This window comes from cyanobacterium endosymbiont of Epithemia clementina EcSB, assembly GCF_029919255.1.
Lineage (GTDB): Bacteria > Cyanobacteriota > Cyanobacteriia > Cyanobacteriales > Microcystaceae > Rippkaea.
In genome coordinates this window covers 57,672-288,357 of sequence record NZ_CP123991.1, presented here as the reverse complement: position 1 = coordinate 288,357, position 230,686 = coordinate 57,672, and the positions used below count along the sequence as shown (strand labels likewise).

Annotated in this window: 150 protein-coding genes, 2 tRNA genes, 1 other RNA gene and 3 pseudogenes (1 of these 156 running past the window's edge); 75 read left to right on the top strand and 81 right to left on the bottom strand. The window is 33.4% G+C overall.

Going from position 1 to position 230,686, the window contains the following annotated elements:
• Window positions 1-1,017, top strand: partial view of a glycogen synthase GlgA gene (glgA, locus tag P3F56_RS00955; protein ID WP_281152909.1) — the 3' portion only. Its footprint begins 426 nt before the window's first position; only the last 1,017 of its 1,443 coding nucleotides appear in the window; the start codon falls outside the window, past its left edge; the stop codon is at window positions 1,015-1,017.
• A gap of 53 nt (window positions 1,018-1,070) precedes the next feature.
• Here the strand turns inward: glgA and trxA are convergent, their stop codons facing one another.
• Complete coding sequence (gene trxA, locus P3F56_RS00950) at window positions 1,071-1,388, bottom strand: thioredoxin (RefSeq protein WP_281152908.1); 318 nt, start codon at window positions 1,386-1,388, stop codon at window positions 1,071-1,073.
• Between the two features lie 517 nt (window positions 1,389-1,905).
• Here trxA and ggpS point away from each other — a divergent pair.
• Both ggpS and glpD read left to right on the top strand, forming a co-directional pair.
• Window positions 1,906-3,381, top strand: a complete 1,476-nt coding sequence (ggpS, locus tag P3F56_RS00945) for a glucosylglycerol-phosphate synthase (RefSeq protein ID WP_281152907.1) — start codon at window positions 1,906-1,908, stop codon at window positions 3,379-3,381.
• 211 nt (window positions 3,382-3,592) lie between these two features.
• Entirely contained in the window at window positions 3,593-5,266 is a 1,674-nt protein-coding gene (glpD, locus tag P3F56_RS00940; protein WP_281152906.1) for a glycerol-3-phosphate dehydrogenase, read from the top strand.
• Between the two features lie 101 nt (window positions 5,267-5,367).
• Here the strand turns inward: glpD and P3F56_RS00935 are convergent, their stop codons facing one another.
• Entirely contained in the window at window positions 5,368-5,589 is a 222-nt protein-coding gene (locus P3F56_RS00935; protein WP_281152905.1) for a hypothetical protein, read from the bottom strand.
• 536 nt (window positions 5,590-6,125) lie between these two features.
• Here P3F56_RS00935 and argB point away from each other — a divergent pair.
• The 3 genes from argB (at window position 6,126) to P3F56_RS00920 (ending at window position 9,435) form a co-directional block, all read left to right on the top strand.
• The gene (gene argB / locus P3F56_RS00930) at window positions 6,126-7,022 is read left to right on the top strand and encodes an acetylglutamate kinase (RefSeq protein ID WP_281152904.1); all 897 of its coding nucleotides are present in this window, start codon (window positions 6,126-6,128) and stop codon (window positions 7,020-7,022) included.
• A 226-nt stretch (window positions 7,023-7,248) separates the two neighbouring features.
• Entirely contained in the window at window positions 7,249-7,467 is a 219-nt protein-coding gene (locus P3F56_RS00925) for a DUF4327 family protein (RefSeq protein ID WP_281152903.1), read from the top strand.
• A gap of 42 nt (window positions 7,468-7,509) precedes the next feature.
• Window positions 7,510-9,435 (top strand): ABC-F family ATP-binding cassette domain-containing protein, encoded by a 1,926-nt coding sequence (locus P3F56_RS00920; RefSeq protein ID WP_281152902.1) that lies wholly within the window; start codon window positions 7,510-7,512, stop codon window positions 9,433-9,435.
• 253 nt (window positions 9,436-9,688) lie between these two features.
• Here P3F56_RS00920 and P3F56_RS00915 read toward each other — a convergent pair whose 3' ends face one another.
• The 3 genes from P3F56_RS00915 to P3F56_RS00905 form a co-directional block, all read right to left on the bottom strand.
• Window positions 9,689-10,501: a tetratricopeptide repeat protein gene (locus P3F56_RS00915; RefSeq protein ID WP_281152901.1), complete on the bottom strand. Its 813-nt coding sequence runs from the start codon at window positions 10,499-10,501 to the stop codon at window positions 9,689-9,691.
• Window positions 10,502-10,649: 148 nt separating this feature from the next.
• Entirely contained in the window at window positions 10,650-11,111 is a 462-nt protein-coding gene (locus tag P3F56_RS00910) for a CBS domain-containing protein (protein WP_281152900.1), read from the bottom strand.
• A 298-nt stretch (window positions 11,112-11,409) separates the two neighbouring features.
• A complete protein-coding gene (locus P3F56_RS00905; protein ID WP_281152899.1) occupies window positions 11,410-11,949 on the bottom strand; it encodes a DUF2062 domain-containing protein in 540 nt (179 codons plus the stop codon).
• Between the two features lie 452 nt (window positions 11,950-12,401).
• Here P3F56_RS00905 and crtR point away from each other — a divergent pair, with 452 nt between their 5' ends.
• Complete coding sequence (crtR, locus tag P3F56_RS00900; protein ID WP_281152898.1) at window positions 12,402-13,277, top strand: beta-carotene hydroxylase; 876 nt, start codon at window positions 12,402-12,404, stop codon at window positions 13,275-13,277.
• 510 nt (window positions 13,278-13,787) lie between these two features.
• On the opposite strand, the gene P3F56_RS00895 is transcribed toward crtR, so the two are convergent.
• The 3 genes from P3F56_RS00895 to P3F56_RS00885 form a co-directional block, all read right to left on the bottom strand.
• On the bottom strand, window positions 13,788-14,609 hold the full coding sequence (locus tag P3F56_RS00895; RefSeq protein WP_281152897.1) for a carbonic anhydrase: 822 nt from the start codon (window positions 14,607-14,609) through the stop codon (window positions 13,788-13,790).
• Between the two features lie 72 nt (window positions 14,610-14,681).
• Window positions 14,682-15,710 carry a hypothetical protein gene (locus P3F56_RS00890; RefSeq protein WP_281152896.1) on the bottom strand — a complete coding sequence of 343 codons (1,029 nt, stop codon included), beginning with the start codon at window positions 15,708-15,710 and terminating at the stop codon, window positions 14,682-14,684.
• A 115-nt stretch (window positions 15,711-15,825) separates the two neighbouring features.
• The gene (locus tag P3F56_RS00885; protein WP_281152895.1) at window positions 15,826-16,215 is read right to left on the bottom strand and encodes a hypothetical protein; all 390 of its coding nucleotides are present in this window, start codon (window positions 16,213-16,215) and stop codon (window positions 15,826-15,828) included.
• A gap of 2,748 nt (window positions 16,216-18,963) precedes the next feature.
• Here P3F56_RS00885 and P3F56_RS00880 point away from each other — a divergent pair.
• From P3F56_RS00880 to P3F56_RS00830, 12 genes and pseudogenes are all read left to right on the top strand, one after another.
• Window positions 18,964-21,372, top strand: coding sequence for a GH116 family glycosyl hydrolase (locus P3F56_RS00880; protein ID WP_281152894.1), 2,409 nt, complete (start codon window positions 18,964-18,966; stop codon window positions 21,370-21,372).
• A 747-nt stretch (window positions 21,373-22,119) separates the two neighbouring features.
• Window positions 22,120-22,644 carry a DUF4168 domain-containing protein gene (locus tag P3F56_RS00875; RefSeq protein ID WP_281152893.1) on the top strand — a complete coding sequence of 175 codons (525 nt, stop codon included), beginning with the start codon at window positions 22,120-22,122 and terminating at the stop codon, window positions 22,642-22,644.
• Window positions 22,645-23,261: 617 nt separating this feature from the next.
• Entirely contained in the window at window positions 23,262-23,381 is a 120-nt protein-coding gene (locus P3F56_RS00870; RefSeq protein WP_281152892.1) for a glycogen/starch/alpha-glucan phosphorylase, read from the top strand.
• A gap of 170 nt (window positions 23,382-23,551) precedes the next feature.
• Complete coding sequence (locus P3F56_RS00865; RefSeq protein ID WP_281152891.1) at window positions 23,552-23,866, top strand: glycogen/starch/alpha-glucan phosphorylase; 315 nt, start codon at window positions 23,552-23,554, stop codon at window positions 23,864-23,866.
• Window positions 23,867-24,029: 163 nt separating this feature from the next.
• Window positions 24,030-24,110 carry a glycogen/starch/alpha-glucan phosphorylase gene (locus P3F56_RS10365; RefSeq protein WP_281153661.1) on the top strand — a complete coding sequence of 27 codons (81 nt, stop codon included), beginning with the start codon at window positions 24,030-24,032 and terminating at the stop codon, window positions 24,108-24,110.
• A 94-nt stretch (window positions 24,111-24,204) separates the two neighbouring features.
• Window positions 24,205-24,702, top strand: a pseudogene (locus P3F56_RS00855) (glycogen/starch/alpha-glucan phosphorylase).
• A complete protein-coding gene (locus tag P3F56_RS00850) occupies window positions 24,699-24,830 on the top strand; it encodes a glycogen/starch/alpha-glucan phosphorylase (RefSeq protein ID WP_281152890.1) in 132 nt (43 codons plus the stop codon). Before P3F56_RS00855 ends, P3F56_RS00850 begins: the two are co-directional and overlap by 4 nt.
• A 50-nt stretch (window positions 24,831-24,880) precedes the next feature.
• Window positions 24,881-24,961: pseudogene (locus tag P3F56_RS10360) on the top strand (hypothetical protein); the annotation flags it as partial.
• Window positions 24,962-25,215: 254 nt separating this feature from the next.
• A complete protein-coding gene (locus P3F56_RS00845; protein ID WP_281152889.1) occupies window positions 25,216-25,704 on the top strand; it encodes a DUF4168 domain-containing protein in 489 nt (162 codons plus the stop codon).
• A 1,076-nt stretch (window positions 25,705-26,780) separates the two neighbouring features.
• Complete coding sequence (gene petN, locus P3F56_RS00840) at window positions 26,781-26,870, top strand: cytochrome b6-f complex subunit PetN (protein WP_044105772.1); 90 nt, start codon at window positions 26,781-26,783, stop codon at window positions 26,868-26,870.
• 354 nt (window positions 26,871-27,224) lie between these two features.
• On the top strand, window positions 27,225-28,235 hold the full coding sequence (gene trpS / locus P3F56_RS00835) for a tryptophan--tRNA ligase (protein ID WP_281152888.1): 1,011 nt from the start codon (window positions 27,225-27,227) through the stop codon (window positions 28,233-28,235).
• A gap of 41 nt (window positions 28,236-28,276) precedes the next feature.
• Window positions 28,277-29,188 carry a methylenetetrahydrofolate reductase gene (locus tag P3F56_RS00830; RefSeq protein ID WP_281152887.1) on the top strand — a complete coding sequence of 304 codons (912 nt, stop codon included), beginning with the start codon at window positions 28,277-28,279 and terminating at the stop codon, window positions 29,186-29,188.
• A 714-nt stretch (window positions 29,189-29,902) separates the two neighbouring features.
• Here P3F56_RS00830 and tyrS read toward each other — a convergent pair.
• Together tyrS and P3F56_RS00820 are read right to left on the bottom strand one after the other, a co-directional pair.
• Window positions 29,903-31,126: a tyrosine--tRNA ligase gene (gene tyrS / locus P3F56_RS00825; protein ID WP_281152886.1), complete on the bottom strand. Its 1,224-nt coding sequence runs from the start codon at window positions 31,124-31,126 to the stop codon at window positions 29,903-29,905.
• 138 nt (window positions 31,127-31,264) lie between these two features.
• Window positions 31,265-32,674 (bottom strand): hypothetical protein, encoded by a 1,410-nt coding sequence (locus P3F56_RS00820; protein WP_281152885.1) that lies wholly within the window; start codon window positions 32,672-32,674, stop codon window positions 31,265-31,267.
• Window positions 32,675-34,253: 1,579 nt separating this feature from the next.
• Here P3F56_RS00820 and P3F56_RS00815 point away from each other — a divergent pair.
• Window positions 34,254-34,850, top strand: coding sequence for an L-threonylcarbamoyladenylate synthase (locus tag P3F56_RS00815; protein ID WP_281152884.1), 597 nt, complete (start codon window positions 34,254-34,256; stop codon window positions 34,848-34,850).
• A gap of 1,776 nt (window positions 34,851-36,626) precedes the next feature.
• On the opposite strand, the gene P3F56_RS00810 is transcribed toward P3F56_RS00815, so the two are convergent.
• A complete protein-coding gene (locus tag P3F56_RS00810; protein WP_281152883.1) occupies window positions 36,627-37,115 on the bottom strand; it encodes a GNAT family N-acetyltransferase in 489 nt (162 codons plus the stop codon).
• Between the two features lie 307 nt (window positions 37,116-37,422).
• On the opposite strand from P3F56_RS00810, the gene P3F56_RS00805 reads away from it, so the two are divergent.
• Entirely contained in the window at window positions 37,423-38,124 is a 702-nt protein-coding gene (locus tag P3F56_RS00805) for a C40 family peptidase (protein WP_281152882.1), read from the top strand.
• 76 nt (window positions 38,125-38,200) lie between these two features.
• Here P3F56_RS00805 and P3F56_RS00800 read toward each other — a convergent pair whose 3' ends face one another.
• Complete coding sequence (locus tag P3F56_RS00800) at window positions 38,201-39,604, bottom strand: amidase (RefSeq protein ID WP_281152881.1); 1,404 nt, start codon at window positions 39,602-39,604, stop codon at window positions 38,201-38,203.
• A 261-nt stretch (window positions 39,605-39,865) separates the two neighbouring features.
• Here P3F56_RS00800 and petC point away from each other — a divergent pair, with 261 nt between their 5' ends.
• The gene (petC, locus tag P3F56_RS00795) at window positions 39,866-40,408 is read left to right on the top strand and encodes a cytochrome b6-f complex iron-sulfur subunit (protein WP_281152880.1); all 543 of its coding nucleotides are present in this window, start codon (window positions 39,866-39,868) and stop codon (window positions 40,406-40,408) included.
• A gap of 64 nt (window positions 40,409-40,472) precedes the next feature.
• Window positions 40,473-41,459 carry a cytochrome f gene (gene petA / locus P3F56_RS00790; protein ID WP_281152879.1) on the top strand — a complete coding sequence of 329 codons (987 nt, stop codon included), beginning with the start codon at window positions 40,473-40,475 and terminating at the stop codon, window positions 41,457-41,459.
• 202 nt (window positions 41,460-41,661) lie between these two features.
• Here petA and P3F56_RS00785 read toward each other — a convergent pair whose 3' ends face one another.
• From P3F56_RS00785 to P3F56_RS00750, 8 genes are all read right to left on the bottom strand, one after another.
• Complete coding sequence (locus P3F56_RS00785) at window positions 41,662-43,023, bottom strand: TIGR03279 family radical SAM protein (RefSeq protein ID WP_281152878.1); 1,362 nt, start codon at window positions 43,021-43,023, stop codon at window positions 41,662-41,664.
• Window positions 43,024-43,062: 39 nt separating this feature from the next.
• Window positions 43,063-43,686, bottom strand: coding sequence for an exopolysaccharide biosynthesis protein (locus P3F56_RS00780; RefSeq protein WP_281152877.1), 624 nt, complete (start codon window positions 43,684-43,686; stop codon window positions 43,063-43,065).
• Between the two features lie 90 nt (window positions 43,687-43,776).
• Window positions 43,777-45,054 (bottom strand): adenosylhomocysteinase, encoded by a 1,278-nt coding sequence (gene ahcY / locus P3F56_RS00775; RefSeq protein ID WP_281152876.1) that lies wholly within the window; start codon window positions 45,052-45,054, stop codon window positions 43,777-43,779.
• Between the two features lie 192 nt (window positions 45,055-45,246).
• Complete coding sequence (locus tag P3F56_RS00770; protein ID WP_281152875.1) at window positions 45,247-46,401, bottom strand: DUF389 domain-containing protein; 1,155 nt, start codon at window positions 46,399-46,401, stop codon at window positions 45,247-45,249.
• Window positions 46,402-48,491: 2,090 nt separating this feature from the next.
• Window positions 48,492-51,656, bottom strand: coding sequence for a DEAD/DEAH box helicase (locus tag P3F56_RS00765; RefSeq protein ID WP_281152874.1), 3,165 nt, complete (start codon window positions 51,654-51,656; stop codon window positions 48,492-48,494).
• Between the two features lie 356 nt (window positions 51,657-52,012).
• Window positions 52,013-53,410: a collagen-like protein gene (locus P3F56_RS00760; RefSeq protein ID WP_281152873.1), complete on the bottom strand. Its 1,398-nt coding sequence runs from the start codon at window positions 53,408-53,410 to the stop codon at window positions 52,013-52,015.
• Between the two features lie 99 nt (window positions 53,411-53,509).
• On the bottom strand, window positions 53,510-53,767 hold the full coding sequence (locus P3F56_RS00755; RefSeq protein ID WP_281152872.1) for a chlororespiratory reduction protein 7: 258 nt from the start codon (window positions 53,765-53,767) through the stop codon (window positions 53,510-53,512).
• Between the two features lie 51 nt (window positions 53,768-53,818).
• Complete coding sequence (locus tag P3F56_RS00750) at window positions 53,819-54,706, bottom strand: hypothetical protein (protein ID WP_281152871.1); 888 nt, start codon at window positions 54,704-54,706, stop codon at window positions 53,819-53,821.
• A gap of 1,005 nt (window positions 54,707-55,711) precedes the next feature.
• Here P3F56_RS00750 and P3F56_RS00745 point away from each other — a divergent pair.
• Window positions 55,712-55,870, top strand: a complete 159-nt coding sequence (locus P3F56_RS00745; RefSeq protein ID WP_281152870.1) for a hypothetical protein — start codon at window positions 55,712-55,714, stop codon at window positions 55,868-55,870.
• Window positions 55,871-56,103: 233 nt separating this feature from the next.
• Here the strand turns inward: P3F56_RS00745 and murJ are convergent, their stop codons facing one another.
• On the bottom strand, window positions 56,104-57,705 hold the full coding sequence (gene murJ / locus P3F56_RS00740) for a murein biosynthesis integral membrane protein MurJ (protein WP_281152869.1): 1,602 nt from the start codon (window positions 57,703-57,705) through the stop codon (window positions 56,104-56,106).
• A 2,694-nt stretch (window positions 57,706-60,399) separates the two neighbouring features.
• Between murJ and P3F56_RS00735 the strand changes: the two genes are divergently transcribed.
• The 4 genes from P3F56_RS00735 to P3F56_RS00720 all read left to right on the top strand — a co-directional run bounded on the left by P3F56_RS00735 (window position 60,400) and on the right by P3F56_RS00720 (window position 65,140).
• The gene (locus P3F56_RS00735; RefSeq protein ID WP_281152868.1) at window positions 60,400-60,582 is read left to right on the top strand and encodes a hypothetical protein; all 183 of its coding nucleotides are present in this window, start codon (window positions 60,400-60,402) and stop codon (window positions 60,580-60,582) included.
• 775 nt (window positions 60,583-61,357) lie between these two features.
• Window positions 61,358-62,377: a long-chain acyl-[acyl-carrier-protein] reductase gene (locus P3F56_RS00730; protein WP_281152867.1), complete on the top strand. Its 1,020-nt coding sequence runs from the start codon at window positions 61,358-61,360 to the stop codon at window positions 62,375-62,377.
• A gap of 336 nt (window positions 62,378-62,713) precedes the next feature.
• Window positions 62,714-63,595 carry a D-alanyl-D-alanine carboxypeptidase/D-alanyl-D-alanine endopeptidase gene (dacB, locus tag P3F56_RS00725; RefSeq protein ID WP_281152866.1) on the top strand — a complete coding sequence of 294 codons (882 nt, stop codon included), beginning with the start codon at window positions 62,714-62,716 and terminating at the stop codon, window positions 63,593-63,595.
• 255 nt (window positions 63,596-63,850) lie between these two features.
• Window positions 63,851-65,140, top strand: coding sequence for a glucose-1-phosphate adenylyltransferase (locus P3F56_RS00720; RefSeq protein ID WP_281152865.1), 1,290 nt, complete (start codon window positions 63,851-63,853; stop codon window positions 65,138-65,140).
• Window positions 65,141-65,295: 155 nt separating this feature from the next.
• Here the strand turns inward: P3F56_RS00720 and P3F56_RS00715 are convergent, their stop codons facing one another.
• Complete coding sequence (locus P3F56_RS00715) at window positions 65,296-66,570, bottom strand: DUF3747 domain-containing protein (RefSeq protein WP_281152864.1); 1,275 nt, start codon at window positions 66,568-66,570, stop codon at window positions 65,296-65,298.
• A gap of 314 nt (window positions 66,571-66,884) precedes the next feature.
• Between P3F56_RS00715 and P3F56_RS00710 the strand changes: the two genes are divergently transcribed.
• Complete coding sequence (locus P3F56_RS00710) at window positions 66,885-68,951, top strand: thioredoxin domain-containing protein (RefSeq protein WP_281152863.1); 2,067 nt, start codon at window positions 66,885-66,887, stop codon at window positions 68,949-68,951.
• A 3,916-nt stretch (window positions 68,952-72,867) separates the two neighbouring features.
• Here the strand turns inward: P3F56_RS00710 and P3F56_RS00705 are convergent.
• Entirely contained in the window at window positions 72,868-73,107 is a 240-nt protein-coding gene (locus P3F56_RS00705; RefSeq protein ID WP_342637157.1) for a hypothetical protein, read from the bottom strand.
• A 343-nt stretch (window positions 73,108-73,450) separates the two neighbouring features.
• Between P3F56_RS00705 and P3F56_RS00700 the strand changes: the two genes are divergently transcribed.
• A complete protein-coding gene (locus P3F56_RS00700) occupies window positions 73,451-74,644 on the top strand; it encodes a glycosyltransferase (RefSeq protein WP_281152862.1) in 1,194 nt (397 codons plus the stop codon).
• Window positions 74,645-74,764: 120 nt separating this feature from the next.
• Here the strand turns inward: P3F56_RS00700 and P3F56_RS00695 are convergent.
• The 5 genes and pseudogenes from P3F56_RS00695 to P3F56_RS00675 all read right to left on the bottom strand — a co-directional run bounded on the left by P3F56_RS00695 (window position 74,765) and on the right by P3F56_RS00675 (window position 83,192).
• Window positions 74,765-76,489, bottom strand: a pseudogene (locus tag P3F56_RS00695) (succinate dehydrogenase/fumarate reductase flavoprotein subunit).
• A 174-nt stretch (window positions 76,490-76,663) separates the two neighbouring features.
• Window positions 76,664-76,735, bottom strand: a tRNA-Asn gene (locus P3F56_RS00690).
• Between the two features lie 1,587 nt (window positions 76,736-78,322).
• On the bottom strand, window positions 78,323-80,329 hold the full coding sequence (tkt, locus tag P3F56_RS00685) for a transketolase (protein ID WP_281152861.1): 2,007 nt from the start codon (window positions 80,327-80,329) through the stop codon (window positions 78,323-78,325).
• Window positions 80,330-81,339: 1,010 nt separating this feature from the next.
• The gene (gene cysC / locus P3F56_RS00680; RefSeq protein ID WP_281152860.1) at window positions 81,340-81,885 is read right to left on the bottom strand and encodes an adenylyl-sulfate kinase; all 546 of its coding nucleotides are present in this window, start codon (window positions 81,883-81,885) and stop codon (window positions 81,340-81,342) included.
• A gap of 122 nt (window positions 81,886-82,007) precedes the next feature.
• Window positions 82,008-83,192 (bottom strand): lipid-A-disaccharide synthase-related protein, encoded by a 1,185-nt coding sequence (locus P3F56_RS00675; protein WP_281152859.1) that lies wholly within the window; start codon window positions 83,190-83,192, stop codon window positions 82,008-82,010.
• Window positions 83,193-84,340: 1,148 nt separating this feature from the next.
• Here P3F56_RS00675 and thrC point away from each other — a divergent pair.
• Complete coding sequence (gene thrC, locus P3F56_RS00670) at window positions 84,341-85,645, top strand: threonine synthase (protein ID WP_281152858.1); 1,305 nt, start codon at window positions 84,341-84,343, stop codon at window positions 85,643-85,645.
• Window positions 85,646-85,746: 101 nt separating this feature from the next.
• Window positions 85,747-86,022, top strand: coding sequence for a MoaD/ThiS family protein (locus P3F56_RS00665; RefSeq protein WP_281152857.1), 276 nt, complete (start codon window positions 85,747-85,749; stop codon window positions 86,020-86,022).
• A 625-nt stretch (window positions 86,023-86,647) separates the two neighbouring features.
• On the opposite strand, the gene P3F56_RS00660 is transcribed toward P3F56_RS00665, so the two are convergent.
• The 3 genes from P3F56_RS00660 to P3F56_RS00650 form a co-directional block, all read right to left on the bottom strand.
• Window positions 86,648-87,016, bottom strand: coding sequence for a DUF1818 family protein (locus P3F56_RS00660; protein ID WP_281152856.1), 369 nt, complete (start codon window positions 87,014-87,016; stop codon window positions 86,648-86,650).
• Between the two features lie 18 nt (window positions 87,017-87,034).
• Complete coding sequence (locus tag P3F56_RS00655) at window positions 87,035-87,670, bottom strand: hypothetical protein (RefSeq protein WP_281152855.1); 636 nt, start codon at window positions 87,668-87,670, stop codon at window positions 87,035-87,037.
• 71 nt (window positions 87,671-87,741) lie between these two features.
• Complete coding sequence (locus tag P3F56_RS00650) at window positions 87,742-87,972, bottom strand: DNA-directed RNA polymerase subunit omega (protein ID WP_281152854.1); 231 nt, start codon at window positions 87,970-87,972, stop codon at window positions 87,742-87,744.
• A 168-nt stretch (window positions 87,973-88,140) separates the two neighbouring features.
• Here P3F56_RS00650 and P3F56_RS00645 point away from each other — a divergent pair, with 168 nt between their 5' ends.
• The 4 genes from P3F56_RS00645 (at window position 88,141) to P3F56_RS00630 (ending at window position 93,440) form a co-directional block, all read left to right on the top strand.
• Window positions 88,141-88,848: a GDSL-type esterase/lipase family protein gene (locus P3F56_RS00645; protein WP_281152853.1), complete on the top strand. Its 708-nt coding sequence runs from the start codon at window positions 88,141-88,143 to the stop codon at window positions 88,846-88,848.
• Window positions 88,849-89,267: 419 nt separating this feature from the next.
• Window positions 89,268-90,881, top strand: coding sequence for a SpoIID/LytB domain-containing protein (locus tag P3F56_RS00640; protein ID WP_281152852.1), 1,614 nt, complete (start codon window positions 89,268-89,270; stop codon window positions 90,879-90,881).
• A 393-nt stretch (window positions 90,882-91,274) separates the two neighbouring features.
• Complete coding sequence (locus P3F56_RS00635) at window positions 91,275-92,639, top strand: TrkH family potassium uptake protein (RefSeq protein WP_281152851.1); 1,365 nt, start codon at window positions 91,275-91,277, stop codon at window positions 92,637-92,639.
• Window positions 92,640-92,744: 105 nt separating this feature from the next.
• The gene (locus P3F56_RS00630; protein WP_281152850.1) at window positions 92,745-93,440 is read left to right on the top strand and encodes a potassium channel family protein; all 696 of its coding nucleotides are present in this window, start codon (window positions 92,745-92,747) and stop codon (window positions 93,438-93,440) included.
• Window positions 93,441-93,632: 192 nt separating this feature from the next.
• Here the strand turns inward: P3F56_RS00630 and P3F56_RS00625 are convergent, their stop codons facing one another.
• Window positions 93,633-95,303 carry an alpha-glucosidase gene (locus P3F56_RS00625; RefSeq protein ID WP_281152849.1) on the bottom strand — a complete coding sequence of 557 codons (1,671 nt, stop codon included), beginning with the start codon at window positions 95,301-95,303 and terminating at the stop codon, window positions 93,633-93,635.
• 732 nt (window positions 95,304-96,035) lie between these two features.
• Here P3F56_RS00625 and P3F56_RS00620 point away from each other — a divergent pair.
• Window positions 96,036-96,197 (top strand): hypothetical protein, encoded by a 162-nt coding sequence (locus P3F56_RS00620; protein ID WP_281152848.1) that lies wholly within the window; start codon window positions 96,036-96,038, stop codon window positions 96,195-96,197.
• 244 nt (window positions 96,198-96,441) lie between these two features.
• Here P3F56_RS00620 and P3F56_RS00615 read toward each other — a convergent pair whose 3' ends face one another.
• Window positions 96,442-96,702, bottom strand: coding sequence for a hypothetical protein (locus tag P3F56_RS00615; RefSeq protein WP_281153660.1), 261 nt, complete (start codon window positions 96,700-96,702; stop codon window positions 96,442-96,444).
• Window positions 96,703-96,784: 82 nt separating this feature from the next.
• A complete protein-coding gene (leuB, locus tag P3F56_RS00610; RefSeq protein ID WP_281152846.1) occupies window positions 96,785-97,870 on the bottom strand; it encodes a 3-isopropylmalate dehydrogenase in 1,086 nt (361 codons plus the stop codon).
• 1,865 nt (window positions 97,871-99,735) lie between these two features.
• On the opposite strand from leuB, the gene P3F56_RS00605 reads away from it, so the two are divergent.
• Window positions 99,736-101,361: an NADP-dependent glyceraldehyde-3-phosphate dehydrogenase gene (locus tag P3F56_RS00605; protein WP_281152845.1), complete on the top strand. Its 1,626-nt coding sequence runs from the start codon at window positions 99,736-99,738 to the stop codon at window positions 101,359-101,361.
• Between the two features lie 268 nt (window positions 101,362-101,629).
• Here the strand turns inward: P3F56_RS00605 and aspS are convergent, their stop codons facing one another.
• A complete protein-coding gene (gene aspS, locus P3F56_RS00600; RefSeq protein ID WP_281152844.1) occupies window positions 101,630-103,426 on the bottom strand; it encodes an aspartate--tRNA ligase in 1,797 nt (598 codons plus the stop codon).
• Window positions 103,427-103,705: 279 nt separating this feature from the next.
• Window positions 103,706-104,104 carry a tyrosine-type recombinase/integrase gene (locus P3F56_RS00595; protein ID WP_281152843.1) on the bottom strand — a complete coding sequence of 133 codons (399 nt, stop codon included), beginning with the start codon at window positions 104,102-104,104 and terminating at the stop codon, window positions 103,706-103,708.
• 296 nt (window positions 104,105-104,400) lie between these two features.
• Here P3F56_RS00595 and P3F56_RS00590 point away from each other — a divergent pair, with 296 nt between their 5' ends.
• Together P3F56_RS00590 and P3F56_RS00585 are read left to right on the top strand one after the other, a co-directional pair.
• Window positions 104,401-104,694, top strand: coding sequence for an RNA recognition motif domain-containing protein (locus tag P3F56_RS00590; protein ID WP_281153659.1), 294 nt, complete (start codon window positions 104,401-104,403; stop codon window positions 104,692-104,694).
• Window positions 104,695-105,485: 791 nt separating this feature from the next.
• Complete coding sequence (locus tag P3F56_RS00585) at window positions 105,486-106,106, top strand: TIGR04282 family arsenosugar biosynthesis glycosyltransferase (RefSeq protein WP_281152841.1); 621 nt, start codon at window positions 105,486-105,488, stop codon at window positions 106,104-106,106.
• Between the two features lie 75 nt (window positions 106,107-106,181).
• Here P3F56_RS00585 and P3F56_RS00580 read toward each other — a convergent pair whose 3' ends face one another.
• Window positions 106,182-107,312: an aldo/keto reductase gene (locus P3F56_RS00580; RefSeq protein ID WP_281152839.1), complete on the bottom strand. Its 1,131-nt coding sequence runs from the start codon at window positions 107,310-107,312 to the stop codon at window positions 106,182-106,184.
• Window positions 107,313-107,365: 53 nt separating this feature from the next.
• Complete coding sequence (locus P3F56_RS00575) at window positions 107,366-107,878, bottom strand: bifunctional nuclease family protein (protein ID WP_281152838.1); 513 nt, start codon at window positions 107,876-107,878, stop codon at window positions 107,366-107,368.
• A 342-nt stretch (window positions 107,879-108,220) separates the two neighbouring features.
• Between P3F56_RS00575 and P3F56_RS00570 the strand changes: the two genes are divergently transcribed.
• The 3 genes from P3F56_RS00570 to P3F56_RS00560 all read left to right on the top strand — a co-directional run bounded on the left by P3F56_RS00570 (window position 108,221) and on the right by P3F56_RS00560 (window position 114,019).
• Window positions 108,221-108,475, top strand: a complete 255-nt coding sequence (locus P3F56_RS00570; protein WP_342637156.1) for a biliverdin-producing heme oxygenase — start codon at window positions 108,221-108,223, stop codon at window positions 108,473-108,475.
• Between the two features lie 615 nt (window positions 108,476-109,090).
• Complete coding sequence (gene hemN / locus P3F56_RS00565) at window positions 109,091-110,500, top strand: oxygen-independent coproporphyrinogen III oxidase (RefSeq protein ID WP_281152837.1); 1,410 nt, start codon at window positions 109,091-109,093, stop codon at window positions 110,498-110,500.
• Window positions 110,501-112,540: 2,040 nt separating this feature from the next.
• A complete protein-coding gene (locus P3F56_RS00560; protein WP_281152836.1) occupies window positions 112,541-114,019 on the top strand; it encodes a SulP family inorganic anion transporter in 1,479 nt (492 codons plus the stop codon).
• A 1,581-nt stretch (window positions 114,020-115,600) separates the two neighbouring features.
• Here the strand turns inward: P3F56_RS00560 and P3F56_RS00555 are convergent.
• The 6 genes from P3F56_RS00555 to nadA all read right to left on the bottom strand — a co-directional run bounded on the left by P3F56_RS00555 (window position 115,601) and on the right by nadA (window position 124,002).
• Window positions 115,601-115,948 carry a cell division protein SepF gene (locus tag P3F56_RS00555; RefSeq protein WP_281152835.1) on the bottom strand — a complete coding sequence of 116 codons (348 nt, stop codon included), beginning with the start codon at window positions 115,946-115,948 and terminating at the stop codon, window positions 115,601-115,603.
• A 958-nt stretch (window positions 115,949-116,906) separates the two neighbouring features.
• The gene (locus tag P3F56_RS00550; protein ID WP_281152834.1) at window positions 116,907-117,197 is read right to left on the bottom strand and encodes a cell division protein SepF; all 291 of its coding nucleotides are present in this window, start codon (window positions 117,195-117,197) and stop codon (window positions 116,907-116,909) included.
• A 723-nt stretch (window positions 117,198-117,920) separates the two neighbouring features.
• Window positions 117,921-118,283, bottom strand: a complete 363-nt coding sequence (locus P3F56_RS00545; protein ID WP_281153657.1) for a Mini-ribonuclease 3 — start codon at window positions 118,281-118,283, stop codon at window positions 117,921-117,923.
• A gap of 177 nt (window positions 118,284-118,460) precedes the next feature.
• The gene (locus P3F56_RS00540; RefSeq protein ID WP_405054758.1) at window positions 118,461-118,802 is read right to left on the bottom strand and encodes an STAS domain-containing protein; all 342 of its coding nucleotides are present in this window, start codon (window positions 118,800-118,802) and stop codon (window positions 118,461-118,463) included.
• Between the two features lie 1,412 nt (window positions 118,803-120,214).
• Window positions 120,215-121,000 carry an MBL fold metallo-hydrolase gene (locus P3F56_RS00535; protein ID WP_281152833.1) on the bottom strand — a complete coding sequence of 262 codons (786 nt, stop codon included), beginning with the start codon at window positions 120,998-121,000 and terminating at the stop codon, window positions 120,215-120,217.
• Between the two features lie 2,030 nt (window positions 121,001-123,030).
• Window positions 123,031-124,002, bottom strand: coding sequence for a quinolinate synthase NadA (gene nadA / locus P3F56_RS00530; RefSeq protein WP_281152832.1), 972 nt, complete (start codon window positions 124,000-124,002; stop codon window positions 123,031-123,033).
• Window positions 124,003-125,349: 1,347 nt separating this feature from the next.
• Here nadA and secA point away from each other — a divergent pair.
• The 4 genes from secA (at window position 125,350) to P3F56_RS00510 (ending at window position 131,247) form a co-directional block, all read left to right on the top strand.
• The gene (gene secA, locus P3F56_RS00525) at window positions 125,350-128,160 is read left to right on the top strand and encodes a preprotein translocase subunit SecA (protein WP_281152831.1); all 2,811 of its coding nucleotides are present in this window, start codon (window positions 125,350-125,352) and stop codon (window positions 128,158-128,160) included.
• Window positions 128,161-128,794: 634 nt separating this feature from the next.
• Window positions 128,795-128,965 (top strand): hypothetical protein, encoded by a 171-nt coding sequence (locus tag P3F56_RS00520; protein WP_281152830.1) that lies wholly within the window; start codon window positions 128,795-128,797, stop codon window positions 128,963-128,965.
• A 644-nt stretch (window positions 128,966-129,609) separates the two neighbouring features.
• Window positions 129,610-129,762, top strand: a complete 153-nt coding sequence (locus P3F56_RS00515; protein ID WP_281152829.1) for a hypothetical protein — start codon at window positions 129,610-129,612, stop codon at window positions 129,760-129,762.
• A 303-nt stretch (window positions 129,763-130,065) separates the two neighbouring features.
• A complete protein-coding gene (locus tag P3F56_RS00510) occupies window positions 130,066-131,247 on the top strand; it encodes a M20 family metallopeptidase (RefSeq protein ID WP_281152828.1) in 1,182 nt (393 codons plus the stop codon).
• Between the two features lie 76 nt (window positions 131,248-131,323).
• Here P3F56_RS00510 and P3F56_RS00505 read toward each other — a convergent pair whose 3' ends face one another.
• On the bottom strand, window positions 131,324-132,079 hold the full coding sequence (locus P3F56_RS00505; protein WP_281152827.1) for a phosphorylase family protein: 756 nt from the start codon (window positions 132,077-132,079) through the stop codon (window positions 131,324-131,326).
• A 1,202-nt stretch (window positions 132,080-133,281) separates the two neighbouring features.
• Window positions 133,282-135,294, bottom strand: coding sequence for an NAD(P)H-quinone oxidoreductase subunit 5 (locus P3F56_RS00500; protein ID WP_281152826.1), 2,013 nt, complete (start codon window positions 135,292-135,294; stop codon window positions 133,282-133,284).
• A gap of 363 nt (window positions 135,295-135,657) precedes the next feature.
• Between P3F56_RS00500 and P3F56_RS00495 the strand changes: the two genes are divergently transcribed.
• The gene (locus tag P3F56_RS00495; protein WP_281152825.1) at window positions 135,658-136,101 is read left to right on the top strand and encodes an Hsp20/alpha crystallin family protein; all 444 of its coding nucleotides are present in this window, start codon (window positions 135,658-135,660) and stop codon (window positions 136,099-136,101) included.
• 396 nt (window positions 136,102-136,497) lie between these two features.
• Here the strand turns inward: P3F56_RS00495 and P3F56_RS00490 are convergent, their stop codons facing one another.
• Window positions 136,498-137,463 (bottom strand): lysylphosphatidylglycerol synthase domain-containing protein, encoded by a 966-nt coding sequence (locus P3F56_RS00490; RefSeq protein ID WP_281152824.1) that lies wholly within the window; start codon window positions 137,461-137,463, stop codon window positions 136,498-136,500.
• A 3,339-nt stretch (window positions 137,464-140,802) separates the two neighbouring features.
• Here P3F56_RS00490 and P3F56_RS00485 point away from each other — a divergent pair.
• Window positions 140,803-141,015, top strand: coding sequence for a hypothetical protein (locus P3F56_RS00485; protein WP_281152823.1), 213 nt, complete (start codon window positions 140,803-140,805; stop codon window positions 141,013-141,015).
• Window positions 141,016-141,246: 231 nt separating this feature from the next.
• Window positions 141,247-141,780: an SH3 domain-containing protein gene (locus P3F56_RS00480; protein WP_281152822.1), complete on the top strand. Its 534-nt coding sequence runs from the start codon at window positions 141,247-141,249 to the stop codon at window positions 141,778-141,780.
• A gap of 2,029 nt (window positions 141,781-143,809) precedes the next feature.
• On the opposite strand, the gene arsS is transcribed toward P3F56_RS00480, so the two are convergent.
• The 3 genes from arsS to P3F56_RS00465 all read right to left on the bottom strand — a co-directional run bounded on the left by arsS (window position 143,810) and on the right by P3F56_RS00465 (window position 150,930).
• Window positions 143,810-144,805 (bottom strand): arsenosugar biosynthesis radical SAM (seleno)protein ArsS, encoded by a 996-nt coding sequence (gene arsS, locus P3F56_RS00475; protein WP_281152821.1) that lies wholly within the window; start codon window positions 144,803-144,805, stop codon window positions 143,810-143,812.
• A gap of 3,383 nt (window positions 144,806-148,188) precedes the next feature.
• Complete coding sequence (locus tag P3F56_RS00470; protein ID WP_281152820.1) at window positions 148,189-149,238, bottom strand: Rieske 2Fe-2S domain-containing protein; 1,050 nt, start codon at window positions 149,236-149,238, stop codon at window positions 148,189-148,191.
• Window positions 149,239-150,774: 1,536 nt separating this feature from the next.
• Complete coding sequence (locus tag P3F56_RS00465) at window positions 150,775-150,930, bottom strand: hypothetical protein (protein WP_281152819.1); 156 nt, start codon at window positions 150,928-150,930, stop codon at window positions 150,775-150,777.
• Between the two features lie 1,998 nt (window positions 150,931-152,928).
• Here P3F56_RS00465 and P3F56_RS00460 point away from each other — a divergent pair.
• The 8 genes from P3F56_RS00460 to mfd all read left to right on the top strand — a co-directional run bounded on the left by P3F56_RS00460 (window position 152,929) and on the right by mfd (window position 168,546).
• A complete protein-coding gene (locus P3F56_RS00460; RefSeq protein ID WP_281152818.1) occupies window positions 152,929-153,714 on the top strand; it encodes a hypothetical protein in 786 nt (261 codons plus the stop codon).
• Between the two features lie 57 nt (window positions 153,715-153,771).
• The gene (locus P3F56_RS00455) at window positions 153,772-155,481 is read left to right on the top strand and encodes an ABC transporter ATP-binding protein (protein ID WP_281152817.1); all 1,710 of its coding nucleotides are present in this window, start codon (window positions 153,772-153,774) and stop codon (window positions 155,479-155,481) included.
• Between the two features lie 28 nt (window positions 155,482-155,509).
• The gene (locus P3F56_RS00450) at window positions 155,510-156,361 is read left to right on the top strand and encodes an energy-coupling factor transporter transmembrane component T family protein (RefSeq protein ID WP_281152816.1); all 852 of its coding nucleotides are present in this window, start codon (window positions 155,510-155,512) and stop codon (window positions 156,359-156,361) included.
• A 1,728-nt stretch (window positions 156,362-158,089) separates the two neighbouring features.
• A complete protein-coding gene (locus tag P3F56_RS00445; protein WP_281153655.1) occupies window positions 158,090-159,673 on the top strand; it encodes an NAD(P)H-quinone oxidoreductase subunit 4 in 1,584 nt (527 codons plus the stop codon).
• A gap of 1,796 nt (window positions 159,674-161,469) precedes the next feature.
• The gene (gene rpsP, locus P3F56_RS00440; protein WP_281152815.1) at window positions 161,470-161,724 is read left to right on the top strand and encodes a 30S ribosomal protein S16; all 255 of its coding nucleotides are present in this window, start codon (window positions 161,470-161,472) and stop codon (window positions 161,722-161,724) included.
• A complete protein-coding gene (locus tag P3F56_RS00435) occupies window positions 161,711-162,127 on the top strand; it encodes a KH domain-containing protein (RefSeq protein ID WP_281152814.1) in 417 nt (138 codons plus the stop codon). The genes rpsP and P3F56_RS00435 overlap by 14 nt, the downstream gene beginning before the upstream one ends.
• Before the next feature lie 72 nt (window positions 162,128-162,199).
• Window positions 162,200-162,517 carry a hypothetical protein gene (locus P3F56_RS00430; protein WP_281152813.1) on the top strand — a complete coding sequence of 106 codons (318 nt, stop codon included), beginning with the start codon at window positions 162,200-162,202 and terminating at the stop codon, window positions 162,515-162,517.
• 2,537 nt (window positions 162,518-165,054) lie between these two features.
• Window positions 165,055-168,546 carry a transcription-repair coupling factor gene (mfd, locus tag P3F56_RS00425; protein WP_281152812.1) on the top strand — a complete coding sequence of 1,164 codons (3,492 nt, stop codon included), beginning with the start codon at window positions 165,055-165,057 and terminating at the stop codon, window positions 168,544-168,546.
• Window positions 168,547-168,637: 91 nt separating this feature from the next.
• Here mfd and rnpB read toward each other — a convergent pair.
• The 4 genes from rnpB to P3F56_RS00405 form a co-directional block, all read right to left on the bottom strand.
• An RNA gene (gene rnpB, locus P3F56_RS00420) (RNase P RNA component class A) lies at window positions 168,638-169,020 on the bottom strand.
• A gap of 967 nt (window positions 169,021-169,987) precedes the next feature.
• On the bottom strand, window positions 169,988-171,130 hold the full coding sequence (corA, locus tag P3F56_RS00415) for a magnesium/cobalt transporter CorA (RefSeq protein WP_281152811.1): 1,143 nt from the start codon (window positions 171,128-171,130) through the stop codon (window positions 169,988-169,990).
• Window positions 171,131-171,734: 604 nt separating this feature from the next.
• The gene (locus P3F56_RS00410) at window positions 171,735-172,148 is read right to left on the bottom strand and encodes a tellurite resistance TerB family protein (RefSeq protein ID WP_281152810.1); all 414 of its coding nucleotides are present in this window, start codon (window positions 172,146-172,148) and stop codon (window positions 171,735-171,737) included.
• Window positions 172,149-172,209: 61 nt separating this feature from the next.
• Window positions 172,210-173,571, bottom strand: a complete 1,362-nt coding sequence (locus tag P3F56_RS00405; RefSeq protein WP_281152809.1) for a 16S rRNA (cytosine(967)-C(5))-methyltransferase — start codon at window positions 173,569-173,571, stop codon at window positions 172,210-172,212.
• Window positions 173,572-173,887: 316 nt separating this feature from the next.
• Here P3F56_RS00405 and P3F56_RS00400 point away from each other — a divergent pair, with 316 nt between their 5' ends.
• Window positions 173,888-174,148, top strand: a complete 261-nt coding sequence (locus P3F56_RS00400; protein ID WP_405054796.1) for a transposase — start codon at window positions 173,888-173,890, stop codon at window positions 174,146-174,148.
• Between the two features lie 748 nt (window positions 174,149-174,896).
• On the opposite strand, the gene ftsZ is transcribed toward P3F56_RS00400, so the two are convergent.
• Both ftsZ and P3F56_RS00390 read right to left on the bottom strand, forming a co-directional pair.
• Window positions 174,897-176,162: a cell division protein FtsZ gene (gene ftsZ, locus P3F56_RS00395; protein WP_281152808.1), complete on the bottom strand. Its 1,266-nt coding sequence runs from the start codon at window positions 176,160-176,162 to the stop codon at window positions 174,897-174,899.
• Between the two features lie 293 nt (window positions 176,163-176,455).
• On the bottom strand, window positions 176,456-177,235 hold the full coding sequence (locus P3F56_RS00390) for a cell division protein FtsQ/DivIB (RefSeq protein WP_281152807.1): 780 nt from the start codon (window positions 177,233-177,235) through the stop codon (window positions 176,456-176,458).
• Window positions 177,236-177,442: 207 nt separating this feature from the next.
• Here P3F56_RS00390 and ctpC point away from each other — a divergent pair, with 207 nt between their 5' ends.
• Together ctpC and P3F56_RS00380 are read left to right on the top strand one after the other, a co-directional pair.
• Window positions 177,443-178,735 carry a carboxyl-terminal processing protease CtpC gene (gene ctpC / locus P3F56_RS00385; protein ID WP_281152806.1) on the top strand — a complete coding sequence of 431 codons (1,293 nt, stop codon included), beginning with the start codon at window positions 177,443-177,445 and terminating at the stop codon, window positions 178,733-178,735.
• 1,451 nt (window positions 178,736-180,186) lie between these two features.
• The gene (locus tag P3F56_RS00380) at window positions 180,187-181,176 is read left to right on the top strand and encodes an adenosine kinase (RefSeq protein WP_281152805.1); all 990 of its coding nucleotides are present in this window, start codon (window positions 180,187-180,189) and stop codon (window positions 181,174-181,176) included.
• Window positions 181,177-182,113: 937 nt separating this feature from the next.
• On the opposite strand, the gene P3F56_RS00375 is transcribed toward P3F56_RS00380, so the two are convergent.
• A complete protein-coding gene (locus P3F56_RS00375; protein WP_281152804.1) occupies window positions 182,114-182,671 on the bottom strand; it encodes a YqeG family HAD IIIA-type phosphatase in 558 nt (185 codons plus the stop codon).
• A 467-nt stretch (window positions 182,672-183,138) separates the two neighbouring features.
• On the bottom strand, window positions 183,139-183,336 hold the full coding sequence (locus P3F56_RS00370) for a hypothetical protein (RefSeq protein WP_281152803.1): 198 nt from the start codon (window positions 183,334-183,336) through the stop codon (window positions 183,139-183,141).
• Window positions 183,337-183,463: 127 nt separating this feature from the next.
• Here P3F56_RS00370 and hemH point away from each other — a divergent pair, with 127 nt between their 5' ends.
• The 3 genes from hemH to P3F56_RS00355 all read left to right on the top strand — a co-directional run bounded on the left by hemH (window position 183,464) and on the right by P3F56_RS00355 (window position 188,016).
• Window positions 183,464-184,579, top strand: a complete 1,116-nt coding sequence (gene hemH, locus P3F56_RS00365) for a ferrochelatase (RefSeq protein WP_342637189.1) — start codon at window positions 183,464-183,466, stop codon at window positions 184,577-184,579.
• Window positions 184,580-185,420: 841 nt separating this feature from the next.
• A complete protein-coding gene (locus tag P3F56_RS00360; protein ID WP_281152802.1) occupies window positions 185,421-186,089 on the top strand; it encodes a phosphatase PAP2 family protein in 669 nt (222 codons plus the stop codon).
• 40 nt (window positions 186,090-186,129) lie between these two features.
• Window positions 186,130-188,016: an ArnT family glycosyltransferase gene (locus P3F56_RS00355; RefSeq protein WP_281152801.1), complete on the top strand. Its 1,887-nt coding sequence runs from the start codon at window positions 186,130-186,132 to the stop codon at window positions 188,014-188,016.
• On the opposite strand, the gene prmC is transcribed toward P3F56_RS00355, so the two are convergent.
• The 5 genes from prmC to P3F56_RS00330 form a co-directional block, all read right to left on the bottom strand.
• Window positions 188,013-188,936 (bottom strand): peptide chain release factor N(5)-glutamine methyltransferase, encoded by a 924-nt coding sequence (prmC, locus tag P3F56_RS00350; RefSeq protein ID WP_281152800.1) that lies wholly within the window; start codon window positions 188,934-188,936, stop codon window positions 188,013-188,015. The two genes, P3F56_RS00355 and prmC, sit on opposite strands and share 4 nt — an antisense overlap.
• A gap of 8 nt (window positions 188,937-188,944) precedes the next feature.
• A complete protein-coding gene (locus P3F56_RS00345; protein ID WP_281152799.1) occupies window positions 188,945-189,673 on the bottom strand; it encodes a Tic22 family protein in 729 nt (242 codons plus the stop codon).
• An 89-nt stretch (window positions 189,674-189,762) separates the two neighbouring features.
• Window positions 189,763-190,527 (bottom strand): Tic22 family protein, encoded by a 765-nt coding sequence (locus P3F56_RS00340; protein ID WP_281152798.1) that lies wholly within the window; start codon window positions 190,525-190,527, stop codon window positions 189,763-189,765.
• Between the two features lie 267 nt (window positions 190,528-190,794).
• Window positions 190,795-190,868 (bottom strand) — tRNA-Pro (locus P3F56_RS00335).
• A 112-nt stretch (window positions 190,869-190,980) separates the two neighbouring features.
• Window positions 190,981-191,508, bottom strand: coding sequence for a GNAT family N-acetyltransferase (locus P3F56_RS00330; RefSeq protein WP_281152797.1), 528 nt, complete (start codon window positions 191,506-191,508; stop codon window positions 190,981-190,983).
• 146 nt (window positions 191,509-191,654) lie between these two features.
• Between P3F56_RS00330 and P3F56_RS00325 the strand changes: the two genes are divergently transcribed.
• The 5 genes from P3F56_RS00325 (at window position 191,655) to rsmD (ending at window position 198,476) form a co-directional block, all read left to right on the top strand.
• Window positions 191,655-192,575: an alpha/beta fold hydrolase gene (locus P3F56_RS00325; RefSeq protein WP_281152796.1), complete on the top strand. Its 921-nt coding sequence runs from the start codon at window positions 191,655-191,657 to the stop codon at window positions 192,573-192,575.
• A gap of 1,786 nt (window positions 192,576-194,361) precedes the next feature.
• The gene (locus tag P3F56_RS00320; protein ID WP_281152795.1) at window positions 194,362-194,529 is read left to right on the top strand and encodes a hypothetical protein; all 168 of its coding nucleotides are present in this window, start codon (window positions 194,362-194,364) and stop codon (window positions 194,527-194,529) included.
• Window positions 194,530-194,681: 152 nt separating this feature from the next.
• A complete protein-coding gene (locus P3F56_RS00315) occupies window positions 194,682-195,923 on the top strand; it encodes an FAD-dependent hydroxylase (RefSeq protein ID WP_281152794.1) in 1,242 nt (413 codons plus the stop codon).
• A gap of 1,046 nt (window positions 195,924-196,969) precedes the next feature.
• Complete coding sequence (hisH, locus tag P3F56_RS00310) at window positions 196,970-197,590, top strand: imidazole glycerol phosphate synthase subunit HisH (RefSeq protein ID WP_281152793.1); 621 nt, start codon at window positions 196,970-196,972, stop codon at window positions 197,588-197,590.
• 343 nt (window positions 197,591-197,933) lie between these two features.
• Window positions 197,934-198,476, top strand: a complete 543-nt coding sequence (gene rsmD / locus P3F56_RS00305) for a 16S rRNA (guanine(966)-N(2))-methyltransferase RsmD (RefSeq protein ID WP_281152792.1) — start codon at window positions 197,934-197,936, stop codon at window positions 198,474-198,476.
• Window positions 198,477-199,243: 767 nt separating this feature from the next.
• On the opposite strand, the gene P3F56_RS00300 is transcribed toward rsmD, so the two are convergent.
• The 10 genes from P3F56_RS00300 to P3F56_RS00255 form a co-directional block, all read right to left on the bottom strand.
• A complete protein-coding gene (locus P3F56_RS00300; protein ID WP_281152791.1) occupies window positions 199,244-199,510 on the bottom strand; it encodes a LapA family protein in 267 nt (88 codons plus the stop codon).
• A gap of 63 nt (window positions 199,511-199,573) precedes the next feature.
• Window positions 199,574-201,907: a single-stranded-DNA-specific exonuclease RecJ gene (gene recJ, locus P3F56_RS00295; RefSeq protein ID WP_281152790.1), complete on the bottom strand. Its 2,334-nt coding sequence runs from the start codon at window positions 201,905-201,907 to the stop codon at window positions 199,574-199,576.
• A gap of 415 nt (window positions 201,908-202,322) precedes the next feature.
• Complete coding sequence (locus P3F56_RS00290) at window positions 202,323-202,490, bottom strand: hypothetical protein (RefSeq protein ID WP_281152789.1); 168 nt, start codon at window positions 202,488-202,490, stop codon at window positions 202,323-202,325.
• Window positions 202,491-202,770: 280 nt separating this feature from the next.
• A complete protein-coding gene (locus P3F56_RS00285; RefSeq protein WP_281152788.1) occupies window positions 202,771-202,962 on the bottom strand; it encodes a hypothetical protein in 192 nt (63 codons plus the stop codon).
• Window positions 202,935-203,075 carry a hypothetical protein gene (locus tag P3F56_RS00280; RefSeq protein ID WP_281152787.1) on the bottom strand — a complete coding sequence of 47 codons (141 nt, stop codon included), beginning with the start codon at window positions 203,073-203,075 and terminating at the stop codon, window positions 202,935-202,937. Before P3F56_RS00280 ends, P3F56_RS00285 begins: the two co-directional genes overlap by 28 nt.
• 1,856 nt (window positions 203,076-204,931) lie before the next feature.
• Window positions 204,932-206,677: an ABC transporter ATP-binding protein gene (locus tag P3F56_RS00275; RefSeq protein ID WP_281152786.1), complete on the bottom strand. Its 1,746-nt coding sequence runs from the start codon at window positions 206,675-206,677 to the stop codon at window positions 204,932-204,934.
• A gap of 246 nt (window positions 206,678-206,923) precedes the next feature.
• A complete protein-coding gene (locus tag P3F56_RS00270; protein ID WP_281152785.1) occupies window positions 206,924-207,370 on the bottom strand; it encodes a DUF3531 family protein in 447 nt (148 codons plus the stop codon).
• A gap of 17 nt (window positions 207,371-207,387) precedes the next feature.
• Window positions 207,388-207,981 carry a CPBP family intramembrane glutamic endopeptidase gene (locus P3F56_RS00265; protein ID WP_281152784.1) on the bottom strand — a complete coding sequence of 198 codons (594 nt, stop codon included), beginning with the start codon at window positions 207,979-207,981 and terminating at the stop codon, window positions 207,388-207,390.
• The gene (locus P3F56_RS00260) at window positions 207,974-209,059 is read right to left on the bottom strand and encodes a DUF3326 domain-containing protein (protein ID WP_281152783.1); all 1,086 of its coding nucleotides are present in this window, start codon (window positions 209,057-209,059) and stop codon (window positions 207,974-207,976) included. Before P3F56_RS00260 ends, P3F56_RS00265 begins: the two co-directional genes overlap by 8 nt.
• A gap of 11 nt (window positions 209,060-209,070) precedes the next feature.
• Window positions 209,071-209,250: a hypothetical protein gene (locus P3F56_RS00255; RefSeq protein WP_281152782.1), complete on the bottom strand. Its 180-nt coding sequence runs from the start codon at window positions 209,248-209,250 to the stop codon at window positions 209,071-209,073.
• 879 nt (window positions 209,251-210,129) lie between these two features.
• Here P3F56_RS00255 and P3F56_RS00250 point away from each other — a divergent pair.
• A complete protein-coding gene (locus P3F56_RS00250) occupies window positions 210,130-210,537 on the top strand; it encodes an ArsR/SmtB family transcription factor (protein WP_281152781.1) in 408 nt (135 codons plus the stop codon).
• A 402-nt stretch (window positions 210,538-210,939) separates the two neighbouring features.
• On the opposite strand, the gene P3F56_RS10640 is transcribed toward P3F56_RS00250, so the two are convergent.
• From P3F56_RS10640 to P3F56_RS00240, 3 genes are all read right to left on the bottom strand, one after another.
• Window positions 210,940-211,065 carry a DUF7734 family protein gene (locus P3F56_RS10640; RefSeq protein WP_451923626.1) on the bottom strand — a complete coding sequence of 42 codons (126 nt, stop codon included), beginning with the start codon at window positions 211,063-211,065 and terminating at the stop codon, window positions 210,940-210,942.
• 227 nt (window positions 211,066-211,292) lie between these two features.
• Window positions 211,293-211,922, bottom strand: a complete 630-nt coding sequence (locus P3F56_RS00245) for a DUF3177 family protein (RefSeq protein ID WP_281152780.1) — start codon at window positions 211,920-211,922, stop codon at window positions 211,293-211,295.
• A gap of 154 nt (window positions 211,923-212,076) precedes the next feature.
• Window positions 212,077-212,301, bottom strand: coding sequence for a Calvin cycle protein CP12 (locus P3F56_RS00240; RefSeq protein ID WP_281152779.1), 225 nt, complete (start codon window positions 212,299-212,301; stop codon window positions 212,077-212,079).
• 316 nt (window positions 212,302-212,617) lie between these two features.
• Between P3F56_RS00240 and P3F56_RS00235 the strand changes: the two genes are divergently transcribed.
• Window positions 212,618-213,877, top strand: a complete 1,260-nt coding sequence (locus tag P3F56_RS00235) for an FIST signal transduction protein (RefSeq protein ID WP_281152778.1) — start codon at window positions 212,618-212,620, stop codon at window positions 213,875-213,877.
• 556 nt (window positions 213,878-214,433) lie between these two features.
• Here P3F56_RS00235 and P3F56_RS00230 read toward each other — a convergent pair.
• A complete protein-coding gene (locus P3F56_RS00230; protein ID WP_281152777.1) occupies window positions 214,434-216,203 on the bottom strand; it encodes a S8 family peptidase in 1,770 nt (589 codons plus the stop codon).
• Window positions 216,204-216,380: 177 nt separating this feature from the next.
• On the opposite strand from P3F56_RS00230, the gene grxC reads away from it, so the two are divergent.
• On the top strand, window positions 216,381-216,647 hold the full coding sequence (grxC, locus tag P3F56_RS00225) for a glutaredoxin 3 (RefSeq protein ID WP_281152776.1): 267 nt from the start codon (window positions 216,381-216,383) through the stop codon (window positions 216,645-216,647).
• Window positions 216,648-218,710: 2,063 nt separating this feature from the next.
• Here grxC and dxs read toward each other — a convergent pair.
• Entirely contained in the window at window positions 218,711-220,621 is a 1,911-nt protein-coding gene (gene dxs, locus P3F56_RS00220; protein ID WP_281152775.1) for a 1-deoxy-D-xylulose-5-phosphate synthase, read from the bottom strand.
• A 3,225-nt stretch (window positions 220,622-223,846) separates the two neighbouring features.
• Between dxs and P3F56_RS00215 the strand changes: the two genes are divergently transcribed.
• Window positions 223,847-224,809 (top strand): undecaprenyl-diphosphate phosphatase, encoded by a 963-nt coding sequence (locus P3F56_RS00215; protein ID WP_281152774.1) that lies wholly within the window; start codon window positions 223,847-223,849, stop codon window positions 224,807-224,809.
• A 145-nt stretch (window positions 224,810-224,954) separates the two neighbouring features.
• Window positions 224,955-225,986 (top strand): cobalamin biosynthesis protein CobW, encoded by a 1,032-nt coding sequence (gene cobW / locus P3F56_RS00210; RefSeq protein ID WP_281152773.1) that lies wholly within the window; start codon window positions 224,955-224,957, stop codon window positions 225,984-225,986.
• An 85-nt stretch (window positions 225,987-226,071) separates the two neighbouring features.
• Here the strand turns inward: cobW and P3F56_RS00205 are convergent, their stop codons facing one another.
• Window positions 226,072-226,623 (bottom strand): DNA starvation/stress protection protein DpsA, encoded by a 552-nt coding sequence (locus P3F56_RS00205; protein ID WP_281152772.1) that lies wholly within the window; start codon window positions 226,621-226,623, stop codon window positions 226,072-226,074.
• A 486-nt stretch (window positions 226,624-227,109) separates the two neighbouring features.
• On the opposite strand from P3F56_RS00205, the gene P3F56_RS00200 reads away from it, so the two are divergent.
• Entirely contained in the window at window positions 227,110-227,658 is a 549-nt protein-coding gene (locus P3F56_RS00200) for a (2Fe-2S) ferredoxin domain-containing protein (RefSeq protein ID WP_281152771.1), read from the top strand.
• Window position 227,659: 1 nt separating this feature from the next.
• Here P3F56_RS00200 and P3F56_RS00195 read toward each other — a convergent pair whose 3' ends face one another.
• Entirely contained in the window at window positions 227,660-228,127 is a 468-nt protein-coding gene (locus tag P3F56_RS00195; protein WP_281152770.1) for a hydrogenase maturation protease, read from the bottom strand.
• A 1,707-nt stretch (window positions 228,128-229,834) separates the two neighbouring features.
• Window positions 229,835-230,686, bottom strand: a complete 852-nt coding sequence (gene fghA / locus P3F56_RS00190) for an S-formylglutathione hydrolase (RefSeq protein WP_281152769.1) — start codon at window positions 230,684-230,686, stop codon at window positions 229,835-229,837.

Genomic DNA, 230,686 nt, shown 5'->3' with positions numbered 1-230,686 from the left:
CCTGATATTAATACAGTTTTTACTATTCATAATTTGGCTTATCAAGGACCATGGCGTGGCTATTTAGAACAAGTAACATGGTGTCCTTGGTATATGCAAGGGGATAATGTTATGGCTTCAGCCTTGCAATTTGCGGGACGAGTTACTACCGTTTCTCCTACTTATGCTCAGCAAATTCAAACAACGGAGTATGGAGAAAAGTTAGAAGGTTTGCTTTCTCACATTAATGAGAATATGGTGGGAATTCTCAACGGTATTGATATGGACAGTTATAATCCAAGTACTGACAAATTTATATATCAAACCTTCACAAAAGATACTCTAGAAATACGAGGAGCTAATAAGATTGGGTTACAAGAAGAGACAGGTCTAGAGGTGAATAAAAATGTTTTATTGATGGGGATGGTGACTCGTCTAGTCGAACAAAAAGGTATTGACCTCGTTATGCAAATCCTAGATCGGTTTATGGCTTACACTGATGCTCAATTAGTCATTGTTGGAACTGGAGACCGCTATTATGAAACTCAATTATGGCAAATCGCTTCTCATTTTCGAGGTAGAATTTCGGTGCAACTTCTCTACAATGATGCTCTTTCCCGACGAATTTATGCTGGTTCGGATGTTTTCTTAATGCCCTCTCGTTTCGAACCTTGTGGCATTAGTCAATTGTTAGCCATGCGTTATGGCTGTGTCCCCATTGTTCGTCGTACTGGGGGACTAGTCGATACAGTATCATTTTATGACCCCGAAAATAATACAGGCACCGGATACTGTTTCGACCGCTATGAGCCTCTAGACTTTTTAACTTGTATTATCCGAGCTTGGGAGGGGTTCCGCTTTAAACAAGATTGGCAAAAACTTCAACAACGATGTATGTCCCAAAACTTTAGTTGGTATAAATCTGCCGTCGAATACATTAAAATATATAAGTCGGTCGTGGGGGAGTCTCCTAAATTAAGTAACGCCGAACGCGATAAGCTCAATTTTTTAAGTGATTTAAGTGAGTCCATAACTTAAATTGACATTAAAAGTTAACAGCGATTAGGTAATCATAATTCGCCATCAACAATTTAGATGAGAATTTGTAAATGTTGAATTAGTTGAGACGCTTGAACTACCCCTTCAATGCGCTCGACTGGTTTACCTTTCTTAAATAAGACTAAAGTCGGTAAAGCTTGGATTTCATATTGAGAGGATATTTTCGGATACTTATCACTATCAATTTTTACAATCTGCAGACGACCTCTCAGATGAGTACCAACCTGTTCTAAGATGGGACTCATCATTTGACAGGGACCGCACCAAGTTGCATAGAAATCAACCAACACAGGAACTTTGGAAGTAGCTAGCAGATTTTGAAAACTAGAAAATTGCTTTTTAATTACCATTTTTAAATTACTTATGATGTCCTACCTTATGATGACTAATGTCAATATGACCTCGGTTGAAAGTTTTAGGCTGGTCCATTCACCCAGATAATAGGAGAATTTTTCATAGTTTTATTAATTCTTTAGAGTTTATTAACCATTAGTCCTTGTCTCAAGATAGAGAACGCTCCCAATTCATACCTAAATATTTCATACTCAACACTGTGAATTTATGTTAAAATATTCAACATATAATCCATACAAAACAAATAAACAAGTGAATTAAGTCAATCAAAACTACACTCTTCGCTAGAACTTCATGGTGACGAAAGTAGACCTAAACGACGAGCTTTAACCTAAATGTATGTGAATATGCGAGCAATCAATAAACTACCAAAATACTCGCTCATATGAATCTAGACTCTAATTATAGGTTCTCTTAAACAAGAAGAACAAATAAAAAAGTTCACAGAGTATTTCGTTGAGAGTCTAGAAAGTTAACAGCTCGCGATAAATATTAACCAGCAAAGGATAGATCATGAAATCATCTCTCGTTATTCTATACCACCGCGAACCCTATGATGAAGTAGTGGAAAATGAAAAGATTCACTACCTACCAAAAAAAAGTCCTAATGGAATTGTCCCAACCTTAAAAAGCTTTTTCACTGATGTCCGTCAAGGAACTTGGATTGCATGGAAGCAGGTTAGTCTTGAAGAAAAAGCCACGTTCACCGAACAGGTTACTGTAGAAGAAGATGCAAATTACACCGTTCATCGTATTCCTCTAAACGCCGATCAAGTTAAACATTTTTACCACATTACTTCGAAAGAAGCCTTTTGGCCAATTCTCCATTCCTTCCCTTCTCATTTCACGAGTGAGTCATCAGATTGGGAGAACTTTACGGAAATTAACCGTCTCTTCGCAGATGCTGCTTGTAAAGAGGCAGCTGATGATGCCTTAGTTTGGGTTCATGACTATAACCTTTGGTTAGTTCCTCATTTTATTCGTCAGAAAATGCCGAATGTTCGCATCGCCTTTTTCCACCATACACCTTTTCCCGCGGTAGATATATTTAATATTTTACCTTGGCGCGAAGCTATTGTGGATAGTTTGCTATGCTGTGATGTGGTTGGATTTCATATTCCTCGGTATTCAGAAAACTTTGTGGGTGTAGCTCGCAGTTTGCGAGCAGTGGAAATTGTCGAGAGAGAAAAAGTGGCTGGACACATGACTTCTGTGGGGATTGCTCTAGCTGAACCTGAAAGAACTACAAAGCTCTCCCATAAAGGAAAAATCGTTAATATTGACGCTTTCCCAGTGGGGACTAATCCCAAAAATATTCTTGAAGTTCTGAATAAACCGGAAATTAAAATTAGACTTGAGCAAATTAAAGAAGAACTCCAAGGACGCAAACTATTGGTTGCTGCTGGTCGAGTAGACTATGTGAAAGGAAATAGTGAGAAATTAGAAGCCTTTGGTCGTTTATTGGAACGTCGTCCTGACTTACATGGTAAGATCAACCTCGTTATGACTTGTGTACAACCTGCCACTGGAATGCGAGTATATGAAATTGCTCAGAAGCAGATTGAGCAGCTGGTAGGAAACATCAATGGACAATATGCCCAATTCGATTGGACTCCCATTCGGCTGTTTACTCAACCTTTACCTTTAGAAGATCTATTCTGCTACTATCGCGCCGCCGATATTTGCTGGACAGCTCCTCTACGAGACGGCTTAAACTTAGTAGCCAAGGAATACATTGTCGCTCATGAAGGTAAAGATGGGGTGTTGATTCTCTCGGAGTTTGTTGGAGCTGCCATTGAACTTCCTCAAGCTATTTTGACCAATCCATATTCGATTGATCGCATGGATCAAGCAATAGATGAAGCTTTAGCCATGTCCCCTGAAGAACAAAAGGAACGGATGACTAAAATGTATGAAACTGTGACAACCTATGATGTTGACTATTGGGCAAATCGTCTCTTTAAGTTATTTCAGGACATAAAACACTAAACTGTCTTAGATAAATAACCTCTAGCGAGTTGAGGATCACCTATAAAAAGTAACCCGGTTTGATCTGGGAAAGTAACCCAGTTTGATCTGGGGATTCTTTTGCCCGTTTTGAGTTCTTTTCTCTTTCTTAAAGGACACAAAGAAAGTGTCGTTAGTCGCTAATCTAACTAAGAATTGCTCTTGAGGAATTTAGAAACAAGGAATGATGATCATGCGAAATTTTAATGAAATTCAACAAACGAACTACGACCTGATCGTCATTGGTGGCGGTGTAAATGGTGCCGGCGTAGCTCGAGATGCTGCTTTAAGAGGATTAAAAACGATTCTCGTTGAGAAAGGGGATTTTGCTTGTGGAACCTCTAGCTGGTCAACCCGTTTGATTCACGGAGGGTTACGCTACCTAGAATACTTTGAATTCCCACTAGTGAGAGAATCTCTAAAAGAACGAGAAATTCTCCTTCATACTGCTCCTCATCTAGTTAAACCTTTACTATTAACCATTCCTATCTACCGTGATCGCTCTCGTCCCTATTGGAAAATCTGGGCGGGAATGATACTTTATGATATTTTTAGTGCGGACAAAACACTGCCTCCTCATCGGATGTTACCTCCTGCCCAATTTAAACAACTTTTTCCTTCCATCGATTCAGATGGGTTAGCTGGAGGAGCACAATATTATGACGGTCAAGTAACTTATGCAGAAAGATTATGTTTAGAAAACATAATCTCGGCAAAAGAAGCCGGAGCAACAGTTCTTAGTTACGTTAAAGTGATTCACTTAAACCGTCAAGGCAATAGAATTACATCCCTCACCTGTAAAGACTATTGGACAGACCAAGAATTTATTGTTAATGGCCATGACAAGTCGATAGTGATTAACACAGCAGGTCCTTGGGTTGATTATGTTTGTCAGTCGGGTATGAAAGATGGCAAAGAGGCTCCCATCGGTAAAACAAAGAAAATTGGTGGAACAAAAGGTAGTCACATTGTAGTTAACCCCTTTGTCGGAGCGCCCAATACCAGTCTTTATGTAGAAGCCAAGTCTGATGGTCGTCCCTTCTTTATTGTACCTTGGGACGGAATGTATTTGATTGGAACTACCGATCAACCATTTAAAGGGAATCTCGATCAACTTAAGGCCGATGATGATGAAATTGATTATTTATTAAGGGAAACTAACAACATTATTCCCAACGCTCGACTTTCGCGTAAAGACGTAAAGTTTACTTATTCAGGAGTACGTCCTCTCCCTAATGCTGAAGGGAAAAAACCAGGGAGTATTACCCGTAAACACATCTTCTTTAATCATTCTAAAGAAGGAGTAACTAATTTAATTTCTTTAATTGGAGGGAAGTTGACCACTTATCGCCAAGTAGGCGAAGAAATGGTTGATCTGGTCTTTAAGCAACAAGGGAAATTTGTTCCCCCTTGTCCGACAGGAGATAAACCTCTTCCAGGCTCGATTCTACCCGGTGATCCCCGTGTACAACGAGTTTTAACTGAATATCGTGATCGCGTTTCTAACCAAACCATGGATCATTTATTCTCAATGTACGGATCAAAAACCCTAGATATTTTGGCATTAATAGACTCAGAACCGGATTTAGCCACAGTTATTTTTCCTGAACTTCCCGATATTAAAGCCCAAATTGTTTATGCAGTTCGTTATGAACTAGCTTACACTTTAGTAGACATTATGCGTCGTCGTACCACTCTTTCTATGCACTCTGATTATGGAATCGATTTACTGCCAAGTCTTACGGAGACTCTGAGTCGATATTGTGGTTGGGATGAAAATAAATGTCGTCAAGAAAAAGAGAGATACATTGACTACATTAACAACAATTGTCTTCCTGATTTTGACTCTTTAAAAACATCTCTGTAGTCAACACTGATATTTTGGGGAAGGGAGAGGCTTCTCAAAAACCAACTATAAAATCTAGACTGGATTGGTGAAGTTCTCCCCCCACCAGCTGTTATCATGAATTAAACAATGACCTGATCAATAGCCTGACCTAAGACAGAATCTGACTTGGAAAAGGCGGAGTCAGCCCACACTTCCCGAGAGGTCGGCAAGGAAGAGCTCTCAAACATTACATACCCAAAGGGCTGATTAGTCTGTGTCGGATTCACTGAAGATCGACCTACTTGAACGGAAAAGTATAACAAACACGTTACTGTGCTAGCTAATAGCAAACGCTCTAACATCTCACACCACCTAAAATTAATCGAAAAGACACTTGAAATTAATCGAAAAGACACTTGGTTTTACGTTCTTGTCCTTAATTGTCTAAAAAAGAATATCCTAGAATACCAGTTGAACGCATCACGAGATAATAGACCAAGATGTTCTTATTATAAAGGCTAATATTAAAAATATCGTTTGAAACTATAGATTTTTGTGACAATTTACGTTGTGTCCCGTATTTTTGCAAAAGTGATATAGCAGTAAAACTTTTGAAGTCTAAAATGACACAGTTTAGACTCAAAATTAATTTCTTACCCTCGATGTTCTTGTTTAGGAAAACACTTAAGTAGTGACGAATAAAATAGATAATAATGTTCCCTAAAAAAAAATTTTTTACAGAATGGCCAGGTAAAGTCCTTCCCTGAAATCTCCAACACTGAACATCAACCTTATTATCAAGTGAAGAAGTTTACAATTCACTCTTAAAACACTTGGGGTTAGCTGTTTTTTCCCTTAAACTGTTAATCTGGCTACGTTAACAAATGAGTAATCGATTATGAGTATCGAAAATGAGTATATTGGGGAAGTAGAAGCTACCCGCGTCCGAGTACTTAGTGAAGCTCTTCCCTATATCCAACAATTTACTGGACGGACTGTCGTTGTCAAGTACGGTGGTGCTGCTATGAAAGACAGTTACCTTAAAGATAAAATTATCCGCGATATTGTCTTTTTAGCTTGTGTTGGCGTTCATCCTGTCGTTGTCCATGGTGGCGGTCCCGAAATTAATACTTGGCTGGGAAAACTAGGCATTGAACCCCAATTTAAAGACGGGTTGCGAGTGACAGATGCAGCTACCATGGATGTGGTAGAAATGGTATTAGTTGGCCGAGTCAATAAAGAATTAGTTGTCCTAATTAACCAAGCTGGTGGTCAAGCAGTTGGACTGTGTGGCAAAGATGGTAACTTAATTAAGGCTCGTCACGTTGGCACAGAAGGTATTGGATTTGTTGGTGAAGTAAATCAAGTCGATACGAGAATTGTTAATGCTTTGATCAATAGTGGTTACATTCCAGTGATCTCAAGTGTGGCCGCTGATCAAAAAGGACAAGTACATAATATCAATGCCGATACAGTAGCTGGAGAAATAGCCGCATCTTTAGGAGCAGAAAAATTAATTTTAATCACCGATACTCGAGGAATTCTTCAAGATTATAAGGATTCCTCGACTTTATTGACTAAATTGGATATTCAACAGGTTAGGGAATTAATTAGTCAAGGTGTTGTAACAGGCGGGATGATTCCTAAGGTCAATTGTTGTGTGCGATCGCTTGCCCAAGGAGTAAAGGCTGCTCATATTATTGACGGGCGATTTCCTCACGCCCTATTATTAGAGATATTCACCGATAAGGGTATTGGCTCGATGTTGATTGCATCGAACTCTCAAATTAGGTAAGTTTTGAGCTAATAGGTCTTTATGGTGGTAGTAATTCCCGTACATTAGCCTGAAGGCCCTTGCAAAAACTAAACAGATAAGCTAAAACTAAAAATATAAGGACTGCTTCTCTATCAATCTGTCTGTTTATCTAATTCTATACAGCAACACTAATTTATAACCACATACAAGAAGCATAATCCGACAAGTATTTGTGAAATTTAGTAAATGCAAGTTAATTGAGTCTATGACGCAACAAATGGCCCATCCCATGGTGAAGTTTCAGCGTAAAGTCGCTTCACTCGTAGAGTCTAAAGTGCTTAAGCCGGAAGATAGTCTATGGAAACTAGCTCTCCTTTATGGCGATCAATGGGGTTATTGGAAAGGAGAACTTTTAGAGTTTGAATTTACTATGAAAGACCCTGTAAGCGAAGTCCTGAACGTAGAGGCGTGGGATGAAGAATAATCATAAGCGGGGATATCTTCCCATCTCTAAAACACTATTTCCATGACCATTTTTACCCTGCAATCACTTAGAAAAAACTTTGGTATCAAAGAAATACTTAAGGATATCAGCTTTAGCCTCAATGAAGGGGATAAAGTTGGGTTAATCGGGACAAATGGCTCTGGTAAGTCCACTTTGCTTAAAATCATTGCTCAGCTAGAACCAGCTGATGGAGGAGATATATGGATTAATGCTGGAGCCAAAATTGTCTATTTGCCCCAACAACCTAACCTAGATGAAAACCTCACAGTCTTAGAGCAAATCTTTACTGACTGTAGAGAGCAAATGGAGTTAGTTCAGGAGTATGAACAACTTTCACATCAACTAGCACACCAACCAGAAGAAATAGAAACCTTAATGGCCCAGTTATCGAGTGTCAGTCAACGCATTGATGCACTGAAAGCTTGGGAAGTAGAAACCAATGCCAAAATTATTTTAAGTCAACTGGGAATTGAAGATCTTGGGGGCAGGATTGCTAATTTATCAGGGGGTTATCGCAAGCGTATCACACTAGCATCGGCCTTGTTATCTAACCCTGATGTTTTACTCATGGACGAACCGACTAATCATCTTGATGCCCTGTCGGTAGAATGGTTGCAGAGTTATTTAAATCACTATCAAGGAGCTTTATTGCTTATTACCCATGATCGTTACTTTCTTGATAAGGTGACCAATCGTATCTTAGAAATCGATCAGGGAGATCTTTATGGCTATTCTGGTAATTATAGCTATTATCTGCAAAAAAAAGTTGAGGCCGAAGTATCCCAATTAAGTAGTCAACGCAAACAAGCAGGAATTTTACAAAGGGAATTGGAATGGCTTAAGCGGGGACCAAAAGCTAGAAGTACTAAACAAAAAGCTAGAATTGACCGCATTAGAGAGATGCAGGAGAAAGAATATAAACAATCTCAAAATAAGGTAGATATTTCCACAATTAATCGTCGAATTGGCAATAAAATTATTGAATTAAAAGAGATTAGTAAGTCCTACGGTGAGCGCACTTTAATTAAAGATTTTACTTACATTTTTAGTCCAGGGGATCGAGTAGGAATTATTGGACCAAATGGAGCGGGAAAGTCTACTTTGATGAATATTATTATGGGTCAAGTTACCCCTGACTTAGGTACAGTAGATATTGGGTCAACCGTTCATCTTGGTTATTTTGATCAACACTCCGAAGATTTGATTGTTAACAACAACCAACGAGTGATTGATTATCTCAAAAGTGTAGCTGAACTAGTTCAAACCGCCGACGGAAATATAATTACTGTTTCTCAAATGTTAGAAAGATTTTTATTTCCACCGGATCAACAATATGCACCCATTCATAAACTTTCTGGAGGAGAGAGACGGCGATTATTTTTGCTACGAGTTTTGATGAGTTCGCCCAATGTGTTAATTTTAGACGAACCTACAAATGATCTTGATGTACAAACATTGGCAGTTTTAGAAGAATATTTAGAAAAATTTAATGGTTGTGTGATTGTAGTGTCTCATGATCGTTATTTTCTTGACCGTACTATTGAGACTATTTTTTCTCTAGAACCTGGTGGAAATATTCGTCAATATCCGGGGAATTATTCTGTTTATCTAGATTATAAAAAAGATCAAGAAGAACAAGGTAAAAAAGAACATAAAGAAAATAAAAAACAAGAAGCTAAAACTAGGAAAAGAGAAGTTTTCTTGGAAAAATCAAAGTCTAGTCAATCTCATAAGCTGTCTTTTAGTGAGAAACACGAATATAAAAAACTTGAAGAAAGAATTCCAGAATTAGAAGCTAAAAAAGAAAACCTTGAACAAATACTATATAACGATCCTCCTAGTGATTTTACTGAAATGCAAGAGTTAACAGAGGAATTAGCTCAGTTGGTTGAATCTATTGAGACAGCTACTGGAAGATGGCTAGAATTAGCAGAGCGAGACAGCTGAATCTTAGCATAGCTGACTGTCTAGTCTAACTTATGGGCGCGTATCCCCTACTAGCTAGAGCATCCTCTCGTTAATTTCTTAGTCTGTTTCCAGGCGTCAACTAGACTCGTTTTATTTTAGCTTTGTCGTTAAAACCTAAGAGTATTTTCATCCCAACGCCAGAATATTATGGCGGTTACTTCCTCATAGTCCAAGGTATCCCGCTAGTTTATGGCGTTGGGCTTCTGGCGCAGAAGCTGAAGAAGTATTAGACTTAGGGAATTGTAATGTAAGGAAAGGATTTAGGGGTTAGTTTATTTGCTTGAGGTTTTTCCATCTCAAGTATTTTTCGTTGTATAGTGGCCAATTGTCGTTCCAATTGATTCATACGACTGTGGAGCTCACTGACATCAGCTTGATAACGCTGATCATTATGTTTGTGTAGGGTGAAAATTTCTGCTTTGAAGACTGCTTGTTCTTTTTGCAACTCATTAATATCTCGGAAAACAACTCTTTCTAACTGTTGAAGCTTTGATTTTTTTTTCCACAAAGTAGGAAATGTATCACTTAACCAGAAAAAACTACTAACTCCTAGTCCTAATCCTCCTAATCCAACAATAATCCCAATTAATATCTGTTTACGCCATTTTAAAGCCTTAGAAAACTGTTCTAATAAATTTAACGCTTCTTCACAATCTGGTTTAATGACAAGACATTGACGAATTCTAAAACGAATATTATTTTCGTCTTCATGATAATGTTTTTCTTGCCAGCGCCCCATATAGGAACCAGCAAGACTAATTAACATCTCTAAATTAGAGGGGTTAAAAGCTACTGCTTCTTGAAGTTCTAATATGGCATCATCCCAATGCTTTAGGCGCATATAACCTTGAGCGCGAACATAGTGGTCGTGGGATTGTTTTTGGGCGGCTTCAATTTCATCAGGCTCAATACCCAATTCCGCCGCAATTTTTTCCACTTCTCCCATCGTGGGAATGCGCTGACTCGATTGACTTAATTCAGTAACTCGTTGAATGTAGTTTTCAATAACACTACTGGAAACATTTTTAGAAAAAGTAGTCTTCATTTGAAGTTTCTCTCTTAGAGTTTTAGTTTAATCGAGTCACCCGATACCAGGTCGGAAGTTAAACTTGTGGGCAATAGTTTTCAATGTCGACTGAGTACATTTCATGCAAATGTGAAATACTTATTTTGAACTGGATTCATTTATTAAGCTAATCTTGAACCATTGAACGAATAATATCTCCTTGAGTTAACAGACCAATTACCTTATCTCCTTGGTTATCAACTACTGGTAAACGGCTAATTTTTTTTGTGTGCATAATGTGGGCAGCTTCACGCAAAGATTGAGAGGATTGAACTGAGATAGGTTTACTACTCATTACTTCTCCTACTGTTTGCCCCAATACTTTGTGAATCTCTTTTTCATAGCGAGCGGGATTTTGCAAATAAATAATACTGTCTAAAATCATGATATAAGGAGATGCTTCAATGCCCGATTCTCGCCACATTAAATCGGTTTCAGAGATGACTCCAACGAGTTTACCCAAATCATTAACGACAGGTAGTCCACTGATATGTTTTTCGGCTAATAATTTTATCGCTTCTTGTAACGGTGTTTGTGGGGTCACCGTTATAGGATTGGGGGTCATTACATCTGCAACAGTTTTTGTCATGCCTTCATCTGGGAGATTATTGGTTAGTTGACCGTCAACTTTACCTTATTGTAGGCAATTTCTGACTCAATCTTCAGACGAAGTTATCAGATCGTTACTTTTTGTTAGAAATATTTTCCTAGCTAAATAGAATTAGCTTTATTTTATTTCTATCCGAGAAAATAAAAATAATATATACATTGAAATTGGTTTAGAAATCCCTGGTAATTTCAATTAAAACATGTAATTTTAAGTCTACCTAATCTATAATTATCTGTCTTAGATTTAGTGATTGTAATTTCTGATTGGCAAATCGACGTTATTTTTGCCTAAAAAATACCTTTAAACTTAAAAAATAACTAATGAAAGAACAAAATGCACCAACAATAAAACATCCTAAAAATAGTGTCAATGTAAAATCAAACCCTGATTCTATTAACGTTGACCAAGATTGCCAACTTTGCCGAAAATCTATTTGTAAAACTGTATTTTGGAACCTTAATAATAACAATTTACCTACCTTATAATTAAAAGCAAAAATAGGAACATAAGTTAAAGGATTACTAATCCAAGTTCCGATAGCTGCAGCAAATTTATTACCCCGAAAAATAACTGCCAGCAAAACCCCCATAATAGTTTGAAGTCCAAACAAAGGAAAACACCCAACAAACACTCCACAAGCTAATCCCCGCGCTATGGAATGTGGAGTTCCCCGTAATCGACGCAACCGCAAATATAAGTAACGGCAATACTTTCCCAAACGACAAGATAATAAATTAAAGTCTGTAAAGTTCGGAGGCATGTCTTCTTTTATCACCATCGACTCAGGGGAATAACTAGAACGAATATTTAAAGGCATTGTCAATCAACAATTAAATTACTATTTTTACTATGCTATCAGTCTTTTTTTAAAATTATAACAACCTTACAAGAGACAAACTCAATTTTTGAAATTAATTAAATTGCTGTTTATTTAAACAACTTTAGAAAATTACCTTTATTGGTTAATATTAAATTCTCTTGAATAAAGCGTCGATACAAGAACAATTTTCTGTCGGAACCTACTTAAAACCCAATCTATTCCAGAGGTGAAAGTTAAACTGTATAGAATATTTTTCCCATCGATAGCGAAAAAATCTGAGCAAAACATGATGAAATGGTATTCCCTCTAAAGATTATGCTTTATGATCAATGATTGTTCGTCCTTTATTCTATAAAGATGTCATGATATCACGAATCTTTATTAAAATGAGGTGGTCTTATGGACTATCTAAGGATGGATATTACATTGACAAAGGAGTAAGCAACAAAATGCAGTCAGCTCAGACCCCGCTGACAATCCCCAAAGAATATCTCAGAACACCAGGTGGGTTTAACCCTAATGTCTTAATGTTTTTTAGCGCACTCTTACTGATTAGTCTTTCAACCTGCGGTTATTGGTTATGGGGATGGTCTAATTGGATTTGTTTTTTTTCTAATGTTCTCGCCCTTCATTTATCAGGAACAGTTATTCACGACGCCTCCCATAATGCTGCCCATAATAATCGGATTTTCAATGCCATTTTGGGCCACGGTAGTGCGCTAATGCTAGGGTTTGCCTTTCCCGTGTTCACACGGGTACATCTACAACATCATGCTCATGTTAATGATCCTAACAATGATCCTGATCATTTTGTCTCTACCGGAGGACCTCTATGGATGATTGCTGCTCGTTTTTTCTATCACGAAGTTTTTTTCTTCAAACGTCGTCTGTGGCGCAAGTATGAGTTATTAGAATGGTTTTTGAGCCGACTATTTCTATTTACGGGAGTTTTTTTGGGTATTCATTTCGGATTTATCGATTATTTAATGCATTTTTGGTTTGTTCCTGCTTTGGTGGTGGGAGTTGCTTTGGGGTTATTTTTTGACTATCTTCCCCATCGTCCTTTTAAAGAACGTGATCGCTGGAAAAATGCGAGAGTTTACCCTAGTTCTATTTTAAATCTGATAATTTTTGGACAGAATTATCATCTAGTTCATCACTTATGGCCATCTATTCCCTGGTACAAGTATGAGTCAGCCTATAATGCTACCAAACTTCTTTTAGACGCCAAGGGCTGTGATCAATCTTTAGGTCTGTTGGAAGGAAAAAATTTCTGGAGTTTTCTATATGATGTCTTTTTAGGAATTCGCCTCCATCATAAATGAGTTGCCGTATTGTTATGATAAACTTACTAAGTAATTCAAACTACTTGTAGACGCATAGCAAAGCAGATTATAAGAAGCAATAACTTGGAGACAGTTAATAAAAAACTAGAGCACTATTATGGGGAACCGCGGTCTAATTTTCTAGTTTCTTTTCTAGAACTGATGAAGCATGTGGAGGCTGACCACCATCTTATTTAAGACAGTTTCTCACTAATTTATAAGCTAGTTTTGTTGAATTTTTCAGTAATCGAAGACAAGATCGATGAAGCGTATTATTCTCAAGTGTTGACCATAATGTCTTCGAGCTAAACTCCCTGGGTTGTCCATCGATAGAAAACTTCAGCTCAACGTTTAATAATAGGAAGTCAAGAAAAAATGGTTGTATCTTAGCTATATTTTTTCCTAATGCCATTCTTACTATGTTTAGTTTCACTCATGATTTAGGTCCAAAACTTACCGGTCTTAGTCATAATTCGTCTGGGTACTTTAGAGAGTTTGTTCAACCGGTTTCTAGATAGAATTTAAAATAAAACGACGATTAATCGGTTGAACTGGGCGAGCATTTAAGGGAAAAATTTGTTTAAATTGTTGAATTTGCCTTAAAGAAACTTCCAACGGTTCTCGAAACACTATCCAATAGACAATCTCAGAACAAGGAGGAGTAGTCAGGGAACCAAAATATCGGTAGCTATCAAAGTTAGTAGGTAACAGTCTATTTAGAGAAATATAACAATCAGAAATTAATTTTTCGGCACTTTTTCTAGATGGCATACTATCCCAAATCAACTGAAGAGTTTGATGTTCTTGGCCTTGTTTAAGAGAAACTCCTAAAACAGCAAGGGAACCCTGTTGATTTCGATGAACTAAATGAATTTCCATCGGGTAGTTTTTTCCATTCACAGTATGTTCACTAGGATGATGGAAATGAAATTGTAAAAGCTCAAATTTTTGGTCATCAACGATAATAAAATTCCCTGGTACACTATTAACCTGAATGGTATGACCATTATTGATAATGCGCAGGGGAATTTCTTTGTAGAAAATTTCTACATCTCTAAGCTGAGATTCAATAGGAGATTGTAAGTCAATAGGTGATTGTTGTTTTCCAATGTTACAAACACGGTATTCTTCAGAAATTTCTCCCCATCGTTCAGGATGTCGGTAATCCCATTCACTATGATTTTCTTTACCAATAGCTGCTAATAGCGAAGGAAAACTTAAGCTAAAGGTTGTCCCTGCTAATCCCACAGGAATTGATTTGAGAAAAGAGCGTCGATCCATAATTTCAGTTGGCTTATCGGAATTATTGGGTCCAATTATAGCGTCAATCACCTGATTCGTTAACTCTCAAAACAGTTTACAACCAAAGATAAATAATTTTAACGTTGGAGTTGACAACTACTTCTAATGTCGTTTAGATAAAAAAGAAGGTAAGTCAATCTTAGCTTTATCATGAGGTTTGTTACAATCAATATCGAAACTAAAAGTAACAGGAGGCTGTAGTGCTAATTCTTTAGGTGTTGAAGTAATCATTTTGTGAGAATGACTATCATGGTTAGCAACAGTTTTGGGAGCAACATTAGCTAATGTTGATTGCGGGCCTTCTTGACTGAGTATTTCCTGTGTGTCAGTCTTTATTTGTTTCACCACTTCAGGTATTTCTGGCGCTGCTGAAACTGACCCTGATGCTTTTTGTGCTGTGAGTTGTTCTGACCAGGTTTTAATGGAAGTTATTCTAGGAGTAAAAGTTTTAGCTGAACTAAGAGAATCTATTGAAAGCTGAGCCTGCTTTTTAGTAGACTTACTTAAGCATTCATCTAAAGCTGCCTTATATTGCAGGGCATATCGTTGTTGTCGTTGCAACCTAATTTGTAATTCTTCGACCTGTTTTTGACTATGATCTAGTCTATCGGCTTTTTCTCGATAACGTTGCTTAAGCAGGGTACATTGACGTTCTACATGAGCTAATTGGGATTGAGTCGTTACCAACTTTTCTTGAAGGGTACTTAACTCTTGTTGTTGTTGTTGAAACTGCTTTTGAGCAGTTTGAAATTGTGCTTTTATAGCATCAACTTGGGCAGTTTTCTGGGTAATAAGGAAATCGTTGCGACGCGCTTGTTGTCCTTGTTCTTGTAACTGTTGTTGAGATTCAGCTAGAGATTGTTCTAATTTTACGATACTCTCAAGTAGTTCCCGATTTTGTTCTCTTAGTTTTCGGGCTAGGTTAAACCAATCTCGACTGGTGGCTGGGTCGTTCTCAGGCGTAACTGAGATTTCTATAGATGTAGGGAGAGATGGTTCATTAACTTCGATTGTAGCTTTATTTTGGCAAATTTGTGGATTAAAAAGATCAGTCTGATTCAGGTAGTCAGAACTATGTTTTGGCTCTAAATTACTGTCTAAGGGCATCTGAGGAGGATTAAAGTTATTCATAAAAGAATGGCAATATGGCCTAGCTCCGAATATATAGATAGATAGATGGTCTAGAGCCAGATTTGGTTTCCTTAATCCACTTGGTTAATCCGTGGCTCGTAGAATTTCCAGAAAATTAATGGTTTATCTTAAGTGTATTAGGTGTTGAACTTTCAGAACTCGAATGATTATGGTTTTCGTAATTATTGTGATTGTGAGGTTTGTACTTAATTTCTACAGATCCTAGTTGTGACCGTTCTAAATTTAAGAGAGACATAGTTTCGACTCCAAAAGCCGCTATTCCCATGGAAACCGCTCCTGTGGCAACAGTTCCCATAGCCACTGCCCCAAATGAAATTACTCCCATCGGAACAATCCCAATAGCAATAATACCCATGGGCGCAATGCCAATCGAGATATAGCCTGTCGGGGTAATACCAATAGAGATAAGGGCAGTTTTTTGTTGATTACAAAAGCCTGTGGGTTGAACAGAAACGAGCTTTTTTTTTTCGACTGTTGAATCCATAGGTAACGTTAGATGATTAAGTATATTAGCGAAGTTTATCTTACAAATGATCTCCAATATTCGTCAAAAGACAATCTGTCAAACTTAAATATATAATCTAGGTAATTAGCTTATATATCTAAGTTTAGACTTTATTAAGTCTATCTAAAAACATAGCAATTAATTTGGTATCTAATTGTTTTCTAACACAAGCTGATCTACTATTTTTAGTGTTCAACATTAATTTTTATTTAACTTATTCAGTTAACTAGATATTATTATATGCTTGTCTTTTAAAAAAGAGTAAAGGTAGTCAATAGATCATCTATTTTAGATGTAAAGTATCAAATCTTATTGAACTAAAAAATGCAACTATTAGAAATATTTATGCAATAAATACAATTACAATTAAATTATCTTGAAGTATTATCTTAAAGTTTTTTAAAAAAATATTTCTACCTTACTAAAATATAATAGTCTATTCATAGAATGACTGCATAGCATAGTTTTGATATAAATTTCATGACTTAAAAAGTTTAACTTTAAAATAATTAAATTCATGAGATAATAAAAAATATTTAAAATACAAAAATCGAAATCATTAACTATTTATTTATAAGGCTCAGTCTAAAAAAGACTAAAAGGGTTCACCCTGAACATATAGGAAATAAGGTTTAAAGAAAAAAAGTAACTAACTAACTAAATTAATTAAATATTTATTTGACTAATTAAAACTGATAAATAGAAATATAAAAAATTAAGTTATATAAATATATAAATAATAATTATAGCCGTAGAAACTAATCTAACTAGAAGAGAAAATTAATCAAATATCTTATACAGAAGATATTTCATGACTTTAAGACTAAAAATATTGTAGAAAGTTTATATCACCCTCATATTCAAAAGTACTTTTATTTTGACAAATATTTAAATGGAACGAGTTATCGATATGGTAAAATCTTTTATTAAAATATTTTAAATAATCAATATCTATCTTTTCTTGTATTTTTTAATAAAAAAAATTTTAACTGTCTTGGTAGTGACTCAGTTATTGACTTACATTGGACAAGTGACTATCAATGTCTTTTCTTATATAAATTCAATAATAATGAAAATAAAAAGGATAATATAAGCAATTGAATACCAACTAAAATACAACATCATTTCTTTGTAAGGTTAAAAAAAAAGAAGATGGCATCATAAAACTAGATGTAGTTTACTAAACTTATGTAGTGTTACATTACACTCAATGTTTAACAAAATACTTACTTGATATAAAATTAGAACTGATAAATTTAATAATAATAAAAATGATAGATATTTATATTTAAAAAACGACAATATAACTGTATTATTGAGATTGGGTTCACATACTTTTTTATTTTCAAAATACAACTCTAAGACTTAAGTTAAAAGGAGATTAGATAAAAAAAATGATAAATTTACATAGTATTACTACACTAGTACACTACAAAATATTTTTGTAGTTGCCTGAGAATATAAATTAGGAACCTGTTGCAAACAAAAAGAGAGTTTAGAGCAAGAGAAATAACTTTAGATACCGAATGATTGCAAAAATTTTTAATAAGATAACTATCATTAACTTTTCATGAAAAGTATTTAATTTAAATATTAAACTTATAAATAAACTAAATACATAGAAAGACAATATTAAAAATCGACACAACTTAAAAAATTACTTAACTCCTAGTTAATTCCTGATTCTTTAAAAAAGATTTAAAAGAATAGAATCTATCTTGAATTCTATTTTAGATAAAATTAATTTTTTAAAGAAAATTGCATATTATACATATAATAATTTACTCGAAAAAAAGTAGTAGTAAAATCCAATCACTACCAACTTGTAGTAAATTAAGTATATTTAATATTCTTTTTACTTGAGTAAATTAATCAGCTTACTTCAGTGGTAATTATCATCTTTACTTAGTGAATTGTCGAACTTATAAAATCTTACTTCAATCTAAAGTTAATCCAGGTCTAGATACTCCAGACTCTTTGCTTGTTAATCTTTATATCGCCTATTTGTTAAGTTGATAGGACTGACTCATCCAATCATCATATCAGAAATAATCGGGTAAATATTTGTTGATATTGAGAATTTGAACGCTTAACATCGTCAAATAGAATAAGCACGGTAGAAGAATAAAAAGTATTTTTTAACCTAGTCTAACGACTCTAAATTACAAGCTTAAATATATAAATTTAAATTTTTCATCCAATTTTTCCACCCGTAGGACTGAAAATTACCCCTCTGATCTCATTTTACTCTAGTTAGGCAAGTTGTTCAATTGCTATTAGTTGATCAAATTGCTTGAGAGTTATTCTCAATACTTGAGGAATAAAGGGCGAAATGGGCACATTTTTGGTGAATATTCCATTTATTTTAGACAAATGTCTTTAATCGTTAAAGTATTTTCCACAATTAGAAATATATTGTTTGTTATAAAAAAATTACAAATAAGTTTAGTCATTTTGTCTGATGGATAAGAGTTTAATAATCTATAGGTTTGTTACAATGGCCATCAAAAGCTATTCATTGTCTAAATGACTAGTGGAGACCGTTCCAGGAGAAAGTACTTTTAGAGCTTCGGACAAAAGACTCTAAACCTTTATCCCACATTTTTCTCATCAACTAATCAAGTATGTTCGGATTTCTTTTCCAGTTTGTCTTTGACTATAGATGTTGAAATTTATAGCCGATTAATAGCATTCAGAACATAACTTTAACAAGTTAAGATAAACTTTATGAAAACACCATGTCCTCTTCCCAAGATTCCTCCTTGTACTTGGAAACGTCCTATCGGCAAAGGATGGGATAAACCTTACACAGTACGAAGAGTTAGTAATTTAGACGATGGGCCAAACCATGGGATGCCTCTCGGTGGGTTCGGCGCTGGTTGCATTGGCCGTTCCCCCCATGGTGACTTCAACCTCTGGCATTTTGATGGGGGTGAACATACATTCGGTAGTATTCCCGCTTGTCAGTTTAGCGTCTTTGAACAATCCGAAGAGGAAAATTCTCAAGCTTATGCTCTGTGTACCCAACCTCCCGAAGATGGAACTTTATCAACTTGGAATTGGTATCCTACGGAAAAAGGGACTTATCACGCCCTTTATCCTCGCAGTTGGTACGAATACAAAGGTGTATTTCAAATTAAGCTAGTTTGTGAGCAATTTTCTCCAATTATTCCGAATAATTATCAGGAAACGAGCTACCCTTTAGCTATCTTTGAATGGACTGCTCACAACCCCACGGACAAACCTATTACCCTCAGCATCATGTTAACATGGCAGAACATTGTAGGATGGTTTACAAATACTATTAAATCTCCTGAAATTAGCGTTAGAGACGATGGTAGCCCTGAATATAGATATCAACCCCGATGGGAACAGAGTGAGGGGAATTTTAATCAATGGGTGCGGGATAACTTTAGTGTTGGGTTCATCCTCAACCACATTCAACTCCAGACTCAAGTGCGAGAAGGGGAAGGACAAATTTGCATTGCTAGTGTGACTAATCCCAGTGTCGAGGTTTTTTATCTAGGAAAATGGAATCCGAAGGGAGATGGTTCAGAAGTTTGGGACGATTTTTCTCTAAATGGATCTTTACCAGATATCGAAGACGAAACCCCAGCCGAACCTGGAGAACAAATTGCCGCGGCCATGACTATCCGGTTTACTATTCGTCCTGGGGAGACTAAGAAAATTCCCTTTATTTTAGCCTGGGATTTTCCTGTCACAGAATTTACTCAAGGAGTAGAATATTATCGTCGCTACACTGACTTTTTTGATCGCAATGGTAAGAACGGTTGGGCAATAGTTAGAACAGCTTTAAAAGATTTTAATGTTTGGCATAAAAGGATAGAAGAATGGCAGTGTCCTATTATTGAAAGGAACGACTTGCCCGACTGGTTTAAAATGGCTTTATTGAATGAATTATATTTACTTACTGATGGAGGAACTTTATGGACAGCCGCCTCAGAAAATGATCCAATTGGGCAATTTGGTGTACTTGAATGTCTAGACTATCGTTGGTATGAAAGTCTGGATGTTCGATTGTATGGTTCCTTTGGATTAATGATGCTTTGGCCAAGTATAGAAAAGTCAGTTTTAGAAGCATTTGCTAGAGCAATTCCCACCTATGATGACACCCCTAGAATTATTGGTTACAACCAGGCAAAAGCAATTAGAAAAGCCAAAGGGGCAACTCCTCATGATTTAGGCGCTCCTAATGAACATCCCTGGGAAAAAACCAATTATACTAGCTATCAAGATTGTAATTTATGGAAAGATTTAGGCAGTGATTTTGTCTTGCAAGTGTATCGAGATTATTTATTAACACCAGGCAAAGATAAAGAATTCTTAAGAAAATGTTGGCCGGCAATTGCAGAAACTTTAGCCTATTTAAAAACCTTTGATTTAGATGGTGATGGTATACCCGAAAATTCCGGTGCACCTGATCAAACCTTTGATGATTGGCAATTACAAGGAATAAGTGCTTATTGTGGCGGGTTGTGGATAGCAGCCCTGGAAGCGGCTATTAAAATAGGTGAGATTCTCTTAGAAAATTCTCCAATAAATCTAGAGTCAGAACGAAAACTGGTCAGTGATTATCTCAAAAATTACAACTATTGGTTACAACAATCTCGGTCAATTTATCATAAAACTCTATGGAATGGAGAATACTATCAACTCGACAGTGAAAGTGGTTCTAATGTGGTAATGGCAGATCAATTGTGTGGTCAATTTTATGCCCGTTTATTGGGATTGCCTGACATAGTTGAAAATCAATATATCGAGTCAACCTTAAACAAGGTTTATGATGCTTGTTTTTTGAAGTTTCAAGAAGGAAAATATGGGGCAGCAAATGGCATGAAGCCCGATGGAACTCCTGAAGATCCTAGTTCAACTCATCCCCAGGAAGTGTGGACAGGAATTAACTTTGGCTTAGCGGCATTTCTAGTACAAATGGGACGCAGAGATGAGGCATTGAAGTTAACAGAAGTAGTGGTTAAACAAGTGTATGAAAATGGCTTACAATTTCGTACGCCTGAAGCCATAACGGCTGTCGGAACTTTTCGTGTATGTCATTATCTACGAGCGATGGCTATTTGGGGAATTTATGGAGTATTAACTAATTTTAGCTCTTTATAGTCCTTTTCTAGGGTTAGCAATGCTACCCTATTATCTAAAGTTTAGTAGAACTGTCAAATTTGATTGATTCTGCAAGACCTTAAAGTTTAACAAATAAATATTTTTATTACTGTTAACCAGGGTATTTAAATCCTAGCTCTAGGAAGTAAAGTTATCTTCCTGTATCAGAGCTAAAAAAATATAAAAAATTTCTAAATACTTGTTGACAAAGTGTTTTTAAAAATTATTTTGATTCAGATTGCCATTAATTTTATTAAAATAACAGGCATTGAATCTGATGCTTAAATTTTGCTTTGAAAATCAAGAGGGTTTCTCAGAATAAAATTTATTAATGACTAAATTATAAATATCTACTAATAGATAGATAACAGATATTAACTAAATTTAATTATCCTAAATTGGTTGATATTAACATTAAAAATATCGATCAAATATATTGAATTAGCCTGAGATTATAAATTCAGGATAAAACTACGGTAATCTAGATAATCTATTCAACTAGATAATGATAAATGATTTATTTAATTTGTAACAGGAGTGGTCTTTTATGTAAGAGAAGATTTATTCAATAAGATCAAACTAAGAAAAAATAAAAATATTTTTGACTTTTCTACATCTTTTCTCTTTTTTTGAACCAAGAGTTGTTAAAATCAATAGAACTCTTTCCATTATCCATGAATAGAGGACAAAAGAACTATCTGAGATTAACGGATAGCCACAAATTTATATTTTTAAGGAAATCATACAATGTTTCAAAAACTGCTTTTGGGAGAGTTTATCGGAGTGTTACCTTTATTATTGGGAGTAGGAGGACTTCCAACGTGGAGTCAAACTGAGAACTATGTATTAGGAAGTGCATTTAAACAGATAACTGAGGGATATACGATAGCTCAAACTTCTACAAATCCCACTGTAAAAGACTTGGAGAAATTCGCTCTAATTGTCAAAAAACAACGGAGTCTAGCCCAAGAAACTAAACAGAAAATGCTTAAAGTCCTCGAAAGTGAAGGATTAAGCAGACAACGTTTTCGAGAAATTGCTCAAGAAAAGAGTGACACAGGAGCGTCTATAGGGAACTTCTCAGATGAAGATCTTAAAAAGTTCGAGAACGTTTTTCCCGAAGTCAAAAAAATTGCCCAAGAAGATCTACTCAGACAACGGGAACTGGTCAAATCTCAAGGATTTACCATCCAGGAGTTCAATGCGATCGCCACTAAAGTTCAAAATAATCCTTCTCTACAACGAGAAGTCCTCAAACTCATGAAAAACTAAATCTAGTTTGAGTTTACCAACATTTCATTGGCATACTATACCATTATCGTTTTTGATTTGACTGGGAAGTATGTCAGTATATTTATCAATAATACGAATTTTCAATCATTAATTTAGAAATAAATATTTAATAATTTAACGTACATTTTTCTTTCTCCTTAAGTTTAATAAGGAGAAAGAGATTTCTTCAAGAACATTCTAGAAACAACACATTTTAAACTGAGAATCATGTATCGTCTAATAAAAAAGATAACAAAAGACTAATGAATGCATCTTTACAGAGAGAATCCGCGATAGAAAATAAGCACACTGGATTAGAGATAGAAACTCTTCGATAAGCGCTCCTCGATAATATTTTTCATATGTTAGAGAACATTGTCAGCTATTGCGACAATAAATAATTTTTATATGGCATTGGTTTATACTGTCCGTCATTATCTCCTTCAACGTTGGTTGAATACGGTCCAAATTAATTTTTGAAAATGTCAAAGTCGTCTGCTACCTATTAGCATAATTTCTAGTTAGTCCCCATTTTAAGTAACAATTTTATTAACCTAGACGTTGAAAAATATATTCGCCAAACAGTAGAAAAATTATAAATAAATTTTCGAGAATTAATGTATTCGGGGAAAGAGCCAGGAGTAGGGAATGGGGAATTAGGGAGATTAGCTGCTTGTTACATGGACTCTTTATTAAGTCTAGAAATTCCAGCTATTGGCTATGAAATTCGCTACTAATTTGGGATTTTAACGAAGAAATTCGCGACGCTTGGCAAGTTTAAATTACTGAATAAATAACTACAACATGGTAATCTCTGGGAAGTCGCCCGTCCTGAAGCCTCAGTTACCGTTAATTTTGAAGGTCATACAAAACTCTATACTGATGAGTATGAAACCTACCGAGTCTATTGAATTTTGACCATGTGGTTAAAGGAATTCCTTACGACACCCCGGTTTTAGGGTACAAAGTTAACACAGCAAACACCCTACAGTTAGGGAAATCAGAAGCCTGTAAATTCTTTAAGTTTCAACGCTTTAACTTAGGATACTACTACGGAGCAGCAATAGGAAGGTTAATTCGGAAAACATCAGTAAAGTTCTTTATCCTAAAGATGAACCAATTCAAGGGAAAAAATGACGGCTACAACAGCAATATTTTTTATCTCCTGTTCTCTACAGGATATGATTTGCATTCATTTGAGAGAAAACCCCAACTTAGATAATTTTAATGCACAATGGGTAGCTTAACTAAATGATACCCATCCTGCTGTGAAAGCAGCTAAGTAAATGGGTTGTTGGTAGATATTCATAATTTATGATTAAGCTCAAGCTTGGGAGACCGTCTAAAATACTTTTGGTTATACCAACCATACTCTATTACCTAAAGTGTTAGAAAAATGGCCATTGAGTATTATTAGTCGATTACTTCCTCGATTTATGGAAATTATCTACGAAATTAATCAATAATTTCTCAAGCGTGTCCAAATTAAATTTTTAGGTAACGCTGAAAAACTGTCTAATCCTTCTCTTATCGATAGAAGTAGGGAAAAAATATGTCTGTATGGCTAATTTAACTTGTGTTGGTTCCCATATGATTAATAGTGTTGCATCCCTACATTCAGAATTGCTTAGAGAAACCGTATTATGCGATTTTCATAAATTGTTCCCCGAAAAATTTATAAACGTTACTAACGAAATCACTCCTAGTCGTTGGATGGTTCAAAGTAACCCCAGACTAACCAAATTGATTAAAGAAAAAATCTGTAAAAATTAGATTAAACATCTCAATGAATTACGGAAATTAGAAGAGTTTATAGATGATCTGTCTTTTTGTCATCAATAGCGAGCAGTCAAGCGCACAGTAAAACGTTATTTTGCTAATTACATCCAAACAAAATTGAGAATTTAAGTTGATCCGACTTCTTTATTTGATGTTCAAGTTAAGCGCGTTTATGAATACAAACGTCAAGATTTGAATAGCTTACACATCATTACTCTTTATAAAAGTCTCAAATATGATCTCAATTTAGATGTTGTCCCTCTTACTTTCTTACTTTGATTTTAAGTGGTAAATTTACTTCAGAATATTTAATAGCTAAGCGGATTATTAAGTTAATTACATCGGTAGGGGATGTGGTAAATAATGATCCTGGTGATAGCCTAAAAGTTATCTTCCTTCCTCATTAAATAATGTCACCCTAGGACAGCGGTTTTATCCAACAGCTGATTTATCCAAACAAATTTCTATCGCTGGGCAAGAAGTATCACGAATAAGTAATATGAAATTTTCCCTTAAACAACAGTGTCATCAAGATTGACTAGAAGACGAACTAGATATAGATAATAAAATTTTAGCAATACAAGCGATACAATTTTATCAGGACCTAAATCTAGGAATTAACCATACCATCGGAGATTACAATCTCAAAAATTTGACATATAGTCATCATAGCTCGACAATACAACTGATCACAAGCTAGTGACTTGCAATTTTTAGGATGACTGTGTTAACGTTTGAAGAAAATCGGGACTTTTATATATTTCTCAACAATCAATAAAGTGAATTTATCTAATGCTTAAACTAATTCTAGTCGGAGGAGTTGCAGGAGTTTTGTACTTATCTGTATCTTTGCCTGTCCATGGTCAAATTGAAGCTAGAACCACCCAGTTTTTTGAAGCTGAGCATTCAGAAATTAGCCCCTTAGAACTGAGACAATTTGCTCAGGTACTACAACAATTTCAAGCAATTGACTATAGAACCCAACAAAAAATGGCAATGGCAATAAAAAAAGGGGGACTAAGTTACGAGCGATTTATGGAAATTGGACAAAGTCAGAATAACTATAACTATGCAGCTGGAGTTCAGGCTTCACTAGAAGAACTAGAGAAATTCCAGAAAACCGTAAGTGAAGTAGAAGAAATTATTGTCAATACAGAACAAAAAAAAGAGCGCGTGATCCAGTCTCAGGGATTAGCAATCAAGCGTTTTCGGCAGATTGAGACTATCATATCCCAAGATAGTAAATTACAAGAAAAAGTACAGCAGATGGTGGGTAATTAAATCTTGCTCATAACTCAGCAAGATTTTTCGTGTATTTTAGGACAAACTAATGAGTGTGTCTCATTTGTGTACTACGAAGACTTTTAAAAAATTGGTTCCATAAATATTAAGTAGATAGACTTAAATAAGTCTAAAATAGAAAAATAGTTAAAAAAAAGTAGTTTCTAGATATTAGCTTGTCTCAAAGTTCAGCTAACATAATTAGAAAAGCGAGAACTTTCAGATTCGAACTGCAACCTAAAAATTCTTTCCATAACAAGAAAAAGAGCAATAATTTTATATTTAAATCCAATAGGATAGAAATTTAAAGGGATTAAAGATTGGGTGAAACTGTCATAAAATACAATGAGAAAAATAATGTTAATATATCAATGATAATTGATATATTAAGTACGAGAGTCTTTTCTTCTGAAGAAGAATAAGTGGTTAATCTTCATGATAGTAAAACTGTTAGAAATGCGTTATCCTCTGTTGATGTAGTTTAGTTAAATTATAAAAAATTTTAAATTATTTCATCTTCTAGTTAAGAAGATTTTAAAAAGTCTATAGTTTTCAATCGAATCAATCTTGAAAATTAAGTAAAAAATATAATTACTGAATGATAAGAAGTAAAATTAAGATAAAAACGAGTAATTATAAATTTAAAGAATACTCTTGATTGCTAACAAATTTGATTAAACTCAGTTTAATCAAATTTGCAGACATTTTTACGAGAATTAATTTCTAAACTAACTTAAAAGCTATAACTATCTAATCTTTGAGATAAGAATTGTTATTGAAGCAAATAATGTAACAGTAAGTAATAACATACGAAAATTTACTCAACAAAGTGATTGGCAATTTTAACTTCACTATTAAAAATTTTAAGGAGTCTAATTTAAGAAAAAAGTAATTAATTATCCTGACTATCTAGTAATTTCCGTAAAAGTGATCAATCCTAAACTCCCTGTCTTGAGCGATTTAAGACATTCTAAGTCCGACATTTATCTCCCATGATCTTCCACAACTTCACCTAATAGAAGTATTATAGAATCTGTAATTTTGAACAAGTGCATTAGTCACAGACATAAACAACTATGGATATTTTAGCTCTCGGTTGGGTTGGTATTTTAGCTTTGTTTACCTGGTCTCTAGCAATGGTTGTATGGGGTCGTAATGGTTTCTAAACAGTGGAGACAACGCCTATTTTCAATGCACTTTTGGTTGCTTTAGGCTTGCTGATCCTGGTTAGTGGCCATAATGCCACTAACCAGCGTTATAGAGTGACATAATCACCGCCGTTAAGATCTAAATAAACAAACAGGGTGATAAATCAATCAATTAGGGGAGTGAGAATTGATTTCCCTAATATTTTAACTACCAAGTAATTTTCTTTGGTCTGTGTATATTTTTGTCTTTGACGATTAAGGTACCTAAATGATAGGGACAGGGTTTCAGTTTAAGAATTTAGGCATGCCTTCGAGTTGTAGATAATTATTATGATGAAGAATAAGCTATAACCGTTAACAGCATAATCAAAAATGGGCAAACAAAGAGTATTATCAGGGGTTCAACCCACAGGAAATCTACATTTAGGTAACTATTTAGGAGCAATTAGCAATTGGGTACAGATTCAGCAAAATTACGATAATTTTTTCTGTGTAGTGGACTTACACGCCATTACGATTCCACATGACCCTCAAACTTTAGCCCAGGATACCTATACGATTGCCGCTCTTTACTTAGCCTGTGGTATCGATTTGGAACACGCGACTATCTTTGTCCAGTCCCATGTAACAGCCCATAGCGAACTGGCTTGGCTACTAAACTGTATTACCCCTCTCAATTGGCTAGAACGAATGATACAGTTCAAGGAAAAAGCAGTTAAACAAGGGGAGAACGTTAGTGTTGGCTTACTTGACTACCCAGTATTGATGGCTGCTGACATTCTTCTGTACGATGCTGATTGCGTTCCTGTAGGAGAAGATCAAAAACAGCATTTAGAATTAACCCGCGATATTGCCACCCGTTTAAATGATCAATTTGCGACTCCTGAAAACCCTGTGGTTAAGGTCCCTGAACCTTTAATAAGAACTGAAGGTGCGAGAATTATGAGTTTAACAGATGGTACGCGTAAAATGTCCAAATCTGATCTCTCGGATATGAGTCGCATAAATCTATTAGACCCTCCCGAATTAATCAATAAAAAAATTAAACGCTGCAAAACTGACCCTATTCAAGGTTTAGAATTTGACAATCTAGAACGTCCTGAATGTAACAACTTATTAAAATTGTACGGTTTATTATCAGGGAAAACAAAAGAACAAGTAGTTTTTGAATGTCAAGGAATGGGGTGGGGAAAATTTAAACCTATACTAAGTGAAACAACAGTAGAAGCTCTTAAACCTATTCAAGTAAAATATCAAGAAATTATGGATAATAAAGACTATTTAGAATCGGTTTTGAAAGGAGGAAAAGAAAAAGCTGAAGCCGTTGCCAACCAAACTTTAGAACGAGTTAAAGTAGTTTTAGGATATTTAGTCTCCTTTTAAAAACTACATAAAAACCCTTAATTCTATTCGTCACTATTCTCATGATCAATCGTTTTCGACAAGCTGTTCAAAACAAAGAATTTCTAATTACTGCAGAAGTGACTCCTCCCAAAGGAGGAAATCCTGTCCGTATGATAGAGATGGCCCAAAAACTTAAAGGGAGAGTTCATGGGGTTAATGTAACTGATGGGAGTAGGGCTGTCTTGCGAATGTCTTCCATGGCAGCTTCAGCCTTGTTGTTGCAATATGGAATAGAACCTATTTGTCAGATGGCTTGCCGTGATCGCAATGTAATTGGCCTGCAAGCAGACTTAATGGGGGCTTATGCTCTAGGATTACGCAATGTTCTGGCGTTAACTGGTGATCCAGTTAACGCAGGCGATCACAAAAAAGCAAGAGCAGTATTTGAGTTAGAATCTGTTCGGCTACTCAAAATGATTGATAATCTTAATCGTGGGGTTGATTTTAATGATCAATCTCTTCCCGATGATCCTCTAGATTTATTTGCTGGGGCAGCAGTTGATCCTCAATGCCCCAGTTGGTCTGGCTTACAACGAAGATTCGAACGAAAATTAGCAGCAGGAGCACAATTTTTTCAGAGTCAATTAATTACAGATTTTGAGCAATTAGATAAGTTTATGAACCAAATAGCTGCAGGAACTGGTAAACCAATTTTGGCGGGAATTTTTCTCTTGAAATCAGCTAAAAATGCTAATTTTATTAACCGTAATGTTCCTGGAGTAAAAATTCCTGAAACAACTGTCCAAAGGTTGGCTAATGCGGATGATGCTTTGCAAGAAGGAGTTAAAATTGCTGCCGAACAAGTGCAATTGGCTAGAGAATTATGTCAAGGAGTTCATGTTATGGCTGTTAAACGCGAAGATTTGATTCCTAAGATTTTAAATTTAGCAGGAGTTTCTCCTATTTCTTTAGAACAAGCTGTTATTAATTAATTTAATGGAAATTCTGGAGAAAGAATGAATCTCTAGAATTTTTCCAAAAACTTACATTTATTTTTCTAAAATGTTACACATCTCCAAAAATTAATTAATGTAAGTTCTCATACTGGTGAACTACAAAGTTGTTACTTCTGAGACAGAAGGGATGTGTTAAGTAGACAAGTATAGATAAATATGACACTTAATTTTATCTTGGTAAATGTAGATTAATCTATACAAGTGAAATGATTAAAATACTTTCACTTGTTCTCATCTTTTCGATACTATTTTTTTATCTCTTGATTAAATACTTCTTTGACTTCTTTGGCTGCAGCATTTTTGCCTAAAAACGCTATTTTAGGTACTAAATCAAGAATATTAAAGTATAAAATCTATAGCCCGAGAGAACGAGCTAATAAACCTTTATATTGAGAGCAACTGCACCTGTATAGTTCAATTCACCTTTTATCTATTAACCATTAAAATCTCATATCTATGATTAAAGTAGAATGTCAATAGATAGAAAACTAGATGACAGTCTCTAAATATTTAAGTTAAGCTTTTTTTATTTAACTATTTCCTAATTGATTTGATCCAGAAGCTATCCTATTTTGATTTATTTCTGGAAACTTATTTATATTAAGAAGTAATAAAATAGGTAAGAGACGAGAAAGTTTGGGAATAAAGAAGGACAAAGGAGCTATAAAAACCAGATTTTACGTCAATCGTTCAAATTAACCTAACAAATTTTTTCTTCCCTACTTGCAATATTTTTCCTTGGAGTTCTTCGACAGTTTCAAAACTTAAGTTAACATCGGTAACGCGATCACCATCTAAACGAACTGCACCCCCTTGAAGTTGTCGTCTTCCTTCTCCACTACTGCTACATAATCCACTAGCATTCAAAATATAAAATAGTTTTGCAGGAAATTCTACTCCAGAGAGGTCATATTCAGCTACGATATCTATCGAGGTTCCATTCCTTTTTTTTACTAACTCTTCGGCAGTTTTTTGGGCAGTTACAGCAGCTTCTTTTCCATGGAATTGAGAGACAATTTCAATCCCTAATTGTTTTTGACAGTCCCTTGGATTTTTAGGTAAATTATCTAAAGGTAATTTAGTTAATAACTCAAAATAACTTCTAATCAAAGTATCTGGAATCTTTTCTAACTTTGAATACATCGACAACGCATTTTCTTTTAACCCAACATAATTATTGAGGGATTTAGACATTTTTTGATGGCCATCCGTCCCAATTAAAATAGGTAATAATAAACCAAATTGAGGAGGTTTTCCAAAGTATCTTTGTAAGTCTCTTCCTACAGCAATATTAAATTTTTGATCCGTCCCCCCTAATTCTACATCTGCATCGATCATCACTGAATCATAACCCTGCATTAATGGATACAAAAATTCATGGAGAAAAACGGGATTTTCTTGTTTAAATCTTTCTGCAAATCCTTCTTTAGCTAACATTTGTCCCACGGTCATTGTGGCTAATAATTCTTGAATTTTAGTTAAATTTAATTCCTTTAGCCATTCAGAATTGTAGTGGATTTCTAATCGTCCTGGGGTCTCGAAATCAAGAATGGGAGACAATTGTTCTAAATAGTTTCTAGCGTTCTCCTGAACCTGTTCGGGTGTTAATTGCTTCCTAACTTCTGATCTTCCTGTCGGGTCGCCAATTTGTGCTGTGAAGTCTCCTATAATTATTACAGCAGTATGGCCAGCATCCTGAAACGCTCTTAACTTTCGAAAAGGAATACTATGGCCTAAGTGAATAGTCGAACCTGTAGGGTCAATTCCTAGCTTTACCCTAAGGGGATGGTCGCACTTTTTTAGGTATTGTTCAAGGTTTTCTTCAGAGTTATCTGAATTGGGTTGATGGGGGAAGATTTCATGAGTTCCTCTATACAACCAAGCTAAGCTTTTAGAAGGGATAACAGGAGACATCTGCAATTAAAAGTTACTGAAATTTTATTTTACATGATAACTGACCATTAATTCACTAGGGTTAAAATTTACCGTTATAATTAACAATTTAAAGTAAATAATCAAATATCTTTAGGTTGAAGAATCATCAATTAATGACTAACGATTAAAAATATGATTTATAAAGTAAGGAATCGCAAACAATTGATTATGCAAAACTTGTCTGATGGTAACAGCATCTTCTGAAGGAATCATTCCTGATTCGTATTGTAGAATTAATAAGGTATTCCATCCCATTAAAAATAGAGTTACCCCTACTCCAAGTAATCGTGATCTCTTGCAGGATAAATTATCCCAAAAAGCTGCTAATCCCCAAACAAAAATTAAACTACAATTTGTAAACATTCTTCCCCCAAAACTTGAGCCTTGCCACCAACACCACCAAGAAGCAACTAAATAAACTTGTAATCCAAAAACCAGTAAAAAACTTGTTACTAACATTGGTGATTTTCTATAGGCTAAAATTAAGCCAATGATGCTTAAAAATAATACAGGGTGCCAAAAAAATAGCCCACGATGTCCCGAAAATAAAACATTACTAATTTGGGGTTGAATCCAGTTAAAGCTGGACTCATACCCTTCTGCGCTCCCTTCTTCCAGATAAGGAATTTTTAAGAAATTACTATACTGCCATTGATAGATAAAAATTTGAGGAAGTTGCATTAAACAAGCTACCAACCCTATGACAGCTAATGAAGTAATATCTGGTAATTTAATAATCTTTGTCCAGGGATTATTAATACCAATTTTGTTAGCTTTAATGACTCCATTAATTATATTCCAGACAATCATGATAATAGGAACAATAGCAAACAAAATATTCTGAGGACGAACAAATGCTGCCAATCCCAAAACTAGTCCTAATAAAATTTGTTGAGGGCGTTGTTTTACCCAAACTGTAGAAATGCAAACATAGAGAAAAATAGAAATTAAAAATTGAGAAACAGCATGAGACATAGAAACTTCTAGGGTAAGGTAAAAACTCAAAGGAGAGGCAAACCAAATACCTGCTACAGCTAAGACAGAAGCGGTCTGACTAAAAAATAATCTAGCGGCTTTATAGCAAAAAATTAGTCCAACAATACCTAATGTAATACTGCCTAGGCAGTAGAATAATTCATAGCTCCAAGTCAGTCCATTCGGGTCAATTTCTGCCCCCAAAGCATTTGCAATTAAAGTTGCAAAATGTCCGAGGACAAAAAAGGGAGATAGCATTAATCCTAAACCCAAAGTATATTTACTGTATTGGGGAATAGCTTTATCTACGCGAGCACCACCACCAAAATTAGATACAGAATGAGATAAATATTCATATTCGTCATTAATTTGAAGATTACCGTCAAAAATCAAAGAACGTAGAGGTGTATAATACCCTATCCCATCTCCGTATACCCCAAACCCTATTAAAGTGAAATTCAATAGGAAAATTGCTAGAGTAATGACAACTCCCACCCAAAATAATTTTGTTACCCAACTCTTTCCTCGATTTTGATCGGTCCAGTTAATCATCTTCACATCCTAGCTAAATTGTTCTGTGATTCAGTTATAGATGATACCTGCTCAGGTATACGCTTTTGTTGTTTTCGGGAATAGAAACTAGATGAGGTTGTAATGAAGAAACGATAGTTATACCGTACCTGTAATGTAAAATTTACTTTTGAAGAGAAGAGAATAGAAAATATATTTTAACTTTCTAGTTTTCTGAAAAGACTAATAATTAGTCTACTCTACTCTTTTAATCAAGTGAGAATTATTTCTGCTAATCTTTCTGATCATGCTACTAGTTTTTTAGATCAAATTGTATGAGTTTTGTTCTTTATTAACTAAACCTTATTCTATGAAAAAGAGTTCGATATATTCTATGTTATCTTGTCTTCTGTATTTTTTTCTTTAATCGATTTTAATATCAATATTATCGAGTTAATATCTCGCCTTTTATTGGTATTTTTATTTTTTATAATCACTGCAATATTATTAAGTGGTTTGTTTGAGCAATCTATGTTACTCAAGCTGAATAAATATTTAGTAAAGTATTTATCTATTTTAGGGTTAAAATTTAAACTCTTATTTGTCGTAAAAAAGACACGATAAATCAGGTATAAACTATTAGATAGTAATAAATTAAAAGTAGATTTTAAACCAATTAAATTAATTTTTACGATTAATTCTCCTATTAATAATTAATCTTTTTATTCCCAACTTTCATTCCCTCACTGTCTGATACAGACGTAACTTTTACAGACGTAACTTTTTTCTAGTATTTTAATTCTCATTCTCTATCAATTAGGATTTATCACAATTGATAGAGTTAGTCATTGATTCTTTCGGTTCAATGTCCTAACCTGCTATAATCGTTCTGTAAACTAGTGTTATTGTTGGTTAGTCTCTTTGCGTAGTAATGAAAAAAGTAGAACAGTCTTACAGAGTGTTGGGATTAGGAATAAGTGCATCCCTTAAAAAGATTAACCAAGCTTATCGAAGTTTGGTATTTATTTGGCATTCTGATTGTCTGTCGAAAGATAATTAACAGTTAATGGAACAGTTAATTGCTAAAGCGGTAGCCAAACTCCAAGAATTTAATTACACCTGCAAACGGACTAAATCTCATCAATCTGATAGATTTTTTTCTAAACAAGTTAATCCTACTATTACAAAGCAAAAAAGACCTTATACTTGCCCCTCTAATTATTAGACTCAAAACTCCTATGTTCATAGTCATAAAAATTGCATTCAGTATTATTGAACTCCCCTCAGTTATCTCAACGCTCCTATTATCGTGACTCAATAGAGGTTGGTTTATAGGGTGTTGATGTAAAAGAAAAGGATTTATCAAGACGTAAATTAATCTATACAAATTTGAGCTACGCGGATTTAAATGATATTCTTTGTGTATAAAGTAAATTTAGAAAGAGCAAATTTATTTTGCGAAGACTTATTTTAGACAAATTTATTATCAGCTAATTTGCTTCAAGCTAATTTACAATAAGTCAATTACAATAAGTAAATTTAAATGGAGTAATTCTACCAACCTAATAGGGGAGTTTTTCAGAAAACTCTAACAAGTTTATAGTAGTTACTTTTGGAAAAAATGCCTAAAGTTTGCAAATCTCAATTAATTAAAGTCGTAAAAACTGGTCAAGTGATAAGTTTTCCTACAGATACCGTTCCTGCTCTGGGGGTTTTACCTGAAAGTGCTTCCCTGATCTTCTCTCTTAAAAAACGCTCCCCCGACAAACCCTTAATTTTAATGGGAGCATCTCCTGAAGATCTGTGGCAATATGTCAAAGGAACTACTCAAGAATTAGATGTTTGGCAACAAACAGCTCAACGTTATTGGCCCGGATCATTAACTTTAGTATTACCTGCTTCGCCTCTAGTTCCAGCAATAATTAATCCTACTAATTCAGGTACTATTGGTATTCGTATTCCTAACCATAAAACTGCCCAAGAAATTTTGGCAAAAACGGGATGTTTAGCTACTACTAGTTCTAATCTATCAGGACATCCTCCCTTAGAAACTATGGGAGAGATTGCAGCAACTTTTATTAATGTTTATACTCTAGATGATAGCAACTTAACTTCTGAAGAAAAATATGCAAGTGGAACTCCCTCAACTATTGCAAAATGGACAGAAAAAGGGTGGATAATTTTACGTCAAGGGAACGTCTTTATTAAGGAAGAATAAACCCTCGAATAGATTATAGCTTTTTATAAGCTTATTACTAATAATGGGCTTATAAAAAGTTATAATTGCTGCGTGTATAGCAGTTATAGCAGATTTTATATTTGAGTTAAATTATACTAAATTCAATATTTTACCTAATTTATACTTTTGAATCAAATACTTTACTCAGTTTAATCAATGATTATAAATTCAGAGAAAACTTATCGTCATTGATTAATTGTTAAATTAACCCGAAAAATATACTAAATAACAACTTGTATTTGTTATGGTTAAACTACTAGCAAATTTTATCAAAAAAATGAATTAACTAATATATTTACCCTGTGTAGAATAAGTAATCTATCTCAAGATAGCTTGTCATAAAATGACATGTAATTAATATTTAAATAATTTACATAAAAAGTTAATTTTTAAAATTAACATAATCTAGAGGATGTAGAATAAAATTTATTGAAGATGTCTTAAATAGTTACATCAAAAATGTGATTCCAATAAATGGAGTAAGTAAACAAGAAATAGAAACAATATTCAACGATTTATGTCAAGACTTACACTTGAAAAAAATTCAGAAATTAAAACGATTGGTAATTGATAAAATTACTATAATTGAAGTACAGTAAAATTATTATCTAATGTTAGTTAATTTATATAAAGAGGTGAGTCTAAGGATTAGAGAGACAAAAAAATATAAAGAGCTAATAAAATAGCTAAAAGCTAAAAAAGAGATTATCTTATCGTTCAAAAAGACAAATATATAAAAAAAGTGAAGCAAAGAACAAAAGCCCAACTAAACCAAGTGTATAGAATGTCTATATTTTGTGAAATATATCAACTAAAGTATAACTACATAACAATTTTTTATGAAAACTAAAACTGACTATCAGTACGATTAAAATCAGTTAATTCTTATCGAAGAGATTCTTTTTTATACGGATAAAATCTAAAAAATAGCGTAAACTATAAATAATAAGTTAAAGTTTATTAAGATAAGAATTTATGAATTTTATATATATAAAGTCTTTTAACCTAGCATTTTGCTGGTTAATCTTACATTACAAGTTTGTTATGAATGCGATTATTTTTGATAATTACAGTGTCTATTTCTTCATTCTTATGGTATAAGAAACTATTTCAGTTTTTTAGGATATAGATTAATTTTCCTATCAACTTTTGTTCTTTGCTGTTTCTAACCATTTTTCTAAAAAAAATCTGGATTCATTCCTTCAGAAGTTAATTTAACTTTTCTCTTTTTTAAGGTCTTATACAATTGTCAAATATTATGATTTCTTTATTTTTTATGAGAGCAGTTTAAAATATTTCACATTTTTTCTACTTCGAGTTATTTCTCTTTCGTCTTTTGGATAAAACTACAATTCTTCTTTTTATTAACAAATAGATCTATATTTTTTTATAATTATATTCTGTTATAGTTCCATCCAATTTGTATTTTTTTACCTTCCATTTTTTATTTGAACATAAAATTTCTGTTTTTGTTCTCACTCTAAAAAAAATTAGGTTGCGAGTCAACCTTAATGGTGTTTGCTCATCTAATTTTGTTAACTAAATTTTTAGGCGAACTGCTATGTAGCGCTATTTAGTAATAGTACTTTTTCAACTACTTTTCTATTTTGGACGTATTCAAGCTCACCTACTTAATAGCTAATAAACAAAGTTTACTACAATTACTTTATTATACATAGTTGATATGTGAATTACTGTTGCAGAATAAAGAGTATTAAAAGTAATAAACTCCTACTTTAAAATTTTCGGAAAAGATTACCCAAATACTTGTTCCGATCCATTTAGCATATACTCAAAAGATTCTCCACCCAGAGATAGAGAATTAATTTCATAAGTGTTCTGCAATACCATAGTGGTCGACTTATTTTCCTGAAAGCCAATGCGTTCATAAAACTTTCGTTGGTAAGTCGTCATTAAATAAACTCGTTCAACCCGGCACATCAACGGATGACTTAAAGCCGTTTCTACTAACTTGCGTCCTAGACCTAATCCTTGGTATTCTGGGCAAATAAGAACATCCCAGATAGTTCCCCGATAAATCCCATCAGATATCCCTCGACAAAAGCCAATCATTCTTGTTGTATCCCAAACAGTAACGATTGGATTACTGTTTGCCAGTGCAATCCCTAAATCTTCAAGAGTTCTTTCTCTTGCCCAAAAGGCTACCTCGTTGAACAATGCTTGAAGTTGTACAAGATCAACTTTAGCTCTGTCGATAGAAAAATTAATGTGACGACAATCCATCTTGAATAATTCCTAACGGGTATTTAGAGATTAATTTGAAGTCAAAAGTCATAGACATGCTTAGAATGTACTTAACTCTTTTCTGATACACACAGTAAATCGTAGCTGATTTTTATAAAAAATCAGCTGCCTATTGTTTTCATATCCTGACATAAGTTGTCTGTGGATAAATACGTGGACTTGTGTTAAAAACTATTATTAAGAAACTAAGATTTTGACTATTTCTTGTTGTTTTGTCTTGTCTTTAACTTCAATAGTGTCTCATCTACATTTTTAAATAAATTAATTTTTTTGTTTGTTTCAAATTATGACTTTCCTTAACTCTCTACTTCCTTCAGTCTGCGGTGAATATTGTAATCATACTCCTTTAAATTTATTTAATTCTTCTCAATGTCAAGAATTAGCTACTCAAGCAGCTACTGGAAGAAATTTCACCGTTTTATTCAAAACTGCCACTGAGAAAGCTGTTCAAGTTTGTTTGAGAGAAGACAACTATTTAGCATGGCTGTCCCTAACTCAACTATCAGCATTAAAACCTGTGAATGAACCTTATAATCCTATTATTTTTTACCGTAATGACATTGCGCCTCGTTTAGGAGAAATTATTGCCTTTACGAAGGTGGCTATGGAACAACCTAATTATTATTTATGGGGGGGAACTATTGGACCAAATTATGATTGTTCAGGGTTAATACAAAGAGCTTTTGCAGTATCAGGAATCTGGCTGCCGAGAGATTCTTATCAACAAGAAGCTTTTACGAAAAGAATTAAAAAAGAAGAACTTTTAGCTGGAGATTTAATTTTTTTTGGGCAAAAACAGGTAAACCATGTTGCTCTTTATCTAGGACAAGGGTATTATATCCATAGTTCTGGTAAGGAAACGGGCAGAAATGGTATTGCGATAGATCCTTTTTCGGAACAAGGGGATGAAATTAGTCAGAGATATTATAAAAATTTCTGGAGTTGTGGGCGCGTCATGAGAAGTTATAGTAATTCTTTGACAGCTTAGATCCTTTTAGACAAAACTTATTTTTGTCTTTGTGAACTAAATTACAATTAGTAAGTAAATTGGATAGAGCGTTAAACTATAATTCAATCATTTTAAATGAAGGGCGATCAGTCATTTGTTCTAATTGCGCTGCCACCCGAATTAATGTTAATTCATCGGCAGGTTTTCCAATTAATTGAACTCCTACTGGTAAACCTTTTTTATCTTGTCCCATCGATAAAGTAATTCCTGGTAAACCACTCGCATTACAAGGAGGACAAGGAGCAATCCATTTAACAATATTCTCTACGACTTCTTCTGGAGATAAATTAGCCCATTCTCCTACCTTAATCGGTTGTTGTAGATAAACAGGTAAAACCAATAAATCAAAACGATCAAAAAAAGCAACAATTTGCCGTGAAATAATTTGCATTTGATGAACTGCTTGTAAATATTTTCCTGTCATTTTTGCCTGTTCTCCTAACCACTGATTAATGGGACTTAATACTTTTAAAGGAACTCCAGACGCTAAAACTCCTGCTTGCCAAATTTGCTTAAAAGGATTGGTTAATTCCTCAAAATTGGGACAGCTAGGTTCCACCTCATGTCCCATTTCTGCTAATAATTTAACTGTCTTATGAACTGCTTCTTTGATAACTACTTCAGCTTCAGGAAACGGGTAGATTTTAGTCGCAAAGGCAACTTTAAGAGGAACTGAAGATTGACGAGTAGCTGCTAAAAAAGAAATTTTAGGGGATACCAACCAATAAGGATCTCCTGTCACATAGCCGGCCATCACGTCTAATAACGCTGCTGCGTCAGCCACTGTTCTCCCTAATGGGCCGTGGGTTGAGATCCCACTTTGAAAGTCCCCTACGGGAGCATTAGATACTCGACCTCTAGAAGGTTTAATCCCTACCAACCCACAACAAGCAGCCGGAATACGGATTGATCCCCCTCCATCCGATCCTTGAGCAATGGGGCATAATCCGGCTGCTACAGCAGCAGCCGCTCCACCACTCGATCCTCCCGCCACATAATCTCGATGCCAAGGGTTACGAGTTGGAGGAAACCCTGGAGGTTCTGTATAGGGAAAAGAACCCAATTGAGAAGTGGCTGTTTTACCTAGGACAATAAATCCTGCCTCTTTGATTCGCTTTACCACCTCATCATCATAATTTACAATGTTATTTTTGAAGACAGAAATTCCATAGCTCAAAGGCATTTGTGCAACAGCATTAAGATCTTTAATTGCCGTAGGAACTCCAAAAAAAGGAGGAAGAGCATTAATCTCTGAAGTCTGGGCTAATTGTTCCGTTTTAGCTTTAGCGTCGGCCATAGCTATGTCCCCTGCTATAGTGAAAAAACTGCCTAACTGGGGGTTATATTGTTGAATTCGATTAAGGTAAACTTCAGTTAATTCTAGAGGAGAAATTTGACGAGTGCGAATTAATTTGGCTAATTCTAGGGCAGGGGTAAAAGCTAAATCAAGAGAATTCATTATCTTGGTATTAATTACTTGACGGCCAAATTTACTAAGTTTTTTGGGCAAATTTCTGCCATAATTTAAAACGGACTTGTAATCTGTTTTCAAAGCAAGGATACAACTGTATGGCTTGATGATGCAACTTGAGTTCTCTGTAAAAGTGTCCTCAATTTGGCTCAAGGTTGCTACTATACCCTTTCTAAGCAGCACAGACGAGTAACTCCTGATTCCTAGTGATTAGAAGTATCAGCAAACGTAGACAAATAACAATTGGTTATGACTCAAGTATCTGGTTCGTCCGATGTCCCCGATATGGGACGTCGCCAATTCATGAATCTATTGACTTTCGGAACAATTACCGGCGTAGCAGCTGGGGCATTATATCCGGTGGTTAAATATTTCATTCCCTCTTCTAGTGGTGGGACTAGTGGTGGTGTAACGGCTAAAGATGCTCTTGGTAATGATGTCATTGCCAGCGAATTTTTAGCAACTCACAACCCAGGTGATCGCGTTCTAGCCCAAGGGTTAAAAGGCGATCCTACTTATATCGTAGTTGAGGAAGATAAAACTTTAGCCAACTATGGAATTAACGCTGTTTGCACCCATTTAGGTTGTGTTGTTCCTTGGAACACTAGCGAAGAAAAATTTATCTGTCCCTGTCATGGCTCCCAATACGATGCCCAGGGAAAGGTCACGCGCGGGCCTGCTCCCTTATCATTAATACTGGCCCATGTCAATGTTGATGACAACGACAAAGTAGTTTTTAGCACTTGGACAGAAAAAGATTTTCGAACTGATGAAAACCCCTGGTGGGTATAATTCGGTCAATTGTCTCGATCCTTGGTAACGTTAACATTTAAGATTTGAGTGGTTTGACTTAGCAATGAGAACACCCGATTTCTCGGCAATTTGGCAAGCAAGTAAGCAGGTTACGATGCATATCATTTTGATTGCTTGTGCTACTTTTGCCCTCTATATTTTTAACGATGTTGCTTTTCCTCAAGGGGCTGCTGCCTATCCTTTCTGGGCGCAAGAAACAGCTCCAGAAACCCCTAGAGAAGCAACTGGACGTATTGTTTGTGCCAACTGTCATTTAGCAGAAAAGGCTGCTGAAGTAGAAATTCCTCAGTCGATCCTACCCGATACTGTTTTTGAGGCAGTGGTTAAAATTCCCTACGATTCCAATTCTCAACAGGTGTTAGGAGATGGATCCAAAGGTAGTCTAAATGTGGGGGCTGTCCTCATGTTACCTGATGGGTTTAAGATTGCTCCATCTGATCGCATTCCTGAAGAAATGCAAGAAAAGATCGGAGGACTCTACTTCCAACCCTACAGTGAGGACCAAGAAAACGTGGTTCTTGTTGGACCTTTACCTGGAGATCAGTATCAAGAGATTATTTTTCCTGTTTTATCTCCTAATCCTGCCACGGACAAAACCGTAAACTTTGGCAAATATTCTGTTCACTTAGGAGCTAACCGCGGTCGTGGTCAAATATATCCCAACGGGGAATCTAGCAATAATAACGTTTTTAAAGCATCTCAAGCTGGAAAGATTTCCGCTATTAGTCAAAATGAGGCTGGCGGTTATACTGTTACATTGACGACGACTGATGGTGATGTAGTAGATACAATTCCTGCAGGTCCTCAGTTGATTGTTTCTAAAGGACAACAAGTAGCAGCAGGAGAAGCCCTCACTAATAATCCTAATGTTGGTGGTTTTGGGCAAAAAGATACGGAAATTGTTTTACAAAGTCCAACACGAGTTAAGTGGTTATTGATCTTCTTAGCAGGGATTATGTTAGCTCAAATCCTGCTAGTTCTTAAGAAGAAACAAGTCGAAAGAGTTCAAGCAGCCGAGATGAAATTCTAAGCTTTTTTGTAACTTTTTCAAAAGTTTTATAAGTTTAGATGGACAGGAAACTAGCCTGTCCATTTTGTTATGTTGTTTATACTACACTAGTCTAAAGAATAGACTTGAACTCTAAATAGAGAAACTAAAAAGAAGGAGTAGTAACCTATTAATTAAATCTGTAAAAGCAGACTTTATTTTTGGATAGAAATGCTTCAGTTCTCTATTTATTTAACATAGTAGGCAAAGTGGAAATATGTAAACAAATTTGAATAAGTTCTTCAATTCCAGTAACAGGAAAAATTTTAACATTTAATTGTTTAGCTAATTCTTCAACTGTCATATCATCTAGGAAATAAATATCATTGTGTTTAAGCATAATTGAGGGTAATAAAATTCCATCACCTAAATCTTTTCCTTGTAATTGGCTCAGTAAATCTTCTCCTGTCAATAATCCTGTTACTGTTGTTTCTTGTCCCCAGTAATGACTCTTTAGTGCTTCTAACTTAATCGTTAATCCATCTACTTTATTTAGTTTTTTAACCAGGGGTTGAAAAACCTTTTTTACTGCATTTCCTACGACCCAAGTCAGGGTAACTGACTTATTAATTTTAGCTGGTAATAACTGTTTTGCTGTTGTTTCAAATTCCCTGATAAATTTACTAATTGACCCTACTCCATTATCACTTTGTGGATAATCTTCGTAGTGAGATTCTGGAGGTAATTCTTCTTGTCCAATTAAGAACCATTCATCAGCTAACCAAGCAAAATTACTGTTAAATTTAAAATAAAATTCTTTTTGTAAAGATTGCACTTGTTTAATAACTTCTTTTGCTTTAGTTTTCGTGACAGGAATCAATTCATCTTTCAGGGGACGAAAGCGAGTTAATCCTACTGGAACTACCGCAGTAGAAATAATTGTGGGAACATCTCCTTGATGAAATAAGGCTAAATCAGTCAAGGTTTTTTCCAAGTGAAGACTATCATTAATTCCCGGGCAAACAACGACTTGAGCATGAATTTGCAACTGTCGTTTTTGGAACCATTTCAATTGTTCTATAATTTGTCCAGCACGGTGATTTTTCAATAAGCGAATTCGTACATCAGCTTCTGTTGAGTGAACTGAAACATATAAGGGAGAGAGACGCATTCTTTCAATACGTTTCCATTCCTTCTTAGATAAATTAGTCAAGGTCAAATAACTGCCATAAAGAAAGCTCAAACGATAATCATCATCTTTTAAGTAAAGACTATCTCGTTTTCCTGGAGGTTGTTGATCAATAAAACAAAAAGGACAATGGTTATTACATTGAATTAATCCATCAAATAAAGCCTTTTCAAACTCTAATCCTAAATCATCATCATAATCTTTTTTAATTTCTACATAATGAGTTTGTCCCTTGTTATCAACTACGTCTAATTCTAAATATTCATCTGCACACAAAAACTGATAATCTATTAAATCCCGCAGTGGAAACCCATTAATAGCCACTAAAGAGTCACCCACTTCAAAACCAACTTCTTTAGCAATAGAATTGGGGAGAACAAAGCTAATTTTAGCGGGGTGAATTGAAGATTGAGTCATATAATGAAGTATCTAAGCTGATAGGTAATCGGATAGATTTCAACCGCCTAAAAACCATTTTGCAAGGTCAAAAATTTCTTTAATAATTTCTTTTCCTAAAAAGATAATCAGGGTTGACATAGTACCAGCAATCAGACAAATAACTAGTCCTCCTAGACTAATAAATCCATCATCTTCTTGTAACCCAAAAGCGGTTACAAAAATTCCAATTGCAGGTAAAGTATTGGTTCCGGGAATAGGAATCATCATCAAAATAGACATTAAAGCAATCGCCAAACCGATTACAACTCTTCCTGGTAGACTTGTACAAATATAGGTCATGCGAGGATGAGTCAATGCTTCAATTCTTCTTAACCAAGGAAGTCCTTTTTCTAGAAACTTCTGCACTGTTTCTAGTTTGATTGACCCTTTCATTATCTTTTCTGGAAACCAAAGAACTTTACACCCTGCAATCAATTGAATAGCCAATAGAAACATTAAAATCCCAAAGGGAATCGAGTAACCTGGTGCAGGAACTGGTAAAGCAGAAGGTAAAGCCAGAGTAATAAATAAAAATCCAAAGATTCGCTCACCAGCTAAAGATAAAATATCGACAAGTTTAACATCTGAAGCTCTTTCTTCTTCAAAAAAATAGCGTTCTAATTCAACTGAAAGTTTTGCCATGCCATGTTCTATTGATTCTTTTGGAAAGTAACTATTAATTATTTACCCTAAATCACTACGGGTGGGTTATTCCCACCCATTTTCAATTGATTAAGTTCCAACAGTCCAAGAATTAATGTACTGGGTTTGTTCTGCAGTTAAGGTATCAATAGTGATGCCCATTGCTTTTAATTTCAGCGTAGCAATATCTTGGTCAAGTTTCTTCGGAATTTTATAAATTCCAGGTTCTAACTTTCCCTGATTTTTTACTAAATATTCACAAGCCAAAGCTTGGTTGGCAAAGCTCATATCCATCACCGCACTAGGATGACCTTCTGCTGCGGCTAGGTTAATTAAACGACCCTCCCCTAGAACAATAATAGACTTACCACTGGGTAGGGTATATTTTTGGGTAAAGTTACGAACCTCTTTAACCTCAGTCGCTTTTGCCCCTAAAGATTTCAGGTCAATTTCAATATCAAAGTGACCTGAATTACAAACTATTGCGCCATCTTTCATCACTTCGAAGTGTTCGGCGCGAATAACATGCTTGTTTCCAGTTACGGTTACGAACACATCGCCGTGAGTAGCAGCTTCTGTCATGGGCATAACACGGAAACCATCCATAGCAGCTTCAATCGCTTTAACAGGATCAATTTCAGTAACAATAACGTTAGCACCTAATCCACGAGCGCGCATAGCAACCCCTTTACCACACCAACCGTAGCCGGCTACCACAAGGACTTTACCTGCCAAAAGAACGTTAGTGGCGCGGATAATACCATCAAGAGTAGATTGTCCAGTTCCGTAGCGATTATCAAAGAAATGTTTGGTATCAGCATCGTTAACGTTCATTGCAGGGAAAGTAAGAACCCCATCATTCAACATTGCAATCAAACGCACAATGCCAGTGGTGGTTTCTTCTGTGGTTCCAATGATATCGCTAATTTGGTGTTGTCGTTCCTTAATCAAGGTAGCAACCACGTCACTACCATCATCAATAATAATATTGGGCTTATGGTCAAGGGCAGTTTGAACATGACGGTTATAAGTTTCATTATCTTCCCCTTTGATCGCATAGACAGGCATATCATAGTGAGCTACTAAACAAGCTGCTACATCATCTTGAGTAGAAAGAGGGTTACTGGCAATAAGTACAGTATCTGCTCCCCCGGCTTTCAGGGCGATCGCCAAGCTTGCGGTTTCAGTAGTAACGTGACAACAAGCGACTAAACGAATTCCTGCAAAAGGCTTTTCTTTAACAAAACGTTGTTGGATTTGCTTAACTACAGGCATTTCTCTGGCAGCCCATTCAATGCGCTGCTGTCCTTTAGAAGCCAAGGAGATATCTTTAATATCGTATTTTTGTTGGACTGGAGTAGCTGCCATATCTTTTGTTTCCTCAACGAAATTAAATGTTAACTTGCTAATCTAATAACTCAAGTTAACACTTTCTCAGAACTTGTCTAACATAAAAAAATTGTAATCGGGATAGTTAAGACTTAAATATTGCCTTATCTCCTCTAGTTACTTTAAGTAATAGATTAAGGTTCTATGACAGATTAAATCTTGATTAGCGGACTAATCCGAAGGAAAGAGGGGCGTTTCGAGATCCTCGTCAACTCGAAATGAAGGAGTAAAAAAAGAGGATGATGAATTACGTTCATTTCGAGGCATTAATGGAGGAGGAAGGGGATCAAAAAGGAAGTATGGAGAGAGTTCCTTTTCTTGATCAGCACGCACTTCTCGTAATTCACTCGCTAGGAAAACTAGCTTAAATTTTTTTCCCAAGGAGCGTTCAAGTAAAGTTTCTACTAAGCGAACTTGATTCGGGGTAACGGGATTGTCCGCATTTTCTTGAACAGTTAAAAATACGGTAGGCCTTTTTTTACTCCAAGGAGCTCTAGTCCATTGAACCTCAAATTTAATTAGTTCCGTTTGTTGACCGACAGTAATTGTTTGATTCTGAAGAATTTTTTTTATATCAGCTTCAAATCGTTCTTCTTGAATAAGATTCCAAAAACTTATAAACAAAGGAAAAATTAGAAGTCCTGTCATGACGAAAAATCCTCCTAACGCTTTCCCTGTACGGCTATAATTGAGGTAGTATCCCCCTAAGGTAAAAATAAATAGAGAAGAGAGGGTAATCCCTAATAAATTGGTTAAATATAGAAGAAAGGAGCCACTACTGAGTTGCCAGTCTTGTTGAGACAGGGCAATACCTACCACACATAATGGAGGCATCAAAGCCACTGAAATTGCAGTCCCCGCCAGCGCGTCGCTGATTTTACGTTGAATTTTGGCAAACCCACTAATCCCTCCAGCCATCACTGCTACTCCTAAATCAGCTAGGTTGGGTTGAGTCCGTGCTAAGATTTCTCCCCCAAAAGAAGCTGCAGGGACCCCAAACAATCCTCCCACTAGTCCTGATATCAGGATGGATGTCAGAGTACCTACACTTAGAGTTAATAAGCTAGTTTCTAAAAGTTTCCCGTTTGTATCCAGTGCACCGAGTGCCAATGCTCTTAATGGTAACATTAGTGGTGCAATCAACATTGCTCCTATAATTACAGCAGCACTATTCATTAATAGCCCCAAACTGGCAATAATACAAGAACTGAAGGTCAAAACTAGAAAATTAGTCTCGAGTTTGGCTTCTTCTAGGAGTTCCTGGCGCAATTTATCTAGAGCTTCTGGTGAAACTCGAGGAATTTTATCTTTAATCCAAGTTTTCATAGGTTAGCTCGAACTCCCCCTAATTAAAGTTGGTGAGAGATTAGTCAATTATGTAGCATAACTTTAAATTGGTAAAAAGATTAATTTTATCAAAAAATAATAAATAAGAGATTTTTGTCTAAAATTTGATCATTTTTAAAAAAAAACAAAATTTTGCCTTGAGTGGCTGGTATCGTGTGTATGGTAATTAGTTATTTAGCTTATATTATTCAGTACAAGTACGGACTCAATAGTTATATACTAGCTTTGACTCAGCTTATATTCCTGATTAATTATCTTTATAATGTCAACTGGTAAGTTCATTGTATTTCAACAATTACTTAGATAGTTGATTTTACTCTAGTTTAGGTACTTTTGTCTATCAAGGATACTCCTAAAAATATATAAATGATTTAGATAATTTAGGATTTAAAAAAGTTATTAAGCAATCTTCTTAATTTTTTTTTATAAACAAATTTTGCTTTTTCTGAAAAAAATTCAGATATTTTTCAAATAAACTTTAAATATTGTTTTATAATCCAATATAATAAAACAATACGGGCACTTTGATTTAGAAACATACTTTTAGTTTACTCACTTGAAATAATTTTCTAAAGTGAGTAAACTGGTTTTATAAAAATAAAATATATAAAGACAAATTTTAATTATTAATCATTAATTTATTTGTTAAACCAACTAATTAGCTAATTTTTTAGCCTTAACGTATAGATAAAATTTTTAAAAAATATTTAATATAAATTAAGATTTATTGTCGCTAAATTACTAGTAACTTTTCTCAAAAAAATAAATTGACTGTTAGACATTTACTTTGAGTAAAGGAGACTGTATATCCAAGATTAATCATTGTTAAATGATATGGAATAAATATCTAAATAAATTTATATAGTAGTTTTTTTTAGAAAAATGTACGATAAAACTTAATTTAAAATTGATAGAAAAAACAAAGAAGCTATTATGTAATAATAGTTGATTTAGATGAAGTAGTGATTCTATTAATTAGAAAAACTAAACATATAAATAGTTAAATAACTAGTAACTTAGAGAAAATAGATTTTTACTTCAATATTGAAGAGGTTAGTTTAGCTCTTAAAAACCTTTACAATAAGACTATCAATCGATTAACGTGATCAGCTTAAGCAGTTATAAATATATTTTTTATTAAAAATTAAGTTAATGTTCAATTAAATAATTTTTACAAATCCGCAAGGAAGAAAATAAAGACTTCCTTAAAAGATAGTAAATAAAAAATAGTCTTACAAAAAATGTAATTTTATAGAGTTTATGTTAATTGATTATGAGCATTATAATTCAAGGATATTCTATTTATACCTAAAAGCAAATTTTATCCAACTAAAAAATAAAAGTAAAATTAAGCTAAATACATAGAATATATTTATTTTCTTGAAATCTTGTTTATATAAGTAATCGACTAAAATGAGGTTGTTCACACTAAAAATATGTACCTTAGATTATATAATTAGTATTTAAAAAAAATTTACTTACTATTAATTTAGATTAATTAATATTTAATTTTAAAAAACTATTTTAATTTTGATTTAATCAAAATTAACTGCTATGGTGACCCAGGGTTATGAATAGTAATATATCTATCGATCTGGTGGACTAATTATAGTTTTTTCATTTAAAAATTAAGCTAAAATAGCTGAACTTAATTGGCAAGTATTTTAAAAAAAATGGTGTTATTTTTAAAAATTTTATTGATAAAAAATTATCGCAGATAGTTTCATAGTAAAAAGAAAAAAATCTTAATGTTAAAGAATTAGCATAGAACGTTTATCAGCTCAAATGAGTATTTAAAAATAATTAATAAAATTGGAGAAGAAATCATAGAAAATTTAACCCATTATCATTCATTAAATTTTCTATGATTTTTTGAGAAAGTATGGCTATCGGATTTGGCATAACTTTCAAAACTCTTATTTTGATTTTATTGTAAAATTCCAAAAGTTTGGCTTCTATCAAAATTAAACTTTCAATAAAAGTCACCCTTAGCAAGAGATACTTTTAGCTTTATTTAAGTAAATTAAATATTTTATAAATACAGAAATGTGATCGAAATTATTTACTATCTACTCTTCATCAAGAATTGCTTTACTATCAAGCAATAATAAAGTTCTTAATTGCTCAGTGTCTAATTTGGTTAGCCAATTTTCTCCTGCGTCAACGGTTTGTTCTGCTAATTGTTTTTTACTTTCTAGTAAATCATTAATTTTCTCTTCTAATGTACCTGTACAAATAAATTTATGAATTTGTACATTTCGTTTTTGTCCGATGCGAAATGCTCTATCTGTTGCTTGGTTTTCTACTGCAGGATTCCACCAACGATCAACATGAAAAACATGATTAGCACGAGTTAAATTTAATCCGGTTCCTCCTGCTTTTAAGGAGAGAATAAAAATGGCAGGCCCATTGGGATCATTTTGAAAGCGATCAATCATCTCTTGCCGTTTCTCTCGACGAGTTGCACCGTATAAAAAGAGAACATCTTGAGAAAATCTTTTTTGTAAGTAAGGTTGTAATAGTTTTCCCCACTCAGCAAATTGGGTAAAAATTAAAGCGCGATTATCTTCTTCGATCAATTCCTCTAACATCGCTTCTAACCTCATAAGTTTACCAGAACGCTCAGGCATTCTGAGTTGTTTCTCTTTTAAAAAATGTGCTGGATGATTACAAATTTGCTTAAGTTTTATTAGTAATGAAAAAATTATTCCTTGACGTTGAATTCCGGCTTTATCATCAAGTTCTTGAATAGAATTATCCACTAATTCTTGATAGAGTCTACCTTGTTCGGGGGATAACCCACAAAATACATTCATTTCTTGTTTTTCTGGAAAATCCTGGATAATATCTCGGTCGCTTTTTAAGCGTCTTAAAATAAAAGGACGCACCAATGACCGTAAGATTTGTAAAGACTCTCGATCTCCATATTTTTCAATCGGTTCGGCAAAACGACGCTGAAAAAATTGCTGGTTTCCTAAAAGTCCTGGGTTTAAAAAATCTAAAATTGACCATAATTCTGACAAGCGATTTTCTACAGGTGTTCCTGTTAAAGCAACTCGAAACTCGGTTTTTAATCTACGAACTGCCTGAGATTGCTTAGCTTGGGGATTTTTAATATTTTGAGCTTCATCTAAAACTAGTCCTTTCCACTCAACTTTTTCTAAGGTTTCAGTATCTCGATAAACGAGAGGATAACTTGTGATTACTAAATGTTTATTTTTTACTGCCTTAGCAAAAGACTTTCCTTTCTTTCGTTTTTCTCCATGATGAATCAAAGTTGATAAAGTAGGAGAAAATTTCTGAACTTCTCGCTCCCAGTTATTTAACACAGAAGTTGGACAGACTACTAATACTGGGTTTCTCAACATCTCTTTTGCTTTTAAATGGAGTAAAAATGCAAGCAACTGAGGTGTTTTTCCTAGTCCCATATCATCCGCTAAACAAGCTCCTAATCCCCATTGTTCAAGAAAAGCTAACCAGCTAACGCCCCTTTCTTGATAAGGACGTAATTCTCCTTTCAATTCTGGATGATTATTGATTATTTCAATCGATTGATTATTTGTAAAATTATTAATTAATTCTTGTAAAATTCCAGATGCTTTAAAATCAATAATAGGAAGTTTAGAAATCACTTTTTCATCGCCTATACTGAAGCGTAAAGCATCTTTGACTGATAATTTAAGTGAATTATAGGAGTTATTTAAAACTGTCCTCGCCGCCTGAATATCAGACGGTTGTAAGATTATCCATTCACCATTAATTTCTACTAAAGGAGATTTCTGATCTAACAATTTTTCAAACTCTTTTTGGGAGATTTTTTTTTGACTAATTACTAATTTTAGTTTATAGTTTAGTAAACTTTGTAGGCTTAAACGTTCTCCTTTTTTTGATTTAACTTCAGCCTCAATACTAATTCCTAATCGTTTCTCTTCTTTTCCTCTAGCTAAACTAGAAGGTAAGATAACAGCTAGTCCATTATCTTCTAAGATTGTTGCACTCGACTTAATAAATTCATAGACCTGAATGAGATTAAGTTGACAACGTAAAGGTTGACTTTCTTCTAAACTTTCTGCAATAGGGGAATAGAGGCGGGAAGCTAATCCTAATCCCTTTAATAAAGTTTCTTGGGGCTTTTTAATAATTCTTTCTCCCCATAATAATTGTTCAACAGGATGTTCCCAGATAGTTTGAGCATCTACCAAAACTTCTCTATCATCTAAGGCTTGTAAGTAATATTTTAAATTCCAGTAAGTATCGGCTAACTTTATAGCTTTTGAGTTAGGAGGTTCTAGATAAAAACACACTCTAAATTGATTGACTCCCAAGGTTATATTGGTTGAAGTGACTAAGTATTCTTGAATAGATAAACTCCAATTATATAAAGCATTTTCTAGTCTTTGAATATCATTTTCGGAAGCTGTAAAACTAGGATTTATTGCTGTTAAAGATTTTAACCATCGTTGAATTAATGCATCTTGATTTAGGAGGGTATTAGACTTGGAAAATGAACGTATATAAATATTAATAATATTTCCGAGAAAATCTAAAATTAATTGTTGTGATTTTAAAGAATTTGCTTTGATATCTACCTCTGATTCAAGCTCTTTGAAGTAAGCTAAGCATCCAGTTGGCATCAGGTTACTAAATTTAGAAAGTCTAGTTTGATCAATAGTACTATCTAGTATTAGGAACCACTGACTTTGAGGATTATTCTCCTTTAAAGAGGTAAGTCCTGGCAAGAATTTTCCCCTGGCTAATAAATCGAGGCTCCATCGATAAATATGAGTCCAAAACCTTAAGTCTTCACCTAAATAATTTTCGTAGTTATCTGAAAAACCTAAGGGTAATTGTCTAAAAAAGTTGATAGCTTCTATGTCATTTAAACAAAAACCTTGTATTTCCCAACTTTTTAGAAAGAGAGATTTTTTAGAAGTGTTAAAGTCACTTGACTCTAATTGAGAAGATAAATAAGGAACATCAATATTTTGGTTTTGAATTGTAGTACTAGGTAAATTAATAATTTGACTAGTCCATGTTTCTTCTATTTTAGTAGTAAATTCTAAGTTTTTAGATTTTAATAAATCAATTAGTTCTAATTCATTTAGAAGAAAAATATGTAAATTAATTGATTTTTTAATATCTAAACTAGAATAATTACTTCGCCAAGTTTCCCCCCAAATAAATAAAAAACTTTTATCCTGTTTGTTAATCCAACTTCCATGTAGAGTAGGCATAAATATATTTTGAATTATCTAATAATATGCTAAAAATCTAGTTTACTTTAAATTTATTTTCCTAGTTATTGATTATTCTTTTGTCGCATTCATCAGATTAAGGGATAAATTTTGAGTGATTAGATGAATTTAGACTAAATAGAAGTTCTTGGTTCTTAATATCAATCTCAAACCTTTCGCTAGTTACCGCTTCTATTTTACGTCTGTGAAGTATTTATGGCAATAGTATTGAGATGAAAGTACCCTAAAGTTACAATTTTCTATTGTTTTTCCCTTCTACTTTTGTTCTCTTTATATTTGACAATAATACTCTTTGTTATTATTAGGGAATAATTCTCTTTAAGTTTTGTCTATTATTAAAACGGTTTGAGTATGTCTTTAACTGTAATGACTTGCTTCGCAGAATGACCAGCAAAAGAGCGAAGAGCTAAGATTTTAATTTCTACTCCTAACCCTGATTCAAACTCATTAGCTTTAATCGGTAGCTGTCCAATTGCAATAGTGAACTTGTTATCATCAAGTGTTACCAATTCCTCAGGAATTTCTCCCTCATATCGAGTAATATAATCAGAAACAGAACGAAAACGAGCATCAGAACGGGTTGTTCTGTAAATAATTTTAAATTTAGTGGCAATTAAATCAGATTGTTGTCCTTTATCAATTAAAGTCAACTGAAGATTGCTTTGACTACCAGATAATTGTGCACTCCCTAATTGTGTCGCATCTTCAGCACGAATTGCATTATAAATAATAAACTGAGTTAGCTTATTTTGTTGTTGAGTTGTTGCTTCAATCCAAAGATTATCTGGAATATTAACCTTAATTTTTTGAGTTTCTTCTAATCCTAAAGTTACTTTTTGGTTCGCAAACTTAGAGAACTCTTGGGGAGCATTCCATACCAACAAAAATGACTGTTCTATACGCTCAGTAAGAGCTAAATATTGATCATCAATAATTGAGCCAGGAGAAAATAAAGCCATTGCGCCGTTACGAGTTTCCCATTTATCTTTTGAGAGAAGATAACCCTTTTTCTTGAGTGTAGCCATTGTTACAGTTGCAGCAGACTCATCTGGTTCTAAAGGCTTATCAAAATTAATTAAAGTTAACTTTCCAACAACTCCATCGCGTCCCCTAAGCCCACTTACACCATTAGACCCCTGTCTTCCGTCTTGACAGCGAAACTCACGAGTCGTACAGCGATAATCAGAATCACCAGGGTTTCCTGTACAAGTTTCTAGACTCCAATAGGAATTGTTGCACTGACAAGCCTGACCACCTCTACCACCAAGTCCAAATTTTCCTCCTTGACCTCCTGCCGCATTGACATAAATTTGCTCAAGATTAGTGATATCAGTGGTGTAGATGGTTAAAGACCCTCCGTTACCACCATCTCCTCCGTTACCACCATTACCTCCATTACCTCCACTAGGTGCTTGAAGATTGTAGGAGACATCAACTGGTTGGGACTTGCAGTTAGCGGCTTCCCCATCTTGACCATCTTTTCCCTTTTCCCCATCAAAACCAGCCAAGTTTAAGGTGAGAGGGGAACCATCAGCAAATAGAGTGAGATCATCACTATTTTTATTGTTTTGACCAGTTTGTCCAGATTGACCATTTTGTCCATCTTCACCAAAGGATTTAATATCAGCGGACCAAACAACGTCATGACATCCATCAAGAGTGATGACAGGAGGAATGAGAAAGGAACTTGCGAAAAAGATTGTAAATAGTAAAAACTTACCCGAAACATGCATTGATTCGTTATTGATTAACAATGACTAAAATCTTGGGACTCGATTAAGTGAATTTTTGTTTCCTGATCATAAATTTGCTAGAGGTGGCAATCAGCATAATTATTTTTCTAAGCGAATTGCATACCATTGCAAATAATTATCAGGTTCCATTTCAAGCTCACAAAAATTATTTTTTAAATACTCTGCCTGTTCATCAATTGAAGTCAATTTCTTCAATTCCCTAGGTAAATCATCTTGGCGAATTAATAGAATTTTCTTGAGCTTTTCTAATAACTCTTGGGGAGTAAAAATTTGTTCTAATTCATTTGCTTCGAGAACAATAAAAACATTCTCTTGATATAAAATTGAATCTACCATTCGTGTTTTATTTTCTAAATAAAATTTAATTAAAGACTTTAAATCAACTAGTTAATTTTCTCTACGAAAAACAACGATTTTATTTCCCACTACTGGACTACGGGCAATTAAATTTCCTTGAGAATCAATCATTTTTAACTTACGGAAATTTAAATGTTGAGAATGTCTAAAAATATTATTGGCTAACGTATCTTGTTTTTTCGGTGTTAATTGATACCATTGTCTCTTTAACGTTACCATCAAACAACTTGCGTTGAAATTAGCTTCAATCAAACCTATTAACTCTTCTGGATATTGATTTGTCAACTCAATGATGTCATGTCGAATCGCCTCGATCAAATTTTGTTCTGGAGTAAATCTGGGTTCAGGAGATTGGAGCATTTCTATAGATTGAGGTGTTTTAGGAGATTTTAATGGAGGGGAAATGGCTACAACTTTTGGTTTAGAAGTTATAGACGGATTCTTCGCTAAAGGAGTTAAAAGTCGAGGGAATAACAAAATTGAGGTAGATAAGATTAAAATTAGTACACTGACGATAATCGTGATAATTGCCCAATCAGATAGGTTATTATTCCAACTAGAGGGTAAAATCAAGCGAAATGCTCTTAAGAAGTTATCCTGCCAAGTTTGAAATCTAGTAAAACCCCTAAAATCAGCAACAGGAATTAATGATAGTTTTGGGATTTCAGACTCAGTTAATTTGTCCAATTCTGCGGTGATTTTTTCATGTGAGGTTGAGAGGTCAACTTCAAGCATAGAGGAAGGTTCAAGATCTTCGACGATCATCTGAGTAGTCTTTACTAAAGTTTCTACAGTGTTTGTGGTCGGAAATTTATGAGGGGATGTTCTTTTGAGTATCTCTACAACCCTATCTAGTTGTCGAGCAGTTGTTTCTAACAAAAAAATTAACTGTTTTTGAGATAATTTATTTTCTGGCATTTGTATTGTATTTCTATTAATTGCGGATTATGTTATTGGGATTATCTTCGCCATAAATATTCTATTACAATTCCTACCTTATGGGAAGATAAAGTTCCCTAAAAAAAAGTTTAGAAATACTCAATTGACAGTTTTTTAATTTTATTGTGTTTATCACTTTTCTTTAAAAGACATTGTATTGGTTCCTAAACTAAGAGATGAGCTATTTTTTAAAGCCCAAAAACGGATATTACCACTAATAAAACAATTATTACTCAGCATAATTAATTACTTTACTTTTATTTTAACTAAAAAAATTAGAAAATGGTTCGTAATTTTATGTATGCAGGATAATTTTGCTAATTTTTTAAAAAAATTTGTTATGTTATTAAGAATAATCATAATAGCAAATAATAAAAACTATAGTGACACATAAGGAGACATTAAAAATTTGCTTTAAGTTAGCAGAAAGTGCTAGGATGTGGTCTAATAACGGAAATAAAGATCGGTGATTAAGTTTGTTTTCATTATTGGTTAAGTTTCCTCCAGATTAATCGTTGGCAGGCTGTTCCCCAGGGTTTTATCTTGTATTTCTGCACAATATCTGATTAAGGAGATCATCCTATGTCAGTCTTCTTAAGTAATCTCGCAAGAGAGATTGCTTAAAAAGATATACAGCAATTCTTCACTGAATATGAAGCTGTAAAACATGTTTATCTTCTCACAGACTGTGAAACTCAAAGAATGCAGAGGTTAAACTTTTTTAAAATGGCTAATTGTAAGAAAAAGAAGATGCTGTGATCACTCAGCTTGATGGGGCTGAGTTGGGGGAGGCAACAACTTGAGGTTAATAAAACTAGACCTAATGAAAACAGCAAAAGCTTATATGGCGGGGGAGGTCGCAGAAACTATTCGGATCTAAACTTTCTATCTTTAATCCATCAACACTTGGTCGAAGTCAACTAAAGTTAATTTTTAGAGCAGCTTCTTTATGACCATACTATCTAAATTACTGAGGAAATCATAGTGGCTAAGCGTCGTAATCTAAAAAAAGAGAAAGCTGAACGGAATCAAGCTTATGCTCGTCAGTTTCGTCAGAAATCTTCTCGATTTTCGCCTCGAGGTAGAAATCATGCTGGTAATCAGAACAGCAATAGTAACGAGAGTCAAGATAAAGATGAGTAAACTGATGAATAGAACACTAAGTTCTCTTTTGGTTTAGCAATTATCAGGTGGGCTGATGCTTTTTGAAACTAGTAATTGCTCAGTTGATTACAAAAGTTAACATAGCCCACCCAGGTTATCAAAAATTTTTTGAGGTGTATTAGCTGAATATTTCAAAATTACTCCTCAATTAAAGGATTTTCTCCAAAGAAATTAGAAAAAAATTAGTTTATTAGCTCTTTTTTGGTCTATTATTAAGCTTTATTAAGCTTATGACGGATACGAGAGATTAAGATGTCAACTTCAGGCAGTTTTAATTGCATAGACAGAATAATAAAGAGACCAAAGGCGACTCCTAACGCTAGGGTTAATTGTAACAATTGCAGCAATAGATTATTACTTCCTAATACTTGTTCCCAAGCTAAACTAATTCCCCAACTTCCTGCGCCAGCTATACAACTAATTGCTGTCAATCCTAATAAAGAAAGACCCCATTCTTTTAATGGTAAACCATGAAGACGGCGATTTAAAATCCATAAAAATATCATCATCGACGTAATATTTACCCCAATGGTAGCCAATACTAACCCTGAAGTACCAAAAGATTTATATGATAAAAAATCAAGTAATCCGTTAAGGAAAATATTAAAAACACTCACCTTAAAAGGAGTTTCCCCATCTCCTAAAGCATAAAATACTCTAACTAAAATGTCCCTACCTAAGTAAAAGAACATTCCCAATCCATAAGCCATCAAAACCGGAACAACAATATCTACATCGGTTGACTTGAAAGCTCCCCGTTGATAAATAACTTTAATAATTAAAGGAGCAAGGGCAATAAAAGTAGCTGTCAAAGGGAGCATCGTTAAAGCGGCTAAGAATAGTCCTTGACGAATTCTCAACTTTAATTCTGTCCAATTTTCCGGAGTTGTTAAACGAGAAAAAACAGGTAAAAAGGGAACTAAAATCATGTTAGAAATGATTCCCAAAGGTGTTAGTGCAACAAAATTAGCATACCGCATGGCAGCTGCGGCATTTTGAATAAATGACGCAAAAAAGAGATCAGTATAGACATTAACATGCAACATTCCTGATGAGAGGGTAGCAGGTCCTATAACCCTTATCACATCCATCACTCCTGGAATACGCCAATCAAAACGCAAGCGCAACTTTCCCATCCCAGCACGACTTTGGGTGATTAATTGAACAACCCACTGTAAGGTTCCGCCGACAAGGGTTCCTCCGGCTAAAACCATTCCCCCTAACTGAATATATTGAGGGGAGTTGACTTGAGCTCCCACTGACCAGGTAAAAATCCCTACACTGATCACAATTGCCAAACTAGAAAATAGAGGACTAATACTGGGTAGCCAATAGTGATTCGCTGCATTGAGAGTGCCAAACCCAATACCAATGAGTCCTGCTAGGAGAGCTAAGGGAGCCATAATTTGTAATTGTTGAACTGCAATCGTCCTAGTTTGTTCTTCTAAGCCTGGGGCTAGGATGTCAATAAATGTCCCCGCAAAGATAATCAAGATGATGGTAGTTACCAGCAAAATAATGCTTACTAAGGTAGTTACCGTTTCTACAAGAGACGCGGCTTCAGACTTGTTCCGTTTAGCAAGAACACTAACTAAGGCACTATGAAATGGTCCATTTATCCCTCCTAAAAGAATTAAGAGAAAACCTGGAATAACGTAGGCATAGGCATAAGCATTAACTACCGAACTTACTCCATAAGCCGCGGCAATCACTTGTTCTCGGACTAGACCAAAGACTTTACTAATGAGGGTAGCTAGGGCAACAATACTTGCAATATCAAATAGAGAACGAGAAACTTTTTTCTGGTTAGACACAGGACTTTTGATGAAAGACTGATTATTAATTATCAGTGATTTAGAGAAGATACACAAGAAATCGAGCCAGCTCTAATTTGATTAGTTTATACTTAACTTTAAATAGAATATATAGAAATATTTATCGTTTATTAATTATCTCTTAAAAAGGAATTTTCTAAACAGAAAATATAGACAAGAATATTAGTAGTAAAACAAATAATATAAAACTTTTATTAAAAGTTTTATATTATTTGTTGATATAGTTGATATTGAAATATATTTTCATCCGCATAGTTTAAAAAAACAGCAGGGTCATTACCGAAAATGCTATCTAATTACTATTTTTTGAAAAAATAGTAATTGTTGACTATTATATATTTTTTAATTAATTAAAAACTCAAGCTATTATTTCTGACATGGTGAAGGCAACTTTTGTAAATTTACATTTATAGTAACTTTGTTAGGAGCAAGTATTAAGAAAACATAATTGACAATAAAAACTAATTTTAGTCATGTAATTTCTTATATGAAGAAATATTGGATTTAAAAAAAATAACTAACCCATTCTTAAAACCAGAAAAAAAGGCAATCACTATTTTACTTAATTTTCTTGAAGATGAAAATACTAGTTTTAAAATTTGTTGGTGTTATAGAACTTAATATAAGGTAATTTAAACTATCCTAAAATAACTTTTCTTTTAGGATAGCTGTCACAAATTTAGCTAATAAGGAACCTTATAGATATTGCAGCCTTAAGTAAGCGATTAATTAAATTTTGACTGCTGGTTGTATTTTTTATAAGATTGCTTTTCTGACATAAATAGTTATTTTAACAGCAATTGATGTAATTAAAAAATATCTTTCTAAGATCTACGCAATCATCATAAAAACTTTTAATAACTTTAAAGAATAACATCTAAATAACTTTTTAAAAATAGCTTTAAAAGCTTATACTAGATTATCATTAAGTAAGCCGTAATTGCGGTAATTATATAATATAAATTTAATAACAAAATTGACATAGCTAATTAAATTAAACTCTTCTTTTGCAAGAGAATTGAATGAGTTTTTTAGCAAAATATTTTAATTTTAAAACTAATAGGAGATAGTCAAGTAGCAGAGTACTTATTCTTCATATTGAAGTCTCTAGCTACTTCCATAAACTTTAAACAAGAAATGGTAAGGTGTTGGATTAGATAGGAACAGATCAAGAAATTAACCTCTTTAAAAGAAGGACTTTATTGGGTAATTTGATAGTGTATCAAGCTATTACTATCTCTTTAAGATAAAAGGATAGTTCTGTGCTAAAATCTAATTCACTAAAAATTAGATTTATTTTCTTCATTAAAACAAAAATAACTAAAAAACAGAGTTAAATAAACTATATTCTTGTCTATCGGAGAATTACACTAACCAGTAATGATAAACCTTTTACAGAAGTTTACAGCTGATGTCGATTAAGAGTTTTAGTTACACAGTATCATTACTTTACGAAGATTTGCTTGGAAAAATAGTGAGAAAAAGTTTTAAATTTTTGTATTCTATCTTATTTTTATTTTTCTTAATTGTTCTTCTTGGCTAAGAAAATATATAAATTAAGGACTAGAAAACGATAAAAAATATTTTTAGTGTATATCTCGAAAATATTAGTAATGGTGTTTATATAGATAAAAATTTAATCTGTAATCAAGCAATCGATAGAGCTAAAATAATGCTTTTATCTGAAACAAACCCTATTATAGGCAGTCATATGAAATGAACAAAAATATTAGATACTTACTATAAATTAAAAATAAAAAAATTAGACAATAATTGAATGAGAAATTATCCTCTATTTTTTTATTAACTCCCTATAATAGGTGATTATTCACTGTCCTTTTCACTCCTATGACTGTTTTAATTTTAGCTAAGATAGTTTCTATCGTTGTGTACAACGATTACATAATTATTAAATATGGATTATCTCTAATCGAAATTTTGCAGAGGTTAAGAGTAACTTATCCTCAACTGTCGTTACGTTTAAAAAATTAAACCATGACAAGTTTTATTGATCCTTATACCACAAATTTTTTCTGCAGAGACGTTTGAGTTGAGGATATTGATTTATTCTCCTATTTTTTAGTAAGAATCAGAAAAAACATAATTTTCTATTAAGTTAAACTACTAATTCTGAATTACAAAGAACTAATTAAGCTACTTTTTAGAAAAGTATTTTACTTAATTTTTAAAATTTTAACATTGTCAAATATCTTATGTTACAGAACAATGTATGCATACAATTAATTTAAGCAATCAGGTTTGTTTTTACAGGTTAATTAACCTAGTAGATATATTTAGTTATTTACCATAAGAAAATTGTTGACTGTATAAATTAGACTTCGTACTAATTTATACACAGACTTTACTAAACTATTAACTCTTTTTAAGGATGGGTAGAATATTTTTGCAATTTTACAAAATGATCGTCATTCTATTAATCTCCATACTTTTCTTTCTAACGACTTGTATAACTCAAGCTCTTTTAAGATTTAATGCAGCACAATAAGAAGGTAGTTAACGGAGAGTAAGTACTATTATACGTAAATCTGTCACGGAAAAAAGCTTAAATCAATTCTTTCCTCTGCTGATGACAGTTACGAGAGGGTAGATACCAAAAATAAAAAAGGCTTTACTTAGGTAACATTTAAAAGAGATGGTCAAGAAATGACAGTGATGGCGATTTCAGATATTTTGAATAATTTCAATGAAGTTACTAAATATAAGCATAGTTCTCACAAAATTGATGTTTATCTTTTCTTTAAACAAAGAAGTAGTTCGATAGCAATTTTAGCCGCTAATCGTTTCCACATGAAAGTGTTGTGTCGTGATCTCTCCTTTACCGAAAGTGAGCTCTAAACTCGGCTATAAAAATTTAATCCTGGGAAAAAGTTTCGTTTCTGAGCTTTTTAAACTGAATCATTCTAAATCTAGATAAAAACTAAACTTTGGATTTAGCGTTAAAATCAGTGGCCAAATTAGTGGTCTTCTTTCAAATTAATAGTATTAAGTCTTTTGTTGTATTTTTAGGAAAATATAATAGTAAATCATTAATATAAGCGGTAATATTGGTTTGTATTGATACTTTAATTCACTAAGGCTTGATTTCATTATTAAGGTTCAACAGAGTTTGGAGAATCTGTACTCGAAAGAACTCAATAGTAATTAGATCTAAAAAAATGAAAAGGCTAATACCTGGAGGTTAAACCCAGTAACCAACTCGATTTTATTGGAAGTAGCTTTGATTCGGTTAAAAGTAGATATCAATATTTGTCGAATAACGAGACTCAATTAAGTCCTGAATACTTAATTTCATAATTTGAGTCATTTTATTAAAAATTCAGAGGATAAATTAGCTTATTTTGCCGTTTTTATGGACATAACCACCAATTATTACGAACACACCGGCACTCAAACTTTGGTTAGACGGCTGATTAAACGGACAACTACGGAAATTTAGACACTAAACACAACACTTTATGAGTTTAAATTTTCTTTCTCAAAAATTTGATAAGTTGTTCCTCTCCAATAAGGGTATTTTTATGTAATATTGTTAACAGTCTTAAATATTATCTAAATCCTGTCCTCTTTATTTCCTGCTTCTCATAAGCATAGTTTAACCTAAAAACAATCAATGTTTGGTCTGATCGGTCATCTTACCAGTTTGGAACACGCTCAAGCCGTTGCTCATGCTCTCGGCTACTCTGAATACGCCAATCAAGGTCTTGATTTTTGGTGTTCAGCTCCACCACAAATTGTTGATAATTTTCATGTCACTAGTCTCACGAAACAAACCATCGAGGGAAAATACATAGAATCTTGTTTCCTGCCAGAAATGCTTACTAATAGACGGATTAAAGCTGCTATTCGTAAGATTCTAAATGCCATGGCTTTAGCCCAAAAGTCACACATTAATATCACTGCATTGGGAGGATTTTCTTCAATTATTTTTGAAGAATTCAACCTTAAAGATAACAAGCAAGTCCGCAATGTGGAGTTAGAATTTGAACGCTTTACCACAGGCAATACTCACACCGCCTATATTGTCTGTCGCCAGCTTGAACAAGCATCAGCCCAACTTAGTATTGACTTATCACGGGCAACGGTTGCTGTGTGTGGGGCAACAGGTGACATTGGAAGTGCAGTCTGTCGTTGGTTAGATCAAAAAACTGATGTAGCTGAATTATTGTTAATTGCTCGAAATCAAAAACGATTACAAACACTACGAGAAGAATTGGGACGAGGCAAAATTGTGGGGCTAGAAGAAGCATTGCCTCAAGCTGACATCATTGTTTGGGTAGCCAGTATGCCCAAAGGGATGGAAATAGACCCTGAGATTTTGAAAAAGCCTGCTATTGTTATAGATGGCGGATATCCCAAAAATTTAGGAACTAAAATTAAACATCCCGATGTTCATATTTTTAAGGGGGGAATTGTTGAGCATTCTCTTGATATAAACTGGAAAATCATGGAAATTGTCAACATGGATATTCCTTCTCGCCAAATGTTTGCCTGTTTTGCCGAGGGGATTATATTGGAGTTTGAAGGCTGGCACACCAATTTTTCTTGGGGTCGTAATCAAATCACCGTTAGCAAAATGGAACAAATTGGCGAAGCTTCTTTAAAACATGGGTTTCGACCTCTTCTAGGCTAACCTAAGTTCAGGACTTCCCAAATATCTGAATAGGAAGAAAGTTCAATGATTCAAATTTTTTGAGGCTTGACCCTGACTTTTCTGGCTAAAATACTCGAAAGTTTTACTTACATTTCCTGAATTAAGTGGAATCCCCTATGTTTAAGTTATTGGGGTAACAGGTGTTGTCGTTTACTAAGTTCTGGTAATACCAACCAAACGAAAAGTATATTTTTCTGAGCAAAAAATATTTTATCTTGATCATATTTTGATTAACTATTAACTTAAATTGATTAGTTAATAGTTAATCAACATCGATCTTGGTGTAACAGGTAGTTAACAAACAACGATAAACTCATGAAACGAATTGGTTTTTACTCTCAGTATCTCGCTATTTTAGCGACGATTTCCCTTACTTGGGGAACTTCATCTATTGCTGACGAAACTAACTCCATTACCACAACTGATTATTTTCAGGGGCAACAGTCCATCGAAATTTATGTTCCCCAACCTGAACCAAGAACGTCGGGAACCTGTGTAACTTTAATTGAACCAGCTATCGCTAGTATTATGGGTAGCTATCGGGCTAACTGGGGAATTCTAGTGGAAAAACTCGAGGAAGAAACCACTTTATATAGTCATAACGCCGATAAATTTTTTATTCCTGCCTCTAATATTAAATTATTTACCACTGCCGCTGCCCTGCAAAAATTAAATCCCCAATCTAAAATTAAGTCTAAATCCTTACAAGATTGGATTAAAGTTACCAACGTTAGAAGTAATAATTATTATGCTGATACCCTTCTGAGTCACATTGGAGGGGCAGCCGCTGCTAAATCAGCCTTGGCGCAAATGGGAGTTAATCCTAATAGTTTCCGTCAAGCTGATGGCTCGGGATTATCTCGCCGCAATCTTGCCACTCCTAGGTCATTAATAATGACTCTAAGGGCAATGTATTATGCTCCAGATAAGGATGTTTTCTATTCCTCTTTACCTATTGCTGGAATAAGTGGAACCTTAAGAAATCGCATGAAAGGAACCCCTGCCCAAGGCAAAGTTTATGCTAAAACAGGGACTTTACGAGGGGTTAGGGCTTTGTCAGGTTATATGAACCATCCCGATTTTGGAAAGGTAGTCTTTAGCATTCTCGTCAATAATCCTCGGGTTTCGGGTTCTTCTCTAGTTCGCGCTATTGATAGAATTGTCCTTCAACTCAATATTACCCAACCTTGTGAATAAATGGACGAATTCATGGCGTTTAATATTGGTTTATAGTGGCTAGCCGTAATTTATATTTTTTAATACAACTCATATACTGCTTACTAAAGTAATACAAAAACTTATGTTTCAAGATTTTAATTTGCCCTTAATCCTAGTAATAAGAGGGGGTAGATAATCCCTTATAAATGGATATCTGAAGTTTGCTTCCCAGATGTCCCCTACAGTCCTACACTTGACTAAAAGAATTGTAATAGGCAATAGCGAGGTTTTCTTGTGAAAAAAGTTTTAGCAATTATACTTGGTGGCGGAGCAGGTACACGGCTTTATCCCCTCACTAAGTTGCGGGCTAAACCTGCTGTTCCCCTAGCAGGTAAATACCGTCTAATTGATATTCCAGTGAGCAATTGTATTAACTCGGAAATTCTTAAAATCTATGTTTTAACCCAATTTAACTCTGCTTCCCTCAACCGTCACATCACCAGAACTTACAGTTTTTCGGGATTTAGTCATGGATTTGTGGAGGTATTAGCTGCACAACAAACGCCAAAAAACCCCAAATGGTTCCAAGGAACTGCAGATGCAGTACGTCAGTATATTTGGGCATTTCAAGAATGGGATATTGACGAGTATTTGATTCTATCTGGAGACCATCTTTATCGGATGGATTACAGTGATTTTATCCAACGACATCGGGATACTAACGCTGATATTACTCTTTCGGTAGTTCCCATTGACAAGAAACGGGCTTCCAGTTTTGGTTTAATGAAAATCGATAATCATGGCCGCGTGATTGATTTCAGTGAGAAACCCAAAGGAGAAGAACTAAAACAGATGGAAGTTAATACAACTATTCTAGGATTGAACGAAGAACAAGCCAAAGAAAGTCCATACATTGCTTCTATGGGGATTTATGTCTTTAAAAAAGAGGTCTTAGCTACACTCTTACAGAAAAATCCGGAACAAACGGACTTTGGCAAGGAAATTATCCCTTTCTCTGCTAAAGATTATAATCTACAGGCTTATTTATTTAAGGGATATTGGGAAGATATTGGAACTATTGAAGCATTTTATGAAGCTAATTTAGCTCTCAATCGCCAGCCAAACCCATCTTTTAGCTTCTACCATGAAAAAGTTCCAGTCTATACCCGTGGCCGTTCTTTACCCCCAACAAAGATTCTTAATTGTAATATCACTGAATCAATGATTAGTGAAGGTTGTATTATCAAAGACTGCCGTATTCACAATTCCATCCTAGGAATTCGTTCAAGAATTGAATCCAATTGTACAGTAGAAGATACCATGCTGATGGGAGCAGATTATTATGAGTCTTTAGACATCAGACAGACTCATAAACAGCAAGGTGAGATTCCTATAGGCATTGGAGAATACAGTACCATCAGACGGGCAATCGTAGATAAAAATGCGCGGATTGGCCGCAATGTCACTATTGTAAATAAAGAGCAAGTCGAAGAATCTAATCGTGAAGACGAGGGCTTCTATATTCGTAATGGTATTGTGGTTGTTCTTAAAAATGCTACCATTCCTGATGGAAAAGTTATCTAAAATAGTTAATAGATTTTCGCCCTCAAGGAGTAAGGTATCTCTTGCTATTTAACTTAAAACTGAGAACTACGATATTCAACCTACTCGCTTTCTCAATTTAGAAATAAACAATCAGAGGAAAAGAAAAGGAGAATCTTTTCCTCTTTAACATTAGGTTAAAACAAAAATTTTGATTTTTCAGTGATGTTATTAGCTTGTTTCGACTCGGATTGGATACACTCAAGTACCCGTACTAGAACCGCTGCCGTGTAATCACGGGTAGCTTTGCGATCAGGGGCAAACTCGATTCCCTCTTCGTTAAGAGGACTAGCAACACCACAATAACCCGACATTTGGCTAACCACACTTTCTGCCCAATTACCAGAAATGTCAGAAAACTGAACTGGTTTTTGATTTTGTTGAATTTCCTTAGGTAAATTGAGTTGTTTTTTTAAGTAAATGGTTACACGACGCATAGTATCAATTAATTCAGCGCGGGTGATGGACTCAGTTGGTCGAAGAGCATTATTAGGATTACCAACATTTAGAAAATTCCACTGTGCCCATTTGATTTTTTTTGCACTCCAGCGATCACCTGACACATCTTTGAAAGTGACAATGTCCTGTTGGGGTTGTGTCTCTAAGTCTACATTAGCAACCTTGCCAAGAGCGTCAACGGCCATGACAATCAGTTGTTCACGGGTAATAGCCTCTCGAGGACGGAAGGTATTGTCTTCAAAACCAGTCATAATTTTCATGTCGGCTGCTTGTTCAACTTCGGACTTATAGACATTATTGTTAATATCTGTAAAGACACTTTCCAAGTTGGTATTCGCTACTGAGGTCGTTCTTGATTTAGGATTAATTGCGGTTTCAGTTGCTTCTATTTCTCCAGTTATCGCTGCTTGAGATCCGCTTAAATAAAAGTGACCTAACACTTTTCCTTGATAGGCCCGTTTGGAAAATTGCCATCCAGGATTTAGAATCACTTTCATAAACCCAGAAGCAAGTCCTTTGGTGCTACCGACAACTATTTCCTGGTAATTACTACTTCTTGGAGTTCCTACTAGTACTAACTCACCATCACGGGGAACTAAACGCAAGAGGTAATCCAATCCTAAGTCGTTTCCGTCGACCCGGATAGAGTAGCCATTACTATCAGTAGCGCGACGACAAATTCCCGTAAAGTCAAATTTTAGCAAAAGAGGCTCCACTAGAATGGGATTAGAGCTATTTTCAGTCCAACAAGCCTGTTTATCAGGGATTTGTTCTATAATTAACAGATCGTATTTTCCCTGTCCATAAGGTCTGGCAACCGCAACAACGTTATTTTGTTGAATAGTCTGTTCTTCAAAGGTTGCAGCTTGAACAGAAATATTAAAAGGCATCAGACTGGGAAAAGTAACGCTTGCTAGAGTTGCAAGTCCTAGGAGTAAGTTCAATTTTTTCATGGCTTTTTAAAATAACCTATTGTTTATTATGGTTGTTTGAACGATTAGATTTGGCAATCACACTTGACGTAATTCGTTGACCTTATTAATGAGTATTGAGTTCCGTCTCTGTATAGGAGTACCACAAAGTTAGCATAAATAGAGATTATAGGAATGAATTCTGACGAATTGAACGAATTGACTTTTTGTAATCTCTTTACCTAAACTATATCGAGTATATCGAGCATATTTTTAGCTGAATAGATTTTACTAAAAGACTCTCCTGAAATTTCAGTTAAACTGTTGAAGAAAAAATACGCGATCATTTAATTTTTATGTCTAACCGTCTGGCCACGGCTCAAAGTCTTTACTTACGTAAACACGCAGATAACCCCATAAACTGGTGGTATTGGTGCGAGGAAGCTCTTTCAACAGCTAAAAAACAAAATAAACCAATTTTTCTTTCAATAGGCTATTCTAGCTGTCACTGGTGTACGGTGATGGAAGGAGAAGCCTTTTCTGATAAAGTAATCGCGGATTATCTTAATAATAACTTTCTGTCTATTAAAGTAGACCGAGAAGAACGTCCTGATCTGGACAGAATTTATATGCAAGCAGTTCAGATGATGGGGTTACAAGGGGGATGGCCACTCAATATTTTTTTAACGCCGGGTGATATGGTTCCTTTCTATGGGGGGACTTATTTTCCAGTGGAGCCTCGTTACGGCCGCCCCGGTTTTTTGCAGGTTTTACAGTCAATTCGCCGTTTTTATGATGTAGAAACCGAAAAACTAAATAATTTTAAACAGGAGATTCTGACTGCCCTACAAAGTTCAGCTATTCTTCCGTCAAATGAAACAGAATTACTCAATAATGAGCTTTTTTGTCAGGGAATTACTATCAATACGAAGATTATTAAGGTTAGTTCGCGAAATGTTAACCATCCCTGTTTTCCCATGATTCCATATGCAAATGTTGCTTTACAAGGGAGTCGGTTTGCTTGGAACTCTCAAGAAGAGTGTAAAGCCTTTGCTAATCAAAGGGGAGAAGATTTATCCTTAGGGGGAATTTATGACCATGTAGGAGGTGGTTTCCATCGTTATACCGTAGATCAAACTTGGACAGTTCCCCATTTTGAAAAAATGCTTTATGACAATGGACAAATTATTGAATATTTAGCTAATCTTTGGAGTCAAGGCAGAACAGAACCAGCTTTTAAACGAGCGATTACGCGCACGGTGGAATGGTTACAACGAGAAATGACTGCCCCCGAAGGCTATTTTTACGCATCTCAAGATGCAGATAATTTCACCACTCCCCAAGACGAAAAACTTGAAGAAGGAGCTTTTTATGTCTGGAGTTATCAACAGTTACAGGATAGTTTAACTTCGGGAGAATTAGAAGCGTTAGCAAAAGCATTTTCCATTACTCCACAAGGAAATTTTGAGGGAAAAAATGTTTTACAACTTCGTCAAAAAGGAGTGTTTTCAGAAGGTCTAGAAAGAATATTAGATCAATTGTTCACATTACGTTATGGAAACTCCAGAGAAGATTTGATTACTTTTCCTCCAGCGAAAAGTAAAGAAGAAGTCAAAATAAAATCCTGGACAGGACGCATTCCTCCTGTAACAGATACTAAAATGATCGTTGCTTGGAATAGTTTAATGATTTCAGGGTTGGCTAGGGCTTATGGGGTTTTTGGAGAACCTTTGTATTGGGAATTAGCTATCAAAGCTACTGAGTTTATTCTGAATGAACAATGGAAAGAGAAACGATTAAATCGTCTTAACTATGGTGGTAAACCCTCTGTATTAGCTCAGTCAGAAGACTATGCTTTGTTTATAAAAGCATTATTGGACTTACAAACGGCAAATCCTGGCCAAACTCAATGGCTAGAAAAAGCTATCACTGTTCAAAAAGAATTCGATGAGTTTTTCTGGAGTACAGAAATGGGAGGTTACTTTAATAACGCCTCTGATAATAGTGAAGATTTATTAGTCCGTGAACGGAATTATATTGATAATGCTACTCCTTCCGCCAATGGTATTGCTTTAAGCAATTTAGTGCGTTTAGCTAGACTTACAGATAACTTAGAATATCTTAATCGCGCCGAACAAGGACTACAGGCATTTAGTTGCGTTCTAAGTCAATCCCCTAAAGCTTGTCCAAGTTTATTTTTAGCCCTAGACTGGTACCGCTTTGGCCGTTTAGTAAGAACTAACTCGGAGGTTTTAAAACAATTAAGTTCCCAATATTTTCCTACTACAGTTTATCGTGTTGGTAATGATTTTCCTAGAAATTCTATCGGGCTACTTTGTCAAGGATTAGTTTGTTTAGAACCAGCAAAAACTCTGGAAGACTTATTAAAGCAAATGCAAGAGTCAAATTTACTTAACTCATAGTAACTTTTTTAAAAAAGTTACTATGAGTTAAATTTAATAACTAGTATTTTTCTGCAATTTCTGTACACAAAATTTAGATTTAATTTACATTTAGTAAATTTATTTGAAATGTACGTGAAAACTATAAGTTCTAATGCTTGTATAAAGATTACTTGCAGTTTATGGAATTTACAAGATAAGAAAAAAAACAGTATATCGAGTAAAGTATAGTAGCTATATTCTGGCTGACTTTAGAAAATATAAATTTTTTTTAACTTAATTTCATATGGGCTTATTTTTTGACTTGTGTATTCATTTGAAATTTGGGTTCTATCAAATTTTGGATGGTAAACTGATAGTCAGAAACCAGGGACAATAAACAGGGAACTGGAACGGTTAAGAGAAGAAAATCAAAACAATATCAGACATTAATTATTTTATATACTTAATACTTTTTTGGCAAAAAGCGCTATTTTTTTACTTTGATTATTCTTAAGTATGTAGTATATGGTATGTTTAATGGATTAAAATAAGTACTGTCTTAATTTGAGCTCCCATCGCAAAAAAATACTGAAGACAATATAGGAGGGAATGTATCAAGTTTTTCAGTGTAATGAAAAATGCGGCAAATAAAAAACGAAACTTGTCCAGTTTTATCTGAAAGAGTAGAACTATACTCAAAAAAAGAAATATAAATAATTATTACTTAATTGGAATAGGAAAGTAGAACAATTATTAGCCTAATCAAAAAAATAAGACGTTTAAATCTGTCCTCCATTCCCTGTTACTTATTCCCTCCTCTTAAAGTCTCAGTTTGAGATAACGAGTTTGGTAGAACTGAAATTTGTTTGTGTTGTCGTTTTGTTCGTGTATCTTATATTACTAGACTGACAATTACTCCACAAATTGTTGTAAAACTTAGTTAAATAAAAAACTTGGTTAAATATAGCATCTAATGTAGAATCTGACATCAATAGAACAAGTACAACTGATAAAACTGCTGCCGGCGCTACTTGGGGAGTCAACTATAATTTAGCAAGATAGTGTTTTAAGGTAAAGATCAATACGGAAAGAAAAAAAGAAGGAAGTGTATAGACTAACTAGTCCTAAAATTCAATTAACTCCATAAGTAATAATCCATAAGCTATCTGTTATTAAAGCATCAATTAATTGTCATTTACAGTTTTCTACATAAACACGATTCCTACCAAATTTTTCTTACCCAAATGTCTGTCTTTCTAATGTTTTTTTGACTAGGATTTTTTCGTTCTCTAACCGAAATACTAAAGAGCCTGTTCTATTCTCTCCAACCAGACTGGTAAGTCGAGAAAAACACTGAACCGTTTTTTTCTCGACTTACCAGTGGATGCTAAAAAATAGATACCCTGATATTCCTATGATCAAACTTAACAAGGCTACTTTACTACGAAACGATTTAGCTATGAACAAGATAATGCAACCGTAAGTTAAATAAACATAAGCTGCGGTAGACTTAAGCAATACAAATGTCATTCCTAATGCTCTCACTAATCAAGTAATAGAGATAAGACCTACTTTCTTGATAACTTTTGTTTCCCACAACCAAATTTCAATTAATGTTGCAGTCATCATCCATATTCCTACTTCAAGACCATGTGCCATAAAGACTGTCGGTCTAAGTCCTTCATGACGAACAATTTGAGCAAAGCTATCAGCATATTAGCCATACACCATCAGATGGAGTCTTGGACTCATTCTGATCTCAAATAAACATAGAGGAAGATAAATTAATCCACTGATAAAAATGCTGATGGCAATTTGACACAATCATAAGAAATTTTGAAAATAAATTCGCCCCAAAAAGTAAGGTAGCCCATATCGAACTATAGTTTTAAGAATTGTTGATAATGCATTGTATAGTCCTAATCCATTAGTAAGAGAAGAAAAAAATAGAGGACAGATACACAAAATTTTTATCGGTCAATTAAGTTAATTAAATTTAAAATATTTATCATGTTAATTTTTAAAAAACTAACAATTACTGCTCTTCTTGGTTGCAATTGTGAAAATACAAAAATGGCAACTGGTACCCATGCTAAGCTTACCAGTTTAGCTATAGAATTTATTAGTTTTATTGATTTATAATTGATTTATATATAACTTTTATTATAATATTTATATTTTGAGATGATTTTTGTTATATCGATTTTGAGATTAAAATTCTACTAAAAATTTAGAATAATGTGAGTTAAACGAAAAATCAGGAAAATAAAGAAAAGTAGCTGAGCTATGCTGGAGGCTGAATTTATTGACATCTAGTACTTTAGAGAGAAAATCCAGTCTCGATCTCGCCGAAATATTTTGTAATCTAGGATACTTCTATCAAAGATAGCAACAGCTCTACCGTATTATTGTTTACTTTTTTGTAAAGGAAAAATTTTAGGGATTAGTATAATTAATTCTACTCTGATAGAAATATTTTATCAGACTCATAGTTGCGTATACTAAGCTTTTAAAAGCTTAGTTGAATGGTACCAAAAATCTGTGGGATGTAATTAAAAACTTTAAATATATTTAATTACAAATTATTCCGGTAAATGATCGATTTTAAAGTTAAAAACAGGCAATATAGTTTGCTATATTCTATCCATAAGTTGATGTAAAAATTAACTAATAGTTTTTTACTAAAAAAAAAATCTTAGAAAAAATTATCAAAAATAAATAAAAAAATTGCACTATTTTTCGGTCAAATAATAATCCGATAATATTTTACCGAAAAATAGTCAAAGACTAACGTCAAATATCTATGTTCAACATTTGAGACATCGAAGTGTTTCAAATTATTTGTCGACCTTTTTGTTTAACAGATTACTCATACTTACTTACTCCAAATATTCTCTCTAAGTTTGGGGTCAAATATAAGTTTGTCTAACTTTTTAAAATTTAAGCCCGTGCGTACTAAAACTTCCTGACAGCTAGTCTAGAAGAGCCAAGCTCCAAAACCAGTGTTATATCGGATAAGATTGATTAGTGCAATACTTAAGATTAAGCCATAGTCGTTATAATATCCTCTTTTAGAGGACTAATTTTTTGTCTCTAGGCGCCATTAGGCAACCGAGGCGTAAAGCACAATGTTATTAAATGTAATAACAAGTATTACACGAACAAGTCCCTATAAACGAAATGATAATGGCAACATAAAAATCATATACAAAAATTTTAAACCCTGCCCAAATGCCCTATAGGACGACTTATCTATAGCTAACAGGATTAGATTAATGGTTATAAAAAGAGTCGTTAGCCAAATTCCCAAGAAAAGAATTAGCAACATCCAACCTGTTTGGATATACCTATCATCGTATAGAGTAAGAATTAATGTATCGCTAAAACTTACCAACATGGTTACACTAGGCAGCATAAAAAGTAGGACGGTCCAACGAACTTTAGAAATTTTTTGTTGAAGTTTTACCTTGAACATCTTATTGTTGCGAGCTACTAAAGGGAAAATCACCTAATAGCTTATTTTTTCTGCTACTACTTTAGGCAAGTTAGCAAGTAGAAAAATCACTGTATAAATACCTAAAATCTCTAAGGACAAGAATTTTCCTAAAAGAGTTTATCAGTTTGGTTAGCTAGCAAAAATTTTGCTGTAGAAATGAAGGTTCAGCAACAAAGAAACAATTCTTTAACTTACTCTTTTCTCCAAGTAAAATGCCTGAGTGAACTTAGAGAAAAGAGATAGCTTCCAATTAATTTGAATATTCTATTAAGTAAGCTTCCACCAACTAAAGCCCAAATTGTCCCTTGAAAATAAGCTCAGGTAACTTGAGTAGCTATGGCTAAAAATTAAACTTAAAACTAAATTTATTTAGGATATTTATTTTTGTCTGACGATTGAAAAAAAATAAATAAATAGAGTTAAATTTATCAATAATGATAGTTATAATAACAATTATTATTAGCTATAAAAGTTAAGACAAACTGGATCTTCTCCTCTTGGACTGCGAATAATAGTAGTTTTAATGTCTCGATCAGAAAATAAGTTAAGACTTTGAACAAAAGTATTAATCAATGCCATCAAACCGAATAACTCTAGAACCAGTAGACGAGTCAGAATGACGTTACCACCAAGACGCAAGATTTGACTTTCCCCATAATCCGCTATTGTCCAAACTGCGAGCTTTTTATTAGACGACATAGACGATGAAAATCGAGTTTTTTTAGAAAAATAACTGAGTTGTCTCCCTATAGAGTTGGGATATAAATGCAGAGTTTTTACATGGATTAGGATGTATGATATGAACCTGAAACTATTTTGTTCATAATTTTCTTCCACAATCCTTTCTGTTTTAGGTACTTGTGTCAACCTATTGAGTTAGTAGAATTGAAATGAGTCAAATTTCTTTAAATAAGCATATTTTAAATTAAAAATTGCGATTTTTAATTTATTTTTGTCACTTGTTCCACAACTAAATCTAAATCTACAATTGGTAATATTGTCAAGCCATTCTTAAGTAACTTTTACTAAACTTTAACGACTAATGAATCAATCCCTTCTCTCTACTCCTTCTGGGACTTTAGAAATTCCTTATTTCTGTGCAACTAAAGAAATTGCTCGCGATTGTCTTCCCAAATTATCTCTAATTCTTCCAACTTATAACGAAGCTGGGAACATTAAGGACATCATTATAATTTTAAGTCAGTTGCTAGACCAATATATGCCAGGACGTTATGAATTGATAATTGTTGATGACAATAGTCCTGATCATACCTGGAAATTAGCTCTAGAATTAACCTCTAACTATCCACAACTGCACGTGATGCGCCGTCTTGAGGAAAAGGGTTTATCAACGGCGGTTATTCGAGGATGGCAAGTAGCGCAAGGAGAAATTTTAGGGGTCATTGATGCAGACTTACAGCATCCCCCAGAAGTGTTAGAAAAACTATTGGAAGAAATGGAAAGAGGTGCTGATTTAGCTGTTGCCAGTCGTCATGTTGAAGGAGGAGGTGTTAGTGAATGGAGTATTTTGCGTCGCTTTCTTTCCCGTGGGGCGCAAATATTAGGATTAATAATTCTTCCAGAAGTAATTAGTCGCCTTTCTGACCCCATGAGTGGCTATTTTATGGTGCGCCGTAATGCGATCGCCTGTAAGGTTTTGAGTCCAGTTGGATACAAAATTCTTATTGAGGTAGCTGCAAGAGGTTGTATTAGTTGGATTGCTGAAGTAGGTTATGTATTTCGAGAACGTCAGGATGGAGAGAGTAAGGTAACTTGGAAACAATATGTGGAATATATGCAGCATTTATTGGGGTTACGCTTATCAATTTCAGCCAGATTTATCCAGTTTGGTTTAGTCGGATTGACTGGTGTTGTTGTTGATATGGGATTTCTTTATTTATTAAGTGATAAGATTAGCCCAGGGTTACCTTTAACACGCAGTAAAATTATTGCAGCTGAGTTGGCTGTTATCAATAATTTTCTCTGGAATGATTGTTGGACATTTGGGGATATTTCCCGTCGACAACCAGGGAAAAGACAAAGGTTAAAACGCTTAATAAAATTCAACCTAATTTGTTTAGCAGGATTAGTTCTTAATGTATTACTTTTAAATATATTTGTTAGTATTTTTGACTATAGTAAATATATAGCAAACTTATTAGCGATTGCTCTAGTAACTCTCTGGAATTTTTGGTTTAATCTTAAATTAAGTTGGCGAGTTACAGAAGTTGACTGACGGTAACCTTGTGGAAGGTTAACAGATGTATAATAAGTTATCTTTGTCGATGTTAGGAATTATAATTATGTTGATTAATTTAATTAACTGAAAAAAGGTGGAAGATGCCCACCAACAAAATCAATACTTTCTTTCCCTCAGATCAAACATATTGATCACCACAGGCATATATTGAATGTTAATTTTTAAAGGAGAATAATAGGCTAAAGTATGTTTTAAGAAATTGAGATCATCTCTTTGATTATAATCCTCGCGTGAATGCGCACCCGACTTTCTTGACGGCTTAAAGCAGAAGTAAGAATAATTTCTCCTACTGTCATAATACTTTGTAATTCCATTGCCTCAATTAATTATGTATTCCAACAATAATCTGTGTTATTAAGATAAGCTTACTTATATTTTTGTTTAAATTGCTTATTTTTTGCTAATCCTTTTCCATTTTCTTTTCGTTACGAAAAACTCCACAATAGTCACTCATACAGTCTTGAAATTGCTGCCGTAATACTCCTAACCTAATAGTTCCTTTTTTGTTTAAAAGAATCTAAATTCGTTTTTTTGCTGCGTTTAAATAAGCGTGAAAGTTAATCTCAGAAAACTTGTAATTTTAGACATATTCAGCAATATTTCTGCCTGTAATGCCTCCGTAAACCGCACATTCTAATAAGGAATTACTACCTAGACGATTTGCCCTATGAACTGAGATACAAGCACATTCTCCAGCCGTGAAGAATCCTTCTGTTAATTGGGTTCCACTCAGGCGTACACGGCCTTGAGTATTCATCAGAATCCCTCCCATACAATAATGAACAGTGGGACGGACCGGCATTGGTTCACGGCTGCGTCCACTCCAACAAGTCGGTGTGCTTCCTCCCAACAAAATGGGGCTCGACTCATGATCGTTTCCCTTTTCATGTGACGCAAGTCCAAATAAACACAAGGGCCACCAGCTCTGCCATCAGGATAGACTCCTCGTCCTGCCAGAATTTCACAGTTAATAGCACGAGAAGTAATATCACGAGGAGCTAATTCCATACGAGAGCGGGTATAATCTTCCATAAACCGCCTTCCTTCGCTATTAATGAGATATTCCCCTTCTCCTCGCACCGCTTCGGAAATCAAGACCCCAACGGGATATAATCCCGTTGGGTGAAACTGAACAAATTCCATATCTTCTAAGGGAATACCCGCCATCGCAGACATGGCTAACCCGTCACCTGTAGACGCATAATCATTAGAGGTCGTATTGAATACTCGTCCATAACCCACTGTAGCAAACATGACTATCTTACTTTAGACAATTTCAAGTTTGCCATCTTCGATGCGATACATGATGATCCCTTTCGCATCCCCTTCTTCAAAAATCAATTGGACAATATACCATTCATCATAGATAGTAACTCCATTACAATGGAGGTTATTAACTAATTCATGAAGAATAGCATGGCCAATTTTATCGGCGACGTAACAAGTGCGGTTGTGGGTATGACCACCAAAAGCTCTTTGGGCAATTTTACCATTTTTTAAACGAGAAAATAGTACCCCTAAATGTTCTAAATCGATAATCGCATCAGGAGCTTCTTTGGTCAATAAGATAACTGCATCTTGATCAGCGAGGTAGTCTGAACCCTTGACGGTATTAAAGGCATGAGACTCCCAACTGTCTTTAGGATCAACATTTTTTAAACTGGCAGCAATCCCTCCTTGAGCCGCTACGGAGTGTGATTGAATAGGATGAGTTTTGGCCACGACAGCTACATCAACTGTGGGGATGAGGCTTTTAATTTCTAGGGCGGCGCGACATCCAGCTAACCAACCGCCAACAATAGCTACATCGTGTTGTAACATCTTGCATAAGATTATAATTCCTCACCTTCTATGGTGACTTAAAATTAGGCTAGTGAGGTAAAATCCATAATTGGCATCAAATTTGGATGTCAGAATGCAAATTTGATGATTGAGAAAGTTTCCGAAAGAATGAAACGAATCACTAATGAAAAAGTTGCATACAATCTACGTTAACTCCCCAGGTAGGATTCGAACCTACGACCAATCGATTAACAGTCGACCGCTCTACCGCTGAGCTACTGAGGATTACTCGTCACCGTTGTCAATCCTAACAGGAGATCCGTAAATTTAGCAACCCCTTAATTAATATTTTGTGATAATCTCTGCCATATAGGACATTGTAGATTGTGACCTTGGGGCTTTATCTTAGAAACATAGTGCTCTTAAGCCTCGCCTTCTATGCTTACTCATGACTGTCATCCTATCTCTACTGCCATCTTATCTCTTTGGCTTTAATACTTAATTGATTTACCCATTCCTCCTACTGTTGAAACTTCTGTTACGTTATACGCGAAGGGATTATCTACGCTTTCATTTGTAGATCAACCAAACACTGTTGAGTCGGAGTCAGCTACTGTGATAAGAACAGCTAAACAGTTAATCTGGCTAGAAGATCCTTATCCCGTGTCGTTTTTGTCCTATAGGGAAAAAGACAATTTTCCTATCGTCATTTTTTGAAAAAAGGAATTTATGGCTTGAGTTATTACTGGTTTAATAACCATAAAGGTGAACTAAACGATGCTTTCTGCTTAAGAGACTAAATATGTAATTTATAATTTAGACGTAGAAAATATGCCCAAATATTTACAATTAGAATATAAATTTTGGTTAGGATTGGTTCAGATGGGACATTATATCTTGCCTTTAGAAATTAATCACTAAGTCGAGACAAGATTGACACTTAAAAATTATCCGATTGTTTTAGCAATTGACTTAATAAGTGAGGGGATAATTATTATATGTGCTCTATACCTTTTTATTTTAAAAATTATTTTTTGGCAATTACTGATTCCCCACATTTTTGCTGTTTTGGAAATTGCTAATTTGTTATAATTTATCTTGATTTATCTGGTTGCTTGATCGTTATTTTAAGGTAATTTAAAATTACTGTATCTTGTATCTAAAGCTAACTAGTTTCGATATAATTTTCTGTTTTTTACTACAGAAATACATACTAATTATTTATTAATTAATAATAGTCAATAAATAAAATATATCATATGGGTTTTTCATAAAAAATATCTTCGATATTAACATCTTTTTAAGAAGATATACTTATTCAGATATTCTGTAACAAAATTTTGTATTAAATGACTTATATTCAATAATATGCCAGCTTTAGGAGAAAGAGGATGGGGAAATAAGTAGTTTAGCATAAAAAAAGCACTATCTAAATGTATTTAACCTAATTAAAATTGGGAGCTTATTTTAAGTTCCTCAAAGAATGTTGTCAGAGTTAGTGATGAGAATTATGATTGACTAAATCATCTCTTTAGTTTCAAGGGTACTTTTTAAGTAGGGGTAGTAAAAAATTTTATTTTGGTTAAGTCAAGCTCAAAAGTCCCTCTAAAGACAAAAGATAGAGTTAATACTATTAGATTATCGGAAATAGGATAGTGGGTCGAGTAATAAATTCACTTCTTTTCAGTGCTCTTTTTTTAAAAAGTATTTTTCTACTTGATCAAGATGCTTAGGATCGACTTGTCTGTATATTAGTGAATATGACATATGTTGTTTATTATAACTAATAATTATATTTTTTGAATGCAAAAAACATAATAGCCCTCTAAAATTTCAGAGGGCTATTAGTTGAGTTAATGACAGAAATGTGAATTAACTTAAAACTTCTTTTGCCTTGGCAACGACGTTCTCAACTGTATAACCAAATTTCTTAAGAACGACATCACCAGGGGCAGAAGCACCAAAAGTATCAATGCTGACACTTGCGCCTTCATCCCCGACATAACGACGCCAGCCAAAGCTTACTCCTGCTTCAACGGCGAGGCGTTTCTTAACTGCTTTAGGAAGAACAGACTCCTTATAAGCTGCATCTTGTTCTTCAAATAATTCCCAGGTAGGCATAGAAACAACTCGAACCTTCTTACCTTCTCCTGTTAACACTTCTGCTGCATTAAGACAGAGTTCTACTTCGCTGCCAGTTCCGATGAGGATGATATCAGGAGTTCCATCACAGTTGCTAACGATGTAAGCACCTTTTGCTACTGCATCGATCGAACTTTCGGCTAAGTTGGGTAATCCTTGGCGAGATAATGCTAACAAAGTGGGGCGATGACGATTTTCTATTGCAACTTTGTAAGCACCAGAGGTTTCATTACCATCCGCAGGACGAATCACAATCAGGTTAGGAATTAACCGTAAAGAGGCAATATGCTCAACTGGTTGGTGAGTAGGTCCATCTTCGCCTAAAGCCACAGAGTCATGGGTCATGACCCAAATTACTCCTGCTTCAGCTAAGGCAGAGAGACGAATAGCGTTACGCATGTAGTCAGTAAAGACAAGGAAAGTTGCACCGTAAGGAATTAACCCGGATCCATGTGCCGCTATTCCATTGCAAATAGCTCCCATCCCGTGTTCGCGTACCCCAAAACGGATATTACGATTTTGGTATTGCCCTTTTTGGAAATCTCCAAGACCGTTAAGTAAGGTTTTATTAGAGGGGGCTAGGTCAGCTGATCCACCGATTATTTCAGGTAGTACGCCAGCAATCGCATTCAAGGTTGCGCCCGATTGGTTACGGGTAGCATCTTTTTTACTTTTAGGGGTATAGACAGGAAGAGCTTTGTCCCATCCATCGGGTAAATTGCCACTGACCATCCGTTCTAGGAGAGTAGCATCTTCAGGATATTTGGTTTTGTACTGAGCAAACAACTTATTCCATTCTGCTTCGTAGCTGGCGCCGCGATCAACAGCTTTGCGGAAGTGGCTTAAGGCATCAGACGGGAGTTCAAATGGAGCATATTCCCATCCTAAGTTTTTACGGGTGGCCTTAACTTCATCCGCTCCTAAAGCTGCCCCGTGGACATCATGACTGTTAGCTTTGTTAGGAGAACCATAGCCAATAGTAGTGGTGACTTTGATTAAAGAAGGCTTGTCAGTAACTGCTTTTGCTACTTCAATAGCTCTAGCAATACCATCTAAATCTGTATTGCCATCTTCGACGTGCTGAACGTGCCAACCATAAGCTTCAAATCGCTTAGAGACATCTTCAGTAAAAGCAATATCCGTAGACCCATCAATAGAGATATGGTTATCGTCATATAAGGCTATCAGCTTACCTAAGCCCCAATGTCCAGCTAAAGAACAAGCTTCTCCAGAAATTCCTTCCATGTTGCAGCCATCACCCAAAATTACATAGGTGTATTGGTCGATGAGCTTACAATCTGGTTTATTGAATCTAGCGGCTAAATGAGCTTCAGCTAGGGCTAACCCAACTCCGTTAGCAATCCCTTGTCCTAAAGGTCCGGTGGTAACTTCAATTCCTTCAGTAACATGGTTTTCAGGATGTCCAGGAGTTTGTGAACCCCATTGACGGAATTGCTTAATGTCATCGATGGAAACACTGTCATATCCGGTTAGACATAACAGAGCATAGTGAAGCATACAGCCATGTCCAGCCGAAAGGACGAAGCGATCACGGTTTAACCATTTGGGATTTTTGGGGTTGTGCCGCATGAACTTGTCCCAAAGGACAAATGCCATAGGAGCCGCTCCCATCGGCAATCCTGGGTGTCCAGAGTTAGCTTTTTCAACAGCATCAATAGCCAAAAAGCGAATAGAATTAATGCACAGTTTTTCGAGTGACTGGGTGGCAACGACCATAAATTTTCTTAAAATAAACGTACGACAGTAAGGCAACAATGGGTACCGAGTTTGATAACTGCTAGCTGTAGGCTGCCCCAAGGTTTGTATTCATCATCCCACTCTTGCGTAACGATGGGAAGAGATAGTCTTAATAATTTCCTTTGTGATCACATTTTATGCTCTTTTATAGAAGTTATGTATTGATAAATTATCTCAAATATGGGCATCTCGGAAGAGATTAAATAATCGCTGTGGTATTTGAACTAATTTAAAATTTTTTGAAAATAACCAAATATTTTAATAAATAAGGAGACTAAAATTTTAGTTTCAATGCTTTCAAATAAAGTTGAGGTTAACTTCAAAAAATAATTTTATTTAAGTTTAATGTCAATTATTGGTTGAACTTTTTTTAGCTTTCATGAACTCTAAACTTGATAAAAACTCTTAAAGAACTAAAAAAGTTGGTTCAAATTACCTCATATTTTCTAACTATGAATTTATAGATTTCACACAATTTTTTTAAAAATCAGCAATAACATTCAATAACACAATAGATTTTGTTAAAATAAAGGACTAGAGTTTTACTGAATCCGTTTAATTCTTGACTATATTCGCAAAATAAAATTTAATTATATCGTTTAATGTTTAAACTCAATACTTTGACTTCACTAAACTCTTTTAAATAAACGATTTGTATAAGTTTTAATAAGTATCTCTTATTTTGACAGAGTTTTCTCCTTTATTAATCTTCCACCCTTTATTTTTAGTAATCTTAGTAATCATTTTAATTTTTAAATAGTTTGTTTTTAAGTCAATCTCTCAATGCTCAATTTATAGTCTGTAACAGACTCTGACTTCCTAATATAATCTTTTTCGAGAAAGATTATAAAGAAACTCTATCTTTATCTATGTAGGTGATAGGGTTTTTCATGATTTAATACTCTCTTTGTCAAGCTGCTAACTTAAGGCTAAGTCTATTTCCTTTTAAAGATAAAAGTTTCGACAAAAAAATTTTAATCTAATTTCTATTAAATTGTTATAGATTTAGCCAGATATTTCATTTCTCTAAGTTTCTGCCAAATTTTATCGACACTTTCTTCGAGGGTTTCTAAATCAGTCCGACATTCTATTTCTGGGTTTAAGGGGTATTCATACGGGTCATCAATTCCGGTCAAAGACTTGATTTCTCCTGAGCGAGCGCGTTTGTACAATCCTTTAACATCACGATCTTCACACACATCTAAGGGAGCATTAACAAAAACTTCTACAAAGTTCCCAATTCTGGCTCGAACTTCATCTCGAATGTCACGATAGGGAGATATAGCGGAGACAAGAACGATCACTCCATGACGGGTTAATAAACTAGCGACAAAACCGATACGACGAATGTTTGTATCACGATCCTCCTTAGAAAAACCTAATTCTTTTGTCAAATTTGTTCTAACAATATCTCCATCAAGAACCTCTATAGAATAGCCTTCACCACTCAATTTTTTTCCTAAAACCTGAGTAATGCTACTTTTTCCAGCACCACTTAATCCAGTCAACCAGATAGTTACGCCTCGTTGTTCCATAGTGGCATTATAATCCTATTAACATGTCATGTTTATATACAATCCCGAAAAGGATAACCTGAATGAGGATAGATGGCAATAGATTAGGCTATGTTTTTGTTAGCTAGGACCAAGTTTTGATGTTACAACAATTGAGCGATCGCACGTGCTAGGCTATCAGAACCTCCTTTTTGACCTACCCGTTGCCGCCCATTTTCCAGACATTTTTCTAAATATTGAGAATCTTTAAGAATAGTTTGAATGGTATGGGCAGCATCCGTGAATAAAGTGGGATTATTTGGATTTTTCCCAATAGTTTGCACAGAAATTCCTAACAATCGCATTTGCGCATCAGCAAAACCATAAGTAAATTGGGGACCATGGCCTGGAAGCTGTACAATAGGTTTCCCTAAACCAACTGCCTGTTCTACTGCTGTTCCTGCCATCCCCAAAACTAAATCGCACTGTTGTAAAATATCGGCAAAGGCATTCCAATAGCACTTTACAACAATTGTTTTCTTCTGCTTATTTTTACTGAATATTCCTGGTGACTGATATTGCCATCCCTCGTTTTTTGCAGTAGTTTGCAGATCTTTTTCTCTAAAACTAGACACTAAAGGAACTCGAAATTGTACTATTTCCAGTTCACTGATTGCCTCACATACCTTCAATTGTAATGTTAGGTTATGAAGAGCTTCAGGTAGACGACTTCCGGGTAGTAAGGCAATTGTTGGTATCTTAGGATCTAAGTCTAAATCGTTACCCGTAGGGGACAGGACATCTAAAATAGGATAACCCGCAAATACAGCTTTAGTCATACCTTGCTGTTGTAAGTCTTCGGCGGTGAATGCATCGCGTGTAAATACTGCTAGACATCTATGTGATCGTAAACACCATTGAGTTAACCCAGGTAGCCGCAATTTGCCCTCATAATAGCTAGAAGTAGACACAAGAAAGGCTACAAAGGGACGTTTAGTGAGATAGGCCATAGTGACAGGGAAAATATCCCCAACAGCAACGCAAAAATCGCAATTATAGCGATAATTAAGTAAAAATTGAATTTGACGTAACGTCAATCCAACTAGTCCTGATGCTAAATCTTTGACTAAATTTAAAAAATGGGTGTAAAAAATTCCCCCAGACGGTAACGTTTGTCTAGGCCCAACGAGAGGAATTTTTAAACGCTGGTAAGCGCTCCCTGAACCTACTAACGCCATCGCCACGATGTTAATTTTGGGAGCAATTTCAACTAATGATTGGAGAATTAGACTTGCATTGAGGTCTTCTCCTGTTCCATTACTAATGAATAATACCTGCTTTTTGAGCATGATAGTTTTTTGAGAAATTGTCTATTATAATTTGAAGTGCTTAGAAAATTAAACTTTAATTCATCAATTAAGTTTAATGAAACCAACCCTATCATTATTTATGAATACGAGAAAGTTTAAGTTAAATGTAAAAAAAGCAGGTAGTCTACCGAATTTTTTTTGTGAAACCATTCTAAGTGTCTTAAAAATGTATTAAAACAACTTACATCTGGTTCTTCTGAGAGTATAACTGATCTCTATATTTCGTCTCAGTACAGTAGTGAATGGGCTGGCAGTATTAAGAAACAATATTTATAAGTTCATATTTCATGTTCTCAAAATGAGTATCAGAAAGAAAGTTTCTACCGGACTTAATTGTGTAATAATAACACTAGTTAACTCTAAAATATCGCTCAGAAACTTTATCTTTAAAAATTTAAAGTTTTTAAAAGTTTGCTTGTTATTAACATTTTTACAAAATAAAGTTATGTTACAGCCTGGCAGGTTTTAGTTATCCCAAGTTAAACGAGCAAACTTTGAATAGTAGAACCTAAAATAAATTTTCTTAAATTTAGATTTAAGAAAAGAATTAACATCTCTACTTTAATTTAGTCAAGTTATTTGAATCAATAGGAAATTTTATCACTTGTACGAAATTCAATTTTTATACCTTGTTTTCGATGAGATTTAATTATAGACAGTGTACTTAGGTCGATTTAAGTATATTTTATAAATTACCTGATCAATAGCTGTTTTAGCATTTGTCAACCAATATTTTTTATAAAGTAAATATATATTGCCATATCATTCAATCATTTTAATTGAGCATAAATAGCGATAAAAAAACTTATTATAAGTAATTAACTACAATCAAGATTTTTTAAATCTATTAACCTGAGTTGAGTATGAGTTAAATAACTAACATAAATAATGCATCATTAAGATTTTTTTATTCTCTACATTACTTTTCTTTAAGGAACTTGAGAAACTCTGTTTTCGTGCGGAAAAAGCATATAAAACCGTCTGAACATTAATTACGACAAAAATAGTCGGGTATGTTTGACTGGATAGATTGACCATGATAGTATGCTCAAAAGCGAGTAAAGAATTTACAAAAAATCACGGAACATTTTCAGTAAAAGATTTACGAGAAATCAGGATCGAAACCCATGACCCAGGCAACACAAACTCAAACTAAAACCCAAACTACCACTTTCACCCATCTCGTTTCCAAAGAAGGTGGTGTTAAATATCCACTGAAAGCTCTTCATGTGTGTGAAGAAACCTTTTCTCCTCTAGAAGTGGCTTATGACTACGATGCTATTCGCGCTCAAGTTAGTCGTGAGATCATCGAAGCAGGACCTAATTCCATTTGGCGCTATAAAGTATTTTTACCCGTGGAAAGCGAAAATCCTATTGATGTTGGCACTGGGATGACTCCTTTGGTAAAATCAAAGCGCCTAGCCCGTCGCTTGGGTCTTAAAGATCTCCACATTAAGAACGATGCGGTGAATATGCCGACCCTCAGCTTTAAAGATAGAGTGGTTTCCGTGGCTTTGACTCGTGCTAAGGAATTGGGCTTTACAACAGTTTCTTGTGCCAGTACAGGAAATTTAGCCAATTCTACTGCGGCTATCGCCGCCCATGCTGGGTTAGACTGTTGCGTCTTTATCCCAGCCGATTTGGAAACAGGTAAAGTTCTCGGAACTCTTATCTACAACCCTACGGTAATGGCGGTTAAAGGCAACTATGATCAAGTTAATCGTCTTTGTTGCGAAATAAGTAATAGTTACGAATGGGGATTTGTTAATATTAATTTGCGTCCCTACTATTCTGAAGGTTCCAAAACTCTAGGGTTTGAAGTAGCTGAACAACTTGGCTGGAAACTCCCTGATCATGTAGTTGCGCCCTTAGCTTCTGGTTCCCTCTATACTAAGATTTATAAAGGGTTCCAAGAATTCATCAAAACAGGATTAGTTGAAGATAAACTTGTCCGCTTCAGTGGCGCACAAGCAGAAGGATGTTCCCCCATCGCCACGGCTTTCAAAGAAGGACGAGACTTTATAACTCCGGTTAAACCTAATACAATTGCCAAATCTATAGCCATTGGAAATCCAGCTGATGGGTGCTATTCCCTAGATATTGCTCGTAAAACTAATGGAAATATTGAAAGTGTCACCGATGCAGAAATTGTTGAAGGAATTAAGCTCCTAGCGGAAACTGAAGGTATCTTTACCGAAACTGCCGGAGGAACAACCATTGCCGTTCTAAAAAAACTAGTAGAAGCAGGAAAGATTGAGCCTGAAGAAACTACTGTGGTCTACATCACCGGGAATGGGCTGAAAACTCAAGAAGCGGTTCAAGGATATATTGGTGAACCCCTTACCATTGAACCCAAACTTGACAGTTTTGAACGTGCTTTGGAACGTTCTCGGACCTTAGAACGTCTTGAATGGCAACAAGTTTTAGTTTAGTCTTTGCGTAGTCGTCAGGGTTTCCTGATTTGCTGTACCTGATGGCTACACTCCCTTGCTATGCTACATAATTGGTAATTATTGGTTATTGCTAAACAACTATGGCTGTTAAAGTATTAATTCCTACACCCTTGCAAAAGTTTACGAACAATCAAAAAGACTGTGAATGTACAGCTAGTAATTTTAACGAGTTACTTGATTCCCTTGAAGAGACTTTTCCTGGAATTAAAGCACGTTTATGTGATGAAACTGGAGCTCCCCGTCGCTTTCTAAATTTTTATGTGAATAGTGAGGATATTCGCTTTTTAGATAATACAGATACTATTCTCAGTGATGGAGATGAAGTAAGTATTGTTCCGGCGGTTGCTGGAGGTTAAATTTAGATAACAGTGAACAGTGTTTATTCTGTTTGCTGTTTTATCTTTTATAAGTGGATAATATCAAGCTTCGATTGATTAGATTGGAACAGAAATCATTCGATAAATATCTTGTCTAACCACCTTATCTGAATCATATTTATATTCAAAGATTTTTCTAATCAATTGCATGACTTTTGGATATAATACCCGTTCTATTAAATTTATTTCTGAACTGTAACTGGACCATAAATTGATAGAAAAAATAAGTATAATTTTTTTTCATTATTCGGGTTTTACTTGAACTTAATTACTTGTATGTACTAAAATTATTATCAAGAAAAATACCTGTATATATTTCTTCATTTTTGCAGTACTTTTTAGCTTCAAATACCTTTTTATCCAAAATATTTCTGCCTTTTTTAGTTCTTATTTTTTTTATTCCCATTTTCATCTTTTTCTTTTAAGATTTTATGGATTATGATGGAGGTAAATCTGGTTGTTCTCTCTTTTTTAAAACTGTAAAAAGTTGTTGGGTATTTGTTTGCACGATTTTTTTCTATCACTTTTTGGCAAATCTCGCAATTCTTATTTTCTCTCAATGATTTACTAGAAATTGTTTTGATTATTATTTTTTCTAAAAAAATCAGGATATTTCGAACATGTTAACTGCCTGAAATAATTCTCTTACTATCTCTTCAGACCAGTTTCCCTCGCAACAACGACCCTGGTTGAGAATGAGGCGCAAGGAATAAGCATGGGGATATCCTTCTACTTCTAACCACAAGGAGTCGCTTTCTGCTTCACAAGCAATTCTTTCAGCGTCCATCAACTCCTGAGACATTATTTCCATTGTCTCGGCTAACTTTTTAAACAAACGGCAAAAATCTTTAAATTCAGCTTTAGTCAATTCTATTGCCCAATCTTTGCCCCCAATTAACCCCTGATAAGCAACAGCATTAGGATTCCAGCCAATACGCCATCCTGTTCCTTTTTTAAGGATACGATCACTCATAACTTTAATAAGTCAGCATCACTTTAATAAGTCAGCATCCCCTGGTTTAGAAAGGCCAGGGCTTATAGTAGGAGTTGGTTGAGAAAGCTCAGGTATTGGTTCTATCTGAATTGTAGGGACTTTTAGTTTTTTCTGTTTAGGAGCATAGATACTGACCAACACATCCACTAACTCCTGACGTTGATGACGGTTTAATTCTTGAATTGCCTCGACGTCAGTTTCCATTGGGCTACTTGGCAGGGTGGAACTCCCAGGATAGCTATCTTTCTGTATTGATTCATTCACTCCTAAATAGTCAGCCAAGGTAATTTTCCAATCAAGGGGAATACTGGGTGCACGACGTTTTAAATCCCGATGATAACGGATAAAACGACTGATTAAAGTTTGAACAGTATTAATGTTTTTTGTATCGTTACGGGTATATTGAGCTTCTCTGGACAGATAGGGTAATTGTTCATAAACAATAGCAGCAGCTTCTTCAGGTCGCAGGGTTTGAGCGCTAACAGATTGAACTTTAAAATTACCATCTCGAGAGAATCTAAACCGTCCCCCCCCTATAACTAGACTAGCACTTAGGAGGAAAATCACCAGCAGTCTCATGTTCCACTGGAGATATAAGCGATAATTCCGAGGTCGAATGGTTTTCCAAATCATAATAGATTATTTTTCCCATTTTTTATGGTACACATCGACAGGCTTGGTAACTTTAGTATCGATTTTAATCTTCAATTATCATTAATGATTTCGGGTTGGGTAAGTTCATCTGACATTTCAATGATGGCACGAATAGCCGGTTTCATTGAAGGATCGTCAATGCTGTCAAACTCTTCGTAACGACGACGTTTAGCACGGTTAGCTACTTGTACCGTAATTCGATAGCGGTTAGCCGCAGCATCGAGGAGTTCTTGAGCATGATATATAACTTCAGATGAATCAAAAGCAAGTCTTTTCTGCATAAATATTAAGTAGTCCGAATAACGGGTTAACCAAGATTTATCTAGTCTAACAGTCGTTTTAACTACTGTATAGTCCAACACTAAGAACGATTACTATGTAAGTTATAATCAACCCTTATAAAAAAATATAAAGCTATTCAGAAATTCGCTTGAGGAGATATCCCCATAATGCAAACTGTTGGGAAACCCACTCAACCTTTTAAACTGCCCGCCAAGTCTCAACCTTTAAAAATAGTCGCTTTGGGAGATAGTTTAGTTTATGGGCATGGTGATCCAGTCGGTGGCGGTTGGGTAGAAAGAGTACGTTGTCGGTGGATGAAAGATCCACACACTGGTCATGTCTTGTACAATTTAGGGATTAGGGGTGATCGTGTTTCTCAGGTAGCTGAACGGTTAGAGGGAGAATTTCGGTATCGTGGGGAGTTGCGTAACCAAGTTCCTGATTTAATTATCCTCTCGGTGGGAGTTAATGATTCTCCTAGACTAGGACAACTTAATGGGCGTCTATTTACAGATTTTACAGTATTTGAGCAGCAAATCAACCATTTATTAAACCAGGCGCAACAATTGTGTCCCGTTATTTTTATAGGAATGGTTCCAGTTGATGAAGAAAAAATGCCACTTCTAGGTTGTTTTTACTTTAATCATTTTGATCAGTATCGTTATAAAGAAGCTACTAAAAAAGCTTGTAATAATTTTAGTATTCCTTATCTAGATATTTTTGATTTATGGTTAGACCGCGGAGAAGATTGGTTGCGATTACAGTTGACTTCTGATGGACTTCATCCTAATCTTGTTGGCTATAAATCTTTGTTAAAAGATATTATTGATTGGCAATTTATGACAAAGTTAATGACAGATATACAACTTTTTTAAGTTAAAATATAGATAATATCAAAGATAATAAGTATTTTAAGAGGATCAATATTAATGAAGTTTACCTTTTTAATTATTTGACTTATCAGTCTTAGGAATTGCTAATTTCAGCGTTCCAAGCAGTATTATGAATCTTTTAAGGATGAGTAAATTGGGTAGCGAATGAGTAGCGAACAATTAACGTTTTATCATGACTGACATAATACTGCAAAATTTATAAGTCTAAGTGTTAGATGCGTAACAAAAGTTTTCTCAAGACGGTTAGCAACAATTTTTAATAAGATCTCGTCTAGTCGATTAAGTTAGCCTATCTGGACTAATGGAGAAATGTGAATTTTCCATAATTGTGATATAAAACCATAATTCTGATATAAAAAATGACAAAGCATAGAATAAAAAAACTATAAATCTAGCTCAATATGGAAATTACCAAGACTCATCACCCAGTTAGGGGCAAACATTTATGTATCAGTTTATTGTCCCTTGCTATTTTACTTGGAGGGGTTTGTACTTCCTCTGCAACAGCAACAGATGTTGAGCTAGATGTAGGAGTAGTTCAAAGGTTTGGGGAAGAAAAAAAGGGAAAATTGGTCATTGCGGCTACTAATGGGGATATCCTAACTCTGAAATTTAACGACGATAATAACCAACAACAAGTCGTTCAAACCAACCAATTTACTATTGAAGTGGTTAAAGAACCTTTATCAACACCTGTGCTACGAGAGAAAGTAGTTTTAAGTGATCATGCTACTTTCGAAACCGCAGAAGACAGTGCGAACAAATGGGAAGAAAGGGGAATTAAAGTAGAAGTTACTCAACCTGAACAGTGGCAAGTTTGGGCAAAGCGTGATGTTTACGAAACCCCTTTGTTACGTCGTTGGTTACTAGAAAATCTCAAAACTAAAGGATTCAAGGATGTCTATCTTGAATTAGAAATTTTAGCGGCTACCCCCCGAGCAACTTTTACCGTAGCTGGTAAGATCTATAGTCCTGATTATTTAGAGATAATTCCAGGAAAAAATCCTATTCAAGTTAGTCTAAGTCAAGGAAAAATCCGTTATTATGGGGGGAGCCTGCGGCTACAGCCCAACGCTTATGGAACTTATACTTTAGTTAACAATGTTCCCCTTGAAACCTATCTCAGAGGAGTTGTTCCTCACGAAATCGGACCATCTGCTCCCCTCAATGCGGCGAAAGCTCAAACCATTATTGCCCGTACCTATGCCTTACGAAATGTACGACGGTTTCAGGCGGATAACTATCAATTGTGTGCTACAACCCACTGTCAAGTTTATTATGGGTTAAGTGAAACTAGCCCTAAAGCTGATCAGGCGGTCGCAGCTACTAAAGGCTTAGTATTAACTTATAAAAACGAGTTAGTGGATGCCCTCTATTCCTCCACTACGGGGGGAGTGACGGCTAAGTTTAGTGACGTTTGGAATGGAGAAGAAAGACCTTATCTTAAGGCGGTTATTGATTCTCCTAAAAAACTTTGGGACTTGTCAGAAACATCTTTAGCTAAGGAACAGGATTTCCGCAACTTTATTAGTTTAAAGAATGGTTTTAATGAAACAGGAAGAAATGTTTTTCGTTGGAATCGACAGGCTACTCTTGAAAGTTTAAGTCAAGATTTAAAAAAGTATCTTGAAAAGCGCAAACATCCCTTAGCTGATTTAAAAATAATTCGATGGATGGAAGTCACTGAAAGATCAGAATCTGGGCGCATTTTGACCATGAAAGTAGAAACGAATAAAGGTTCTTTAGAGTTACATAAGAATGAAGTTCGTAGTGCTTTTAATCCTCCTCGCAGTACATTATTTTATCTAAAACCTATCTACAATAGTCAGAAACAATTAAGAGGGTTTGCTTTTGTTGGGGGTGGATTTGGCCATGGTGTAGGGATGAGTCAATACGGATCTTACAATTTAGCTAGATTAGGTTGGGATGCCGAAAAGATCCTTTCTTTTTATTATCCTGGGGCAAGAATTGAACCCCTTAATGAATCGATTGTTTTTTGGCAATCACAACAATAAATAATTAAGACTACTTAAATCAAAGATAGATAAATGCCAATTTGAGCTTTCTTCAATTGACGAAGTTACTGAATTAACACTAGGCTTTCAGTCGCAAGTAAGGGAACATTATGTTATGCCCTCACTTAATACCAAAATGAGGTTAGTACTCGTCAGTAATATTCTTGGCTCTTCTAGACTTAGTATGATAAATTAGTGACATAATACAGTCAGAACTTAAGTTCTGACTGTATTATGTCACTCCGAAAACTTAATTCCGATAAAGATCAAGTCTTTGAAGTCTTGTAGATCTTGAAAAGCAAGACTTTCAGATTTTTTTATTATGAAGTTGTCAAAGACAGTCTAGAAAAGCTAGATTTTCTTGTTTTTTGCCGTTACTTGCTATCTTTTTTTATGACTATTGCTCGTACTATTTGTTTAGGGTTTTTGGCTGTTATTTCAGTGGGAACTATCTTATTAGTTTTACCATTTTCTACCTATGATTATCATTGGAATAACCCAATTATCGCTTTATTTACGGCAACTTCTGCTGTTTGTGTAACTGGCTTAATCGTAGTTGATACAGGGAGCTATTTTTCTTTTTGGGGACAACTGATCATCCTGTTATTAATTCAAATAGGAGGATTAGGATATATGACAACGACAACCTTTTTAATGTTATTAATTGGCCGGCGATTTGAGCTCCGACAAAAATTAGCTATTCAAGAATCTTTAGATCGTCCACTTCGCCAAGAAAATAGCAAAACAACTATTCGTTCTATCATTGGAATGACCCTTGTGTTTGAGATGGTAGGAGCTTTAATATTATTTAACTTTTTTAAGGAAAAATATGGAAAAATTAGTGCGTTATGGATATCTATTTTTCATAGTATTAGTGCCTGGAATAATGCGGGATTTAGTTTGTTTATAGATAGTTTAGTTGGCTTTCAAGATTCTATTACAATTAATCTTGTTATGACTTTTTTGATTATTTTTGGAGGCATTGGTTATTCAGTTGTTATTGAACTATATCTTTTGATATTACACAAAATTAAAAAGCGTAGAGAAAGAGTGTTTTTATCTCTTAACTTCAAAGTGGTTATTAGTACTACAGTATTTTTACTGATACTGGGAACGCTCATGTTTCTATTGGTTGAATATAAAAATCAGAACACCTTAGCATCACTAGATTTTAAAAGTAAATTATTAGGGGCATGGTTTCAATCTGTAACAACTAGAACTGCAGGATTTAACAGTATTGATATTGGAGAAATGACAATTTCTGGATTATTTTTAACCATGGGTTTTATGTTTGTTGGGGCGAGTCCTAGCGGAACAGGAGGGGGAATTAAAACTACAACGCTTCGTATCTTAACTAGCTGCACCCGTTCAGTTTTACGCGGTAACGATCAAGTAGTAATATATAAGCGTGAGATTCCAGTTCCTCTAATCTTAAAGGCAGTCGCCGTTGTTTTTGGTTCAACCATTATGGTGATTTCTATTACTTTTCTTATCTCCTTTATTGAGATTAGTTTTCACCCGGCTTTCTTTGATACTGAGGTCAGTTCGTTTCAAGTTTTATTTGAGGTAATTTCAGCCTTTACTACGGTGGGACTTTCTACCGGGATTACTGCCAGCCTTTCTCCCCTATCACAACTCTTAATCATTCTAGCCATGTATACTGGAAGAGTAGGTATTCTTGTTTTTATGGCAGCCATTGTCGGTGAAATCAATCCTAGGGTTGTTCAATACCCTGAAGAGCGCTTGTTGGTTGGGTAAGGAATATTTCATGATCTTTAATCAGAAAAGTAAGATAAGGGGTGAAGAACTGCACTCTTTAAATAACAAAAAAATAGGGAGGAAACATTGAAATCCTTAAACTTTTTGAACAATCAATCCTTAAACTTTTTGAATAATCTTCGTCGAGAGAATCGCCAATTTGCGGTTATTGGTTTAGGCCGTTTTGGACGAGCTGTCTCCCGCACACTTTATAAATTGGGCTATGAAGTATTAGGAACTGACATTAAAGAATCCCTAGTGGCACAAGTTTTAAATGAGAAAATTGCTTCTAGTGCTATTCAGTTAGATTCAACTCAACCTAATGCTTTAAAAGAGGCTGGAATTTTCGAATTTGATACAGTGATTGTGGCCATTGGGAATTATTTAGAAGAAAGTATTGTTACGACCCTCAACGTAAAAGAAGGTGGTGTTGAATGGGTTGTTGCTAAAGCATCTTCTAAGGTTCATGGAAAGTTATTGGAACGGGTGGGAGCAGATTTAGTGGTCTTTCCTGAATATCACGCTGGGTGTGAATTAGCTTATACTCTGACAAAACCAGCTATTCTTGAACGATTTGAGCTTGATCCTGAGCATAGTATTGTAGAAATTTGGGTTCCTGAGGAATTTCACGGAAAAACAATCGAGGAATTAAATCTTAGGAAGCGTTATAAAATCAACGTTTTGGCTACTGGAAAAGAAGATAAATTTAAAATTAATCCTACTCCCCAAGAAAAACTTGATAAAAACTTAATGATGGTCATCATTGGTTCCAATAGAGATATTCAACAATTACCAATTTAATAAGAATAAATTCATTAAATCGTGTCTATTTTTGAAAACCTAGCTAAGTTATTTTGATTTCTTGTGAATCCTTTAACGAATTTTAGGTTGGCTGTTATATTATCCTTTTTACAAAACTTAAAGCCAACATAATTCCCTTTTTTGACGCTCCTGCTAACAATAGTAGAAGAAGCATCAAATGGCAATACCTAATTACGACTCTCGTTCGAAGATGCCAAAGCCAAAAGGTTCCATTTCAACAGTTCTTTGTCCATTACCCAAATTGGTTGTGGGGAAACTTTTAATATTAGAACCGACGATTTCCTTTCCATATCGAAAAGAAATGAGATGGGAGTTGGTTTGTTCACTAATATTAAAGACACAAAGAAGTTCTTGATCAGGGGTTTTTCGTAAAAAGGATAAGACACTGTCTCCGGCTTCAATTAACTCCACCGATCCATATTTCAAAGCCGGTTGACGATTGCGCCATTTTAGAAAAAATCGAAAATAGTTAAGCATAGAATCTTCCCGTTCTTCTTGAACCGAAACCGCAAGAGACCGATATTGTTCATCGACAGGAAGCCAAGGTTCCTCACTATCTGTAAACCCAAAGTTGTTTGCATCTGATTCCCAAGGCATAGGGGTTCGACAGCCATCGCGTCCCGCAAAATAAGGATAGAAGAAAATTCCAAAAGGATCTTTCATCTTTTCTTTAGAGACATTGGTTTCTGTTAGCCCTAATTCTTCACCTTGATAAAGAGAAATGATGCCCCGCAGGGTAGGTAACAAAGAAATGAGCATTTTTTCAAAAGCCGGAATTAGGGAAGCATCCTCCGGTTGCCACCTCGACCTAGCACGAGGAAAGTCATGAGTACTCATAGTAATACAGATCATTTCTTCCTCATCCGCTTCAAGATGAAGAGATAAATCTTCGATTGCCTCGGCAATTAATTTGGGGGTTAGTTTATCATTAACTAACAAAGCACTATTGTAGGCTGAATGTAATCTATTTGCCCCCCTAATATATTCAACTGTTTGTCGCATTGGATCATCAGCCGCCACAATCTCTCCGATAGCAAAGGTTCCAGGGTATTTATTCAGGGTTTTACGGATGCGTCTTAAAGATTTTATGTTTTTAACCTCGTTCATATTGTGGAGGTTAATAAAGTTAGAGTACGGATTAAGAGGAGAAACTCCATCTTGATTAGGCATTCCTTTGGTACGAGTCGGATTATCCAGTAGACTTTGATCATGCATATAATAATTACAAGCGTCGAGACGTACCCCATCAACCCCTTTTTCTAGCCAAAATTCTACCACTTTCATGATTTCTCTAACGACATCAGGGTTATGCCAGTTGAGATCTGGTTGGCCATCGATAAAATTGTGAAGGTAGTATTGTTGGCGAGATTCGCACCATTTCCAAGCAGTTCCCCCGAAAATTGATAACCAATTATTTGGAACATCTCCGTGGTTAGAATCGGCCCAAATATACCAATCTGCTTTAGGATTCTGACGATCAGAACAACTTTCGATAAACCAAGGGTGGACATCAGAGGTGTGACTCCACACTTGATCAACTACAATTTTAAGGTTGCGGGCGTGGGCTTTCTCAATTAATTCCTCAAAATCTTCTATGGTTCCAAACAGAGGATCAACCGCATAATAATCTGAGATATCATATCCATAATCCTTCATAGGAGATTGGTAAAAAGGCGTTATCCAAAGAGCATCAATGGGAAGAGATGCTAAATAATCGAGCTTTTTGATGATTCCTAGTAAATCCCCTACACCATCACCATTGCTATCGTAAAAGCTACGGATATAAATTTCATAGATTACGCATCCATACCACCATGGGTATTTTGATTGGAAACTAGACATTAGAGTAGTCACCTCAAAAAACGAAGTTTAAAAAAAACAAAGCTGAAATCAAGGGGCAAATTAGAAAGCCTTTGATGATGATAGTTTCGACTCACATCAACTGCTCAAAAACAAATAACTGTTAATTAGAAGCCTCTTGTTTGTTGTGTCGTTGCTATCAACAGCTATTTAATGGTCATATAGTACCTGATTATATCATCAATATTAACTGATGATATCTCCTAAAAAGTCATTGCGATTATTCTATACCTAATAAATAGGTAAATTTTAATAAGCCTAAAATATAAAAGTTTTTTAAAAAGAGCAATTACTAGATGCCAGTCGATCTAAAAATCAGACCAACACAATTAAACAAAAAATATTAAAGATAATTATTGATCGAAAATTTCCTGCAGAACTAGAACAGAAATAGAGATTTTGTATTTAAACACAAGAGCATAAAAAGTCAGATTAGGTAAATCTATCAGAAAATTTAATTTAAAAAACAATTTCTAAATAGGTTTTTCCTGAAAATAATAGGAATGTGCAAAGAAAACAAAAGCTTGAATTATGCTTTATTAGCAAGCAGAGCAGATCTGAAAAAATACAAAAATTATAATATGAAGAGACAGGTAAAACTAAAAAATAGCAACCTACTCAAATAGATATGGTTTGGTTAGATAAAAATCTAAACAATAGAGAGAAAAAGAATTAGATTTATTTTATCTACTGATTTACAGTTCAGAACTGAAAATGACAGAAGGGAAATGGAATCGAATAAAAACTGATAAAGTTGCAGGAATGATGTTTAAATATAAATATGATTTAGCTAAGGCTGTTAAACAAAGCGTTGCTCAAAGGAGTTATTCTAAAAAACTCAGTCAAAGCATTTTAAATAGAACTCTAGTTGCTTAAATATTGGGAATACAGAAGAATTTATATTCTAAACGTTTATTTAATGCTCTCTTTTTAAAGAAAACTATCCTTGTAATTAGCAAAAATACTAAACTAATTTTAATAAAAAATTCTTAGACAGTTGAGGTTTCTACTATTATCACGAGGCTGTTATTAATTCCTGCTAATTCAATATTTAAATACTCAAGTAACTGATTTATATCCCATAAATTTATGTCTATGTCAAGATGTAATTTTTGTGAAACTAGTGAATTTCAACTTCAAGTTGATTGGTCGAGACAAAGCTCTCTCCAGGTAGAAGAACAGGGTTTTCTCGAAAAATTAGTTGTCCTCGTTTACTTTTGCGGTTAATGGCGATGCCACAAGGCTGCCTATTGCGTTTGGGGTGTAAAACACAATAGGTTCTATAAATACGTTGCGCTGCCCTTAAAACAGCGCAGTCAATAGTGACAGGGAGTTGTATTTCTTGTTGCTTGGTATCCGGTATTCGACGTGCATATCCCACTGTTTTGTTCCCCACAATTCAACTTAACTTGCGTTAGATCTAACATTAATCAATATACACTCGAAGACGGATATTTTAGATATTAAGATTCTACTACTTTAAGTAATACATCCCCTATTTCCTGACACCCCACTGCTTTCATTTGTGGGGACATAATATCTCCCGTACGATAGCCTTGAGCTAATACTTCTAATACCCCTTGTTCAATTTTACTTGCCGCGTTAGGCTCATTTAACCCATACCGTAACATCATGGCTGCACTTAGTACTTGGGCGAGGGGGTTAGCTTTATCTTGTCCGGCAATATCAGGGGCTGAACCGTGGACAGGTTCAAATAACCCTGGTTTTTCTAAACCTAAACTAGCTGAGGGTAACATCCCAATACTACCAGTTAACATTGCCGCTGCATCGGAGAGAATATCTCCAAATAAGTTACCTGTCAGAATGGTATCAAACTGTTTGGGAGCACGAACTAACTGCATAACTGCGTTATCGACATAAAGGTGAGAAAGTTCTACATCAGGATATTGGGGTGCAATGTAGTTGACGCGGTCGCGCCACAATTGAGATACATCTAAGACGTTAGCTTTATCAACAGAACATAACTTACCGCTTCTTTTTTGGGCTGTTTCAAAAGCAACTTTGGCAATACGGTCAATTTCTGACTCTACATAAGCCATTGTGTTGACTCCCCGTTTTTCCCCTATTTCTGTCTCAAAAATGCCTTTAGGTTGTCCAAAATAAATGCCTCCTGTCAATTCTCGAACCACCATGATATCAACTCCTCCTATTACTTCTCGTTTAAGAGAAGAAGCGTCAATTAGTTGGGGAAAAATAGTTGCAGGACGCAAGTTAGCAAAAAGGTTAAGTCCAGCACGAATAGCTAATAATCCTGTTTCAGGACGTTGATAACGAGGGAGATTATCCCATTTATATCCCCCAATGGCAGCTAATAAAACAGCATCACTATTGCGACAGCAGGTTAAGGTTTCTTCAGGAAGGGGCTCCCCCGTTGCATCGATCGCCGATCCTCCAATGAGGGCTTCTTGAAAATTGAATTTTATATCAAACTTTTTTTCAATGACATGCAGGACTTTCACCGCAACTGTTAAGATCTCTGGCCCAATGCCATCACCAGGAAGAAGAGTAATTGTATATTGCCGCGTCATAGGAGACTTTTACTATTGAGTTCATGTGCCTACTTTTTATTGTACCCTCAACTTTCCACATAGTTTTTCAAAAAAACTACTTATTATAATCTTCCCATCAACTAATTACTTTTCAAGGGTAAACGGACAAAAGTTAAGATAATTCGGTCCCTTAAGGGATTTTGAATAACTATCATGACTTTTTTACGATTTTAAATAGCCACTTGTCTTAACTAATTTAACTGTTCAATATAGAAAATCTTCCAGATCACGGTTTTTAAATTGTAAAGTCGTTTAGTATATCTATTATTGAAAACCTCCTAATTATACTTCTTTAATAGTTTATTTTAATTAGATTAAGTATCCTAACATCAATTTACCTAATTTCATGTTGGTTTAGGATAGTTGTCTGATTCGCATAACTATAATCTTTTATCTATTTAATTTTAAAGACTTTTTATAAGATTTATCCTGAAACGATTATGGAGTAGATTAGCACAGTGTAGTATACAATTAACTTTTGATTCGAAGTGTATCTATAGTATGAGAGAAATTCTAGTTTGTGTCTAAGAACGCAAGTTTATCTAAACGAACCATAACTTAATGTTTTAGTTGGAAACAATCTCTAATTTCTCAAAATAAGCTCAAACTCTCATAAATTAAACATAATTTGATTTCTACCAACTTTTGAACTTCTCTTCAAGAAGAACTTAATTCTTTGATCTTTATAAAAAAATGAGATGCAGCCAATTTTTAAGATAAGCTTGTTATGGATTTTACCTAACTAAATTCTAACCCCAGCTCGCTATTTTAGTATAATCTTGAAATTGATATTAAAGTATTTTCAGAACGAACTATGTTTAAGCAGTTTTTTATTCCTGACCCTGATCTGAGAAACCTTGTCCCTATTTGTTCTCAGAAAGGAATTATTATTTAGTGGACAGGTGGAAATAGCGTATGCTTAATTTTACTTTTAGTAAGAACTACGTTGATGAATTGATTTTAAGGAATATTAATCAATAAAAAGTGTAAGAATTAGGTCATGGACCTAGTGCGCAAAATGCGTTTTTTATCTCTGATAGACTATTACTCCAATAGACTTGAAGGAAAGGGGTGTTGGTATGACAATCATTATAGCAAAGGAGAATCAAAGAATTAGGAAAAAGTAGTTTAGAATTAGGGAAACGCAAGGTTAATTTCTTTAAAATCTTTGAAAGTATCCTCAGTTATCTGTTGAAACGCTGTTACAATTCCATTTTAATTTATTCTCAGTAACTCTATTGATACTTAAGTCTAAGGTGAATATTGAAGAATATGGGATTTTCTAGCGCGAGAGTGTTGGGCTCGAAGACGATTTTAGATGCAATTATTTTTCTGGCTTTATTAGCCCAAAACTTAAATTTCTCTAGTGTTTATAAAAGTCATAAGAAATGAGAATAGGAAATTCTATCTATAGATTAGCATATATATTTTGGAAACTAAAATTATCTCAGGAGAGAGACAAATATCATCTAATTCACAAAAAGAAAAATGGAAGAATGTACTTAAATGAGTTAAAAATGTTGCATACAAAGTTTTTGAATTGAAAGGTAATAATATTAATATTATTGCCTTAATAGTAACATAGATTAATTAAAGTAATCTTACGATATCAGAAACCAATTTCAACCATTAATAAACCAATTCAGAGTTTTATAGCATCAATGTACTTGTTTTAGTTTACACATTGTTGTTGATAAACGAGGGGCATTAAAATCTGTTAACTTATTTCTTAATGAGATGGAAAGGAAGCAATTATTAAACTTAGCTAAAATTTTACCAAATATCTTTAAACAACTTGATATTTGATCTATCTTTAAAGTTGTTAAACAATATAACAAAACATCATGAGTATTATTGCAAAAATCAACAATATTTTTCCTTCTCTTGAAGATATCCCTCCAGAGTTTCAGCTGAAAAGTTGCATCGAACAACGGGAATATCTAATCAATGGAAATCTACGGATTTGGAATGAAGAAATGGAGGAATCCTTATCTCCTATTTTCCTAAGAACACCTCAGGGATTAACTCGTCAAAAAATTGGGAACTTTCCCTCTTTAGGAGAAGAGGCAGCTTTATCTGCTTTAGATGCAGCAGCAGAAGCTTATGATAATGGACGCGGAAAATGGCCAACTATGTCCGTTGGTCAACGAATTGAATGTCTCCAAGACTTCGCTTATCGAATGAAGGAAAAACGGGCAGAAGTCGTCAATCTTTTGATGTGGGAAATTGGAAAATCTTACACAGATTCTTGTAAAGAATTTGACCGTACTGTTGACTATATTGAAGATACTATTGATGCTCTTAAAAATCTAGATCGAGTTTCTTCGCGCTTTGAGATTACCCAAGGAGTTATCGGACAAATTCGCCGCGCACCGTTGGGGATTGTCTTGAGTATGGGACCGGCTAATTATCCTCTCAACGAAACATTTACAACTCTAATTCCTGCCTTAATTATGGGGAATACTGTTGTTGTCAAAGCCCCCCGTCCAGGGGTGTTGTTAAACTATCCCTTACTAGAAGCGTTTAAAGAAGCTTTTCCTCCCGGAGTTGTTAATACTATTTATGGTAAAGGTCGAACAATTTCACCTGCATTAATGGAATCAGGAAAAATTGATGCTTTAGCTTTTATTGGCAGTAGTAAAGCAGCTAACAACCTCAAAAAACAGCACCCAAAATCTTATCGTCTCAGATCAATTTTGGGATTAGAAGCTAAAAATCCAGGGATCATTCTACCCCACGCTGATTTAGATTTAGCCGTCAAAGAATGTATTTTGGGAACTCTATCCTACAATGGACAAAGGTGTACTGCTATTAAAATTCTTTTTGTGCATACTGCTATTGTTGATAAGTTTTTGAATAAGTTTATTGAAGCGATAAGTAACCTTAAATTTGGAATGCCGTGGGAGGAAGGAGTCTTCTTAACTCCCATTGCTGAACTAGGAAAACCTCAGTATCTTAAAGACTTAGTAGAAGATGCCAAAAAACATGGGGCTGATGTGATTAATGAGGCAGGAGGAACCATTAACGAAACCTTCTTTTATCCAGCGGTTCTTTATCCTGTCAACGAACAAATGAAAGTCTATTCTGTAGAACAATTTGGACCAGTTATTCCCATTGTTCCCTTTGATGATATTGAGACTCCTATTGACTACTTAGTACAGTCAGACTACGGACAACAGGTAAGTATTTTTGGACAGAACACAGAAGAGCTTGCCCGATTAGTTGATCCTTTAGTTAATCAAGTTTGTCGGGTTAATTTAAATAGTCAATGTCAACGGGGACCTGATACTTTTCCTTTTACTGGACGAAAAGATTCTGCAGAGGGAACCTTATCGGTTCATGATGCTTTAAGAGCTTTTTCCATTCGGACTTTAGTAGCAGCTAAAGAAATTGATCTTAATAAACAATTAATTTCTGAAATTGTCAGAGAGCATAAGTCTAATTTCTTGTCTACTGATTTCATTTTATAAGTAAATTATTTAATTTATCCTTTACATCCTTTCTGTTAAAAAGAGCTAACAATTGAATTCTAGACTCTCTAGATAGAGAGGATGTAGTTGACCACTTATAACTTTTTAAACTAAATAATCAGAAGTCTAAAATCCTGATTATGACAGGTTCTCGGCTAATTTCTCGATCTCTAGAAATTAGGTATGATGAATTTTTTTACTCAACAATCCTAGTATCGTTTTTACAAAACGATACTAATAAAATGACTTCACTACTTGTTTATCTTGATTATTCAGTTTTAGACTTAGGTTTATAAATAGATTTAACCTGCAATTCTTTTAATTGTTTTTCGTCAACAGTAGCCGGTGCTTGTGTAAGTAAACAACTTGCTTGTTGGGTTTTTGGAAAGGCGATAACATCTCTTATCGAATCTTCTCGAGCTAACAACATTACTAATCGATCTAAACCGTAGGCAATACCACCATGGGGAGGAGTTCCATATTCAAAAGCCTCTAATAAAAACCCAAACTTACTGTGTACTTCTGACATAGATAAGCCAATAGTTGCAAATACTTTTTCTTGGATTTCTTTCTGATAAATTCTTAGACTTCCACCTCCAATCTCTACTCCATTGTATACCAAGTCATAAGCTTGCGCTCTAGCAGTTTTGATATCATCTACATCTTCTGGGTTAGGTGCAGTAAAAGGATGATGCAATGCTTCTAATCGCTTTTCATCGACATTCCATTTAAACATGGGGAATTCAGTGATCCAAAGTAAATTAACTTGCTCATGATTAATTAATCCTAATTGTTCTCCAATTACTAAACGCAATCGAGACAAAGATCTATTAACTGTATCAGTATCTCCTGCTCCAAATAGTAATAAATCTCCTGGGTTAGCCTGTGTTCTAACTAATAATTCAGCCTTTTGTTGTTGATTCAAATTATCTTTAATTGCCCCAATAGTATCGAGCTTATTATTATCTTTGACTCGAATAAAAGCAATTCCTTTTGCTCCTATATCGGTAGCCGTTTTGAACAAATCTCCACCAGGTTTAATTCTTACATTAGAAATTGCTTCATTACCCCCAGGAATTGATAAAACTTTTACTTTACCACCGTTTTTAACTGCTTCAGAAAATACTTTAAATCCACTATCCTTAACAATATCCGAAACATCAACTAAGGTTAAATCAAAACGAGTGTCAGGGCAATCTGTACCATATTTCTCCATGGTTTCTGCATAGGTTAAACGAGGAAAAGGACGGGCAATTTTAATATTTTTAACAGTTTCAAAGATATAGCAAATTAACCCCTCATTCAAGTCCAAAATTTCCTCTTCAGACATGAAACTCATTTCCATATCTAGTTGAGTAAATTCTGGTTGTCTATCAGCCCGTAAATCCTCATCGCGGAAACAACGGGCAATCTGATAGTAGCGATCATATCCGGATACCATTAATATTTGCTTAAATAATTGAGGCGACTGAGGTAGGGCATACCATTGACCAGGGTTAACACGGGAAGGAACTAAATAATCCCGTGCTCCTTCAGGGGTAGAACGAGTAAGAATAGGAGTTTCTATCTCCATAAACTTTTGTTCATCTTCGAGATAGTGACGTATTGCTTTAACCACCCTATGACGTAATTGCAAGTTTTTGGCCATGCGATCACGCCTTAAGTCTAAGTAGCGATACTTGAGACGAACATCTTCTCGGACTAATTCTGCTTCTAAACTAGATATCACAAAGGGAAGTTGCTTATCGACTCTGTTGAGCAATTCTATAGTATCAGCATATATTTCTACTTCTCCAGTCGATAATTTCAGGTTAAGAGACTCTGGGGGACGTCGACTGACACAACCTACTATTTTGACCACATATTCGTTGCGTAGTGTTTCTGCATGGGGATAAGATTCAGGGGTTCGTTGAGGGTCACTAACGATTTGGACAATTCCTGTGCGATCACGTAGATCAATGAAGATCACACCTCCATGATCTCGTCGGCGATCAACCCAACCAAATAGGGTAATGGTTTTATCAATATCAGTTGCTCGTAGGTCGCCGCAATAATGAGTTCGCATCGGAATTAATCTTAGTTTTGTCGTCATACAAAAAATTACATTTTTTGGTTTAGCCCAGCTAAATCAAAAGACGCATTGCCCATTATCACGTATTTAGTTACTCTCAAGCACTTTTTTTTAGATCGAGTTAAGATTCGATTACAGGGTGTGAGGAGTTACCGAAGATGGAAAGAGTTTTTAATTTTTGTTCGACTTAATATTTTTTATAATTCAATACTAATTGAAACTCTTAGTCGTTCTAATCTTAATTAAAATTACATAACAAACTATTTATAAAAATTAACGAAGAATAAAAAAATAGACTTCCGGAAGATTGATTTGACGTGCTGTCATGTTCAATACCCGAAAAACTACCCAACTTTTTAAAGGCTCTCCCTGGGAATTAGCAAAAAGAAAAGCTGATTTTTGCGGTTTCAGTCCATTAAGATAAATAGTTAAATAAGGTCTTAATAAGGGAGTGATAGGAACTAACTTATTAAAATTGGATTCTGATTTGGCAATCTTAATTTGATTAGGGTAAATATCACTAGTTTTTAGGAATAAAATGTCACTAATTCTTGACGAGGTGAAATAGGAGATTGCTACCATGGTCTTATATGGGAGCGGCAGAGTTTCAAGAAATTCTTGCAATAGAGATTCTTGAGCTAAGTCAGGTAAAGAGGAATACGACTGATACATTAGGTTTTAGATTAATAGGGAAGAGAGGAAAGAAAAAATATGAAGAAAAAATTAACACAATGGATCCTAACAAATTTTTGAAAAGTGAAGTTAGGTGATTGTATTGAGAAAGACGTACCGAGTTGACTACAATGTTTCTTTCTTGTTCTGAAAGTGCTATTATTAAACTAATGAGAGTTTGAGTATCGGTTTTGAGTTTGTTATTAGCATTGACAGGTTTTTCCCGTTTTGTCTTGGCAAGATGCTCTCCGAAATCTAATATCTCTACACACATCAGTCGTCAATGGAGACAATCTATGTCCATTTATGTAGGCAACCTTTCTTACGATGTTACGGAAGATGATCTTAATTCGGTCTTTGCCGAATATGGTTCAGTCAAAAGAGTATATGTCCCGACTGACCGGGAAACGGGTCGGATGCGCGGCTTTGCATTTGTTGAAATGAACTCAGTTACTGAAGAAGATAAAGCTATCGAAACCCTTGATGGAGCTGAGTGGATGGGACGTACTCTCAAGGTCAATAAAGCCAGAGAGCGTGAACAGCGGGGTGGCGGAAGCTATGGTGGCGGACGCGGACGGAACCGCTTCTAAACTGCCTGATGTTATTTGCCACACCTTAAAGCGGTGTGGTCTTTTTGTGGCTTGACATCTCTTCAGATAAATCCAAATTATATAACCTAATTTTCCTAGAGACGTTGTGTACAAAGTCTCTAGGCTATTTTCGAGGTTAATTAATTATGGCAATCAGAAAAATTTATGAGCAAAGATCTTGCTCACTGTTATCCTTGACCAAGATCTTTGCTCATAACTAACCCCTGGTTGCTATGTATTTAAATAATGCACAGAAGAATATTTTTGTGTATTTTTTTAGTAAATTTTTATAAAAATATTTGTTGGTATAAAGCTGAAGAATAAAATTGTGCAAAGTGCAGATAAGAAAAATTAAGACTGGTTAGTCAAATTTTGACGCGAAAGCTCAAACTAATCAGAGGGAAAATAATTAGAAGAAAAATTTTACAAATCTATATCTTTAAGCCAGTGATGAAATCATGCTAGTGTAGATATACATGGACAAAATTTTGTCTGTCTTTTTCGGCGTAAAAGCAAGCCTCAAATATAAACAACCATCCTTCATGGAGTTTCCCATACTACTATTAAATTAAGTTTTTAATCTTAATTTAATGGTCAGTATAATTTTGCGTCATGATGAGCTCATTCTTTTGAGTGTAAACTGATTAAATACCCTTTCCTCCATTTGTGAAAAAGTCTAAGAAATTTCAGGTTTTAAGTATGTTAAAACCCCAACCTTGGGTTATTGTTAACCCTCACTAGGTAAATATTATCTATATAGAGGTTTGATTTGTCGATGATAAGTCAGTAAAATGACTAATAAAAATTGCCACCGTTTAATTGTTTTTACTCGTTATCCTGAACCTAAAAAAACCAAAACGCGCCTGATTCCTGCTTTAGGTGCAGAAGGTGCAGCAAAGTTACAACTTCAACTTACAGAGCACACGATAATAGAAGTGAAAAAATTAATGAAAGAAATTTCTACCGCCGTTTACTATACAGGAGGTAGTCAAGAAGTTATGAAGAGTTGGTTAGGAAATGATTTAAATTATTGTCCTCAACAGGAGGAAGATTTAGGAAATCGAATGAAGTTCGCTTTTGAGGATTCTTTCAAATTAAGATTTTCTAGAGTGGTCATTATTGGAATTGATTGTCCTGATCTGAATATAGAAATTATTGGAAATGCTTTCGAGTTGTTAGATAAAAATGATTTAGTCTTAGGAGAAGCATCTGATGGTGGTTACTATTTAATTGGACTACAAAAAATTATTCCTGAGTTATTTCAAAATATTCCTTGGGGAACAAATGAAGTCTTATCTAAAACTATAATTATCGCTCAACAACTCAAACTCAATACATTTATTCTACCTGTTTTGTCTGATATAGATCGTCCTGAAGATTTAGCAATTTGGGAAAAGTACAGAATGAATTAAGAAGGATTATAGGCCTTATAACCTAAAAGAGCCGGAATAATAGGTAAGATAATAACAACAATAGTCAGAAACGAATCACTCCCACAAACGCCGACGAGGTAAACCATTTAGTTGTTGATGGGTACTTTGTAACAATTTAGGAATCTTTAATTTTTCAGGACAACGGGGAAGACAATCACCACATTCAGTACAGTGGTTGCCTTTGTTTCCTGGAAACCAATGGGCAGCATTTTCAAACATCCTATAACGATATTGGGCAAAATCAGTCATGTCATAGGCAACGGCAAGATTACGTAACCGTAATACTTCGGGAATGTTTATGGTTTCAGGACAGGGAAGGCACTGATAACATTGACGACAATGCTCACTTCCTAGAGTTATTTCTGTATGTTTTTCTAAACGTTGGAAGACCTCTATTTCGCCCAACGTAAGAGGCCCCACGTCTAACTCTAAAGGAAAAGGATAAGCTAATTCTTCGGGATTTGCTGCCCCTACACTCAAAGTAGTTATACGATTATCGCTCAACAAAAACCGATAGGTTAATTCCAAAGGAGAAAACGGCTCACACAAACTTTGTAGGCGGTCTGGTGGAGTATAAAGACCACCTCCTTTATCCCCAGGAGAAATGATAAATATTCCCAGATCTTTTTGGGCTGCAAGTACGATTGCGGCCGCATTGCGTTGGAAAAAATAATAATAATGAAGATTAACAAATTCAAATAAATCCGTTTTGATTGTTTCTAAAATCAAGTCTAAATTGCCGTGAGTTGAAAATCCAAGATGATGAATTTTTCCGTTGTCTAATGCTTTTTGCAAAGCTAACCAACATCCATTAGGCTGAGTAAGCCAACGCAAATGGTCCCATGTGTTAATTCCATGAATTGCTAAACAGTCGAGATAATCTACTTGAAGAAGTTGTAAAGACTCATCGAGCCACTGACTCATTTGATCGGGGTCAGGAGTAGGTGGTAACTTTGTTGTGATATAAATTTTCTCTCGGCAGGTTGAAGGTTGCTGAACGAGGAACTGCCCTAAGTAACGTTCACTGTTTCCGTAACCTTTTGCCATTTCAAAATGATTGATTCCTGAGGTAATAGCCAGTTCGATAGTTTGTTTAAAGATAGCCTCAGAAGATAAACATCGCATAGTTCCTAGAGAAAAAACTGACAAAAGTAAATTTGTTTTGCCGAAACGTCTATAGTGCATATTACTGCTTTAGTGCCAAGTAAAAGGCTAAGAGTAAACTATGTTTACTGTTGCTAATGCTCATTATTATCTTCCGGGACCTCTCCCCGTCGTTGAATCAAATCTTCTGGACACAAATTTTCCACAAATTCACGAAAGGCACGGCGTTCTTCCTCGTCCGCATCCCGATTGACAGGAATCGACGCATTAGCAATTACCTCTTCCATAACCCAGATAGGACTTCCTGTGCGCAATGCAATGGAAATAGCATCAGAGGGACGACAATCGATTTCTTTTTTTGTTTCCCCTTGATGTAAACATAGTACAGAATAAAATGTCTTATCTTGAAGAGAATGGATAATAATACGGTCTAACTCCATTCCCCATGCTTGAAATAGATTGACAATTAAATCATGGGTTAAGGGACGAGGAGGGGTCTGGTTTTCCAAAGCCCCAATAATGGATTTTGCTTGATCTTGCCCAATAAAAATAGGAAGGGCACGACGTTCAGAGCCATCTTGGAGTAACACAATGGGACTTCGGGTAACGGCATCTAAGGCGATTCCAGCAACGTTCATTTCAATCATTTGCCGATCCTCATTTAATCTTGATCTTTAAGTATTTTTCCTACGTTATTTAACTTTAGAGGAAACCAGATTACTTAAGTAGAGTTTTCAAGACTCCAGTCTAACTCGTTAAGCAATCGGGTACATTTATAGTATGCTCAGAAAAAAGGAGGATTAGCTCCTCCTCTTTTTTGGAATTCTTACTTGAGGTTTTTAGTTTTCCCGAAAAACTGGTTAAGTTTTACCAAAATCATCCTTTATATCGACATAAAACTGGAAAATCATAAAATGAATAAGCAATTAGTTATTTAGTCTACCTTGTAAGGAAAGCCTCTCTCGTCCATGAGGGAAAGACAATGAGTAATGACTCAGCTACAAAACTACACAAAAAAACTAGCCACTCTTAAACTATGGCTGAAAATGCGGTATTTACCAAGTGTTTTTTTAAAGAATTTTCAGAAAAAAATCTTAAGAAAACTATTAGCTAATTTTTATTCTCTATACAGTATTCTAGTAAAAGAGTTACAGAGTTATCAGAATTGTATAGTAATTAGCCAAATTTATTTTTCTGAACTGAACCGCCAACAATATTCAGAAACTCACTTAGTATTTTATTAGGGTGTAAATTGGCATAAAGAAATTGTCAATTCTCCTGCTAGTCAAGTTTGTGTTAACCGTGTTTTTAAAATCTTTAATACTAAACTCGTCTTATCAGTTTCCTATTTCAGATGTATGGCATACAGGAGATTTATCAAGAAGACAAAACTTAAGGGATATTATCTATTCAACTTTATAACTAACTTTGGTTGAAGGAACTCAATTTTATAAATCCAATTAGATTCACAGCCCAGAAACTAAGTGAGACTTTTCAAAAAAATATTGGGATACTTTAATTTTTCTAATCATTGACGATGAGTTATCTCAAAAAAATATTGATGAGATCAATGTAAATTAAACGTTTAATTATAATGTAGTCTATGAATTAGAAGATAATGTCAAAGCTACTATTAACGTAATGAACACGTTTTTTAGTTCATTACTCCTCAAGGCAGACGGGTAGTACGGAACGTCGTAATGGTCATGTCCATAATGCAGGAGTTGTAATGGCTGGTTCATGAAAGTCTAAACTAACCAGTTAATAGTCAAAGCTAAAAACTACCAACTTTTCATTAACTCTATACTTCCTAAAAAGAAGATTCCTTTTCAAAACTGTTGAAAATATTGTTAATCTCTATGATGACTAACTCACAAACCGTACAATTTGACACCAATTTACTGAATAAATACAATAAATCTGTACCTCGTTATACCAGTTATCCCCCTGCTACTGAGTTAAAAACAGAGGTAAAAGAAATAGATTTTCGGGGAGGAATAATAGCAGGAAATTATAAAAGAAAACCTATTTCTCTTTACTGTCATATTCCCTTTTGTGAGACTGCTTGTTATTTTTGTGGCTGCAATACAATCATTACTAAAAATAAAAGAATTGCTCCTCTTTATTTAGATTATTTAATTCAGGATATTCGTCAAACTGCTGCTTTAATCTCCCCTGCTCGTCAAGTCAATCAAATCCATTTGGGAGGGGGGACTCCTAATTATTTGAATCAACCACAACTGGAACGGTTATTTAGTAGCTTAGTTAAAAACTTCAATATTGATCAAAAAGCAGAAATTTCTATTGAAATTAACCCACGATATATTGACAAAAACTATATCTTCTTCTTAAAAAAATTAGGGTTTAATCGGATTAGCTTTGGTATTCAAGATTTTAATTCCAAAGTTCAAGAAGCAATCAATCGAATTCAACCCGAGTCTATGCTATTTAATGTGATGGATTGGATTCGAGAAGCAGAGTTTGAAGGGGCTAATGTTGACTTGATTTATGGGCTACCTTTTCAAACTTTAGAAACTTTTAAAGAGACTGTTAGAAAGACCATCAAACTCAATCCTGATCGCATTGCCTTGTTTAACTTTGCCTATATGCCTTGGTTGAAAGCAGCACAGAAAAATATCTCTGAAACAGATCTACCTCAAGTAGCAGAAAAACTAGCTATTTTCCAAATGACCATTGAAAAATTAAACTGCAATGGTTATATGTATATTGGCATGGATCACTTTGCTAAACCCAATGATGAATTAGCGATTGCCCAACAAGAAGGTAAATTACATCGTAACTTCCAAGGATATACCACCAAACCAGAATCTGATCTCTTTGCGTTTGGTGTAACAGCTATTAGCATGTTAAATGATGTTTATATCCAGAATTATAAGCCATTAAAAAGTTATTACAAAGCTCTATTTTCTGGAAACCTGCCCATTGAGAAAGGTGTTAGTCTCCACCGAGACGATATCATTCGACGGGCAATTATCATGGAACTTATGTGTCAATTTAAACTCAATAAGTCCCATTTTGAAGGAAAGTATAATCTTCAGTTCAATCCTGATTTTAATTTTGATTTTGATCAATATTTTTTTGATGAATTAGTCGACTTAAAATCTCTAGAAGCTGATGGCTTAGTCAAATTATTTAGCGATTACATTGAAGTCACACCCCCTGGAAGATTATTGATCCGTAATATTGCTTCTATCTTTGATACTTATCTTAAAAGACGGAAAGAACAGTCATTTTCTAAGGCAATTTAAGTGACTTAATTTTTCAAAAAAATCTCTGACCAACAGAGACAGATTATTACGTCATTATGTAGTGGAGTAATCTATAAAGTCACCTTTACTAAAAAAATATTTTAAATTAAATTTAACTCTTTTATAAAGAGTTAAATTTAAGAACAAACAATTATAAATATTTAGGCAATTAGAGTCAAGTTTATATTCTGTAAATTGATATTATCAAAAACTATTATTTAATAATATAGAATTTAGGCTAGAATAGAAAATTCTATTAAACAAACAATGTTTAAATTAACTTAAGTTTTTACTCCATGTATGCAGCATTCAATATGTATTGAGTATTTTTTAAAAAATATGAAGACATAACACTATATTAGGTAATGAATTAAGGGTAAAATTTAGATATTTATCTCCATAAAACCAAGAAATAATTAAACATATTTTTGATAAGTTTGACCAAATTGAAAATAAACTATGTTAGATACTTTTAAAAAATAAAAAATTTCTATTCTATAAAAATAGCCAACTAGAAAAAAGTATTTAGGATGCTCAAAAAATCTTTATGATAATTATCATATTTATTCTGAATTTTGGTATTTACTTTTGTTTATATTTTTATTTAATAGCTACAATTTTGTACACCATAAAAGTAATATATCACTACTAATACTAACAGTTTTTTTAAAAAGCCTTATATTTATAAGATCGCCTTTCTTGTTGTAAATTTCAAGGATGTTACTGCTACGATTCTAACTTGTATAATTTATAGTTTTAAACTGCTTTTTTATCTCTTTAAGACTCAAATAAATCTAAAATATAGCGAGCACTATCCAGCAAGGAACTAACCACCATTCAAACGAAACAATACTCTAATAAACAAGGATACCAACTAACTATAGTAAGGTATCTATATACCCCCTCGGGGAGAATTTTTACGCAAAATTTGCCACAAATATGAGTATCCTTATTAGGAGGAGTCGCTATTAAAGTTATATGAATTTTTAACTTGTGGATATCCATATAATTAACCATGTGGTTTTTAAAAAAATCTTTCTTCTGCCGTTGCCCATTTTTCAAAAAAATAATCACAGAAAATTTATTTTCCAAGACTTTTTTAGCTAAAAAATAACTTATATATTAAAGCTTAAATCTAAAATTAATAATTTTGTAAATTTTCTTGTTAAGAGTTAATTTTAGCTCCAGAGTATATAAACATTAGGACTCTTATATTAATTAATAAATTATGATACTTAGTGTCGAGAGCTTAAAAAGCCTGAGAAATAATTATCTTAATTAAACAATTATAGACGATTTTTGGTATATTAATTTTTTAAAGTTGTTTGTCACACAGTCCAACAGTTTCATCTATTCCTCTAAATATTTTCAAAAACTATAAACTAAAAATTGCCGTGTTGAAGCTTTTTGAAAACATGGCACGTGATCTACAGGTATTTTTTTAGGCAAAAAATATCAAATTAGTAAAATTTTCTTATCAAGAATTAAAATCAAATAAAAAAACTACAATTTTTTATTAACCGCTACTTTAGCTTATTTAAACCTTGAAAGTATATATCTTTTAAACTTTTCATAGAAAGACGACTTCCATAGGAAACATATATAATTTTCTATGGGAAAATTTAAGGCTCTTTGCGTAGTTGTAAATGCTCGTTATTCTCTAAATTTTCTATTGCGACGATCAATATAAATATAGTTATTAATTTTCTCTCACGCTAGATTCTTTAGTTAGATTTGATCGTTTCCATCTTTAGCTCAATTACATAGTCGTGGTTAGGATATCAAGCATTGTTAGTCTATATTTAGATGTAATCTCCTGAGAATCCATTAGTATTACTTGTATAAGTAACTAGAGAAATGACAGTTAGAGGGATGATAGCTGGAAGACGAGGTATCGCATCAGGTTATTTGTTGCTGTATGAAGTGATGCAGTGAATAATCAATTGATCGGCTAGTATGACCGAAGTTACCCACTTAGTAGGAAACTAACATTAATTCTGTACACCTTAATTTAAGATAATCTTTATTCGTTAAACAAATATGAGTGAAATTTTTACTAAAAAAGTCTGGTTTTCTAATGTTAAAAATGACATTATAGCAGGCACTGTGATAGCTTTAGCCCTAATTCCTGAAGCTATTGCTTTCTCTATTGTCGCAGGAGTTGACCCCCAAGTAGGACTATATTCCTCTTTTTGTATTGCCACTATTACTGCCTTTATTGGTGGTCGGCCTGGCATGATTTCGGCAACGACAGGGGCAATGGCCTTGTTAATGACTACTCTAGTTAAAGACTATGGACTACAATACTTATTAGCCACAACAATCTTAACAGGGATTCTTCAGATTATTTTAGGTTGGATCAAACTCGGTCATCAGATGCGCTTTGTTCCAAGAGCGGTTATGGTCGGATTTGTTAATGCTCTAGCTGTTCTGATTTTTGAGGCCCAACTGCCCCAATTTGAGGAGGCTTCCTGGTTAGTTTATGGAATGGTCGCTATGGGGCTAGTAATTATTTACGGTTTACCTCGCCTCACAAGTGTGATCCCTTCTCCATTAGTAGCTATTGTTAGCTTAACCATTGTTTCTTTGATGACAGGGGTTCAGGTACCTACTGTTGGGGATATGGGAACTCTTCCTCGTACTCTCCCCGTGTTTCTTGTACCAGAAATTCCTTGGAATTTTGAGACATTACAAATTATTCTGCCCTACGCTTTCACTTTATCTTTAGTAGGATTGTTGGAATCTTTCTTAACTGCCAATGTAATTGATGATTTAACCGATACATCTAGTAATAAAAATCAGGAGGCGATCGCCCAAGGAATAGCAAATATCGTGACAGGGTTTTTTGGTGGTATGGCTGGATGTGCCATGATTGGGCAATCAGTGATTAATATTCGTTCTGGGGGACGAGCAAGACTTTCGACCCTCAGTGCTGGAATTTTTCTTTTGACTTTTATTCTAGTTTTTGGCGATTGGATAGCACGAATTCCTATGGCAGCTTTAGTAACAATTATGATTATGGTGTCCATTAGTACCTTTAATTGGAATTCTATCCGTAACATTACTAAGTTTCCGAAGAGCGAAACTGCAGTAATGATTACCACAGTGTTAATTACTGTGTTAACCCATAATCTAGCTATTGGAGTGCTGATTGGAGTTGCTATGAGTGCTATTTTCTTCAGTCGTAAAATTGCCTCTCTTATTTTTGTAGATTCCCTACTCAAAGGAGATGGAACTGAACGAGTTTATAGTGTTAATGGGCAGATATTTTTTGTTTCTGTTGATAACTTCATTAGTGCTTTCGATTTCCGGGAAAAACTGCGAAAAGTGACTATCGATTTAACTCACGCCCATTTGTGGGATCACTCTGCCGTTGATGCTGTGGATAAGGTAGTCTTACGGTTTCGCAAACATAATATCAAAGTTGATCTAATCGGACTCAATGAAGCGAGTGCCACCTTAATAGAACGTTTAGCAGTTCATGATAAACTCGATGCTCCCGAAAATGATTGTGTATAAACGGTTAACTTACAAGAAAAATACTCCTAATCCGCAATCAACTGCAGGTTTTGATAGTTGATGTTAAAAATAACATTTGGTCCTTGGACAGGAAAATTAAGGAACTGATAGGGAATTTAAATAACCCTCTCGCCGAGCATAATCTTTTTTATGCTAAACTCGTCGAATTGGTTTTTAAAATTATACCAAACTGATTATGTAGAATTGACTAGTTAAATGTCAAGTTAAGAAATTTTAGAGTTGAAAATCTACAAATCTTCTAAATAAATCAGCTCTCCTTTTAATCAACTCAATTTATTATTAATATTTTACTTCTGTTCCTTTCAGCTAATTTTAATAGTCCTAATTTCCAATCTCGTTATTTTAAAAAAATTTCTAAATTTCTTGTTTAATTGGTATATTTTAGGGATAATCAGTGATTTTCGATATATCTGTTTAAATTTGACTTTTTGTTCTTTACTTTAATCTTTTTAATCTTTAAGTGAAACATATTTACTCTTAATTTAATTCCGAAAGTTTTTTTCTTTTTTCGACTAGTATTTTTAAGCTCTTTATCTTTTCATTAAAAAAATTTTTTGATTATCGACTTGAATATTAATTTATTTCATTAAATGAAATCTATCTGCTACTACTTAAGCTTATTCAGCTTATAATATTTATTTGTTTAGAATGTTTCTATCTAATTTCTCAAAAGTTATATTTATCTCTTCAATTTCAATAAAAATTTTATTCTTTCAAACTTTTAACTATTTTAGTTTTTATTTAAATTTTCTTATTTCTAGAATTCCTATGCTTACTCGTTTGTCTAAATCTATTAACATTACATGATGATTTTATTGTCCTTTAATTGCAGCCACTTTATCAAATTGCTAACTGTTTTAATATCTAAGATTTTTCTATCTGTAATTTTTGACTTAAATTTTTGAGCATTATTTTTACTTTTTGTTCACTCACTTCATTCTTTTTGCTACATTTTTAATGCCAATCTTATCAAGACTTCTTCAATAATTTTTATCTGAAAATATCTCAGTCTATATTCTTTGCCTTTAAGGTAGTTTAATTCTTCGTTAAATTTATTTCAATATTAGATACATCTATACTGATGCAACGACAACTAGTCTTCAGATAGACAGCTCTTTCTGCCCAATATTAAGTTCCTAATGTTGATTCATTATCTTGATAAAGTTTACTGGTGGCTGAATCAGAATAAATACAAGTTGCCGTTGAGTCTATTTCATCCGATAGATTAAACTCTTAATTTCTTGTTTAAAATCTGATAACGGAAATAGTAAGTTCTTCTAAATTTAAAATCTTATTCATTGAACCGAGTTAAACATTTAATACTATAAACATAAATTAGCTGAAAATATTGAGTTCGACACAATTTAATGTTAGGGAGAAAACCTGCTAAGATGCTAGCTACACAAAAACCGCATTTTCATAAGCTTGTCATTGACAACGTGTTTTATATCTGTACTTTACATGACAGATTCGCTTAAATTCTATGGGAACTTTTTTTAGAGAATGTTAGTCTTCTCTCTCCTGAAGAGGTTAACCGGCAAAATTCTGCAGGAACTTTTCTTAAGGAATACTAGTCAACTGCTCTGTGCAGGTTTTGAGATTAGGAGCGAAAGGAGAAATGGGAGGTCGACTAGACTTGACACTAACTTGGTTGGGAACAAACATTAATGTTCTTTTTCCGACCCAAAAAGTTCGTCCATCAGTGGCATAGGCTCCCCCCGCGACCCAATCTGCCACTCGCTGAGCTTGATCTAAAGGTAATTTATCTAGAATCAAGACTACAGTCTTGCGCTCTTGAACCAGCTCAAGAGCCTGGCGAGTCTCCTGCATTGAATACACTGTTTTTACCACCACTTCAGCCTGACAATCACCATTAACAGTCCAATCGAATGGATAGATATTAGTCATAGTTTTCGTTCTAGCATTGCGTGTTAACTTGAAAAAATTAAAATAGTTTTGACAACCTTAGATAATGCAGATTATTGGATTATAAATATTAATCAGCCAAAGGTGTCTGACCGCACAAAGGCTCCCGACCAAGCAGTGTGAGTTCTGTTTAGTTATTTCCTCCTATGGCTTAAACTGCATCTCAAAAAAAAGGTTAATCACGCCACATTTTATTTCTCGTTATTGCTACCGCCTATGTACCACTTAATCACAGTTTCTTCCAAAGGCTCAGTACCTTCACAATGGTTTAACATAGTATTGCCCAAAAGCCCAGTCTTTTTACATTTGCGGTTCTTTTATCAAGAGTCTATTTTAGAGTGGAAACAGACTGCTTATTCATTTTGATCATCAGACAGTCTGCCTACAATTGTAAAACAATATTGAATCTCCTAAATTGTACTTATCGGGGTAGCATAGTTTGAACAAGAGTGAGTTCCACGAAGTTTGAAAACACTTTTGTTATTCTTAATACCTAAGTCAAAACACGATGAGGTTAACGATTGGAGATTAACATTTAATAGATAACATTCTTAAACTGAACCACAATAAATATAAATTGCTGTTAAGTCTATCTTTCCGATCAATTTAACTCTTCGTATCTAGTTTAAAATCTGATAAAGGAAATGGTAAGTTTTTCTAAATTTAGAATCTTATTCATTGAACCGAGTTAAACATTTAATACTATAAGCATAAATCAACTGAAAATATTGAGTTCGACGCAATTTAATGTTAGGGAGAAAACCTGCTGGGATGCTAGCTACACAAAAACCGCATTTTCATAAGCTTATCATTGACAACGCGTTTTATATCTGTACTTTACATGACAGATTCGCTTAAATTCTATGGGAACTTTTTTCAGAGAATGTTAGTCTTCTCTCTCCTGAAGAGGTTAACCGGCAAAATTCTGTAGGAACTTTTCTTAAGATATACTAGTCAAGTGTTCTGTACAGGTTTTGAGGTTAGGAGCAAAAGGAGAAATGGGAGGTCGACTAGACTTGACACTAACTTGGTTGGGAACAAACATTAATGTCCTTTTTCCGACCCAAAGGGTTTGTCCATCAGTGGCATAGGCTCCCCCCGCGACCCAATCTGCCACTCGCTGAGCTTGATCTAAAGGTAATTTATCTAGGATCAAGACTACAGTCTTGCGCTCTTGAACCAGCTCAAGAGCCTGGCGAGTCTCCTGCATTGAATACACTGTTTTTACCACTACTTCAGCCTGTCAATCACCATTAACAGGCTAATTGAATGGATAGATATTAGTCATAGTTTTCGTTCTAGTATTGCGTGTTAACTTGGAAAAATAAAAATACTTTTGATAACCTCAGATATGGTTTGGACTGCATCTCAAAAAAAAGATTGATCACGCCACATTTAATCTCTCGTTACCATTACTGCCATGTATGATCTAACATAGTTTTTTCTAAAGATTCAGTACTTTTACAATGGTTTAACATAGTATTGCCCAAAAGCCCAGTCTTTTTATATTTACGGTCTTTTTCCCAAGAGTCTACTCTAAAGTGGTAACAGACTGCTTGTCCATTTCAATCATCAGATAGTTCGCCCACAATCTTAAAAGAATATTGAACCCCTCAATTGTACTAACTGAAATAGTACATTTTGGGCAAGGGTGAGTTCCACGAAGTTTGAAAACACTTTTATTATTCTTAATACCTGCTTAATACCTGAGTCAAAATACGACGAAGTCAACTATTGAGAAATAACCTGTAATGAATAAAATCCCTCAAAAATTTTAATATCCCAAACCTTCAAGAAGTAACTGCAACGATCACAACATCACCTGTCCCCACCTGAGAACGGCACTTTTTTCTATAAATAAATATTCTCAATTTATCAGTAAAGGAAAATAAAAAAAGGGTTAGATATTCCGTTCTCCTTCAATTAAGATAAGTCTTCCTTTGGACTTGATAACTTAAGCTGAATTTAAGTTTAATTTTCTGAGTAATTGATTTAAACGTTGTGGATTTTGTAGATAGAGATAGCCAATCAGAGTTTCAAAACTAGTGGCTTGTTGATAAAGTTCTGGTGACATACGTCGACGCCCTCCCGTGGTGGCATTACGTCCTCGACGAACAATTTCCTTCTCAAATTCCGTTAAATAAGGGCGAAGATTTAACAGAAAAGCAGCTTGGCTTTCTGCACGTACTAATGATACTACTTCATTATGATAATCAGCTAGCCGCCGAGGGGGGAAGATATAGTGACTCCGAACATAAAGTTCATAAACCGCATCCCCCAAATAAGCCAGAAAGCTAGGGGACAACTGCTGTACCATACCAACTGGCTCTAAGTTAACACCAATAGCCTCAAATGAGAGGCTATCATGGACTCGACTAATTTCATAGGGAATCGGAGACTGAGTTTGGTCAGAATTCGGTATTTTCACAGTCTTAACTTGGTTTAAATGCCCCAAAAGAACAAAAGCAACACTAGCGCCTTTGTCATGAGTTGACTATTTTAAAAGATTATTGATAGCATCTTCAACTGAAGTTTGCAAAGACAAAAATTTTTCTAAACGAACTAGCTTAACAGTTTGAGTTACCCTAGGATTAGTAACGATTTGTAAGCTACCCTTATTGACTTGTGCTTTTTTGACAAGTTGAACCAAAGCGCCCAGTCCAGAACTATCGATAAAGTCAATTTGAGACAAGACCAGAATAACATTTGCCGGTCCCTCATCTATGCAATTCCCAATCACCTTACGAAAAGTTGGTTCAGAGAAAGCATCTAATAGACCAGTCAGCCGAAAAATTTGGTATGTGTTTTGAACGTCGCGAGTTCCTCGTAAACTCACGGTCAGGGTAAGTTGCTCAGGAATAGCTCCCTCCTCCGAGTCGATGATAGTTTATTATCTTAGTAAGATATTATAGCGTTGTGGGACATAAAAGGTAAACTTTTTTAAGAATTTGAACCGATCAACCTTTTTTAAGGTGGTCATTGCCAAACTTCAGAAAACCATTTCGTTTAGAAAACGTAAGCAAAGTGTGTCATGTAAACTATAGTTTTTTGGGCAGTCTGTTTACTTAACTTTAAGTTGTAAAGTACTAAAATATCTATTTGTGTATTTTGTTCTGATCCAGTTAACTTTATGGTCTTTTAAGATGTACCATATGAACATTATTCAAAACTTTCTTCTTAATTATTTAGTTTTTATAAATACTAAATAGTCGTTAATTAGTCCATTTTTTGTATAAAAATAATAGTCTTAGCGCAACACTCTAAAATTTGAGCCCAATGTTTAGAAGCTTAGTAAAGCTAGAAATATATCCATCACATTCTCCTATGTTAGTAGGAAGTTGGGGGAAATTGAGAAGATTGGACTGTTTTGTTTTTTATTAAGTTCATAATATTTCTTGAAAACTGATACAAGATTTCGTTTTTTCAATGTTTATTCCTCGTTAAAGAAAATTATTACTAAATAATACACAAAACTTGGCTTAAAACTCTATTCTAAAGCCGAGAACACTGTTATTTTAACGAATACCATAACTTTTGGTGATCAGAAAATTGTAATTATTAGTAGTCCTTGTATTATTGAAAACTTAGAACAAATTGATACTGTCACCTTTCAATTCACTAATCCATCTATTCAAGACTCACGGGGAAAGAAAATTGAGCTATAGATCTCCTCCTATTTGTTTAATGGACTTGGACTTGAGACTTGAAAGGCTGAAGATTTTCGGTGAAATAAAATTATGTTGTCGACCTTCTATCGTTACTGAGGTGATGTCAACTAGAAAAATTATGTCAAAAAATAGTAGTAACTTATACAGATAGAGTGAAAGTTGGTAACTGTAATATATAAAACTTCAAGTTACTCAAAGTTCTAGAAAAAGCAGATAAACTCATCATTTTTAAACGAGGTTTAGCCAAAATCCTTGAGGAGTTTATTTTTGGATACAGAGTATATCTTAAGTCAGAAAAATTCTCAGAGGCTGTCCTGAAATAACCCACCTGTTTACCAGTTATCGTTCTACTAGAAGAACAGAACTAATTGAACCTTTAGCAAAAATTGCGATTACAGCTTGGGCTTATGGCTTAATAGTTGAAAGTCATCCCCACCCTGAAAAATCAGTTTATGATTCTTAGCGAGAACCTTCTATTAAAGAAACGCTCAGTTCCTCTCAGGATTTAGACTTGATTACTAGAATCGTCGGGCATTGCATTTCACAAGCTATGCTCATATTAGTTTAGTTTAATTAAGAATCATTTGAGGACTGGTTTTTCACTCAAAACTCGAATAACAGTTCCTTCTTTGGGTAAATCCTGAAATTTGATCAGCAATTTGTTGTCATTAATCTGACGAATATTCATATCTTTGACCAACTCTAAAAATTTATCTACAGGAGATAAGTCACAAGCTGCTTTATCTGCTGCTTCTGTTAAATAATGAGTAGGAATCATTACTTTGGGTTTGAGAATTTCCATCGCCTGTTTTCCCTCCTCTGGTTTATAGGCTTTTGGTCCTCCTCCTACAGGGATCATGGCAACATCAGGAGTTCCTAAAAGAATTTTTTGTTCAATGCCAATAGGGGCAGCTGCTCCTCCTAAATGGACAATCCGCAGTCCGCCTTGAATCCAACGCCAAGCGACGTTAGTTCCAAATTGTTTACCCCCTCTACGATCATGGTCAATTCCAACTCCTTCAATTCTTAGCCCTTTAATTTCATAAACTCCAGGTTCATACAGAATCTTAGGATTTCCAGGTAGATTTTCAGCTGCTCCTTCGTCCCAGAGTTGGCTGCTAATAACTACTAAATCTGCCTCTACTTTAGGGGGTTTATATCCGGCAGTGCAGCCAATTGTTCGGAAAGGATTGGCTAAAATTCGTAGTCCTCCCCCTATGTATAAAAAGGAAGTATGACCTAAATACTGTATCATCAACGAACCGTTACCCTTGGCTGAGGCCGGTTGAAAGTGAGAAACTAGGGGAATTCCAGTGGCTGTAATGGCACCTACACTAGCATAGTGGAGTAACTGTCGCCGTTTCATCTTTAGTCCAAGAGTTAGGTATTTTAGTCTTGTTCAGTATAGCAAGTCAGTTAAGTATTATCAGTTAAAAATTATTTTGGGGACTGTTATGATTTATTTATCACACATAATTAATTTTAATTAGTAAATTCGAGTAAATCAGCTTAAATAAGTGTAAAATCAAAACTAGTTAAAAAGAGAAGAGCACCAGATGCCAGTATATCTAAAAATTAAGTTAACCTAATTTAGAAGAGCAAAAACTATAAAAGTTGACTCACGCTCTATAAAGTTTTTGCTAGCACTGAAACTAGTATATTAGTTTTTTTGTTTAAACTAGAAAAACAGGTTAAAAACCTATATATTTAGTCTATCTATCGAAAAATAGATTATAGAAAAATTTTTAAGTAAAAAGAAAGATTGTGGGACTTTCTAAAAAAATAGAAAAAAAACTTCTAACAAAAAATATATAAAATCTCTTTAAGATATCTTAATAAAGAAAAGTAACCCATACTAATAGCCAACAATTGTCTAAGATGCTAAAAAAAAGGAATAAAAGTTAAATTAGCTTCTAGAGAAATTCGTAATTATTTTAAACATAGGTATAAAAATAGAAAAGAACAAAACTAAGTATAATAATTCATTAATGTCCTCAATTAAAAATCTAAAAAAGTAGATTAAAAAATACTGAGCCTTCAATTTTTTGTTAATAGTTTAGACTGTCCCTTAAGTTATTTTTATTTCAGAATGGGAAATAATTTTTCTAATCTAATGCTTAGCCTAACTATGTTATAACTTTTGGTATGATGAGTAAACTGTTTGACACCAATTGGCTAATTTTAACAGTTCTGATACCAACTTCTAATTTCTATTAAAAATTTTCTAAATTCATTCAAAATAGTTAGGATATTTTTTAGAAAACTGATGATATTTTATCCACATAGTTAAATTTGACTTTTTATTTTTTATTCGAACTTTTTAGATTTTAAATTTAAAATGTTTCCTCTTATTTATATTTGATAGGCTTTATCTTTTTTTGTAGTTTTTATAGACTTTTTAACTTATCAAGCAATAGGTCTTTATAAAAAATTATTTCAATATAAATATATTCTATAATATATAATATATCTGCTACTATTTTAATTAGTAAAATTAATTAATTAGCAAAATCATTGTAGATCTTCTCAAGATATAAGATAAACTTTGATTTTAGCCAAAATCAAAGTTTATACAAGATTTATAGCTATTTAACTATTACCTCTAATTTTCTTGTTTCTATAATTTACGAATTAACAAAATTTTCAGCTGAGTTACATATCAAATTAGATAGAAGTTGACTAAGAGTAATTCTGAGATATTCTTAAGATTGGAATTTATAAAAAGTGACCTTTTAATTTTTCTATAACCAAACTTCTTTCACTACTATAGTTTTATATCTATTGAGATTATTAATGCTACTATTAACAAATAGTACTTCAATCGCTAATATCTTTCTCGATATTTTTTTAAAAATTTAAATTAGATTCTTTTCTTTCGAGTAAAATTTATGAGAAAATAAAGTAAATTAAACTTTCTATAAAAAGCAGAAATTAAAAGAACAATAATAAAGCTCTATCTTCTGGACATTCTTCTAAATTAAATTTTTCATAGCTTATCTAATTATTTCCGGCAATACTTAAGGGCTTGCTCCTGTTTTTAACAGTAATCAATATTCGAAGTTAGATAAAAATTTATGAATATATTTTCTTTGTTTATAAAAAAGTTTTATGACGACTAAAAAAGTAAATTATTAGATTTGATGAGTTTCACAACAAACTCTGCCCCTATTTTAGGAACTGTTTATAAACCATACTTTATGTTTGGTCTGTTAGCCAAACTCTCGTTATTAAATATAAACTACAATTTTTATTGTCCTGTAACATACTTTTACCAACAAGATTCAGTGTATTAACATAGGGTAACACCCCGTAAAGTTATCCTAAAACTTGCTTTATCAACAGTATTTTCTTGTAAGAGATAGCTAATTAAATTAGTTATTAACTATACACTATTAGCTAACGAGACAACTCCAACATCTTTTGAATAGGACGTAAAGCAGCAGTTCTAATAGATTCATTTATAGTGATTTCTGGCTGTTTAAACTTCATGGCTAGATATAATTTTTCTAGTGTATTCAACCGCATATGAGGACATTCATTACAAGCACAATTATTCATTGCTGGTGCAGGAATAAAGTGTTTTGTAGGCGCAACTTTTTCCATCTGATGAATAATGCCTGGCTCCGTTGCCACAATAAATTCATCACTTAAACTTCGCTGACAATATTTCAACAAGGCAGTAGTTGAACCAATATAATTAGCATGACGTAAAACAGAAGTTTCACATTCAGGATGAGCAATTATTTCTGCGCGGGGATATTCTGTCTTTAGCTGAACTATTTTCTTCTCTGAAAAGGTTTCATGCACTATACAACTGCCCTGCCAAAGAATTAATTCTCGTCCTGTTTGTTTTATTACATACTTTCCTAAGTTGCGATCAGGAGCAAAAATAATAGAGCGATTTTTTGGTAGTTGCTCAACGATTTTAACTGCATTAGAACTCGTACAAATAATATCACTCATCGCCTTAATAGCAGCACTACAATTGATGTAGGAAACTACAATACAATCGGGGTATTGAGCTTTAAATCGAGCAAAAGCATCAGGGGGACAGCTATCAGCTAAAGAACAACCTGCTCCCAAATCAGGTAGTAAAACTAACTTATTAGGATTCAAAATTTTAGCAGTTTCCGCCATGAAATGAACCCCCGCAAAGACAATGACATCGGCATTTGTGCTAGCCGCTCGTTGAGAAAGACTCAAAGAATCACCTAGAAAGTCTGCAATATCTTGGATATCAGGATCTTGATAATAATGAGCTAAAATAACAGCATTTAATTCTTTTTTGAGTTTGTTTATCGCCGTAAATAAATCATCAGGAATTTGATTAGATTCTAAAGATGGGTAAGATCGTATAGTTGTAAACACAGTGTAATGTAACTCCTAAGGGGCATTTATAGTTAATATTACCAAAACTATTATAGTAATCTCAACTAAATTAGTGCAAGTAGTGCAACATCACTACCCCAAGAATTGAGATAAATGTATCATAGACATCAGAGATTAAACTGTGTTGTGATTTATCCATATTGTGTTGCAACAAAAGTTAATGATTAGAAAGTTCTTCTAATGAAAGCTCGTACATAGAAGTTAATATTGACAATTCTTTCAAAGGATAACAATACTTGTACGCTGAACCATTTGAATGTCAGCCCTGAAGGTGCCAAAAGTAATTGTATTGGGCGGAATATCATCTATAAAACCTACTACCATTGATTTTGTTCATAAACTTTTTTTAAAAATTAACAATTTTAACGTTAGAAAAAAATAAAAAATTAAAATTCATTTTTTTCTAAAACTAACTAATAATAATTCTACTCTTCTTTTCTTAAGTAAAAGCTTGACCCTTGTTAAATAACATTTAAACACAGCATAAAGTTTGGTTAATAAGGAACCAAACTTTATGCTGTGTTTAAAAATCTTATGTGTTCCTCTCATATTGTCTTCTATATCTTTCTTGTACACTGTATTTGATTGAAGCGATACTTTTTCTGCTTTGTCGAAACCATACTGCAGTACTAGATATTTTTTCTTTCAGAAAAGTTTTAGTAAAGAAATAGTACTTTTGGTTATGTCCATGTCTTTTTACTAATTTTATAAGTATTTAAAATTATTGATATTCGACATTTTTAATTTTTATTGTTTCTTATTTAGAATTGCCGACTGTTACCTGTTAAAATACAATGCACTAGTTCATAAAACCGTTATTTATTTTATCTATATATTTTCTTCAAGTTGTTGGTACAATAGGATCAACCAATTTTTTTTTATTTTAATAAATAAATCTAGTTACTAGTTATATGATTATGTCTAGTTAATTAAATTTACACTCTATCTAGACTCAGAATCATAAATCATTAATAGTTAATAACTCCCAATGATTTATCGGGACCGTATTCTGCAACTCTAAAAACCAAATTTTTATTTAGACCTTGTAGCTAAACACTTTTAGATTTTATTTATTAAAGTTTTGTCATACCTACTATAAAAGAGTTTAAAATTATTATCATTGATAATTAAGTCATTATGACAAATCCTTCCCTCATCTCTTCATCAAACTTAAAGGGAAAAAATCGGGACTAAAACCTAGATGATACAATAACTCATAACCTCTTTATCAGTCCTCAATCTTTATAGTTTAAGACAAAAATTGTCATTTCAGGCATCTTAGAGCCTCGATCCTCAAAAAGTTAGAATAAGTCCTAAAAGAAACCTATGTTTAAAACCCTATTTGGTGACCCAAACACCCGCAAACTCAAAAAATTTCAGTCTTTAGTCACAGAAGTGAATGTGCTCGAAGAAGACATTCAAAAATTATCCGATGAAGAACTCAAGCAAAAAACAGTTGAATTTAGAGAATTTATCGACCAAGCAAAAGATAATGAGGAGTTAGAAGATGTTTTGAACGAAATCTTACCCGAAGCCTTTGCTGTGGTACGAGAAGCTGGAATTCGGGTCTTAGGAATGCGTCACTTTGATGTTCAGATTCTCGGTGGAATTGTTCTACACAAAGGGCAAATTGCAGAAATGAAAACAGGGGAAGGGAAAACCCTAGTAGCAACTCTTCCTGCCTATCTTAATGGACTAACTGGAAGAGGAGTCCATGTTGTTACCGTGAACGACTACTTAGCCCGTCGGGACGCTGAATGGATGGGACAGGTTCATCGTTTCTTAGGACTCAGTGTCGGGCTAATTCAAGCAGGAATGAGTCCTGATGAACGAAAGAAAAACTATGCTTGTGACATTACATATACTACCAACAGCGAATTAGGGTTTGATTATCTACGGGATAACATGGCTACCGCTATGGCTGAAGTGGTTCAACTGCCTTTCAACTACTGCATCATTGACGAAGTAGATTCTATCTTAATTGATGAAGCTCGAACTCCTCTGATTATTTCAGGACAGATAGAACGTCCTACCGAAAAATATCTCAAAGCGGCTTCCATTGCCGCGCAGCTCATCACGCAAAAAAGTGAAGAAGAACCAGGAGACTACGAAGTAGATGAAAAAGCTCGGAACGTTTTGATGACAGATCAAGGGTTCGAGAAAGCAGAGGAATTGTTGGGGGTCAAAGATCTCTACGATCAAGACAATCCTTGGGCACATTATATTTTCAACGCTATTAAAGCTAAGGAATTATTTGTTAAAGACGTTAACTATATGATCCGCAACAAAGAAATTGTGATTGTCGATGAATTTACTGGACGGGTGCTACCTGGACGGCGGTGGAGTGATGGATTACACCAAGCCATTGAAGCAAAAGAAGGAGTGGATATTCAAAAAGAAACCCAGACTCTAGCCACCATTACCTATCAAAATTTCTTTCTTCTTTATCCTAAACTCTCAGGAATGACAGGAACCGCAAAAACTGAAGAAACAGAACTTGAAAAAGTCTATAATCTTCAAGTTACCATTATTCCCACTAACCGACCTTCCCAACGCTATGATTTTCCTGATGTTGTCTATAAAACTGAACCAGCCAAATGGCAAGCCGTGGCTGCTGAAGTGGAGAAGTTGCACCATCAAGGACGACCTATTCTTGTAGGAACTACCAGTGTTGAAAAATCAGAAGTTCTTTCCCAACTCTTACAGGCAAAAAAAATTCCTCATAACCTTCTTAATGCTCGCCCTGAAAACGTGGAACGGGAATCAGAAATTGTCGCCCAAGCTGGACGGAAAGGTTCAGTTACCATCGCTACTAATATGGCAGGGCGAGGAACTGATATCATTTTAGGGGGCAATGCCGACTATATGGCGCGGCTGAAAATTCGGGAATTCCTGATGCCCCAAATTGTGATGCCCGAAGATGATGGTATTATGGCGGCGATGGCGAGAAATGGTGGAGGTCGTCGGTCTCAAGGATTCGGGCAAGATAAGAAGAAAGTAAAAAATTGGAGTCCTTCCGATTCAGATATCTTCCCCACTGAGCTCTCTCCTGAGATCGAAGAGATGTTGAAAGATATGCTTAAAATAGCCGTTGATAATTACGGACAACAAAGTTTATCGGAACTTGAAGCTGAGGAAAAAATTGCAGTCGCCTCAGAAAAAGCTCCCACCAAAGACCCTGTGATTAAAAAATTGCGGGAGGTTTACAAGGCTATTCGTCAATCTTACGAAACTGTTACCGATAAAGAACAAAATGAAGTAGTTGAATTAGGCGGACTCAACGTGATGGGAACCGAACGCCACGAGTCCCGACGCATCGATAACCAATTACGGGGACGAGCAGGACGACAAGGTGATCCAGGATCAACAAGATTTTTCTTAAGTTTAGAAGATAATTTATTAAGAATTTTTGGGGGTGATCGCGTGGCCGGTTTGATGAATGCTTTTCGTGTTGAAGAAGATATGCCCATCGAGTCTAAAATGCTCACCCGTTCTCTAGAGGGTGCGCAGAAAAAGGTAGAAACCTTCTATTACGATACCCGCAAACAGGTGTTTGAATATGATGAGGTAATGAATAACCAACGTCGTGCTATCTATGCTGAACGTCGCCGAGTTCTTGAAGGGTTAGATCTTAAAGAACAGGTTCTCCAATACGCTGAGAAAACCATGGATGAAATTGTAGATGCTTACGTAAATCCAGAATTACCCCCCGAAGAATGGGATGTAGACAACTTGGTGAGTAAGGTCAAGGAATTTATCTATCTCTTGCAGGACATTACTGCTAAAGATATGGAAGATATGACTGTTAGTGAAATGAAGGTATTTCTCCATGAGGAGGTGCGTAAAGCTTACGATATAAAAGAAGATGAAGTAGATAAAATTCGCCCTGGTTTGATGCGCGAAGCCGAACGGTTCTTTATTTTGCAACAAATTGATACTCTATGGCGTGAACATCTTCAGGCGATGGATGCATTACGAGAGTCTGTTGGATTACGAGGTTATGGACAAAAAGATCCATTAATTGAATATAAGCAAGAAGGATATGAAATGTTTTTAGAAATGATGATTGATATTCGTCGAAATGTAGTATATTCGTTGTTTCAATTTCAACCTCAAGGACAACCTCAAATTGCTTAAGTTTTGGTGTTTTAATCGAGGATTAAAATATTAATTCTCGATCGTTTTAACACTAAAATAGGCTATATAAATGAGTTTTTTAGCTTAGAAAACTAAATTAAAGTTTATATCATAAAAACTTAATTTTTATAATGTAAATATGTATTGAATAACATAGTTAAAATTCTACTATAATAGCCGCAATAACCTCCTTAATGCGATAATTAAAATGTATTGCTATAAGTTAAGTGATAAATTCATGAAGATTCTAAAAATAGATCATTATAATAAAAGACTTTTTAAAATTTAAAATTATGTTTTTTGTCTGAAAAAAGTTTTATAAAATAAAGTGTTTATTTTGTGTATTAAAAAATACTTTTGCATCAGGAGTAATGATGGTAGATTAAAGAATTATCACTTAACTTAGCAAGAACAATAATAAAATTATTGTCAATAACACTACCGTTACAGTTTTGATTTAAAATAAATTTAGGTATAAAAGTTATAATTTCAAAAATTAACGATGTTAGAATAGTTTGCTATTAATAATTTTGTCTGACAAATGATGCTCTTTTATTCCATATTTGATAATGGTTTGCTAAGTCAAATTTTCTCTAGTTCTTTAATGTGTACTATTTAGGGACTAACTTCTCCTATGACATCCCTGTTTCTGTTAGCTCAAACATCATCTTCGTTCTTAGAGTATTTACCTCCGCTGGAACTGATCTCTACTCACAGCAAAAGTCTATTGACTGAAACTAGATATAGTCTCGGAGCCAGTGATCGCACTTCCTTGAATATCTTTCCTGTTAAAGAATTTACTTAGGAATACTAAATTTTAGTATATGGAATACAGTCAACGCCTATATTAGGAAGTTTTTTTGTTGAAAGACTAACGTCCTATTATTACTCTCAGTTTATTAGTTTTTTGATCGCTACTTCTAAAGATCGCTGGAAAAATCAATAATCCAGGCTCTTATCTCCTCCCCATTTTTTAAGAACAAAAATTTCCCCTGGTCAACTAACTGATTCAATAAGTAGAAGGGCTGACCACGGTTGCTAATCTCAATTTAATTTACATTAACCGTCATTTTCAAAAAAAACTAATATTAAACCTAAATTTGTAGAAATTACTAAAATAAAGAAGTATTCGGCAAAATATTACCCTGCGCAATGAGGATACAGTCATTGTTTTCACTCAAGATAATATTGATATTACCAAACCTCGACTGTTACATGATGCAAATTTCGGGTTATCGGCTAATCAAGAAATTAATGTAGCTGTGGGAAGAGAAGTATCTCGGACAGGGTCTTATTGAGTTGTTCCTAACAGAACTTTGGAAGGAACTGGAGAGAATTTAGCAGTCGACAATAACCCCTAAGACTTACCGTTATTATTGAATTAGCCGATGAAGTTAAAACCTTAGCCGACATTCGTAACGTAAAAATCCGTAGAAAATTCAGGTAAATTTGTGTAGATTACTCCAAATAGGTGATGTTCCAGGGGATGTTATTCTAGAAGACGGAGACACCAGTATAATTCCTAAGTCCGCAAATATCTTTTCAAGAGAATCCGCAACCATTGGAGTCGCTAGTTTTTCTCCAAGCGTGAATCAGGGTTAATGTGGTAGGAGAAGTGCGCTCACCTGGAGTTATAGAAGTTCGACCAACACTCCTTTAAATCAAGCTAGCTGCCTGAGACTTTGATAAAAGTCGCGCGGTAAGGGTACCGTTGGAGTTATCCGTCTTAATTACAATGGCACAGTAACTAAGCTGGATATCAAAGTTGATTTTGCTCAAAGAATTACCAAAGCGAATAATCCTGTCCTTTTTAATAAGGATGTTATAGTTGTCAATCGCAATATCCTAAGCACAGTCTCAGATACATTAATCACTGTTTTTAGTCCCACCAATTGATCAAGTCTCATGTTTTCTGAAATTAAAGATATCACCGAGTCCCTGTTCCCCAGACTTCTTAAAATTCGCCGTCACCTCCACGCTCACCCTGAACTAAGTGGACAAGAATACCAAACTGCTGCCTATGTGGCAGGCGTTCTTTCCTCGTGCGGTATTCACGTTCAAGAAAATGTCGGAAAAACTGGGGTAGTAGGAAACTTAAACGGAAACGGGACAAATTCGCGTCTTCTAGCTATTCGTACCGATATGGATGCTTTACCGATAGATGAACAAACCAACCTAGAATTTGCTTCGTGTAAACCTGGCATTATGCATGCTTGTGGCCACGATGTCCATACAACGGTGGGATTAGGAACTGCTATGGTTCTTTCTCAGTTGGCTGAGCAATTATCAGGAAACGTAAGATTTTTATTTCAGCCTGCAGAAGAAATTGCCCAAGGAGCAAGCTGGATGCTTCAGGACGGGGCAATGCGCGATGTGAATGCAATTCTTGGACTACACGTCTTTCCCTCTCTTCAAGCTCGTTCTGTGGGGATTCGCTACGGAGCTTTGACCGCTGCAGCTGATGATATAGAAATTTTTATTCAAGGAGAGTCAGGTCACGGAGCTCGTCCCCATAAAGCTATTGACGCAATCTGGATTGCTTCTCAGGTCATTACGACTCTTCAACAAGCTATTAGTCGAACTCAAAATCCTTTGCGTCCCGTAGTATTAACTATTGGGCAAATTAACGGTGGCCGCGCGCCTAATATCATTGCAGATCAGGTAAGAATGTCCGGCACAGTACGATCTCTTCATCCTGATACTCGTGCCGATTTACCTCAGTGGATTGAAAAAATAGTCGCTAATGTCTGTAATACTTATCAAGCAAAATATGAGATTGATTATCGCCAGGTAGTTCCTTCGGTGCAAAATAACACGGAATTGACTCGGATTCTTGAATCTACTTGTCGAGAGGCTTGGGGAAATGATCATGTGCACATTTTAGCTGAACCATCTTTAGGAGCAGAGGATTTTTCCCTTTACCTTGAACACGCTCCAGGAAGTATGTTTCGTTTGGGAGTAGGATTTCCCGAAAAGCTTAATCATTCGTTACATCATCCTCAATTCGAGGTAGATGAGTCCGCTATCTTGACAGGGGTTATTACCCTGGCTTATGCCGCCTATAAATATCATCAATATCCTACATAGACATATAGCAATTAGAGATAATTCATGAGAGATTTCTATTCCTTGTTTTTTTTGACTAAAATTAATGTTACACCACCTATGTGGTGACTGCTATCGCAAGCTCTTTTGAAACTTGTTTCAGTGTTTTTAACCCCTTTAGGGAACTTCTAATCAAATGAATTGAACTTAAAGGATTTTTGGACATCTGAAATGTTAATCTCCAATAATTTAAGCTTCCATTCTCTCCTAATGCAGGGGTTAAATTAGGTAAATCTTGTTGACAATCATCACTAATAACTCTAATCATGGCAACAGGAATTCTTAAGGAGTTACAAAATTCTAAAAGTGGAATTCCTTCCATATCTACTACATCAGCTTGATAACGTTGGCCTAATTGCCATTTTTCTTCGGCTGAAGTAATGATGTGACCACTTGTCACTGCTTTGCCTCGCACAATCTTTCTGTTAAGATAATGATACACTAAGTTACTTAAATTCACATCGCAAGTTTGCCACGGTAGAGAAGAAATATTATTTGAAATTAAACAACATTTTTGGTAAAGAATTCTATCACCTACCTGATAATTTGGGGATAAACTTCCGCCTAACCCCATCAATAAGATTCCTTTAGGAGGACAACTAACGAGCTCATGAGTTTGCTGCCATTGTTTAAGATAATGTTTAAAAGGTAAAAGTCCTGCAGGAATCTGAATGATTTTGATTTTGGAACCAAATTGCTTTACTCCCTTTACTCCTCTGAATCCTTCACAAACGGCTTTATACTCAGCTCCTTGGGGAACTAGAATTATGTCAATATGGTTCGTGAGGGAAATGCTATTTAAAGATGAAGACATTTATTGATAACCTATACTTTTTGAAAAAAACGCTTTTATGAGATTTTTTACCTTTTTAAGAAGTTACACCAATTCCAAAAAAGCTGATTAAAAAATGATAACGGTATAAAGATAGTCTCTTAATACTTTAGTGTATCAAAACATTAAAAAAGATTTTCTAATGTTTTATCTAAATTACTATCAATTATTTTTATTTAGTTTTTTTTGCTAAAAATAAATATCTATGATCTATTTTTAGAATTTTCTATTTCAACAAAGTCGTTGAACAGTTTAATTTCCATAAAGTATTAGCATTTATTCATGTCAGTCTAAACTTAAAATCAAGGAGATATATTGAAAATATTAAGTAAATTAGGTTGTGTAGAAACTACTCTTTAAGACATTATCGCCGACTTTAATGTTTTAAAGGAAAATTAAACAAAAGGACCTCTTTCTATACTTTTAAATAAGTTTTAAAAAGATTTTATATCTCTATATTTAAGCAATTAAAGTTAAATCTATATTGCTTCGACGTTTATATGTTTATATATTTTATTGAAAATTTAAGTAACATTTGTTTAAACCAAGTTCTGACAATAAACTACTGATCCTAAATTTTGTCTCTCTCTGTAGAGTAATGTGGGATATACAATGGTTCATATTCAGCTTATTCTACTATTTTCTTGAAACTTTCTTCTTTATCAAAGATGGTCTGATTCAAAAGAATAATATCCCTCGTTTCTATGGAAAAATTTAACTTTAAGATAATTCAAACTTCTAATAAGTCTCTATTACTGCCTACCTAAAGAATTAAAATATAGCCTTTTTTCTTTGCCCTTTTATTTCTATAAATTATGAAATATATTATTTCTGCTGTAGTACTATAGGCATGTGGGTAATTTTATATATTATAAAACTCAGTTTTATCTAGATAAATTCTACTATTTTTAGTGATTTATTTCAGCTTTTTTTCTCAATACCTCTTATTTTAATTTAGATATTTTTAATATCCGTGATTTTTACTAATTATTTTTCTTTTTTATACTCATTTAACTTGATTCATGTACGAGCCTTCACTTAATATATTAAGATATCTCAAACTAGTTGATATTTTTCCACTTAAGTCGATTTTTATTATCTTTTATTTTTGCAAATTAAATTTTTCCAAATAAGAGGGCAAAAAGCCCTCTTATTGTGGTCACCAAATTAGGTTTAAATTAACGTCAAACTACACTAAAAACAATCACGAATCCCAACACTGCTCCAAAGACAATTAAAGCATAAAATTGAACGCGACCATTTTCCAAATATTTCAATCCTTCTCCACTTACAATAGTAGCCAAACCGGTTAGATTAACTGCCCCATCAATGACACGATAATCTACTTCCATAATTTGACGAGCTAACCGACGACACTTCATCACAAAAACATTGTGATAAACATCGTCAAAATACCATTTATTGAGGGAGAATTGATACAGGGTCGGATACCTTTTAGCGATCGCTGCGGGATCAATTTTATGTTGCAAATACATCAAAGAAGCAACTGTAATTCCGATTACGGCAATACCGACAGAATTTCCGGCCATAATTAGAAACTCAGTCCAATCAAAATGGGCAATTTCTTCAATGACTTCTCCTGGGGGAAAAATAAATCCTTCAAACTTGTTATCCCAAGGTTTTCCTAATAAACCTATAAAGGCTGAAGGAACTGCCAAAACTAATAAGGGTAAAGTCATAGTTAAAGGAGACTCATGGGGAGAACAGCTATGATTATGGACATGATTATCATGAGAGCCAAATTGGGGAAGGGAAGAAGAAGCTAACAGTTGATTTTTGATAGCTTGATCATTGCCGCGAAATTCTCCTTCAAAAGTCATGAAATACATACGGAACATATAAAATGCAGTGAGTCCCGCAGTTAACCAACCCACTAACCATAATGCAGGGTTAGCCCCAAACGCAAGACTAAGAATTTCATCTTTTGACCAAAAACCCGCAAAAGGAGGAATCCCACAAATAGCTAAAGTTCCTACCAAAAAGGCGAAGGAAGTCAGAGGCATATATTTACGTAACCCACCCATTAATCGCATATCTTGGGCCAAAATAGGTTCATGACCCACAACTCCTTCCATTCCATGGATAACAGACCCAGAACAAAGGAACAACATAGCTTTAAAGTAAGCATGGGTCATCAGATGAAATAATCCAGCACTATACGCCCCAATTCCCATAGCCATTACCATGTAACCCAATTGGGAAATAGTGGAATAGGCTAACCCTTTCTTGATGTCATTTTGAGTCAAAGCAATAGTCGCGCCTAAAAAAGAGGTTAACGCCCCGACCCAAGCGATAGTAGACATTACTGCCGGAATTTGTTCAAAGACAGGGTACATTCGCGCTACCAGGAAAACCCCCGCTGCTACCATCGTTGCAGCGTGAATTAAAGCAGAAATAGGAGTAGGACCTTCCATTGCGTCTGGCAGCCAAACATGGAGGGGGAACTGAGCTGATTTAGCCACAGGACCTAAAAACACTAAAATGGCAAATAAAGCGGCTAAAGCCGGGGCTATAGTTCCGACAGAGACCAATTCTTCGAGACGTTCACCCATAATGTGAAAATCAAAGCTCCCAGTTGCCCAGTACAGCCCTAACATTCCCAACAGTAGGCCAAAGTCTCCGACACGGTTGGTTACAAAGGCTTTTTGACAAGCATTTGCAGCAGCTTTGCGGTCGAACCAAAAGCCGATTAAAAGATAGGAACACATTCCTACCAATTCCCAGAAAATGTAAACCTGGACTAGGTTGGGACTAATGACTAATCCCAGCATTGATGCACTAAAAATGCTCAAATAAGCGTAAAATCGGACATATCCAGAATCATGTGCCATGTAACCGTCAGTGTACACCATCACCAAAAAAGCAACGGTGGTAACGATAACATTCATTAAGGCACTGAGATGGTCAATGGTATAACCCATTTTAAGGTGAAAATTGCCAGCTGCAGCCCATTCAAACATGCGAGTATAGTCAGCGTGGCCTTGAATTTGACTCCATAACAGAGTGAAGGACATCACCATCGATGCGCCTAATAAGGAGATGATGAAGACCGCATTTATCTGTCGCAGGCGGTTAGTTCCTTGATTAAAGGAAATAAGTCCTAACCCGACCAACATAGCCCCAACCAAGGGTAGGACGGGTATTAGCCAGGCGTATTCATAAAGAAGTTCACTCATGTATTTTTCTAAAGACTAGAGGTTACAAGACAATTAGAACATGGACTGATGACTATGGCGAGTTGACGAGAAGTTAGGTTAATTCATGTTCAGCCATATTTTACAAACCTACCCTTTAGTGTACGTCAGTCCTTTTGTCTAAATTCCGAATTATCAATTAAAAATCTCAAAGAGTTGGAAGTTAGAAGTTGGAAATAGGGGAAGAACTTAATTCGAAAGTTAATTTTTTTACACACTTTATTGTTTAATTTCTTTAGGGAAACTACACTTATTTTATAGTAAAAACCGTATTGCATTAATAAATAATCATGTTTAGAATATACTCAATTAAAGAAACTAAATCAAAGTTAATGGAGTTTTTTTATGGCACTTATTCGTTACAGTAATAATCGTGAATTAGATACTCTACAACGTCAAATGAACCGTTTGTTTGATGATATCTTTTCCCCCACTCTTGAGCGAAATATGAGAGGGTCAGCTTCTGTACCTGCAGCCGAACTTTCAGAAACTGATGAGGCGGTTTTACTTAAATTAGAAATCCCTGGTATGAAAGCAGAAGATCTCGATATTCAAGTGACTAAAGAAGCCGTTTATATTAAGGGTGAACGCAAGCAGGAAGTCGTTTCTCAAGATAAGGGAATAACTCAAAGTGAGTTCCGTTATGGCAAGTTTGAACGGGCAATCGCACTGTCTTCTTTAGTTGATAATGCTAATGTTACTGCCGAATACAAGGACGGAATTCTTCACTTAACTATTCCTAAAGCTGAAGATGAAAAAAATAAAGTTGTCAAGGTAACCCTTAGTTAGTTGGCAGTAGTACTCACATAATTCAGCTTTAAGTTTTAATAACTTCTCGGGTGATTACCTGAGAAGTTATTAAAACTTAAAGCTCCAAAATAATATCTATGATTTTTGTTGGGTTTATTTAAAAAATATTTTCTAAAATTTTATGAACAAATTATTTTATTTTGATTGAAAATATAATGAGTGTTATGGAATAGAAGTATTTATATAAATTTGCCAATATAAATACTCACCTACCTTCAATACAAGAATAAACTACTATCTTTATTTTTTAAAAAATAAAGATAGTAGTTTATCTAAAAAGTAATAAATATTATTTCTGACAAAGATTGTATATTTTTTATATTTTCTTACCTAAGTCCTAAAAAGATAGGTTTAGAGTTTAAAGCTAAAATAAATTTATAAATGCTCTTTACAAGAGAGAGAGTTAGATGTTGAAACAATCTGTTTTAACTCATACTTTCCAAGTAAAAACACAGATATAGTTAAAGGAATAAAATAATAAATTACTCGATAAATTAAGAGAAAACTAAATATTTTTTCTATAGAAGTAAACGGAGATAAAAATACAAGTATAACTGTTTCAAAAATCCCTAAACCACCTGGAACATTACTTGCTAATCCAGCTATTTGTGCCAAGATATACATTCCTAAAAAAGTTGAATAAGAAAAAGAAACAGAGCCACTCAAAATGGAGTAGAAAACTGCTGCTGCTAATGACCAATCTAATGCGGATACAATGAACTGACCTAAAGCTATTTTAATTGAAAGATTGGGTAAAGTCCATTGGCCAATCTTCACTGGCTCTTTACAAATAACTGTTAGCAACAAGTAAACTAAAATGAATAGAATAAAAATCACTCCTAATGGCTGTACTGAGACAAACGGTAAATTTAATAACTGAGGAATTTCTAAAGGATTAGTTGTAAAAATAATTGCTCCTATGAGAAATAATCCTAAAATAAAAGTCAAATTGCAAAAAGTAGAGATTTGAGCTATAGAAATTACAGAAAATCCCCAATTAGAATATAAACGATATCGAATCATACAACTACTTATTAGAGCAAAACCAACACTATTGCTAATTCCTGAACAAATAATACTTACTAAAGCTTTTTTAGAATAGGAAAGAGTATGACGAACATAATTTACTGCGAGACAATCATATCCTGTCATAATTACATAGTTTAGGAGCATTAAAATAATCGCTTTCAGAATATTAGACAAGGGAACTGTAGCTAAAATATTCCAAATATTTTGAGCATTGTAGTAGTGGAAATTTTTATGTATTGTCCAAAGAGAAAAAACAAAAAGTACTAGGCTAGAACAGGACGTAAGCAACCGAAAAAAAATGTTATTAAACATGTCAAAAAAATATTGTTCAATAAATTCTGAAAAAGTAAACTTATCTGAAAATAAAATGTTTCTTAAGAAGAAACATTTTATAAAAAAAATATAGTTTAATCGCAGTTTAAGTACAACTAAGAAGACTTTAATCCATATTTCTTCTTTAATAAGAAGATGTTAATTACTTGAGAATTTAAAGTAAAAGATTAACTTCTTCCTACCAAAACTAATTTTATCAATCAAGTTCAGTTAATGTTTACATTTTAATCAAAGATTTCAGATTTATCTAGAATTATTTTTTAATGAAGATCATAAAAAAAATATATAATTTTAATTATCGAAGTAGCGATAACATCTTGCTGCAAGATAAATCTATGCTTATTGACTACAGGACCAGTCCTTTATTTTGAGCCTTATACAAGGCGATATTAGCTTTAGACAGTAGTTATGTTTCCATTTATCCGTTACTTTTTTTTATGTCTAATCGCAATTGTTTAGTCTTATATGTTTTCTGTTTGAGGGTTATATCAAGAAACCCCAATATTAATTCTTTACTAATATGCTGAGAAGCAATGTCCTATTTTTAAATATTAAATTATCGAAATTATACAAAATTTTGAATATTTTATTTTTTGTTTTATGATTACATTGATTACTAAACTACTTAAAATGCTCAACACTTATCCATGACTTTCTGCTCAAGTAAATCAAAATATTCGCTTCTCAATAATTATTTTTTGGGGTTTTTTAAAAAAAGTAACATTTAAATTATTCTGTGATTAAAACTCAGATTAAAGTGTCATAGTTCATTTTTTATAGATACTTTTTTTCTTAAAATATATTTACTTTTCAATATATTTTTTATATATTTTAAATATTTATCTTCTATTATTTTTGTATATTTTTATTGTCTAATCTAGAAAAAAAACTAAAAACTACTTTATTCTAGAGGTTAGAATATTATTTATTTAAGTAAATTAACCTTCTATTCTATTGTGTGTTGACGACATAGTATTCCATAATTTATTTTTTAATTTTCTTCTTATTTAAGACATAGATAAATATTTATGCTTACTTTTTTATTTTTATGAGTAAACCAATTTTTTCAAAAATTTTGTTGTCGTAAGTTTTTTGTATTTTTATAAGAGAAACTTTAGATATTTTATCTCGTCTTTACTCCAAGTTTTCTTTTCTAGCTCTTTTAAAGACTCTACAGGTTTCTCTGACTTGAATTTTTGATTTAAAAATTATTTTTCTAATTATTTTTTTAAAAAAATTATACCTGATATGCAATCTATTAAACTTTTTATTGTTTTAGATTTAAAAATCATATTTTGGCTCTAATTTTAGTTCTATAGATAATTTTATAAAATTTTTATTTTGCAAAGAAACTTTAAAAGTCATGCCCATTCCAATTATTTCAGCTTAATTTTTTAGCAAAATTATATCTAGTAACTTCTATTTTTAATAACTTTGTTAAGTTAAGTTTATTCAAGCTATTTTTTCATACATTTTTTTAAAAATGTATGAAAAAATAGAATTTTTAATAAATTTTACGTCTCAAGTAAGATAAGCAATACTAAGTAAAGTAGAATTTATTATTGCTATAATAAAAGTTTTATAAAAATTTAATCTAATTTAAGACTTGTTAAATAACTGAAAATATGTTTTCTAGATTATGAGAATAGTCTAATAATTAATATTTATTAAATTAAAGTTCAGTTATTATCTAATCTAGTTTTTCGATCTTGACTAATTGATTTTATTCTCAATCTATTCAAAATAGCTGAAATAAACTAAAAATTAACTATTTATAGTATACTCCATGGTTATAAAATACACTTCGATTAATTTTATTTTTTTGTGTTGATATTTTGATAGCGTTGAATACATAAAAATTATCCAATAAATATTAAAAATTAAATGCATAAAATATCAATTTTAATAGTAAGTAAATAATTTTTTAAATTTTTTAAAAAGCTGAATATATTCGCTTTACTAACTTAATAATTAACAATTGTTAACGTAAAATAGTTAATATATAAGAGTTGGAATTGCCTGCAAAATAAGTCCAGACAAAAACATAAAAATAGACCATAAATGTATCTTCTGGGAGTACATTTATGGATAAAAAATAATAGGCTATTAACAATAAATAATAAGATTATTTATTGTTAATAGCCTATTATTTAGTTTTAAAATTTAAATTTATTTCAATAAATATTAAGACTTCAGATAGTAAGCTGATAACGGAATCACCGATAACGAATCATTAAGAACATCTTTAACAAAAAATGTCAACTACTGTTAAAATCCTATTATCCCCCGATTTACAATTAAAATACCTGAATCAGGAATAAGTTAAACGAACGGTCTACTCAATATGTTCAAATTTTGTGAAATTGTTCCGCATATATTTTAACTTGAGACTTTGTGGACAGCCATTTAAAATAACTTCAATAATCAAAAATTTAGTTTATATATTTTTTGCAAGCATTAGAATTTATTGAACGATAATAATTTTGTTTATTTATATAAAAGAATTTTCATATTTTGCAGATTTTATTTTTTTGTATAGCCTATAATTTTAACGAAAAAACATTGTTATTATTATCTCTGTAATCCAAATTATTTCGGAATAACTTAGCTTTTCTTTTCTCACAACCAGCCACATTAAAACTAAGGATAAATATTTCCTAGCTTCTACTGGATAATCTTTACTCAATAGACTCCTAGATAAGTTATTTTATTTTTCATGAGAACTATTATTAAAATGAATTTGTAGTGTCCTAACTCGTTATGTCGCTAATTTTAATAGACTTGAACTAGAAAATTTAAAATTCATTTTCGAAGAGAAACTTTAATTAATCCGTCAGATTAAGATTTTAGACTTTATATGCCGTCAATGAATAGATTTCTAATAGTAGGTAGCTTAGACAACTTAAAAGACTAGTTATTGAGACGAAAAGGGGTATGTAGTCAGAAAGTGAGGAGCTATAGCTTACCTTATTTCTGTAGTGTACTTTTGGTAGAAATACTAGAAACTGAAAATCCCTCAGTGCGAGAGCTATATTCTATACATTTGCATTTATCCCTGTTACGTCTAGATATAAAGCGTTTATTTGGATAATTAGTAAAATAATTAGGATTTTAGTGCCATCAGATGATTGATCTTACAGAAGTCCTAATTCCTGCGTATTGTAGATTTATGAAATTGATAAAGCGTTTGGGGAGTCGATAGTAAAGGAAATAGCAGAACTATCAGTTTTTTAAAACTTTTATCACCTGGTTAACGGAAAAACAGTCTTCAGTGTCTGTAGTCGCGACTGCTAATAATGTTCAGTTTTACTTCTTAAAATGTTGCGGAAAAACCCCTTTGATGAAATTTTCTTTGTGAGTTTGATTGAACAAAAGGAACGTGAAGCTATTTTTAACGTCTCTCCATCTAGACTCCGACCTCACAACTTGAAAAATTACAATATCAAGCGGTTAGCCTATGAAACACTTGACTTTCCTAGGACAGAAATCGAACGAACTTTGATTGAGGCAATGCAAATTGGTTTTGATTAAGATCAGGGTCTTACCTCTAAGAGTATCTTAGAGACTTGCCAGTCAAATTATTTCTTTGGCAAGAACTGCTCAAAAACAAATCGAGTTTTTACAAAACCGGGCTGCTGCGGAGAAAGCTAGTCGAGCTTACCGTATGAGTACGTTTACTGTAATATCATTTACGATCAACTTAGTTCGGGATTTGGAGTTACTATCTTATGTCAAGTTTTGAAGTTTTACTTTGAAGTGATTATGAAATATTTCTCTGTCTTTTTACAATTTATTTTAGGATTCTTTGTCGGGATTCTTCTACTCGTTAGCGGGACTACAGCTTTGGCTTATGTAGTGTTTTATCGTTTAAATACCTCACCTCCAAAACCTATTTTCGTCGAAGAAAAACAAGAAAAAGCCGAAGAGGCATCTAACTTTGAGTCTAACACCCAACAAAGAGCTAAAAAATCTGAGGAAAAACCTCAGGAAGAAATAGTTGCCCAACAACCTCAATCTTCTCCCGAAATCGAAGAAAAAAAGGAAGAAAAGGAAGAAAAGGAAGACAAAGAAGAAAAATTGCCTTCCGGAGCTTACAAAGCCTCTGTTATTTGGCCTAGTGGCTTAAGTTTGCGGGCTGAACCTGGCCACGATGCCCAAAGGATCGGGGGTGTTGACTACAAAGCTGAACTAATTATTTTGAAAACAAGTCCTGATGGAGACTGGCATAACGTTCGTCTATCCAGAAATGGACAAGAAGGTTGGGTTAAGGCGGGAAATGTCCGAAAAATAGAATAACGACGGGGTGGGCATTGCCCACCTTACTCATTAGAAAAAAACCACTTTGACAAACGACAATGTGAAAATTTTTTAAACAAAATGCTTACATAATTTATTATTAAAGGCTTTACTAAATAGATAACCATAACAATTTTTACAGCTGAGCCGTGTCAGCTAGTCTGATTAGAATTTAGTTTTTGCATCTTCAATTATAGTTTTTATTTTTATAAATGTGAAAAATTTTATTAAAAATACGTATTTTTTTTGTGTTTTTATTGCTAGTAAACCTTTACACTAACATTAATTATTTTTTAGGAAAAAATAGAAAAGTAAGATAAATAATTTAACAAAAAATATTTTATCTAAGAAATTATTGAAACTCATATCAGCTTTTCTATATTTAAAGGCTAAAACTAGCTGAGTAACTACTAATTTTTATTGACAAAGTCCAGGAATTTAAACTTTTAAAAAATAACCTTTAAATAAGTTTAAATTTATGCCTTATGAGTTTTTTTCAAAAAATGTATCTTTTCATTATTTTTTAGAGATATTAACGCTCTTTTTAGATACTCAATAGTTGAAGAATTCAGTTTATCACCTTTTCGATTGTTAAGTTTTTTCTTGAAGAGTCCATTAACCTGTAGATTAGTCATCATACAGCGTAAAAATATTACGATAGTTTTATAATTATAAAAATAAGTAATTAAATAGTTAATTTAGTCATATCAATTATGCTAAATTTTATAGCTATAATTTACTCTAAAAAGAGATTATAGGATCACAATAAGTGCATAAATATGTTGTTTATTCAAAGTTAAAATATTTTAACTTTCTGCTTCTAATAAATAAGAGATAAAAAATTATGAATAAACTACTCATAAAGTGTTATAATACATGTTATAAATAACAAACAATTTTTTAGTTTTTTTGTTATATTAAACAATAATACAACTCAAACAAAAATGGCTCTATTTTGAGGGAACAATATTGTTCAATCTAATCTAAATTAGACGTACAAAAATTAGGAATAACTAGTAAAAAAACTTACAGAAATCAAAAACAAACCAACTAAACTAAAAAAACATAAAAAACTAGAACAAATTGCTAAAAATAGAATGAGATATCTAAATAAATCTCTATTTAATAATAGAGAAAATTGTTTATATAGTTATAGTCCTATATAAGAAAAATAATACACATTTGAATATGAAAGAAAAGAAGAAATAACTAGTTAGATTAGTATTCTAAAATAGAGAAAATTTTTTGTTTATTTAACTGTTAAGCAAAGAAATATAAAAAAATATTTAAAGCTTATTTATCTCAATGTTTATTTTTCAAATATAAACTATAAGATCTAATTATTTTGGACTATGCTACTTTTTCTAGAATAGAAACTATTAAGAAAATAATAGAAGAAACTAAGTATAAACTACAGTATTTATCACCTGACTTTCCAGATTTCAATAAAATTGAAATTTGGTGATCTGTTGTAAAGAGTTAGCTCAAAAAAATGTTATCTAAATTCTAACCAGTTAGAGAATTTGCAGACACTATTTTCAAAAGCTCTCCTACTTTTTTTTATTGTGATATGGTAACCATTAATAACCAAGACTATAATAATTTTTTAAAAATAGTTAGAAAGTAACCTCAGCTTATTTTTAATATTTTAATTAAGAGATTAAGAAAAATTTTTTAGCTTAAATAGTTGTAAGTAATTATTTAAATTCTTTATTCATATAGCTTCTCAAGAATTTTTTTAGTAAAATATTCTCGGGATCTAAATAATTTATTAATTAAATTTAACTTTACCTATTCTTTAGATAAATAATATTTGATTTAAAAAAATGACAGTAGGCGCTAACGTGGAAATAATGTTGATTATAATCAATGCTTTAATCACGTTAACAATAATACCAGTAACTAAAAAATATTCTAAATATCTATACAAATACTGTTTTTTTATAAACAAAAATAAGAACAATATACTCTAAATTTTAAAGTTATTTATTTACTACAAAAAAATAAATTACTTTTTTATTTTTTATTTTTAAACTAAAGAACCTCTACAACTCGAACCACTTCCAGCTGTACATCCATAACAATAAGGGGCAGTTTTTATAGTTTTAATTATATCTAAGTTACCTAATGTTAATAGTTTTTTTATAGTAAGTGGTTCCCCATTTTCATTAGTTGAAAAAATATCTTCTGTTTGATTAAAGTCGCAATCATAAATATTACCATTATAATCAATTGATAGTTGATTTTTACACATTAAATGAGATAATGTTAGTTCATTATAATTAGACTTTAAAAACTCAAGATAAGAGAAATATAAATATTTATTTTGTAAATATTTTTTTGTCCTGCCCACTGGCATATTAATGATAGTAAAAAGACTATTAAAAATAATATTAAAATCATTTTTTAATTTTTTTTTGTATTCTTTTTCTAATCGATTTTGACTTGGAATTAAAATAAAATTATTATCTCTTGGTATAGGTGGATTATAAACTAAATCTAATCTTAAATTAGAGTCATTTCCATACCCTATTTTATTTAAAATTCGCAAGGCTTTGATTGAATCATTATAAACACCTTTTCCCCTTTGTGTGTCAACATTATCTTCTAAATAACAAGGAAAAGAAGCAATAATTCTTACTTGATGTTTAGCACAATATTCAGGTATATCTTCAAAACTAGGTTCAAAGTAAATTGTTAAATTAGAGCGGACAATCACTTGTTTTCCCATATTTCTAGCTGCTTCTATAAGAGGACGAAATCCATAATTCATTTCTGGCGCACCCCCTGTTAAATCTACGGTTTCTATTTGATGAAAACGGTTGATTACATCAATTAATTTCTGACAAATTTCTGGGGACAATTCTTCAGTGCGTTTTGGTCCAGCTTCCACATGACAATGAATACAAGTAAGATTGCATCGTTTACCTAAATTAATTTGTAAAACTTTTATTCTTTGCTTATTTAAAGGGTGGTTTATTTTACTTTTAAAGGGAGTGATCTTAGAAAGATTTATAATAGTCACTTCTAATCTATTTTTTAAATGAAGTTTAGTAGTTTTTATTATTATACATCGTCTAGTGACGTAGAGTAGATTGTATTTTATTTTAAATAACTATTATTATTCATTTCTCTATTGTTCTAAGTTTAGATTAGTACATTTTCGATAGTTTTATCGCTCAAGATAAATAGTAATAATAGCTTTCGCATAAAAATATATAGTATATATATACTTTTATTTTTTATAGTTAATTCTTTTAAAGAAATATCTTTATAAGTAAAATATTTTAAACTATTTAAATGAAGTTTATTTAAACCTTTGTAAGAATACTTAATTACGTCTTATTAATAAATATTTAGATTTTTTTGTATTTTGAAAATTATCTTCACAGAAGTATCTAGAAATACAACTGCTTTATAATCTAGAGCTATTAATATTTTTAGAGTAGAATATTGATTCTAATTATTTTTAATAATAAAAAAACATTTAATTTTATTAGCTAATAAAATTAGATAAATAATTACTATTATCTTCGTAATTAAGAATAATTAAATACAGTTATAAGCAATTATATCAATAATTAATTGACAATTAAAGTGGCTTGTTATAAAAATTGATTACATTTTATTTTAGGATTATTTAATAGTTAAGACAACACAAATTCTATTTAAACAACTATTCTACTGAATTTAGTCCAGAGTTAAATTTTGTATATTTTATATTTTTTAAATAGAATTTGTGTTGTCTTAACCAAATTTGTTAGATATTTATAACTAATAATTACAAATTAAATAAAAATTTAATTGTCAAAATTAACTACAATTAAATTACGTCGCATTTTTTTGTTAATTTTTGAGCCATAAAATAATATCTTTTTATTTGTTAATCAAAATCAATAAAAGTTTTACATTCATAAACATAAAAAGTAGTACTACTATACTTGCAGTTTTTATCAATGATTTTATACGTTAATTTTCTTGAATAGCTATCTTGATAGTCTAAAGAACAACATGAATTTGGTTGTTGGACTTTTACTCTTACTTGATAACATTCAAAACCCGCTTGTTCAATATCATAATTATTGAGAGAAGAAGCTCTTACACTGGGGCTAACTTCATAGTAATTTCTTAGATTATGACTGTAATAATTTTTTATTTCCTATTGTTGCAATGAATATTACCTAGGATTTCTAAATTTTACTCATGATTTTAGTTTTACTCTATCTGTTGTGTAAGAATAAAAAATATAAATATAAAGTTTAAGTATATATATTATATATAATATAACGGACAAGATGCTATAGCAGTTTTTAATCCAGATTAAATCATGATATTACCAATATTTTACTCTATTTATATCTCTAATATTGGATGCTCCATTTAGTTTAATAAATAGATTTTAAAAGAATAAATAATTTATCTTTATTTATTGGTAAACAATGAATTACTTAAAACTAAGTTATTTATTTAAATTAGATTAAATATAAAATCGTAGTTTTTTAGTTAAACTACTCAAAAATTGATTGAAATTATCAGTTGTTAATTAAATTTTTTAAAAAAATTATTCTTAAATGACATACAGTCAATAAGAAAGTAAATTTATGGGAGAGTTAAGTTTTTTTTAAAGAAAAGACATATACTGAAATACCTAACGACAAAAGTCAGTAAATAAATTTAAAATAAAATATATAAATTATCTAGTTTAAAAAAATTAAGCACGTGAATAATAAACAGAAACAATGCTCAAGAGGTTAGTTTTAAAAATGCAGATCTAAAATCTTAGACATTAAAGTATTTTTATTTCAATTAAAGCAAGTAATTATATAGTATCAGTAGATTTTAAAAAATGAGTAAGCACAGGAATTAAAACAATAACAAAATATAAAAAATACTAAAATAAGTGCAAGTTTAAAATCCGAATATTTTAGTAAAAATTAAAGAAATTAGTTTTGATTTTTAAAAACTCTATAAAAATGGAGTATATAAATGCTACTGACTACCTTAATTAATCATTAAACTGAATTAGTCTAAGTTGCTTAATCTTTAACTTAGTAGTTTTTTTAAAAAAAATTAAAGTCTAGACATTTAAAAATCTTCTGTTCAATACATAAGATCATATAAAAAAGAAGATTACCCCTAACTATGGCTTTAAACAGTTGAGAAGCCTTTAGAATTTTTCAAATTGAAAATAAATATTATTTCCACTGTCAAGAGCGATAAAATAAGTTTTGTAAGAATAGAAAAAAGTCTTAACAATTGAGGGTTTAGACTTCCGAAAGATTTGATAAGCCACATGAGTTCCAATATTATTATTGATGATAATAATTAATTCGTAATCATGATCAATATAAGAAAATTTCAATTTTTTCTTCAATACCAAGGAATATCAGGATCAGTATGATGTAGATAGGTAACCAGCTCTAACTATATTACAAAGCTCACATAGGGATCTAAAGAATATTTAAGTAGCCATATGAAGCACACTTGATAAGTGAAAAAACCTAAAACAATTATCATTAAAGTTCAGTAAATAGCACTAGTAATTATGTCCCGTTTTTCCGAGAGATTCAATACAACACTATTAAGTAAGCTTATTAAGCCATTTCTAGTGAGAAAATAAACTTTGATAACAATCATGACCCACTACAAATAATACCCAGAAGATGGTTATATGTGCTACCAAAAAATTCAGAGTATAAGCTATGGTGTAGGGCAAACTAACAATGGTAATCTCACCAATAAAATAAAATAAAATTAAAACTTAAATACGGAAGATTTTAAAAAATGGTGGGTAGTTACTACTTTGACTTCCTGTAAAATAGTAAGAAAGTTTTTCTATAATTTTACGTTCAAATCCCGCAGTTATTGGCTGCTGAATTCTCTGAACATCTTCTATCTAAAAGTAATTTTAAAGTAAAGAGAGTTAGAAGTCGTCAATTTAGAAGTAAAATTGTTTTCCTACTTAGCTTTAAGACAAAAAGTTAACCCTAGCCTAAACTTGGAGCGTCATAGATATACAGACTATGTCGCTATTTTTTACGCGTGGTCTATTTTCTGATAGAAAAGTATTCAATGCCATTTAAATTAAAAGGAAATTTTTCTTTTCAGATATATACATTTTTTTAGATATATAAATCCATATTCTTCTATACTAACTGTAACAAAACCTAAATATAAAAAAGCTAAAAGTTCAATATCACAAGATTCTCAAAATTTTAAGAACTAGATTTTTATAGAAATCTAGTTCTTGGGACTATAGAATTCCATTTAGAATGAGAGTCCTATAAGTTATTAGTTTCTAATCTATTTTGCTCAATCCAGAAGAAACTATTTTACTTAAAAGACATCTAAGATTGAAAAGTAACATGTTAATATCTTTGATAATCTTAGAGACCTCATTGGTTTTTTCTAACTGCGCCAGCGTAACATTCTCGATTCTACTGGATTCTTAAAAAGTCGATTTTCGGCCTTAGACTTTTGATATTCTTGTTTTAGACGAAAATACCATTTTGCCTGGGTGTCTGCATCATCAATCAACATTAATGCAGGATTGTAGCTCAGCCCCTCTCGTTGTTGAATTACCGCATCGCGATCTTGTGCTAAAAATTGACGGGTGAAGAACCTCAATAAAGGTTTAAAAACTCCCATCCAAGGAATTGTCCAATAAATGCTCTGAAAAGCTTCACATTCGTTTTCATCAATAGGAGTAATGGTGGTTAATAAACAAGCAGAATAGCGATCACCTCTTAAAATTTCTATTCGCACACTAGGTAATTCAAAGATAATTTCAATAGAAACCCTATCACCTAAGAGTTTATAAGGGCGTGCACTCACTGGCATATCATAGGGAACAAGACGAAATCCTTGAGTTACAGGTTCATATTGCTTTTCCTTGACTCGAAATTTTTGTGGACCACTACGCCACCACCAAGAACTATGAATGTGAGGACCGTGGGCCGGATCCATCAGTCCAATAGTAGCGTGGTCAATATTACAGACAAAATGGATGACTTCGGAAATTCCAGGTTCGATCTTACCAAAATCCGGGATAGTAGGCACTGGTGGAATAGTAGCTAAATCAGTTCCTTTGTCAGTATCCATCGCAAAATAGACCCAGATATTTCCTTGAACTTCTTGGCAAGCATAGGTAGGAACCCGAATACGACTAATATCTAAATCATCATATTCAGTTAAAGAAGGAATTTCCCTACAACTTCCATCATGAGTGCTAAACTTCCAACCATGATAACGGCAACAGACATTGTCTCCATCCATCGATCCATATTGCAAGGGTATCCCTCTGTGAGGGCAAATGTCACGAATAGCAAAGACTTCTCCATCTTTACGCCGTCCGACTAAAATTGGTTCGCCAAGCATCTTTTTATGAACCATTTTACCTGGTTTTAATTGTTTCCCAGGTAAGGCGACATACCAAAAATCACGTAATAGGGTGGTCATAAAGCTATCCTCCTCCTCTCAGGAGAGAGGGCATAATTTCTTTGGTTTTGTTCCACGTTAATCAAGATTGAAATCGATTTTATCTTAATAAATCTCTAAGGTTAGAATTATAGATTACCAAAGTTATGAATGGCAAACAAGAATAATACTAAATATTTAGTCTGGAACATCTTCTCTACATCGATAATTTCCTCGAGAGTGATAAAAAAGTAGATTTAATATTTTAAGGTATTCTTCGCCTAAATCATCTGAATACAGAGTTTACTTTCCAGTTAGAAGTTAAAAGTTTTGTTTCGTAAAGTTTACAAAATTACAAAAATTTTGTTTCTATAGAAACAAAATTTTTAGGGTTAACAGGACAGATTCAAAATAAAAGTTAGACTAAGTTACAACTCGTTAGCATATCACAATTAGTACAAAAGAGCAATTTTATAAAAAAATCTTCTTCTTTTTATAAAAAAATGCAATTAAACAAAAATAAAAGCCATACAAATTTTATAAAAAATAGGTCTTTACTGGATAAATTGACGAATTTAAGTGTTTATTTCTTTTTAAAAAAAGCTGTAAATCTACTTTTGTAGATTACTTTTGGCATACTCAATAATACTTGTTTTTTGAAAAAATAATTTTCGCTATAAATTTCTATATTCTACTTTATGCTTTTTAAGCAAATGTTTTTATAAATAAAACTTAATTCTAGTTAACAGTAATAAAAGTAGCCTTCCCAATCAGTACTTTAAGTAATCTCTTTTATTGCTAATAAAAGAGATTACTTGAGTTTTATATCAAATTTCTATTCATTAGTTCGGGAATAATCTTGTTAATTGATAAAGCATAAATACTTAGTCTTTAAATCTTTAAACTGCACCATATAACTAAATAAAATTTTATAAAAACTAACTATATAATTTGGAATTATTCCAAAAAATAACTAATATTTTTTATAGCAAAACAGTACCTTAGACAAAGTCTATTACTATTATTTTAGGCTAAAATAATAGTAATTATAAAAAAATAAAAAGTATAAAATACTAAGTTAAAGATAATTAAATTGACGCAAGTTTTCATTGGGTTGATATCAGCTATAAAATAGAAACGAATTTTATAACTATCATCCGCCCATTATCAGCAAATATATTGTTTAATCTAAAGTAACAATGTATTGTTAGCCATATCATTAATACCTATATAGGAAAAATAACTCTCTAGATTAAAAAAATTTAGCCGTGCTATGATAATGTCCGAAATATACATCTATAAAAAAGTTGCAAAAATTCTCTATTTATTTTTCTTCATGTCAAGCTAAAACATACTGCAGAAAAACAATTACTCAGTTCCATAATGTTACTACTGATAAAAATTGGGGATAAGTTTTACGAATTTATATAAGTCCACCCAGTTCATAAAATTATTATAAATCATTCTCAACACAGACAATCTTTTCTTTGCATTCTACATCACTTATTTCACTTAACACAGAGATTAATAATGTCAACGAAAACATTGCATTTTGACCCCATTTTGTACCCAGATTTCTTATGAAATATAGGTTTGTTTCAGTTTAGAAAGACTTTTGAGGTAATCTAGGGCACCTTGATGACTTCGTTCAGTTAGGTAAAATAACGTTGTGTCTAAGGAAATCACATCATAGCTATGGGTAACTTCTTCTAAGACTGTAATTTCTAGATCCATTTTTCGATGATTAATAGCCCCCGCAGAGCTAGGAGTAACAACTGTTTTACAAATGCGTTCAAGTAAACTATGATTGTTTTCCTCATTCTCTTATAAAAACTGTGAGACTCTGACCAACCGGTCAGGATTTTAACTAAATTGCATTCTGATAAATAGTTGCAATAATATCCGGTAACAGTAACATTGTTGGCATGAATAAGCAAACTGAACACCTTTTCAGGGTTAGTAAACGTGATTCTATTAAAGTAAAGTCATATATTTCCCAAGCGTTTTGAACTAAGTTTGCCCTTTGGAGTTAATCCTAATTAAGGTATTTTAGAAGATAAGAATAAGTTTCTCGAAAGTATAACAATTGAGTAACAAGGAATTCCTCACGAATAGTTGTCTTCAAATATTGAGTAGCTACGCTATATCTGACATCTTCAAAGAAGATAGAGACAAATTTTTGAGAAAGTCCTCAAAAGAAAATATTGAGAATGATGACTTCTGCTATGGTGTTGTAAAGTCTTCCTGTATATCCTCCTACTTCGTGAGCTGTTACTGTTACTGTAAAAAAATAATGGTATAACGACATAAATCCTAAGTTAGGAGCTTTTCTTTCTCTTGCAGTGAAAGGGTGATATTTGTGGGCGTTGATTTTGGGGGTTGATAGGTTTCTAGAGCTAAGGAAAAAAGTTGTAATTTCTGAAGTTATAAAGCAGTTATATAAGATTTTTAGCTTTAAAAAGTCAGAATAATAAGTGAATATATTTTACCCATAAAAGAAATTTTATTTTAACGTTTAAGTTAAATATAAAAATTAATTAATCAATAAAATTATTAATATTTTTTATTATAAAAAATCTAACTATGTATAGATAGTACACTCAAAAATAAACCTACTTATTTATTGCTGATAAACAATTTTTAAATCTTAAATACCAGTATTTAAAAACTTATTTAACCCAATAAAAATGATATAGTACTATTTTTATTAGTTTTATAAAAGAATGCAAGAATTAATTTTAGCAAAAATAATTATTAGTTGACTCGACAAAAAACATTCAAGGAGTTTAGATAGAGATAAATTAAATTTAGAATAAGTTTTGTCTTTAATTAATCAATCAGAAGTAGATAATACTACCCGATTTTTTTATCTAAGTTAGACGTAACTAATATATAACTAACTAGGTCGTAGATATCACCTCAGTCAGATTTTTCAATTTTGAGCAGATCTTAGAAAGAGTGACATTATGATGTAATTCTGTGTATTTCTCTTCTTAATCGTAACTGGTAGAATATTCAAGATAATTCATCAAGGCTAATAAATTAACACTAGGATCCTCAGCTTTAAACAAGGACTCGAGTTCCTAAGTCCTAAACTAATTTTATTATTAGTCTTAGTTTTTCCTTGCAGATGATATTTAGTTCAGTTTTAGATGGAAATCTGATTGCCACTAGGAACTCGTTAGTTATTTATAATTGTGATTTTTCCCACTTCCTTTAAAGCAATTGTTTAGAGTCTACTCATTAAAATTTCAAGAAGTTAGCTGGGTTAGTCTAAAACTTTAGGAAAGAAAAATACAGTAGCAATTATCAGCAAAATTAATCGGGGTTTTATTTTTAAATTTTAAAAATTTGCATTATCATAACTGATAGTTATGCTAGATTTAATCTCAATCTTTGTATTTTTATTGAAAAGGATAAACCTGTTTTATTCATCATCAGAAGTCATAAAAATTATTATTAATATAATATATCCGTAATATGTGCCATTGATTAAGTCCAGAAAGTCTATGATTTTAATGGATTATTCGGGTGATATAGAAAGATTGATAGTTAATTAACTATCATCACTGTGATGTTATCTTTGGACCATTTTTTACACAGATTTGGTAACTCTTTCTAAAAGATATATTGTTCTTCTGTTTGATGGCGTACTTTGCTCCCCAACCAAATAAATTCACCATAACTGCTTAAAGACAGCTTAGAATAAAAAGGTTATAACATTAACCAGCTATGTCATCCTTAATACTTCTCAAAGGCGAAGAAAGAGAGGTTAAAACTTCAGGAGGAGCCTCCGTCGATGGCACTCCCCTAGATTATATTGTGGTCTTGTCTGCTGTAGTTACAGTTCTCGCATTTATCCCTTTTTCCATAACCATTGGTTCAGGGGGGTTGTTTCCTATGAGTCAGGGGATTTTTCCTTTAATTGGGTGGTTACTAGGTCCATTAGCTGGAGCAATAACTAGTGGAATGGGGACTCTTATTGGTGTGTTTCTCGCACCTCATACTGCAGGAATTCCTCTGATTTCTATTTGGGGAGCAGTGATAGCTAGTTTTACGGCCGGTGTAATGTCTTCAGGAAAGAGAAATACATATTGGCGTTTTGGGTTGACCCTTGTTTTTCTAATTGAGTTATTTTTATATACTCGCCATGCTCTCTCTAATGGTGTTTCTCTCTCAATAATTATTGCCGGTTCTTTTATTAACTGGTCAAGTATTTTATTGTTTGCCTTACCCACCTGTTCTTTGATTGCACAATGTATTAATAATCAGAAACCATTTTTAGTAACTGTTGGGGTATTTTTGGGAACTTGGATGGTTATGGGACTGTCTCACCTAGGTCAAGTTGTTATTACCTACTATATTTTTAACTGGCCGGAAGAAACCTGGTTATTTTTAGTTCCTATCATACCGTTAGAAAACTTAGTCCGTTCTTTGATAGGAGCATTTATCGGTATTAGAGTTATTTCTGGTTTACGGGCTATTGGTTTGATGAAACCCAAACAAGCTATTTATTAATAGAACACAAAAAGTAGAAGTTAATATATTTTTTTTTGCCCATTTCATTGAAAAATTATGGATGTGATTGCTCGTTTAGAAAATGTCTCTTATCTTTATCCTAATTCCTCCAAACCCGTTCTCGAAAATATTTCATTAAATATTGCTCAAGGGGAATTTTTGGGCATTGTTGGTCCAACTGGTGCAGGCAAAACTACTCTTTGTTTAACCCTTAATGGAATTATTCCCCAATTTTATGGGGGTCGTTTTTTTGGGTATGTCACCGTTGGGGGACTTGATACAATAAAACAAACAGTCAGTACCTTAGCGCAGTACGTGGGAGTAGTTTTTGAGGATTCTGAAACTCAACTACTGTCAACTTCAGTAGAAAATGAAATCGCCTTTGCCTTAGAAAATCTTCTTGTGGAACCTGATGAAATTATTACCCGTATTCCCCAGGTGTTGGCAGCAGTTCGGCTTGAAGGAACTGAAAAGAAACATCCTCAAGAATTATCAGGGGGGCAAAAACAAAGGTTAGCAATTGCCGCAGCTTTGGCCTTACAACCAAAATTATTGATTCTCGATGAGCCCACCTCCCAGTTAGATCCCATTGGTTCCCAAGAAGTATTTGCTACTGTCAAGGAATTAAATCAAGAATTAGGAGTCACCATTGTTATGGTGTCCCATGCTGCAGAAGAAATGGCTGAATTTAGTGATCGTATTGCTCTATTATCAGAGGGAAAATTATTATTCACCGGTTCTCCTCATCAAATCTACTCAGAAATTGAACTTCTCCAAGCTCAAAATTTACGTCCTCCTGAAGTTGCTCAAACTTTCTACTACATTAATCAAAAAGGAATTACAGTTCCTCAAATTCCTATCACACTTGACAAAGGACTTTCCACTCTCAAGCGTATACAAAACAATGTAGCCATTGCGCCGTCATTAACTCCGCCTAAGGCTTACGCTCGAAATAGAGAAAAATTAGTGCTCTCAACTGAGAATTTAACCTATATTTATGAAAATGGAACAAAAGCTTTAAACCAAGTTTCGTTAGACATTTATCAAGGAGAATATGTATTGATTGCTGGTCAAAATGGAGCTGGAAAAAGTACTTTAGTTAAACACTTTTTAAATCTTTTATCTCCTTCCCAAGGAATTGTTAAAATTTGTCAGCGAAATATCAAAACTTTTTCTGTAAGCGAACTGTCTTGTTTTATTGGTTATGTCGGGCAAAATCCTGACAACCAAATCTTTAATATGACAGTGGAAAAAGAAGTTTCATTTGCCTTAGAAAATCTAAACTATTCTGCTGAGAGAATTGATGAAGAAGTTAGGAAAAATTTAGAAACAATGGGTTTATTAAAATATCGCCATGTCCATCCTTTATCTCTACCAAAAGGTGATCGTGCTCGAATCTTAATTGCTGCTATTTTGGCCATGGAACCTGATATCATCATTTTTGATGAACCAACAACTGGACAAGATTATCATGGTTCTCTTTCTATTTTAGAAATGAGTCGTCAGCTACATAAAATGGGAAAAACTGTTATTATTATTACTCATCATTTATATCTAATGCCAGACTACGCTCAACGCGCAATTATAATGGGTAAAGGAACCATTTTACTCGATGCTCCTATTCGTGAAGTTTATTATGAAATTGACTTATTAAAGTCTACATATCTTACTCCTCCCCAAACAGTTTTTTTGGGAAAAAGTTTAAGTCAATCTTCTGGACAAAATTATCGTGTATTAACTCCTATTGAATTAGCTAACTGTTTTTAACTCACTATCAATTATCAACTATAATCCTATGTTTAAATTTGAATCTATTGAACACGATACCATTTTTAACCGTTTGGATTTTCGGACTAAACTAGTGATGATTGTGATAACTACTCTAATTGCTTTTATTTGGGATAGTCCTATTACCGGAGGAATACTTGCTTTATCTATCAGTTCTGCTTGTTTGTTAGCCGGGATTAAATTAGAGTATTTTAAGTTAGTTATAAAAGTAATGTTTCCTTTTTATGTCTTTCTATTAATAACTATGGGGTTTTTTAATGTTGATCAGATTAAAACTTTAATTAATAGAAACACTTTGACACCTGTTTTTAGTATACCTCAAACTTTTTGGTTGATTGGAGGAGCTTCTATGAGTCAAGAAGGGATTATATATGCTTTAAATATTATTTTTAAAACTTTAACTATGATTTTAGTTATTCCTTTAGCTATTTTTACCACTGATATCAATCAAATGGTAGTAGGTATGGTACGAGTAAAGATACCTTATAAAATCGTTTTTATTTTTTCCTCTACATTGCGTTTTTTTCCTCTTTTATTAGGAGAAATTGAGACTATTATTGAAGCTCAAAAATTACGTGGACTGGCTATAAATAAAATGGGATTAATCTTAAAAACAAAGATGTATTCAACAGTTGCAGTTACTCTAATTCTCAACGCAATGGCTAAGTCCCAGAAGTTAGAAATTATTCTTCAATCTAAAGCATTTTCTGGCAGTTCTAACCGCACTTATTTACATAAATCATTACTTACTATTACAGATTATATAACAATTGTTTTGTTGATTCTTTTATTGATAATTGTACTATTTTTTTACTTTAGATTCGGTGTAGGTAAATTTGCTTGGTTAATTTATTCTTAGTCACTCATTTATTTATTTTGCTATTACTTAATAATAGTAAATTGTTTATTCTAAAATAGATTATGGAAAAAATAACTTTTATATATAGTTTTTCTATATTCAATTATTCTATATTATTTAATTTTTGAGATTTAGGAACTGTGTAACTAATAAAAGTAATTTTACTGGACATATTTTAAGAAAAAATACTAGATTAAAATGATATTGAGTTGTTGAGATATTCAATAGTAACCTCTATAAATTTAATAAATTAACAATTAGAGATTTTTCTTGGATAGGGAAAGAAGTCTACACTCAAGATTAATCTTTACAAAGTAAAATATAATCGATGTGGATAGAATTCATATAAGAGTTAATTTAACTTGAAAAAAAAGAAAATAAACTCAAATTTATTAAGACAAAAATCATTGAATATGTCGTCAATAGTGACATCAAAAATATAGCAAAAAGTAATAGACTGAGTTGACAAAAAATAGAAACAATCATCAAAGATATAGATTAAAAATTACAGATAGAAAAATTTTATAAACTGAAACAGTTAACAACAGATACAATTGTTTTTCCTTATTTTATTTAGAATAAATTCTAACTGCATAAAAAAGTCCCACAATTATTTTGTGATACTGGAAAATATTTAGGATATATTGTTTGACGTTTAGTCTCAATTTTTTACTTGCCTATCTTATTCTGTAAATTACAGAGTTCAAAAGAAATTCAATAAAAAAATATTATAAGTACGATTATTATTGCCATTAAAACTGACTTAACTTTTATCTCATAAATTAGAAAATTATCATTAATAATGTAAATTAAATTAATTTCTTGTCAAAAAATCTTTAAGTATTATCTGGTTTATTTATTTTGTATAAAGAATAAATTTTATTCAAAATAATATTTAATGTTACCTAGAACAAATTTAATATTGTTTATAATTTCTGACTTTTTTAAAGATCAAAATAACCGCCACACAACCTTACTCTTTGACAACCATTAGGACTTTTATCATTGACACTAATATCTTAAGCCTAAAGTTAATAATGACACCATATACAACCACATTTTCTAACATATAAAACCAAGAAAATATCTTCTATAATTTCTATTAAAAATAACTTAAATAGAAATTATAGAATTAGCACAACTTAGAATTGCGGAAGAAAGAGTTTGCCTAGAGTTATTCTCAGGCAAACAGACAGTGATTTGATTAAGATTACTCTGTTAGTTTTTAATAAATTATTGCTTATTTTCCCTTGATATGCTATAATATCCACCAAATATTCCAATCATTTTTACTAATAGACAAAGCTGTTTTGATCAAGTCTTCTATTTTTTTCGTTTCTCTGTTATGAACTATTTACTATTTATTTAAAATCTGACAAATTTAAGACTTTCAGCTTTTTTAGGTAGTTATTACGTCATAGTAATTCTAAAAGAGTCAAAAAAATTTAATATTCTCAGTTAATTTTAAATTTTAGATTAGATACTCTTTAATTTAAAGTTAGGATTAATTCCTGATTATCGTAATTTTTCCACCAAACTTATCCAAAGATTAAGATATGAGATCTATTTTTAGAAGCCTAAAGAGAAAGTGGTTAGAATGTAGCGGGTATTTTGCGGAGACATTGAACTAGTGAACAGTCAACAGTGAAAACACTGATAACAAAGAACTGGATAACTGTTTAACCAAACTCCAAGTATCACTGAGGACATTAGATAATCACAATGGATATTGCCAATTTTCCCTGGTTAACTACCATAATTCTCTTTCCAATTATTGCCGCCTTGTTTATTCCTATAATTCCTGATAAGGACGGTAAAACAGTCAAATGGTATGCTTTGACTATTGGACTCATCAATTTTTCGGTGATTGTTTATGCTTTCTACACTGGATATGATTTAAGCAATCCTAATCTTCAATTGTTTGAAAGCTATTCCTGGGTTCCTCAACTGGACTTAAATTGGTCGGTAGGGGCTGATGGGCTATCCATGCCCCTGATTTTGCTAACGGGGTTTATCACCACCTTAGCCACTATGGCTGCTTGGCCAGTGACATTTAAGCCAAAATTGTTCTATTTTTTGATGTTGTTGATGTATGGTGGACAAATTGCTGTTTTTGCAGTACAAGATATGTTGCTTTTCTTTCTTGTCTGGGAATTAGAATTAGTCCCCGTCTATCTCATCCTATCTATTTGGGGAGGCAAACGCCGTCTTTATGCAGCGACTAAGTTTATCCTCTACACCGCAGCGGGATCATTATTTATCTTAGTAGCCGCTTTAACCATGGCCTTCTATGGTGGCAATATCACCTTTGATATGGTGACGATTGCGAGTAAAGATTTTCCTTTAAAACTGCAATTATTGCTTTATGGAGGTCTTCTCATCGCCTATGGTGTTAAATTGCCGATTTTCCCTCTTCATACTTGGCTACCGGATGCCCATGGAGAAGCTACTGCACCTGCCCACATGTTATTAGCGGGAATTCTCCTAAAAATGGGAGGGTATGCACTACTGCGGATGAATGCAGGGATGTTACCAGATGCCCATGCTTTTTTTGCTCCCATGTTAGTAATTTTAGGGGTTGTAAATATTGTTTACGCAGCTCTAACTTCTTTTGCTCAACGAAACCTAAAAAGAAAGATTGCCTATTCTTCAATTTCCCATATGGGGTTTGTCTTAATTGGGATAGCCTCGTTTACTTCATTAGGGACTAGTGGGGCAATGTTACAAATGATTTCCCACGGATTAATTGGAGCGAGTCTTTTCTTCATGGTAGGTTGTACTTATGATCGCACCCACACCCTAATGTTAGATGAAATGGGAGGGGTAGGACAAAAGATGAAGAAAGTCTTTGCCATGTGGACTACTTGTTCAATGGCTTCTTTGGCATTGCCTGGAATGAGTGGGTTTGTTGCAGAATTAATGATCTTTGTAGGATTTGCAACCAGTGATGCCTACAATTCAACATTTAAAGTAGTTGTAGTCTTTTTGGCTGCTGTTGGGGTAATTTTAACCCCCATTTATCTTTTGTCAATGTTGCGGGAAATGCTTTATGGGCCTGAGAATGAAGAATTAATCTCCCACACCAAATTGATTGATGCTGAACCGAGAGAAGTATTTATTATTGGGTGTTTATTAATTCCTATCATTGGTATTGGTTTATATCCAAAAATTGTTACCCAGATTTACGATTCTAGTATTAATCAACTCACCGCAGTATTACGTGATTCAGTGCCAACTTTAGGAGGAGAAGTTAAGGAAGTGCAGATCTCTTTAACTCAACAAATGTCTTTAAAAGCTCCTGCAATTGAGTAACTTTAGGTAAGGTGGGTAGTGCCCGCCTTACTATCAACTCTTAGTGAAAGATAATGGATTTTTCAACTATTGTCATAATTTTCTATTCTTAAATTTTTGCAACTGTTATTTAATTTCACTCTGAACGGTTTTACAAAATTCTCAGGGATGTTTATCATGAGCGCACACAGTTAAATAATATTCCAAAGCTGAAAAATTCTGTATTTTTTCTAAAAAAATAATGTCAAAACTGCTAACAAGTTTTTTTGTTTAAATTCTTATCTCCAGACAACAATTACTGAAGCGTGTAAACTAACCTGACTAGGTAACTCGAAAGAGAGATGATATTGAGAGCTCTCTAGTTTTAGAAAACAACTATAGGTACGATCTAAGAAGTTTTATTTATTTGAATAAAACCCGTAAAGCTTCAATTACTCTTGGAAAATTTTCCTAAAAGGATGGATGGGAACAAAGTTCATTTTTGTATCTTTTTTGGTGTAAACTTGCAGTCCTTCTTCTTTTTCTAAAAAACTAGACATTAGTACTGATATAGAAAAGGGTTTATAACATACCAAACATTGCAGATAGGAATTGTCTTGCCTTCCACAGGACAAATAATATGTAGAGCTGCCTATTTTTTTATTAAAAGGGCAAATAAATCTAGCTACTAAATGTAAACTAGCCCTGGTTAAAATATCGCAATATTCAGTTACATAACTACGGGTATTTTAAAATTTTTGGTTAATTTTAAGTTTTCTTCATCTGTAATTTCAAAGATTAAGCAAACAATATTTAAAGTTGAACTATACTATTAATTCTAATAAATTACTATCCTGGACTAAATCAACGGACACTTTTGTATTAAACCTAAAAAAATTTTAATGTACTTTTAGTAAAATTGTTAATTTTCTAAGTAAGAATTTGATATTGTGTTTTTTTGTCAATAGAGTCATTGACTACTATGAATACTTCCTTTCTTAACCCTAATTTATAAAACTGGTCCGACTATTCTAAAATTTGACTAGGGGTTTTAATGCTAGGTTTGCGTTTATAAAAAATAATAATGTCACAAAATTAGCAATGGAAAGGAAATATATATGAAGATTGGACTAATATTAAGTCATAGATATCTAATTCCAAGAAATCGTAGCAAGAAATGGAGAATATAGTAACACTAGACTTTTCAGTCATGGAAATTACTCCCCAGGTCTTTCCGTATTTTAACGCCTCAACAAACATAAGAAGAGGCAATTCTTCTTACTTTAAAACTGATAAGTCTGCCCCCTGCTTTTTAAGTCTCTTAAAGGACTGATGTGGGGTAAAATCTTCTACAAGAAGAGCTTTATCCAGTCGTCTAACTTCTTAAAATCTGTCCAAGTAAATCTAATTTATGTACGAGCATCGCTGAGAGGATTATAAGTTGTGCCCAATCCCATTTTTTAAAATTTATGTCTTGCAATGTTAAGATTATAAGGTTTTAAATTCTTAGGTGTAGAACAAAATGCTAATGACGGTAATTAAGCCCCATAGTGGCAATAAAATTTTGTAATTGACCAACTCCAAGATCTGAATCATAAAACTAAAAAATTGGAAGCAATACCGGATAAATAGGTAATATTGACATTTAACTACCCTGTGCATATATTAATTGAGTTTAAATACAAAACAATAACGATTGTAATAATTGACTGAAGTTGATAATAATGATGATATAATTATCTATTCGGAAATGACTTAATCGATTTAGCGTAAAAGTCAATCTCTCATCGGAAAGTGATTAAAAATTATCAATAAGTTAAGGAGTCTCAGTAACTAGTATGATCAAACTACGCTTAAAACGGTACGGCAAAAAGCGTGAGGCCAGTTATAGAATTGTCGCTATGAATAGCAGCAATCGTCGTGATGGTCGTCCTTTAGAAGAATTAGGATTTTACAACCCCAGAACCGACGAAACTCACTTAAATGTTCCAGGAATTGTTAAAAAACTTCAACAAGGAGCCCAACCAACAGATACCGTTCGTAGTATTCTTCAGAAAGCGCAAGTATTTGAACAGGTCAATGCTCAAATCTAATTCTTGGTCTAATTCATCAAACCCTACCAGCCCAGATTATTTAGGCCTAGTGGGGTTTTTAGTAGAACCGTTGTTAGAATCGCCAGATTCCCTAAGTGTAGATTGTGAAAAGGTTAATAAGAATCAACGCGTTTGGATTCGTTTAGCCTTTGAAGGCAATAATAAAGGGCGAATTTTTGGACGAGGTGGCCGTAATCTTCAGGCTATTCGTGTGGTACTACAAGTCGCCGCTACCGCTGCTGGTCAATCTTTATATCTTGATATTTATGATATTCCAGGGGAAAATTCTCGCTCTAGCTGTCAAACAGGTTACAGGTCCGAACGTAAATTCGTGCGAAAAAAAACCAGGATTCAGCCTCCTCCTTTGCCAAGACTTTCTGTAAGATCTCATTGGGAACAGTAGTGGAAGTATGGGAGAGTTAAAAACGCTCCCATACTCCCCTCACTTCCAAAATAATTACTGAGTATTGTGTTTATGGTTAATCTAGGAGAATCTAACCTGCAAAATTATCGGACCATTTGTTATCAACGTCAAGGAGATAAATTATCATCTCCTGAAAATTGCACTTTAACCATAGAGTTTAATCATCCAGAAAATGGTCTAACCTGGGAGATTGTGGCTTGTAGTGGTCAAAGATACTATTATAGAAACAATGGAAAGGACATTGAACTTTGGAGTCATTTGGCGCAACAATGGTTCAAAGTAGACCAAGTAGACTGGTTTCCAGGGAAAGAAAAGGTATTGTGTTGGGATAACTTTTGTGCAGAATGGAGTGAGTTACCATTAGATTAAAATAATCTAATGGTAACTCAAACACTAGTACTGTGCTGCGTTGCGCTCAAAAAGGTTGGGTCCATTAAAATGCAGTGGAGACTATCTTTTTTTTAATTACCTAGTACGATCATTACATAGTCCTAATCCTTGGTTGACTCCTATGATGCGATTGTTTTCTAGAACATTCTAGATTTATATTAGAAGAGTTTAGTTAACAACTTTGTAGGTTTTGATATTTATTCTAATTATCTAATTTTTTCCTAATTTAAAAACCCTATTCAAGATCATTCAGTTTACTAAGGAAAGCCTATAGTCTATTTTCCTATGCAGAAATAGGACCAAACTTAAATTAGGATGGCTTAGTATTATCCCCGAGACTAGTTATGAATATCCAAAATCTGAACTGTTTCCACAGATAGAATCTATTTATCTCAATGACATCACCATTGATGAGATTATGTCCACAGTAAATAAGAGAAGTGGAAAATAAAGTTACAGGAAATCAGATATTTAGTCTTATAACTGTCTTTTGTGCGTTTAGGGGAAATAATTATTAAAAATATGGCAGAATGTGACTTAATCAAATTGTTCACAGAATTTCGCCATACATTAGAGGTTGTTTGTTAGACTACATTTCAGACTTATTTTTAGGCTTACACATCGAAAACCTTAAGCATAACTGGATATAAAACCGTAATTGCTAAGATCACCTTAACCTTACTTGAATTGGGACTACAAATCACTGTGGCAGAGATAGTTCTGACTTCTGTTGTCTAAAAATTAGATATAGGAGAATAGATGGAGTTTAATAGTTAGTTTTCAACGTATTATTGAAAATGTAGGAGAACAAATCTCACAAGTTACTGTAATTTTTAAAAAAATTATGATATCGAGTAGAAATAATTTTAAAGTTCTTGAAAAGACTATTTTTTTCCCTGTTTATCAAACAACAGCAAAAGTTTTAACAACGAATGGATGTGAAGTATTTTTTAAATCTAAAGATGTTGTGCAGTACTACCAGAAAATTAGGGATAAGAAAAACAAACACAAGCATCAGTTAAACAGATGATCGATAGTTATTCTGAAGTTTGCTTAACTGTTGATTAGAACCCTTCAGTTAAAGATGAATCAACTATAGTTAATCAAGATATTTATCATTTATTAAATGGTTAAAAAATAGTTTACAACCGCAATTTTTTTTAAAAAAAATACCAAAAATAACGGAAAAAAATTTATTAATACAGCTTTGTTTTCTGGCAGTCAAGTAGTTTGTAATATGTTACAGTTAGAAGTTGCTAATAAGTTAAGACAATAGAAGAGCAATAGTTAATTGAATACAAGCTCAAAATTAGCTGATTCAATTAATTTTGAGTATCCTTTACAGATTAACAATATTTTTAATTACAAGGTGGGGAAATTACTTTGATGTACTCAATAGAGTTATTAGATTATTTAATGTTAAGCATTAAATAATCTAATAAGAAGTAATATAATAACTTTTCCAATCTAAGTTTTCTGTTAATTTTAAATTCCATTAATAAGTAAACTTTAATAAAATAAGGTCAGAATAGATTTTTTAAAAGAAAGCAATTGTTAGATAGTAACCTACTCAAAAATTAAGCTAATAAAATTAGAGAAATAAGAATAATTGAAGTTAACTTTCAATTTTAAAAGAATCTATAGAATTATTTGCTAATAAAAGTACAAACATGTTTCTTAGAAAAGAACCTGATTTAAATAGATTTAAAATTAAGTAAGATTATAAATAGCTATAATGAAAACAACTTAAATTAACAATTTAAGAGACAGAAGAAAAGTTTAAATTTTAAAAAATAAATAAAGACTACTCAGCTTCTAAACACCATTAAATACCTTAGATATTTTTAAGAAAAAATAAAAAAATTAATATCTAAAAATTAGATAATATAAAAAATATGAGTCAAATTTCTTCTTGCAAATATTGATTATTTTATATATAAAAATTTTTATATATAAATAAATAGTTCTAAAAAAAATTAAAACTAAACATTCTAGCAGTAAATATACGTCAAAAAAATTAAAAATAAAAATCTATAAAAAGTAATTATTATTTGTAATATATCAGTGGATATAACTAGTTCAGTAAAAGTAAAACCAAAGCAATCAAAAGATATTATATAAATAAAGCATTTTATACTAACTTGTAGTCAAGAATTAATTTTTTTTGAAAAACATCAAGAAAAGTTTATGAGAGCCTTGAAATTATTTTTAAAGATGAATTTAATTTAGTTAAAGTACTTTAAAAATTCCTGTTTATAGCAGTTAATAAGAAAAATATTAATTAAGACAGTCTAAATTAAATGGCATTAATTGTTTTTATATATAAGCACGAAATAGTTTGTATCTTAAATGTTTATTTAAGGCTATTTTTAAAGTATAAAAAGCTGTTTCTTGGAAATAAGACAGTTAGTTAAAAATTGTGCTACAATAGCTATCTGAAAAGATTTTGATTATATCAAAATCATTTTTATTTATTTTATAAAACTAAAAAATAAAATAGATTTGTCAATATAACTATGACTTTTTCTTCCCTAATTCGTACTCTACAAAAATCACCTCTAACTAAAGAATTATTAGAGAAACTAAAAAAAATAGGTTATTTGGGATTGACAGGAATTCCTCGACTCCCTAAAGGCTTAGTCGCATCAGCATTAGCACAAGCAGAAAATCGTAGTTTATTAGTAGTTTGTGCAACCCTAGAAGAAGCAGGGAGATGGGCGGCTCAGTTAGAGATTATGGGCTGGAAAACTGTCGATTTTTATCCAACTTCAGAAGCGTCTCCTTATGAGTCTTTTAACGCTGAATCAGAAATGATTTGGGGACAAATGCAAGTTTTGTCAAGCATAAATAGTTCATTATATATTGATAACAAATTAGCTATTGTTACTACAGAAAAAGTTTTACAACCCCATTTACCACCTCCTGACATTTTTCGGTCTTATTGTTTAAATTTACAAACAGGAATGACTAAATCATCTCAAGAAATTGATAAATCGTTAACTAAATTAGGTTATGAAAGAGTTTCTCTAGTAGAAACTGAGGGTCAATGGAGTAGAAGAGGTGATATTGTTGATATTTTCCCAGTTTCCTTAGAATTACCCATTCGATTAGAATGGTTTGGAGATAAATTAGAGAAAATTAGAGAATTAGATCTAGCAACTCAACGTTCTTTAGAAAAACTTGATCAAGTTTTTCTAACTCCTACGAGTTTTGATCCTATCATTGCTCACACTCTTAATGAACAACATCAATCTTTAGAAACTTATTTCTCTATCGAAGAAATAGAGGCATTAAAAGACAATAATTATCCCGAGGGAATGAGACGTTTTTTAGGAATAGCTTTTGAAAAACCTGCTTCATTAATAGATTATTTAGAAGATAATACTATTTGTATTTTTGATGAATTAGAACAATGTGAGTGCCATAGTAATCGCTGGTTAGAATATATAGAAGATAACTGGCAAGAATTAGGATCACCTTTACCAAAGATTCATCGTTCTTTTGAAACCTCTGTAAAATTAGCCCAAAAATTTCCCATTATTTATCTTTCAGAGTTATCAGAAAGCACAGATAAAACTGCATTAGATTTGTCAAGTCGTCCAATACCTAGTATCCCTCATCAGTTCTCTAAATTAGCAGAAATATTACGAGGAAAACGAGAGATTTATAGTGGTATTTCTCTAAATAAATATTTAACCTGGTTGGTTTCTGCCCAACCCTCCCGAACAGTTTCTTTACTAGAAGAACATGACTGTCCAGCTCAATTTATTCCAAATCCTCGGGATTACCCAGGAGTTGAAAAGTATCATACTCAAGGGATAGCCGTAGCCTTAAAGTATTCAGGCTTAGCGGAATTAACAGGGTTTATTCTACCTACTTTTCGGGTTGTTGTTATTACCGATAAGGAGTTTTTTGGACAGCATGTTTTAGCCTCGACAGGATATATTCGAAAACGTCGTCGGGCTGCCTCTAAACAAATAAACTTAGAGCGACTGCTTCCAGGAGATTATGTTGTTCATAAAAGTCATGGAGTTGGTAGATTTTTAAAGCTGGAAAGCCTAGCAACTCGTGAGTATTTAGTTATTCAATACTATGATGGTTTGTTGAGAATACCAGCAGATTCTGTGGATAGTTTATCCCGCTATTATCAAACTGAAGATCGTCCTCCAGAACTCCACAAAATGACAGGAAAAACCTGGGCAAAAACTAAACAAAAAGTTCGTAAGACAATTAAAAAATTAGCAGTTGATTTATTAAATCTCTATGCTAAACGCTCTAAACAATCAGGATTTGTTTATCCTCCTGATACCCCTTGGCAAGAAGAATTAGAAGGTTCTTTTCCCTATCAACCTACACCCGATCAACTGAAAGCAGTTCAAGATGTGAAAATCGATTTAGAAAGTGACCGCCCTATGGATCGATTAGTTTGTGGGGATGTAGGCTTTGGTAAAACAGAAGTTGCTGTCAGAGCAATTTTTAAAGTCGTTACTAGTGGACATAAACAGGTTGCACTGCTTGCACCAACTACGATTCTGACGCAACAACATTATCATACCCTAAAGGAAAGATTTGCGCCCTATCCAATTAATATTGGACTACTGAATCGTTTTCGTACCACTTCAGAGAAAAAGGATATCTTACAACGGTTAGCCACAGGAGAATTAGATATAGTTGTAGGAACTCATAAAATTTTGGGAAAAACCGTTAAATTCAAAAACTTAGGCTTATTAATTATTGACGAAGAACAAAGATTTGGGGTTAATCAAAAAGAAAAGATTAAAGAGTTAAAAACTCAAGTTGATGTTCTCACATTAAGTGCTACTCCTATTCCTCGAACCTTATATATGTCTTTGTCAGGTATTCGAGAAATGAGTTTAATAACTACTCCTCCACCTTCTCGTCGTCCCATCAAAACCCACTTATCCAGTCATAATCCTGATGTTATTAGGACCGCCATTCGTAACGAATTAGATCGGGGAGGACAGATCTTCTATGTTGTTCCTAGAGTTGAAGGAATTGAAGAAGTAGCTGGGAAATTGCAACAAATGGTTTCCAGTGCGAAAATCATGGTTGCTCATGGACAAATGAATGTTAACGAATTAGAAATAACCATGTTAGAATTCAACAATGGGATGGGAGATATTTTAGTTTGTACAACGATTATTGAATCAGGATTAGACATCCCAAGAGTTAATACAATTATTGTTGAAGATTCCCAAAAATTTGGTTTATCTCAACTTTATCAGTTGAGAGGAAGGGTGGGGCGATCTGGGATACAAGCTCATGCTTGGTTATTATATCCAAGTAAAGGAGAAATAACAGAAACGGCCCGGAAAAGATTGAGGGCCTTACAAGAATTCAGCCAACTGGGCTCAGGATATCAATTGGCTACCCGTGACATGGAAATCCGGGGAGTAGGAAACCTATTAGGGGCTGAACAGTCAGGTCAAATGACGGCTATTGGATTTGAATTGTACATGGAAATGTTACAGGAAGCTATTAAAGAGATCCAAGGTCAGGAAATACCTCGAGTTGATGAAACCCAAGTTGATTTACAGTTAACGGCTTTTATTCCTACTAGTTATATTGCTGACACTCAACAAAAAATGGATGCTTATCGAGCAGTAGCAACGGCGAATTCTAAAGAAGATTTAGAGCAAATTATGGTAGCTTGGACAGACTGCTATGGAAAGATTCCCTCCTCGGTAAAACAGCTACTGCAAGTAATAGAATTAAAACAAATTGGCAAATCTTTAGGGTTTTCTCGCATTAAGACTGATGGGAAACAACATGTCATTTTAGAAACTCCAATGGAAGAACCTGCTTGGAAATTATTAGAAGAAAACTTACCCAATTATCTGCAATCGCGGTTCGTTTATAGTCCTAAAAAAGTGACTGTTAGGGGTTTAGGACTATCAAAACCCCAAAAACAATTAGAGAGTTTGATTGAGTGGTTAGGAAAGATGAAAGGAGCTTTACCCCAAAATGGGATAGAAATTGCTAATTGATGTCCTCAGACATCCTTTTATGGCAGTAATTCTCCACTTATTGCGCCACCTATTCAATATTGACGCCAAATAGGGATTAAGTAAGGAAAAAAGAAAGAGTTAGACATAAGCCGGGTTCTGTTCCTATAAAATATTAGTCTTATAGGGGGAGTTATCTATCTGGGACGCTTGTTACCAAACGCCTCAAGCGGTTCTCCAATAACGGAACAGGGAAAAGACCAACCTTAGTCCCTCCGACCTTGCTTCCTACCGGGGTTTACCGAGCCAGCATCTCACGATGCTGCTGGTGCGCTCTTACCGCACCTTTGCACCCTTACATTTTTTAGACAACACCCAAAAAATGCGGTATTTTTCTGTGGCACTATCCTCACGCTCACGCGCACTGGGGGTTACCCAGCAAGTTTGGTCTTTAGGAAGCCCGGACTTTCCTCGAATTCGCCTCAAGGACGAATCCGCAACTCCCTCGCTAACTCTTTCCTATGTTTAGTGTACTGTTTTTTTAGTCATAAAGTTTTCGTTGTCAGTGGATAAGTAAGTAGCTTTAAATAAACGTTAAAAACATCAATTATTTTAATTTATATTTTTAAGGGTAACTTTTTTCTCGTAGGACTTTGTTCAACTTCCTTAACTAAATTATCTTTATATTCAAATATCCTTCTAGCAATTTCATGTTTTTTATTCTATGCTATTTCCTATGGCACTTAACTTAAAACTATAAGTTTTAAGTTAAAAAAGAAAATGTCCTTTTTTTATTTTTTGATGTTTTTTAAACCAAAATACTCAATATGTACCGACTTTTTAAAATCAAATTATTATATTAATTACTTTTTCTTAGGATACGGATGATGATTCTACTAAATTTTATCTTTTTCTATTTCCAACCTTTTTAAAAATTTTACATTCTTTTTAGAAAGTTAATTTATATTTACTTTTTTTGTAAAAAAATAGATAACTGTGGGCTAATATAAATTATTTTACGTTGTTCTGAGATATTCTCAAAACGCTTTTTTTGTTTCTTTCAAGTTATTTTTCTTAACCTCTTTGGGAACTACCAAAATCCTTCTCTTTCCTGGATGATCCATCTAAAAATTATTTTTAACATTATATATCCTAAAAGTTTTACCAGGTCTGCAATTTTTCTAACTTTCTATTCTCTTGCACTTAAGTATAATATTTCTGCTTTTTTTAAAAAAATGAACAAAAAATTTGTAAGTTATGAGTTAACTTCAATATTTCTTGCACTTCTAATTCTATGTGCTAAATTTTTAGGTTAAATGCTATGAGCTACACTCATCCTTTTTAAACTACTTTTCTAGTTTAGAGTTATTTAAACTCATAGTAAGTTAGTTTTTTTTAGAAAGATTAAAAAGTTACAAACATTTTACAAGGAAATATATCTACAAAAATTAGATATATTTTTTGCCTATTTTTATCAATTAATCTAGTCCCTTTTAAAGGTATAAAATGAGTCAAACCATCCCCGTCGCCAAAAGAAAAAGATTAAACTTGTCGCAACAGTTGCCATCAAACCTAGACAAGTAAAATAACTCCAACGCCAATTAAGTTCTGGCATATATTTAAAGTTCATACCATAAACTCCTGCAATAAAAGTTAGAGGAATAAAAATCGTAGATATAACTGTTAAAACTTGCATTATTTCGTTCATTCTGTTGCTCGTAGAGGATAAATAAACATCCATTAAACTTGAGGCAAGTTCCCGATAAGTCTCTACAATATCGAGCAGTTGAATAACATGATCGTAGCAGTCACGAAAATAAATTTTTATTTCTGGTTGAATTAAAGAACTCTCTCCTCTTACTAATAAATCTGTGACATTACGTAGAGGCCAAATGGCTCGCCGCAATGCTAATAATTCCCGTCGCACAGCATAAATTTCTTCGAGATAACTACTTTGTGGTCGTACAACTAGTTGATCTTCTAAAGTTTCGATGCGATCACCATATTTTTCTAATACAGGAAAATAACCATCTATAATCGAATCTAACAACAAATAAGTTAAATAATCAGGTCCGGTATGACGAACTTTTCCTTGATTGGCATAAATACGATTACGAACTATATTAAAACAATCTTCGATTTGTTTTTCTTGAAAAGTTAAAAGATAGCCTTGGCCTAAAATAAATCCCACTTGTTCACTTGAAAATCCTTCTTCACTAGGTTGGGAAAATACCATTTGGGCGATAATCATTAATTGTCCATTATAGTCTTCTACTTTGGGACGTTGGGGAACATTTACCACATCTTCGAGTAGTAGAGGATGAAGTTTAAAAATTTTTCCTACTTGTTTAAGAATTATTTCACTGCCTAATCCTTGAACATCCATCCAAGAAACAGTATTACTACCTAAATAAGGAATCAGAGCGTTTGGAATGACATCTACCCGGCAAACAGTGTTGATTTCGTCATAGTCTATTAAAACAATGCGCGATGGTTTGGCATCTGGTTCAATGTTGAGGGTACCTGGCTCACTACCTGGCTCGTCATAGAAGTAGTCAAAATAATCTTCCTCTTCTAAGTTAAGTTTTTGCGGTAGTTTAGGATCAGAGCGATGAAGTTTAGTCATATAGAATGTAGTTTACATTAGCTTTCTAGATTTCTTTTACTTAAGAGTAACAGGGATAGTGAATAGTGATAACTTCTAATGATGGTTATCTTAAATTGGATATGATAAATCGATAAAAATATAATCAATCTAAATCCAATATTTATTTTAAAAAATTAAGTAATTACCTATCATTAACAGAAGATGAAACGAAAGTTAATGAAACTAATTAATAAAATAGAATATTATTAATATTTTGGTATTAAAACAATTAACGATTAACTCAAAAATATTTCTTGGATTGAACATTTGATGAATCGAAATATTTAAAGCTATAGTTGTTAACTTCTTTTTTGACTTATTTTCTATAGAGAATCCACCCTTTAACCAGAAATTAAGAGAGGGTTAAAAGGATAAATTGGCTTTATTTCCTGATGTTTTTACACAACAACTATAGTCTTAAATATTAACGGTTACTGTTTGGAGTAATTGTTAACCTCATCGTATCTAAAATAGGGCTTTACTAAAATGAATAGACTGTGGTTGTTGTTTGTATAGTCAAGAAATTAATTGTATTATTGATAATTAAGATTATTAATCGATAGTTTTCACTCTTAATTATTTTTTAGCTAATAGCCTTTTTATATAACTTTTGAATAGTTTTCAGTATTTTCTCAAAAGAAGATTTAGAAGAATCTTGTGACGGATCAAGCAATTGTAATTTAGTCAATAATTGAGCTTCTTGCATCTGTACATCACCGTCACTATAAATTAAACCACTAATAGATTCAAGTAATTTTTGATAATCTTTAGTAGTGGGATGACCTCCTAAATACTCTTCTAACCATTGGTAACACTGACTGGGTTGAACTGGCTTAAGTTCAGATAAAAGAGCAGCGATTTCTTGATCATCGGCAAGACCCTGAGTAGCTATCATCTTGTTTAAATAATCTCGTTCTTCTTTCTGGATTAATCCGTCAATCCAAGCAGCACCAATCAAAATTTTGAGGAGTTGTTTTTTCTTCTGAGCACTTTTCATGGTCAATTCCAATTTTTTCTATTTCTATAATGAAGGACTTTGTAAGCAAATAGAGGTTCTATCAACCTTTCTTTAACTTCACCAGAAAAAAGCCATCCATTTGACGCTGATGGGGCAAAATTTGTATCCATCCTAATGAAGTTACCCAATTACACAAGGGCGAATCGGGTGATGGTGGTTCAATATACCAAGTCGTATGGGTATCGAGAAACTGTTTTATAATCAATTCATTTTCTAAACAATTAAGGGTACAAGTAGCATAAACTAAGACTCCTTGGGGTTTTACCCAGTTTGCCGTTCTCTCTAATAACTCTTGCTGTAATTTCGATAGCTGTCGGACTTTTTCGGGATTATGTCGCCAACGAATTTCAGGATGTCGATGTAAGGTTCCTAGCCCTGAACAGGGAGCATCTAATAAAACCCGATCAGCCATTTCAGTGAATTGGTTGAATTGACGGCTATCCCCTGTGACGATTCTAATGGACTTTAGGTGTAATCGTTGGGCATTAGCTTTGAGTTTATTCAATCTTGATGGAGTGCGATCACAAGCAAAAATTATCCCTCGATCTTGCATTAATTCAGCGATATGAGTAGTTTTTCCTCCAGGGGCAGCACAGGCATCAATAATTACTTCTGATGGTTGAGGATCAAGTAAATGGGTTACTAATTGCGCACTACTATCTTGTACAGTCCACCATCCTTCTTTAAACCCTGGTAATTCTTTAATAGCTCCAGTTTTTCCACTTAATCTTAATCCTTGACAAACATCTTCTAGATTTATCACTTTGATGTTAGCTTGCCTCAAATGCGCTTCAACGGTTTCTAGAGTAGTTGTCAAAGGATTAATCCGCAGATCAAGATGGGGAGGTTGGTTAAACCATTTACACAGCTGGGCGGTAGTGTCTTCCCCAAATTGCTGCAACCAAAGTTCGATGATCTCATCAGGAAAACTATAGAGAATACCCAATTTTTCAATAGGGTGATCAGGTAAGGTTAAAGGATCAATCTTAGTCTCACTCAGACGGATATAGTGACGCAGTATGCCATTTACTACTCCTGAAAGGGGTAGTAAATGATTTTTTTTGGCTAGGTCAACACTGGTGTTAACGGCTGCCGATACGGGAATATGACTAAGATAGCGTAATTGATAAAGGCCAAGATGTAGTATTAAACGAAGATTAGGTGGTTGTTGATGGACAGATTTCTTGCCTAGTTGATCAATTAAAGTATCTAAGGTACGCCGTCGTCGGACAATACCGTAGACCAATTCTGTGACTAGGGCACGATCACTTAGATCGAAATTAGTTCGGTTGAAAGCGTGGTCAAGGGCAACACAAGTATAAGCTCCTCTTTGTTCAATTTCTTTGAGAATTAATAAAGCTAATTGACGAGAATTGGTGTTTCCTTCAGCTGAAATTTTCATTGTTTTTGTAAGGACATTTTTTCATTAAGTAGACTACCTAAGCTAACATAAACTGACTCAATATTTACTAGTTAACAATTAATCTATGGATAAAATCTTCCTAAATATTTTTTACTTTAAATATTTAGAGAGCAGTTTTTAGGAATAACATAAAATGCCGTTTAAATATTAAATAGCAATGATTCATTATATAAAATGCCTCGGCAAGTATTAAAACAATATTTTATATTCATAGTACCAAACCTCAATAAATGACGTTTTAGTATAGGATTACTAATCAACTTAAAGAGAGACTAGAAATAGTTTTTTATAAAAAATTAAACTGAGTGTCAAAACTATTGAAATTAACCAAATCGAATATCGGCTTTTACAAACTTATTTATTAGAAGTTAATTTCTGTAGAATAATTAGGTGTTTAATTGTAGAAATAATTACTTATTTAAATCAAGTAATAACTTTAAAAGTAGTAAAAGATATTAATAATAAATTGGAGTTAATTAAAAGGAGAGCTTATGGATTAAGAAATTTTATAAATTCTCGATTACTAAGTTTATTGACTTGGAATTTTACTGGTTGATTCCAGATCATAAGTCCGGTATGATTATATCCGTTTACAGATAGTTAAAAAATTTAGTTATCAACTAAATAAACCCTAGACTCTAAACACGGATTGGTCGGGTTGATCTGTAATCGTTAATTTTAATCCTCAATAGCAATATTTTTAGGGCTAGTTGGTAAAGACTTCAAAAGATAACTGGTTATCTGCCAAATCAAAAATAATAGTGTTTTTAGCACTTTAAGTATCCATACAAAAAATTCATCTTTTAAAAATATTTTTGCCATCATAATTTTCCTTAATTAATTATCAATAATTAAGAGTAGTGTTCAGGTTTTTTATCGGCTTATTATTGTTGTGGTTGTTAAGTTTTTTCTTCTATCTAAATTACTAATCACAAAAAAAAGCTCTAGTATATAGATGTCCCAGGACAACAGTATCAGTAATAGAAATACTAATTAAGCAACAGAAAAACAACCTACAGCTGCCATACTAAAATTCTAGTTATCATAGTTATTTCTTTACTATTTCCCTTCTTTTTACTAACCAGCACGGTCAGCATATTTTTTAGATGATATCTTTCGACTCCAAGATATTTCTGGTGTTAAAAAATAAAATCACCTCGATCAAATTACTTAGACTGATGTTTTACACGAGTGAACTTATGACGTGACCAGAAAATTTTAGAATTTTTATATTTCTAAGGTCGACTTTAAAAATCTATGATATTTTTTTGATAAAAGTCATTCAAGGTATACTTATTGATCAACTAACGTCTTGGAAAACGACGTTGTTGAAGAAAGTCTGGAATGTCTAACCCTGTGGGTTTGGGAGATTCTGACTCAGGAGCTTTGGTAGTTGGGGTATTGTTTACTGTTCGTGTAGAAGTGGAAGTACTCTTTAGTGTTTTTGAAGCTGCATTGTCAGATTCTCCACTAAAGCCTGTCGCAATGACCGTGATTATTACTTCTCCTTGTAACACTGAATCAATAACTGCTCCAAAAATAATATTGGCCTCGGGATCAACTACCTCAAAAATAGTTTCAGCCGCCGTTGTTACTTCATGAAGAGTGAGATCACTACCCCCAGTAATGTTAAAAACAACCCCTTTAGCTCCCTTAATCGAATGTTCTAATAGAGGAGAAGAAATCGCCTGTACTGCCGCATCATTGGCACGGGATTTCCCTGAACCTGTTCCTAGCCCCATTAATGCTGATCCAGCGTCAGCCATCACTGCCCTAACATCCGCAAAGTCTACATTAACTAAACCAGGAATTGTAATAATATCCGAAATTCCTTGTACTCCCTGTCGAAGAATATTATCAGCTGTCAAAAATGCCTCTTGCAAGGGAGTATCTGGAGGAATAACCTGTAGTAACTGATTATTAGGAATGACAATTAAAGTATCAACATTATTTTGCAGGTTATTGACACCCTCTGCCGCCTGAGTTGTGCGCCGTCGTCCTTCAAAGCTAAAAGGACGGGTAACAACTCCCACCGTCAGACAGCCCATTTCCTTTGCTACCTCGGCAACGATAGGAGCTGCTCCTGTTCCAGTGCCTCCACCCATGCCAGCCGTAATAAAAACAAGGTCAGTATTTTCCAAAGCGTGAGCGATTTCGTCCCGAGACTCCTCAGCAGCTTGAGTCCCAATAGATGGATTTCCGCCTGCTCCTAGACCTCTAGTTAATTTCTGTCCAATTTGTAAACGTTGAGGAGCTGCTGATTGAGAAAGAGCCTGAGCATCAGTGTTGATGGCCCAAAACTCAATTCCATTTAAGGAACTTTCAATCATGCGGTTGACTGCATTACATCCGCCGCCACCAACGCCAATGACCTTTATTTTAGCAACGTTATTTGGCACTATTCTGTTGCTCATGGTGTCTTCTATAAGGGATTCTGAAGGATCGTTCAATCGAGGCAAGAATAGACTGTTATTGTTAACATGACAATCGTCCATTCCACTTGACACTTCGGAAGATTGAGTATTACCAAGACTCGAATTACTGGAAATCAATTTTTCACTAGAGGTCATTTTAATTGACGATTGATTAGGAACAGTTGAAAAGGAATTAGACGACAGTCCGTTTGATCAGTCTTAAACAGAGCTAATCAATTTTAGACTTAGTATACTCATGGAATGGATTAAACATTCACCTACACATAAGAGCTTACTATTTATACGTACTTGTCTCATCTTATACACTAAAAATCTGGTGAGAGTTTGTCAATCTTTTTACGTGATAAGCATAATTGTTATCTTAAAAAGATAAAGTCAGAAATCGCAAACAAATAGTTGAAAATTGGCGTTTTAATCAAAAAAGTAGACTAAGGAGTTAAACGAACTGAAGGAGACCGAGGATTAGTCACATCTAAGTAAAAAATCCGGTTTGGAGGAACACGGGATGAAAGGGTTCTCATTTTGCCTAAAACCTGCAATTGTTCCCGAAAGCGTTCACCATAAGGACCACAATAAACGGTTCCCAATTCAGTTTTTAAAATCAGATTACTTGGGTCTCGCCAATCCACTGTCATAACACTTATAGGAGACTGAAGAATTAGGTGATATATTTCAAGCCAATGGGAACGATATTGAGGCTCAAAACCAAGTACTGTAAGGTCTTGTTCTGTCTCAACTTTTGTATCTTCTTGATAGAATTTTTTAGGAATCCAGACTCCAGTAGCGTCAAGATAGCCATCACCTTGAGAAGAAGTACCTATAGCAATAGGTTTTCGTTCCTTCACAGTAACAGTTATCTGAGTTGGAAAAAGCTGACGAGTAAGATGAATATCTTTCAATGGGGGTTCTGCCTTCAATTGTTGGGTCAATTGATGAAGAGGTAGTTGCCAGATAGACTGAGGATAAGATAGCTTAAGGAGCTGCTGAATTTTCTCTGAAGACAATAGTCGATTTCCTACAATCTTAATTTGTGATTTATCTTTGATCACCCAATGAGGCCAACTGACCATCCAGACTAATCCTCCCACCATCCCCGAAAGGGCTAAAAAACGCCAGACACCTTGCCATGCTTTTAATTTTCGCTGAATACGTAAAGTTTGTCGCCTACTTTTCAATGTATCAGCATCAACTGGTGTGTTATTCATCATTAGGATGACTGTACCTACTTTCAAAAGATGTTATAACTAGAGGAAAGTACTCTAATTAGAAAATAACTGATTGTCTATCTCTATGAACTAAACAATTCAATAGTAGAAGATATACCGAGTCGCATTATTTCAGGTTCAAGTGTCACAGTTGGCACGCAGTTAGCAAAAAATCTCTTTACCCTTTTATCTTTGCATAAATTTAGGCTTATGGTTAATCAAAAACGCGGGCTGATTCTCGGCGCGACTGCGGCTATCTTGACTGCGGTTGCGGTCACAGGTGGAGGACTCCGCTTCTCCCAGAGTCAAGCTTTTTTTCAAGATAGTCCAAAAGAACTAGTTGATGAAGTCTGGCAGATCATTAACCGGAATTATGTTGACGAAACGTTTAATCAAGTAAATTGGCGAGCTGTTCGTCAAGAATATTTAAAACGTCCTTATGTTGATAGGGAGGACGCTTATAAAGCGATTCGGGAAATGCTTGAAAGACTTGAAGATCCATATACTCGCTTTATGGATCCTGAAGAATTCAAAAATATGCAAATTGATACTTCAGGAGAATTAACTGGAGTAGGTATTCAAATTACCAAGGATGAAGAAACTAACGAATTGATGGTAGTTGCTCCCATTGAGAACACCCCAGCGTTTAAGGCTGGAATTTTATCTAAAGATATTATTACAAAAATTAATGGCAAAATTACTAAGGGGATGGATGTTGGAGATGCTGTTCGGTTGATTCGGGGTAAACCGGGCAGTGAAGTGATTTTAACAATTCGCCGTAGTGCTGAAGAAACCGATTATCCTCTTATTAGAGCGCGCATAGAGCTAAACCCTGTTCGCTCTCGTTCTCAACAAACCCCCATTGGGTTGATTGGCTATATTCGTCTCACTCAATTTAGTAGTCAAGCTGGTCAAGAAATGCGAGAGGCTATTAAAAATTTAGAGGCCAAACATGTTAACGGTTATATTTTAGACCTTCGTTCTAACCCTGGAGGATTGCTATATTCAAGCATCGAAATCGCTCGGATGTGGCTTGATGAAGGAAAAATTGTCTCAACAGTTGCTCGTGATGGAAAAGAAGAGCAACAACGAGCTAGTCACCATGCCTTAACAGATAAACCCCTAGTGGTATTAGTGGATGGTGGCTCAGCGAGTGCTAGTGAAATTTTATCAGGAGCTTTACAAGATCATAGACGTGCTATGATTGTAGGGACTCAGACTTTTGGTAAAGGCTTAGTGCAGTCTGTTCAGGGATTAGGGGATGGCTCTGGCGTAGCTGTCACCATCGCTAAGTATCTTACTCCCAGTGGCCGAGATATTAATGAACAAGGTATTGACCCTGATGTCATATTTGAATTGAGCGACGACGAACGCAAAGCTCTCCAACAAGATCGCGAACGGATTGGAAGTTTTGGTGATCCACAGTTTGATAAAGCGTTTGAAGTACTTAAACAACAAATAACCAATCCCAAAGAAATCAATACCCAGGCTATAGGTCAATAACCTAGTTCAGGCATCTGGTGGTAAAAATTAGTAGCATTGAGCCTTGAGTCACTTAAGACTTAAATAGCAGGAGAAGGCAGGGGTTGTGATGTCTGTTTTTTCTCCTTTGTTTATTAAGCATGGACAAACGGGAGAAGCTCTTATTTAAGTCTATTAAATAACCGTGGTTTACATGACGAGTAAACCTTGAATAAAAGCAATAAACAATTGTCTTAACTAAAAACAGTAAAAATTTTTTACCATCCTAGCTTTTCTAAACTAGGAGTAATGAAATTATCTCTATTTTTAATAAAAATAGTCTTGTCAACAGTAATAAAAAGTTTAACTTAGCTTATTGATAGGCTTATTAAAGCCTTACCAATTCTACTTAGCTGCTATAGTTATATTTTAACTATAGCAGCTAAGCAGTTTTAAGGAGTAGTCACTAATGTTGGTAAAAAATAATTTGTATTCAGTATTGATGTCTATTTTTTAGTAAACGTATCGATATTTTATATCTGATGCTAGAGTTTTTATTGGCAAGTATTATTATATTTATATATTTTTTTACATAAAATTTATATTTTATGTAAAGTTGCCATTATACTTTTCTTTAGATTTTTCTAAACTTTTTATTAGAGATACTTTTATTAATTTAAAAGCTCTTTAAAATTGAAGATTAAGTTTTTATTAAAGTTATGAAAAACAGTTTACAGTATTTAACCTTTATTTTTTAAAAAAAGCATTAAATAATTTTAATCAGTTTTTACATTAGTTTAATTGATTTAGTTATTCATTGTTAAAAGCTTATTAATCAATAATACAATGCGTTTAAGACAAAATAATGATGGCAATTAAATAGGTATTTATCAAAAAAAAATTACTATATATACACGATTTAGACTGCTTATTATGTTGATTAACTTAATTTAAATAAGTTCATTTTTTTAAAAAATGCTAAAATTTACATTAATCGGGATAGGTCGATCATTTTCGAGTGACTATTCGCATTTAAACGTTAAAATAGCTTATTGTTTATCTATATTTTCCTATTGTAGCAATTTCTGCCATCGGTTAAGCTAAGCTTAAAATTTAAACTATCTTAGATTATCTTCACAGTAATAAAAAACTAATGGTAAAATATAGTTGTGCTTAAGATTACAGTTTTGCTTGAATTATTCAGACTTAATTATCATTTTTATTTACGATTTTAGCAACTTTTTATGTTGATAAAGCTAGAGTCAAAAATTAATCCAAGAGATAAAGTTAAATAACTTCAACTTTATCTTTAAATTTAATAAATTGATCTTGTTAAAATAAGTTAACTTAATATTAATTAGTAGCTAATCTTAATAGCTAATTTTAAATATTATGTATTGCTAAACTAACCAAAGTTATAATACCAATTCTCTATTTTACCCTAGAATAGGATTGAACATTTTAGAGGTTTGTCGTCAGGCAAGAAAAAATTTATGGGAAAAAAATATCATGTTTATGGTGTTGGTAACGCTTTAGTAGATATAGAATTTAAAGTTTCACCAGAATTATTTAAAGTATTAAACATTGATAAAGGTGTTATGACTCTCGTGGATGAAGTCCGTCAAGAGGAGTTATTAAAAAAGCTCAATAGACAACCATGTAAGCAAAGTGGTGGAGGCTCTGCTGCTAATACTATGATAGCTATTAGTCAATTAGGTGGTAACGGGTTTTATTCTTGTAAAGTAGCGGCGGATGAGGCAGGAAAATTCTATTTGGAAGACTTACGCCAGTGTGGATTAGACACCAATGAACATAATGGCGATAGCGAAGAGGGAACCACTGGAAAATGCTTAGTTATGGTGACTCCTGATGCCGATCGCACCATGAATACATTTTTAGGTGTTTCGGGCAGTTTGTCCGAACAAGAATTAGTCCTCGAAGCAATATCCGACTCTGAATATCTTTACTTGGAAGGATATTTAGTCACCTCCCCAACTGCTCAAGTAGCAGCCATTAAAGCTAGGGAAATTACAGAAAGTTCAGGGGGAAAAACTACTTTTTCCTTATCTGATCCAAACATAGTCGAGTTTTTTAAAAATGGGTTATTAAAGATTATTGGCTCTGGGTTAGATTTCATTTTTGCCAATGAAACAGAAGCTGCAAAAATATCTAATACAAAAGATTTTTCCAAGATGATCTCCTATTTAAAAACTCTAGCTAAGGGGTTTGCTATCACTCGTGGATCGAAAGGATCATTAGTTTTTGATGGTCAGGAATTAATTGAAATTGCTCCTTATCCCGTCCAGGCTATTGATACAGTTGGCGCAGGAGACATGTATGCAGGGGCATTTCTTTATGGGATCACTCACGGTATGACCTATGGCCAAGCGGGCGATTTCGCTTCAAAGGCTTCTTCTCGTATTGTTACTAGTTATGGACCTCGTTTAAGTACTGAAGAATTAAAATCTCTACTAACAAGTTAAAAGATTTTTCTATTAGCAATTGAGTGTAGATCTATTTAGCTAGAGGTCTCTTAAAAAGAGTCGAGACCTCTGGCTAAATAGATCTTTTATAGATAACCAATCATTAGCTTTTTGCCGCTATGTGAAATACATTACAGTCCGATAATCATTTATAAATAAACCTTCTCAAGGTTATCCAAGAAATAAATTTTTACCCTTTCCCTTTATTTATCCTATGCCATTGCCAAAACATCTATAAAGAAAATACTAGCAGCTAAAATTGACCTGATGTGATAGGAGAAATTCCACAACCGTAACTAGAACGAGAATTTGTGGTCATATTCTTATTAAAGAGATCACAAAACACAAATTTCTTGGAGAATAGCAATGAATTACCTCCAATCATTGACATAAAGACCAACAGACTATCACAATCAATAAAATCGAATCATATTGCGACGACAGTTACTTAAAGGCCCTAATTATAAGGCTTTCAGAAGATATTAAAATGACTTACTGACAAGTTTAATCTATTGAGCAACCGCGTTTTATTTCCGAACAAGTAGACATACTCACGAGAGTAAAAAATCTGTGAATCTACTCGTAAAAATTTTGAGGAATATTTGATCTAAGAAAATTTTATAAAACTAAGATACTTATTTGTTTGATTAAAAATACGTGACGTGCTGACAATAGATATTAATTTGCTTACTCTTATTTATAGATGAAATCTGTTTATGCGACAAAAAAGATGTAGATGTTGTATCTCACATACGATGTTGATCCGGAAAAAGCAGCTTTTCAAACAAGAGATTTTTATAGTGCTTATATCACACAAATATTGTCAGACCATCAAATATTGTCAGACCAGTTAAAGTAGGGGTTAGTAGTTGCGGATGATAGGTTTAAGTTCTTCTCGAGAAGGCTAACCTAAAATAGGAAATCAAGTTATTCAGAATTAGCCTCTTAAAGATTGATCATCTTTAGTAAATTCATGTTGTGAGACTATCAGAGACACCCCCAAGATTTGAGATAGCCAGATTTCAAAATTGTGGATGGGGGAGTGACGAGCGGCCACAGCAGTATCTGTCATAGGCTTGACGAGAATGGTGAACATTCCCAGACGATTACCAGCGAGAACATCCGTAAATAGGCGATCACCCACCATAGCTACACCATTAACTGGAAGTTCCATTGCCTGGACAGCCTGCCGTAATTTGCGTCGAGAAGGTTTTACCGCCCCCAATAGATAAGGTAAAGTTAAGCTGTTGGCAATTCTCTTAATTCGACCTTCACTTAAGTTATTACTGACTAGCCAAATGGGAGTCATTTGTCTAATAGTTTCTATCCACTGCTCAAGTTCTTGGGAGACTTGACTTTGTTTGATGGGAACCAAGGTTTCGTCTACATCCAAGACTAATCCTTTAATGTGATAATGGGTAAGAATTTCTGGTGTTAAACCAAGAATAGTATCTCCCAAAACTAAATCAGGTTGTAATAATTTGGTTTTGGACATTTGTTTATTTACCTCAATATGATGGAGGGGTCATTTTTAATCTTATTTCTTAACTTGAATTACTTGCAAATTTCCTGCTCCATAGAGTCGTTGTTGACAATCTCGAAAACCTACTGAAGTCAACTTTGTCACTAAGTCAGTGTTGAGCATCTTTCAAGCTGTCTTCATTTCAAATGTCCACAGAAAAATAGTTAAAAGTGGACAAACTAAACGATCCGTCGACTTATGTAAATTAATTAAAGCAAAAACCTCCTCAGGATTAAGAATCTGATAAACATTAAAAATTTTCCTCGAGTTGCTTGGTTTCCATTTCGTGGAGAGTAACTTGAGCAAAACTCGCATGAACTAAACCAAATTTCGATTGAGCAAAAGAAATTTGTTTAGCTAACTCGTCAAAACGATTGGCTCCAAAAATCGTTTTAACTGTCTAATAAAGGGAAGTCGATGAGACGTTAAGTCCCATTGTTTCAGTAGAAAGTTAGTGGTTTGACCTCCGTCATAGCATAAATCAAATCTAAAATCCCAGTATCAGACGTTAGAGGAACATTTTCAATGGTAAGGTAAAAAAACTCTCTTCCGCCTTCGACATTTAGAGATGCTAAATGGGAAATAGTGTTATGTAACCAAGAATATTGATAACTCCAGGTTCTTAAAATTGTGCCCAACTCGTCACCTCCTGACTTATATAACTAACTAGATTATGAGTATTTTGTCATCTAACTCTCAATAGTGAGCCTATATATTGTTAAACTTAACAAAGAATCTGAAAATGTTATTTATCTACATAAAATTATGGATCGCGTTGGGGTTTTATTACTAAATTTAGGGGGACCGGAACAATTACAAGATGTTCGCCCCTTTTTATTTAATCTATTTTCTGACCCAGAAATCATTCGATTACCTTTCCCTTGGTTACAAAAGCCGTTAGCTTGGTTAATTTCTCGGTTAAGAAGCAAAAAATCCAAGAAAAATTATGAACAAATTGGGGGAGGTTCCCCTTTAAGAAGGATTACTGAAGCTCAGGGGAAAGCTCTGGGAAAAAAATTAGCAGAAATTGGTCAAGATGCTCAAATTTATATTGGAATGCGTTATTGGCACCCCTTTACTGAGGAGGCGATCAACAACATTAAACGAGACAACATAGAGCGTCTAGTCATTTTTCCTTTGTATCCCCAATTTTCCATTAGCACCAGTGGCTCTAGCTTCCGAGTGCTTGAAGAAATGTGGCAATCTGATAGTGATCTTACGCGAATTAACTATACCTTGATTCCCTCTTGGTATGACCATCCTGATTATTTAACAGCGATGGCCGATTTAATTACCCAAGAATTAGATAAATGTGAAAATCCTCGTCATATCCATATCTTCTTTAGTGCTCATGGAGTCCCTCAAAGTTATGTTGATGTAGCTGGAGATCCCTATCAAGCAGAAATTGAAGCTTGTACTCACTTAATCATGAAAACCCTCAATCGGCCAAATGATTTCACTCTGGCTTATCAAAGTCGAGTCGGTCCGGTAGAGTGGCTCAAACCTTACACGGAAGATTCTCTGAGAGAATTAGGGAAAAAAGGAGTCAAAGATTTATTAGTAGTTCCTATTAGTTTTGTTTCGGAACATATTGAAACTCTTCAAGAAATTGATATCGAATATAGGGAAGTTGCTAAAGAAGCAGGAATTGAAAACTTTTATCGAGTTCCTGCGTTGAATACCCACCCTATTTTTATTAATTCTTTAGCTCGATTGGTGACTAAATCTCTTCAAGAACCTCCTTGTACTTTTGATTCGGTTATTCGTCCCAGGAAAAACTTAAAAATTTACCCCCAAGAACATTGGCGTGGTTGCTCTTTTTTAACTACTGTTCTGTTTTTAGTTTATTTGAGCTCACTTACTTACTTACTCGCCAACTAATAATTATTAACTGATTTTATAAATCTATATAAATCTATTTTTATAGACTTGTTTTATGTTACTTAATGGCATAACTAAAATATAGAATAGCTTCCTGAAATAAAGTTAAATTATCTCGAATTTAATAGATTTAAACTTTCTTTAATTAAATTAAGACTTGGAGGTACTCAGTAGATATTTTTTAATAAGTCAAAGTTAAGATTTTTCTAATCTTTTTTTATCGTAAAAAAACAGAAATTAAGATTAAGTCGGTTAATTTCTTCAATAATTTTACCGATAACTAACTGTCCCTTAATTTTTTTAAAACTTATTTTTAATAGTTCATTGCATGACAAAATTTGCACCCTAAGTTCAAATTAATTAAGGCGGTATTCACTTAGTTACTTGATTTATCTATGAGAACTAAAGATTAATAACTTTTTGGGTGAAGAGAATTTGTCCATCCAAATTTTGAGAACCTGGAGACTTGATAGTAAATTGATGGAGGTTTCCAATTTTTTAGACATATCGCACAATAGAGGTACCACACTAGTGTGAGCTTCATAGCTTCCATTGAAAGAGTGCAATCTCTCTATATTTATCCGGTCATTAACCATTTGTTTAAAAAATTATTACAGAGCCAATGGTAGTGACAATTTGTGCCCGATGATCTAGGTGTTTCATACTTTTAACTCATCTTTAAGATGACTTGTTTTGACAGGATTATTGATAATTAGTTCTCAGAATAATTAATTCTCAGGAAAGATTATAATGACCTCAGATTAAGTGCTCGTGAAGCCGTTTATAAATCCGAGTGCTATTATATGGTGATACTTACTCAAATTTTAATCTCTAACTAGATATGAAGCCAAAGCTAAGAAAGAGTGTGATGGAGAAGATTGGCAAAGCGATAAAAAATAAGACTTTAGCATCATTTGTTACTGTCTTATTACTATTATTATGGCTAAATCAAGAAGTTGTTCAGGGAAATTTTGATGCTTGGGATAAAACTTTTATACGATGGGTTCGCCACTTTCGTCAACCTGGTTTACTTGAATTTGCGCAAGTCTCTTATCTGTCGGGAGAAGCTGAAGTTGTTATCTTTTTTATTTTAGGCAGTTTAGGTTTTTTGTTCTGGAAACGTTGTTTAAAAGAAGCCCAAGTTTTAGCAGTTTCCTCTTTAGGAATTATTATTTTAATTGATAAGGTTTTAAAGCCCTCATTTACTCGAATTCGTCCAGCTCCAGGATTAATTGATGTTCACGGAAACAGTTACCCTAGTGGTCACATCTCTGGCAATTTCATGCTATATTTATATGTTTCTTATTTGATTTCATTTAGGTTCCCTAAACTAACTATTTACCTTTATAGTATATCAACTATTTTGACTTTTTTTATGGGTTGGGCTAGTCTTTATTTGCACGTTCATTGGGCAACAGATATTATTGCTGGTTTGTGTGTTGGATATCTCGCCTTTACCCTATCTATTTTTCTTTTGAAGACTGTTGACACAAAATATCGTAGTTTCTAGTTATCTCAGTCATTAATAAAAATTTATTTTGGATATTATTATGGATAAAATAGATACGCATAAACAGATTATAAATAAATTTAATTTATTAAAAAAATCTCCTAAAACACTCTGGATTTTTTCTATTATATGGCTGGCAATAATTAGCTGGATCGCTTTTTTGTGGGATTTAGGAACTATTGGATTAATTGATAAAACAGAACCCATGTTTGTTGAAGCATCCCGTCACATGCATATGACAGGAGATTGGTTAACTCCCTATTGGAATGGGGAGACTCGCTTTGATAAACCGCCTTTGACTTATTGGCTAATCTCTTTGTCTTTTAAACTATTTGGGGTAAGTGAATGGGCGGCTCGTTTTCCCTCAGCTTTATTTGCAATTGCTTTAGTAGGTTTGAGTTTTTATAGTTTACACAATTTTGGATTTCTTAGCCTTAAATCTTTCCACTCTTCTACAAAGAAGAAAGTACAGTCCGATCCATGTAAATTATGGTTTTCAGCCAATTTAGGAGCAGCTATTGTTGCTTTTAATCCTTTCTGGATTGCGTGGGGAAGAACAGCGGTTTCTGATATGTTCTTGTCTAGCAATATTGGATTAGCATTACTGTCATTTTTTATTGGTTATGCTCATCCTGAAAAGGATTCTACTAAGCGATTAGGATTATCCATTAAAAATTGGTGGTATGTGGGATATTGGGTATTTATGGCCTTAGGTGTTTTAGCTAAAGGTCCCGTAGCAATTGTACTTCCAGGGATTATTGTTATTGTATTTCTGTTATTTGTTGGTCGTTTAGTTGAAGTGGTAAAAGAAACTCCTTGGTTATTGGGAATTATGAGCTTTATTGCTATTACTATCCCTTGGTTTGTTCTTATTACTTTAAAACACGGTCAAGAATATATTAATACTTTTTTTGGACTGCACAATATACAAAGATTCACTAGTGTTGTTAGTCGTCATCCTGGGGCATGGTATTATTACTTTTTGGTGGTCTTAGTTGGATTAGTTCCTTGGTCAATTTTCTTGCCATTAGCTATTGCTCGTTTACGTTTTTGGAAACGAAAGCTTTGGGTTTCTTCCCATCGTTCAAGCCACCTAGGTCTATTCGCTTTAGTCTGGTTTGTTGTTACATTTTTATTTTTTTCAAGTTCAGTCACTAAACTAGCAGGTTATATTCTTCCTTTAATACCAGCTGCCGCCATTATAGTTGCACTATTTTGGAATGAACAAATGGCAACAAAGGGAGAAAAATGGTCGGGACTTTGGACAATTTTATTTTGGCTCAGTGGACTAGCCAATGTAGGGATTTTAAGCGGATTAGCTGTTGCAAGTTTCATCAGCCCTAAACTTATTGATTATGATCCAATGATGCCTCAGTTTAGAGAGTTATTACAGAAATCAGGTGTACCCCTTCATAGCGGAATTATTCTGTCATTTTCTGCTTTAGGTATTTTAATTTTACTGTTTTGGAAATATCATCGACGCTGGATTTGGGCAGCAAATTTATTAGGGTTTATTGCTTTTTTAAATTGGGTTGTGCTTCCTATTGCTCCGATTGTTGATAGTCAACGGCAACTTCCTCTGAGAGAACTTGGAACTTTGATAAAACAAGAACAAAAGCCAGGTGAAAAATTAGTTTTTATTGGTTTTATGCGTCCGAGTATAACTTATTATGCTCAACAAACCGTTGATTCTATCACTGAAACTGATATCTATAGTGGTAGAGCAATCGAATATTTTAATGAGCAAGTCAATCACAAAAATACGTCGTCGACTATCTTGATAGTGGCTAAACCTAAATATTTTGAACAGTTAGCTTTAAAACCGTTCGATTATCAAGTTATTGGGGAAGGTATTGTTTATCAATTAATTCGGATAAAAACACAGACAATTTTAGATAAAAATACATTAATCAAACAGTCTAATTAAGTTCGATAAGCCAAGACAAAACGTTGAATTCCTGCTAAATCTGACAATATTTTGATAGAGCGATAATTAGAAGAATTTTCTAACAATTGAGCTACACGTTCTCCCTGTCCTGCCATCATTTCAATTAGCCAAATTCCCCCAGACTGAAGATACTTAGGGGCACTATGTACTAAATAGCGGATTGCCTCTAAACCGTCTTTACCTCCATCTAAAGCTAAATAGGGTTCATGATATCTTACTTCGGGTTGAAGTTGAGGCAGTATCCTTGTGGGAATATAAGGTGGATTAGAGACTAGCCCACTAATTTGACCTTTCAACTCTTCCAGGGGAGTCCACCATGATCCTTCATAAAATTGAATTTTTGAAGAAAGTCCTAAGTTTTTAGCATTTTCTTTAGCAATAGTTAAGGCGACTTTACTTTTGTCAACAGCGTGGATTTTTGCTAGAGGAAATACCATGCCTAATCCAACTGAAATTGCCCCACTACCAGTTCCCAAATCAACCCAATGTCCTGATTTTAAGTTAGAAACAGAACTTTTTTGGACTGCTTGAACAGCAAAATCAATAATTAACTCGGTTTCAGGACGAGGAATGAGAACTCCAGGAGCAACTTTAAGTAAAAAGTTACGCCAAGGAGTCACACCAACAAGATATTGAATAGGAACTCTATCTTTTAGACGATGCTGCCATAATTGGTCCAAGTGAGATAGGGAAAATTTTAGGTAAATTTGTGATCGCTCCCGAAATGACTCTAACCTCAATGAAAGTCGATCTAACTCTGCCACTTCTTGAAGTAACCAGTCTACTTCTTGAGGAGAGATGTTTGCGGCGATTGACTCAGTTATAGCCCAATTTCGCCAGGTTGCTAGGTCCGATCCCGATATAACAGTCTTTTGACTCTCTTCAGTCGAACTTTCCATTGCCGTTGTTAATTTTTACGACTTTCTTCAATAATTTTTATCATTTCCTGGGATGGCCATAATCGAATTTGTCTGAAAAAATCATTATCTTCTTTTTCTAAAGCACCAATTAAATTCCCCAGTAAAGTTATTTCTATTTTAATATTAGAAGTTTCTTCAGATTCCTGTTCTTTTAGATTATTAATAATTTGTTGAATTGTCTTTTTTTCAAAAAATATAGGAATAATAGTTTGCCCATCTTGTTTGATTGTTAAATAATTTTGTTCAGGTCCTCCTTTAAGGATATAGAGGGGAACGCCCCCTCTATATTCTTTCCCATCTTCACTTAAAATAGTTTTAGCGGCTTCAACTTCAGTTTTGGCGGGAATATATTGAAGTGCTAATCGTTGGGATTCATTAGAATTTTTTTTGGCAACTTCATATATTGCACCTAAAGAGATAAGTTTTACTTTATATTGATTGGCAATAGAGGGTTTCTCTTTTCCAAGTTGAATTAAAAATTCTTGAGCACTCTGTTTACTCATGAAAACGTTAGTAAACACTGTTTTTTCATCTACTTGCCCTCCCAAAGGGACATTTTTGTCGTTTGCTAACATGAAGACAGGAAGTCCACGGAGCATCTGGAAAATTTCTTCTTGAGGCAAGGCAAAAGCTGAACGCGATTGATTGAAGCCAGAATACAAAATTGCACTAGCAACTAACCCTAAAGTGGCACCCCAACGAATTAAAGTTTTCATATTTTTATGACAATTTGATACTTCTTAAAAACTGATGAGAAATTGTTTTTTATGTTAAGAAATTAATGACATCACTTGCCTTTTCATTTCTACTTTGCTTGCTGATTTTGTTTTGATGTTTCTAACACCTTCTTAGCTGATTCTTGAGAAGGGACGAGAATAACACTTTTTACAAAGTCTTCTTTCTTTTTATCGTCACTTTCAAAGGCTGAAACAATTCCTCCCAATGGGGTTACCTTAACTTTTATAGATGAAGCAAACTCAGGTTGTTTTAGTCTAATATTTTCAATTAACTTCTGGAGAGATTCTCTCTCAAAGTAAAAAGGAGTAAAACTTTCCTTTCCGTCTTGTACAGATAGAAAAGTATCCTGTTTATCAACTTTTACCATTCCATAAAATAAAGGAATTCCAGGAAAACTTTCAATATTAGGATCTTCTTCTCTAAGAATTGACAAAGCTGATTTAAGTTGTGCTTTTAAAGGGACAAAGGTAAATAAATCGGGAGGTTCTTGGGATTGACTTTTTTCCTTATTTTTTAGTAATTCATAAACTTGACCTAAAGGAATAGTAATTACTTCCACTTTAGTTTCAGGATTTTCTTTAGTGATTTCCTTGACAACCTGCTGAGCATCCTGATGACTTAGGTAAGTGACAAATGCTCGTCTGTCATCTTCGGTAGACAATAGTATCTCATTACTGTTACCAATAGTAAATACAGGAATTTGATTGAGTTTCTCTACAATTTGTTTTGGGGTTAATGCCAAAACATTTAGACTAGAATCTAACAAAGAGGAAATAAGAACAGAACTTCCAACTAATCCTAGGATGACACTGCTACGGATGAATGATTTCATAGAAGTTAACCTCGAAAATTAACTAAGTTTTTTGGTACAGGTTTAGAGCATCTATCTCTTATGAATCTATTGTTTTCATAGTAGCAAAGCTGCTCGAGGTCACTGAGATTCAGAGTTTTTTAAACACACAACCGGCCCTTTACCCACAGTAGGACAGACTCTGCTATAACCGAGTTCCTACCCAGTTCTATCTAATCATAACAAACCTATATTCATAGGGGTGATGGAACATTAAAGACAGTGCAGTTGCGGGTAATCCAGTTAAAGTCGGGATGACAGGATTTGAACCTGCGACATCCTGCTCCCAAAGCAGGCGCGCTACCAAGCTGCGCTACATCCCGCATCGCGCTCGTCTATTATAGCCTAGATACTCGAAAATCATCAAGAGTTCTCTCCAGAGGTTAACCTAAAACTTTTATCTCATGAGAGTCTAATCTTAATTCTCAAAGATTTCTAATTGGGATACCAAAACATCCCTTTAATGCCCTCAGGGTCTGAAACAAATCCCAGACGACGATAAAAATCTATTACCTGAGGATCAGCAAACAGAGTAATATTACTAATGTCTTTATTCCTAAGTTGGTGAATCATATATTTGATTAAAGCTTTTCCAAGTCCCTTATTTTGGCAACTTGGGTGGACAACTACGTCCCAAACCGTGGCGTTAAAAGCGTGGTCGGAGGTTGCACGAGCAAATCCAACCAAACGCTTCTGATTTTTCTCAACTTCCCACATAGAGACTACGAGAAAACTATGATTTAAGGCTTGTTTTACTTTTCTTAGGGGACGACGCGCCCAGCCAACAGCATCACATAATTTCTCGAGTTCGTAGAGATTAATGTCCCTTTCAGTACTTAAGAAAATGTGCCGTTGACTGTTTGTCTCGCCTTTTATGTCTAGGAGTTCTCCGTTGAACTTCGAAGTTAGAGCAGAGGTGACTGAATCAGAAGAGTTACTAAACAATCGTTTCCAAAAGACCATGCCGACACGGCTAAGCTTTGATGTTCTCTTTAATTTATACTGGATTTAGGCTATCCGGGTAGTTTTTAAGTGGACACCAAATTGTAAATTTTTTCTTAAATCATTATATCGAGCAAAAGGCCTTCTCATCAGGTTAGGATAAAAACATGCCAACCATCGACATTTTGGGAGTTCCTCACGCCTATGAGCTAACATCCCCGTCTTTTCAACCATCTACCCCTGTACTTATTTTTATTCATGGGTGGTTATTGAGCCGTCAATATTGGCTTCCGTTAATTGAACAATTAGCACCTAACTATCCTTGTCTAATTTATGATCTCCGAGGGTTCGGTGACTCTCAGCAAATTCGAGACACTTTAAATCGAGATAGAGTAATCGACTGGAGAAATTCATTTCAACGAGCTAATCCCAGTTTGACGAATGGTAGCTCTCCTTACGCCTTAGGGGCTTATGCCCAAGACTTGAGTGTTCTACTACAAAAATTTGCTATTAAGAGAGCTTGGCTTATCGGCCATTCTTTGGGGGGTAGTATTGCTTTGTGGGGGGCTGATGTTTGTCCTGAAACTGTTCAGGGAGTTATTTGTCTAAATTCAGGAGGCGGAATTTATCTTAAGGAAGAATTCGAACGGTTTCGCTTAGCCGGAGAACTGTTAATTAAACGTCGACCAGGTTGGCTATCCTATGTGCCTCTGATTGATGTACTTTTCTCTCGTCTTATGATAGCTCGTCCTTTAGAAAGACGTTGGGGGCGACAACGAGTTCTAGATTTGCTTAAGGCAGATCCTCAAGCTGCTTTGGGATCTTTACTTGATTCGACAACAGAGACTGAAGTTCACTTACTTCCCCAAATAGTATCCCGTTTGCAACAACCTGTTTATTTTTTGGCTGGGGACAAGGACACGGTAATGGAGCCTAAATATGTTCGCTATTTAGCTAGTTTTCATCCTCTTTTTGAGGTTCAAGGGAGTAATGTGATTGAACTGGCTAATTGTGGTCATATGTCTATGGTAGAACAACCAGAAATATTAGGGGAGAAGATGTTGAAAATTCTCATGAGCCATAGTTAGAACTTCCACTTATTGACTAAGTCTATATGTCTGCTTCTTGATAATTGATTTCTTCTAGATGTGTTATCGTACTGGACAAAGAGCCTGGTTCTTTAATTATTTGGCATTAATTTAAAAATATATTTGGAGATTGCAAGAGATAATCATTTCTATAAAAACTTATTTTTCTTTATTTTTGTAATTTAAAACTTAAAAGTGTAACCATCACTAGGTCTTTCATTTTACTGTCCATTGTGAGCTTAATAAATAAGAAATTTTTTGTTTCTTATACATAAGTTTATATAGACAATTCTCATTAAGTTTAGATTGGTTTAATAACCACTAACAAAGTATAAAGTATGTTTAAAGGTCTATTTCTTGTAATGGCTTAAATTGTCTGCTCCAATGAGCATAATCATTGGAGCAGACGCCTAAGCTTAATCTTGTGTTCGATACTAATCATATATTAATATCAAATGTCAGTATGTTGTGAGGAAACCTCCTATAAACAATAGTTATAGAAACTTGTTTATTCCCTTAGAAGATAAAGATAACCGAAAAGTTTTTTATTTAAAAAGGGTAATTAAGCACTCAATTTAGATAAAAAAATAGGATATTTGACAGTATATTAAAGAGATGACTGGACATCATCAGCCATTAATTTCCTCTCTAACTTTGGAGATGGCAATAACGGTAATTACGTGAACGGTGCAACAAGCTCCTATTTGTTGAGGGCGTTTTCAGATATTATTAGAAGGACTTAACAACAAAAGAAATCCTAAAACACAAATTGATTTAAAGACAAACATCAAAGTCATAAAAAGTTATAGTGTATTGCAGCCAATTTTATCAAAAATTACTCGGTAAAATAATATGATTTAGGGCACCATAGTCTAGTTTAGGCAAAGGAAACTTCTCTGACCATTTAACCCTTAAAAAGGGTAAAGATTATGGAAGTAATTTTTTAAACATGAGGATCCTCAAAAAATTTGCCTTAATCTTAGCTCTTCCAGCTGAATTGTATATCGATTAGGGCAATAAGTATGAAAATATCTGAGCTAACCAAGAAATAAAATTTGCTCAGTCACAAATTTCCTAATCAAGTCAGGAAATAAGCAAAACTTAAAGGTAAATACAACGATTGCGTCAGTAATATAGTTTTATAGAGCCTCAACAAAAATACCAAGAATTTTTTAAAAAACTTAACCTATTGAAAAGTTTAAATTTAAATACTAAAACCAAAATTAAAGAAACCCAGGTACTATGTAATTCTTTATAAGAGGATCTAGGATTATCTCCTCAAGAGAGGATTGTTGTCAGTGTATTGAATGAATCATATCGTTATCAAGATTTTATCTATTAACTTCAGACAGTGGACATTGAACTTTCTAAAGAATTGGGGACTTTTTTTTATAAAAGTTTTACATAAAAGTCCTGCAATTGAAGTTATTAAAGATACAAAACCAATTTTATGAAATCCTTACAACAATAAACTTCAAAAGCTTTGGAAAACCAAGATATTAATCTAGAACATTCTGGGATATCCCCTAGTAACTTACGTTTATCTCTTTAACAGCAACTCATCGAGGTAGCCAATCAAATTGAAGTTTTGCACATGAGAAAGATAGCTATTGCCAAAGAAATGAAAAGTTTTTAGTATAAAATCAAAAAAATATCTATCTTTATTCATGAGTATGATCATTTACAGCAAAAACTGACTATGGCTAACAATGGTCTGACTCATCTCCTGACCATTTCTCAAAAGATGAATATAAAAGCCGTTAACCAAAAAATAGCTCCTTAGCAGTTGATTACTCCCCCTGAAAAAGAAAAGACTTCTATTTTGCCTAAATTAACCCTAAATGTTAGTTTAGGGACTCTTGTGGGGCTATTGTTAAGAATTGGAGTAGCTAATTTTGTAGAAGTCAGACGTCAAACATCAGACATTAATCCTCTACGGGCAGTTAAATTTTAATTTGATGGTCTGCCAAAATACTCCCTCCTAAATGAGGATGAAAATTAATGACCTTGCATCCTCAGAAAATTCACGCCACAATTATAAGATATATATTTTTTAGTGCTTTAAAGTGTATATTTTTTAGTACTTTTCTGAAGAAATACTTAAAAATGACTGTCGCTCAGCTAAGCTCCTCTGTTTCACTTTCTAACCACACTACAGACTACGATCTTACTATTGTGGGAGGAGGAATTGTTGGTACCACTTTAGCTACAGCCCTTAAAACATCTGGGTTAAAAATCGTTATTATTGAAGCTCAGGTCAACGTGAAAGCCGCCAGCAAACCTCAAGCTTATGCTCTATCATTACTGTCTGTGCGCATCTTAGATGCAATTGGTATCTGGGAAAAAATACTGCCCAAAGTTGGAAAATTTCGCTCTATTCGCCTTTCTGATGCCGATTATCCACAGGTAGTTGAGTTCCAGACTACCGATCTTGGAACAGATTATCTGGGCTATGTGGGAGAACATCAAGTGATCCTAGAAACCCTACAAACGGCAATTGCCGACTCCTCTGAAATTCAATGGTTATCTCCGGCTGAAGTTATAGCCGTCGACTATCAAGATACAGAGGCGGTAGTCAAGGTTGAGGTGGAGGGAAAATTACAACAAATCCGTAGTAAATTAGTGATAGGAGCCGACGGAGCACAATCGCCAATGCGTTTGGGAGTAGGTATTAAAACTAAAGGGTGGAAATATTGGCAGTCTTGTGTTACTTTCACCGTTAAACATAATGCCCCGAGCAATGATATGGCATTTGAACGGTTTTGGTATTCAGGACCTATGGGAATTTTACCCCTTCCTGAAAATCGTTGTCAGATCGTTTGGACAGCCCCTCATGCCCAAGCCAAAGCGATTAGGGAATTAGACGAAACAGAGTTTTTAAGTCAGTTACAGCGACGGACTGGAGGGCTTTTAGGAGAATTAGAATTAGTCAGCGATCGTTTTATATTTCCGGTTCAGTTAATGCAAAGTGAACGCTATACAGACCATAGACTCGCCCTAGTCGGAGATGCAGCACACTGCTGTCATCCTTTGGGGGGACAGGGGTTAAACCTAGGGATTCGAGATGTGGCAGCTTTAGCAGAAATTTTACAAAAAGCCCATCAACAAGGAGAAGATATTGGAAGTTTAAAGGTATTAAAACGTTATGAACGCTGGCGCAGAAACGAAAATTGGATCATATTAGGGTTTACTGACTTTTTGAATCGTTTATTTTCTAATCAGTGGTGGCCATTAATGATTTTGCGTCGGTTGGGATTATGGTTGATTAATACTTGTCCTTTAGTTAAACGTTTTTCTTTACAATTAATGACAGGATTACTAGGAAAAATGCCTCAATTGCTTAGATGAATAATGAATCAAGTTAATTATTCTAATCTTTTAGATTTAATAAACTTTTACCTAAATTAAAGAAGTATAATTAAGATCAGCAAATTGGTCAAGTTGTTTTTACTTTAAAGAATTTATAGAAAACTTTTTATAAACAGATAAATCACCTAATGAATTGTATTTTCTTAATGTGCCTTGTTTAAGATTTTGTTTAGGAACAGTCTCGAAATCGAAAATTAACTCATGATGGATAAACTACATTAACTACCATCAATAGTTATTAGTTAACTTATTCAAACAGTATATAAAATATTAGCAATTTATTAATTACTTAGATAAAAGTATTTAATGTTTATTTTAAAATTCTCTTAAAGAGGTATTTATTACTTGATAAAAAAGCGACTTGTTTTTTCATCAAGTAACTGCTAACGATTAAATGATAATTTAGAATTTTGTTCTATATATAAATATATAAATTATTCTCAGGTGTAAATTTACTTGTAATTTTTATTTTCTATATCTTTATTTTTTATCTCTTTCAAATAAGAAGTTATTCTAATACATTAGAGTTAGAATAGTTTTTTAAAGATAATAAAAATCTAGAACTAGTCTCAAGATATATTTTTTTATTCGAAATAAAGACATAAATAAATAATCCATGACTGAGATAATTTAATTATTGTAAATATCATATTACTAAAAAATAAAGTTTCTAGAGAGTTAATTTTACTGCCTGATAACTAATAGATGTCTTAAATGATTAAAAAATTATTTTTGGGGTTTAATCGTTGTTTTAAATCTGTCCTCTAGTCTTCTAGAATTCTATTTTAAGATTAATTGTTAACGCATTTCAGCTATTCTGTTAAGAATTACTGCTTTAAGTTGAATTTATTTACATATTCAAACATTTTTTTATAGCTTGAGTTTATACATATCTTAAAAAAATCTTCGACGAACTAGAGACTGGATGAGATAGCCAAATTTGAAATGAAGTTAAGACAATCCTCGTTATGGTTTTTTATATCCTAAAATGGGGTTAAAGAATCTATTCTATTAAATCTTGCAACATGGACTTTATTGCAGTTATTGACTATGACATGGGAAATCTACACTCTGTTTGTAAGGGAATCGAAAAAACAGGGATGACCCCCAAAATTACTGATTCTCCTAATGAAATTGCTAAAGCTGCTGGAATTGTTTTACCTGGGGTAGGATCTTTTGATCCGGCAGTTCAACATCTGCGGGCGCGTCATTTAGTTAATCCCATTAACCAAGCAATTGCTGATAAGAAACCTTTTTTAGGAATTTGTTTAGGGTTACAAATTCTTTTTGATTCTTCTGAAGAAGGGAAAGAACCAGGGTTAGGAATAATTCCTGGAAAGGTCCGTCGTTTTCGTTCTGAACCTAATCTTACTATTCCTCAGATGGGTTGGAATCAATTAGAATTTACTCAACCTAATTTAAGTTTATGGCAAGGCTTACCTCCTGATCCTTATCTATATTTTGTCCACTCTTATTATGTTGATCCAGTTGATGTAACTGTTACTGCGGCAACAGTTACTCATGGCAGTCAAACAGTAACAGCAGCAATTGCTTCTGATAATTTAATAGCAGTACAATTCCACCCTGAAAAATCTTCAAATCATGGCTTAAAGCTTCTATCTAATTTTGTTAATTTAGTCAAATGAATATAATTTTTAATTATATTTTGAGATAAAAAAATTACAAATCAGACTTCAGTTGCAGCCACTGACTTACTTAAAGATATCTTAAAACAATTAATAGTTTTTTTAGATATGATTGAATTCTATTTAAGATAGATAAAATAAACTTATATTCTAATATTTTGCAATTAGGATAAGTAAAATAAGAAAAGATAATGAATAGTTTAAGAAAATGCTTAGATAGTCAAGATCTTAATTAGTCGTGTGGTATTAATTGATAATTGCTGTGTTTTGGGGAGTTTAGCTAAACTTTTTGGATTTATAGGTAATTTATAATCAATGTCTCTATAATTAACTATTAACTAGAATGCGGATTTATGGAAATAGATTATTAACTACTTTACCTGGACAATTAACTCGTCCTACATCTGCTAAAGTTAGAGAAGCTTTATTTAATATTTGGCAAGGTTCAATTATCGAGTGTCGTTGGCTAGATTTATGTGCAGGAAATGGTTCAATGGGTGCAGAAGCTTTATGTCGTGGTGCAAGTGAAGTAATAGGAATTGAAAAGTATGGGAAAGCGTGTAAAATCATTAAGCAAAATTGGCAGAAATTTGCTGCAGAAAATCAAAACTTTAAAGTAATTAAAGGTGATATTCTTAAAATACTAAAAACCCTAGAAGGACAACAATTTAATCATATTTATTTTGATCCGCCTTATGCTAGTAAGTTATATCAACCTGTTTTAGAAGCAATAGCAACTCATAAACTCTTAAGAAAAGATGGAGAAATTGCAGTAGAACATAATCCTAAATTATGGCAAGCAATAGCAATCAATGGATTGGAAATTCGTCAAGAAAAATATTATGGAAATAAGTCAATAACATTTTACGTATTGCAATATAGTTAAAATAAAAGAGTCAACAAGTCAAAGAAAATAGTGTCTAATTAAAATTGGATACTATTTTAGATAAAAATAAAAATATTTATTTTAAAGAAGACAAAATAGTTAAAAATTTTATTTTAACTTACTGCAATACACTTATTTTAATGACTATTAAGTTTTATTTTTTAAAACAGTCAATGAACATTTAATCATTTGTATTGTTGATAACAATTTTTTCAAAAAAAATAAACTATTTATTTGTCCTTAGCAATTGAGTATTTTATTTAAATTTTATAAAATTTACCAATAGTAAATAGGTTTTTCTAAATAAATCTAAAACAAAAAGTAGTTGAAAAAATAATTGTTCAGATAACAGACTTTTTTAAAAAAACCTTTCTAATTGCAAATAGTAAATACTATTAAAGTTAACTCTTAATTTTAAAATATCTCCAGAACATCCAAGATCAAAAAACTATTCTGTCTAAACCTATTAGCTCTAAATATTAGAGAATATAAATTTAAAAAATGGTAGATTAAATGAATCTATTAGAGAATACAATTAGAAAAACAATTTCTAGATAGATTCTTTAAAAGAGAAAAAGATATGGAATTATACGAGAAGTATAAAAAAACTAAGAAATAATTTATAATAGCTGACAATTATATAAGGTTAAAAAATAGAAAAAAGTTAAATTAATTCTCAGAATAATTCGTTTAGTTAACTATTTAATTATCTGATGTAATTCTACGATTTGTAATCGCAGAATAGCCTAACATGTATATTATTTACATTAAAAATCATCAACTTCCTGAGAAGTTTTCCTTAAATGTCTTTTAGTTAAATACTTAGAATGTTCCCATAACAGAGTAACTAGTGCTCCTAAAATCATTCCCCCCCCTACACAGAAAGATAATAATACTCCAATAGGAAGTTTAATAGATTTAAAAATTAAAAAATTTAAAGAAATTTCAGTAATATTTTGAATAGAAAAAATAGCAACTATTACTAACCAGAAAGCAATCATTATTGTGGTCATTAAATATGTTAGAGATTTCATGATTTTATTCGTAATTTGTATTACTACAAATAATTATAATCTACTATCAGTAATAGATTATAATTATCTTTTTATATTACTAGTAGAAATTTTTTCTTGGATGCATTCAAGAGAAATTTCAGAAAAATATCTATGTTGGAATTGTTCTTCTTCAACCACTTCTAGAAATTGACTTACTTTTTTTTCTGCATTATTAGCAATTTTATTGTTCCAGACAAACTTAAGTTTATCGTCTATTATTTTACAATAAAATCCTAATTTATATAAGGTTGCCAATCCAAGTTTTAGGGTGTAATCACTTAGTTCTAATTTCATCCTCATTTGTCCTATATTGATAAGATCTTGAGTACGACTATAATACTTAGCAATTCCTAATAATTGTCGCCAAACTTGTAGAGAATTTATGTATTTTGGTGAATTATAAGCAAGAGCAAGTTTAAGTTTTTTCTGTTGAGTTTGATGATATATTTTTAATAGCTCATCCCAACTCTTAGGACATTCTTGTAATACTTTAATTTTAGTAGTTACTTTTCCCAAAAATTCTTTATTACGCCAATCTAACAAACAATTGTCATTGTTAGTATTTTGATCAATTTCAATATCAGTTATATAGTCTCTGATAGCAATCAATCTAACTTCATAACGTTTAGAATAAGAATTAAAGTATAGTTCAACAATTGCATCCTGAGGTTTACTAAAAGGAAGTTCATCTTTATAATGTTCCCACCAAACTCCAGGAAATCCTCTTTTGGTAGAAAAATCATGAATCTCAAAAACTGTCTTTATGTATTGTATTTTATTTCTTTTTGTGTCCTCAATATTCTTATTCCAAATATTATCAAACCAACAATTTTTTAGTAAAAGCTTAGGGGTAGAATTACCTATTCCACATGGTTCTAATAATTTTAGTTCTCGAAATAAATCTTGTCCTAGGTCAACAACAGTAACAATTAAATCTACTTCAACCGCTGTTTGTATATAATTGATATTATTTATTTTTTGTCGAAATTGTTGATTAATACCTTCTTTAAATAAAGTTAGATTTTTTAGAGGTAAACTTAACCCTGCAGCAAAAGGATGTCCTCCAAAACGATGTAACAAATTTTGTTGAGAATCTACTAATTTATATAAATCTATTTGATTAACTGAGCGCGCGGAACCTCTAACCATTTTGATGACTTCAGCTTGGGCTTCATTACCTGTTTTTGTTACGGTTAATAAAATTGTTGGACGATTATATTCTTGAGCAATTTTTCCGGCAACTAATCCTAAAACTCCACTATCCCATTGAGTATCTTCTAAAACAATAACTCCCACGGTTGATAAATCAATTTGAGATAGTTTCTTTTTAACATCTTTATAAACTCTTTGTTGTATTTCTTTGCGCCTTGCATTAGCTAATTCAGTTTTTAAAGCAAGTTCGTGACAAAGTTTTATATCACGACTGGTTAATAACTCAACCCCAAATGTAGCATCTCCATAAATGCGACTAATGGCATTAATTCTGGGTCCGATACCATAAGAAATATCAGTGGGGCGATCACCATTTTTTTTACATAATTCTAATAATTTAGCAACTCCTGGACGGGTGCTAAGTTGTCGCTGTTTTTGTAGGTGTTGAATACCTTTTTGTGCTAGATAACGACAATCTCCTTTTAACTCAACTAAATCGGCAATTAATCCTATAGCAACTAAGTCTAATAATTGTTCTAACGGTTCTTTAGGAACATCAGGTAATTTTTGATAAAACGCTTCGACTAATTTATAGGCTACTGCTACTCCTGATAAATTAAATAGGGGATGATTTGTGCTAAGGCAACGAGGATTGATCATAGCAATAACAGGAGGACGAGTATCAGGTAAAGCATGATGATCGGTGATAATCATATCAATACCTAACTCATTAGCATAGTCAATCTCAGTTAAGTTGGTACTCCCTGTATCACAAGTCACAACTAACCGAGTTCCTGATGCTGCTAATTTTTCAATTCCTTGACGATTTAATCCGTGAGATTCTGTAATACGATTAGGGATATAATAGTCAAGTTGAAGATGAGGAGGAAAAAATTGCCCTAGTCCCTCCCAAAGAACGCTAGTTGAGGTAATTCCATCAGCATCAAAATCTCCCCATATCGTTACTTTTTCTTGATTGTTATAAGCCTTTTTAAGGCGTTTAACTGCCCATTTCATTTCTTCTCCAAAAGCAAAAGGACTAGTTGGATGATAGACATCAGGATCAATGAAAGCTATAAGTTCATCTTTGTTTTTAATTCCTCGTTTCCATAATATTTGGGCAACATGTTTTCCATCAGAATTAGGAGTATAGGATTTAACAATTGTTAGAAACCACTGAGGAATTAATGAAAAAGGTATTATTTGCCATTTATCTTCCAACATATTTTTTTATAAAAATTAATTTTTATAGTGTTTCGGGAATTTTTTAACCGAGTAAAACAACTCTGAATACGATGAAGTTAAGATAGCGTCAACTATAATAAATCATTATTGTTTAAATGCCAAGCAATAATAGCTAAAGGAATAAACCCAAAGAAAGTAGAGATCAAAGCTGTCTTACCTAAGATTGCTCCTTCAGCTAGTCCTAGAAAATAGCTATCTACAATAAAGGCAATCGAACTAAATCCTAGTACAGATAAAAGCCAATAAACACGAGAATTAAAAGAAGGAAATATTTCCTGATGATTGGTTAGTAAGGTAAATAAGGGTTGGGAAAAAACACAAGAACTATAGCTGATATTAGTCCAACACTTAAGCTAATTGTTCCTGCCAATTGGAACAGAGGAAGTAAATCTTGTTAAACTACTTTTTCTGTAAAATTTGTAGTTAAAAATTCTGTGGTAAAAGCTAATTTATCAATTAAATACATTGCCAAAGAAAATATCTGTAATAACACAGCATTTTCAGTTAAGATGTTCGTTCCCATACCTGTACTTAAATTAGTAAATATAGAAAAGGCAGACATGAAGAACTAAAGTACAAATAAATAGATCTCTGTTGAGGATTAAAGTTTGGTTAAAAGTACTCTGTTTAAGCTGTTTACTCACCTTACACCACTGCTTTTCAAGCCCCAACGTACAATGAATAGATAATCGAAGACAATATTAGCCCTATTTCCTATGATTGACATCAACAAAACCTTTTCAATTTGTTCTTGTTCTAAAAATCAGCTAATAAGGACAAAATTAAGAAAAATCACTGGTACACCTAAAATTTGTGCATCATAGTAAGCTTGGGCAGATGCTTTAACTATTGGGGCTGTATTGAAGAGGGAAAAAGCCTAATACTTTTAATAGATACTGTAAGAGAAGAATTCCTAATCCCAAAACTAAGGCTAATAGTCCATTTCGTAGCAAGGCTAGCAGCACATCATCTTTACAATTACACCCGACAGCTTGGGCCGTTAACCTTATTGTTCCCGTACGAATAAATCCCAAGGCACGGTAAAAATAGTTAAAAAAACTGTAGATAAAGTTACGCCAGCTAGATGATGAATCGCTTCTAGATTGACTAAAAAGGCAATATTGAAAAACTCTGCAAAGGGAACCATTAGATTAGAGAGAATATTAATCAGTGCCAGTCGTAAAAAACGGTTAAAAAATATAGGAATATATAAAATATAAAAATTTTGAAGAAAAAAATTATTTTCGCTCTAAATTATTAGATCTTTATGCTTAAATTTTATAAATTAGTCTAAGATCGAGTACTAGACGTAATTTTAGTATTTCTTAAAATTAATGTCAACTCATAATGAGAAGTTTCTCTATGGAAATTTATGAAGACTGTTGGTTGATAACACTAGAAAATATCTTAAATAAAGATATTTTTAGCTTTAAATCAAGATAAAAATGTTGTATTTATATATTATAAACTTATTTAGTAAGTATTTGCTTTAGATTGAATTAATCCGTAATTACTTAAATATCTCTTAATTAAAGAGTTAATTAAAATTTCCTACTTCTTCGTTACAGTAGTAATTTTTATATATATAACAGAAAAAAACAAAACATAAGCTGTGGCTTATAGAGATTACAATTACTTTATGTCCGATTAAATAAACTTTTAATAGGATATATTGACTTAATAATCTAAAACTATTACTAGAATAAATATAAAAATTTTCAGATATTAAAATTATTGGCAATTTACAATAAATCTATTATAAAATGATAAATTTATTGTTCTGTACTTTAAGTTGATATTAGACAAATATAGTAAGCATAGAAGTCATAGAAATAAAAAGATGGCAAAATAGCTATTGTCTATAGTAAAGAAATTTTTACTATAATTAAAGATATCAGTTTAAATTTTAAAATACCTTATATAAGGGTAATTGATTAATTAATGTTATAGCCTAAATTAGTAGCAGATATATTCCTTTTTATAGAAGAAGTTTATGTTTAAACAGAAAATAAAATTTTAAATTAAAGCAGGTATATAAGAGATAACTAGTTTCTTTAGTTATCTTAAAATGCACCGATCAAAAAAATAACTGAGTATCAATACTATTTAAATTAGCTAACTAAACAAAAAAACTTATTGCAACTAGAAAACTACAAGCTAACATAATTATCAAGTTAAAGTAACTATTACCTGATTTAATTAAGTAACTTTGGAAATTATTGATGATAAATTAAAGACAATAAAAATTGGCATTGTATCCGGTAATTTTACATAGTAAATTTAGTCCAGCTTGATTATACTTTTTTAAAAAAAATCTAAATATTATTTTCAAAATGTGCAGCAGTTATCTTATCTTAATTACATTTACTCTTAACTAACTAATATAAGAATTAATTTAAGCATAACAGTGTTATAATTATAAGGTCATTTTTAAACCTCTATTAAGTTATTTAAGTAGAGTTTTTATTGAGAATTTCTAATAATTTTCCCTTTGTCAAAAAAGAAGTTATTAATGTTCATAAATTGACCAATTAACTCCATACTCAAGATGTTCATTATCAGTTTTAGTGTACTGATTATAAAATCTATGAAGTTGCGAGAGTTTATCCTAAAATTATTTATTAAATAGACTTTAGAAAACGAGTTTTTTCCCTAATTTAAGCTGGATAGAAAGTTAGTTTTACTCCTCAGTAGTACAATTTATCAGGGTTTATTTATTTCGATATAAATGGAGTTAATTTGGAATAGATTTTGGAGTTATAACGAAACTGAGATTAACAGTTAAGGGTAGTTATCATTTTTATAAGATCGTTACCTAGTAGGATTGGCAATTAAATTTGTCTAAAAGTTTTTATCTTTGAGTTATACTCGGAGCTTACACTGGTGCAATAAAGCTAAATAGCTAAACAATTTACAGTCAAGTTTAGGTAAGTAAGCGTCAAATTTTATTATTTTTCTTTCTCAGCACTCTTCCTTAGCTACTTTTAAAAAAGTTTCAAAATTTTAATTGTACACTTTCTCAAATTTATGTTGATTCCAAAGAGACTTATACAACCCAGGTTGTTGCAACAAGGTTTGATGAGTTCCTATTTGAACAATTTTTCCCTCATCCATAACTAAAATACGATCTGCTTGCGCTGCAGCCGATAGATGATGAGTAATAAAAATTACAGTCTTACCCTGTCCCTTAGAAAGACTATTTAAAATCTGGGTAGCAGTTTTATTATCAACACTCGATAGAGCATCATCTAAGATTAATATTGAAGCATCCATCAATAAAGCCCTAGCTATAGCGGTACGTTGTCGTTGACCGCCTGAAAGGGTAATACCTCGCTCTCCGACAAGAGTATCATACTTTTGAGGTAAATTTATAATTTCTTGATGAATATGACTTTGTTTTGCCGCTAATTCTACTTCATATCGTTCTTTGAGATGGTCTCCATAACGAATATTATTTTCAATAGAAGTATTAAACAAGAAGCTATCCTGGGGAACATAGGCGATTGCCCTTCGTAATTGGGCTAAAGGTAACTCAGTGACATCATAATCATCTAAAAATAATTGTCCTGGGGCAATCTCAAGTAAACGAGGTAATGTATTCGCTAATGTGGATTTTCCGCAACCAATTGGACCAACAATGGCTACCGTTTCCCCAGGATTAATTATCACGTTCACTTTGTTCAAAGCTGGTGTTTTTGCCCCAGGATAAGTATAGCTGAGATTAATGGCAACTAATTTACCTTTAATCTCTGATGAGGAGATAGATTTAAGTTTGTCTTGATCGCGAACTTTTGGTTTTGCCTGAAAGATGGCTGCTATTCGATCAATACTCACTTCTCCTCGTTGATAGGCAGTAACTGTAAATCCCAGTAAAGTTGTGGGAAACACTAACTGTTCTACTAAGATAATCAGAGCAATGAAGTCTCCAATGCTTATAGTTCCCTCAGTGATTGCTTTAGTTCCAAAAGTTAAAAGTAGTAATAGACTGATATATGATAGTCCTTCAATGATAGGGAAGAGAAAATTACGAATTTGGGCAAGTTTTAAGTTAGCCCTTAGTAGTTTTTGGTTTAGTTGGTCAAAAGCACGGATTTCGTTGGCTTCTTGGGCATAAATTTTAATTAAAGCCATACCACCGATGTCTTCTTGAATTAATTCACTAATCTCAGATAGTCCTTCTTGCACCTTCAACTGTTGAGTTTGTAATTGTCTACTGAAGATCTGTACTGTAAACAGAATTACTGGGTAGACGGCAATAGCCAATAAACTTAAGGGAATGTGAATTGCCAACATCGCCGGAATAGTTAGGGCGTAGGCAAAAATCATATTAATTAAACTTAATACTGCAAAGCCTACCAAACGACGAATATTGTCTACATCACTAGTAGCTCGGTTAATTAAATCGCCGCAGGTATTAGTAGAAAAGTAGGCAGGTTCTAGGGTGAGTAAATGCTCAAATATCCTTTGTCTGAGGTCAAATTCTACCTGACGACCCACTCCAAAAATTATAAGGCGCGAGATCATGCGAATTACCCACATAATAGTCGCTAGAACTAACATTAGGACAACATATAATAATACTTGCTCAAAACTAAATGCCTGACGTAAATCGTCGATACTATCTCGAATTAGTAGGGGAATATAAACTCCTAGAGCGTTAACAACAAATAATGTGCCTGTTCCCCACAACACTTGTTTCCAATGAGGACGCAAATATTTGCCCAGTTGTCGAAGTCGTAACGTTGCCATGCGCTTGTCCTTAAAATACCTCTTTAGATAATTATCAAAAAACTTTCCATTTTCTTCGATATAGTTTGGCTGTATTTCAATCAACCAATAAAATCTGTGGAAAACTTGTGGAAAAGTTATCAAAATTTATTATTATGAAATAATGATATTTATATAGATTTTAAACTTTTCCACTTAACTAAGTCTATTCTTTTTAAGAACTATTATTAACTTTTTAAGTTTAAAAAACGAGACTAATTCTGATACTTAGTTTTCAGTAAACATTGATTCATTTTTGTTGTCAACCCTCCAATTTTCATTCTCACCACCAATAATCAACTTATTAATAGTGACATATTCTTTACTTAATTGATCTAAAGCATTAATCAAAATATCCAAAGCAATTAAATCACTAGTTCCCAAATCGAACCAACAGCGTCCCCAAACTCCTTGATATTGAAACTCTGTCATATTGTGCATGGGAGCCATCATAACACTGTTAGCTGTACTCGTCTCATATTCCATATAACTAATATCAACTCCCTGGTTTTGCACTTGTAAATTTTCGGCGTTAAATGCCCCCAACTTTCCTAAATAAAACCAGGAATCAAATACTTCTTCTATATATTGCTTTTCCATAGATGAAGGAATAGTTTTAAACTTTAACCAAATCCATAAATCAAAAGGATTAAATTCTCGAAATTGAATTTTCATATATTAACTATTAACTGTTAATTAGAAGGTATTTTTACCGACTTACCAATTTTCCACAAGCCACTCGATACTAAATTAGTAATGATGTGAGCTACAATAGGAATTGCTAAATTCCCCGTCGCTAAAGCAATATAACCTAACACAAATCCTACTATTGTTGCCCAAACTACATAAGGCCACTGTTGCGCTCCACTTGAGTGAAGCACTCCAAAGATAACACTTGACATAATCACTGCCAGCAAATTTAATCCCAATGCGGGCAACATTACCCCGCGAAACAACAATTCTTCACTTAGTCCTGGTAATAATCCTAACCAAATTAAATCTGACCAAATTAATGGTCGAATTACCAATTTAAAGTAAGTATCTGCACTTTGACGATAGGCTGGCCAGAGATGATAAATAATGCTACTAGTAACAATAATTCCCCCTGCCACCCCTAAACCACCAAAAAGAGCGTTGGGGGTTAATTGAATATCTAGTAAAGTAACAGACCACACTTTTTGCCAAACTTTGGCAACAATTAAGAGAATAACTGCTGTTACCCCCATTACCACTAAAATTTGCTCACGAGTTAACGGTTCTATTTCAGACGAGTTAGGATTAGTCACGAGTTTTAGAAAAACAATTAAGGGATGAGACAGTAGGATGCAAGGCACTAACACTGATTCCAGCACGATGAGCGACTAAAACACCTAACGCCTCTAAATAAGAGTTTACCTTAATCGCCTGAATTCCGAGGGACTCTGGGGTAACTTGTAATTGGGTTTTATTTTCTGCAACCGTAATAATGCGGGTGTTGCTCTGGCTGAAACTGAGAATAGCACTCCCTCCACAAGCAGTCTCTGGAATAATCACTGCATCGACTTGATTTCTCCAAATTTCATGATTTACAAGTGTTGGATTAAAATCTACTCCTCCTGTACAAACAAACTGAGGTGCGCGACTCAACCCCACTAAAACACAAGGTAAAAAAGTATAGCCAAGTTCTTCAGCTGCGGCACGAGGAGAAAGGTTTGGCTCAAGGGGTAAAGGCATTAAAGCAGGGGCATGAGCAGCAGGAATGCCAAATTGACGAACAATTAGGTGGGAAATAACCGCTTCCGCTCCTGCTAAGGGGTCAACTCCTTGACCATGACGGTAGTTATCTAGAGCTAAACTGTCAAGATTATCTGGAAAACGAACAACAACTGCGATTGCTTGGACTTTAGCTTGAGTGATTAATATCTCTGCTGCTCTGAGTAAGCTATCTGGGTTGCCAATAGTTCCCCAACTCGTCCCAGAAGAAGCGATGCGTAGTTCAATGTTTAGGGAAGTGTCGGTAAGAATATAATCGGTTATGTCTAATCCTAGAGTAGCTCTAGTAGCATCAGCAACTTGTAGATGACGTATTTTTAATTCGGGTTCGATGCCTTTATCCAAAATTAAACCAACTCTGTTTTGATGAACTGGTTGCAGTCCCCAATCTCCTCGAGCAAAGCGATCAAGTCCATATCCTTCAACGTAAAAGATGTTGGGAAGATTCCAGTAGAGTTGTGCTCCATTGAGAACATTGGGGTGTGTAATTAAGCAATCACACACTTGGGAAACAGCACGGGCAACGGGAAGAGCATCTCCAGCATAACCTCCAATAACAGCTCCAATTCCGGTGGGAACAATTAAAACGACTGTATAAGGACGATGAATCACTATAGTGAATTTTACTTATTGCTATTTGTAATAATTCCTTCTACATGAACAGTGTGTTTTTCAGTGTCTACTTCCGTAATTGCCCAGCGAAGAGGTTCTCCTTGTTTTTCAAGTTCAGCTTCAATCTCTTTTTGTAATTTTAAGGGATTTTCTTGAAGCTTAACTTCGGCAGTAATAAAATGGGTTGTCATTGCTGTTAAATTCGCGCGCGTAATTCCATTACTTCACTATAGCAGAGATTTCTTCAAAAAATAACCTATTGATGTAGATTAATAGTGGCTGATATTTATCAGTTTAATTCTCAATGTAAACTTAATAAATATCAGCATAATCATCTCCTCAGATTTATATTAAATAAATTTTTTATTTTAAAAATGTTCTCTGTCAAATCTTTGATTTTCTATTATTTTTTTTAGTTTTAATTTAAATTATGTAGTCTGAACTTCATTGTTTAAATTACTATCGTTTAATTTTATTTACTAAGCTTTGCTCACTAGAACTTAATACTTACCAAGTTAGCCTATATATATCCAAACTAAGATTTACATAATATAAATCCACATAGTTTAAATCCTCTTATTCAAGATTGGTTTTTTACTGATAAGTCGGCTATAAATAAGCAAAATAGATAACAATTAGTTGATTTTGCCCTGTTAAATTAGCTCCATACAAATTTATTTTGCATAAATAGACCTCGGTTAAATTAGTCTCAATTAACCTCCACTGAGATCAGTGTCTCGTAAAGTTTCTGAAGATAAATTACTTTTTCTTAAAGTGACTCCCATTAAGTTAATATAAATCGAATTTATTTATTAAAGTCTTATTCAAGAAAATTTTGTCCGCCGATTGCATATTTTTTAATAAAAATATTTAAAATTATTTTTATTTTGTTATTTTACAGTACTAACTATCTCCATAGAAGATCAATTTACAATGCTTTTAATTTTTATTATCTTATTTTGATAATCATTTTAACTTACTACTATTTAGTAATATGGCAAATTAACTGTAAATTAAGCTATACTACAAAAAGTTAAGATAACTATTCAGTTGGTAAACTTTATAGCAATATGGTTCAAAGCTCTAACTTACGATCAGCAATAGAGATAGCATTGTCGGTTGACTCTGGAAGGTTTAACTTATCTCCAGCTGTTTTGGGTATGATTGCGGACTTTTTTAAAGTTTTATCCGAAGTTAGTCGATTACAGATCGTCTGCACTCTTAAAGGAGGGGAAAAAAATGTCTCTGAGATTATCGAAATTACGGGTTTAGGACAAGCAAATGTATCTAAACACCTAAAACTTCTCACTCAGGCAGGAATTGTGACACGAACCCAACAGGGGGTTAATGTAGTTTATGCAATCGCCAACCCTTTAGTTTTTTCTTTATGTGATTTAGTCTGCAACTCGATCGCTACCCAATTACAACAAAAAAATCAATATCTAGAGTCTCTCAAAGTCTTTCGACAATCATTCTAGCTACGAGATCGAAGGTTGAAGTAGTATCCATAATATTTGATACATCGGGATGAAAACAAAGTCAAGGTTTAACCACGAAGCTAGAAAAACTAGATCTTAGAAAAAGTCTAAATAAATACCTAGAAAAATACTTAGTTAAAAACCGGTATATTTTAGCTAATAGATACTCGGTAGCACTGACTGTGAAAGTATCTAGATGTGGTTAAATAAATAGCAATACTTTCTATTTAGAAAAAACCGGTGAGACAGTCACATTTTAATTATGAAATAGGGAAACTTGTGCTGTAAGTTTGCATAATTAGTCTGGGGAAGTATCACCAAAATTTATTAACAATTCAATTCTCCTTCCTTCTAAGATATTTCATGTGTTTTTAAATAAATTATTCATGTAAATACTGATAGCTATTTCGGTGTGTAGGAAATAAATAAATAATCGATAGCAAGAAGAATAGCATTTTTTGAAATTAGAGGAACTTTAATTTTAAAACCTGTTGCTTTCATCAAAAAGCTAGAAAAGCCTTTAAAAATAAAAAATTAGATTAGAATCTCTTAACTCTTAAGTGTTTACTAGTAATACTTTGTGTGGGCTTTGAAGAGTATGAAGTTCAATTGTTTAAATTTTTTAAAAAAATATTTAGAATTAAAAACAAAAAATAAAAGTTTAATTTTTTTTATTTTTTATTTATCAATAGAAAGTTCAGGTGATTATCTTGTCTGAATTTTCAATTCTAAATTTGTATTATTTCCATTCTATTTTACTGTTCAAGAGCTAGACGTCCTTGTTTACCAAGTCTGATTAAAAGAAAATAGCCAAAATAAAGAACATAGACCGACAATCCTAACAAGCCTAAAAATCCGATAAACCCTTGAGTAGCATCGCTATGAATAATAGAACGATATCCTAAAGGAGCTTCAATCCAAACCTGACAGAAGGGACTTGAAAGTAAGTCTAGGGAAAACGCACAGGACAAAAAAGGAACACTAACGATTACCCCTACACTACAATAAACTGTCATTGCCCAACGCCAGGAGACAACTACCAACTTCAGAAAACTCAGAGGCAAATCCTTGATTTCTTCGTTAAGATCCACCCAAAACCAAAGAGAAATAGGAATAAGAATACGAGCGATCAAGCCGGTGATAAAGCCAATTTGTCCACAAAGATTTTCAAAAGCAGAATTTTCGACCCCCCAAGCTGGGGCCAACAAATAGACTGTGATCATTAATAAACTAGCCACTCGCCAATAAATGATGAGAAGACGACTAATGGCTTCTGCTTGTCGAACTAGAGACCAGATAATTAAAATTGTGGGGATTATAACGATGAATGACATCGCTAATCGATAATCAGTCCAAACTAAAGGCCGAAACCATAGTTCTTCCATTTTGTTTTAAGTTCCTCAAAAAACGCTTTAATCATTTTAAAGGGATGTTTTTCACGCCTAGAACAGCAGTAATAATCTGTAGTTAGATTGTCACTGCTGCTAGGTTATGATATCGGTAATGAGCAAAGGACGGCATCTGCGAGTGTCTCAACCCCTAGTCTTCATAAACTCGACATTCAATCGCGTCAGGATTATCATCACAATAGGTCTCAAAAAGTGTTTTAGTAAGTCGTTTTTGCCTTTGGTGAGAAGCTTCTGCTTGCAACTCTTCGACAACATCCCAAGCGGCTGCACAATCCCCAGAGCTGTCCCCTTCAATACTACAAACGATTTTAGCGTTTTGTCTCTCTTGTTCAATTTGATTTTCGATGTTACCCATGATTCCTCCTTGGTTTTCTTAACTTGAATTTTATAGATATCGAGAGTCCAGTTTATCCTAACGGATTTATCTGTCTCATGACTCATGTCATGGTATAGATATATCTTTTGCTGATATTGTGTATTTTGATTAATTTCCATCTTCTCCCAAGAAGAGTGTATCTTAAGAATTGACTGAATCGCAAAATTTCTCTTTCTCTGCTTGCTCTCTTAAGAGATGACTGCCGAAGTGATTCTATCTCGTTTGCGTTTATTAACTAATAATTCTTTTCCTTGCTCCATAATTACTCGTTATTTTTAAATTTTGTGAATTTTATATGGTCAATCAGATGCAGTGGGTTAATGCTTTATCTATCCGTCCATCACTAGAAGCAGCAGTCACAGAAGTTATAGACGGAGTCAAGAAATCTTTATCTCAATCCCCTGATTTAGGTATCTTATTCATCTCTTCAGCCTATGCTAGTGATTACCCCAGATTAATTCCCCTAATTCTAGAAAAGTTATCTTTACCCATTCTTATTGGATGTAGTGGAGGGGGGGTAATTGGCATAGAAAATTCTACTCAAATTATCGAGGTCGAAAGTGGACCTGCTCTAAGTCTTACTGTTGCCAGTTTACCAGAGATTGATGTTCAAGCTTTCTATGTTACTCCTGAAAATTTACCTGATCTCGACAGTTCCCCTGATACTTGGAGTAAACTGGTTGGTGTTCCTCCGGAACAACACCCCCATTTTATTCTCTTATCTGATCCTTTTTTCCCAGGAATTAATGATCTGTTAGCTGGACTTGATTTTGCGTATCCAGATTCGGTGAAAATTGGGGGACTAGCGAGTACAGGAATTATGAATGTTCAAAGTTCTTTGTTTTACTATACTTCAGAACGTTCAGATATTAGGCTATGTCATCAGGGAACTGTAGGACTAGCCCTAAATGGAAAGATTATAGTTGAATCTATTGTTGCTCAAGGGTGTCGTCCTATTGGTAAGCCCTATCAAATTACGCAAGGGGAACATAATGTTATTTTACAGTTGGGGAAACTGGAAAATACAGCTCAACCAATAGTTAATCGTTCTCCTTTAGAATCTCTTAGAGAATTGATTAAGACGTTGAATAAAAATGATCGTCAATTAGCTGAACATTCTTTATTTATTGGGGTTGTTAGCGATGAATTTAAACATAATTTGCAACCTGGAGATTTTTTGATTCGCAATTTGGTGGGGGTTGATCCGCAAGTAGGGGCAATTGCTATAGGCAATCGCGTTCGTCCAGGTCAACGAGTTCAATTTCATTTGCGCGATGCCAAAACTTCAGCAGATGATTTGGAACTTCTTCTCAGGACTTATACCACTGCTGGTGAACTAGACAAAAAAGTTCAGGGAGCGTTAATGTTTTCCTGTTCAGGGCGTGGAAAAGCTCTTTATAACCAGCCAAATTTTGACTCAGAGCTGTTCCGTCGTTATTTGCCTCAATTATCTTTGGGGGGCTTTTTCTGTAACGGAGAAATTGGCCCAGTGGGAGGACAAACTTTTTTACATGGTTATACATCTGTTTTTGCACTTTTTTGTCAGCCAAATTAATTACAGATTAAAAATCTTAGAGATTGAAGTTGTTGCAATTAAAGTACAATAGGTTTATTATAATAATTTTTATAAAACTAAAAGAGGTTAGTATAGTTTTTTAAAAATTAAATAAAAAAAACTGTAAATAAATTAATGTCATAAGTTGAAATAGTGGCAGATAGATTGTCTTTATTGTAACAACTTAATATTCAAAAGTAAAACTTTTAGAATAGAAGCTAAAGAATCTGAAAATATTTATCAAGTAAAAAAAATAATTCCGTAGAAAAATTTAGAAGATTTTAATAAAAACCTAGACTGGGTATAAGGACTATTAAAAAAGGAATAACTCAAGGAACAGTAGCAAGGATTAATAATAAATTGAAGTAATTAATAAGAAACCATTATAGAGTTAATAACTCTGTCAATTTTAACTTCCTAAGTTTTTAAACTTGGCATTGTACCAGTTAATTTTGCCTCATTAACCCTCTATTATTTAATAGATAAGTTTAAACTATATAAATGGTAAATAAAAAATAGATTTTGGATATCGTTTTTTAGCCTTTTTCTACTGTAATTAGACGGTTTTATCTTCTCGTTTAGTTGTTAACCAAGCTAAGCCAAAAGACAGGATAGCATTGACTACTAAGAAAATTCGAGAAATATTGACTGTAGGCATTCCCCAAACTGCAGGATTCGTGACAGCATTAACTGTTAAACAAGAAGCGACTCCTAAAGAAATTCCCACCGCAAATGATTTTCCTGGGCCATAACCTAATAATAAAACTATCAAAGTAAAAGGAACTAAAACACTAGCTAAAAAAGGATTTAGCGAAGAAGTTCCCTGAATAGAATTAGCCAACTCTGGAACAGAACTACCCATAACTCGGAATGGCCATTGAGGTAAATCAAAAATATAGATTCCTTGGAGGAAAAACAATCCTGAACTTCCTAAAATTAATCCCAAATTCAGAGGGCCAGTCCAAGCAAAAGGAAAATAAACTCTTAACAACCAAGCCAATAGATAAGACCCGACAAGCATTAATAGTTTAGGAAATAACGCTACTACACCGTCATCAATCCAAAAACGAGAGTTAAGATAGCCATTATCGCGCACCCATCGGCAGAAGTCACGAAAGGTAATTTGACCTTTGAAGGCTAAGGAAACTGCTTCCCCTGCATCTAATTGTCCTGCCCCATAGTGGTTAAAAGGATCTTCTCCAACATTACGAGAGGACCGTTTAAGGATAGCTAATACTTTGGATGGTTCTTTAATACCAGAAGCTTTAATTAAAGCTGCTACACCTGCGACATGAGGGGCGGCCATACTCGTCCCTTGGAACCCGACAAAAATCGATTCTCCCGTCTGGGGATTAATCGTTTCCTGAACAATTTTCCCTGTTTCACTACCGCCAGGGGCAGAAATATCAACTCCAGCCCCATAATTAGAATAGGTTGTTTTTTGACCGGCTGCATCTAGAGCAGAAACACTAATTACTTTAGGATAACGAGCAGGATAGGAAACTGCATTGTGATTAGAATTTCCCGCAGCAGCAATAATAACAACACTTTTTGAGTAAGCATAGTCAATGGCATCTTTCATAACTTTACTTTCACCACCCCCCCCAAGACTTAAATTAATCACATCAGCACCATGATCAGCAGCAAAGCGAATGGCTTCAGCAATATCAGCAACAGTTCCCCCACCTCCACTGGTAAGAACTTTAAGAGACATAATTTTAGCATTATAGGCAATACCAGCTACTCCATACTCGTTGTTCGTTGATTGGGCGATGATTCCAGCAACATGGGTTCCATGACCATTATCATCAGAGGCATCGGTGTGATCGTTGACAAAATCGTAACCTTCAACAAATTCTGTCTGTCGTAAATCAGGGACTCTACTAACCCCTGTGTCAATGACAGCAACAGTAATTCCTTCCCCTTTGCTATTTTCCCAAGCTTTCTCAATATGAATACTATGCAAGTTCCATTGCTTGCTATAGTCGGGATCATTGGGTATTTCTAAAGCATTATAAATATAATTGGGTTCGGAGTATTCAATATATTTTTTGATAGGAGACTGTTTTATTAGCTTAAGAAATGTTTTATCTCCTGATACAGTGTAAATGTGTTCATCAGCAGAAAAAATACTATTGAGACTAATAGTCTTTTCATATTGTTTAGTGATCGCTACTAATTGTTTACTGATAACTGAGGTAGGAACATCTTCGCGGAAATTAATCACTATAGAATCAAATTCCCCTTGATTTGCTAGTCCTTTAAAATTATATAAGGCTACCCAGAGCCCAATAATAAATAAACTGAGGAATAGTAACTTTTTCATAAATCTGACCAACGTTACAGCACGTACCAGTCTAAATTTTAGAATAACTCATCTGGACCTTCAATTTTCAATTGAGAATATTCCTATTGCTTAGTTTTTGAGTAACAGTTAGTTAATTTAGGCTTAAATTTTAGTACAATATGAGTGTAGAACTCAAAACTTAGATTCAAGATTAAAATGACTGCTGACGTTGAAATTTATACTTGGGGTACTTGTCCTTTCTGTATCCGGGCTAAAGCCTTACTTAATAAAAAGGGGGTAAAGTATACTGAATATCGCATTGATGGAGATTATGAAGCAAGGGAAAAAATGAAACAAAGGGCTGAGGGACGTAGTAGTCTTCCCCAAATTTTTATTAATAATCGACCTATTGGCGGATGTAATGAATTATATTCCTTAGAATCAATGAATAAATTGGATTCTCTCTTAACTACAACGGGTTGAAAAATTACATAATTTCAGAAAGGGTTTGAATTTTTTAGGAACTTAAACATGTCAGCCAGGAATTTTCCGTGTAATAGTGGCTGGTATTGCCTCTGCTTGGCTAGGGTTTTACGTACGAGAGATAGACTTAGTCTTTATTTGGATGTTTAATATTTGGTCAAACGAGGTTTATAGAGTAATCAGAAACTAATCTATTAAAGGTAGGAAAAAACTAAAAAGATCTAGGTAGTTTATCTGTTTAATTTAATTAATTTAGAAATTTTTATATAAAACTATTGAATAAATATTCAATGTAAATCTATTACTTCATTACTAACTTTATTAGTTTTAACGGTATAACGATAGCTAATTGTTATAGTATTAACTAGAAGAAAATTTTATATAGAAACTCAACAATGTAACCAATCAAGTGTGTCAGTATTAATAGTATATAATTAGGGATTTCTATTAAGTGATTACCGAGTATTTCTTTAAATCAATCAAATCTTATTGGTTGAGATCTTCAAAGAATAGAGAAGAACTTGTTTAAAGAATAGAATTCTGCATCAAATACAAATAAATTATTTAGTAATTAATTAAATTTTTTTTATTAAAAAATAAGAAATATTGTGTAGTAAAGTTATTTAGTATAAAACGTTAACGTTAGATTTTTTTTGAAGGCAGTGTTTATATATTTTTAAATTTTTCTAAATTTAAGTGGCATTTATTTGAGTCACCTTTTTACGACAGACCACTAATTTGTTTTACTTTGGAAAGTAAAGGAGTAGGTATCATAGTTCACATTCAAATTTTTAGAATTTTTTCTAAAAATTCTTCCTCTATTAGAAGTTAAGTTATATTAAATAATAATGTCTACTAATTTTTATTGGACAACTAAACTTTAATATAACCAGGCTCTAAATAAATTTCTATTACAACTCCTATCAATAGTTAAAAAAGTAAAGTTAATAATCTTTACTTAAAGTACTCATTTAACTAGTCTTTTTCTTTTATTTTTAAATTTAAGAGTATGGTTTTTTTTATTTTATAATTAGAGTTATATGAATAGTTTATTTTATTATCAGATCTAGTCTTATCTAGATATATACTTTTATTCATTTAAAAAAATCAGGTTCTTAGCAAATTTTTTTTGTAGTTAATTTAACTTTTAATATTTGTAATTTTTATTGTCATTAATACTTTTTAGTAAGCCTAATTTATATTATTGTTGAGTAACATTGTTTTTTTACAATTAAGCTATTTATGTTTAAAATTGACATATTGTCCTTGACAAGGACTATTTTCTCTACCATTAATTTAGCTATATTTTTTCGTTTATGATTAGCTGAAGCATTATTTTCTGTTTGTGTTACTTTTTTAAGTAACAAACCAAAGCACAGCTACTAATTCTAATAAGACATAGCATTTATTTGACTATTTACTTACCTCTTTTAAGAAGTAAAAAAATCCTTGAAATCTAATCATTGTAACTAAAAAATAATTTAATAATTACATCTAATTATTAAATTATTTTCTTTTAAGAAGAGAACGACTTGAAAAACAGTAGGATGTATTTATTATTAAAATAAATTAAATCTTAAAAAAGCTTATAGATTAATAAATTTCGTCAATTCTTAATTTTTAAAAATCCTGAACTAAAATTGAACTTATTAAATTTACATTATCAATTCAGGTTAATTAAAATTAAATTGATTATGAAAATAGGTTTATAATTAAACTTACTTTGATGCTCTTAGAAAGAGAGTCTTATTAAACTGATATTTTCTTTATCGATCTATCATATTTAATTTGAAAAAACAAAAAATAGAATATTTTTTATAAGTAAAAATTATTACCTTAGAAGTTAAATATTGTGATAAAGATTCAATAACTTTAAAACTTTTAGTTAAAAGTTAACAATAATAGAGGCTTAATAAAAAGCCCCTATTATTGTTAACCTAAGTAGGTAGGCATAAACACATTAAAAATAATTAGTTGTTATACTTGAGCGTGTGATTAAGGGCTAGAGTTCAAGGATGAACTTCCCTATTGTTCGTTTAATAATACCCATCTACTCAATTGTCTTAACTCATTACGGAAGGTTGGGGACTCTTGAAGAAGACTTGTAGAATTTGTTCGACAATTTGGGGACTGGTTAACCCTAAATCTGCTTTGGATTGATCGGGGGTGGCATGATCAACTAGGTTGTCGCTCACACCAAATCGCTTTAAAGGAATTAAAATGCCATTATCAGAGAAAGCTTCAACTACTGCTGAACTGAAACCACCGATAAGACAACCCTCTTCTAAGGTAGCTACTTTTCCAATGCGTCGAGCGAGGGGAAAGATCAATTCCGTATCTAAGGGCTTAACAAAACGGGTATTAACTACTGTTGCTTCAATGCCATACTCTCCGAGAATTTCTGCCACTTGTAAAGCTGTATTCACCATTGAGCCATAACCTAAAAGTAAAATATCATCTCCAGTACGGAGAATTTCTCCTTTGCCAATTACCAAAGGTTCCCAACCTTCTTCCATTAAGGGAACTCCAATACCGCTGCCACGAGGATAACGCATAGCGATCGGTCCATCAGTGTGATTAACCCCTGTCACCACCATTCGTTGTAATTCCGCTTCATCTTTGGGAGCCATAATAGTTAGGTTAGGAATACACCGTAGATAGGCAATATCGTACATTCCTTGGTGAGTCGGTCCATCTGCGCCGACAATTCCGGCGCGATCAAGACAAAAGAAAACGGGAAGGTTTTGAAGACAAACATCATGAAGAACTTGATCGTAAGCTCTTTGTAAAAATGTGGAGTAAATGGCTACAACGGGACGCATTCCTTCACAAGCAAGCCCAGCAGCCAGAGTAACCGCATGTTGTTCAGCAATACCCACATCTATGTATTGTTTGGGAAGCTTAGCATAAAGTTTAGCTAATCCTGTCCCCGTAGCCATGGCGGCAGTAATTCCAATAATTTTAGGATTGTTTTCGGCTAGTTTAGTAAGAGTATGAGCAAAAACTTTAGAATAACTGGGAGGTTTAGGCTTATTAGACGGATGAGCTTTGCCAGTAACTAGGTTGAAAGGACTTTGGGCATGGTAGCCTACTTGGTCTTTTTCAGCTAGGTCATAACCTTTTCCTTTGACGGTGGCAACATGAACAAGGACGGGGCCGGAGACTTTGTGGGCTTGTTTGAAAGTGCCAATTAATTCTTCTAGATTGTGCCCGTCAATTGGACCAAAATATTTAAAGCCTAATTCTTCAATTACTGCACCTACTTTAGGAACCGCTAGGCGTTTGATTCCTTCTTTAACCCTTTCCATTTCGGGTGTAAAAGATCCCCCAAAGAAAGGAAGCTGTTTAAATTGTTCTTCGAGGTTGTCTGAGAGGAATTGGACGGGGTCACTCAGACGCACCTTGTTGAGATAGCGAGAAATAGCTCCAACGTTTGGAGAAATAGACATTTCATTGTCATTGAGAACAACCATGAGATTCGTGTTGGGTAAATGTCCAGCATGGTTAATGGCTTCTAAGGCCATTCCTCCAGTTAATGCTCCATCTCCAATCACTGCTACAACTTTATAGTTTTCCCCTTGAGCATCTCTTGCTAATGCCATCCCTAAGGCCGCAGAAATACTTGTAGAGGCGTGTCCAGCCCCAAAATGATCGAATTGACTTTCGCAACGTTTTAGATATCCAGCAATACCATCTTTTTGCCGTAGAGTATGGAAACGATTATAACGACCAGTTAACATTTTATGGGGGTAGGCTTGGTGTCCCACATCCCAGGTTACTTTATCTCGATCTAAATCTAGGGTTTGATAAAGGGCGACGGTGAGTTCTACTACTCCCAACCCAGGCCCTAAATGTCCTCCACTAGCGGCAATCGTTTGTAAATGCTTTTCTCGAATTTGACGACTAACATCCTCTAGTTGTCGGAGTGATAAACCATGTAACTGGTTGGGATGAGTGATTTCACTTATATGCATACTGTATGTTTCTCTACTATTTTGATTAACGCGCTATATCACACTTTAATTGATTTTCTGACTTTAGTTTATTATTTTCTCATTACTAGTTATAGAAAATTTGACTATTAATCATCTCATTATCACCATACATATTTCTGATTAAGTTATTAATTATTTCTAGATAATTACAGACTTCTTATTTTAAAAATATCTTCGAATGATCGCATATATTTTTAGTTTAAGTTTAACCTTTGTCTTTTTGAAGATAAGTCAAAATTAAAAACACCAACACATCTTGTGTTTTTCGTCGATTAAATTATCATAACTCTTATAGTTAAAGTTAAACTCAATTATTAAGCAATATTTCTTAGAATTACTATTCTATTATTTGAAGCTTTAAAAACTTTTTCTTAGTAAAAGCCTCTACCTTATAAAACTTATAAAGTTGAAAGACTAACCTTTTGGGTTGTACCATTATCACGGCTAGTTTAGAAGATCTATGTTTAGAGTCTGCTAAAAATATTTAATTTTTTTATATTTTTTGTTATTGTATGTCATGGGACTAATATTTTATAGGTATTTTTTTAAAAAAATACAACTTACTTAAAAAGTCTAGTATATATTTATATGTGTTCAGCACAAACACATTGTATATCTACTTATAACTTACATAGTAAAGCTATTTTTTAAATTTTTAATGACTTATTATTGATTTTAACAATTAGTAATTTTTTAAAAAGTTTGTATCTAGTTGTTTATTAAACTAGTTTTTATAGTTAAAATTAAAGTTTATAATTATTGCAGTATATATACTAATAATCTAATTATTAGTATATATACTGGCTTCTAGTCTTAGCTCAAAAAATACTGTATATTAGAACATATTTATACTAATAATTGGCCCCATATATACTTCATTAAATATTCTTTTGTCTCCGAATAAACAGTAGAACTAAGTTTATTTTTTAATTATTATTCAATAATTTATTCTTAGTTTTTTTGGCTTTTAATTTAGTATTTTTATCTTTATAGTTTACCAATAAAATTGGACTAAAACAACAGTCAAAAAATACATAAAAAATTAAGAAAATCAGAAAAATTTTATCATTTTTTTTTCTTAACTTACTTTAAGTTAGATTATTTGCCTCTATCGGCCAATATAGTACGCTAGCTAATTTATAAATATTAGACTTAGGCATAACTGATAAGATTTTTTTTAAAAAAATCAACAACTTATATTTTTAATATATAAAATATAAAAAATATAAGTTGTTGAACATGAATTTATGTTAATAAACAAACAATCTTCATTTTTTCAGTTAACCATCAGCTGTTTTACTATAAAAATAGTACTACATTTAGGGATTTAAAATTCAAGGATAATTGACTATTAATTATTCGATTATATAGCCTTTCTATTAATCATATTTTTGTAGCAAAAACCACTTACCTAATTATTTAGATAACATCTAATAAACACTAGAATACAATACAATAGTTAATGTTATTAAATAAAATCAATATAAAGTAATTAAATTATTTTTTTGTTATTTTGGGAATAAATAGCTTAATCTAGTATTAGAGGTATTTAATTCTAAGTAAATAAGTAAAAAAGTTTGGGTCATAAGAAATTATTAATAGTTTTGTAAATAATGTTTATTTTTCAAATATTTCTAAACATTTCTTACGATAAAAATATAAACCTGGTATAATATTCTTTATTTTTTATTGAAATTACAAGTTTATTGCTCGATAATAAAAACTGTCTAGTTTTCTAAACTTAACTGTCATTATTTTACGGTAAAAAAAGTTATTTTTTTTATGGAGACTATCTTTGTAAAAGTTTTAATAGTGTTATTAAACAATTTCGACTTAAATAAAGATTTAAGTTATAAAACATAGTTATGAGTAAATTTTAATGCTCATCAAATACTAACTTGCAGTACTTTTTTCTAAAAGAGTATTAATTGTTATTTATATTTTTTATATTTACAAATTTACTACTCAGATATTTGTGAGTTTTTATTTTTTGAAAAAAAATATTTAATGCTAAATATTAAAAACAAATTTGTTATTTCTATGGAATTATTTTCTAATTAATAATTAAGATAAATAATTAAAAATATTTTGTTAGATCCAATAACAAGTGATTGATTATGAATGTGAGTAACTTTTGTGTAAAATCGACAGAGGTAAGATATAGAAAAGTTTAGATAAGTAATTGAGTTTTGTTAAAATAGCTAGGTAAATTACCTTACGGTATTCTTCTCCCATCTCATTTCTTTAAGGTGTATATTAACCATACAGTTAACTAAATTGTCCGTTAAAGTGGAGCTAAAATTAAGGACGGTCGTAGTATCAGTGCGATAAGTACATTTTCACCGAGACTTATTTGGAAATTTATAAAGTCGTTGGCTATCTTTGGAGAAGTGATTGTAAAATGCTATTGCATAAAACTAAGGAATTTACTCTACCGGGTAATCTTTCTTTTAAAAATCTCCTAGATAAGGGTGAAGAGTCTGTTTGATTTTAGGAAAACTAGTAACCACAAAGCATTAAGCTTGAGTGATAGAAAATTTAGATAAAAAGAAATCCTTGATGGCAACTTAATCTTGAAATCTTTTACAGACTAAACTTCCGAGATCAGTTAGGAATGATTCCATCAGAAAATCTCTCCTAAGAATTTCTACTAAATTTAATCTGAGTTAATTTTCTGAACCTTCTGTAAAATGCTAAGTTTTATTTAGAGTTTTTGGAATTATATCTTTAGTTTTATCAACGATAATTACTTTTTTAAAAATTTTTTATAAAAAGGGTAAAGGAAGATAATCAGGATGTACACGGAAGGTTTTAACTTTACAGATAACTGATACGGGAGACTCAGGAGAAGATTCTAAGATTTAAACTTTCTTTTCTAAAACTTTACGTTTAAGGTAAATAGATTGGGATTAAGTTTCGCTATTATCTAGAATAATACCTAAATACTGGTAATTATCCTTAATTTATAGATATTTAAAAAAATTAAGCTGAGCAAGCAGGTTCTCATTTATAAATTTATATAACTCTAATAAATTTTGCCAAAACCTAGTTTTTTAATAGATAATTAGGCATAAATTTATGAACCGTTAGAAAATAATTTTCTAGTTTTCTCAATTTTTCTAAAAAAGTTTTAAATATTAAGTATTTATTGATAAAATTGCTGAAACTTTTATTGTCTAAGTTTATATAAATTTCTCAATTTCTATGACTCAACCCAAACACAGACCATTAGAATTAATCGTTTTTTTTGCTATCAGTAGTGGATTAAGCTTATTTTTAGGTTCTACGACAACTGTCCAATCAATTTCCCTAAAAGTTTCTGATACTCCCATTTTTCAATTTAACTGGCTTCAGGCTATTGTGTTAGGAATGGTGCAAGGATTGACAGAATTTTTACCCATTAGTAGTACAGCTCATTTGAAAATTGTCCCCTTGGCTTTAGGCTGGGGTGATCCTGGAGTATCTTTTACAGCAGTAATTCAACTAGGAAGTATTACTGCTGTAATATGGTATTTCTGGTCAGATTTAACGGAGATTATTGAAGGGATGGTAAAAGCTATCTGTATCTCGGACTATAAATCTTATGATTTTCAACTAGCGGCGGGTATTGCGTTGGGAACTTTACCTATTGTCTTTTTTGGATTGTTATGGAAATTATTGGTTTCCGACTTAGATAATTCTCCATTACGCAGTGTAGAGGCAATTGCAATCGCTTCAATCGTGATGGCTGTATTGTTAGCTCTGTCAGAAAAGTTAGGAACTCATAAACGAGATTTTAGACAATTAACATTACAAGACGGGGTATTAATAGGACTAGCCCAAACTCTAGCTTTAATTCCAGGAGTTTCTCGTTCAGGTTCTACTATGACGGCTGGATTATTTATAAATTTAGAACGAGCAACGGCAGCTAAGTTTTCTTTTTTGCTAGGAATTCCAGCTATTACTATAGCAGGGTTTGCAGAATTTAAAGAAGTTTTAGTCCTAGGCTTTTCTAAAGAAATCTTATTTCCTGTTATTGTTGGAGTCATTTCTTCAGCGATTTTTTCCTATTTAGCGATTGCTTGGTTAACCCGCTATTTACAAAACCGTGATACCTGGATTTTCGTTTGGTATCGTTTAGGATTTGGTGTATTAATTTTAAGCTCTCTTGTATTTAATTTGAATTGAACTGAAACATGATTTTGCTACTCTTGAGCTAAGATGGTACTATGAAAAATGCAACTAAAAATCAATGAGTTTTTTAAATATTTTTTAGTGTTTTTCAATGAGAATTCTTGATAAAGATGTCATTTGAGGTGTGCTGAACTTTACTATGCATAAAATTCCTGTTACGGTTATAACTGGCTTTCTTGGAGCAGGTAAGACAACCTTAGTTCGTCATCTACTACAACATAATCAAAAAAGACGAATTGCTGTTTTAGTTAACGAATTTGGGGAAGTAGGAATAGATGGGGAACTTTTGCGAGATTGTCAAATTTGCAATGAGGATAAAAACTTAAATACTAATATCATCGAATTAACTAATGGTTGTTTGTGTTGCACCGTCCAAGAAGAATTTTTTCCAATTATGCAGAAATTATTAGAAAGGCGTGAGGACATTGATTGTATACTAATTGAGACCTCTGGATTGGCATTACCAAAACCTTTAGTTCAAGCTTTTCAGTGGCCAGAAATTCGTAACAGCGCCACCGTAGATGGGGTAATAACAGTAGTAGATACTCAAGCTTTGGTTTCAGGGACTCTAGTGATGGACTCAGCTGCCTTAGAAGCGCAACGAAAAGCTGATCCTAACCTAGAACATGAAACCCCAATTGAGGAGTTATTTAAAAACCAGTTAGCCTGTGCAGATTTAGTGTTGTTGACTAAAATTGATTTAATTGGACCGCTTCAATTTCATCAAGTCAGAAAGTGGTTAGAAGGAGAATTAAGGCTAGGAGTTAAAGTAGTTTCTTGTAATAATGGGGAAATTAATCCTAATGTTTTGTTAGGGTTTAATGCAGCTGTTGAGGATAATTTGAAGAGTCGCCCTAGTCATCCTAATCAGGAAGAAGACCATGATCATGATGATGACATTAATTCGGTTCAAGTAGTTTTAGATCAAGAATTTGATCTAGAAAGCTTGGTAAATCAACTAAAAAAAATAATTAAAACCCAAGAAATTTATCGTATCAAAGGGTTTGTAAATGTTCCATCTAAACCTATGCGATTAGTTTTACAAGGGGTAGGTAATCGCTTTGATACCTTTTATGATCGTCCTTGGAAATTTAATGAACTCCGCCAAACTCGATTAGTGTTTATTGGTCGTCAATTAACATTAGAAGAGATTAAGTGTGCATTAACTTAGAAAGATGAAAACTCCCATTTTTTTTGATGGGAGTTTGTTCAATCAGGTATTGTTTGTTTGCCCCGAGGAAAACTCTAGGGAAGTCCTAGTTTCCATTATTAACAAAGGCTAGAGTCAAGCTGTCGCTAACTAAGAAATGATCTAAATGATAAGCCCGTTCTTCTGTTTTAAGAAGAATTTGCTCATAAAGATAACGAGTTGCTCTATCTCCTAAACTTTCAGCTTGAGCGGCTTGTTTGCGGAGTAGCTTGATTAATTCTTGTTCTGCCCCTAAATCATGTTCTACCATCTCGCGGCAGCCGTAAGACCCATCTGCTTCAGGGTCAAAACAACACAATTCAGCTAATTTACTAAAACTAGCAGCGGGAACTCCTCCAAGTCCATTTAAACGTTCAGCGAGATCGTGAACATGACCGCGAACATCATCGTAGCTTTCATTAAAAAATTCGTGCAAAGAGTAAAATTCTGAACCTTCTACAATAAAATGATGTTTTTCATATTGAAGATATAGCCCTTGAAAACTAGCTATCAACATGTTTAATCCTTCACAAATAGGAATAGTAACGCTCTTGTCTAGTAGGACAGAGTTTTCTCCCACTTCTCCAAAAGCACGTACCAAGCCTTGAGTGGTCGTCATTTTCGTTGTCCCCTTCTTTATGTTAAACTATACATATATAAAATACCTCATTTTAGCAACAGTTTATTGACCCCCTAAAGAATATACTAAAAAATTTAGGCTTAGGGCAAAATGGGTGAATCCAGATTGAATCTAGTTCTGAATTGTTTTTGACACTAATCAATTTTATTGAGATACTTGAGACTAATAAGCGTTTATTGATATCGATAGATTAAGCTGGCCGTTCTTTGATATTAACTTAAGCTATAGAAGCTAATTGAAGTGAGCGTTGAAGTGTATATAATTTGTCTTTAGAATTTACAAGACTGTTAGTATTTATATACTAACAGTCTTGTAAATTCTAACTAGTCCTATTGATTTCGCCCAGCTTTAGAATGTAGTTAGGTAATGCTTAGCTTTCTGTTGAGAATTAATCTACTAGTTAAATCAATGTTGATATCACTAATAGATTTAATTATCAATTACTTTATTAATAAATAAAAAAATATGTCAAAGTTTTTAATGATTTCTCCCTTCCGCCTTGTCGGACAATTAGAAAGCTTTGTTATGAAAGACGGAATAAAAATCAAATATTTGCGTATGAGAGTGGGTTCAAGAGAATTTTTAATTGAAATTTCTGAAGAGTTAAAAGTTTATCTAGATACACACCTTTCTCCTAAGGACTGGCTAGAAGTTCAAGGAACTAGGGAAACAAAAGGTAAGATGGCAATTTTTAAGCTTAAAGCTGAAACTATTAAAATTTTAACTCAACCTCAAGAATCAGGTGTAATGATTATACCGGAAAAAGCTAGTAAAAAGAAAATTTTAGTTTGTAAAAAAGCTAGGTGTTGGGACCAAGGAGGAAGAATTTTATATCAACAAATTAAGACAAAATTAGTTGATCGGGGCTTAGAGAATCAAGTAGAAATTAGGTTGACAGGATGTCTTAAACAGTGTAAAAAAGGACCGAATGTAGTAGTCTTACCCGACAAAATTCAATATAATCAGGTTAGTATCGGACAAGTAGATAATTTACTTAAGAAACATTACACTTAAGTTATGACCAGTTTAGAACTTGCTTTTTTAACTTTTCTAAAACTACTACAGCAGCTTTTTGTATTGGAGGAGTTAATTCCAATCCTAATTCTAAGTTTTTTGCCTCAATTAAGTAGACGATTACTTCTTGAGGAAAATTTTTTTTAAAAATTTTGCGTCCGGCTGCTAAGGCATGATCCCACCGAAAATCATGTAGATTATAACTTGGTGTTGGTAAATTTTCTAATTCCTCTCCAGGAACTTCAAAAATAGTTCCTGGAGAGGAGTTGGTTGAACACGCATCAATAATAATTAATTTCTCACTACCCCTAGCTTGGAACATAACTTCTATTCCAGCCGTTCCACAATCATAGACACGAACATTAGAAACATGATGTTCTACAAGAAATCTTTGAAGCTTTTGAGAAATTACAACCCCCACAGCATCATCAGATCTATTCAGATTACCACAGCCAATAATAGTCAGCATAGAAAGTATAAAAATTTAAAGAAAAAAGATGTCCTAAATTTAAGATGACCAATTTTAAGGATAACTTATGAACGAGTCAAACAAGCGTATGATGGGTACCAGTTTCTCTACCTAAGGATAGGACATTATTGTTTCACCAATTTTTATCTATCTTCATCCGGCTCTCTCTACAGTCAACACTACCTATTACTAATCAGCCGTCAATGTATTGTTTTTTACCATCAGAAAAACTGTTCTACTCATTTCAAGTTTTTTATTGTCCAGCTAACCCTAGAGACACTTATCTTCTCTAGCTAAAGCGAATGGTTCTTTCTTAATCTCTTAGCTTGTTTCTAGGTGTAAATTAGACTTATTCTATTCTAACTTTTTTAGCTTTGTAGTCAAGCTTTCAATGCGCTTTTATTGCTGCGATATTAAATATATTAAAATATAGAAAATTTTATCTTACAGATCGATGTTTATCACTCGTTTATAGATGGTAACTTCCTGCGCAAAAACTAAATTAGAACTTTTTATTTATTAGATAAAATTTAATATTTGAGATGTAAATATTAAATTTTATTGTGTAAGCTTTATCTGCACGAAGCACGAAGTATTTTTTAAGATTTTTTAGACTTGATTTGATAAATTAGTAGCTAATAATTTCCAAGACTCTTATTGTGACTGCATTCTGTAACTCTAAAAATTAGAATCTTATAGAGATTGCAGTTCTAAAATATCTCAAAGTAAAACTTTTAGCTATTGTTTACTATAGTTTTGATACAGTTAGTTAAGAAGAATTTTTTAAGATAACATTTTTTTATATAGACTACTCACTGTTTAGCAGAGCCTAAAGTAGCGCTTTATTTTTGAGAAGTTACGTCATTTTTATGAATTAGTTTAATATCGCTTAACTTGATCGTTAGTACTAGATAAAAACTAAGCTAATTGAGAAGTTTAAAGATATTTTCGCCACAAAGATTTTATATATATCCTAGAAAGGATCAGATGGAATATTTTTAGACTGTTGAAATAGATTACCGAATCATTGTACACAAAATATTAATCTAGAAAAATAATAAAAAAATTTAACTGTTCTCTATAAAACATCTACAAGTAAAAAAAAATCTCGAATCAAAAAAATCATAAAATTCAAAATTCTATAAAAAAATAACTTATATTGCGTGATTATAACAACACGATTATTGTTTGATATGTAATCGTAGCAAACACAATATTTGTCATAACTTAAATAAAGAAGAAAAGTCTATGTTTTGATGTAGAGAGTGCTCTAATATAAAATTATATTTTAATTTTTAATTAAAATATAATTTTATTCTCTTTTAGTTGCTCTTATATAGTAATAATTTATGACTAATTTAATTTAGTTATGTCAATAAGAACTAAGTCTAATAGATGTAGTTAACTATATATAGATAATTTCTATCTATATAAACTTTTAAGATATAGAGTTTTTTAAAAGTTAATTTTTTAGTTCAAGCAACCCATAGTAGGGGTATTAACCGTAACACCTATTTTTTGTATAAGCAAGTATTTGATTCTTATGTAAGAAAACTATTATTTCTTTTTCTATTCAATAAGTTTTAATAAAACTCACGTTTATAAAAAGTCTTTAGGGGAAAATCTTTAAAATCTTAAATTAAACCTCGAATAGTTTATTTTTTTCTGTAAACTACAGCAAAAGTTATTCTTTCTACTTAAGTCAGATTAACTATTTAAATACATAGCATGATAGCTGATGTGATCTTCAATAAAACTAGAAATCATAAAATAACTGTGATCATATTCTTTTTGATATCTCAAAATTAAAGATTGTCCCGCATATTCACAAGCTTCTTTAAATTTTTCTGGTAATAACTGCTTCTGACGATAAAAAGGATCAGCTAAGCCCTGATCAATTAAAAGTGGATATTGAAGCTGAGTTTGTTTTACTAATTCACTTGCATCATATTGATACCAATTACTTTTATCATTTCCCAAATAAGCTGTAAATGCTTTTTCTCCCCAAGAACAATGAATTGGTGATGTAATAGGAGCAAAAGCAGAAACTGAGGTATATTGTTGAGGATTCCTTAATGCACAAACTAACGCCCCATGACCTCCCATGGAATGGCCAAAAATACTAGTTTTATCACCATTTACGTTAAAATTATTTTGTATTAGGCTATGCAACTCTTTTACAACATAACTATACATTTGATAATGGCTTTTCCATGGTTCGATGATAGCATCGACATAAAACCCTGCCCCACTTCCTAAATCCCAAGTTTTATCTTCTTCTGCGATTTTTGTATCACGAGGACTAGTGTCAGGAACAACTAGCATAATACCGTATTTAGCAGCAAACTGGTGTGCTCCAGCTTTTACGATAAAATTTTCCTCTGTACAGGTTAATCCTGATAAATAATATAAAACTGGAATAGGCTCTATTTTTGCTTTAGGAGGCAAATAAACCGCGAAATTCATCTGATGATTACAACATTGAGACTGATGACTATAATAAGCAACAGTTCCGCCAAAACATTGATATTTTGATTTTAGGGTAAGACTATGACGCAT

What these genes read in the sequence shown, in the direction of transcription:
- ahcY (WP_281152876.1), bottom strand. Translation starts at nt 45,054, where the DNA reads ATGGCAGCTACTCCAGTCCAACAAAAATACGATATTAAAGATATCTCC.
- crtR (WP_281152898.1), top strand. Translation starts at nt 12,402, where the DNA reads ATGCAGTCAGCTCAGACCCCGCTGACAATCCCCAAAGAATATCTCAGA.
- dxs (WP_281152775.1), bottom strand. Translation starts at nt 220,621, where the DNA reads ATGCATATAAGTGAAATCACTCATCCCAACCAGTTACATGGTTTATCA.
- P3F56_RS00760 (WP_281152873.1), bottom strand. Translation starts at nt 53,410, where the DNA reads ATGCATGTTTCGGGTAAGTTTTTACTATTTACAATCTTTTTCGCAAGT.
- P3F56_RS00830 (WP_281152887.1), top strand. Translation starts at nt 28,277, where the DNA reads ATGATCAATCGTTTTCGACAAGCTGTTCAAAACAAAGAATTTCTAATT.
- hisH (WP_281152793.1), top strand. Translation starts at nt 196,970, where the DNA reads ATGGACTTTATTGCAGTTATTGACTATGACATGGGAAATCTACACTCT.
- P3F56_RS00665 (WP_281152857.1), top strand. Translation starts at nt 85,747, where the DNA reads ATGGCTGTTAAAGTATTAATTCCTACACCCTTGCAAAAGTTTACGAAC.
- P3F56_RS00390 (WP_281152807.1), bottom strand. Translation starts at nt 177,235, where the DNA reads ATGATGAATAACACACCAGTTGATGCTGATACATTGAAAAGTAGGCGA.
- P3F56_RS00520 (WP_281152830.1), top strand. Translation starts at nt 128,795, where the DNA reads ATGACATCCCTGTTTCTGTTAGCTCAAACATCATCTTCGTTCTTAGAG.
- cobW (WP_281152773.1), top strand. Translation starts at nt 224,955, where the DNA reads ATGCATAAAATTCCTGTTACGGTTATAACTGGCTTTCTTGGAGCAGGT.
- recJ (WP_281152790.1), bottom strand. Translation starts at nt 201,907, where the DNA reads ATGTTGGAAGATAAATGGCAAATAATACCTTTTTCATTAATTCCTCAG.
- P3F56_RS00755 (WP_281152872.1), bottom strand. Translation starts at nt 53,767, where the DNA reads ATGGTAGATTCAATTTTATATCAAGAGAATGTTTTTATTGTTCTCGAA.
- P3F56_RS00625 (WP_281152849.1), bottom strand. Translation starts at nt 95,303, where the DNA reads ATGTCTAGTTTCCAATCAAAATACCCATGGTGGTATGGATGCGTAATC.
- P3F56_RS00635 (WP_281152851.1), top strand. Translation starts at nt 91,275, where the DNA reads ATGACTATTGCTCGTACTATTTGTTTAGGGTTTTTGGCTGTTATTTCA.
- P3F56_RS00250 (WP_281152781.1), top strand. Translation starts at nt 210,130, where the DNA reads ATGGTTCAAAGCTCTAACTTACGATCAGCAATAGAGATAGCATTGTCG.
- leuB (WP_281152846.1), bottom strand. Translation starts at nt 97,870, where the DNA reads ATGACGCGGCAATATACAATTACTCTTCTTCCTGGTGATGGCATTGGG.
- P3F56_RS00675 (WP_281152859.1), bottom strand. Translation starts at nt 83,192, where the DNA reads ATGCTCAAAAAGCAGGTATTATTCATTAGTAATGGAACAGGAGAAGAC.
- P3F56_RS00885 (WP_281152895.1), bottom strand. Translation starts at nt 16,215, where the DNA reads ATGGATTCAACAGTCGAAAAAAAAAAGCTCGTTTCTGTTCAACCCACA.
- P3F56_RS00620 (WP_281152848.1), top strand. Translation starts at nt 96,036, where the DNA reads ATGACAGAAGGGAAATGGAATCGAATAAAAACTGATAAAGTTGCAGGA.
- P3F56_RS00925 (WP_281152903.1), top strand. Translation starts at nt 7,249, where the DNA reads ATGACGCAACAAATGGCCCATCCCATGGTGAAGTTTCAGCGTAAAGTC.
- P3F56_RS00325 (WP_281152796.1), top strand. Translation starts at nt 191,655, where the DNA reads ATGCCAACCATCGACATTTTGGGAGTTCCTCACGCCTATGAGCTAACA.
- P3F56_RS00700 (WP_281152862.1), top strand. Translation starts at nt 73,451, where the DNA reads ATGAATCAATCCCTTCTCTCTACTCCTTCTGGGACTTTAGAAATTCCT.
- P3F56_RS00710 (WP_281152863.1), top strand. Translation starts at nt 66,885, where the DNA reads ATGTCTAACCGTCTGGCCACGGCTCAAAGTCTTTACTTACGTAAACAC.
- P3F56_RS00585 (WP_281152841.1), top strand. Translation starts at nt 105,486, where the DNA reads ATGACTAATAAAAATTGCCACCGTTTAATTGTTTTTACTCGTTATCCT.
- P3F56_RS00605 (WP_281152845.1), top strand. Translation starts at nt 99,736, where the DNA reads ATGAGTATTATTGCAAAAATCAACAATATTTTTCCTTCTCTTGAAGAT.
- cysC (WP_281152860.1), bottom strand. Translation starts at nt 81,885, where the DNA reads ATGGAACAACGAGGCGTAACTATCTGGTTGACTGGATTAAGTGGTGCT.
- P3F56_RS00280 (WP_281152787.1), bottom strand. Translation starts at nt 203,075, where the DNA reads ATGGTTCCCTTTGCAGAGTTTTTCAATATTGCCTTTTTAGTCAATCTA.
- trxA (WP_281152908.1), bottom strand. Translation starts at nt 1,388, where the DNA reads ATGGTAATTAAAAAGCAATTTTCTAGTTTTCAAAATCTGCTAGCTACT.
- P3F56_RS00245 (WP_281152780.1), bottom strand. Translation starts at nt 211,922, where the DNA reads ATGGAAGAACTATGGTTTCGGCCTTTAGTTTGGACTGATTATCGATTA.
- P3F56_RS00505 (WP_281152827.1), bottom strand. Translation starts at nt 132,079, where the DNA reads ATGTCTTCATCTTTAAATAGCATTTCCCTCACGAACCATATTGACATA.
- P3F56_RS00450 (WP_281152816.1), top strand. Translation starts at nt 155,510, where the DNA reads ATGTTTAAATTTGAATCTATTGAACACGATACCATTTTTAACCGTTTG.
- P3F56_RS00800 (WP_281152881.1), bottom strand. Translation starts at nt 39,604, where the DNA reads ATGAATTCTCTTGATTTAGCTTTTACCCCTGCCCTAGAATTAGCCAAA.
- P3F56_RS00660 (WP_281152856.1), bottom strand. Translation starts at nt 87,016, where the DNA reads ATGAGTGATCGTATCCTTAAAAAAGGAACAGGATGGCGTATTGGCTGG.
- secA (WP_281152831.1), top strand. Translation starts at nt 125,350, where the DNA reads ATGTTTAAAACCCTATTTGGTGACCCAAACACCCGCAAACTCAAAAAA.
- P3F56_RS00750 (WP_281152871.1), bottom strand. Translation starts at nt 54,706, where the DNA reads ATGCCAGAAAATAAATTATCTCAAAAACAGTTAATTTTTTTGTTAGAA.
- P3F56_RS00470 (WP_281152820.1), bottom strand. Translation starts at nt 149,238, where the DNA reads ATGACCACCCTATTACGTGATTTTTGGTATGTCGCCTTACCTGGGAAA.
- P3F56_RS00655 (WP_281152855.1), bottom strand. Translation starts at nt 87,670, where the DNA reads ATGATTTGGAAAACCATTCGACCTCGGAATTATCGCTTATATCTCCAG.
- P3F56_RS00375 (WP_281152804.1), bottom strand. Translation starts at nt 182,671, where the DNA reads ATGTCCAAAACCAAATTATTACAACCTGATTTAGTTTTGGGAGATACT.
- P3F56_RS00355 (WP_281152801.1), top strand. Translation starts at nt 186,130, where the DNA reads ATGGATAAAATAGATACGCATAAACAGATTATAAATAAATTTAATTTA.
- grxC (WP_281152776.1), top strand. Translation starts at nt 216,381, where the DNA reads ATGACTGCTGACGTTGAAATTTATACTTGGGGTACTTGTCCTTTCTGT.
- P3F56_RS00345 (WP_281152799.1), bottom strand. Translation starts at nt 189,673, where the DNA reads ATGAAAACTTTAATTCGTTGGGGTGCCACTTTAGGGTTAGTTGCTAGT.
- P3F56_RS00560 (WP_281152836.1), top strand. Translation starts at nt 112,541, where the DNA reads ATGAGTGAAATTTTTACTAAAAAAGTCTGGTTTTCTAATGTTAAAAAT.
- P3F56_RS00640 (WP_281152852.1), top strand. Translation starts at nt 89,268, where the DNA reads ATGGAAATTACCAAGACTCATCACCCAGTTAGGGGCAAACATTTATGT.
- P3F56_RS00810 (WP_281152883.1), bottom strand. Translation starts at nt 37,115, where the DNA reads ATGGATTGTCGTCACATTAATTTTTCTATCGACAGAGCTAAAGTTGAT.
- P3F56_RS00570 (WP_342637156.1), top strand. Translation starts at nt 108,221, where the DNA reads ATGACTCAGCTACAAAACTACACAAAAAAACTAGCCACTCTTAAACTA.
- argB (WP_281152904.1), top strand. Translation starts at nt 6,126, where the DNA reads ATGAGTATCGAAAATGAGTATATTGGGGAAGTAGAAGCTACCCGCGTC.
- P3F56_RS00360 (WP_281152802.1), top strand. Translation starts at nt 185,421, where the DNA reads ATGAAGCCAAAGCTAAGAAAGAGTGTGATGGAGAAGATTGGCAAAGCG.
- P3F56_RS00205 (WP_281152772.1), bottom strand. Translation starts at nt 226,623, where the DNA reads ATGACGACCACTCAAGGCTTGGTACGTGCTTTTGGAGAAGTGGGAGAA.
- P3F56_RS00805 (WP_281152882.1), top strand. Translation starts at nt 37,423, where the DNA reads ATGACTTTCCTTAACTCTCTACTTCCTTCAGTCTGCGGTGAATATTGT.
- P3F56_RS00645 (WP_281152853.1), top strand. Translation starts at nt 88,141, where the DNA reads ATGCAAACTGTTGGGAAACCCACTCAACCTTTTAAACTGCCCGCCAAG.
- tyrS (WP_281152886.1), bottom strand. Translation starts at nt 31,126, where the DNA reads ATGTCTCCTGTTATCCCTTCTAAAAGCTTAGCTTGGTTGTATAGAGGA.
- P3F56_RS00820 (WP_281152885.1), bottom strand. Translation starts at nt 32,674, where the DNA reads ATGATTAACTGGACCGATCAAAATCGAGGAAAGAGTTGGGTAACAAAA.
- P3F56_RS00485 (WP_281152823.1), top strand. Translation starts at nt 140,803, where the DNA reads ATGTTGCGGAAAAACCCCTTTGATGAAATTTTCTTTGTGAGTTTGATT.
- P3F56_RS00880 (WP_281152894.1), top strand. Translation starts at nt 18,964, where the DNA reads ATGAAAACACCATGTCCTCTTCCCAAGATTCCTCCTTGTACTTGGAAA.
- P3F56_RS00270 (WP_281152785.1), bottom strand. Translation starts at nt 207,370, where the DNA reads ATGAAAATTCAATTTCGAGAATTTAATCCTTTTGATTTATGGATTTGG.
- P3F56_RS00870 (WP_281152892.1), top strand. Translation starts at nt 23,262, where the DNA reads ATGTATTCGGGGAAAGAGCCAGGAGTAGGGAATGGGGAATTAGGGAGA.
- P3F56_RS00435 (WP_281152814.1), top strand. Translation starts at nt 161,711, where the DNA reads ATGCTCAAATCTAATTCTTGGTCTAATTCATCAAACCCTACCAGCCCA.
- P3F56_RS00510 (WP_281152828.1), top strand. Translation starts at nt 130,066, where the DNA reads ATGTTTTCTGAAATTAAAGATATCACCGAGTCCCTGTTCCCCAGACTT.
- petN (WP_044105772.1), top strand. Translation starts at nt 26,781, where the DNA reads ATGGATATTTTAGCTCTCGGTTGGGTTGGTATTTTAGCTTTGTTTACC.
- P3F56_RS00465 (WP_281152819.1), bottom strand. Translation starts at nt 150,930, where the DNA reads ATGGATCTAGAAATTACAGTCTTAGAAGAAGTTACCCATAGCTATGAT.
- P3F56_RS00890 (WP_281152896.1), bottom strand. Translation starts at nt 15,710, where the DNA reads ATGAATAACTTTAATCCTCCTCAGATGCCCTTAGACAGTAATTTAGAG.
- P3F56_RS00845 (WP_281152889.1), top strand. Translation starts at nt 25,216, where the DNA reads ATGCTTAAACTAATTCTAGTCGGAGGAGTTGCAGGAGTTTTGTACTTA.
- P3F56_RS00240 (WP_281152779.1), bottom strand. Translation starts at nt 212,301, where the DNA reads ATGGGTAACATCGAAAATCAAATTGAACAAGAGAGACAAAACGCTAAA.
- P3F56_RS00455 (WP_281152817.1), top strand. Translation starts at nt 153,772, where the DNA reads ATGGATGTGATTGCTCGTTTAGAAAATGTCTCTTATCTTTATCCTAAT.
- tkt (WP_281152861.1), bottom strand. Translation starts at nt 80,329, where the DNA reads ATGGTCGTTGCCACCCAGTCACTCGAAAAACTGTGCATTAATTCTATT.
- dacB (WP_281152866.1), top strand. Translation starts at nt 62,714, where the DNA reads ATGAAACGAATTGGTTTTTACTCTCAGTATCTCGCTATTTTAGCGACG.
- P3F56_RS00315 (WP_281152794.1), top strand. Translation starts at nt 194,682, where the DNA reads ATGACTGTCGCTCAGCTAAGCTCCTCTGTTTCACTTTCTAACCACACT.
- P3F56_RS00300 (WP_281152791.1), bottom strand. Translation starts at nt 199,510, where the DNA reads ATGAAATCTCTAACATATTTAATGACCACAATAATGATTGCTTTCTGG.
- petA (WP_281152879.1), top strand. Translation starts at nt 40,473, where the DNA reads ATGAGAACACCCGATTTCTCGGCAATTTGGCAAGCAAGTAAGCAGGTT.
- P3F56_RS00405 (WP_281152809.1), bottom strand. Translation starts at nt 173,571, where the DNA reads ATGAAAATTTCAGCTGAAGGAAACACCAATTCTCGTCAATTAGCTTTA.
- P3F56_RS00330 (WP_281152797.1), bottom strand. Translation starts at nt 191,508, where the DNA reads ATGGTCTTTTGGAAACGATTGTTTAGTAACTCTTCTGATTCAGTCACC.
- P3F56_RS00555 (WP_281152835.1), bottom strand. Translation starts at nt 115,948, where the DNA reads ATGACTAATATCTATCCATTCGATTGGACTGTTAATGGTGATTGTCAG.
- P3F56_RS00650 (WP_281152854.1), bottom strand. Translation starts at nt 87,972, where the DNA reads ATGCAGAAAAGACTTGCTTTTGATTCATCTGAAGTTATATATCATGCT.
- P3F56_RS00910 (WP_281152900.1), bottom strand. Translation starts at nt 11,111, where the DNA reads ATGACAAAAACTGTTGCAGATGTAATGACCCCCAATCCTATAACGGTG.
- glpD (WP_281152906.1), top strand. Translation starts at nt 3,593, where the DNA reads ATGCGAAATTTTAATGAAATTCAACAAACGAACTACGACCTGATCGTC.
- corA (WP_281152811.1), bottom strand. Translation starts at nt 171,130, where the DNA reads ATGACTAAACTTCATCGCTCTGATCCTAAACTACCGCAAAAACTTAAC.
- P3F56_RS00230 (WP_281152777.1), bottom strand. Translation starts at nt 216,203, where the DNA reads ATGAAAAAGTTACTATTCCTCAGTTTATTTATTATTGGGCTCTGGGTA.
- P3F56_RS00590 (WP_281153659.1), top strand. Translation starts at nt 104,401, where the DNA reads ATGTCCATTTATGTAGGCAACCTTTCTTACGATGTTACGGAAGATGAT.
- P3F56_RS00905 (WP_281152899.1), bottom strand. Translation starts at nt 11,949, where the DNA reads ATGCCTTTAAATATTCGTTCTAGTTATTCCCCTGAGTCGATGGTGATA.
- P3F56_RS00460 (WP_281152818.1), top strand. Translation starts at nt 152,929, where the DNA reads ATGTCATCCTTAATACTTCTCAAAGGCGAAGAAAGAGAGGTTAAAACT.
- ggpS (WP_281152907.1), top strand. Translation starts at nt 1,906, where the DNA reads ATGAAATCATCTCTCGTTATTCTATACCACCGCGAACCCTATGATGAA.
- P3F56_RS00875 (WP_281152893.1), top strand. Translation starts at nt 22,120, where the DNA reads ATGTTTCAAAAACTGCTTTTGGGAGAGTTTATCGGAGTGTTACCTTTA.
- P3F56_RS00235 (WP_281152778.1), top strand. Translation starts at nt 212,618, where the DNA reads ATGGTCAATCAGATGCAGTGGGTTAATGCTTTATCTATCCGTCCATCA.
- P3F56_RS00215 (WP_281152774.1), top strand. Translation starts at nt 223,847, where the DNA reads ATGACTCAACCCAAACACAGACCATTAGAATTAATCGTTTTTTTTGCT.
- P3F56_RS00500 (WP_281152826.1), bottom strand. Translation starts at nt 135,294, where the DNA reads ATGAGTGAACTTCTTTATGAATACGCCTGGCTAATACCCGTCCTACCC.
- P3F56_RS00575 (WP_281152838.1), bottom strand. Translation starts at nt 107,878, where the DNA reads ATGATTGAAATGAACGTTGCTGGAATCGCCTTAGATGCCGTTACCCGA.
- P3F56_RS00535 (WP_281152833.1), bottom strand. Translation starts at nt 121,000, where the DNA reads ATGAAACGGCGACAGTTACTCCACTATGCTAGTGTAGGTGCCATTACA.
- P3F56_RS00780 (WP_281152877.1), bottom strand. Translation starts at nt 43,686, where the DNA reads ATGGCAAAACTTTCAGTTGAATTAGAACGCTATTTTTTTGAAGAAGAA.
- P3F56_RS00430 (WP_281152813.1), top strand. Translation starts at nt 162,200, where the DNA reads ATGGTTAATCTAGGAGAATCTAACCTGCAAAATTATCGGACCATTTGT.
- hemH (WP_342637189.1), top strand. Translation starts at nt 183,464, where the DNA reads ATGGATCGCGTTGGGGTTTTATTACTAAATTTAGGGGGACCGGAACAA.
- P3F56_RS00490 (WP_281152824.1), bottom strand. Translation starts at nt 137,463, where the DNA reads ATGTTTAATAACATTTTTTTTCGGTTGCTTACGTCCTGTTCTAGCCTA.
- P3F56_RS00915 (WP_281152901.1), bottom strand. Translation starts at nt 10,501, where the DNA reads ATGAAGACTACTTTTTCTAAAAATGTTTCCAGTAGTGTTATTGAAAAC.
- P3F56_RS00595 (WP_281152843.1), bottom strand. Translation starts at nt 104,104, where the DNA reads ATGTATCAGTCGTATTCCTCTTTACCTGACTTAGCTCAAGAATCTCTA.
- P3F56_RS00410 (WP_281152810.1), bottom strand. Translation starts at nt 172,148, where the DNA reads ATGAAAAGTGCTCAGAAGAAAAAACAACTCCTCAAAATTTTGATTGGT.
- P3F56_RS00495 (WP_281152825.1), top strand. Translation starts at nt 135,658, where the DNA reads ATGGCACTTATTCGTTACAGTAATAATCGTGAATTAGATACTCTACAA.
- P3F56_RS00815 (WP_281152884.1), top strand. Translation starts at nt 34,254, where the DNA reads ATGCCTAAAGTTTGCAAATCTCAATTAATTAAAGTCGTAAAAACTGGT.
- P3F56_RS00715 (WP_281152864.1), bottom strand. Translation starts at nt 66,570, where the DNA reads ATGAAAAAATTGAACTTACTCCTAGGACTTGCAACTCTAGCAAGCGTT.
- P3F56_RS00255 (WP_281152782.1), bottom strand. Translation starts at nt 209,250, where the DNA reads ATGACAACCCATTTTATTACTGCCGAAGTTAAGCTTCAAGAAAATCCC.
- P3F56_RS00545 (WP_281153657.1), bottom strand. Translation starts at nt 118,283, where the DNA reads ATGGTACAGCAGTTGTCCCCTAGCTTTCTGGCTTATTTGGGGGATGCG.
- ftsZ (WP_281152808.1), bottom strand. Translation starts at nt 176,162, where the DNA reads ATGACCTCTAGTGAAAAATTGATTTCCAGTAATTCGAGTCTTGGTAAT.
- mfd (WP_281152812.1), top strand. Translation starts at nt 165,055, where the DNA reads ATGACTTTTTCTTCCCTAATTCGTACTCTACAAAAATCACCTCTAACT.
- prmC (WP_281152800.1), bottom strand. Translation starts at nt 188,936, where the DNA reads ATGGAAAGTTCGACTGAAGAGAGTCAAAAGACTGTTATATCGGGATCG.
- P3F56_RS00705 (WP_342637157.1), bottom strand. Translation starts at nt 73,107, where the DNA reads ATGTCGTCTAATAAAAAGCTCGCAGTTTGGACAATAGCGGATTATGGG.
- aspS (WP_281152844.1), bottom strand. Translation starts at nt 103,426, where the DNA reads ATGCGAACTCATTATTGCGGCGACCTACGAGCAACTGATATTGATAAA.
- P3F56_RS00920 (WP_281152902.1), top strand. Translation starts at nt 7,510, where the DNA reads ATGACCATTTTTACCCTGCAATCACTTAGAAAAAACTTTGGTATCAAA.
- P3F56_RS00480 (WP_281152822.1), top strand. Translation starts at nt 141,247, where the DNA reads ATGAAATATTTCTCTGTCTTTTTACAATTTATTTTAGGATTCTTTGTC.
- P3F56_RS00290 (WP_281152789.1), bottom strand. Translation starts at nt 202,490, where the DNA reads ATGTCTGCCTTTTCTATATTTACTAATTTAAGTACAGGTATGGGAACG.
- rpsP (WP_281152815.1), top strand. Translation starts at nt 161,470, where the DNA reads ATGATCAAACTACGCTTAAAACGGTACGGCAAAAAGCGTGAGGCCAGT.
- P3F56_RS00340 (WP_281152798.1), bottom strand. Translation starts at nt 190,527, where the DNA reads ATGAAATCATTCATCCGTAGCAGTGTCATCCTAGGATTAGTTGGAAGT.
- hemN (WP_281152837.1), top strand. Translation starts at nt 109,091, where the DNA reads ATGATGACTAACTCACAAACCGTACAATTTGACACCAATTTACTGAAT.
- P3F56_RS00195 (WP_281152770.1), bottom strand. Translation starts at nt 228,127, where the DNA reads ATGCTGACTATTATTGGCTGTGGTAATCTGAATAGATCTGATGATGCT.
- ctpC (WP_281152806.1), top strand. Translation starts at nt 177,443, where the DNA reads ATGGTTAATCAAAAACGCGGGCTGATTCTCGGCGCGACTGCGGCTATC.
- P3F56_RS00200 (WP_281152771.1), top strand. Translation starts at nt 227,110, where the DNA reads ATGTCAAAGTTTTTAATGATTTCTCCCTTCCGCCTTGTCGGACAATTA.
- P3F56_RS00730 (WP_281152867.1), top strand. Translation starts at nt 61,358, where the DNA reads ATGTTTGGTCTGATCGGTCATCTTACCAGTTTGGAACACGCTCAAGCC.
- P3F56_RS00935 (WP_281152905.1), bottom strand. Translation starts at nt 5,589, where the DNA reads ATGTTAGAGCGTTTGCTATTAGCTAGCACAGTAACGTGTTTGTTATAC.
- thrC (WP_281152858.1), top strand. Translation starts at nt 84,341, where the DNA reads ATGACCCAGGCAACACAAACTCAAACTAAAACCCAAACTACCACTTTC.
- P3F56_RS00770 (WP_281152875.1), bottom strand. Translation starts at nt 46,401, where the DNA reads ATGAAAACTTGGATTAAAGATAAAATTCCTCGAGTTTCACCAGAAGCT.
- P3F56_RS00380 (WP_281152805.1), top strand. Translation starts at nt 180,187, where the DNA reads ATGGGAAAAAAATATCATGTTTATGGTGTTGGTAACGCTTTAGTAGAT.
- P3F56_RS00275 (WP_281152786.1), bottom strand. Translation starts at nt 206,677, where the DNA reads ATGGCAACGTTACGACTTCGACAACTGGGCAAATATTTGCGTCCTCAT.
- petC (WP_281152880.1), top strand. Translation starts at nt 39,866, where the DNA reads ATGACTCAAGTATCTGGTTCGTCCGATGTCCCCGATATGGGACGTCGC.
- rsmD (WP_281152792.1), top strand. Translation starts at nt 197,934, where the DNA reads ATGCGGATTTATGGAAATAGATTATTAACTACTTTACCTGGACAATTA.
- P3F56_RS00785 (WP_281152878.1), bottom strand. Translation starts at nt 43,023, where the DNA reads ATGACTCAATCTTCAATTCACCCCGCTAAAATTAGCTTTGTTCTCCCC.
- P3F56_RS00765 (WP_281152874.1), bottom strand. Translation starts at nt 51,656, where the DNA reads ATGCCTACTCTACATGGAAGTTGGATTAACAAACAGGATAAAAGTTTT.
- fghA (WP_281152769.1), bottom strand. Translation starts at nt 230,686, where the DNA reads ATGCGTCATAGTCTTACCCTAAAATCAAAATATCAATGTTTTGGCGGA.
- P3F56_RS00580 (WP_281152839.1), bottom strand. Translation starts at nt 107,312, where the DNA reads ATGCACTATAGACGTTTCGGCAAAACAAATTTACTTTTGTCAGTTTTT.
- trpS (WP_281152888.1), top strand. Translation starts at nt 27,225, where the DNA reads ATGGGCAAACAAAGAGTATTATCAGGGGTTCAACCCACAGGAAATCTA.
- P3F56_RS00735 (WP_281152868.1), top strand. Translation starts at nt 60,400, where the DNA reads ATGGCGATTTCAGATATTTTGAATAATTTCAATGAAGTTACTAAATAT.